Origin of the sequence: Ensifer sp. B1-9, from assembly GCF_050474445.1 — a bacterium.
Taxonomy (GTDB): Bacteria; Pseudomonadota; Alphaproteobacteria; order Rhizobiales; family Rhizobiaceae; genus Ensifer.
Genome location: NZ_JBCHVG010000006.1, coordinates 1 through 228,329 on the forward strand (window position 1 = coordinate 1; position 228,329 = coordinate 228,329).

The window sequence follows — 228,329 nt, forward strand, 5'->3', positions numbered from 1 at the left end:
GACTATGTTGTATCGCTCGACGGACCGCCTCTGTCGTCGTGGCGCTCCCATGAAGAACCTGGCCCATAGCGCATCCTTTGATTCGGAAGATAAGGATGCCCCATCAAAGCCTGGGATCAAACATCTAAGCTTAGAATTCTCCTGCCCCATGTCAGGTTTGACGCCTTAACCATGGCATTTACCATACAACCAGAAAATGCCGGAGATTTAACCCATGAGTCTCTCACGCGAACTATGCTTCGGCGGTGATCGACCGGTGTGAAAGTATTTGAACATGTGCGGTTTTGGTGGCTATTTCGGCGCACTTCCAGACGCAAAGATCTTCCTCGAGAGAATGGTTGCCGCGATTGCGCATCGCGGCCCTGACGAGAACGGCGTATTCGTCGACGAAGGGGCCGGTCTTGCTCATGCACGCCTGTCGATCGTCGGTCTTGGCGACGGACAGCAGCCGATGTCCGACGAGACCGGTGAACTTACGATCGCCTTCAACGGCGAGATCTTCAATTATGTCGAATTGCGCGAGGAACTGCGCGCAAAGGGCCGGCGCTTCCGGACCTCGAGCGACACCGAAGTGATCCTGCATCTTTACGATGTCATGGGGGAGGAGTGTCTGTCCCGTCTCAATGGCGACTTTTCCTTCGCCATCTGGGATCGCCGCCACCAGCGGATGATGTTGGCGCGCGATCGGATGGGCGTACGCCCGTTGTTCTACATGACGCATGGAGGCACGCTTTACTTCGCTTCCGAGATCAAGGCCTTGCTGCAGGTGCCGGGAGTCTCTGCCGAACTCGATCCGATCGCGCTCGACCAGATCTTCACGCTCTGGGCGCCGATTGCGCCACGTACCGGTTTTCGCGACATCCATGAGCTCGAGCCAGCACATCTCATGATTGCAGAAAGGGGCAAGGTCGCGATCCGCCCCTATTGGCAACTGGACTACCCCGATCGCGAGGCATCGCCGCTGTTGACGGACGAGCGCGCTGCCGCCGAAGAACTGCGTGCGCTGCTCACGGATGCTACCCGGATCCGGATGCGCGCCGATGTTCCTGTCGGCTCCTACCTTTCGGGTGGGCTCGACTCCTCCATCGTCGCGGCGATGGCCAGCGGCATGGCGCCGCAAGGGCTCAGGACCTTCTCCGTCACTTTCGACAGCGTGGAACACGATGAGAGCGCCTTCCAAATGGAAATGGCGACAGCGCTCGGCACGCATCACAGCGCCGTTGCCTGCCGGGCGGGTGACATTGCCAGGTCCTTTCCGGAAGTCGTCCGCTTTGCGGAGCGGCCGATCATCCGAACGGCGCCGGCGCCTCTCTACCAGCTTTCGCGCCTCGTCCGCGACGAGGGGCTGAAGGTCGTTCTGACCGGCGAAGGAGCCGACGAGGTCTTTGCCGGCTACGACATCTTCAAGGAGGCACGGGTCCGTCGGTTCTGTGGCCGCCAGCCTGGATCGCGCATACGCCCGCACCTGTTCCGCAAGCTCTATCCCTATATTCCAGGACTGCAGCAGCAATCGGCTGAATATCTCGCGGCGTTCTTCGGTGCCGGCGATGTGGCGCTCGACGACCCGCTCTTCTCGCACCGGCCACGCTTCAAGAGTACGGCGGCAACCAAGATCTTCTTCTCGGGCGACCTGCGTACGCGGCTGAGCAACTACGATGCGGCGGAGGACCTGGCTAGCCGGCTTCCGGCCACCTTCGGACGCTGGCACCCCTTACACCAGGCGCAGTATCTCGAAAGCCGTTTCCTGTTGCCCGGCTATATTCTCTCCAGCCAGGGCGACCGCATGGCCATGGCCCATGGGATCGAGGGGCGCTTCCCGTTCCTCGACCATCGTCTCGTCGAATTCGCGACCCGCCTGCCGCCCGGGATGAAGCTGAAGGGACTGGTGGAGAAGCATATCCTGCGCGAAGCGACGAAGGATCTGCTGCCGCCCTCCATCGGCCAGCGGACCAAGCAGCCCTATCGCGCGCCCGACAGCCATTCCTTCACCGGTGCGGGCGAGCTCGACTACGTTCGCGATGCCATGAGCGAGGCGCGCATCAGCGACAGCGGGCTTTTCAATGCCAAAGCCGTGACGAAGCTCTACGAAAAATGCCAGTCGCAGCCGGTGTCCGGCTTCCGCGACAATGCGGCCTTCGTCGGAGTCCTTTCGACGCAGCTCTGGCTGCAAACCTTCACCGGCACCAGCGTCCGCGCGGCGGAAGCAGCCTGAAATATTTAGGAAAGGAAACCACATGACGGAAACGATCAAGGACAAGGTTAAAGCCTTCGTCATCGAAAACTTCCTGTTCGGCGATACATCCTACGATCTCGCCGATACAGCGTCGCTCATCGAGAATGACATCATCGATTCAACCGGCGTTCTCGAACTTGTAGCCTTTATCGAGGACCAGTTCGGCATTGCCATGGGGGATGCCGATATCGTGCCCGCGAACCTCGATTCTCTTGCGCGCATTTCGGCCTTCGTCGAGGCCCGGGTCGCGGCGCCGGCCACGGCATAATCAAGGCGCGAGGGGGCGTCCATGCGGTTCGAGCAATTCCTTATTGGCAACGCCGCCAGGCACGCGGCGAAAACGGCGCTGGTCACCGAACGCCGCCGCCTCAACTACGGCGAATTCGACGATCTATCGGGTAGGCTGGCTGCCGCGCTCGCGCGGGCCGGCGTCAAACGCAACGATCGCGTGCTCGTCTTCATGGACAATTGCTGGGAAGCGGCTGTCTCGATCTTCGCGATCCTGAAGGCTGGCGCGACCTTCAGCCCGATCAACGCCTCGACCAAGGCGGACAAGCTCGCCTATATCATCACCGACTGTGAAGCGGCTGCGATCCTGACGCAGGCGAAGATGATGCCGATCGTCGCGGAAGCGCAAGCGCTGAGCGGCAAATCAGATATCTTTGTTGCTTCGACGGCTGCGGCCAACGGCCAGACGCCGCTTGACGCGATCTCCTTCGAAAGCTGCCTTGCGGAAGCACCAACGCCTGTCCCGCATCGCGGTATCGATGTGGACCTCGCGATGTTGATCTACACCTCGGGCTCGACCGGCCGTCCGAAGGGCGTGATGATGACCCATCGCAACATCGATGCGGCATCTCAATCAATCACCACCTACCTGCGCAACGAGCCCGACGATATTATCCTCAACGTATTGCCGCTTGCCTTCGACTACGGCCTCTACCAGTTGCTGATGGCGATCCGCATCGGTGCGACGCTGGTGCTCGAAAAATCCTTCGCGTTCCCGCACGCGATCTTCGAGCGGATCCGCGCGGAGGGCGTTACCGGCTTCCCGCTGGTTCCGACGATGGCGGCGATGATCCTGCAGATGCGCGATCTGGAACCAGGCTTCCTGCCAAGCCTGCGCTATCTCTCCAACACCGCCGCCGCCTTGCCGCCGCCGCATATCGCACGGCTGCGCGAACTCTTCCCGAGCGCCCGGCTCTATTCGATGTACGGGCTGACGGAGTGTAAGCGCTGCACCTACCTGCCGCCGGAGGAACTCGACCGACGGCCGGGTTCGGTCGGCATCGCGATACCGAATACCGAAGCCTTCGTGGTCGATGATGAGGGCAAGCGCGTTCCGCCGGGAGTTCCCGGTGAACTCGTCATTCGCGGTCCCCACGTCATGCAGGGCTACTGGCGCAACGATGCGGCGACCGAGCGCATGCTGCGTCCGGGGCCAAACCCGTGGGAAAAGGTGCTCTACACCGGCGACCTCTTCCAGACCGACGAGGAGGGCTTCCTCTATTTCGTCGGCCGCAAGGATGACATCATCAAGACGCGCGGCGAGAAGGTCGCGCCCAAGGAAGTCGAGACCGTACTGCATGCGCATCCGGGTATTGCCGAAGCCGTGGTGGTCGGTGTCGCCGACCCGGTGCTCGGTCACGCGATTGCGGCGCTGGTGGTGCTTACCGATCCCGGCCTGACGGACAAGGACATTATTCGCCACTGCGCCCGTCACCTCGAAGACTTCATGGTGCCGAAGATTATCGAATTCCGCACCGAACTTCCGAAGACAGATACTGGTAAGGTCAGCCGCCGCCTTGCGGCAGAGACGATGGAGCCTGCCCAATGAACATTCTGATGACTGAGGGCGCGCGCCCGTTTTCGGCGGAGACGCTGACGATCGACCATGCGGCCGAAACCGACCGGATCGTCGCCGGGCTGCGCGAACAGTTGCGGGCGATGAAGAAGCGCGGTTTGGTGCTCGGGCTCTCCGGTGGCATCGACTCGAGCGTTTCGGTGGCGCTCGCCGTGCGTGCCGTCGGTGCCAAGAATGTCTTCTGTCTGTTCATGCCGGAAAACGATTCCGATCCCGAGAGCCTGCGCTTTGGTCGCCTCGTGGCCGAGACTTTCGGCGTCGAAGCAATCATCGAGGATATCGGTCCGACCCTGAAGGCGATGGGTTGCTACGAGCGTCGCGATGCCTTTATTCGCGTACTGGTCCCGGACTACGGCGACGGATGGGCCTCGAAGATCGTCATCGCCAATGCGCTCGAAGGCGAAGGCTACAACATCTCCTCCCTCGTCGTGCAAAGCCCCGACGGCACGCGCTCGAAGCACCGCATGCCGCCGTCGGTCTACCTCGGCATCGTCGCCGCCACCAACATGAAGCAGCGCACGCGCAAGCAGGTGGAGTATTATCACGCCGACCGGCTGAATTTCGCGGTGCTCGGCACGCCGAACCGACTGGAATACGACCAGGGATTCTTCGTCAAGAACGGTGACGGGGCGGCCGACGTCAAGCCGATCGCCCATCTCTACAAGTCGCAGGTCTACGCGCTTGCGGCCTATCTCGGCATTCCCGAGGAGATCCGACGCAGGCCGCCGACGACGGATACCTACTCTCTGGAGCAGACGCAGGAGGAATTCTATTTCTCGCTGCCATACGACCGCATGGACCTCTGCCTCTACGGGCTCAACAACGGCATCGAGATCGACGCCGTCGCCAAGGCGGCTGGCCTGACGGCCACGCAGGTGGAACGGGTCTGGGCGGACATCGCCGCGAAGCGCAAGGCGACGCGCTACCTGCATCTGGGGCCACAGCTGGTGCAGCCGGTGGAGGAGATCAAAGGCTGATCGAAAGTCTCATTGCGCGGGCGGGTTATTGCGATGGCTTCACGGAAGATCGCAATAACCGAAGGCCTGTAGCGCCGCACGTCTTATCAGACGCGCAAAAGTCGCTGTAGAACTTTGATTTTCTGCATGTCTTTGTCCTTAAATCCAGGTCGATTTAAGGAGACATGCAGTCATCAGTCGAACTGACCCGCAATCAGCCGGCACCAGTGTTCTCCGGCAATGCCGTTGAAGAAGCCTTGCCCGTCCCGGCAGGCTTGGACGATCGCAGGGTCACGGGAATGAAGCACCGTCGAGGCGACGTGGACGAAGGCAATCCGACGTCCGAGCATCGCTTCCATGAGCGCCGGCTGCGTCCGTCCCCTGAGGCCCGGAAGACCGCGTTTGGAGGCGTGGTCGACGAGACAGTCGATAACCGGACCGGCCTGGCCCGGCAGCGCCAGCACCTGTAGTACCCGCCCGATTTCGCCCGCCCTGGCGTAATAGGCGAAAGCGCCAACGAGCGTGCCGGTGCGCGCGGCGACCAGTGCATAGATGAGCTCGCCCTGTTCGGGCTTTTGTTCCGCATCGCCGAGAATATGGTCGAGCTGCCCTTGAGCCCATTCCGGGCGAAGCGGAAACTGGGCGATGAAGCGATCGACCACGGCGGCAAAGCCGTTGCGATCGGTTTCCTGGGTCGTGAAGCCGCCCTGGCTGGTGCCAGCGGAAGACACGGCGGACCAGCGTTGCTCGCCGGGCGCCATCCGCTTGCGATAGGCGCTGTCAACCGCCCGTGCGAAGGGGGCTGCAAGCCGCGCCGGCTTGATGCGGTTCGACGCGACACTCAGGCTGAAAGAAGCGGGTTGGATGACGCGCACCCAATCGAGACTGTATTGCGGCAGGACGACGCCACGCAGGCGTGTCCACATCTGTGTCGAGACGTCGCTTGCGGTTTCGCTGAAAGAGAGATCCTGCGGGCCGGCCAGAAAGGCCTTGAGAATGCGAGCGCCGGCGAGGGGATCGTTCTCGCGATCCTCGACCATCAGCGAGCCGCAGATTGCCGCGCGCAGCCGGCGGCCATTCAGCACCATTGGCAGGACATTGACGCCGACAAATCCGGAAATGACGCCCTTGTCGTTCACATGGACGAGCGGGCGTATCTCCGGATCGCAGCCGGGCGCATCGAGGTAGAGCTGCTGCATGTAATCGGCAAGCGCTGGCGGCGGTGCGCTCTGGTCGTTGCGGAACACCCGCTGGAACATGCCTGCAATCGCTGGGATGTCCGCGCGTTCGAGCGAACGTATTTCGCTCATTTGGGTAAGCTTCCCGTCTGGTCGTCGATTTTCCTGACAATGGCGACGCGCGGCTTGCCGTCGCGATCGGTCGCAAATGTCACCGGTTCGTAGGTCTTGAGGCGCGACAGAAGTGCTGCCGCCTGACGATCCTGGCCCTCGCCAAACTCAAACAGCAGCCAGCCGCCGGGCTTCAGAAAGGCCACGGCGTCACGGACCAGCCGCTGGTGAATGGATATGCCGTAGGGGCCGCCGTCAAAGGCCTCGCGCGGCTCGTTTTCGAGCAGGTGCGCTCGGTCTCCCTCAAGGCGTCCGGTCGAGATGTAGGGCGGATTGCAGACAATCATATCGACCGTGCCTTCGAGACTATCGCCCTCGAAGGCGGCGAAGAGATCGCCCTGCCGGATGGAGACGCGCGTGCCTGTCGCGAGCCGGTCGACGTTGCGGCGCGCCAGCGCCACGGTGCTGTCCGTGAGGTCAGCACCCCAGATGCGGGCGGAAGGGATGTCGCTGGCGATGCCAAGCGCGAGATTACCGGAGCCGCAGCACATGTCGATCACGATCGGTGCCGCCGGGCCATCGGCGAGAATCGACACTGCTTTTCGCCCGAGGAGTTCCGTTTCCTCGCGCGGAACCAGAACGTCGGGTGCGAGTTCGAGGTCCACGCCCATGAAGCGATGCAGACGGATATGATTGTCGTTGTGCGGCACGTCCACCCCCTCGCGTCCTCGGTCGAATTGTTCCTGGATAAATTTATGGACGCGCAGCGCTGGAGCCTATTGTAATCGGGTAAACGAAGCTCAAATGCAATTACGGCGCGTGCGTTAACCGCGCAATCACCTCTGCCTGCTACTTTGCGCAGCGATCAAAAGGGGATGCTCGTTGTCATTGAGTGCGCTTTTGCGCAATGGACCGCGGGTTTGTGTCAAAGGCAGATCGGAATGGCTTCGGAAGGTGTGAAGGAACGGGCGCACAGACCGTTCCTCTCGATGATCATGTCCTATGCTGCATCCGGTGGCAGTCTCGTCATCGGATCCGCCGCCCAGCTTTTGACGTTTGCAATTCTGGCGCGCTGGCTCGGCGTACATGAATTCAGCGTTTTCGTCGCAATTACCGCTGTCGCCAACATTGCGGTACATCTGTGCGGTCTTGGCGCGATGGAGTGCCTGGTGCGCCGCGTGGCGCGCGATCGCAGCATGTACTCGCGCATGCTCGGGCACAACATTCTGCTGACAACCGTGAGTGGCGTGATCCTGGTTCTGCTTGGCGCGGCCGTGCTGCCATTCTTCTTCACCTTGTCAGCGGATCCGGCGACCAATGTTGCCGTGATCACCCTGATGCTCATCACCAACATCGTCTTCGTCCGCATCATCGTGCTGGCGGAACAGATCTTCCTCGCCCATTCCAATTTTGCCTCGGCAAACAAGGTCGTCGTCGGCTTCGCCGTGGCGCGCACCATTGCCGCGGCGCTCGCCTGTGTCGCCTTCGGGGTGGCCACGGTCGCCGCCTGGGCGGTGTGGCAGTTCACCTGCCATGTGCTCGTGGCTGTCGGATGCTGGCGCGCCGTCAAGGGGCTGGGGCGGCCGACCTATGGCATCGTGCGCGAAGAACTGCCGCTAGGGCTCTATTTCAGCATCCCGTTCATCCTGCGCGCCGTCAGGCAGAATGCCGACCTTCTGGTGCTAAGCCTTGTGGCGAGCGCCGAGGTGATGTCGAGCTACAGCGTCGCGCGGCGCATGCTGGAGAGCAGCTATCTGTCGGTCGAGGCGCTGAACCGGTTGATCTATCCCGGTTCCGCGAGGGCGACTGCAGCCGGGCTGCATCACGCGTTCGAGCGTGTGCGCAAGGTGCTTCTTGCCGCCACCTCGATCAGTGTAGCCGCCGCCATCGCGGTCTTCGTGCTCGCGCCCGTTCTGCCCTATCTCTTCGGTAAGGATTACGTCTCTCTCGTTTCCTTCGTCCGCATCCTCTGCTGGGTCGTGGTGCCGCTTGCCATGTGGTCGGTGGCGATGGAGGCGCTTGGGGCGTCTGGCCACCATCCGGCGCGCGCCTCGGTCATGGGGCTCGGCAGCGTATTTGGCGCGGCGCTCACAGCCTGGGCTACCTGGTACGCACCGCCGGCCGGAACGTTCATCTCCTTCTACGTCATCGAAATCGCGATGGTCATCGTTTCCTGGGCCGTTTTCCTGCGCTTCGTACGGCGCGATAGGGAACAGGCCGGTGGCGCGCCCCTGGTGGCGAGGATGGCCCATGAAGCTTGAGGCCGGGAACATCCAGGCCGCGAGACCGCTCGCGCGGGAAATGGTCCGCCACGGCAAGGTACGCGCGATGGAGCCCCGGGATGTCCCCATCGTCAGCAGCATGTTCACCCGGATCTTTCGCAAGCGCGAAGGAGCAGCAAGCGAAGAGCTTCGGCAGTATATCGAGACCGTCTTCTTCGGCAGCCCGCTCTATACCCCGGAAAACGGCAGCATCGTCTATGACGATGGGACCGGCGGCATCGGCAGCGCCATCCTGGCGCTTCCCATGGAGTTCACGGTCAACGGTCGGCGGACAGTAGCGAAGCTGTTGTGCGCCTTCATGTCCGAAGGCAAGGCCGGCGCAGTCGGCGCGGCCTGCCTTGCCCGTGCCATGCGCGCCGCCAAACAGGACATGTGCTTTTCGGACAATTCGTCGCCGGTCAGCGCGGATCACTGGGTGGCCGGCGGCGGTATCGTACTGCCGATACAGAGCCTCGATTGGCGTCGATCCTTCCGGCCACTCACAGCCTGGGCTCTGACAGTCGGCCGACAGGTACCGCTTCTCCGATCAAGGGCCTTATTGGGGCCGCTCGCGGCTGCCGATCGAATTCTGCGCCGCCGCCGCCCCAGGACGAAGCCGGATGCCGCCGCCGGTTGCGCAACGCGCGCCGTCGATCCCGCGGCTTTTATCGAGTGCGCCGAGCCGATGCTCCGGCGCTTTGCCGTCAGACCTGTCTGGTCGAGGAGTGAATTCGGCTGGCTGATGGCGGTCGCCGGTTTGAACAGTAGCTTGGGCGAACTCCTCTGCCGGGAGGTCCTGAACGAGAGCGGGCGTGTCATCGGCGCCTATCTCTATTTCGGCAGGGCCGGAGGGACGGCGACGGTGCTCAACATTGTCTGCGAGGCGGGCCGTGAGTTCGACGTCACCGCACAAATGTTCCATTCGCTTGATACGGAGGGCTACGCTCTTGCCGTCGGCAGTGCGCAGCCATTCCTGATGAATGCAATTTCGCGCCAGAGGTGGCTTTCCTTCCATCATCGCGGATACTTCTGCATGGTGACGCGGCACGCGGATCTCAAGGATGCCGCCCAGCAGAATGATATCTATGTCGGCGGACTGGCGTCGGAAAGCTGGAGCCGGTTGCTGACCGACTTCTGACCGTCGGCGTTAAGCTGCGATCCCGTCGTTTAACGGAAAATTCACCCTACAACTCTAATTCTGCGATGGAAGGCGGCTCGCGGGGTCACGATCTTCGCGTCTTGATGGGCGTGCGTGAGGGATGCTTATGTATAGGCCGGACGAGGCCGAAAAACGGAGGCCGAGCCGTCCGGTGCACGATCAGGGTGTGCCGGTCGCGAGAGGCTCGTTGCTCGATCTGCTGTCACCTGACTTGCCGGAAGCGGAGCAGGGGGGCGATGAGCCCCCAGTCGCCCGACCGAGAGCCGGCGGCCCCTCGGAAGCATCGCGGCACCAGGTCGGTGCCCTTGTCCCAACGCCACAGCGCCGCGACAGTTATTTCCCCGGGTTGAACGAACTCGGCAACATCGGTGTCGACGATATCATCGGCTGGCTGCGAGAAGGGCTCCTCTGGATCGTGGTCGCTGTGATGCTCTGTGTGGCCGCCGCGCTCGCCTATGCGATGACGGCGACGCCGCGCTACAGCGTCTATACCGACATCGTTGTCGATCCCTCCAATCTGAATGTCGTCAGCGATGACGTTTTCACCTCCAACCCGCAGCGCGACGCGCAGTTGCTGGAGGTGGAAAGCAAGCTTCGCATTCTGACATCGCGCAACGTGCTGTCGCGTGTGATCGACCAACTGCGCCTCTCCGAGGATCCGGAGTTCGTGAAACCCTCGGTCTTCGCTTCGCTGAAGAGCCTTTTTTCGACGAAGGCGGAACAGCAGGCGGGCAATGAGCTTGCCGCGATGCGGGCACTATCGGAGCGGGTCGAAGCGCGGCGCGAGGAGCGCTCCTTCGTCGTGGTGATGAAGGTCTGGAGCGAAGAGGCGGCGAAGGCGGTGACGCTGTCCAATGCGATCGTCGCGGCCTTTGAGCGGGAGCTGTTTCAGTCTGCCGCCGAAAGCGCCGGTCGCGTTGCTCAGAACCTCAATGCGCGCCTCGATGAATTGCGCCACAACGTGACCGAGGCTGAGAGGGCCGTCGAGGATTTCCGCCGCAAGAATGGCCTCCAGTCCACCAACGATGGTCAGCTTGTCAGCAATCAGCTTTCGAACGAACTGAACACGCAGGTTCTCGACGCTCAACAGCGCTTCATCCAGGCGGAGACGCGCTATCGGCAGATGAACGATGCGATTGCGCAGGGTCGCACCGCGAGCGCTTCGGAATTCGAATCCGTCAACATGACGAACCTGCGCGAGCAATATAACGTGCTGCAGCAGCAGATCGCCTCGATGCAGCGCACCTATGGCGAGCGGCACCCGCGCCTCGTCAATGCCCGCTCCGAGCGCACGACCCTGGAAGGGGCCATGGCCGACGAGGCGCGTCGCATTCTCGATCGCGCCAAGGCGGACATGGATCGCGAGCAGCAGGCTTTTGCCGCCTTGCGTGCCAAGGCAAGCGACGAGAAATCGAACGTTTTCTCCGACAACGAGGCCCAGGTACAGCTTCGGGATCTCGAGAGAGATGCTCGGGCCAAGGCTGCAATCTACGAGACCCATCTGGCGCGCGCTCAGCAGATTACCGAGCGCCAGCAGATCGACACGACCAATGTCCGCGTGATCTCGCGCGCCTTGCCGCCGAACGCACGGAGTTGGCCGCCGCGTACGTTGATCCTGCTCGCGGGTGGCGTGATCTTCGGCCTCGCACTTGGTATCGGCCTGGCCCTGACGCTGGGGCTGTGGCGCTTCCTGCGCGGACGCCGGCCCGTGACGGCCTGAGAGAGGGGACGGCATGACGAGCGCCGTCTATCGCGACGAGAGCCCGGCGGACCTGCTCCGCGCCCGCATAGGGACCGTGCTCTTCATGGCGACGTTCCTGTTTTTCTGGATAACGACCACGCCCTTCATCGACCTGACCGGGGCGGCGGTGCTGGATCCTTCTGCTGGCAATTCCAATCGCTTGAACCAGATCGTATCGCTTGCACTCTTTGCGGGCATGTTCGCCTATGGGCTCGCACACCCGCTGCGCGGTATCATTCTGCAGCCGCGGCTGTTGCTGGCCGTGCTCTACATCTGGTTCCTGTTCGTCTCCGCGATTTCGGCGTATCCGATGTTCGGAATCAAGGGAACTGTGCTCGCCGTGATGGTGACGATCAACGCCAGCGTCTATCTGTTGCTGCCAGCTTCGGAGCGGCATTTCGCCAAGATGCTCGGCATCGGCACCCTGTTCATGCTGGCGGTCGCCTATTACGGCATTCTCTTCAAGCCTACGCTTGCGATCCACCAGGCCTCCGAACTGCGCGAACCAATGAACGCCGGCCTTTGGCGCGGCCATTTCCCTCACAAGAACAGTGCCGCCGCAGCCATGGTGATTGCGGCTTTCTTTGGCCTTTTCGTCATGAACGTCTGGTCGCGACTGGCGGGCCTTGCCATCGTTGTCCTGTCGTTCAACTTCCTGCTCCATACGGGCGGCAAGACTTCGACCGCCATGCTGCCGGCGATCGTGCTGCTTGCCTGGATTTTTGAACGATTCCGCTTCCTGCGCATCCCGATCGTCATCGGTGGGGTCGGTCTGTTCAATCTCTTCGCCGTCGGCTCCGCGGTGTTCAAGCCACTCAGCGATTTCATCACCGAGCTTGGCATTGATGCAACCTTCACCAACCGTGCCGATATCTGGCGCTTCGCCTTCACGGCGCTCGCCGAACAACCGATCACCGGCTACGGTTTCAAGGCTTTCTGGCAGACGTCGGAACTCGTCAATAGCGGTGGCTCGATCGAAACCTGGGCGGTTGCGGCCGCAAATGGCCACAACTCCTATCTCGACATCGCCCTGATGACAGGTTTTCCCGGATTGTTGCTGACAGTGCTCTGGCTGCTGGTCCTGCCTCTGCTGAATATCGCCCGTCTGGCACCGGCCGAGGAGCATTCCCACCTTACCCGGCTTTATATCCGCGTCTGGCTCTACACGATCTTCAACGCCGGTCTCGAGAGCCTGTTCTTCGAGGGCGGCAACCTCCTGTGGTTCACTTTCCTCTTTTCCCTTTACGGCCTGCACCTACAGTCGCGGGCGGTCCTTTCGGTGGCCCCGCAGCAGGTAAAATCCGGAGCCGTTTATGTCTGATCTCCTGCAAACCGTCGACGGCCTCGTCGATCGCGTCGCCAACCGGTTGATCTGGCGCTTCGCGGCCAAGCCGCGCGACGTCGTGACCGATGTGCCGCTCGTTTCCTTCACCTTCGATGACGTGCCGGACAGTGCGCTTCATAACGGGGCGACGATCCTCGAACGACACGGCGTGCGAGGCACGTTCTACATCGCTGGCGGGCTGGCCGGGCGTATCGAAGTTGAACGCACGCTGATCTCGTCTGAGGGATGTGCCGATCTCGCCGATCGAGGCCACGAAGTCGGCTGCCATACCTATTCTCACACCAAGATCAGGCGCTTGCGCAGTGGCGGCCTTGTCCGCGACCTCGACCGTAACGCCGATTATCTGAAGCGCAGCGGCGTCAACGCGGCTGCGACGAACTTCGCGTTTCCCTACAATGCCGCCTGGCCGATGGCGCGCCGTGAACTGGGGCGGCGCTACCGCACCTGCCGCGCGGCCGGCGAGAGCGTCAATCGCACGGCCGTCGACCCGCTGATGCTCAAGGCCGTGGAGATCCGCCAGCCGGAGGCGGATGCACGGGCGCTGACCGGATGGATCGACGATGTGGCCGCTCGGCCGGGCTGGCTCGTGTTCTTTACCCACGACATCGCCGCCCGTCCGACGCCCTATGGTTGCACGCCGGAGACCTTCGAGCACCTCGTTCAGCACGCGGTCTCCAAGGGATGCGTGGTCCTGCCGGTCGAGCAGGCGCTCGACAGGCTCGGCTGGTAGGAGATCGCCATGTCTGGCCAGCGGAACGGCAACGGCAGGCTGCTCGCAATCAACAACTACTTCTATCGCCGCGGCGGTGCCGAAGCGGTGTTTTTCGACCATATGAAGATGTTTGGCGAAATTGGCTGGGACGTGGTGCCCTTCGCCATGCAGCATGAGGATAACGAGCCTTCGCCTTGGTCCGACCACTTCGTCTCCGAGATCGAATACGGCCGGCGCACCAATCTGTTGCGCAAGGTCGTGCAGGCGGCAAGCGTCATCTACTCGCGCGAGGCTCAGCGCAACATTGACCGGCTGATACACAGTGTCCGGCCCTCGATCGCCCACGCCCATAACGTCTACCATCATCTGTCGCCGGCGATTTTCTCGACGCTGAAGCAGGCAGGCATTCCCGTCGTCATGACGGCGCACGACCTGAAACTTGCTTGCCCCTCCTACAAGATGCTGCGCGACGGCACGGTCTGCGAGGACTGTCGCGGCGGACACGTCTACAACGTCTTGCGCAACCGCTGCATCAAGGGCGAGTTGACGCTGAGTGCCGTGGTGTTCGCGGAAACGCTGGTCCACCGCGCGCTCGGCCTCTATCGCAATCAGGTGGATCGCATCGTCGTGCCAAGCAAGTTCTACGTCGAGAAATTGGTCGAGTGGGGATGGCCGCGCGAGCGCATGGTCCACATTCCAAACTTCGTCGATGTCGACGACTACCCCGACCAATGGGCGGAGGGCGACTACTTCGTCTTCGCCGGACGCCTGGCACCGGAGAAGGGGTTGGCGACATTGATAAGAGCTGCCGCATCGTCGCGTCAGCGGGTGGTGATCGCCGGAACCGGCCCTGAGGAAGCGATGCTTCGCCGGCTCGTCGAACAGACCGGAGCCAATGTCACCTTTGCCGGCTATCTCTCCGGCCACGCGCTGCATCATCTGATTGGGGAATCGCGAGCCCTGGTTCTGCCGTCCGAATGGTACGAGAACGCGCCGATCAGCGTGCTTGAAGCCTATGCGTTGGGACGGCCCGTCATCGGCGCGTCGATCGGCGGCATCCCCGAAATGATCTGCGAAGGAGAGACCGGGATGACGGCCCGATCCGGTAACGCTGACGATCTCGCTGAGGTACTGACGCGGATGGCCGCACTCACGGTCTCCAATCGTACGGCCATGGGGGCCGCGGGTCGACGTTGGATTGCCCGTGAATTCTCGGCCGCCGCCTATCGCGACAGAACCCTTGACCTCTATGCATCGCTCGGGGCGGGGGAGGGCCGGCGCCGTTAACCGTCGCGCGCAATTTGTAGTAATGTGGGCTCGCCGTATGGTTTTCGGTCAGTTATATGAGTGGTGAATGAAATATTTACTTGGTTGACAAGTATTTTGCCGTGAAATCGGGTACGGACAACCTTCGAGGCGACGCATGAGCAGTAACTCTGATGTCTCGCGATGTCACCACCAGGAGCCGGTGATTGCACAGGAGATCGCACAATCCGCGTTGTCCGAGGGACGCGGGCAGAAGCCGCGACGCGGCGCGGCTCACTCTGGAATGCGACGTGGCCCAGCCCAGAATGGAGCCGTTGCAGCCATAGGCGAACGCAAGCGCGTGATGATGTTGGGATTGCGCGGTATTCCGAATGTGCAGGGCGGTGTCGAAAAGCACGTCGAAATGCTCGCCGACAAACTTCTGGGCCACGGTTGGGATGTCGAGGTCGTCGGGCGCCGGCGTTATCTTCAGGAGGGCGACTGCTACGCCTGGAACGGAATAGACGTAATCCCTCTCTGGTCGCCACGCCGGATGGCTCTGGAGGCGCTCGTTCACACGTTTCTCGGTGTATGTCTTGCCGCCTGGCGGCGGCCGGACGTATTGCATATCCACGCCATCGGCCCGGCTTTGATGACGCCGCTTGCGCGTATTTTCGGACTGAAGGTTGTCGTCACCCATCATGGCTACGACTATGACCGGCAGAAATGGGGCGCCTTTGCCAGACGGACGCTGAAGTTCGGCGAGTTTCTCGGCATGCGGTTCTCGAATGGGCGCGTGGCGATATCGCAGGACATCGTTCAGGCGATGCGTGCGCGTCATCGTGTGTCGATGGCGCTGGTGCCGAATGGGGTCGCGATTACGCCGCCGTCCGGCAATGCCGGCATCCTCCACGAATTTGGCCTAGCGCCGCGGCGCTACATCCTGCTTGCCGCGCGATTGGTCCCGGAGAAGCGGCAGCTCGATCTCATCAGAGCTTTCGCGAAATGTGGCGTGACCGATGTCCGGCTCGTTATCGCCGGCGGCGCGGAGTTTGATACACCCTATGTCCGGGAGATGAGGACCCTCGCCGGCGAGGTGCCGGGGGTGGTGCTTACGGGCTTCCAGTCCGGCGACCGGCTGGCGGAGCTCTTCGCCAATGCCGCCCTGTTCGTGCTGCCTTCAAGCCATGAGGGCATGCCGATCGCGCTGCTGGAGGCAATGGCCTACGGCCTTCCCCTGCTGGCAAGCGATATCGTTCCCAACCGGGAACTGGGTCTTGCGCCCGACGAGTATTTTCCGCTTGGCGACATCGATGCACTTGCAGCCGGCATCGCCGCAAAGCTCGCCGCACCGCTCAGCGACGACGACGTGCGCGAGCGGGCGGCTCATGCGGAAGCTACCTACAGTTGGACAAACGTGGCGCAAAAGACCGCGGCAGTGTATAGCGCATTGCTGGCAAAGTAGGCCGACCTTCGCGTTCGCCGGATCCCTGCCAATGTAAGTGCGACAGCGCCCGGCCTTTCGAACGAGCAGGTGGGTGCCGTCGCGGACCGTTTCGACGATTGCCGTGCTTTGCACGCCGCCTGGAAGACAAGCTGACAATGAACATCAAACGCGCTGCCGGCCTTTTCGCATGGCTCCTATTTGCCGTGATCGCTTATTCGACGATATCGCCCATCGAATTGCGGCCGCGCATCGGACATCTCGTGCATCTCGAGCGGTTCGGCGCTTTCGGCCTGCTGGGACTGTTGTTCGCGATCGCCTATCCGAGACAGATCGGGCGCGTGATGGTTCTCGTGTTCGCCACCGCGATCGGCTTCGAACTCCTGCAGATGATTTCCGCGGATCGCCATGCGCGCGTGACGGATGTTGCCGTCAAGCTTCTCGGCGGTGCCTGCGGCGTCTTGTCCGGGTGGCTCGTCGTCCGCTATCGGCCGCAACTGCTCGCTTTGTTGGGGCGGATAAACCAAAACGCAAAATATCGTCGCTAGTATCGACGACAACCTGAACGCGTTGCGAACGCACTGCTGATATTGGGGGATCAATTGGCAGTATCCGTCATCATCAAGACGCTGAACGAAGAAAAGCGTATCGCTGCCACCATCGAGAGCGCGCTCAAGGCGCTCGAAACCGTCGGCGGCGAGGTCATCATCGCCGACAGCGGCTCCTCGGATAGGACCATCGAGATCGCCTCGTCCTACCCGGTGGTGATCGCCCAGATCAGTCCGCCAGCGCGACCAAGCTGCGGCATCGGTCCCCAGCTCGGCTTCCAGTATTCCCGCCACGAGCACATCTGCCTGCTCGATGGCGACATGCTGCTAGACGACGATTTTCTCGAGGTGGCCGAGGCGTTCCTGGCCGATGACCCCGAGGTCGCGGGCGTGACCGGTCACGTGCAGGAGATGCTGACGTCCAACCTCGAATTTGCTCGGCGGGTCACGCGCAATGCCCCAGAGAACCGCATCGGGGCGATCGACCGCATGAACGGCGGCGGCCTTTATCGGCGCGCGGCGATCGAGGCCGTCGGTTATCTTTCCGACCGCAATCTCCATGGCTATGAAGAGTTCGACCTCGGCATCCGGTTGCGCAGTGTCGGCTGGAAGCTGCATCGCCTCGACCGGCGCTTCGTTCAGCATTTCGGCCACACGGAGAATTCCTACCGGCTTCTCGTTCGGCGTTGGAAGAGCAAATATCTGTTCGGCATCGGCGAGTTGCTGCGTGCTTCGATCGGCCAGCCCTATTTCTTCCAGCTCATCAGGGAATTGCCGGAACTCAAGCTCTGGGCGCTGGTCTATCTCTGGTGGGCAGCCTCGCTCGGTCTGCTTTTGTTCATGCCCAGCAAGACCCTCGCTCTCGGCGCAGTCCTTGCAATCCTTGCCGGCGTCATCGGGCTCATGAGCTTGCGCAAGGGGGGGCTTAGCATGGGACTTTATACGGTCGTCGCCTGGTTCTTCCATGCGGCGGCGCTGCCCGTCGGCTTCTTCAGGGCGCGCCGCAAGCCCGATGCGCCGATCGAGAGCAAGTTGCTCGGAGCCCTGGCGTGAGCACGCGAATCCTGTTCGCCACGGCAGCGATGCTTCTGGCATTCGGCCCGTGCGTACACGCATCCGATCAGTGGCTGCCGGTACGTGAAGTTTCACTCGAGCTTCGGAAAGACAGCCCGCTCGATTTCTCCTCTTTCCTGCCGAATGCCACGATCGACGCCGATCATCGTCTCATCGTCGGGGGCAATGGCCGGCTCGCATTCGCGCGCTCGCCCGAAAAACCCGAAAGGATGCTTTGCGCTTCGCTCGCCTGGAGCCCGGCCTCCGGCGGATTTCCCGATCACGACACGGCCGACCGCTACGCCCGCCAACTGGCGATGCACGGCTACAATCTTGCCCGCCTGCATTTCGTCGATGCCAGCCTGATGTTCGGTCGCGACAAGGATTTCGACTACGACCCCGAGACGCTCGACCGCATCCACTATCTGCTGGCGGCGCTGAAGAAGAACGGCATCTACTGGATGATCGATGGCCTCTCGTCGCTGCGCGGTGCCTATGGCGGCTTTGACGATCGTTGGGACGATGGAGGAAACCTCAAGCTCGAGCTGTTTGTCGATGACCGGGCGTTCGATCACTGGAAGCGCATGCAGGAGACGATCCTTGGGCGCGTGAACCCCTATACGGGTGTAGCGCCCATCCGCGATAACGCCTTGGCGGTCGTCATCCTCGCCAACGAGAACGGCATGGAGTTCGACGCCGTCGTACACGATCGGCCCGGAAGAGCGCCCTACGATCGGCTGCTTGCGGAGCCGTTCAATAGCTGGCTGGCCAAACGCTATGGCTCCACGGACGCTTTGGCCAAGGCGTGGCCCGACCTTCGCTCCGACGAGACGATCGAGGCGAGATCGGTCGCGCTCCCGGCCGATCGCTATGTCCACAGCCCACGGCTGCGCGATCTGCAGGCCTTCTTCGTCGAAACGGAACGGGCAGAGACCGCGCGCATGAGCGAGGTCTTGCGCGGGCTTGGCTACCGCGGTCTGATCAGCAATTACAACAATTGGCCGACGATCCAGGCGTCGCTCAGCCGGCGCGGCCTCGAAGCCGTGACCATGAACACCTATCACGACTGGGTGAGCGGCTACGCGCCGGGAAGCAAAACCACGCAGGTAAGCTCCATTGCCGACGGGGTGAACTATATCCGGATGATCGCTGCGGCGCGCTGGCTCGGCCGGCCCTTCGTGATCAGCGAGTATGATCACCTCTTCTGGAACCGCTACCGCTTTGAGGCGGGGCTGGCGATGCCGGCCTATGCGGCGCTGCAAGGCTGGGACGCGCTCTGCCGTCATGGTCACGGCCCGATCGTTCTCTCCTATGGCGAACCTTACGCCCACAAGAAGGCGATGCTTCCCTACGCCATCGCGCTCGATCCCGTCGCGCGCGCCGGCGAGACGCTGGCGGCGCTGCTTTACCGCCGCGGTGACGTAGCGACATCGGACCTGACTGTCCCGTTTGCCATACGTGGCGAAGAGGATCTTTCCGATGATATGCAGGCGCGCGAACCGGAGTTTCTGACGGACCTCGCGCTGATCGGCCGGATCGGTCTGGAAGACCTGAAGCGCCTCGGCGAAGCGCCGGCCGTGCTGCAACCACGCCAGCAAAGCAGCGAAGGGGTTCTCGACACGTTGCGCCAAAGCGGCGCGCTCGCGAGCGACAATGGCACGAATATCGATGCCGGCATCTACCAGAGTAGCACCGGCGAGATCTTCTTGAACCGTTTTGCCGGACAATTGCGGGTGGCAACGGCGGCAACCGAAGCCGCAGCCTATTCGTCACTGCGGGAGCCGATCGATCTCGGCGTGCTGCGCATCGAAAGGGCCGATGGCAACGGGCTCGTCGCGCTTTCGGCGCTCGGCGCGGACGCGTCGCTTGCAACGGGCCGTCGTTTCCTCGTGATCCTGGCGACCGATGCGCAGAACACCGATATGACGTTTCGCGACGCCGAGGAGAAGGTGATCGAGGACTTCGGACGATTGCCGGTCCGGATCCGCGCAGGCTATGCCGACCTTTCGCTCGCGCGAAGTGCCGAGAGCTGGAGCGTTTCGCCGATCGGCCTCGATGGCACCGTGCGTCCGCCGGTCGTGAACGGGAAGGGCGCCGTCACCTTCCGTCTCTCAAACGATGTTCCCTCCGGCCCGACGACCTATTTCCTTCTCGAGCTGCAATAGAGATCGATCGTCGTCCCGGATCAATGAATGGCCACGATGTCGGCCTACGCTCCGCCGCTTTCATGCAAAGGAGGTTACAAAGGAGGTTACAATGAGAATATCGGAAGCCATGCATCCCGGAGCTCGCTGGATCTCTCCCGACACCGATCTCAAGACGATCGCGCGCATCATGCGGGATGAGGATATCGGTGCCTTGCCCGTCGGCGAAAACGACCGCCTGATCGGTATGGTCACGGACCGCGATATCGCCTTGCGCGCCTTCGCCAACGGGCGCGATCCTGCTTCGATGACAGCGCGCGACGTTATGACCAGGGATATCGTCTATTGTCGTACGAGCGAAACGATCGAGCACGCCGTCCATCTGATGGAGGCGAAACAGATCCGGCGCCTTCCCGTGATCGATCAGGACAAGCGCATGGTCGGCATGCTGTCGCTCGGCGACATATCGCATGCGAGCAGCAGACGACTGTCGGGCGAACTCGCCCGGGCAGTTTCTGCCCATCACCTCTGAGATCCGACATAATGACTGCGGCGCCGTGTCGGCGCCGCAAACGATTTTGCTGAATCGGTCCGGAGAGGATCAGAAGCGGTAACTGATGCCCGTACCGATCAGCCAGGGGTCGAGCTTGACCTTGCCGCTCACCGCGCCTGCGCCGGGTAGTGTTGCGTTGACTTCGGGTTCCAGGAACAGTTTCTTGACGTCGAAGTTCAGCCCCCAATGTTCGTCGAGCTTGATGTCGACGCCCGCCTGGAGCGCTACGCCGAAGGTGTTCTTCATGTTGAAGCTCGAGAAGTCGCCGCGGGGCTTTTCGTTGTAGAACATCGTGTAGTTCACGCCGGCGCCGATGTAGGGCTTGATCGTTTCCGTCGCGTTGAAATGGTATTGCAGCGTCAGGGTCGGCGGCAGCAGCCACGCCTTGCCGATTTCGCCGAGACCTGCGATCGAGCCACTGCCGCGTGCCGTGTGCGGCGTCGTGCCGAGGATCAGTTCGGCCGCGATGTTGTCGGTGAAGAAATAGGTGATGTCGAGCTCGGGCACCACGGAATTGCTGACCCCGACCTTTTCGCCGTTAAGTGCCATGCCGTTCAGATCCAGCGAAGCCTTGTCGTCGGGCAGGACGGCCAGCGCGCGGGCGCGGATCATCCATGGGCCCGGTTCGCTGGCGAGAGGCAGTTCCGGCGCCGCGACCACACTCGGCTCGGCGAGATCCGCCGCCGTCGCGATTGCGAGCGGCGCCGCAAGCGCGGCGAAGAAGACGACAGATGGCAAGATGGCGCGAGTAGGCATGATTTCCGGACCCCCAGAAGAAGTTGAACATCGCCGGTCAGGGCGTTCGACCGCAGCACTCCTGCGGCCGGCGGCACTATGCTCAAGACGGGTGTCTCAGGAGTTGTCCTGGATCAATGCAGTCGCAAATAACCAAGTCCTTGGGAAGAAAGGGGATTCGCGTTAGCGCAAGATGATTATCCCAAGCCCTCGTCAGGCCGGCATGCGCGGAATGCTGGCAAGCAGCCGCCGCGTATAGGGGTGCTTAGGTGCGGTCAGAATGTCGCGGGTCCTGCCGCTTTCGACCACCTTGCCGCGCTCTAGAATGACCATCTCCTCGCAAAGCGCGGCGACGACGCCGAGATCGTGGGAGACGAACACCAGCGTCACTCGTTCCGCAAGCGTCTTGAACAACTCGACGATGCGGATGCGGGTGGAAAGGTCCAGCGCGCTGACCGCCTCGTCCGCCAGCACGATCTGCGGACCGGCGACGATCGCGCGGGCAATGGCGATGCGTTGGCGCTGTCCGCCGGAGAATTCGTGCGGATAGCGCTGCATGGCGTCGAGCGGCAGGCCGACCGCTTCAAGCGCTTCGGCGACCGCTTTTGCCCGATCCCCCGCAATACGCAGTGAGCGCAGGGGTTCGGCGATGATGTCGACGACACGTTGGCGTGGATCGAGCGACGAATAGGGGTCCTGGAACACCGGCTGCACGGCGCGGCGATAGCGGCGCATGAAGGCGCCGTTGCCGGGGTCGAGCCGTTCGTCGCCGAAATGGATGGTGCCGGTCGTCGGCCGAACGAGCCCGAGCATGAGGCGTAGAAGCGTCGTCTTGCCGGATCCGGACTCGCCGACGAGACCGACGCTCACGCCGGGACGGACCGAGAGCGAAACGTCGTTGAGCGTGGTCTGCTGGCGCGAATAGCCGAAGCTGACGTTTTGAAGATCGAGCATCATGATCCGGTTGTCCCCAGCGCTTCGTCGAACAGGCGGGCGGCTTCGACCAGGGTCTTGGTATAATCGTGCCGAGGCTTGCCGAAGACCGTGCCGACCGCGCCTTCCTCGACTGCGAGACCATTGCGCAGCACGATGACACGCTCCACGACCTGGGCAACGACGGGCAGGTCATGGCTGATGAACAGCAGTGCCATGCCCGTTTCGCGAACCAGGCGGTCGAGAAGTGCGAGGATCTCGGCTTGCGTGGTGACGTCGAGCGCCGTCGTCGGTTCGTCGGCGATCAGCAGCTTTGGGCGGCAGGCGAGCGCCATGGCAATGGCGACTCGCTGACGCTGACCGCCGGACACTTCATGCGGATAGGACTTCGCGATGCGTTCGGGTTGCGGCAATGCCACCTTGTCGATGAGGTCGCGGACTTCGCGGTTTATGACTTCCGTCGTTACCTTACCGCCCTCGCGCTCCAGGCGCCGACGGACCGGCTCGGCGATCTGCCGGCTGATTTTCATCAGAGGGTCCAGAGCCGTCAGCGGCTCCTGAAACACGACGGCAGCGGCAACACCGCGCAAGCGGTTCATGACCCTGTCTGTGGCGCCGACGACCTGTTGCCCGTCGAGTTCGATCGAACCGGCTACGCTAATCGAGGGCGGCAGCAGACCGGTCGCAGCCATGGCGGTCATCGACTTGCCGGAACCGGACTCACCGATCAGTCCGATGCGCTCGCCGGGGCGGATCGTGAAGGAGAGATCGGACACCAGCGGCTTGTCGTTGGCGCGGATCGTGAGCCCCCGGATATCGAGAAGCGCTGTCATCGCGATCTCCCGCGTGTCGGATCGGCGACATCGCGCAGGCCATCGGCAAGAAGGTTCATGCCGATGACGAGCGCGACCAGCGCGATGCCGGGAGCGATCGCGCCGACCGGCGCCGTATAGACCGTGCCCTGGGCTTCCTGAAGCAACCGCCCCCAGGAGGCGTTCGGTGGCGGCGCGCCGAGGCCGAGGTAGGAAAGCGATGCCTCGGCGATAACAGCGAGACCAAACTGCAGGGCAAAGTTGACCGAGAGCGTCGGCCAGATGTTCGGAAGCACATGGCGGAAAACCACGCCCGCCCAGGATGTCCCCGACGTGCGCGAGGCGATGATGTAGTCTTGCCGGAGCACGCGCTTGGCGAGGATGCGGGTCAGCCGCGCGACGATGGCAGAGATGGCAAGACCAAGGGCCAGGATCGCAGTCCAGAGGCTGGCGCTGTCGCTTGCCGCCACCACCAGCATTGCCAAGAGCAGGGTCGGGAAGGCGATCAGAATGTCGAGCGTTGCGGCCATCACGTCGTCGGCAAGGCGCGTGGCGAAGGCGGCGAGCACGCCGAGACTGACGCCGATCATGGCACCGATCGCCACCGCGCCGGTGCCGACAAGGAGCGCGGTGCGCGCGCCGATCATCAATTGCGTGAGCAGGTCGCGTCCCAGCCGGTCGGTTCCGAGCCAATGCAGGAGCGACGGCGCCTCCAGCCGGCCGCCCGAGGCGTTCAACGGATCATAAGGCGTCCAGAACAGCGTCAGCACCGCCACGGCGAGGTTGATGCCGACGAGCACGAGCCCGATGGTGAGTGCCAGCGAATGCCGGCGCTGTCGCGTGGAAACGGATGTCTCGACCGGGCTCATGCGCGGCCTCCGACGGCGCGTTCACGCAGGCGCGGATCGATCAGGCGCTGGGTAAGATCGGCGGCGAAACCGATCAGAAGCACAAGCAGGGTGGAGATGAACAGCACGCCCTGAACGTTGGGATAGTCACGCTGTTCAATTGCGAGCAGCAGCATCGAGCCCAAGCCCGGCAGCGCGAAGACGCGCTCGACGACGACGGCGCCGAGCAGTGTTGTCGCGAGTTCGATGCCGAGAATGGAGACGATCGGCACCGCGCCGTTGCGGATGCCGTGGCGGATCAGGGCTTGCGGGAAGCTGGCGCCAAGGGCGCGGGCGGTGCGCAGATAGTCGCTGCCGAGAACGTCCTGAGTTGCCGAGCGCACGTAGCGCAGCAATGACGCGCCCATGACGAGTCCGATCGTCATGACCGGCAGCGTGAGTGCATAGAGCACCTGCCCCTCGTTCTGCCAGCCGCGCCGGGGAAAACCGCCCGACGGGAACAAACGGAAGGTGACCGCAAAGACGGTGACGAGCAGGATGCCGACCCAGAAAACGGGAATGGCGATGCCGAGCTGCGACACGGTCGAAATCAGCCCGCCATACCAGCGGTTGGCCTTGACTGCCGAAAGGATGCCGAGTGGCACGGCGATCAGAATGGCAAGAAAGAAGCCCATCAACGCCAGCGGTAGGGTGACGGTAAGCCGCGCGGCGATCTCCTCGATCACGGGTTTGCCGCTGACGAAGGACGTACCGAGATCGAAACGGGCGAGGCTGCCGGCAAAGCGCAGGAACTGCTGCCAGAGCGGCAGGTTCGAGCCGACCTGTTCGCGGGCCTTCTCGATCTGCGTGGCATCGGCGCCAACGGAAAGAAGCGCATTGGCGGGATCGCCGGGCAGCAGACGCAACAACACAAACAGCACCACCGCCGCGATCAGCAGCGAGAGGAGCAGAATGGCAAAGCGGCGGACGAGATAGGTGAGAATGGCTGCATTCCTTTCTTCTCACGGGGGGCCGTGATCAGAGATGTTGGCTTTTGCATCAAAACGGCGAGAGAGGCTAGAGCAAGGGCCTTACTTTAGCAGAGCCTGTGCGGGGCGGGCTGAAACGTCTCGGATGAAGTCAAGCCATGTTCGCGGAACGCAGAAGCCCCTGGATCCGATCCAGGGGCCCTTGTTGCCGTCAAAGCGGAGATCGGCGGCTTATTGTTCGCTCTTTTTGATGCCGTAAGCGAAGAATTGCGAGTTCAGCCCGTTTACCGGATAACCCGACACGGCCGAGCTCGAAACGACGATCTGCGGGTAGAGGTAGAGCCAATCGCTGGCGGCGTCCTCGGCGATGATCGTGTTGGCTTCCCGAAGCTTGGCGGTCTGCTCGTCGGTGGTGGCGGCCGCTTCCGAGGCCTTGATCAGGTCGACGACCTTGGGGTTGTTGTAACCCCAGTAGAAGTCCGGGTTGCCGTAAAAGACGATGTCTCGGTGGTTGACGTGTTCCTGCAGCGTCGCCTGGAAATCATGCGCCTTGTAGACCTTGGTGTACCACTCGTTGGCGGTGATCACGTTGATCTCGACCTTGATGTTGACCTTGGCGAGCTCGCTCTGAATGAATTGCGCGACGATCGGATGCGGATCGTAGTTCGGCGTGTCGAGCTTGAAGGTAAAGCCGTCTGCGAAGCCCGCTTCCTTTAGGAGCGCCTTGGCGCTTTCGACGTCATAGGCGTCGACGGCGGTCAGATCCACGTACCAGGGGTCGGTCGGCGGAACGAAGGAGCCGATCAGCGTGCCGTATTCACCCCAGATCGACGTCAGCAGTTTCTTGTCGTCAATAGCGCGCGCAATCGCCTTCCTGACCTTGACGTTGTCAAAGGGGGCGACGCGATCGTTGAAGGCTAGCAGTTCCTTGGTGGTCGACTGGCCGGCGGTGACGGTGAAGTCGGGATTGTCCTTGAACTGGGCGATCGAGTCCGGGCTCTGGACGCTGGTGATGATATCGACGGCGCCCGTCAGGAGCGCATTGTTGAGCGCGGTTGCGTCGGTGAAATACTGGAAGACGACTTCGCCGTTGGTGGGCGCCGTGCCCCAGTATTTGTCGTTGCGGGTCAAGGCCAGCGACGAGCCGCGGCGCCATTCCTCGAGGCGATAGGGGCCGGTGCCGTCTTCGCTCGCGTTCAGATCCTTCGCCGCATCGTTGACGATCCAGACGTAGCTCAGATTGTAGGGCAGCGAGATCGAGCGCTCCGAGAGCTTGACGACGACCGTCTGGTCGTCCGGTGTTTCGATCGCGCTGATCGTCGCGAGGCTCTTCTTGCGCGAGCTCTTCGATTGCTCGGCCGTCACGCGTTCGATGCTGTATTTGACGTCTGCAGCCGTCAGGGGATCGCCGGAGTGGAAGGTGACGCCGGGGCGAAGCTTGAAGGTATAGGTGAGGCCGTCATCGCTGACGTTTTGCTCGGCAACGAGGCCAGGCTGGACTTCGCCGGCATCCGTCAGCGTGAACAACGCTTCATAGACGTTGCCGTTGAAGGCCTCGTTGATGCCCTGTCCGGCGCCGGCAGTATTGTCGAGGTTCTGCGGCTCATAGAGCGAGCCGATCGTGATCGAGGCGTTCGGGTCGAACTTCGCGTCCTCGGCGAAGACGGCTGTGCTCGACGAGAGAGCGAGCGCCAGCGTGGCGGCGGCGAGCGTTGAGCCCGGTGCCCGGAGGCCGTGTCCCTTGGTCTTGCCAAAGCCGATGATATTGCCAGTCATGTCCCAAACTCCTGCATTATGCCTGTCGCGTGTTTCGCGCTCTACCGATTGTACGCATCGGATGATTGCGATGCATCATACTTATTCCCTAGTAATTTAGTGGGTAAATTGGTTCCATTTATTTGCCGAAGTTGAAAATTGTACCCGCTGCCTTGCCCTCCCTGGCGAAGGCCTTTCCGATGGCGGTGAGAAGCGACGCTTGCCAGATATATCAGTATGCGATGATAAGCCTCTTTGAATTTTAACGGCCTAGCGCGTCCCGCTTGGCCCAAGTCGTCGCCTTCTGTTCGTCTGTCGCCGTGAAAGTCGCTGTCCGCAAACGCAGTCAGCCGACCAGATGAGCGGTTGATTGTCGTCCACAATGAGATTCTCTCGAAAATTGTAAAATGCAACGAGTCGACAAAAGGATTCGACAGTCCCGGGATTCTGATATATCGCGTGATTAATCGTTTAATCACGCGATAGCGGAAACCACTGACTTGGCGCGTTCCGGACCAAAACTGACGAGGATTGCCAGAACGCTCGGCGTGTCCGCGGCCACGGTTTCGAACGCGCTCTCGGGCAAGGGACGCGTTTCCGCCGAAATGGTGGAAAAGATCCGCGCCACGGCTGCCGAGCTCGGTTACGTGCCGAGCCAGGCGGGCAGGGCGCTGCGCACCGGCCGCACCGCCGTCATCGGCCTCGTACTCCCCGATATCGCCAATCCGCTCTTCCCGCAGATTGCCCAGGCGATCGAACTCGCCGCTTCCTCCTCCGGCTACGGCGTGCTGATCGCGGACTCGCGCGGTGACGTCTCGACCCAGACCAAGGCGATCGAGCGGTTGATCGATCGCGACGTTGATGGCCTGGTCATCGTGCCTAGGCGGGGCACCCGCATCGCCGATGTCGGTTGTCCGGTTGCCGTCATCGATACGCCGTCAACACCGGGCAACACGGTTGCCGCCGACCATTGGGGCGGCGGCCAGCAGATTGCCGAGCACCTGAAGGCGCTCGGGCACCGCCGCGTACTGATCATCGGCAACAATCCCGCCTCGAACGTGCAGAACGACCGCGCCGGCGGGATCCGATCGGTCTTCGGCGAGGGGTTCCACACCGACACGCTCTGGATCGAGCCGCTGGAGAAAGTGGCTGGCAAGGGCTGTCCGCTCGGGCTCGCCAAAAAGGTGGCGGAAGGCTACACCGCCTTTGCCTGCATTTCCGATCTCCATGCGCTTCGGGCGCTGACCGAACTGCAGCGTGCCGGCATCAACGTGCCGGAGAAGGCGAGCGTTACCGGCTTCGATGACCTCATCTGGTCGCCGGTCATCACGCCGGCGCTGACGACCGCGCGCATGGACATGACCGAGATTGCGGCTGTCGCCGTCGCAGCGCTGGTCAAGGCGATCCGCGAGCGCGACCCGTCCGATCCTGAAATCGGCGCACCGGTCACTGCCGAAAAGGCCAAGGTGGCGATGCACCTGGTCGTCCGGCAATCGGCTGCCGCACCACCTCAACCGATCCAAGCCACTGCCACCACAGCCACATCCGTCACCGAAGGAGGACACCAGCCATGAAAAAGTTTCTGCTTGCCTCGAGCGCGCTCTTGCTCGTCGCCGCCCCAGCCGCGTCTGCTCAGGAAAAGACGCTGACCATTTCCGTCTATGGCTTTGCCCAGGATGCCTTCAAGGAACTGGTCTATACGCCGTTCGAACAGAAATGCGGCTGCAAGCTCGTCGTCGAGACCGGCAACAGCGTCGAGCGCCTGGCGAAGATGGAAGCCAACAAGGCAAGCCCCGTCGTCGACATGGCTGTGGTCTCGATGGCCGATGCACTTTCGGCCTCCCGCGCCGGCCTGATCGAAAAGATCGACACCTCGAAGCTCCAGAACTTCAACAAGCTCTATGACCTTGCCAAGGACCCGAACGGCGACGGCATGAGCGTCGGCTACACCTTCTATGCGACCTCGATCGTCTATCGCTCGGACAAGATGGAGGTGAACTCCTGGGCCGATCTTCTCGACGAGAAGAACGCCAGCCACGTTGCCTTCCCGAACGTTACCACCAACCAGGGCCCGCCGGCGCTCTACATGGTCGGCGAAGCGCTCGGCAAGAACACGCCTGATCTCAAGGACGCGATCGCTGCCGTCGGCGCCAAGAAGGACGAAATCGTCACGTTCTACGTCAAGTCCTCGCAGCTCGTGCAGCTTATGCAGCAGGAGGAGATCTGGGCGGCACCGATCGGCCGCTTCTCCTGGGAAGGCTTCACCAAGCTCAATCTGCCGATCAAGTGGGCGACGCCGAAGGAAGGACAGACCGGCGGCATGAACGTGATGGTGCTGACCAAGGGCGGCAAGAACCAGGAGCTCGCGCTGCAGTTCATGGACTTCTGGCTTTCGACCGAAATCCAGACCGCGCTTGCCGAAAAGCTGGTCGACAGCCCGGCCAACAAGGATGTGAAGGTTTCGCCCGAGATCGCTGAAAACCTCACTTACGGCGAAGAGACCGTGAAGAACCTGAAGCTCATCCCGTCCGCCGTCGCCCTCGACAACCGCGAGGCGTGGCTCTCGGAATGGAACGCACAGGTCGGCCAGTAAGTCTGAGCAATTGATACCTCCACCGGTGGGCACTGATCGCCGGTGGAGACCTCATGCGACGGGCGCAAGGACACGCCCAGGAATGCCTTGAAAGGAAGAAGGATGTTCCAGAACCGCGCCGAAGCCCTGGCGCTCGCTCTGCCGGCGGCGGTCTTTGCGGCGATCGTCTTTCTCGCACCGGTGGTGATCCTGCTGGCGGAAGGGTTTCGCAATGCCGATAGCTGGTCGCTTGTCGCCTATACGAACTTCTTCTCCGATCCGCTGAACCGTACCGTCTTCCTGCGCACCTTCCGGCTCGGCCTGATGGTCACCGCCGTTTCGGCCGTCATCGGTTATGCTGCGGCCTTTGCGATCGTCAATCTGACGCCGCGCAGCAAGGGACAGATGATCGGCCTCGTCGTGCTGCCGCTGATGATCTCGTCGGTTGCCAGGACCTACGCCTGGATCGTTATCCTCGGCCGCACCGGCATCGTCAACCAGGCGCTCCAGCTCGTCGGTCTCTCGGACGAGCCGATCCGTTTCCTATTTACAGAGACGGCCGTGTTCGTCGGCCTCTTGCAGCTCTTCCTGCCCCTGATGATCCTGTCGCTGATCAGCGCGCTCGAAAACATGCCGAAGGATGCAATCCCGGCTGCCCGTGTTCTCGGCGCCAACTGGTTTCAGGTGTTCTTCAAGGTGATCCTGCCGCTGACCAAGGAGGGCCTGGTGATCGGTGGCACGCTCGTCTTCACCGGTTCGCTTACCGCCTACATCACGCCGGCGATCCTCGGCGGCTCCAAAGTGCTGATGCTCGAAACGCTGCTCTACCAGCGCGTCACCGTCGCCAACGACTTCGTCTCGGCAAGCGTCATCGCCTTCATCCTGATCGTCATGAGCTTTGCCGCCAATCTTCTCCTGAAACGGCTTGCCACCGCGAGGAACAAGCGATGACACCGCGCGTCTTTACGCCTCTCGTTCTCTTCCTGGTGATCGGCTTCCTAATCGGGCCGTTCTTTATCATCGTTGCCGCCTCGCTTTCCGGCGGCGAGACACTCGCTTTCCCGCCGCAGGGCTTCTCGCTGCAATGGGTCGCCAAGGTTTTCACGGTCGAGAGCTTCCGCGAGAGCTTCGCGATCTCGATGCTTTTGGCGATCGGCGGTACCGCCGCGGCGCTCGTCCTCGGGGTGCCGGCATCCTACGCGCTTTCGCGCTACAAGCTGCCCTTTGGCGAAACGGTCAGAACCATCGTCTCGCTGCCGATCATCGTGCCCGGCATCATCGTCGGCCTAGCGCTCTTGCGGTATATCGTCGTGCCATTCGGCGTCAACATCACGCTAACGCTGTTCCTGGCGCACACGGCGCTGGTTCTGCCCTATGCGGTGCGCGTCGTCTCCGCGAGCCTCAACAACCTGCGCTCCGATATCGAGGAGGCGGCAGTGCTGCTCGGCTCTTCTCGCGCCGGCGCCTTTTTCCGGGTGGTGATGCCGAATATCCGCAGCGGCATTCTCGCTGCCTTCATCCTCGGTTTCGTCACGAGCTTCAATCAGGTGCCGGTGTCGCTCTTCCTCTCCGGCCCGGGCGTGCGCACGCTGCCGATCGACATGCTCTCCTATATGGAGATCACCTACGACCCGTCGGTCGCGGCCCTTTCTGCACTGCTCGCCTTCATGTCCATCGGCATCGTCTTCCTTGCCGAACGCTTCCTGGGGTTCTCTCGCTATGTCTGATGCCGCCTTCCTCAGCCTTGAAAAACTGACGCTCGCCTACGGCGACACCGTTGCGGTGAAGGATCTCGACCTTTCGATCCGCAAGGGCGAGCTCGTGGCGTTCCTGGGCCCTTCGGGCTGCGGCAAGACCACGACGATGCGTTCGATCGCGGGCCTTCTCTCGCCGGCCTCCGGCGCGATCAGGCTCGACGGCGCCGATATTACCCGCGTTTCCGCGAACAAGCGCTCGGTGGGCCTCGTCTTCCAGTCCTATGCGCTGTTCCCGCACCTGACCGTGTTCGAAAACGTCGCCTTCGGCCTGCGGCTGAAGAAGTTGCCGGCCGCTGACATCGAGAGCAAGGTAACGGCCGGGCTGAAATCGGTCGGCCTTTCGAAATTCTCCGCCCGCAAACCGGGCGAGCTTTCCGGCGGCCAGCAGCAGCGCGTCGCGCTGGCGCGCTCTATGGTGATGGAGCCGAAGGTGCTCTTGCTCGACGAGCCGCTGTCGAACCTCGATGCGCGCCTTCGCCTCGAAATGCGTACGGAACTGAAGCGTGTGCAGAAGGAAACCGGCGTGACGATGATCTTCGTCACCCATGATCAGGGCGAGGCCCTGTCGCTGGCGGACCGCATCGTCGTCATGCTGAACGGCGCGATCGAGCAGATTGGCACGCCCGAGGACATCTACAACCGCCCCGTCTCGCGTTTCGTCGCCGATTTCGTCGGTTTCGAGAACATCTTTGCCGTCGAGGGCGGCAAGCTCAAGGCCGGCAACGGCCAGATCGAACTCTCCGGATCCCTGCCGCCTGACACGGCAGGGCTTGCGTGGCGTCCGCGCATGGTGTCCCTGGGCTCAGGTCCTTTCCAGGGCACCGTGCGCGGAGCCTCTTTCTCCGGCAGCACGCGAGAATATCTGCTCGATACGCCGCTCGGCGCCATCAAGGCGGAAGAGGATGCCGCCCTCGCAGCGCGTGAAAGCGGCACTGCCATCGCCTTCGACCTGCCGGTCGAGAAGGCCGCGCGCCTCAAGAAGTTCGGTTGAAGTCAATGGGTGTCTGGATCGATACGGACATGGGCTTCGACGATATCGCCGCAGTGCTTGTCGTCCTCCATGCCGACGAAGACATCGATGGCGTCTCCCTTGTCTTCGGCAATACGCCGCTTGATCAGGTGAAGCGCAACGCCGCCGGCGCCGCACGCGCCTTCGGCTGGGCTTTTCCCATCCATGAAGGCCGCGCCCTGCCGGTGCTGGGCAAGCTCGAAACCGCCGAGCGCATCCTCGGCGAAGCCGGTATGCCAACCGCTGGGCTGACGCTGCCGCAAGCCGATGCGTTGCCATCGAGCGATGCCTTCGCTGCGCTTTGCGTTTGGCTGGAACAAGAAGGGCCGAGGCGGGTGCTTGCGCTCGGGCCGCTCACCAATCTCGCCGCACTTTGCCTAGCCCGCCCCGATCTGGCCGCGCGCATCACCGATCTCACCTGGATGGGCGGCGGGGTCACCAGCGGCAACCATACGGCTTCCGCCGAATTCAACGCCTTCGCCGATCCAGAGGCACTGGCCATCGTACTTGCGCACGGCTTGCCGCTGCGCATGGTCGATCTCGATCTTTGCCGCAAGGTCTTCGCCTACCCGGACGACGTGGCACCGATCCGTTCGGCCGGCGGCGCCAATGCGGTGCTGATCGCCGATCTGCTTGCCGGATACATCTCGATCGGAACCCGCCGTGGACGGCCGGGCATGGCGATCTATGACCCTTGCGCCGCCGTCGCCTTCGTCAATCCGGGGGCCGTCTCCTTCCGAAGTGCGCGTATCGATGTCGAGCTCGGCGGTTCGCTCACGCGCGGGCGCACCGTCGTCGAAACGCGCGAAAGCCATGCGACCTTCAATGCTGAATACGCGGTCGATGCTCATGTGGAAACGACCCGAGCACAGATCCTCGGCGCCCTGATGAAGGAGGCGCAGCAATGAGTGCCGTACGGCAGCCTCAAGACCTGATGGATGCGGCGCTCCGCACTCGAGCCGTGGCAGCAGCGCGCGGCGACGAACCGTTTGAGGTTCTGATACAGGGCGGAACGCTGGTGGACGTGGTGACGGGTGAGCTTCGCCCGGCCGATATCGGCATCGTCGGGGCGTTGATTGCGAGCGTCCATGTGCCCGCCGCGCGCCGCGATGCGGCAACCGTCATCGATGCGAGCGGAACCTTCGTTTCTCCGGGCCTGATCGACACGCATATGCATGTCGAAAGCTCGATGGTGACGCCGGCGAATTACGCCAATGCGGTGCTGCCGCGTGGCGTCACGACGGTCGTCTGGGATCCGCACGAGTTCGGCAATGTCAACGGCGTCGCCGGCGTGCGCTGGGCCGCGGATGCCATTGCCGGGCTGCCACTGCGCACGGTCTTGCTGGCGCCTTCCAGCGTGCCGTCTGCACCCGGGCTTGAACGGGCCGGCGCCGATTTCGATGCCGGCGTGATCGCCGACATCCTGAGCTGGCCGGAAATCGGCGGCGTCGCCGAGATGATGAACATGCGGGGCGTCATCGACGGCGAGGCGCGGATCAGCGCGATCGTCCAGGCGGGGCTCGCAGCCCGCAAGCCGGTCAACGGTCATGCGCGCGGCCTTGCGGGCGCAGACTTGCAGGCTTTCGTCACCGCCGGCGTCAGCTCTGACCATGAGCTCGTCTCGGGCGATGATCTGATGGAAAAGCTCAGGGCAGGTCTGTCGATCGAATTACGCGGCTCGCACGATCACCTGCTGCCGGAATTCGTCAAGGCGCTCAACGGCTTGGGCCATCTTCCGCAGACGGTGACGCTCTGCACCGACGACGTTTTCCCCGATGATCTCGCCCAGGCCGGCGGTCTCGATGACGTCGTTCGCCGGTTGGTCCGCTATGGCTTGCCTGCTGAATGGGCGCTTCGGGCGGCGACGCTGAATGGGGCAGTTCGGCTGGGCCGGCACGATCTCGGCGTGATCGCGCCGGGGCGTCGGGCGGATATCGTGCTCTTCGATGATCTCGCCGAATTTCGCGCACGCACGGTCGTCGCAAGCGGCAAAACGATTGCCAGTGCCGGCCGGATGATTGAGCCGTTAACCGGTCTCGCTGCCGATAGGCTGCACGGCACGATGAAGATCGCCCCGCTTTCGGAGAACGATTTCCGCATTGGCGCGGATGGCGTGAAAGTGCGTGTCGCGACCATCGATCGCCCGCGCTTTACCCAGTGGGCCGAAGCCATTGCCGAAGTCGAGGACGGTTTCATCGTTCCGCCCGAAGGTACGACGATGATTGCGGTGGCGCATCGCCACGGGCGCGTGGACAGCCTGCCGCGCGCCGGTCTCCTGTCAGGCTGGGGCCACTGGCGCGGCGCCTTTGCGACCACGGTCTCGCATGACAGCCATAACCTCACCGTCTTCGGCGGCAATGCGGCCGATATGGTCGTTGCCGCCAACGCAGTGATTGCTGCCGGCGGCGGCATGGCCGCGGCGTCCGGCGGCAAGGTCGACGCGCTTCTGCCACTGCCGCTCGCCGGACTGGTCTCGGAGGATCCACTGGAAGAGGTCGCCGCAAGCTTTGCCGAACTCCGGGAGGCCGTCGGCCGCATCGTCGACTGGCAACCGCCATATCTGGTCTTCAAGGCCTGCTTCGGTGCGACGCTCGCTTGCAATGCAGGACCGCACCAGACCGACCGCGGCATCGCCGATGTCGTCACCGGCAAGCTGATGGAAAGCCCTGTTCTGGAAGTGCTTGAAGCGTGAGCGGCATGAGCTGCCCACCAGGGCGGCTCGTGAAAGCGGGCAAATCCGTAGCAGCAGATCGCCTCACGCTTCAGGAAAACGATCTAAACGTCTGGAATCGGGCGCTTTTGGACGGTCTTGCGTCCCTGCGCCTGATACGCGCTATCCGGCGCGTGCGAGTTCCTGCTCGACCAGCGTCGACCAGAAGGCAACGCCCGGCCCGATCGCCGCATCGTTGAAATCATAGGCAGTGTTGTGGTGGAGCGCGCCATCGACAGCGGGCCCGTTGCCGAGCCAGACGTAGCAGCCGGGTGCTTCGAGCCCGAAGAAGGCGAAGTCGTCGCCTGCCGTCGAGGGCGGAAATGCCGTGCGGGTCTTCGCACCGAAGATCGTCTGGGCCGCCTTCAACGCCCGCGCACTGGCATCGGTGTCGTTGACGACAGGCGGAATGCGGCGCTCGAATTCATAGTCGACGGAAATCCCGTACATCTCGGCCGTGCCACGTGCGAGCCGCCCGATCTCCCTTTCGAGCTGGTCGCGAACTTCGGGCGTGTAAGCGCGCGCGGTACCGCCGATCTCCACTACATCGGGGATGACGTTCAGCGCCTTCGGGTCGCCGGCGCGCACGGAACAGGCGCTGACGACGGCCGGCTGCAGCGGATCGACGACACGGCCGACGATCGATTGCAGCGACGCGAGGAAGGTGCCGGCAGCCGTCACCGGATCGCGACCGAGATGCGGCTTGGCGCCATGGGAGCCGACGCCGCGGAAGGTGAGCCGCCAGCTATCCGATGAGGCAAGCTGGGGGCCTGCGACGACGGCCATTTCGTCCGGATCGAGGCCGGGCATATTATGCAGGCCGTAAACGGCATCGCAGGGGAAGAGCTCGAAGAGCCCATCCTCGACCATGCGCTTCGCGCCGCCTCGCCCCTCTTCGGCCGGCTGGAAGATGAAGTGCACGGTGCCGGAGAAATTGCGCGTCTTCGCCAGATGGCGGGCGGCGCCAAGCAGCATCGCGGTGTGGCCGTCATGGCCGCAGGCGTGCATCTTGCCGGGCTCCCGGGATTTGTAGGGGCGATCGGCGATCTCCGGCATGGCCAGCGCGTCCATGTCGGCGCGAAGGCCGATCGACCGCGTTCCATTGCCCACTTGCAAGGTACCGACAACACCGGTTTTTCCCAAGCCACGGTGAACCTTTAGGCCCGCCTCTTCAAGCCATTTGGTAACGAGCTCGCTGGTGCGCACCTCCTCGAAACCCAATTCCGGATGGGCATGCAGATCGCGACGGAAGTCGGTGAGGAAGGTGAGGTCGTCGGCTATTCCGTCTGGCAGGCGCATCGGCAGGCATTCCCATGTTTCATCCGGTGAAAGGGCTTGTGAATTCCGCGTGCTTTGCTCGGCCCGCGGTGCCCTTTCGGTTTGATCGAAGTCGCAAACGGTATAGACGAAAACCGCCGGGACCAGAACAGCCAGCCGGCCGTTTTTGATCGCCTGTCATTCCAGGCGAAAGCATGCAGACGAGGACGAAGCCGATGCAGCCCCACGACTTCTGGCAGGATATCTATCCGCCGAAAAGCTTCGACATTCAGGCGGGTTATCGGGATTTCTTCCCGGCGACACTCGGTGATAACAGGCAGATCCTGTTGCCGATCCGGCCACTCGCTGACGGCAAGCACGCGCTCGCTTCTTTGATCGTCAATCAGGCCAGTTTTGCGGTCGAGGACGGACTGGCAACCGAACTTGCAGCAAAGCTCGCGCCCTTCGAACCGGATGTCGTCGCAGGCCTGCCGACGCTCGGTCTGACGCTTGCCTCCGCCGTTGCGCGCAAGCTCGGCCATAGCCGCTACGTGCCGCTCGGGACGTCCCGGAAGTTCTGGTACGTGGATGACCTGTCGGTGCCGCTTTCCTCGATCACCACGCCCGATCAGAAGAAGCGACTCTATGTTGATCCGCGCATGCTGCCGCTGCTTGGGGGAAAACGCGTGGCGCTGATCGACGATGTGATCTCCAGCGGCACGTCGATCGTTGCAGGACTCACGCTGATGGACGCCTGTGGCATCGCGCCAGTCGCGATCGGCGCTGCCATGCTGCAGACCGAGCGCTGGCGCCAACCGCTTGCCGAGCTTGCGCCCCATTGGCCTGAGCGTGTTGTCGGGGTATTTCAAACGCCGATGCTTCAGCGCGACGAGAATGGCATCTGGCGTGCCGTTTAGGCTATTGATACGCCGGAAGCGATACGACGAAGCAGGCGCCTCCGTCCGACGGAGCCTGATAGCGGACCGCGCCGCCATGGCGCTCAGCGATCTGGCGCACCAAGGCCAGCCCCAATCCCCAGCCGCCTGAGGCCTCGCCGCGTCCCGAAGGGCGGTAGAAGGGTTCGAAAATGCGAGTGCTCTCGTTCTCCGGGATGCCGGGGCCGTGATCGCGAACCCTGAGTTCAACCGTGCCGCCCGCCCGCGAAACGGTGGCCGTGACAGGAGGACGACCGTGGCGTAGCGCGTTCTGCATGAGATTGCGTACGAGCCTGCCGAGTAAGCGCACATCGCCCCTGACGATCGCGGCGACGCCGGTGACGTCGACGCCGTTGCGCGCGCCTTCTTCCGAGACCAACGCCAGAAGATCGATGGGCTCGAGCGCATCGAGCCTCTCGATATGGTCGAGCCGGCTTGCCAGCAGGATCTCCTCGACCAGGGTGTCGAGCTCTGCGAGGTTGCGGACGATCTCCTCCTTGCGGTTGTCGTCCGGGGCCTGTTCATAGAGGTCGATCGCCATCCGCAGGCGCGCGAGCGGTGAGCGCAGTTCGTGGCTGGCATTGGCGAGAAGTGCGCGATGTGACTTGATCAGCCGCTCGACATGATCGGCGGCCTTGTTGAAGCTCTTCGCCACCGCCGCGACCTCATCGCTGCCTTCGTCGGGCACACGCGCCACGAAATCGCCGGTGCCCCAGGCATCCACGCCTGCGCGCAGCCGCTCCAGCCGACGGGTCAGGTGGCGCACAACCGGATAGGCTGCAAGCCCGATGACGCCGGCAATCAAGGCCAGATAGGCGAGCGGATTGCGGCCGGATGGACGGAAAGGCGGCGCCATCCGCACGGCGACCGTGCGTCCGTCGGGCAATGCGGTCACCATGGTATGGAACCGGCCTCTGCCATGAGGCCACGATCCGTCTACCGCGTCAGGTGGAAGCGGCCGGCCGGCATTGGCGATCAGCTTGCCTTGCGGATCATAGACGGCGATGTCGGCGCCTAAGCCCTTTGAAAAACGCTGCAGCGTCTCCTCGACCGACCGCCGGTCCATGTCAGGCGGGATAAGCGTCGCGACGAACCGGGCGCGCTGGCTCTGCCAACTGGAGTCATCCTCGTCCTGCCCCAGCCACACGAACGCGGCACTGGCGATGGCGACCGCCGCAAGGCTCGCCAGCAGTGTCAGGTAGATCTTCAGGAACAGCCGGCTGCGCATCGCCTATCTCTCATCGTCCTGAAAGCGGGCGAAAACATAACCGGCGCCGCGCACCGTGATGATGCGCCTTGGATGCTTGGGATCGGTCTCGATGGCGGCCCTGATGCGCGACACGTGGACGTCGATGGAGCGGTCGAATGCATCCAGCTCCTCGCCTTTGACCATGTCCATCAATTGCTCGCGCGACAGAATGCGGCCGGCATTCTCGGCAAGCGCCACGAGCAAGTCGAACTGGTAGCTGGTCAACGCACATTCATGGCCGTCGACCCTGACCGAGCGGGAGCCAGGATCGATCTCCAGCCGTCCGAAGCGAGAGGCCCGTGAAGTGGCTGCACGGCCGTGCCGGCGACGCAGGATCGCCTTCAGCCGCGCCAGCAATTCGCGCGGGTTGAAGGGCTTGGGTAGATAATCGTCGGCGCCGAGCTCCAGCCCAACGATACGGTCTGTCTCTTCGCCTTTGGCGGTGAGCATCAGGATGGGCACGTCAGAGACCGAACGCATACGCCGACAGGCTTCGAAGCCGTCAAGATCCGGCAGCATGATATCGAGAATGACAACGTCCGGCGCACGGCGGCCGAGGTCGGTAAGGCCCGCCATGGCCGTCGCCACAGTGTGTACGGTGTAACCGTTTCCTGAAAGATAGTCGGCGAGCATGGCGGAAAGGCGCGTGTCGTCGTCAACGATCAGGACCCGTTCCGCCATGGCTTCTCGCTCCGTTTCGTAGTTTCAGGCGCGCGCCACATCAGAGGCGCGCAGACGCCGTAGCACTTCAAATCGCTGCATGCTCTTGTTCTTACATCGGCTCCAAGGAAAGATGCCGCAGCCGAGCCAGTCTTACCACCGACCGTGGCCCCCGCGCTCCTTCAAATGCTCGGCGAGCTTGGCGCGCTGTTCTGGTGTCAGCACCTCGGCGGCGTCGATGAGCGCGGTCGTCATCTTGCGTGAGGCAGCGTCGATGGCTGCGATGCGCTCACTGCGCAGTTTTTCAGCCGCGGCGCGGTCGATCGTCGGCGAGCCGAGAAGTTCGATAACCTGGTCACGCGTCTCGCGGAAATCCCGGAAAGTCGGCCTGATCTCAGCGCGCGCCGTGTCGATGATGTCCCAAAGCTTGTCTTCCTGCTCGGACGTCGCATCCAGCTCATCGAGCACGGAACCGATCCGGTGTTCCATAAAACCGCCACCTCCCATGTATGCGTGCATCATGTGGCCGCCCATTCCGAAGCCGAAATCGCTGCGTGCGGCTGCAAAACCGATCCCGCCGATAACCGTGGCGGCTGCGAGGCCGCCGATCAGGAGGCGTCGGCCCCATCGCTTCGGGGCGGGTCCACCCGCGGCCGGGCTCGCCAGCGTCTTGTCCTCGTTTTCCATTGCCAGTCTCCTTTCAGTCCGCAGCAGTTGCTGCGGTGAAGAAAATCTAGCGGGCCAACGTTTCGAGCGTTCCGCGCGAATGTAAAGAAATGTATAGCCAGCCGCATGCCGACCTTACGCCGCGTTGGCTTGGATGCGGCGACGCCGGAAGCAAGGGCGTCAAGAGTAGGGCCGGATCACACAGATTGAGCAGGCATTCGCCGGCGCAAGCCTGCTGCCGGCCCTACGAGACGAGAACCTCGTGGCGGTGGAGAGGGGTGCAGTGGAGGCCTTGATCATCTCAATGCCGAAATTGGACAAGCGTGCTGCCGACTCAAATCTCGGCTCATCACGCAGCTCGCGCCGGATCATGCAGCCTCGATGTCCGTGCGCGAGAAATCATCGCCTTTATAGAGCAACGGTTCGCTGCGTGTCTTGGCCAGCGCATACGAAAAGCAATCCCCATAGTTCAGACCGGCGGGATGTCGGCCCTTGCCATAACTGCGCCAGGCTCGCCTTGCCACCGCGATCTGCTCTGCGTCGACGGCGACGATTTCGACATTCGCCTTGTAAAGCCACAGATCAAGCTCTGCGGCACCTGCCTCGCCGAGGCGCGCTTCGATGACGATGGCGAGTTCCAGGACTGTCGCGGCGGAAATGAAGCGTCGCGGAGCGTCAACGACTTTTTGCTCGTAGGTTTCTGCTTCCGGCTCATTGAATGCGATCGCGACGATGGCGGACGTGTCGATTACCATCAGCTCGGAAGTCCGTTTTCGTCATACCCTAGAATCTCGTCGGCAGAGCGGTTGTCGAGAACCGGAAGCTTGGCCCAACGTTTACGGCTGGAAGCGAGCTCCTCGAGAAGGACATCGCGATTTCCGACGTTTGCGAGGCGTCGCAGCCGTTCCTCCAGTGCCCGGCGGGTCGCCATGGTAATGGTCTCGCCGGTTTTCTCGGCCAGTGCCTTTGCGAGACGTTCCGTCTCTAGATCCTTAATGCTGAGAGCCATTCTGGTGCCTTGGTTCCTAATCGTCTATATTCTACCTTGCCTCGGCCGAGGCGCAAGCGCCTGGACGTCGTATCTGGTCGAAACCTTCCAAACTCTTGAGCGCAAGCGTACACCAGTCTGCCACGTTGGTTCCAAATCGATCCGGGGCGGAATTAGGCGATTTGCTCGAAATCGGTGGTTTTTGTGGTTTGCTGTTGGCGGGTAATTGCGCCCGCGAAAATTCGAGCGACATCGGGGAACGGAGAGGGTATCGAGGATGCACAGAATCGACCATGGGGGCTTGAGCGAAGCGGTCGTCGGCGAGAGCACGCCGAAAGCCTTTATCTACGGCCGTCGCAACTGGCTCTGGAAACGTCACAAGCCATTGCTCAACATCCCATGAAGAGGCCAAGCGGAGAGTGCAATGAATTTCAGCTCTACTGACCAACGGCCTGAGCCGGACCTCATTGATCCAAGGCGCCTCCACCATCGCGCAAGCGCCTCGGAGTATTGGGCCAGCCGCGCTGCGGCAACAGCCTATTTCGCCGGTCTTACCTGATAGTAGACCGTCGACTGTGCGCCGGTCGCCTTGGCAATCGTATAGACGTCATAGGAGGCCTGCGGATCGTCGCCCATGCCGAGCGAGCCTGTGGGCATGCCGGGGACGGCGAGCCCGGCGATATCGGGCCGCTCAGACAGGAGCTTGCGGACTGCTTCCAGCGGCACGTGCCCCTCGATGACATAGCCGTCGATGACGGCGGTGTGGCAGCCTTCCATGTCGGCCGGCACTGCGAAGCGCGTCTTGATGACCGACATATCGGCTTCGTCGTGAATATCGACCTTGTAGCCGGCTGCCTCCATCGCTTCGGCCCATTGCTCGCAACAGCCGCATTGCGGATCCTTGTAGATGGCCATGGTGCCGGTCGCAGCCGCAGCGCCTGTCGCAAAGAGGGTGATGCCCGCAATCGTGCCTGCAACGAAATGCCTGCGTAACACGTCCATCGGACGCTCCTTTTCCGTTTCTGCCTGATGAGAGGATTGTGGCGCCCGGGCCGCGCGAAGTCGACCCGGGCCGACTGCATGTCTCCTCAAATCGACGTCGATTTGAGGACGAAGACATGCAGCAAATCAAAGCGCTACAGCGGTCTTTGCGCGTCTGATTAAGACGCGCGACGCTGTAGTGTCGCGGTTACTTGATTTCGGTCACGGTCAGCTTGCCGTTGACCCGGTCGGCGACGAATTCGATCGCGGCACCTTCCTTGAGCTTGGCGAGCAGGGCGTCGTCGCCGACGCGGAACACCATGGTCATGGCCGGCATGTCTAGATTCTTCAAGTCCTCGTGGTCGATCGTCACCTTCTTGGCCTTGGTGTCGATTTTCTTGACGACGCCCTTGGTGAACTCCGCCGCCTGAACGGGGAGGGCAAACGTTGCGGTGACAGCGAGCGCGAGCGCCGCGAAGAGGGTACGTACTGACTTCATGGTTTCATCCTTTCCTTTTGCTCTTGATTACTTCTTCACGACGTCGAGCGGACCGTGCATGCCGGCGTCGTAGTGGCCGGGCACTAGGCAAGCGAACTCGAAGGTGCCGTCATTGGTGAAGGTCCAGTAGATGTCGCCGGACTTGCCGGGCTCGAGGCGAATGGCGTTCGGGTCGTCGTGCTCCATGTCGGGAAACTTCTCCATGGTGGCCTTGTGTTCCTGGATCGTCGCCTTGTCGTCGAGGACGAATTCGTGAGCGAGTTCGCCTGCGTTCTTGATCGCGAAGTGGACCGTCTGACCCTGTCGGACCTTGATGGTCGACGGGGTAAAGATCATCTTGCCGTCGTCGGTTTCCTTCATGGTGATGCGGATCGTCTGGGTCGCCTTTTTCTTGTCGCCGGCTTCGCCGATGGACACCTTGCCATGGCCACCGGCATGGCTGCCGCTGGCAAGTGCCTGGGAGGAAAGGGCGGAGGCGGCAATGAGTGCCAGAGCGAAAACTGTCTTCTTCATCGTATGTTTCCTGGTGGATTTGAGAGAGTTCATTGCGATCTGCCGTTCCGTCATGGTTTCGGCGTGATCACGGTCTTGGCGTCATTGGCCCGAGTTGCTTCCGGCAGTTCGCCGGTCCACTCCCAGGCTTGCGTTCCCGGCGGGTTTTCGTACCAGCCGGGGTCGCTGTAATCGCCGGCAGAGATGCCCTCGCGCACCTTCACCACCGAGAACATGCCGCCCATCTCCAACGCGCCGTGCGGACCCCAACCGGTCATCATCGGGATCGTGTTGTCGGGGAGCGGCATTTCCATTTCGCCCATATCGGCCATGCCGGCCGTACCCATGGGCATGTAGTCGGGCTTGACCTTGCGGATCTTCGCCGCGACCGATTTCTTGTCGGCGCCGATGAAGGTCGGGATGTCGTGTCCCATCGCATTCATCGTGTGGTGCGACTTGTGGCAGTGGATCGCCCAGTCGCCCTCGTACTTGGCGTCGAACTCGTAGGCGCGCATGGCGCCTACGGGAATGTCGATCGACACTTCCGGCCAGCGCGCCTCCGGCCGCACCCAGCCGCCGTCGGTGCAGGTCACCTCGAAATCGTAGCCGTGCATGTGGATCGGATGGTTGGTCATGGTGAGGTTTCCGACCCGCACGCGCACCCGGTCGTTCTTGGAAACAACCAGCGGATCGATGTCCGGGAAGATGCGGCTGTTCCAGCACCACATGTTGAAGTCGGTCATTTCCATGATGCGCGGGACATAGGTGCCGGGATCGATGTCATAGGCGTTGAGCAGGAACACGAAGTCGCGGTCGACGCGCATGAAGTTCGGATCCTTCGGATGCACCACGAAGAAGCCCATCATGCCCATCGCCATCTGCACCATCTCGTCGGCATGCGGGTGGTACATGAAGGTGCCGGACTTCACGAGGTCGAACTCGTAGACATAGGTCTTGCCGGCCGGAATATGCGGCTGCGACAGGCCGCCGACGCCATCCATGCCCGACGGCAGGATCATGCCGTGCCAATGGATGGTGGTGTGCTCCGGCAGCTTGTTGGTGACGAAGATCCTGACGCGGTCGCTTTCGACCGCCTCGATCGTCGGACCCGGTGACTGGCCGTTATAGCCCCAGAGATAGGCGGTCATGCCATCCGCCATTTCCCGTTCGACCGGCTCGGCAACCAGGTGGAACTCCTTGACGCCGTTGTTCATCCGGTGGGGCAGCGTCCAGCCGTTGAGAGTGACGACGGGATTGTAGTCGGGGCCGCTCGTCGGAATGAGAGGCTTCTGGGTGGTAGCGTTGTCCATGCTTGCCGCTTCGGGCAGGCCGGAGTTGGAGGTCTGCGCCCAGGCGGCGGTCGAAACGAGAGCTGCGCCGGCGCCGAGGAAGTGCCTTCTGTTGAACATGACGTTATCCTTCTTAATGTCCTGCGCCGCCGGCTTCGGCCGCTGCCGGTGCCGCTGCTGCTCCAGCCGATCCGCCTGATCCGCCCCCATGGATGGCTGTCATCAGATCGGCATCGGCCAGCCAGAAATCGCGCTTCGCGTTGGCGGCGAGCACCGTCGAGTTCACCTTCGCCCTGACGTCGGCGAGCAGTTCGAAGGTGCTGGTGATCATGCCGTTGTAGCTGAGCGTCGCTTCCTCCTCGATCTTCGTTCGCAGCGGCACGACATTGTTGCGGTAGTGCCGGGCAATCTCGTAGCGCGAGCGATAGGCCTCATAGGCCGAGCGTGCTTCCGAGCGGATGTTGACCGCCTTTTCTGCCAGCAGGTTCGCTGCCCGCATATGGGCAAGTTCGGCCTTGCGCATGCGCGCACTTCCTGTGTCGAAAATCGGGATAACGAATTCGAGCTCGAATTGCGCTGTTGTCTCGACGTCGGTGTCGTGATCCTCGCGCTCCCGCTCGCTTTCGGCGCCAGCGACCAATTCAAGATCGGTCACGTAACGGGTCGCTTCGGTCAGCTGGTAGGACTTCGCCACGGCTTCGAGATCGAGCCGCGCGATCTGCAGGTCGACGCGGCGCTTCAGCGCTTCCGCCTCGATGCTGTCCTTGCGGGCGAGCGTCTTCGGCAGGTTCGGCAGGCGGTTCGGGACCTGGTAGTCAACGTCGGCGCCCCAGAGGCCCATCAGCCGTGTGAGGTTTTCCTTGGCAAGACGCGCCGCAAGCCGGGCTTCGGCCGCCTGGCCGGCGAGTTCCGCGTTGAAGACGTGCTCACGCGCCTGATTGCCCTTGCCCATGGCACCGGTCTCGCCGAGTTTCGCCGCCAGTTCGGAAGAGGCGTCCGCCGCAGCCTGTGCTTGGCTGAGCTGCCCGACGGTTTCCCATGCAGCGACTGCTTCGATCCAGGCGCGGCGCGTTTCGGCGGCAAGCTGCAAGGTGCTGAGTGCCGCGTTGAGCTGTGCCTGGCGGAAGCGCGCATCGGCGACGGCGATATTCTTGTCGCGGGTCAGGAGTGCCAGGATGTTGGTGGTGACGAGACCCTCGATAGCTTTGTAGGCTTGCAGCTCCGGTGTGCCGATGCCGGTCGTGCCGATCGAGACGGTGGGGTTGAGAAACAGCGTCGCCTGCCAGGCATCCGCTGATGCATCGCCCAGATCGGCATAAGCCGCCTGCAGCCCCTTGTTGTTGAGAAGGGCGATCTGAACGGCGGTGTCGGCGTCGACCGTTTTGCGCTTCAGCAGCGCCTTGACCTCGGCATTGACCTTGTCGGCCTGTTCGCGATTCTGGATCCAGACGCTTTTCTTGGTCGCCGCCGTGGAGATCTTGGCATCCACGGTCGCAAAGCCGGCATCCTTCGCCGAATATTCGGCATTGGTGGCGCAGCCGGCAAGCACGAGCGGCAGTCCGATCGCTGCCACGAGATTGAAACGACCGAGCCTCATGACGCGTCTCCCTTGGCGGTCGACTGCGCGTCGTTGAGTGGAACCCAGGCCTTGGGGCCGGTCGGTTCGCGGTGGGTGTAGCCCGAAATGGGGCTACGGTACAGCGTGCTTCGAATGCCGCTGGAGCTGTCAGCGGGATCGCCAAGGCTTGAAACCTCGGCAGGCAAAGTTGCAGCGCATCCGCCCAGGATAATGGGCAGGAGCGCCATGGAAAACAAACGTTTCATGGTCAAACCTGAAATGTGAAGGGCAGAGATCGGCGACGACCGGAAACAGACCGGGCGGGCCTCGTCGCGGACCGCGCTACAGCTCCGTGCGCCTCACTGGACGCGCAAAGCTTGCTGTAACACTTTGAATTACTGCAGGTTCAGCCCCTCAAATCGGCGAGGATCAAGGGAAACATGCAGTCGCGGTCACGGATTCGCGAAGTCAGGCTCTTGGGGGACGATGAAGCTCGTCGAGCTCACCCGGAGTGAGCTGCGGGTGTGGTCCAAAATTGCGGACCGAGCGTGGGAAAGCAGGATGGCTCCCGTCAGCATCGCCAAGCACTGCCACGGCGGCGCAGAAGGTCTTGCAGCAATCCTTCTTGTCGGTCTTGCCGTTTTCCTGGCTCGGCTTCACCTTACCCTTGTCGAGGCTCGGGCAGTGCTCGGTCGCAACTTGCGTCAGATTGACGGACGCCTCGATCTGCATCGAGCCATGCGTGGCCGCATGCATCATGCCGGAGGCGGTGGAAAAGGGCAGCAGGGCCAGCGACAAAGCGATCGCCAGCTTCAGCGCAATCCGCAAACGCAGATATATGATTCGCACCTTTTCCATGATCGATCCGTAGAAACGCAGTTGATTCCTGTCAATGCGGCTGGCGCTCAGCCGCGTCACAAACGCGTGAGACCGGGCCAGGCGCACCGGTGTCATCCGTGCCGCCGGTTACGAACCGGATCGATGCCGGCCGTGCCGAAGCGGGCGGGCTCCGTCGCCTTGCCCGGCGTATTTCCGGCGTCGGCGAGATCATCGAGAATGGGACATTCCGGGCGTCCGTCGCCGTTGCAATGGGCGGCGAGATATTTGAGCGTCCGGCTCATCGCCTTCAGTTCCTCGGCCTTGCGCTCCAGGATCTCCACATGTTCGAGCGCAATCTTCTTGACTTCGCCGCTGGCGCGCGACCGGTCGCGCCAAAGCGCCAGAAGATCCGCCATTTGCTCGACGGTGAAGCCGAGATCCCGTGAACGGCGGATGAAGCGCAGTGTGTGGATGTCGTTTTCGCCATAGTTGCGGTAGCCGGCCTCGCTGCGATCGGCCGGTGGAATGAGACCGATCGTCTCGTAATAGCGGATCATTTTCGTCGAAACGCCAGAGGCGCGTGAGGCTTCACCGATATTCATGAGTTCATCCTTGCTACCGCCTTGCGGCCATTCCCTTCGGATATAGGGGCTCTCCCCGGCTGCCGCCACGCTACGGTAGGAGACCGGGGAGAATGCCTGTTTATGCCGTGCGTGCTGCGGCCACCGGGCGAAACGCCCTGAGGCGCAAGGCATTGCCGAGCACGAAGACGCTGGAGAGCGCCATGGCGCCGGCTGCGAAGATCGGCGACAGCAGGAGCTCGTAGGGCGGATAGAGCGCTCCGGCGGCAACCGGGATCAGCACCGCATTGTAGGCAAAGGCCCAGAAGAGGTTCTCCTTGATGTTGCGGATCGTCGCCTTGGACAGTGCGATGGCATTTGGAACACCCAGGAGATCACCGGACATCAGCACGACATCGGCACTTTCGATGGCGACATCCGTGCCGGTGCCGATCGCAAGCCCGACATCGGCTTCGGCCAGCGCCGGTGCATCGTTGATGCCATCGCCGACGAAGGCAACCGCGCGTCCGCCTTCCTTCAGCTTCTTAAGTGCCGCAACCTTGCCGTCCGGCAGGACTTCGGCAATGACCTCGTCGATGCCGAGCTTGGCGGCGATGGCTTCCGCGGTGCGACGGTTGTCGCCGGTGATCATCGCGACCTTGAGGCCGAGATCGTGCAGCATGCGGATCGCCTGCGGCGTTGTTTCCTTGATTGGGTCGGCAACAGCGATGATTGCCGCAAGCTTGCCGTCGATCGCCGCATAGAGCGGGCTCTTGCCTTCCGAGCCAAGACGGGCCGCCTGCTCGGCAAAGGCGGAGACATCGAGCTTCAGTTGCGCCATCAGCCGGTCTGCGCCGACATGGATGGTACGGCCTGCGACCTCAGCGCTGGCACCGAAACCGGGAATGGCTTCGAACCTCGCGGGCTCAGCGATTGCCAGACGCTTTGCCTTGGCCGCCTCGACGATCGCCTCGGCAATCGGGTGCTCGGAGCGGGTCTCGACGGCGGCGACCAATGCCAGCACGGCGTCACGTTCAAAGCCGTCGGCAGTTTCGAGGTCGGTGAGTTCCGGTCGGCCCTTCGTCAAGGTGCCGGTCTTGTCGACGGCGATGACGGTGGCATTGCGCAGCGTCTGCAGCGCCTCGCCCTTGCGGAAGAGAACGCCCATTTCGGCGGCGCGGCCGGTGCCGACCATGATCGACGTCGGAGTGGCAAGGCCCATGGCGCAGGGGCAGGCGATGATCAGCACCGCAACGCCGTTGACCAGGGCGAAGGTCAGGGCCGGATCGGGGCCGAAGACCAGCCAGATGCCGAAGGTGACGAGCGCAACGGTGATGACCGCGGGCACGAACCAGGCGGTGACACGGTCGACCAGTGACTGGATCGGCAGCTTGGCGCCCTGAGCCTGTTCGACCATCTTGATGATCTGCGCCAGCACGGTGTCGGTGCCAACCTTGGTCGCACGGAAGGTGAAGGAGCCTGTCTTGTTGATGGTGCCGCCGACGACTTCACTGCCCGCGATCTTTTCGACCGGAACCGGTTCGCCCGTAATCATCGATTCGTCGACATAGGAGTTGCCGTCGATGACGCTGCCATCCACCGGCACCCGGTCGCCGGGGCGCACGAGTACGGTGTCGCCGGTGTGGACATCGGAGAGCGGGACCTCGATCGTTTCGCCGTCGCGAACGACGCGGGCAGTCTTGGCCTGCAGGCCCATCAGATGCTTGATCGCCTCGGAGGTCCGGCCCTTGGCGCGCGCTTCGAGGAAACGGCCGAGCAATATCAGCGTGACGATGACGGCCGCGGCCTCGTAATAGACGTTGGCGGTACCGTCAGGCAGGAGGTCCGGCGCAAAGGTTGCGACGACCGAATAGATCCAGGCGGCGGAGGTACCGATCGCGACCAGCGAGTTCATGTCCGGAGCCAGGCGGAAGAGGGCAGGCACGCCCTTCTGATAGAAGCGCAAGCCCGGGCCGAATAGCACCAGCGTCGTCAGCACGAACTGCAGGTACCAGCTTTCCTGCATGCCGATATTGGTCATGACGAAGTCATGCACGGCCGGGATGAAGTGCGAGCCCATTTCGAGCACGAAGATCGGCAGCGTCAGCACACCTGCCAGCAACAGCGAGCGAGCAAGCTTCCGGGTCTCCCGTTCGCGCTTTTCGTCTTCACGATCGACGCTTTCGTCGCCGGTGACGCGCTTGGCCGAGTAGCCGGCAACACGAACCGCCTCTTCGAGCGCCGCGGCCGTTGCGATCCCCTTCGTCACGCGGACCGAAGCGCGCTCGGTCGCCAGATTGACGTTGGCTTCGGTGACACCCGGCACCGTCTTCAGTGCCTTTTCGATGCGGGCGACACAGGAGGCGCAGGTCATGCCTTCGATGGTGAACTCGATCGTATCTTCGGCCGCGCCGTAACCGGCATTTTCGATGGCCTTGACGATATCGGCCGATTTGGTGCCGGCATCGAACCTAACGTCGGCGCGCTCGGTCGCAAGGTTGACCGAGGCCGCAGTCACGCCCGGGACGGCGCGAATCGCCTTTTCGACGCGTGCAACGCAGGAGGCGCAGGTCATGCCCTCGACGGGAATGCTGGCGCTGAAAGCGGCGGAAATCGCTTCGACGTCGTTATTTCTAATGGGGGTCACCGATCCCATGATCGTGCTCCTTTCACAGTCTTTTATCGCAATCTGGGCCTTCCGGCGATGGGAAGGTCGAGGGTGCCGCCGAACTTCCGTGCGACGAAATGAGATATGAACTTCAGTGCGTTTGGTAGGTCTCAAAGCTTCCTATGACGGGAAGGTAGGGGTTCCCACCGTTGGAAGGTCAAGGGCAGGGCTTATAAATTTCTTCCGCTGGACGGAGAGCGCTTTTCGGCGAACTACGAACCAAAGAAAAACGCCCCGACATGGCCGGGACGTTTCGTCGGAAGTTATCCGCACGGAGCATCGTTAGAGCGCGTGGCTCTCGTAGCCGGAAGCCTTCAGGGCGTCGCCGATTGCATCGGGGCCGGCAGCGGTCTCGACGCTGACCTCCCTGTTGCCGAGATCGACCTTGATCGTCGCCTGCGGGTCGACGCTCAGGATCGCCTTCTGGACGGCGCCGGCGCAGTGGCCGCAGGTCATGTTGTCGATCTTGTAGGTCTGCATGCTTGTCTCCTTCGTTTCGTTATGAGAGAAACATGGCGGTTCCCACCGTTGGAAGGTCAAGAGGGCCTCCCAACATATTTTTCAAGGGTTTATTGGCCCATTCAGGTGGTAGCGGACACGCGAAAGACGCCGTTTGGGCGCCGACTAATGCCCCGAAAAATTTGAAAGTCTTTCATAATCGATCCCGGGAATGGACGGCTAGCGGTCCGGCTCCGGAAGACGCACAATCCCAAGGCTGTGCAAAAGGCATTCGCGTCGTCTGAAAGAGGGCGGACGATCGCCAGCCGGCACGAACCGAGAGCGGTTCGTGAAGCGATCGACCCGGAAACCCCGGGCGTTTCGAAATGCACTGAGCGGGAACTGGAGGAGACGGTTTCTCGATCTCTGTCGTTCGGCTGCGTCGTGGTGACGCCGCCAAGGGAGGAAAGATGTTTGAACGACTATTCAAGCTGAAAGAGCATCAGACGACGGCGCGCACCGAGGTGATCGCCGGTATTACGACATTCCTGACGATGTCCTACATCATCTTTGTCAACCCCGACATCCTGTCGAGCACGGGCATGGATAGGGATGCCGTCTTCGTCGCAACCTGTATCGCTGCGGCCCTCGGTTCTGCCGTCATGGCGCTTGTCGCCAACTGGCCGATCGGCATGGCGCCCGGCATGGGCCTCAACGCCTTCTTCGCCTTCACCGTGGTCGCCGCCCTCGGCTTCACCTGGCAGCAGGCGCTCGGCGCGGTCTTCATCTCGGGCGTAATCTTCCTGATCCTGACCGTCACCGGCGTCAGAAGCTGGCTGATCGCCGGGATTCCGCATTCGCTCAGAAGTGCGATTGCCACCGGTATCGGCCTCTTCCTCGGCATCATCGCCTTGAAGAACGCCGGCATCGTCGTCGACAATCCGGCAACGCTCGTCGGCCTCGGCGATCTCAAACAGACCGGACCGTTGCTCGCCATCCTCGGCTTCTTCGTCATCGCCGTGCTCGACGCACTGAAGGTTCGCGGCTCGATCCTGATCGGCATCCTGGTCGTCACGGTTCTGTCGATGATCCTCGGCGTCAGCGAGTTCAAGGGGGTCGTCTCGGTACCGCCAAGCATTGCGCCAACCTTCCTGCAGCTCGACATCATGGGCGCCCTGCATGGCGGCCTGCTGCATGTCATCCTCGTCTTCGTTCTAGTCGAAGTCTTTGACGCCACCGGCACGCTGATCGGTGTCGCCAAGCGCGCCAAGCTGGTCGAAGAGGGCAAGCCGAGCCGTCTCGGTCGCGCGCTTCTCGCCGACAGCACGGCGATCGTCGCCGGCTCGCTGATCGGAACCAGCAGCACCACAGCGTATGTCGAAAGCGCTTCGGGCGTTCAGGCCGGCGGCCGTACCGGGCTGACTGCGCTCACCGTCTGCGTGCTTTTCCTGGCAGCGCTGTTCTTCTCGCCGCTGGCGGCCGCCGTTCCGTCCTATGCAACGGCTCCGGCTCTGCTCTACGTCGCCGGCCTGATGATGCGCGAGCTGACCGAAGTCGACTGGGACGACCTGACGGAAGCGGCACCGGCTGCGCTCACCGCGCTCGCCATGCCCTTCACCTACTCGATCGCCAATGGTCTTGCGTTCGGTTTCGTCAGCTACGTCGTCTTGAAGGTCTGCACCGGCAAATGGAGCGTCATCCACCCGGCAACCCAGATCGTTGCGGCGCTCTTCATCGTCCGCTTCGCGTTCTTTGCAGGATGACGAAAATTGGCCAAGGCATGCCGCCTCGGCCAATCAGAACTTCCCCGTAAGTGCTGGCCGGAGCAACGAAATGTCGCTCCGGCCCTTTTGTGTCGATTTGGTTTTAAAGTACGCAAATCCGGACGGATAACCGCTTCACACTTTGCCTGGATCTGCTCAGTATTGCCCCGCAGGCAGGTGCACCACCAGGCCATCGAGCTCCGCCGTGACCATGATCTGACAGCTCAGGCGGCTTCTCTCGTTCGGGTTGACGACGCACTCGATCATGTCCTGCTCCTGGAATTCGGGCACCGGCAATCGCTCGGTCCATTCTCCGTCGATGTAACAATGACAAGTGCCGCAGGCGCAGGAGCCGCCGCACTCGGCGGCGATGGCATCGATGCCGTTCTGCACGGCGGCGGACATCAGCGATTGACCGACCTCCGCCTGAATTTCCTTTGTCGTGCCGTCCGCGCCGATGAAGACGATCTTGGGCATGGGTATTCTCCGGTTCTTGAAAATGTTGGTGTCGGTTCGGGTCAGGCCGGGCGGATGGCGATCTTCAGCCGCTTGGGGCCGCGGACCGAGAGCCCGCGCTTGTATTCCGGTTCCCGGTCGACGAGTTCGATGGTGGGGAAGCGGCGAAGCAGCGTGCTGAAGATGATATCCATGTCGAGACGCGCGAGATGGTTGCCGAGGCAGAAATGCACGCCGCCACCGAAGGCGAGGTGCCGGTTGGGCGTGCGGCCGATGTCGAAGGCATCGGCATTCTCGAACTGCCTCGGATCGCGGTTGGCAGCACCGTAGAGCAGGCCGAACTTGGTGCCCCGCTCGAAGCGCCGGCCGCAGATCTCGACATCCTCGACGCAATGGCGATGGAAGAATGGAAGCGGCGACTCGTAGCGGAACATCTCCTGCACGCCGGTCTGGATCAGGCCGGGATCGCTGCGCAACCGCGCCATATGTTCGGGGAAACGCAGGAGCGCATGCATGCCGCTGCCGAGCACGTCGATCGTCGAGCCGTGGCCGGCCATCAGGATCAGCATGCAGGTCGAGATGAACTCGTCGAAGTTCATTGCGCCGGAGCGCTCCGCTTCGATCAGCACCGAGATGAGGTCATCCTTCGGCGCCCGCTCGCGCTCGGCCTTCAGCGCCGTCAGATATTCGTAGAATTCGGTCGTGTTGTCCTCGGCGACCTTCTTGCGGGTGTCGGAGCGGTCGACGTCGAAGAATTGCACGATGTTCTCCGACCAGATGCGAAGCTGGGGACAGTCTTCGTCCGGAACGCCAAGCAGGCGGCCGATGATATGGCCGGGAACGTGGGCGGCGAGGTCTTCGACGAAATCGATCTCGCGGCGATCGGCAAGGCTGTCGATCAGGCGGTCGACATAGGCCTGGATCTGGTCGCGAAGCTTGGCGATCATGGCCGGCGTGAACAGCTTGAACACCTGCTTGCGCAGCCGGTCGTGCACCGCGCCGTCGCTATCGAGCAGGCTGAACTGCACGAAGCGCTCATGGTGCGGCATGTCATGCCAATTGCCGGCACGCTGCAGTTTCGCGAGTTCTTCCGCTGTTGCGATGTCCTCCAGCGAGCGCACCATGCGCTTGTCCATGACGATTGCCGAGACATCCTCGAAGCGCGAAGCCAGCCAAATGTCGAAGTCGGGGAAATAATGCAGCCCCTCCTTCTCGCGCAAGGCGCGGTAGGTCGGATAGGGATCGCGGGCAAAATCCGGGGACAGCGGCGCGAAGGTCAAATTCGCTACTTCGCCGGTCGAGGCGGCTTCGGTCATTGGCAACACTCCGTGCATAAAGCTGCATGATAGCGTCTACACCGTCTAGCTGGGAATGGTGGGCTGTCGCAGGATGATGGACAAAACTCGCATCGGCTGACAGAAAGCGCAGATGCTGTCTGAAAACGAAGAGATCCACTTCCATACGCCGGCGAGATTTGCCGATGCGTTCCCCTATCTGGCGCTCGTCGCCGGAAGCCGAACGGCCCGTCCGGAGGAGGCGCCGATCCGCAAGCGGTTCCATCAGCATGTCTTCGTCTACACGACAGGTGGCTGCGGGCTGATCGAGGTGCGCGGACAACGCTTCCTCGCCGAAACGGGCAGCGTCGCCTGGCTCGATACCGCCCAAGCCTATGCGCATAGCTGCGCGCCCGACAGTGAAAACTGGTCTTATCTCTGGATGGGAATCGAGGGACACGGGCTCGATGCGCTCTATCAATTCCTCGGCGTGCAGCGGTCGCCGCTATTCGTGCCCAGGGATCCACAGACGCCACGCGCTGCCTTCGAGGCCGTGAGCGGATATCTTGCGCAACGCTCGCCGGCGACAGATGCCTTGGCGAGTGCGGCCATCTCCGGACTGATCGCGGACATGATCGGGCCGCGTCTGACCGGTCGTGAGCCGGGCGAGGATGCGCCGGACGAGGATCGTTTACTGGCTGTTCTTTCAGCGATGCGTGAGGATCTCGCCCGGGGCTGGACCATCGATGATCTCGCGACCCTAGCGCGCCTCAGCCAGTCGCAGCTTTTTCGCCGCTTTCGCGACATGGTGGGCACCACACCGATGGATTGGCTGCGCCACGAGCGCATCAACCAGGCAAAGCGTCTGCTGGTCGGCCCCGACGCCAAGGTGTCGGCGGTGGCGGCGGTCTGCGGCTATCCAGATCCCTATCATTTCTCGCGCGATTTCCGGCGGTTGACGGGATACACGCCGACGAAATTTCGTCGGGATGGCGGCTATTGACGCCGCAGTCGTATCCTTCGATTTCGGCGGCCAGCGAGGCCCTGGCGCACCGATGAACCCGACCGGACGATCGGGTCATGCGTTCATTCACACGATCAGGAACGGCTCCTTGAAGAAATGTTCCTCCAGGTTCACGCCTTCGCCGCCGCGGTCGACCACCGCGAAATCCGAGACGTCATCTAGCGGCGTCAGGATGCCGTGCCAGACATTGCGGGCGATGTTGACGCCCTGACCCGGCGTGGTCTTGAAGGCGATCGGCTCACCCGGGCCTTCGTCGGTTTCCCGAGATACGACAACGAGAAACGGGTTGTCGCTCAAGGGGATGAAGGCCTGGCTGCCGAGCGGATGACGCTCGACCATGGTGAGTTTCAGCGGCAGCGGATAGGGCTCACCGCGCACCAGGCTGATCATCGGCCGGGCCTTCTCGCCTGTGGTCTCGATCTTGGCGAGGTCGTGGAAGCGGGTGCATTTGCCGCCGTTGATGGGGAAGTTGTGGGCATTCTCCGTTTCGATCACGTCGCCGAAGGGCGCAAAGGCCTCCCGGGTCAGTGGCTGTATGACGATCTCCTTCATGCGACGCTCCTCCGTCCAATGTTGATCGATGGCAGCAATTCCGTGGAAAGCCAATTCCCAGGAATTGCGGTTCAAGTCCGATCATTTCGTTTCCTCGGCGAAACGATCTAAGGTGTGCCGGCCTTCGCAATACGCCCGAAGACACGCAGCCGGCTGACGCCGCCATCGGGGAAGATGTTGAAACGCACATGGGTCACCGGGCCAGAGGCGGCGAGTTCGTGGGCTTCATAGCTGTGGATGCTGTCGGCCGCGAGTTTCTGCGGCGGCAGAACCTCGCGCCAGAACATCGACGACGCCGTGACGGACGCGGCCACGTCGCAGGCGGCTGCTCCGAGGTCGGCCACCTGCAGCGAGCAGGCGTCGGGATAATTGCCCTTGAAATGGGCGGTATCGACCACGATCCGCTCGACTTCGCCGCGCGCGGCAAGTTTCACGACGATCCAGTCGTTTCCGGGCTCGCGCCGCCGGCGGGTTTCCCAGCCGTCGCCCATGTTGATGCCGCGTCCGGGCGCAAGCAGCCGCTGGTGGCCGTAGTGCCCGTTCGAATAGGCAATGATGCGCCCACCGAGCAGCGACGAAGCGAGGTCGACCACCGTGTCGCCGATCGCCGCCCGGTCGAGGGCCGGCGTGCCGTAGGCCTTCAGACGGGCAATGCCGCCATCGGGATAGATGCGCAGGCGGACATGGCTCCAGACCGCATCCGACTTCGCCTCGAAGTGGTGCAGCGCGCTCGGGCCAAGCGGCCGTGGGCACACCAGTTCCGTCCAGACCGTCTCCTCGTTCGGCTCTCCCGGTACCAGGCAGGCGTCGATGGCGCAGGCGCTCGGATAGTTGCCGGTGAAATGCGCCGTGTCGACTTCGAAGCCGTGGATACGGCCATTCGCGGCCAGCGCGATGATCGCGTGATCGTTGCCGGGGCCGCGGCGGCGCCGCGTCTCCCAGCCGTCCATCCACTTGCCGTTCTCATCGTAGACGCCAGGGTGATAGACCGGCGGTGCGTCCTGGAGCATGCGCTCGAGCGGCGCGAAGAATTCGTCGCTTGCGAAGACCGGCCGCGCGCCGAGACCGGCGGAGGCGAGGTTGATCGCGTTCAGCGCGAATTCGGGCGGGCTCACGCCGTCGATCGTCATCGCGAGGTCCTCAGCTCGGCAACATGTCCTTGAGGCGCAGATAGGCGATCCGTTCCACCTGCCGGCATGCCGTCTCGAATTCCGTTTCGCGGTCGTTGTTGATCCGGCTCTCGAAGGCCGCAAGGATTTCACCCTTGGTGCGTCCCTTGACCGCCATGATGAACGGGAACTTGAATTTCTCGACATAGGCAGCGTTGAGCGTGGTGAAGCGCTCGCGTTCGGCATCCGTCAGCGCATCGAGCCCGGCGGAGGCCTGCTCATTGGTCGAGCTTTCGGTGAGCCGTTTCGCCTGCGCCAGCTTGCCGGCGAGATCCGGGTGGGCGATCAGAACGGCAAGCCGCTCCTCGGCCGAGGCTTCGCGGAAGACGGCAGAAAGCGCCGCGGCAAGGCCGATTGCGGTATCGTTGGCGGGCGAAAGCTCGCCCTGGAAGGCGCGCTTGGCAATCCACTTCGAATGTTCGAAGACGCCGCCGAATTTGGCAACGAACGCCTCTTCGCCAAGCCGCGACGGACGATCGTCCCAAGCCTTGTACGGGTAGTTCTCGGTCCAGTAGCGGGCAATGTCGACGCGCTTGGCGAGCCAGACCTTTTCGTGGCCCTGCACGTAATCGAGGAAGCGCGCCAAGGCTGCGGCGCGGCCGGGCCGGCCGACGAGGCGGCAGTGCAGCCCGATGCTCAGCATCTTCGGCGCGCCGGCGGCCCCTTCGGCATAGAGCACGTCGAAGCTGTCTTTGAGATAGCTGAAGAACTGGTCGCCGCTGTTGAAGCCCTGCGGCGTCGCAAAGCGCATGTCGTTGCTATCGAGCGTGTAGGGGATGACCAACTGGTGACGCCCGGCGTGTTCATGCCAATACGGCAGGTCGTCGGCATAGGCGTCGGAAACATAGTCGAAACCGCCGGCCTCGGTGACGAGGTCGAGCGTGTTGTCGGAACAACGCCCCGTGTACCAGCCGCGCGGGCGCTCGCCGGTGACGATGGTGTGCAGGCGGATCGCTTCAGTGATCTCCTGGCGCTCGCGCTCGGCTGAGAAGTCCTTGTGCTCGATCCACTTGAGGCCGTGCGAGGCGATTTCCCAGCCGGCATCCTGCATGGCCGCGACCTGTTCCGGCGAACGCTTCAGCGCGGTGGCCACACCATAGACGGTTGCCGGCACGCCGCGCTCCGTGAACATGCGATGCAGTCGCCAGAAGCCGGCTCGGGCGCCATATTCGTAGATCGATTCCATGTTCCAGTGGCGCTGACCCTGCCAGGGTTGCGCACCGACGATTTCCGACAGGAATGCTTCGGATGCCGCGTCGCCATGCAGCACGCAGTTCTCGCCGCCTTCCTCGTAGTTGATGACGAATTGCACGGCGATCCGCGCGCCGTCGGGCCATGTGATCTTGAAGTTCGGGCCGTGGCCGTGAAGATCGCGGGGGTATCTCATCAAAGCAGCTCCTCCAGACATTTTCGTCTCTGCGCTAAGATTTCTAACGGCATTTCCCCTGACCCATTCCCCCCAAAAAATTTGAAAGTCTCGAATGATCCGCTCGCTACCAAGCAGACCGGAATGCCGGAATACTGCGAGGTGGAAAGCTGACTTCGGGAGGAGCGAACAGAATGCAATCTCATGGTGGAAACGCCGGTCGCCTGACGACGCATGTTCTGGATACGGCAAGCGGCAAGCCAGCCGAGGGGCTGCGCATCGAGCTCTACCGGGTCGATGGCGAGCGCCAGACACACATTAAATCGGTCAAGACCAATGATGACGGTCGCTGCGACGAGCCGCTCTTGAGCGGCGAGCGGATGCAGACCGGCACCTACGAGCTGCATTTCCATGCCGGCGATTATCTCGGCGGTGCAAGCCAGCGCGGCGAGAATCCGTTCCTCGACGTGATCCCGATCCGCTTCGGCATCGAGAACCAGGGCGCGCACTACCATGTGCCGCTGCTCCTCTCGCCCTATGGCTACTCCACCTACCGCGGGAGCTGAGACATGACCATCCAGATCCGCAACACCATTCGCTTCCTGCTGAACCATCGCCTGGTCGAGCTTGCCGATGTCTCGCCAGTTCAGACCCTGCTTGATTTCCTGCGCATCGACCGCAACCTGAAGGGCACCAAGGAAGGCTGCGCCGAGGGCGACTGCGGCGCCTGCACGGTGCTCGTCGGCCGTCTGCTCGACGGCAAGCTCAAGTATGAATCCGTCAATGCCTGCATTCGCTTCGTCGGTTCGCTCGACGGCTGTCATATCGTGACGGTGGATTCGCTGGCGCAGCCGGCGGGGCCCTTGCATCCGGTGCAGCAGGCGATGGTCGACACTCACGCCTCGCAGTGCGGTTTCTGCACGCCGGGATTCGTGATGTCGCTCTATGGCCTCTGGATGGAAAATCCGAAGCCGTCCATCCCCGAGATCGAAAAGGCGCTGCAAGGCAATCTCTGCCGCTGCACCGGCTATGCCGCGATCATCCGCGCGGCGGAAGCGATCTCGACGATCGGCGATGTCGGCAAGGATCCGCTGGTGGTCGAACGTGATCGGATCGCCGCGGAACTGGCCGCCCTTCAGGATGGTCGCCGGGTGGAAATCGGCTCGGAGACGGAACGCTTCATCCTTCCGGGTTCGGTGGACGATTTCGCCGCCGTGCTCGAAGCCAACCCGAAGGCGACGATCGTTGCCGGCTCGACCGACGTCGGTCTCTGGGTGACGAAGTTCATGCGCGACATCTCTCCGGTTATCCACCTGACCCATCTCGAGGAACTGCGCCGGATCACGGTTGACACCGAAGGCGTGACGCTCGGCGCCGGTGTCAGCTATGCTGAGGCCTATCCGGTCATCGTCGAGCACTTCCCGGAACTGACGGAGCTTTGGGATCGCATCGGCGGCCAGCAGGTACGCAACATGGGCACCGTCGGTGGCAACATCGCCAACGGCTCGCCGATCGGCGACACGCCGCCTGCTCTGATCGCGCTCGGCGCGTCGATCATGCTGCGCAAGGGCAGCCGCCGGCGCACCGTCGCGCTCGAGGACTTCTTCATCGCCTACGGCAAGCAGGATCGCGAGCCCGGCGAGTTCGTGGAATCCGTGCGCATCCCGTTTGTTTCCGACAACGCCCGCGTAGCCGTCTACAAGGTGACGAAGCGCCTGGACGAGGACATCACCGCCGTTTGTGGCGCCTTCCGCATCGCCTTCGATGCCGGCCGGGTGACCGGCGCGGTCATCGCTTTCGGCGGCATGGCCGCTACGCCGAAGCGCGCCGCGAATGTCGAGGCTGCCCTCAAGGGTGCGGAGTGGACCGAGCAGACGATCGAGCGCGCTGTTGCGGCCTTTGACCAGGATTTCACGCCGCTTACCGACTGGCGCGCCTCGGCGGAGTACCGCCAGATGGTGGCGAAGAACCTGCTTCGCCGCTTTTATCTCGAAACGCAGTCGAGCGGCCAGATCCGCCTCGATCGTACCATTGCTGTCGCGGTTTAAGGGAGGAAGCCATGAACGTGATGCAGCCCATCGACCGCATCCGCGGCGGCGTACACGAAAAGGAACGGCACGAGTCCGGCCACAAGCATGTGTCGGGAACGGCCGAGTATATCGACGACATTCCCGAACCCCGGGGCACGTTGCACGGCTATCTCGGTCTGTCGCAGCGGGCGCATGCGGAGATCCTGTCGATCGACTTCGAAGCCGTCAACAGCAGCGAAGGCGTGATCGGCGTCCTGACGGCGGCCGACATCCCCGGCGACAACGACATCAGCCCGGCGCACAAGCACGACGAGCCGATCTTCGTCACCGACAAGGTCGAGTTCCACGGCCAGCCGATCTTCGCGGTCGTCGCAACCTCGCGTGAGGCCGCCCGTCGGGCTGCCGCCAAGGTCAAGATCGAGTATCGCGACCTGCCGCACGTGACCGACGTGCTGGAAGCGGCAGCGGCGAACTATCCGCTGGTGATCGATCCACTGAAGCTCGAGCGCGGCGACATCGAGGCCGGCTTCGCCAAGGCGAAGAACATCCTTGAAGGCGAGATGCGGATCGGCGGCCAGGACCACTTCTATCTGGAAGGGCAGATCTCCTTCGCTATTCCCGGCGAGGACGACGAGGTTCTCGTCTATTCCTCGACCCAGCATCCGAGCGAGACGCAGCACATGGTCGCGACCGTGCTGGGGGTGCCGTCGAATGCGGTCACCGTCAACGTGCGCCGCATGGGCGGCGGCTTCGGCGGCAAGGAAACCCAGGCCAACATCTTCGCGGCCGTTGCGGCCGTTGCCGCCAAGAAGTACCGCTGCCCGGTCAAGGTCCGGCCCGACCGCGATGACGATATGAGTGCGACCGGCAAGCGCCACGATTTCCACGTGGACTACAAGCTCGGCTTTGACGACGAGGGGCGTATTGAAGCAGTTGATGCCGTCTTTTCGGCGCGCTGCGGCTATTCCGCCGATCTTTCCGGACCGGTCACCGACCGCGCGCTGTTCCACGCCGACAATTGCTATTTCTATCCGAACGTGCGCCTGCGCTCGCGTCCGTTTAAGACCAATACGGTCTCCAACACCGCGTTCCGCGGTTTTGGCGGTCCGCAGGGTATGGTCGGTGGCGAGCGCATGATCGAGGAGATCGCCTATGCCGTGGGCAAGGATCCGCTCGAAATCCGCAAGCTGAACTTCTACGGCGGCGAGGGGCGGAACCTGACGCCCTACCATCAGACCGTGGAAGACAACATCATCGGCCGGATCATCGAGGAGCTGGAAATCTCGGCCGATTACGCCAAGCGCCGCGAGGCGGTGATCGCCTTCAACCGTGAGAACAACGTGGTCAAGCGCGGCATTGCGCTGACGCCGGTGAAGTTCGGCATCTCCTTCACCAAAACGGAGTACAACCAGGCCGGCGCTCTCGTGCACGTCTACACGGATGGTTCGATCCATCTGAACCATGGCGGCACCGAGATGGGGCAGGGACTCTACACCAAGGTCGCCCAGGTGGTGGCCGACGAGTTCCAGGTCAATCTCGACCGGATCAAGGTGACGGCGACGACGACGGGCAAGGTGCCGAACACCTCGGCGACGGCGGCCTCCTCCGGGTCCGATCTCAACGGCATGGCCGCAGCAAACGCCGCCCAGCAGATCAAGGCACGGTTGGTCAAGTTTGCTGCCGAGCGCTGGAACGTCAGTGAGACCGATGTCGCCTTCGAGCCAAACACGGTGCGGATCGGCGCGGAGCGCATGAACTTCAACGCGTTCATCAAGATCGCCTATGGCGCCCGCATCCAGCTTTCGGCTGCCGGTTTCTACAAGACACCGAAGATCCACTGGAACCGCGCGGAAGGTCGTGGACGGCCGTTCTTCTACTACGCTTACGGTGCGTCCTGCTCCGAGGTCAGTGTCGATACGCTGACCGGGGAATACCAGGTCGACCGCACCGATATCCTGCACGATGTCGGCCGGTCGCTGAACCCGGCGCTCGATCTCGGTCAGGTGGAAGGCGCCTTCGTTCAGGGCATGGGCTGGCTGACGACGGAAGAGCTCTGGTGGGACGCCAAGGGCCGGCTGCGCACGCATGCGCCGTCGACCTACAAGATCCCGCTTGCTTCCGATCGCCCGCGCGTCTTCAACACCCGCCTTGCCGAATGGTCGGTCAACCGCGAGGAGACGATCCGCCGGTCGAAGGCGGTGGGGGAACCACCGTTCATGCTCGGCATTTCGGTCCTCGAAGCCCTTTCGATGGCGGCGGCCAGCGTTGCGGAGTATCGTATAGCTCCGCGCCTCGATGCGCCGGCAACACCGGAACGGGTGCTGATGGCGATCGAGCGGCTTCGGGTGGCCGCACGACAGAAAGGGTGAAGAAGGGCTGATCGGTTATGGTAGCGAGCTGCGAGGATATCAGGGACTTTCTCAGACGCGAGCCGGACTGCGTGCTCGTGGAAGTGACGGGCGCTGCGGGTTCGACGCCGCGCGACACCGATGCCTGGATGCTCGTCGCCCCCGAAAGTCTCTTCGGCACGATCGGCGGCGGTCAGCTCGAATACATGGCGATCGATCATGGCCGGCGGGCGCTGAAGCGTGGGGATGCGCCCGATACGCTGACCATTCCGCTCGGCCCGGAGATCGGCCAGTGTTGCGGCGGGCGCGTGGCGCTCGCCTTCACACGCATCGATCGGGAGAAAGCAGCCATGCTGATTGAACGCAGCGATCTGGAGATCGCCGGCCGGCCGCATGTCTATGTCTTCGGCGCCGGCCATGTCGGCGATGCGCTGGCCATGGCGCTCTCTTTGGTGCCGGTGCGCACCGTTCTCGTCGATACCCGCGAGAACGAGCTTTCGGCCGTCGCCGATATTCCCGGCATCGAAACCTGCCTGACGGCGATGCCGGAGGCGGTGGTGCGCGATGCTCCGCCCGGCAGCGCCTTCGTCATCCTCACCCACGACCATGCGCTCGACTTCCTGATTGCGGCGGAAGCGCTTCGCCGCGATGACGCATCCTATGTCGGGATGATAGGCTCGAAGACGAAGCGCTCCACCTTCAAGAACTGGCTGTCGCGTGAAATCGGCCGGCCGGAGCTTTTCGACCGGCTCGTCTGCCCGATCGGCGGCACGACGGTGAAGGATAAACGGCCGGCGGTCATCGCTGCGCTCGCCGCCGCGGAGGTCATGGCGGCGGCACTCAATTTCCGCCAGCCGGTGCAAGCCGATGTCTCGCGTCGGTCGGCTGCAGCCAAAATTGTTCGCTGACGCCGCCGCCTGACAGGGGGCCTAGGGGCGGCGCTATCGTGTCGCGCCGTTCAGGTGAAGCGCAAAACTGCGTGCATCCGGGGCTCCGACCTCTGGGCGAAGCTCCAGCGTCGGGATCACATAATCCCCACCATTCTGCCGGCGATAGGGAATGGGCGCAGTCGTCGCCAGTATGCGCATCCTCTCCCGCAGACGCTCAGACGTCGCTTCAAAACCGGCGGCGTCGAGGCTGTCGACCCGATAGGCGACGAAGGGCGGCAGCACGTCGTAGCCGGGATAAAAGAGAATTCCGTGGTTGATCGGGAACAGCAGGTCATCGATCGGCCCGTTGACCCCGCGCGGCGAATAATGTTCCTGCCAGCCGCCCGTCGTCACCACCAGCATGGCGCGTTTTCCGGCAAGCGTGCCCTCACCAAACCGCTTGCCCCAGTATCTGTCGCTGTGCTCGCCGACGCCATAGGCAAAACCATAGGCGTAGACGCGATCGACCCAGCCCTTGAGGATCGCCGGCATCGAATACCACCACAGCGGAAACTGCAGGATCAACGCATCGGCCCATAGCAGCTTTTCCTGTTCGGCCTTGACGTCAGGGGTCAGCGTACCGGTTGCGAAGGCCTCCTTCGATGCGCGGCTCGGTTTGAAACGCGTGTCCGAGGCAAGGGTCGGAAAGTCGGCGCGGTCGATTTCGGACTTCCAGCCGTCGGCATAGAGGTCGGTTACACGAACCTCGTGGCCCTCGGCCTCAAGCGCCTCGACGGCGACATCGCGCAGTGCGCCGTTGAGCGAGCGGGGCTCGGGGTGGGCATAGACGAGCAGAACTTTCATGATCGGGGTTCCCTGGTGTCATTAACTGAGAACCTAGGTAGACCGCGGCGATCCTATGCGGTAGATATCCGAAATGCATAGGATTGTGCCGATAAATGGATAAATCGGACGTTACGTTGGAGCGGATGCGCACCTTCGTGCGCGTCGCCGAGCGCGGCAACTTGTCGGCGGTTGCCCGTGAGCTCAGCGTTGGCCAGTCCACGGTCACACGGCAATTGCGGGAGCTCGAGGAGGCGGTCGGCGTGCCGCTGCTGAGCCGCACCACCAGACGCGTGACCCTGACCGACGAAGGCAGCCGCTATTATGCCGACAGCGTCCAGATCCTGCGCCTTGTGGAGCAGGCCGGCGACGAGGCTCGCGGCACGCGGGGTGCTGCTGCCGGCACGATCCGTATATCCTGCACGGCGGCCTTTGGGGTCTTGCACGTCAGCCGGCTGATCTTCGCCTTCCAGGACAAGTATCCGGAGATCGGGGTCGACCTCAGCCTGACCGACGAGCGCATCGATCTGGTGCGGGAAGGCGTCGATATCGCACTGCGTCTCGGGCCGCTCACGGACAGTTCGATGAAGCTACGGCCGTTGGGCGAAAGCCGGCGTCTGCTGGTGGCTGCGCCCGCCTATCTGGCAGCGCATGGCACTCCCGTTTCTGCGCGGGACCTCTCCGGTCATGAGGGGATCCGCATGTCGAATGTGGCGGGCAGCGACATGCTCATTCTGGAGGGGCCGGATGGCCGCAGCCATTCGGTGCCTTTTGCGGGGCGCTTCCGGGTCGATCATGGACTTGGCGCGCGCGAGGCGCTTGCTGCCGGCCGCGGCATCGCGCCCGCGCATCGTTGGCTTGTCGACGATCTGTTGGCCAGTGGCGAACTTGTGGAATTACTGCCGGATTACACGCTGCCTTCGGTGCCGCTCAGCCTGTTGATCGTGCCGGAGCGCGCGGGCATCGCCCGGGTGCGATTGCTGGTCGATTTCCTCGTCGGGCAGATCGGCGGCATTCCCGGGATCGATCGAGCGAAGGGTTAGGCTCTATTCCAACGCCTTGCCGTTCAGGCGCTGACAGCGCTCGGCCATATAGTCGATCATCAGCCGGACCTTCGGGTCCTGGAAGCGCTTGTGCGGGTAGATCGCCCAAACTGCGCGCATCCGGCGCCCCGACCTCTGGGCGAAGCTGCAGGCTCGGGATCACATAATCTCCACTACTGCCGGCGATAGGGAATGGGCGCGTGGTCGGCCTTGTCGCTGCAAGGCGACAAGGCCGACCAGTCAGATGGAGGCCGAGCACGCTTTTCCCCATGTGGTCAATCGAGAGCGGCCCCGCCGGGCCTGGGGCCCTATCTTGCTCAGACTAGTTCTTGGCTGCGACGATCACGACTTCGATGAGCCGTTGCGGATCGCCAAGATCGGCAACCCCGATCGTCGCCCGCGACGGTAGGTCGTCGCCGTCGAGCCATTCGAGCCAGGCTTCGTTCATCTCTTCCTTCTTCGACATGTCGCTGAGGTAGATGCGGGCGGATACGAGCTGGGTCTTGTCCGAGCCGCATTCGGCCAGCACGCCATCCAACTTCGCGCAGACCTGCTGCGTCTGTTCCTTCATGCCGACGGTTATGTCGGAAGCGGCGTGGCCTCCGACAAAGATCAAGCCGTTGTGTTCGACAGCCGCATGCATGATGCGATGTTTCCGGTAACGCGTTACCATGATTGTTCCTTTTCCATTTATGTGAATTCGAAGCCGACCGGCGACTTACGCCGGGGCGTAGCGCGCAAGATCGACGTCCAGAGGAGCGTCCGTCAGCAGTTCGGCGAGTTGCTTTCCGGCGAAGGGGCCGATGGTGAGACCCGCCGCGCCGAGGCCGTTGCCGACCGTCAGCCCCGGTATGCCGGGAACTCTGCCCAGAATGGGTTTCATGCTGCTCGACGCCGGGCGAAAGCCGATGCGGGTTTCTATGTGTGTTGCGGTCGCAAGCCCTGGAGCAATCGCCAGTCCTGCGTTCAGGACCTCAGCTTCGCCGCCCGCGGTCACGCGATAGTCGAAGCCCGAATTGTCCTCCCTCGTGGCGCCGATCACGACGCGGGAATCATCGAACGCCAGCAGGTAATGACTGCCCATCGGTAGGAGAACGGGCCAGGTCGATGTCTGCACGCCGGGCAGGCGCAGATGGATGATCTGGCCCTTCTGGGGCGCTACGGGATGCTGAAGACCCAGCGGGTCGAGAATCTGCGAAGCCCATGCACCGGCGGTGACGACGATTTCGTCGGCTTGAAGCGTGGTTCCATCGCTTGCCGCGCAGACGGGCCGCCCATCCTTCAGCGCCAGTGAAACGCGATCCTGTCGGATTTTCGCTCCCAAGGAAGCGGCGGCGCGCAGCATAGCAGCGGCCAGCAATCGTGCATCGACGCGCGCTGCCCCAGGAATGAAGATGGCTTCCATTCCTTCGCGCAGCGGCGGGAACTTTTCGCGCGCTGCGGCCGGGCTCAAATGTTGAACCGTGCCTGCTTCCGGAACATTGGCAACGCGCCGGGCGACACGCTCGGCGGCCGCCTCGAACTCCTGCCTGTCCTCGGCCACGACGAGCGCGCCGACCTTACCATAACCGAGTTCGGCTTCGTCTAAGGCCTTCAGGCCCTCTACCAGTAAGGCATAATAGGCCGCACCGGCGGCGTACATGTCATAGAAATCGCCGTCCTCAAGTTTCGTTGCCCACGGGCAGACGATGCCGGCGCCGGCAAGGGTTGCCTTTCCCTCATGCTGTGCGTCGACGACTTCCACGTCGACGCCCTTTTTTGCGAGGTGATAGGCGGTGCTGGCCCCAAGAATGCCGGCACCAATAATCAGGACTTTCATGCTTGCTCCAATGCGAATGCGTGGCTTGCTCGGGGCGGCCAGCCTAGTCGACGGTCACGCCCGAATAGCGGCTCGTCCCGAAAATGGCGGGTTGGAAGCCGTGCACAGTCTTGCTGACGGCTGTCAGCGTGTCGGCTCCACCAAGGATGACCGCAGGCGCCTCGTCGTGGAAGCGTGACTGCGCCTTCTTGTAGAGTTCGATGCGCTTCTCCTTGTCGGCGATACGCCCGGCTTCGTTCATCAGGTTGACGAATTCGCTGTCGCACCAGGCACCTACGTTGGAAGGGCTTGGCTTGCCGTCGGAATCACAGATGAAGTAGTTGTTCGGGATCTGGCTCGGGTCCGGAAAATCATAGATGCCGCCGAACATGGCGACCGGAGCCTCTCCCGCCCTGGCACGCTGAATGTACTCGCCCCACTCGAAGGTAACGACCTCGGCCTTGACGCCGATCTTGGCCCAGTCGGCCTGGATCATTTCGGCAGCGCGCCGACCGTTCGGCATATAGGGACGATAGACAGGGATCGCCCAGATTTGGGTCGAAAAGCCGTCCGGATATCCGGCTTCCTTGAGAAGCGCCTTTGCTTTCTCCGGATCATAGGGATGCGGCTTCAGTTCGCTGTCATGTCCCCAAAGAACCGGAGGGATGAGTGCGCCGGTGGCAATGCCCATACCATTATAGACGGTATCGACGAGTGCCGGGACGTTGATGGCATCGGCCAATGCGGTTCTGACCCGCTTGTCCCTAAACTTCTCGTCGCGGAAATTGAAGTCGATGAACCCGGTCGAGGCCACCGGCGTCTGCATCAGTTCGAGCGTGTCGCTCTCTTCGATCTGGGCGCGGTCGGCAAGGTTGGGATAAAGGGCAATCTGACATTCGCCGGCCAGTGCGCGCTGGAGCCGCACAGGGGCATCGGCGCTGATCGCCATCACCAGAGCGTCGACCATGGGCGTGCGGCTCTTGTCGCCGATGGCCGCGCCCCAGGTTTCCTTGAACGGCACGAGCCGGACCATTGCATCCTGTTGATAGGCCTGTAACGCGAAGGGGCCGGTCCCGATCGGGACCATGTCGAATGTCTCAGGCTTGCCCGCTTTCATCAGGACATCCGCATACTCCGCCGACGTTATGGCAAGAGACTGGTGCGCCATGATGCCGATGAATGGTGCGAGCGGCTCCTTCAGGGTGAAAGCAACGGTATAGTCATCGATCTTGGCAACCGCTTGCAGGCTATCGGCAAGCTTGGTGTTGAAGGTGATGTAGGTACCGTTGCTGATCTTCGCGTAAGGATGATCCGACTTCAACATCCGGTCGAAGGTGAACACCACGTCATCGGCGTTGAAGTCCCGCGTCGGGGTAAACTGATCGTTGGACTGCCACTTCACGCCCTTGCGCAGCTTGAAAGTGTAGGTCCGTCCATCCTCCGAGATCGTCCAGCTTTCAGCCAGTGCCGGTTCGATGTCCGAGCTGTTTGCCTTAACGGACACCAGATTGTCGTAGATATTGGCCAGCACGTTCGAGGTCGTTCCGCTGCTGCTCAGTTGCGGATTGAAGATTTCCGGCGATCCCTCCACGCATACCGACAGGACGCCGGCTTGCGCCGACGTCGAAAGCGCCAGAGTCAGCAGGGCCGTTCCCAAGGCTATTCTCATTCTCGTTCCCTTTTTTGAAGCAGATCGAAGACGCGATCTGTCGTGTTTGGTTGGTATGAGAGAAGCGAGACGGGGTATGATTGTCAAATATCAAATTATCCGTTCATTATAACCAAAACTCATGTTGTTCTATTCAAGGCAGAGGCACGCGCATGAACATCCGCCAACTGGAGGCGTTCCACAACACCGTCGAGACGGGATCCGTCACGCTTGCCGCCGAACGCATGAGGATCTCTCAGCCGGCGGTCAGCAAACTCCTGCGCAGCTTCTCAGACGCTTGCGGTTTCCAGCTTTTCGTTCGCGCAGGCGGCCGGCTCACGCCGACGCTTGAGGGCCGCATGCTTGCGGTCGAGGTCGCCAAGATGTTCTCGGGGACAGCACGCGTGGCAAGGCTTGCCGATGCCGTCCGCAATCAGGAATGGGGGGAGATCACCCTTGTCGCCCCGCCGGCGTTGACCACGCGCTTTCTCGCACAGGCGCTTTCGCCCCTGCTTGCCGAACAGCCCGATATTCACTTCACCATGCGAAGCCTGCCTTCGCCCCGCATCATTGATCTCGTCGCCGCACAACAGGTGGATATCGGCCTCAGCGTGCTGCCCTTTGAGCACCCCAACGTCGATGCCGAGCGCCTGATGCGTTTCGAAATGGTCTGCGTGCTTCCCACGGGTCACCCGCTGACGGACAAATCCGTCGTCGATCTGGAAGATCTCGGTGGCGATCCCTTCGTCTCGCTGGCCCGTGACGATTGCTCGCTGATGACGATCGACCGCGCGTTCCAGATCAAGGGCGTTCAGAAGAGAAACCGGATCGAGGTTCCGCTCTCGGAGACGGCCTGTTGCTTCGTCGCCAATGGCGTGGGTGTTTCCATCGTGCCTTCATTCGTCGGGCTCGATTTCGGCAGCGACGTTCTGGTGCGGCGGAGCATCGTTCCGGAAACGACGATCGATCTGTGGCTGCTAACACCGAGGAATCATCCACGGTCGCTCGCTGCCAGCAAACTCATAGAGTTTCTGCGGCGGGCCGTCGCCCCGTTCGACAAGCTTCAGTCCCGAGCGATCGTGCCCGAATGACGGCGCGCATCATGCGAGACAAGACAGTCTCGCATGATGCGGTCACCGGACTACTTGAAGGCCGAGACGACAACTTCGATCAGCGTGTCACCACCGAGATCGGCAACACCCACGGTTGCGCGGGTCGGCAGATCCTCCGGGCCAACCCAGGCCTTCCACACGGCGTCCATGTCCGGCTTCTTGCCGAGATCGGTCACGAAGATCGTGGCCGTCAGGAGCTTCGTCTTGTCTGTACCGACTTCCGCCAGATAGCGATCGATCTTCGCCAGGATTTCCCGGGTCTGACCGGTCATGTCGAGGCTTTCGTCGTCGCAGGTCGTGCCGCCGACATAGACGATGCCGTTGTGTTCGACGACGCGATGCATGATCGGCGTGCGGAGGTGACGTTCTGCCATTTTGTTTCCTTGTGTTGAGGGGTTAGCTTCTTTCGGAGTGGTCGCCGGTAACTGCCTGTACGGCATCCGGCGTGAGGGGGAGCGATGCGAACTCGTGCAAGGGAACAGGCTTTATCGGCGTCCGAAGCCGGTAGGTGCCGACATCGGCTGGGGCCCGCTGTTGCGCATCGGCCAGAATTTCGGTGATGGTCGCCGCACACACGCGTCCCTGGCACGGCCCCATGCCACAGCGCAGCATCGTCTTGAGTTGATTGGGGCCGACGATGTTGCGCGCTGCGGCGTCGCGGATGGCGCCGACCGTGACTTCTTCGCAGCGGCATACGATCGTTTCCCGATCGGTCGGCGCGCGAAACGACAGGGCGGGCTGATAGAGCATGTCGATGAAGGTGCGCCCGCGGGACAAGGCCCTGCGCCGTCTTTCGTGTTTCGCCAAGAGTGGTTTGATCTGCCGCGCCTTCTCGGGAAAGAGATCGAGACAGGCGGCCAGCGCTGCTACCCGTCCGCCGGCCTCGGCGACAAGCGCGCCGCCGATGCCGCCGCCGTCACCGGCGATGAAGACAGCCGGCCGCGAGGATCGGCCGTGTACGTCCAGTTGCGGCTGAAAACACTTCTGCCGGTCATTCCACGCAAGAAGACATCCCGTCGCGTTTGCCAGGTTGTTGTTCGGGACAACGCCCTGATGCAGGAAGGCACTGTCGATGCCGATTTCCTTCGTCCGGCCTTTCGCCTCGAAGCGGATCGCCGTGGCGCGGTCCTGGCCGATGATTTCGATCCTCCCGACCCCGGTGAAAACCGGCACCGAGCGTCGGACCTTGACCAACAGCGCCAGGCCTTTCAGCAGATAGGGCGAAACCAGAAATTGGGGCAGGAACGGGAAGGCATTTATCCAGTTCGAACGCGGCGTCGTGTCGAGAACCGCTACGAGGTCGCCACCTGCCTGCAACAATTGGTCGGCGAACAGATAAAGCAGCGGGCCGCTGCCGGCCAAGACAACGCGCCCATCGGGCACCAGTCCTGAAGATTTGAGCGCGATCTGGGCCGCGCCGATGGTCATCACGCCGGGAAGCGTCCATCCCCGTATAGGCATGGGCCGTTCCATTGCGCCGGTGGCGAACACGACCCGCCGCGCGTGAACGATGCGGCTTTTGCCGCCGGCCGAAACGCGCAGTTCGACCAATGTTTTTTCATCGGTTTCGCTTTGCTCGACACTCCAGACAAGCGCCTGGGGTAGGTAGGTGGCGTCGCACTGCAGAAATGCCTGCAGGACATCCTTTCCCTTCCAGTAATCCTTGCCGAGGAAGGCACGGTTTGCCGGCGAATTCCCTTCGATCGCTCGGTAAATTTGACCACCGGGAGCGGGGTTTTCATCGAAAAGGATCGCTCGTGCGCCGGCGGCGGCCGCTTCCGCCGCTGCTGCCAGCCCTGCCGGCCCTGCACCGATGATCGCGAGATCGTATTCGCGGTCGAGACGATGAAGATCGCAGATTTTGCCGAGCGCCATTGTCAGTTCTCCGCGTCCAGCGAGCGCGCGCCGCTTTGTGATGAGATCGCCATGCCCTCGCGCACGATGGACATGCAGGCTTGCCGGTTTTGAACGCCGTCTATGGTGACCAGGCACTCGAAGCAGACGCCCATCAGGCAATAGGGCGCGCGTGGGTGGTTGCCGACGACGCTCCTGCGCAGCGTGCTGATGCCCTGGCTAAGGAGCGCTGCGGCCACCGTCTGCTCCGCGCCGACGCACATGGGGATGCCGTCGAACGTGATGGTGACGGTTTCCGCCGCTTTATCAATTCTGCGAAACATGAAACCTCCGGCCGGGGAATGTGTTGCCGGCAAGTACAGCCTGTTGGGTGGCGATCTCGCCGGCGACGACGAGCGCGTGGATCGCGGCAAGCGTCACGCCGGAATGGCACATCGCCACATAGGCGCCGGGATAGGCGGCCGATTGCTCATATATGGGCAATCCGTCGGGTGTCTTGACGCGGAAGCCGGTCCAGGAGCGAAGAACGTTGACACCGCTGAGACACGGAAACGTCCGGATGGCTCGATCGGCCAGAACTGCGCTGATGTCCTGGTTGGTGGCGATCGAGTCCGTGTCGGTTTCCTGGCTGTCGCCGATCATCACGCCGCCTTCGTCAGCCTGTCTCAGCGTCGCCGAGGTGTAGGGGAAAAACAGCCGACACTTTTCGGTGACGAGGATCTGCCCCTTGCTGCGCACGGCGGGCGCGTGAATACCCACCATCGCGGCGAGCCGGCTATTGCCGACGCCAGCCGCGAGAACGATGCGTTTGGCGAAAACCTCGCCCCAGGAGCCCTTCAATTGGAATCCGCCCGATCGAGGGTGGATCTCATCGATCTCGCAATGCGGTTCGTAGCGCGCTCCAAGATTTATCATGCCGGTATGGAGCGCCCGGAGCAGGCGGAGCGAATTCACGTCGCCATCCATTGGAGAATAGATCGAGCCGACCACATCGCGCCCGATAGCCGACACCATTTTCGCGGTCTCTGCGTGGTCGAGCAGGATATGCTTCGGGGCGTCATCGCCGAGTTCGCGCGCAACCGTCACGACCTCTTCATGTGTCCGTTCCAGCTCGGCTTCGCTCAACGCAAAAGTGAACCCCCCGTTTTGCTTCAGCGCGACGTCCACGCCGGAAGTCTCGTGCAATGCGGCGGCGAATTCCGGCCAAAGTCGGGTCGAGCGCATCGTCCAACGTGCATAATGGGGAGCGCCGAGACCCTTGCCCTGAACCCAGATCAGGGCAAAGTTGGCGCGAGACGCCCGCAGCGACAGATCCTCCCCGTCAAGAAGCAGCGGGCGCTCACCTGTGCGCGCCAAGCCCCAGGCAAGGGCAGCGCCCACAAGGCCGGCTCCAATGATGACGATGTCCTGATCTGGCAATCTGCGCATGCTTTTCGATCCGTATGCCGGCGGCGTCGGCCCGTCCGAAGGTCGGACGGGCCGGTTGTCGAAGCTTATTCCTGCGGGCTCACGTCCACCTTGAACCACTTCTCGGAGAGGTTCTTCACCGTGCCGTCGGCGACGGCAGCCTTGATGACGTCATCGAAACGGGCCTTCAAGGCAGTGTCTTCCTTACGCAGTCCGACGCCGATCATGCCGAACACCTTGCCCGAGAAGAGCGGGCCGGTGAGTTTGGCACCCTTCATGTCGTCCTTTTCGAGTGCAGCCGCCAGAACGGTCGCATTGGCCACGACAGCGTCGAGGCGCGCGCTCGCGAGATCGAAGTTGTGCTCTTCGGTGGTCTTGTATTCGCGAACGTCGACGCCATCGCGGAAATACTGTTCCATGAACGCGGAGGCCGTGGTGGAACCCTGCACGCCGACAGCCTTGCCCTGGATCTTCTTGGCAATCTCTTCAAGCACCGGTTTGGCGGCTTCGGAATCGACTGAAAGCGGCTTGCCTGTTTCCGGCAGGTTGGCGAGATCACTGTCTTCCATCGCGGCAAAGGAATTGATTGCAGCCGCGTAGGGGGCAGAGAAGGCCATCACTTCCTCACGCTTTGGCGTGATGCTCATGGCTGCCATGATGGCGTCGTATTTGCCTGCGGTGAGCGAAGGGATGATACCATCCCAGTTCTGAGCGACGATTTCGCACTTGGCTTTCATGCGCCCGCACAGTTCGTTCGCCAGATCGATTTCGAAGCCTTCCAGCACGTTGTTGGGGCCGGAAAAGTTCCACGGTGCATAGGCGCCTTCGGTGGCGATGCGGATGACGTCCTCCGCTTGCGCAACATGGGCCGTTGCCAGCAGGCCGACGGCGGACAAGACAATCTTCAGTTTCATGCGTTCTCCTCTCTACGTTTTTTTGGAAGTTGGTTTCAGGCGTTCTGCTTGGAAATGAACTGGCGGAAACGTTCGCTCTTCGGCTTCGAGAAGACCTCCTCAGGGCGACCGTCCTCTTCGATCAGCCCCTTGTGGAGGAACAGAACCCGGCTCGAGACGTCGCGGGCGAAGCCCATCTCATGGGTGACGACGAGCATCGTGCGGCCGTCGGCAGCGAGATCGCGCATGACCTTCAGGACCTCGGCCACCAGTTCCGGATCGAGCGCCGATGTGGGCTCGTCGAACAGCATGATCTTGGGCCGCATGGCGAGCGCCCGGGCAATTGCTGCGCGTTGCTGCTGGCCGCCTGAGAGATGGGCTGGATAGAAGTTGCGCTTGTCGGCGATCCCAACCCGCTCGAGGAGAGCTTCGGCTTCCGCAAGGCACTCGGCGCGGTTGCGCTTTTGCACGTGGATCGGTGCCTCGATCAGATTTTCCAGGATCGTCAGATGTGACCAGAGATTGAAGGACTGGAACACCATCGTCGCCTGCGAGCGTAGCCGCAACAGTTGTTTCTGATCGACAACGCGCGGGGCAAAGCCGGAGCGCTGTGCGAGTTTGTAGCTCTCACCATGAATGGAGATTTCGCCCGCATCCGGCACCTCCAGCATGTTGATGCAGCGAAGGAGCGTGGACTTGCCCGACCCCGACGCTCCGAGGATCGAGACGACTTCACCCTGATTGGCGCTCAGCGAGATGGAATGCAGCACCTTGTAGGCACCATAGCTTTTTTCGAGCCCAGTGATTTTCACTGCCGGAGCAACGGGAGCGTTCATCATGCATTTTCTCCTGCGGCACGTCGGTAGAGGGGTTGGCGCTGTGCGGCTGAAAGCCGGTATTCGATCAGCTTGAACATCCGGCTGACGATGAAATTGAGCAGCAGATAGATCGCCCCGGCGGCGATGAAGATCTCCACGGGCCGGTAGGTCGCCGAGATGAGTTTCGCCGCCAGCCCCGTGACTTCCATCATGGTGACGGTCGAGGCCAGCGCCGTCGACTTCACCATCAGGATCACTTCGTTGGAGTAGGCAGGCAGCATTTGCCGCAGCGCCTGTGGGGCAATGATGCGGCGGATGAGGGTGAACCCGCTCATCCCATAGGCGCGCGCAGCTTCGATCTGTCCGGCCGGAACGGAAAGCACGCCGCCGCGGATGATTTCGGCGCTGTAGGCTGCGGTGTTGAGCGCGAGCGCCAGCGCCGCGCACCAGTATGCCTCCCGCAGGAATGGCCAGAGGAATGTTTTGCGCAGTTCGGGAAACTGGCTGAGGCCGTAATAGATGAGATAGAGCTGAACCAGAAGCGGCGTGCCGCGAAAGATGAAGATATAGAACCGCGCCAGGAGATCGAGTGGCGGCCAGGTCGATAGTCTCAACGCCGCAAGAACAGTTGCGAGAATGGCGCCGGAGGCGACGGACAGTAGCATCAGTTGAAGCGTCAGCGGGATGCCGCCACAAAGCCGCACGAAGGCGTCGTAGATGAAAGGAAGATCGATCATAGCGCCCGCCTGATCCCGCGCATGGCGCGTTTCTCTGCAATCCGGAACAGGACACCCGAGACGAAGCTGATCAGGAGGTAAAGGACCGCAGCCGTCAGGAAGAAGGTGAAAGGTTTGCGTGTCGAGCCTGCGCCGATCTGTGCCTGACGCATCAGTTCGATCAGTCCCACGACCGAGATGAGGGCAGACTCCTTCAGCACCAGTTGCCAGACATTGCCGACACCCGGGATTGCGAACCGCGTCGCCTGGGGCAGGATGATGCGGCGAAACAAAAGATGGTTCGGCATGCCGTAGGCCTTTGCCGCTTCAATCTCGCCCTTGGAAAGAGCGAGTACGGCGCCGCGATAGACCTCGGCCTGATAGGCGCCCGATACCACCCCGATCGCCAAGGCGCCGGTCAGGAAGACAGGCGCGCTGATGAAGCCCTGCGAACCGAACAGAGCGCCGAGTTGGCTCAGAACCGCGCTGCTGCCGAAATAGAAGAGATAGATGACAAGCAGGTCGGGGATGCCACGCAGGATCGTGGTGTAACCATCGGCCACGATCCTCAGAGCGCGTAGCGACGAGAAGGACGCTGCCGCGGACAGGGAGCCGAAGATCGCCCCGGCGACAAAGCCGCTGAGGGCAACACAAAGCGTAACGCCCGTCGCCCTGAGCATGTCCATGCCCCAGGCTCCTTCGGCAAACCCCATGAGATCGAGATATGCGCTCAAAGCACCCACCGGTTTGTTCCCTTGGTGCGGCGCCTCGGTCAGACGCCACGGTTTGTTTTCCAGTGGGTTTGACAGCTTGCTTCAATACCGTCAAATTCGTAATCAGGCCGCGAGCATAACTAAATATTATGGTGATCGATGAACCTGCGTCAGGTGGAAGCTTTCCGAACCGTCATGTTGACGGGGAAGATGACGGCAGCAGCGGAACTGATGTCCATCACTCAGCCGGCGGTGAGCCGGCTGATCCGCGACTTCGAGATCGATACGAAACTGAAGCTGTTCGACCGGAGGGGAAACCAGCTGACGCCTACGCGGGAAGCATTGACCTTGCTTCAGGAAGTGGAGCGCGCCTATGTCGGCCTCTCGCGCATCAAGGCGTTTGCGGAGGAGATCGGTCGACAGAATGCCGGGATGCTCCGCATTGCCGCCATGCCGGCATTGGCCAACGGGATCATGCCGCGCTTCCTCGCGCAGTTTCTGCGCGAGCGGCCGAACGTTCATGCCTCCTTGAACGGTATTCCGTCGTCTCTGGTTATCGAGGCGGTCGCATCGGGGCAGGTGGACCTTGGCTTTGCCGATGGTCCTCTCGACCGTCCCGGATTCCTGATCGAGACCCGTCCGATACCTGCGGTCGTAGCGGTTCCGGCGGGACACAGGCTTGCCGATCGGCAAAACATCATGCCTGCCGATCTCGCCAACGAGCGCATGATCACTCTGGAGCCGGGCACGTTGTTTGCCATGCGCGTGGAAGTGGCGCTCGCCGGCGTTCCACGGTCCTCAACGTTGGAAACACGTCTGTCTCACACCGCGTTGACGCTGGTCTCCGAGGGAGCAGGCATTGCAATCATCGACCCGTCGTCGGCGACCGAATTCCGCGGACGGGGCGTTGTCGTCAGGCCATTCGGCATCTTCGTCGACGCTGGCTTCCTCGCTATCCGGCGCAGTCAAGGTTCCGATAGCGTCCTCGCCGAACGGTTTGTGAGCGAGTTCTGGAGTTACCATGAAGCGCTGCTTGCGGGAGACTAGATGTTCGGTCTTGCCGGAGTCCGCCGCTTCAAGCAGCTTGGCTCGGCGGCGCACGATCTCGCGGTAAGATCGAGCGCCCCGGCACATACCGAACGGGTCCGGTTACAGCTCGGGTGATTGCCCCAAGCTTCCTTCGAGGCGGAAGAATTGCCCCTGGCGCGTCGTGAAGAAGGAAAGCGATCGCCCGGCCTGAAAATCATCGACATGGACGACGGTCGAGCCGTCCGCTTCCTGCCAGGAGATGGCATAAGTTTCGCCACCGAGCCGGCGCCATTGGTATTCAACGGTGCCGGATACTCCGGCCATCGGGCCTGAAGTAATTTCATAATTGAGTGTATTGCCGTCGGAACTGTAGGCGTTAATTGCCACCAATTCTCCGTAGTCGACTTCAAAACGCTTCCCGGCATGGGGAAATGCATCGGTCATTTTTTATCTCCGTTCCATGAGATACCGGGGTTTCGAGCGTCCGGCATCGGCTATTGATGTGCCGGCGCAGTCTTTTTTGCCCGCGCTCCGATGGTCACCAAGGCCAAGCCGGCAGCAGCCAGCAGGCCACCTGCAATCGGAATGGCTTCATAGCTTAAGCCTGCGCTCAACGCGCCTCCACCGACCGCTGCTCCCAAGGCGTTGCCGAGGTTGAATGCGCCGACATTGATGGAGGAGGCGAGACCTGGGGCCTCGGCGGCTGCTTGCATCACCCGCATCTGCACCGGCGGCACGATCGCGAAGGTTGCCACACCCCAAATGAGGAGCCCGATTGCTGCGCCGATATGGGTGGTCAGAGCCAAGGGCAGAAGCAGCATGATGACGGCCAGAGCGGCAAGAAAGATCTTCGTTGCCCCGTCCAGCGACCAGTCGGCCAGACGTCCGCCGAGGCCATTACCGATCGTGAAGCCGACGCCAATCAAGACGAGCGCGAGCGTAACGAAGGTCTCGGATGCATCTGTAAGGTTCGCAAGCACGGGCGCTACATAGGTGTAGAGCGTGAACATCGCGCCGGCGCCCATGACGGTCGTGGCCATTGCAAGCAGGACGACCGGTCGGCTGATCACTTTGAGCTCTTTTGCGACGTCCGGCATCTTGCCCGCTTCGCCGCGCGGCAGGGAAAGCCACAGAGCGGCTATGGCCACGGTGCCGAGAACTGCGGTTCCGGCAAACGACATGCGCCAGCCAATCTGCTGACCAATCCAGGTTACTGCCGGAACCCCGCCGACATTGGCGATCGTCAGGCCCATGAACATGGTGGCGACAGCACTTGCGCGTTTCTCCCGCGGAACGATGCTCGCCGCCACAATTGAACCGAGGCCGAAGAAGGCGCCGTGGTTGAGGCTCGTCACGAGGCGGGCCGCAAGCAGGGTCCAATAGTCGGGCGCGAGGGCTGAGAGAATGTTGCCGAGCGTGAAGATGCCCATGAGCAGCATCAGCGCCGTACGCTTGCCGAAGCGCCCAAAGGCCAAGGTCATGATCGGCGCGCCGACCATGACGCCAATGGCATAGGCGCTGACGAGGAGACCGGCCGTCGGGATCGACACGTTAACGCCGTCAGCGATGACCGGGAGGAGGCCCATAGGTGCAAATTCGGTAGTGCCGATGCCGAAGGCACCGATTGCGAGCGCCAGAAGCGGCCAGTTGAAGCCAGCCGACAGCGCCGCACTTTCCTGTGCGTTTGTAGCACTCATTGCGAATTCTCCGTTATTTGTCCCAGACGGGCGCCAGTCCGGGAGGGTTGACCAGCCGGCCATCGGTGCGCGCGAGTTTTGAAATCGCCACCATGTCCTCCGCGCTGAGCTCGAAATCGAACACATCGAAATTCTCTGCAACGCGTTCCGGCTTGGCTGTCTTTGAGAGAGCGACGAAGCCACGCTCGATCAGCCAACGAATTCCGACCTGCGCTGCCGTCTTGCCATGCTTCCTGGCGATCGCCTGCAGAGCCGGATCGCGCGGCACTTCACCGTCTGCCATGCCGTAATAGGCGGTCACGGCGACACCGGCCGACGTGGCGGCTTCCGCCAAGGCATTCTGGTCGAGATAGGGATGCGCCTCGACCTGATTGGTTACGATCGGGGCAGCGCTACGCGCGATGGATTCCTGCATCTGCGCGATGTTCTGGTTGCTGACGCCGATGAAGCGGGTCTTGCCTGCGGCCTGAATGGCATTCAGCATGTCGACCTGATCGGAAATTGCGGCCTCGTTGGCCGGCCAGTGCAGGAGCAGCAGGTCGACGTGATCGACCTGGAGCTTGTCGAGGCTTTCGTCGACGGAGGCGGCAAATCGTTCCGGGCGATAGTTGTCCACCCAGACCTTCGTGGTCAGAAAGAGATCCTCGCGGCGCACGCCGGCCTTCTGCAAGGCGCGGCCAAGGGCAGCTTCGTTCTGATAGATCTGTGCCGTGTCGAAATGGCGGAAGCCCGCTTCCAGGGCGGCAGGAATGACGTTTTCGACTTCGGCGTCCGACATGCGGAAAACACCGAAGCCAAGCGAAGGGATAGCCGCTCCGTGCGAGTTGACGAATTTCATATATGTCTCCATGGGTTCAGGCAGCATGAATTGCGGGAGCTTTGCCGAGTTGCGGCATGACATCCGAGGCAAGCTCCTCGATGACCTCTGCCAGTGGGCGGTTTGATTGCCGAAGATTGATCGCTATGTGATCGACGCCCGCCTGCGCGAGCGCTCCAAAGTGTTCGACCAATGCCTTGCGGCCGAGGCGGGCACCGAAGCGGATTGGCTGGGCGCCTGCGTTGGCATCATCCTGCAGATCGAGATGAAACGCGCTGATGAACACGCCTTTGCGCGCGGTCGCATCGGACCAGGCCCGGGTCTGCATTGCGAGTTTGTCCAGGCTGCCGGGATAGACGAAACGGCCGTCCATGTTCGCGGCAAGCCAGGTATCGTCCTGGCGCGCTTGCCCGGCGACAATGAGCGGAATGCTTGCCTGGGCCGGACGCGGAAGGAGATCGAGCGTCGGATCACGTCGGCCGTCAACCGGCAAACCACCCGGTTGCCAGGCCTGCCTCATGTAGCCGACGGCCTCGCGAAAGTGTTCGCCACCGCTCTGGAAATCGAGGCCGAGCAGCGGATATTCGACGGGACGGTCGCCGGAAGCAACACCGAGGAGGAGTCGTCCTCCCGACAGGGCGTCTACCGAGGCGGCGGCCTTCGCCGTCAGCAGCGGATGACGGATTGGCAGCACGACGGCCGCCGTGCCAAGTGCCATACGGCGGGTCACGCCGGCGAGGAAGCCGAGCAGGGTGAAGACGTCGTAGACTGAACCGGCATCGCCCATGTTGACCTGGGCGAAGACAGGCACGTCACGAGCCCAAACGGCGGCGAAGCCGAGCGCGTCGGCCCGCCGTATCAGATCCGCCTGCGATGACAGATCCGGTACGCCATGGGGGCGGCCGGTGGCGCGCGCCCGCGCCAGGCCCGCGGGCGACCAATCGTTGTCGAGCGGCAATTCGATGCCGAGGGTCATGACATCTGGCTTGCGGATCAGGTTGAGAGCTGAGATTTTTGACATGGCGAACAGATATGCGGCGGCTATCCGCTTGATAAGGCGCTGCCATTGCACATCTTCTGTGAATGCCTTTCACAAATAGGATTCGTGATGGATAACCGAACAGGGGAAATGCAGGTCTTTCTCCGCGTCGTCGACGCCGGCAGCTTTTCAGAAGCGGCGCGCCTGCTGCGCATGACGCCATCGACAATCAGCAAGTTGATCGCGAGGCTTGAGACCCGCCTCGGCGTGCGGCTCTTCGAGCGCTCGACCCGGCGGCTCTCGCTCACGACCGAAGGCCGGATATATTACGAACGCGGACAAATGCTCCTGAGCGAGTTCGACGAAGTCGAGCGTGAGCTTTCGCAAGGGGCGTCGAGCACCGGCGGAACGGTTCGCGTCAATGCGTCCGTTGCCTTTGGGGTACTTGCGCTCGAGCCGCTGTTGCCTGCGTTCTGGCAGGCGTACCCGAACGTCGTTGTCGACCTGTCGCTTTCCGATGAAATCGTCGACCTTTATCTCGATCGCACTGACGTGGCGTTTCGTATCGGACCTTTGCCAAATTCCACGATGATGGCTCGCAAGATCGGAACGGCGAAACGAAAGATCGTGGCTGCACCAGCCTATCTGGATAAAAATGGAACCCCGATGTCCGTGGATGACCTGGCCCGGCATAATTGCCTTGGGTTCAATTTTCGCCGTTCGGCGCCGGTTTGGCCGATTAAGGAAAGCGGGCGAATCGTTGATCGGGCGGTCCACGGGGCGTTACTTGCCAACAACGGCGAAACGGTTCGCAGGATGGCTGTGGCAGGTGTCGGTCTCGCGAGGCTTGGCGACTACCATGCCCGGGCCGACATCAAAGAGGGCCGTCTCGTCGAAGTGCTGACGGATGTGGTTGCCGAGGATGAGGAAGAGATCCATGCACTCTTCCTCGGTGGAGGACGCTTGCCCCAACGCGTCAGAGTGTTCCTTGATTTCATCTGTCCACGGCTGCAGCGTTTTCTCGGGAGCGTACCCGCGGGCGCTCCTTGAATATGTCGGGACGCCCCAAGGACAGCCGGCCATCGAAAAACGGCTCCGTCCTAGCCTAGACCTGGTCCCGCAACCGAACGAGTAGCTCTCCTGGTTCCCGGCATGCAGCGCTGCGGTCAGCATGATCGCTGACGCAGAATTGGATGATCCGCCGGCGCCGTCGCTCGACGGCACCGGCCAATTGATGACTATTCGGCGCGATCGTAGGAGAACTGAATACCCGCCGTCCCGCCAGTTTGGATGAACAGATCGATGAACGCAGGCACGGTCTCGCTACGCTTCCAGTCGCGCTGGAGCTCGCAAAACAGCTGGACGGTGGAAATCAGCTTTCCGCCAGCCTGTTCGATGCGGCGCAACGCCGCCTCATGCGCGGCGACCGAAGTGCCGCCTACAGCATCGACGGGAACGTACACTTCATAACCTTCGGCGAGCGCGTCAATTGCCGGGAAGGTAAGGCAGGCCTCGGTCCAAAGCGCGGTCATGACAAGCTTCTTACGGCCGGTTTCCTCAACCGCCTTGCGGAATTCGACGTCCTCCCAGCTATTGATGCTGGTACGATCGTAGGTGGGATACTCGGCGAGCGCCTTTTGGACATGAGGCACGGGCGGCTTGTTGAGACCGGTTTTCACGTTCACGGTCGAATGGACGATTGGCAAGCCATAGGCGACGGCCGCCCTTGAGCAGCCGACAATGTTGTTGAGCAGCAGCTGCCGATCCATCGACGCGATAGAATTCACTTGGACTGGCTGATAGTCGATGATGACGAACGCGGCGTTTTTGGGGGTGAGGAGGCGGTCCTTGATGGGATCGCGGATTGGTTCGCTTGCCATGTCTTCTCCCTTCCATCAGTTGTGGCGCCATGGCCCTGGCCCCGTCAGGACACCTTGTGGGCAGGACATCTTGTGGGGTGGTTTTGCGAGGCGATCAGGCTCCTGAATATTAGCAGACTTGGCAACCCTCGATAAGGCGACCATAGCGAAACCGGTGTTTCCCTATACCGAACAGACGATGCTGTGGGTCGCGGCAATGAAGATGCCATCAGTCTAGACAGCAAAGCTGCGGCGACGCCACGAACGCTGTTCTGATAGAGAGAACGTGTTTCGGCCGGGTCACGGAGCACGGCCGCCGAGGATGCTTGAATAACAGCTGGTCGGGTCACAGGAAGCGACCAGGCAGGGTGGGACGGCGCATAGCCAGCGCGGCGGCGGCACAAAGGAGCGCCACAATGCCCAGCACCAACAATGCGTCCGCATAGCTGAGCACGAATGCCTCCCGTTGAACACTGCGTCCGAGAAGTGCCGTGGCCTGAGCGAAGGCGTCCTGGCCTGCTGAACCACGAGATCGAAGCTGGGAAGCAAGGGTTTCCAGACGCGCCGCCACATCCACGTTTCCGCTCTGGACGTGCAGACCAAGAAAATTCGAATGGACCTGTTCCCGAACCCTGACGAGAGTGGTCACAAGCGCCATGCCGACGGCGCTGCCCTCCGTTCTGACGATGTGCACCAACGACGCGATCCACGGAATTTCTGGGAAGTTGATATCCTCTGTAATAACGACCATCGTCGGGACGGCGATGAGTGGTGCCCCGATGGCCTGCAGCATCGCACCGACGAGAAAATCATCGCCAATCCAAACACTTGTGAGGTTTGTTGCAACGAATATTCCCGCCCCCGTGAGCAAGCCGCCCGCCGCCAGTAGGTTGCGAGGATCGATGCGGTATGCGAGCCAGGCAACGAAGGGCGCCAGCATAAGCTGCGGCAGAATGGTCATGAGGAACAGTTCACCGCTCTCCAGCGCACGGTAGCCTTGAACGCGAATGAGATACTGCGGGATGACGAACGCCGAAGACGCGATGGCGATGCGGGTTGCAAACATCACGGCCAGGCCGAGTGCGATATTGCGGCGAAAGAGAAGTTTTGGGCTGACAACCGGGTTGGGGTGCAACATTGCATGGACCAGATAGGCTCCCACCAGGAAAAAGCCCGCCAGCATCAACCCCACAATCAAGCCGGAATTCAGCCAGTCCAGCCGGTTGCCTTGATCAAGGGCCGCAACTATCGCCGCAAGGCCAAGGGAAAGAGCGAGCAATCCGAATCCATCCGGACGCCGGAACCGCATGTACTTTATAGGATCTCTGACGAGGCCGTAGACTGCCGCTACCACCGTTATGGCGCCCGGCACTGCGCTTAGCCAAAAGAGAAAATGCCATGAAAGATGCTCGATGATCCATGCCTCGAGTGCGACCGAAAGGCTCGGGGTTGCCGCCGACACCAGCGCATAAAGCGACAAGCCATAAAGCCGCTGGTTTTGAGGCAGGTGACGCATGATGACCGCGTAAGCCATAGGGATGAGAATCCCAGCACTCAAGCCGCGCAGAGCTTGAAGCGCGAGCAGCCAGTGAAGGTCAGGGCTGAGTGGAGCCACGAGCGAAAACAGGGAGAAGAGAGCCGCCCCAACAATGACGCCTCTAGCCGGAGATAGGAGTCCCCGGAGCCAAACAGCCGCCGGAATTGCCGCGACTTCGGCCACGAGATACGCCGTCGTTATCCACGAGGCTTCATCCAAGCCCAGCCCCAAGGCTCCTCTGATATCGGCGAGGCCAATCTCTGTCAGCCTTGAATTGAGGATCGATGTGAAGGTGCCGAGGAGAACCGCCGCAATCGCGACCACGGTCTTTAAACTTGGGGTGGACCGATGCGCCCGCTGAACGATGACACTCATGATTGAACTTCCGCGACTCTACTGACCGGAGCTGGAGAGGACCTGGTCCGTATGGATGGTTGTCTGAACCGACATTCCCGGGCGCAGCAGCAGCCGCAGGCGATCGGGAAGCGCCGTGAGCTCGATCTTGACCGCAAGACGTTGCGCCACCTTCGTGAAGTTGCCAGTCGCATTGTCCGGCGGGAGGAGGGCAAATTCGGAAGCTGCTGCAGGCGAAAGCTGAGCGACCCGCCCGCTCAAGACCTCTCCCGGGAACATATCCACAGCGACGGTGACGGCTTGCCCGACCCGAACCTTCTCTAACTGAGTTTCCTTGTAGTTCGCGACGACGTAGACATTGGGCAGCGGCACCACGGAGATCACGCGTGTGCCGGCCGAAACATATTGTCCGGCGCGCACGCTGCTCGCATTCACAACACCGTCGGTCGGCGAGATGATCCGCGCGTGCCCAAGCTCCACTTCGGCGAGCTCCAGTTCTGCGTGGCGACTGGAAAGCTCGGCTATCGCCTGCTCGCGCTCGGTTGCCAACACACTCAACTGCTGCCGGGTGGCCTCGGTTTCTGCTCGTTTTTCGGTAAGTTGTGCCTCGTAGCGCTTTATCGATGCGACGGCTTCCTCGAGCCGCTGGCTGCTCGACCAGCCGCTATGTTCCAGCGATTTCTGCCTGATGTGCTCGGCCGCAGCTCGGTCCCGGTCTGCATTAATGGCAAGAATCCCGGCTTCGGCCTGTGCGATGAGGCGCTTTTGAAGGTTCACTCGGCTATCGACATTGCGAATGGCGGCCTCGGCGGCTGCCACCGCGGCTTTCGCGCGCGCGACTTTCGCCCGATATTCCTTGTCGTCGATTTCCGCCAGGAGGTCGCCGCTGCGCACCCGTTCGTAATCCCTTACGACGACTCTGCTGACATATCCCGCAATCTGGCTGCTGATCGGGGCGGTGTCCGCGCGCAGGTAAGCGTTGTCGGTCGTCTGGTCCGTCATGCCCGCCACCCAGTGGCCCCATCCCAACGGGATCACTGTGGCCAAGCCAATGCCAGCCACGATGACCGTGACACGAGCAAGCGCGAGGTAACTGCGCAGGCGAGGTTTCCGCTTGCGTTGCGCTGAAGCCTTGGACGTCTCGGGCCTTCTTTGATCCCCTTGTCCGATTTTATCGTGGAGTGGCAATTCCACTGCTATGGCGTTCATTATCGTAATCCCTCGGCCGCGCAGGCCCGATCCAAGATTTCGATAATATGAGGCCTTCATGTTCTTGAATGAAATGACGTCTCGTCATTTGAATAATGACGCCCGTTCATGCCTACAAACTGATCTCATCGTTTGCGCGCGGCTGGCGGCCTGCTTGAATCATCTCTTTCCGCAACCAGCGAACGGAGGGATGCGCGCCCATCGTCCGGTGCGACAGCATGGAAATCATCAAGGGCGCCGTTTCGTACGGCGGGTCACGCCAAACCAGGTCCAAGGACGCGGCGGCTCGCATGGCGAGGCGCAAAGGGGTGAATGCAATCATGTCCGTTGTTGCGATCAGGGACGGGACGACAAGAATATGCGGCACGGTCATGCCCACCCTACGCTTCAAGGTCTCCGCGTTGAGAAGTGCTTCGATCTCTCGCGGATTGCTCGTGATGTGCGCCCTTTCGAGCCCGCCTTGATCGATCAACCCCCCGTCGCCGGCGCCGATCTGATCCGAAATGCGGATATCGACGTGCGGATAGGCCGCAAGATCCCGCAGACCGAATAGACCGGCGGCCGCGGGATGGCCCCGTCGCATGAGCCAAACGCTTCGGTCCGAGAACAGCGGCTCGCTTATGAAGCGGGCAGGAGTTTTCCCGAATACGCCGATGGCAACGTGTATAGAACCCCGATCGAGTTCCTCCGTCACGTTCATCTCATTCAGCGACCGAACGCGATAGCGGGTGTTCGGAGCCAGTTCCCGCTGTCGAGCCATAAAGTCCGCGAGCATCGTAGCGGTTATGTAGTCAGAGGTAGAAATCGAAAATTCTACCTGAGATGAGGCGGGATGAAAGTCGGGCTCACACAGAGCAGACTCAATCTGCAACAACGCCGGTTTGAACGCTTGACCGAGTTCAACCGCACGCGGGGTGGGATGCATCCCCTCCGGCCCGCGGATAAACAGTTCGTCCCCGACAACCTCCCGCAGGCGCGCAAGGGCGTGGCTAATGGCCGACTGGGTTAAGTGGAGACGCTCAGCCGCCTTCGTTACCCCGCGTTCGTCGAGAACGGCGTTGAAGATGCGAACAAGATTCAAATCGAGACCATGAAACTCACGCATAGTTATGATGCAGCCCTTTCATTTGAAACATGAGCATCGTTCCTCCATATCGACCCTCGGCGCCGCGTGAACTGAAACTCCGGCTTGAGGTTTGAAATGTGGTACGAGAAGTCAACACCGTTTTCCTGCAGCTATTCCCTGGGGGAGCGCCTCCTGGCTGATGGTCTGTTATACGCCATGGCGCTCGCGCTTTTGGCGTGCCTTAATGTTTAGGTCTGTCCACCGCCGCTCGGAGTTATGATGATGGCGAACGAGATTGTTGACAACGAAGCCATGTCTCGATTCGAACTGTCGATCGAGGGCGAATTGGCATTGGCGTACTATCGCCACCAAGACGGACGTATTGTGCTCACTCACACAGAGGTTCCGCAGGCGCTTTCCGGCCGCGGTGTCGGAACGCATCTCGCAAGATCGGTCTTCGATATTTTGAGGGCCAGGAACGCCCGAGTGATCGCCAAGTGCCCATTCATGGCGGCCTTTGCCGCGAAGCACCCTGAGTATAACTCCCTGCTCGATGGCTGAACTGCGCAACTGTCTTGGCTCGGAGATCCTGGCCAGCTCCGCCGTTCGGCCTCCAAGGCATTGTCGCCAGCGATCCAGCGGCCAGTTGTTGAGAACCCTGCTTTGCTCGCCGACCTCAACACTGGCTCGCATACCGCCGACTGCCGCGGCCGTGTCGGCGGTTACAGTCACATGTTCAACGCGGTGTTCAATCGAATGGTCGGTGAAAAATCCAGACGAGGGATTCCGCAAATGATCTTAGCCGCACATTGTCGCAGGCAGCATGCCGAGGCATCCTGCGTCGTCAAGCATCGCGAGGCAGGACGGAGAGCACGCGAGCGATGAAGGCCGCGAATTCTTCCATAAACCCGCGCAGAAACTGCTCGGTCGTTTGCACCGTCACTTCTCCCTCGTCGGAGATAAGTCCCGGCGTGAATTGGATGTAGGCTTCAGGGGCGTTCATTTGCGGTGAATTGCAAAAGCTTAGAACACTGCGGAGACCTTGCTGAGCCACCGCGGTTCCGATCGCACCGGGGGATGTCCCGATTACGGCCGAGGGCTTGCGTGTGAAAGAGTTCTTTCCGTAGGGGCGGCTCGCCCAGTCGATAGCGTTTTTGAGACCGCCGGGGATTGAGCGGTTATATTCCGGCGTCACGAACAGGATGGCGTCGACGGCCGACAACTCTTCTTTGAACGTTCGCGCAACCGGCGGAAAATCGGAATCGTAGTCGTGGCTATAAAGCGGGAGGTCCCTAAACGATATTTCTGTCATTTCAAGGTGTGCAGGAGCCAGCCTCACGAGCGCATTGGCGAGCTTGCGATTGATCGAGTCTTTGGCGAGACTACCGATCAAGTATCCGACCTTATGCCTTTGCATAACAATCCTCCCGATACCGTGACGATCTGTGGCGCGACTGCGTTTCGCAACGAGAATGTAACGCGTCGCCGCCTCACTGTCATGTTGCGACATTGCTTCCCCCGCCCTCGAAGATGTCTACGCTGCGCAGTTTTCCGCATCAATGTCTGGGAGGCCCCAGTTGATGCAGCGGTCGTGTTCATGCAGCTCGATACCGCCCGCCAGCTGATTGTTTCGGCGCGCCGGGGCATCGCGCGGTGCGGCTGCGGTCGACTATCTTGCCGGGCAAATCGGCGGCATTCCCGGGATCGAGCGAGCGAAGGTTTTGGCTCTATTCCAGTGCCTTGCCGATCAGCCGCTGACAGCGCTCCGCCATGTAGTCGATCATCAGTCGGACCTTTGGGTCCTGAAAACGCTTGTGCGGATAGATCGCCGCAAGCTGCACGCTGAGTGGTGGCGTGTCGGCGAGGATCGGCACCAGTGCGCCGGAATTGATGTGGCTTTTCACCTCGAAGAGCGGCTTGTTGATGATGCCGCGGCCGTCGAGCGCCCATTGGGTGAGCACGTCACCGTCGTCCGAATCGTAAGGTCCGGTCACCTCGAGCTTGCGCACGCCCTCCATGGTCTGCAGCGTCCAGAAGTATTCCTTCGAGCCGGGATAGCGCAGCAGCAGACAGTCGTGCTTGTCGGCGATCAGCGCGTCGGGCGTCTGCGGGATGCCACGTTTTTCGAAATAGGCGGGCGCCCCGCAGACCACGCGTTCACAATTCATGATGCCGCGCATGCGCAGGTTCGAATCTTCGAGGATGCCGAGCTTGAAGGCGACGTCGACGCCTTCGGAGAGGATGTCGACGTTGTGGTCCGACAGGCGAAGCCGCACTTCGATGTCGGGATATTTGTCATGAAACTCCGGAATACCCGACGCAATCAGCCGCCGACCTATCCCCAATGGAGCGGTAATCTTCAGCGCGCCCTTCGGATTGCGCGAGAGATCGGCGATCGCGTTTTCCGCTTCGTTGACCGCTTCGAGGATCTTCACCGCGCCGTCGTAAAACACGCGGCCGTGCTCCGTCGGGGTCAGCTTGCGCGTCGTCCGATTGAACAGGCGAACGCCCATATGGCGTTCCAACTCTTTGATTCTATTGCTTGCAACTGCCGGCGTCACGCGCTGGTCGCGACCGGCTGCCGACAAGGTTCCAAGCTCTACGACGCGCACGAAGACGCGCACATTGTCCAGATATGACATGCCTCCGTCCCACTCCTCCGGCCTCTCTCTAGCCTATCCATTCCGTCGCCATTTTATAGATTTTTTTGAAAGTGTTGGTGAAGCAGCGACGTTCCCGCGACCTCCAGCAATGACACATAATGCGCCGAGGAGAAATGGGAGAATTGCATGTACGAGTATGCCATAGCCTGGGATTGGCTGACCTTTGCCGTGCGATGGCTGCACGTGATCACCGCCATCGCCTGGATCGGTTCGTCGTTTTATTTCGTCGCACTCGACCTCGGTCTGAAGAAAAGACCGGATCTGCCTGTTGGCGCCTATGGCGAAGAATGGCAGGTGCACGGCGGCGGCTTTTATCACATCCAGAAGTATCTGGTCGCACCGTCCAACATGCCGGATCACCTGATCTGGTTCAAATGGGAATCCTACGTCACCTGGCTTTCCGGTTTCGGCATGCTGTGCCTGGTCTACTACGCCGGTGCCGACCTCTTTCTGATCGATCCCAACGTTCTCGACGTTTCGAAGCCTGTGGCAATCGCCATATCGCTCGGTTCGATCGGCTTCGGCTGGCTTGCCTACGACACGATCTGCAAGTCACCCTTCGGCCGCGACAACACCAAGCTGATGGTGCTTCTGTACTTCATCCTGGTCGGCATGGCCTGGGGCTACACGCAGCTCTTCACCGGCCGCGCCGCCTTCCTGCATCTCGGCGCCTTCACCGCCACGATCATGTCGGCGAACGTCTTCTTCATCATCATCCCCAACCAGAAGATCGTCGTCGCCGATCTCATTGCCGGCCGCACGCCGGACGCGAAATACGGCGTGATCGCCAAGCAGCGCTCGACCCATAACAACTACCTGACGCTGCCGGTTCTGTTCCTAATGCTGTCGAACCACTACCCGCTGGCTTTCGGCACCCAGTACAACTGGATCATCGCCTCGCTGGTCTTCCTGATGGGCGTCACCATCCGCCACTGGTTCAACACCCGCCATGCGGACAAGGGCAACCCGACCTGGACCTGGCTCGTCACCGCGCTGCTCTTCGTTGCGATCATGTGGCTCTCGACTGTGCCGAAGGTGCTCGCCGGCGGCGGGGAGGAGAAGATCTCCGCCGCGCAGCAGCCCTTCGTGACCGCGGAATCCTTTCCGAAGGTGCGCGACACGGTGCTTGGCCGCTGTTCCATGTGCCATGCCAAGGAGCCGGGCTGGGAAGGCCTGATCGTCCCACCGAAGGGCGTGACGCTCGAAACCGACACCGAGATCGCCAACCACGCGCGTGAAATCTATCTGCAGGCCGGCCGCAGCCATGCGATGCCGCCCGCCAATGTCACCGGCGTATCTGACGAAGAGCGGCAGTTGCTCGTCGCCTGGTACGAGTCCGTCGTGAATGGAGGAAAGACCCAATGACCGAACTGCTGATCCGCGGCCGCGTGCTGACCTTTGTCGACGAACCAAAGGGCATCGACGATACTGCCGCCTATCGCTACTTCGAGGACGGCGCCGTACTGGTGCGAGGCGGCAAGGTTGCCGATATCGGCGAGCATGCCGATGTTGCCCGCCGCGCCGGCGCGAGCGTCAAGGTCGCGGATCATCGTCCCAATCTGGTGCTGCCAGGGCTCATCGACACGCACCTGCATTTTCCGCAGACGCAGGCGATCGCCTCTTATGGCGCCCAGCTTCTCGAATGGCTGAACACCTACATCTTCGTCGAGGAACAGAAGTTCCGGAAGCCGGAACATGCCGACTTCATCGCCGGCCGCTTCATGGATGAGCTCCTGTCGAACGGCACGACGACGGCGGTCGCCTATTGCTCGGTGCATCCGGAGAGCGTCGACGCCTATTTCAGCGCTGCGGAAGCGCGCGGCATGCTGATGATCGGCGGCAAGGTGATGATGGACCGCAACGCGCCGGACGCGCTACGCGACACGCCGCAGCAGGGCTATGACGAGACGAAGGCACTGATCGCCAAGTGGCATGGCCGCAGCCGTGCGCATTACGCCATCAGCCCGCGTTTCGCCATCACGTCGACGCCGGAACAGATGGAGGTGAGCCGCGTGCTCGTCGCCGAGCATCCGGAATGTTACGTGCAGACGCATCTCTCCGAGAACAGGGACGAGATCGCCTTTGCGACCTCGCTCTACCCGGAGGCCAAGGACTATACCGACATCTATGCGCGCTACGATCTTCTGACGCGGAAGACCTTGCTCGGTCACTGCATCTATCTGAGCGATCGCGAGATTTCGGTTCTTGCCGAGACCGGAGCGGTCGGCACCTTCTGCCCGACCTCGAACCTTTTCCTCGGCTCCGGTCTTTTTGATCGCGATCGTTTCGACAAGCTCGGCGCCCGCTGGTCGGTCGCGACCGACGTCGGCGCTGGCACCAGCTTCTCGATGCTGGAGACGATGGACGAGGCCTACAAGGTGCTGCACCTGCAGGGCCAACGGCTGACGCCGTTCAATTCCTTCTATCGCATGACGCTCGGCAATGCCCGCGCTCTCGACCTCGACGACCGTATCGGCTCGCTGCATGTCGGCGCCGACGCCGATATCGTCGTGCTCGACAGCCGCGCCAAGCCTTCGATGGAACTTCGCATGCGGGTCGCCGGTTCGCTGGCAGAGGAACTCTTCATCCTGCAGACGATGGGCGATGACCGCTGCGTGGCCGAGACCTACGTCGCCGGCAAGCCGATGAGAAATCCCGCGATTGCTGTGAAGGACACCGTGGCAGCAGCTGCCCGAAACCTTGAAACGGCCTGAGCGAAACGACGTTTTCTCTCAAACGTGAAACGCCGCGCGTCTGATTGATGCGCGGCGCCTTCTTTTTGGCAGCTACAGTTCTTCCGGCCGCTTGCCACCCATCGCTCGCGTCAGCGCATCGGCGCGCTCACGCACGATGGGGCCGAGGGTTGACAGTTTCTCGTCATTGACGCGAACCGATGGGCCGGAGATCGAGATACCGGCGATCGTTTCGCCGTACTCGTTGAAGATGGGGGCTGCGACGCAGCGCATGCCGAGCGTATGCTCCTCGTCATCGACGGACCAGCCGCGGTGGCGGATCTCCTGGATATCCTTGAGCAGGGCCGGGAGCGTGTCGCGGGTCTTGTCGGTGAAATGCGCGAGCTCGCGGCCGCCGAGAAGCTGAGCGATTTCCTTGTCCGACCAGGTCGAGAGGATCGCCTTGCCGATGCCGGAGGCATGAACCGGACCGCGGCGCCCGGGACGGAAGAAGGCGCGCATCGGTGCGTGGCTTTCGACCTGCGAAATGAACACGACGTCGCCGCCTTCCTCGATGCCGATATTGGCCGTCTCGCCGCTTTCTTCCATGAGCCCCTTGAGGAAGGGGCGGCTGATGGTGCCGAGCTTGCGGAAGCGCAGATAGGCATTGCCGATCTCGAAAGCCTTGAGGCCGACCGTCCAGGCCCCGGTGTCCGGGTCGTTCATCACCATGCCGTGGCCGGCCAGCGTCGTCAGCAAGCGGTGGACCGTGGACGGCGCCATGCCGGTCTCGTCGGCAAGCCGGGTCAAGGTCGAGCCGTCCTCCTGGGCGACGACCGTCAGAAGAGCAAGGCTGCGGTCGAGCACCTGTACGGATGACGGTGCCGCATTCTCGCCCGCCTTGCGTCCGCGTTTTCCTCTGCCGTTGCCGTCCATCGAAGCCTCTCTGCAAATCACGTCTGTCGCCCATCATCCTCTATCAGGACCCCGAGGGATTTTCTCCGATTTGTTGAAAATCTTTATTTCCGCATGATGGAAATGATTTCCATTTATATGTTGCTGTTTGCGATTAATGGATTATGGTTCCAGGAAATAGGAGGAAATCTCATGGCTAAGATGCGTGCCGTCGACGCGGCTGTTTATGTTCTGGAGAAGGAAGGCATCGACTGCGCTTTCGGCGTGCCCGGCGCTGCCATCAACCCGTTTTACTCCGCGCTGAAGGCGCGCGGTTCGGTCCGCCACATCCTGGCTCGCCACGTTGAGGGCGCCTCGCATATGGCTGAGGGCTACACCCGCGCCAAGCACGGAAACATCGGCGTCTGCATCGGCACATCCGGCCCGGCCGGTACCGACATGATCACCGGCCTCTATTCGGCCTCGGCGGATTCGATCCCAATCCTCTGCATCACCGGCCAGGCGCCGCGCGCCCGCCTCGACAAGGAAGACTTCCAGGCGGTCGATATCGCCAAGATCGCCGCACCCGTCACCAAATGGGCGGTCACGGTCATGGAACCGGCACTCGTTCCCTTCGTCTTCCAGAAGGCTTTCCACGTCATGCGCTCCGGCCGTCCGGGCCCGGTGCTGATCGACCTGCCGGTCGACGTCCAGCTCGCCGAAATCGAGTTCGATCCGGACACCTATCAGCCGCTCGAACCCTACAAGCCGAAGGCAACACGTGCCCAGGCCGAAAAGGCGCTGGCGATGCTGAACGAGGCGGAGCGTCCGCTGATCGTTGCCGGCGGCGGCATCATCAATGCCGATGCCTCCGACTTGCTCACGGAATTTGCCGAAATCACCGGCATCCCTGTGATCCCGACGCTGATGGGCTGGGGCACGATCCCGGACGACCATCCGCTGATGGCCGGCATGTGTGGCCTGCAGACCTCGCACCGCTACGGCAACGCCAACCTGCTGGCCTCCGACTTCGTTCTCGGTGTCGGCAACCGCTGGGCGAACCGCCACACCGGCAACGTTCCGACCTATACGGAAGGCCGCAAGTTCGTTCACGTCGACATCGAGCCGACCCAGATCGGCCGCGTCTTTGCGCCTGATTTCGGTATCGTCTCGGATGCCGGCGCTGCGCTAAAGCTCTTCCTCGATGTCGCGACGGAGTGGAAGACGGCCGGCAAGCTTAGAGACTGGTCCGCCTGGGCGGAAGAGTGCCGCGAGCGCAAGCGCACCATGCTGCGCAAGACGCACTTCGACCAGACGCCGCTGAAGCCCCAGCGCGTCTATGAAGAGATGAACAAGGCCTTCGGTCGCGACACCTGCTACGTTTCGACCATCGGTCTCAGCCAGATCGCCGGCGCCCAGTTCCTGCACGTCTACAAGCCGCGCAACTGGATCAACTGCGGCCAGGCCGGCCCGCTCGGCTGGACGCTGCCTGCCGCTCTCGGTGTTCGCGCTGCGGATCCGGACCGGCCGATCGTCGCCCTTTCCGGCGATTACGATTTCCAGTTCCTGATCGAGGAGCTCGCCGTCGGCGCCCAGCACAAACTGCCCTACCTGCATGTCGTCGTGAACAATTCCTACCTCGGCCTCATCCGCCAGGCACAGCGCGGCTTCAACATGGACTTCGAGGTCAGCCTCGCCTTCGACAACATCAATGCCTCGGGCGATGCGGAGAAGGGTTACGGCGTCGACCACGTCGCGGTTGCCGAGGGCCTCGGCTGCAAGGCGATCCGGGTGCGCAGCCCGAACGAGTTCCAGGAGGCTTTCGACCGGGCTCGTGCGCTGATGGATGAACATCAGGTTCCCGTCGTCATCGAGTTCATCCTGGAGCGCGTCACCAATATTTCGATGGGCGCGGACATCAATGCCGTCGTCGAGTTCGAGGAACTGGCAACCCGCGGTGAAGACGTACCGACGGCGATCACGGCTCTGCTCGACTGAGGAAAGTGGGCGGTTCTCCGCCCACATCCCGCTCCAAAGACAAACATGAAGGAGGAAGCATCGCATGGCGAAGTTCGCTGCGAACCTGACAATGCTGTTCAACGAGGTGCCGTTCCTCGATCGTTTCGCTCTGGCTGCCAAGGCCGGCTTCGAAGGCGTGGAATATCTGTTTCCCTACGAATTCGAGAAGGTGAGCCTGCGCGCTGAACTTCAGCGCCACGGCCTGACCCAGGTCCTGCACAACCTGCCGGCCGGCGACTGGGGACGCGGTGAGCGCGGCATCGCCATCCTGCCCGATCGGGTCGACGAATTCCGCAAGGGTGTGGCGAGCGCGATCGACTATGCGACGGCGCTCGATTGCAAGCAGGTCAACTGCCTGGTCGGCATCGCGCCGGACGGCGTTTCCGACAGCATCCTGCGCAAGACGCTGGTCGCCAACCTGAAGCTCGCAGCAGGCGAACTCGGCAAGCACGGCATCCGCCTGCTGATCGAGCCGATCAACCGCTTCGACATTCCGGGCTTCTATCTGAACACCGTGGGGCAGGCTGCCTCGATCATCGAGGAAGTCGGCAGCGACAATCTCTTCATCCAGTACGATCTCTACCATCAGCAGCGCACCGAGGGCGAACTGGTCGGCACCTATAAGCGCCATGCCAATCTCATCGCCCACGTCCAGCTTGCCGACAATCCGGGCCGCAACGAGCCGGGCACCGGCGAGATCAACTACCCGTTCGTCTTCGACGCGCTGGAAGAGGCCGGCTACGACGGCTGGATCGGCTGCGAATACAAGCCGCGCACCACGACGGCCGATGGCCTTGGCTGGCTCGGCACCGAGCGCCAGCGCACCCAATCCGCAGATATCATCAAGATCAGGAGCTAAGCACCATGGCAACAATCGGTTTCATTGGACTGGGCATTATGGGCACGCCGATGGCGCGCCACCTGCAGGATGCCGGCCACACCATCATCACCTCGAAGTTCGTCATCCCGCCGCGCCAGGAACTGCTCGACAACGGCCTCAAGTTCGTCGACACGCCAAAGGCGCTGGCCGAGACCGTCGACACGATCATCCTGATGCTGCCGGATACGCCTGAGGTCAAGGACGTTCTCTTCGGCGAGAACGGTGTCGCCTACGGCCTTTCCAAGGGCAAGCTCGTCATCGACATGAGCTCGATCTCGCCGATCGAGACGAAGGAATTCGCAAAGAAGGTCCGCGAAACCGGCGCCGAATACATCGACGCTCCGGTCTCCGGCGGCGAAGTCGGCGCCAAGAACGCTTCGCTCTCGATCATGGCGGGCGGTAGCCAGGAGAGCTTCGACCGTGCCCTGCCGCTCTTGAAGCTGATGGGCAAGAACATCACCCTCGTCGGCGACTGCGGCGATGGCCAGGTCACCAAGGTTGCCAACCAGATCATCGTCGCGCTGACGATCGAGGCGGTTTCGGAAGCCCTCGTCTTTGCGTCGAAGGCTGGTGCCGACCCGGCGCGCGTGCGCGAAGCGCTGATGGGCGGCTTTGCTTCCTCGCGGATCCTCGAGGTTCACGGCGAGCGCATGATCAAGCGCACCTTCGATCCGGGCTTCCGCATCTCGCTCCACCAGAAGGACCTCAACCTGGCTCTCCAGGGTGCGAAGTCGCTCGGCATCTCGCTGCCGAACACGGCCGCAACGCAGGAGCTCTTCAACAACTGCGCCGCCAACGGCGACAGCGGTCTCGACCACTCCGGCCTCGTCCGGGCGCTGGAGCGCATGGCAAACCACCAGGTCGCCTGATAGCAGACAACGCAAAAATGCGCATGATCCGTTCGGCGTCCCATTGTGCCGGGCCGGTCATGTGTCCGGGCGGCGGTTGGAGGAACCGCCGCCCGAGACGGTTCTGAAAGCAAGTCCAGCAAAAGAGTCTGGAGACTTTTTTGGGTGTGGAATTGCACATATGGATGGAGCATAGAAGCGATGCGACATGCTCTAGGGGGAGACCAATGCCAGCCATCACCGACCCACGCAGCTTCCTGGAAACACTCTTCACCGCTGCGGTTGCCGCGGCCGATCCGGAAAAGGTGATTGCGGCCAATCTGCCGGAACGGCCAAAGGGGCGCACGGTGGTGGTCGGCGCGGGCAAGGGCGCAGCACAGATGGCGGCAGCCTTCGAGCGCCATTGGGATGGTCCGCTCTCCGGTGTGGTTGTCACCCGCTATGGCTACGCGGCCCCATGCAAGAACATCGAGGTGCTGGAAGCGTCGCATCCGCTTCCGGACGAAAACGGCCTGCAGGCCTCGAAGCGGCTGCTTGCGGAAGTCAGCGGCCTGACGGAGAACGATCTCGTCGTGGCGCTCGTCTGCGGTGGCGGCTCGGCGCTGCTGCCCGCGCCGCCGCCCGGCCTGACGCTGGAAGACGAGATTGCAGTCAACCGGGCGCTGCTCGCCTCCGGCGCGCCAATCAGCGCCATGAATGCCGTGCGCAAGCACGTCTCGCTGATCAAGGGGGGAAGGCTGGCGGCAGCCGCCTATCCGGCGAAGGTCGTCTCGCTGATCGTCTCCGATATTCCAGGCGATGACCCGGCACTGGTCGCCTCCGGCCCGACGCTGCCGGACGCCAGCAATCGCGAAGACGCCCTGACGCTTGTCGAGCGTTATGACCTTCAGCTCCCTGCCAAGGTCATGGATTGGCTCAATAATCCTGAAAGTGCTGCCCCTTCGCCAAGCGATCCGCGCTTTGCCCGAAACGAAGTCCGGCTCATCGCGTCCGCGTCCGTTTCGCTTGAGGCTGCGGCTGCCGAGGCGCGCGCCGCCGGCATCGAGGCCGTCATTCTTTCCGATGCGATCGAGGGCGAGGCGCGCGACGTTGGTGGCGTGCACGCGGCGATGGCCCGTGAAATCGCCGGCCGCGGCAGGCCGTTCCGCAAGCCGGTCGTCGTTCTCTCGGGTGGAGAGACGACGGTGACCATTCGCGGCAAGGGCAAGGGCGGCCGCAACAGCGAATTCCTGCTGGCGCTGGCGCTCGGCATCGACGGCGCCAAGGGCGTCTCGGCGCTTGCCGCCGACACCGACGGCATCGATGGCTCCGAGGACAATGCCGGCGCATTTGCCAATGACACGACGATAGCAAGGCTCGTTGCACAACGCCTCGACGCCGCAGCTTTGCTGCAGAAGAACGATAGCTGGTCGGCGTTCGACGCGCTCGGCGATCTCTTCAAACCGGGTCCGACCGGTACCAATGTGAATGATTTCCGCGCCATTCTGGTGCAGTGAAACCGGCTCGACGGGCGAGAGCTCGCCCGTCACCTTCGGCCTCACGCGAAGTGGCAGCTCACCGAACCGTAGGCGCCGAAATCCGCGACGATCGTGTCGCCGCTCTTGGCCTCGAGCGTGCGGATGAACGAGCCCGAGAGAACGATCTGGCCAGGCTCGATCGCGTCGCCGCATTGCGCGAGCCGGTTGGCAAGCCAGGCAATGCCGCGGGCCGGATGATTGAGCACGCCTGCCGCAAGTCCCGTCTCCTCGATCACCGCATTGCGTGACACGATCGCGCCCATCCAGCGCATGTCGACGGTATCGGGGCGCACGGCGCGTCCACCAAGGATGAGGCCGCCATTGGCGGCATTGTCGGATATCGCATCGACGAGGGTGCGCGCCTTCCTGGTTTTCGGATCCGTCCGAACGATGCGGCTGTCGAGGATTTCCAGCGCCGGCATTACGTAATCGGTGGCGTTCAGCACCTGAACGATGTTGACGCGCGGGCCCTTCAGTCCGGCCTTCATGACAAAGGCGATCTCCGCTTCGACCCGCGGCTGGATGAAGCGATCGGCCGGAATGTTCGCGCCGTCGTCGAACAGCATATTGTCGAAGAGCACACCGGAATCCGGCGTGTCGATGCCAAGCGCCTGCTGCATGGCATTGGAGGTCAGGCCGATCTTCCAGCCGATGATGCGATGGCCGTCGTCGCGCTTGCGCCTGACCCAGGCGGCCTGGATCGCATAGGCGTCGTCGACGGTCATCTCAGGGTGCTTGTGCGACAGGAGCCCGATCTGTTTTCGGTCACGCTCTGCCTCATGCAGGCTTTCGGCGGCTTTGGCAATCTCTGTTGCATTGAGCATGGTCCGGCCCCTCCACTCCAGCGTGTCTAACGATACACCAAGGTTGTCGGGCGGGCACGGGCCGTCTTTTGCGTTCAGATCGGCTGGCTTGCCAGCATCAGGCCGAGGCCGATGAGAATCGACCCGCAGGCGCGGGGCACCAGGGTGCCTCGGCCGCCAGTGAACCGCGCGAGTGTGAACGAGGCCAGGAAGACAGCCGCGACATCGGCTACCGACAAAGCAAGGTTCACCAGCAGTCCGAACATCAGGAGTTGCATGGACATCGGCATCGAGGCCGACGGATCAACGAATTGCGGCAGGAAGGTCACGAAGAATAGCGCCGTCTTGGGATTGAGGATTTCGACGACGATGCTGTCACGCAGGACGCCGGGCTTGACCGCCTCTGAATGAACGGCGTGTCTTCCGATCCCGAGCAGCATGGTCGCGCCGAGCCAGATGAGGTAGACGGCGCCGGCCAGCTTGATCGCCGTGTAGAGGGTCGGCGCGTGATGAAGCAGGGCGGCGAGCCCGAGCGCTGCCGCGGCGATGTGAATGTAACAGCCGATGTGGATGCCGAGTGCTGCCAGCAGGCCGGCCTTGCGGCCGTGAGCCAATGTCTGGGCCGTCATATAGAGGATGGCCGGCCCTGGCATGAAGGCGAAGATTGCTGTCGCGAACGCAAACGAAATCCAATGCTCCATCGAGGGCATGGCGGTTCCTCCTTTGACCGGCCGCTCCTCGGCGTCGGTGTACAAATCTTCGCGCCACGAGATTCGCGGCGCGATTTGGCGGAAGAACTACGCCTGGTTGTATGTCGGCAACATACGGCAGGTGCCGTATTTCGGCGGCGGGGCAGGATCGCCTATGCTGCGTTGGTAAACGGAATATGAGCGTGAGGCGCAGAGGAGAGAAATGGAGCCGTCAGCCGATCGGCAGGCCAATGCGCACCGCGTAGGCCGCAATCTCGGCTGCATTGTGCAGGCTGAGTTTGCGCATCAGGTTCTCGCGGTGCTTGCGCGCTGTCAACGGGCTGATGCCCAAGCGATCGGCGGTTTCACGCGCCGTCAATCCTTGCGCGGAGAGGGACAGGATCTGCATCTCGCGCCGGGTGAGGGGAATAGGCGAAAGGGCCGCGTCGGTCATTGGAGGCGGCTGGCGGCTGCGTGGGTCGTCGACGGCAAAGCGAACCGTCTGACTGAGATAGACCTCGTTGCGCAGCATGGCATCAAGTGCGGCCGTGAGTTCGGTCGGATCTCCGCTCTTCGTCAGGTAGCCGCTGGCGCCGGCGGCGATCGCGGCGCGCACGGTGCGTGGTTCGATGTTGGCGGTCAGAACCAGGATTTTCATGCGTGGCGCGATGGTCCTCAGCTCGCTGATGAACTGTACGCCGGTGACACCAGGCATGCCGAGATCGAGGATCGCCAGGTCCGCGCCGCCGGCGCGAAGAATCTTTGCCAGCGCCTCACCATCGGCGGCTTCCGCAACCACCGATACATGATCCATGGTGGAGAGCAGCAGCTTCAGGCCCTCGCGAACGATGGCGTGATCGTCGGCCACCACGACGGTCAGCAATTTGCGCATGTAAGTAATCCTTCATCGAATTCGGCAATTCTCCGCGGATACCGCGTTATGTCGGGGGAGGAGCGGCAATGGAAACTCGCGAACATTTGCAACCTCTCCTGATAGACTTATTATTTCGTCAATCTTACGCGGTGCTTTTTGCCAATTTCGCAATTCCACTGCCGGTTGCCTATGTGCTGCGCGATTTCGTGCCCGGGAATAGGCTGCTTTTCTGGGTGGCCACACTTTACCTGCTGACCTTCGCCCGCATCCTTCTCGACTGGAAGTATCGGCGGCAGACGCAGGACGAACGGAGCCGGGACTGGCGTCGATGGGCCTGGCGGTTCACGCTGCTTTCCTGGGCGTCGAGCGCCTTGTGGGGCGCACTGGGCTGGTTTGCATTCCTGCCGGACGAACCGCAGACGCTTGCCTTCATCTGCATCGTCATGACCGGCATTGCCAGCGGAGCAGTTCCGTCACTCTCGGCGTTTCCTCTCGCCTATGCCGGTTCACTGCTCGCCATCCTGCTGCCCTTTGCGATCCGCTGCTTCATGGGTGACGGGCCGATCTACGACACCTATCTGGCCTTCACCATCTGCCTCTTCGGCGTCGACCTCTACTACAGCCGCGTCACTCACCGGACGCTTGCCGAAACGGTACGGCTGCGTTTCGAAAACCTGTCGCTGATCGGCAGCCTGGAGGAGCAGCGCGACAGGGCGCAGGGCGCCGACCGCGCCAAGTCTCGTTTCCTTGCCGCGGCCAGCCACGATCTGCGTCAACCGATCCATGCGCTCGGCCTCTTCATCTCGACGCTTGGCGCGCTCGGGCGCAACGGCGACGTGCCGGCGAAAAGCGCGCGCGATCTCGCCGACCGCGCGCGTTCGGTCATCGGCAACTTGAGCGGCCTGCTCGACGCCCTGCTCGATATTTCCAAGCTCGACGCCGGTGTCGTCACCGTGGCGCGGGAACCTGTCGGCCTGCGGCGCTTGTTTTCCGATCTCAGGGCGGAATACGCAGGTATTGCGGGCGGGCAGGGGGTGGACTGGCGTGTCGTGATGACGGATGTCTGGGTCGATACGGATCCGATGATGCTGAAGCGGATTCTCGACAATCTGATTTCCAACGCCTTTCGTTATACGCGGACCGGCACGGTCCTGCTCGGCTGCAGGCGCCACGGCGCTGCGGTCGAAATCCAGGTCTGGGACACGGGTTTGGGCATCCCCGCGGCGGCGCAGGACGCGATCTTCGAAGAATTCGTTCAACTCGCGAATTCCGCCCGTGACCGGGCTCAAGGGCTCGGCCTCGGGCTCGCGATTGTGCGGCGGACTGCGGCACTGCTCGGGCATCGGGTCAAGGTGGTCTCGAAGGAAGGTCGCGGTTCGATGTTCTCCGTCACCTTGCCGGTGGCGGCGTCGATCCCGCGGCCGCAGAGCGATCGTGCGGATCCAGCCACAGCGACACAACACGGCGGCATCATCGTCATTGATGACGAGCGGGATGCGCTGGATGCGACGGCTTTGCTTCTCAGGACACTCGGTTATCGGGTTTACGCCGGCCGATCCGCGGCGGCCGCCTGCCACGAGCATAGGAGAGCCTCAAGCCGGGGAGAAGCGCCGGTCGACCTCATCCTCACCGACTATCGGCTCGAAAACGGGCAGACGGGGATCGGTGCCGTGCGTGACGTCAATCGCTATCTCGGACGGGACGTACCGGCGCTGATCCTCTCCGGCGACACGTCTGCGGCCCGGCTGCGGGAAGCGAGCGCGAGCGGCTACCGTCTGCTGCACAAGCCGCTCGATGCGGCGCGGTTAAGGGATGAAATCGAGGCGGTGCTCGTCGCAAAGCCCGACGATCGCGCCCGTGAACGGAGCGCCGCTATTCGATGAAGACGCGTACGCTGGCGGCGCGGCCGACCGCGTCGATGACGGTCAGCGTCGAATAGCCGACCCCGTCGGGCTGCCATTGGGTAATCCGTCGGCGTGTCAGCTCCGGCAGCGGCCGGCCATTGGCGAGCCAGCGAAATGGCGCTCGGCCGCCTTGCAGCTTGAGCGTCAGCGGCGAAATCGCCTGGTGATCCATCCCGAGCTCGACACGCGCACCTTCCGGCGGAAAGACGATCTGCGGTGCCGGCTCGCGCGCCGAAGCGTTGACGAGGCCGCTTGCGGTCAGCGAGAAGCGGCGTTGGCTGATCGGCAGTTCAGCCTGCGAAATGCGGATCGCGCCCGCTGGCGCATCCGGCAGCGGCGTGATGCCGAAGCCGGACTTGGCGAAACCTTCGAAGAGAATCGGGGCGGCGCTGCCATAGCCGGTGAGGCCCGGCACGGCGCCATTGTCCGGACGGCCAACCCAGACGCCGAGCACATGGCGCCCGTCGTAGCCCACCGACCAGGCATCGCGGTAGCCGTAGCTGGTGCCGGTCTTGTAGGCGATACCGCGCTGACGGCTGCCCGTCGGCGGCAATACGCCCGAGAGCGCATCGGAGACGTTCCAGACGGCAACGGGAGAAAGCAGCGGCTCCGCTTCGATCAGGCCGGCCTTGCCATCGACGCCGTCGCCGAGCCGGAGAGGGAAGCCGCGATTGGCAAGCGCGGCATAGAGCTGCACGAGATCGCGCAGCGAAAGCCCGACACCGCCAAGGCCGATGGCAAGCCCCGGCGCTTCGCCGGCCGGTAACGCCGGCTTCACCTCTCCGCGGCGGAAGCGCATCATCAGTTCCGCCGGGCCGACCGCGTCGAGAAGCCGGATCGCCGGAACGTTCAAAGACAATTGCAGCGCCTCGCGCACGCTGACATCGCCCTGATAGCTCATGTCGAAGTTGCGGGGGCGATAGCCGAAGAAATCCGCAGGACGGTCCTCGATGATCGTCTCCTGGCTGACCAGTCCTTCTTCGAAGGCGAGGCCGTAAATAAAGGGCTTGAGGGTGGAACCGGGCGACCGCGTAATGCGGGTCATGTCGATCCAGCCGGAACGGCTCGCATCGAAATAGTCGGCCGATCCGACCGAAGCGACGATCTCGCCGGTCTTCGCGTCGGCCATCACCATGGCAACCGAAACCTTCGGCCCCAGCTTGGCGGCGCCATCCCGCGCGACGGCTTCGAGGCTGCGTTGAACGGCAAGGCGCAAGGTGGTCTGGTGCCGGATCGCCTGCGGGTCCTTGCGTAACGCCCGCTCGGCGAGATGGGCCGCATAGGACGGAAGCTGCAGGCGGCGCGAGGGGACAGATGTCGCGATTGCGCGTTCGGCCTCGCCGCCTCCAATGACGTCAGCGACGGCGAGACGCGTCAGCACACGCTCGCGGGCAGCGACGGCCGCGGCGTGGTTGCGATCCGGCCGACGCTTTTCCGGCAATTGCGGCAAGGCGACGAGCAGGGCCGCTTCACCGGCCGTCAGCCGCTTCGGCTCCTTGCCGAGCCAGGCGAGGCTTGCGGCGCGCACGCCTTCGATGTTTCCGCCATAGGGCGCGTGGGTCAGGTAAAGGTTGAGGATCTGGTCCTTCGAGAGGCGCCTTTCGATCTGGATGGCGCGGGCGATCTGCAAGAGCTTTGCCGTGATGGAACGCTGCTGCCGCGGCTCGATCAGCCGTGCGACCTGCATCGACAGGGTCGAGGCGCCCGAGACGATCCGGCCATTGCTGACGAACTGAAGCGCGGCGCGGCCGAGGGCCAGCAGGTCGACGCCCGAATGCTCCCGGAAGCGCTGGTCTTCGTAGGCGATCAGCATCTTCAGGAACTGCGGATCGACATCGTCGACTGTCGTCTTCAGCCGCCAGAGACCCTGCGGCGTTGCGAAGGCGCGCAGCAGTTGTCCATTGGCATCGTCCACCTCGCGCGAGACGACATCAGCCTCGTCGAGCGGTGGCGGGAAGGCTTGGTCGGCCTTCTCGATCGCAAAGCCCGTCAGCCCCGTCAGCAGCAGGCAGACGGGCAAGGCGATCAGCAGTTTGCGCCCAATCGACATGATCTGGCCTATTGCGCCGCCAGCACCTCCATGCGCCCCGTCGCGGTGCGGGCCGAGAGCTGCGGCCGGTACATATCCTCGACGGTGGCCGCCGGATGGTCGTAGACGCCCGGGGTCACGGCGCGCACCACATAGGCGAGCGTGACATCACGCGCGGATCCGGTGCTCCGGTCGATCGCCGCGACGAAGCGGTCGTTGCGGAACTCCGTGTGGGTCGCGGTAATTTCGCCGAGCCATTCGAAGTTGCTGAGCTGGGCGCTGTCGACGAGGCTCGGATTGTCGATCTGGAAGCCGGCCGGCAACAGGTCGGTGACGAGCACCCGCGACGGCCAGTCGTTGGTCTCCGTCATCTTGAGCACGACGACGTAGCGCTCGTTCTGTCTCGCTTCCATGACGTTGGCCTCGGCTCCGTCGAGCGTGTAGTAGGTGCGCTCGATGGTGAAACCGTCGCCGCCGGCCGAGAGCGGTTGGGCGGGTGCGGCGACCGTGGTGACCACGGCCGACACCGGATCGGCGCCCTGGTTGCGGATCACAACCGGATGGGTGGTCAGCGCATCGCCGGTCATCTGGGCGGCATAGCTGCCGGTCTTCGACGCGCCGTTGACCTCAAGCGCCATGTCCTCGTCGCCGTTCTGGATGGCGCGGGCGGCAAGCAGCATCCAGGCCTGTTCCTGGGTGCTGGTATAGGTCTTCTGCTCCCATTCGCGCGCGACGATCTTCGACAGCTCAGGAACGATCGGCGGGACCGGGCGGCTTTCAGCCGCCAGCGCCAGCACGGCCGCGTTGTCACGCAGCGACGAGCCGTAGTCGGAGCGCGACAGGCTGACATTGACGAGGCCCGTCGACATGTTCGCCGCCTTGGCAAAGGTGTCCTGCGACCCTTGAGCGTCGCCATAGAGCGCCAGCGCTGCGGCGATATGTGCCTTCGCAAGCGGCGTCGGGAAGTCGTCGATCAGCGTGTTGGCGTAGTAACGCAGATCGTTGATCGCCGCCTTGCGATTGCGGGCGAGCACATAGAGCGCATAGGCAATCTCGTTGCCGCGATCCTTGGCATTGGTGTCGTAGCTGACGCCGTTCTGCAGGTTTTCGAGCGCCTGGACCATCGCGGCCTCAGGCACGTCGTATTTCTGTTCGCGGGCGCGGGTCAGGAAGTCGGTGACATAGGCATCGAGCCAGAGGTCGCCGTAGCCCGGACCCCACAGACCGAAGCTGCCCGACGAGGACTGGTAGGAGAGAACGCGATAGATGGCCTCCTGCACCCGTTTCGTCACGCCTTCGTCATCGGCGAGGCCGGACTGTTTCGCGAGTTCGCTGAGATAGAGCAGCGGCAGTGCACGGCTCGTGGTCTGCTCGGCGCAGCCATAGGGGTAGCGATCGAGCGTCATCAGCAGCGCCGGCATGTCGAAGGCGGCGGAACGGGTGACGCTGAGGTTGACCGAGGCGCCCTGCAGGATGCTGTCGGCGAGCAACTGCCCGTCGACCGTCAGGCTGCTTCCGGGCGCGATCGCGACCACCTGCCGCTGGGTAACCGGCAAGGTCGCCGGACGCACGAGCAGATCGAGCGACTGTTCGAGGGAAAGGCCGTTGGAGCCGGTGAGCGTCACGGTGACGATGCCATTGCCGGGATATTGTCCCACCACGGGCAAGGTTACCGCCGAGCGGCCGCCCTGTTCCAGGGTTACCGTGCTGCCTGCGCCCGGTTGTTCGACGGTCGCCGGGCCGCTGGTCGTTACCTGGATCTGGTATTCGCCGGCCGGCGCGTCGGTATTGGCGATGTCGAGCCTCAGCTCCGACCGGTCTCCGGGCGCCAGGAACTTCGGCAGACTGGCGGTGACGACAACCGGATCGCGGATCACCACGTCGCGGGTGGCGTGGCCGACACCGGATTTTGTCCAGGCGACGGCCATCAGCCGTGCCGTGCCGTTGAACTGGGGGATATCGAAGCTGACGGTCGCCTTGCCGTCGCCATCGAGCTGCAGCGGACCTTCGAAGAAGGCGACCAGCTTTTCCGTGGGCGGGCTGCCCTGAAGGGCGACCTGGCCGCCGTCGCCGCCGGTGCGCAGTTTTCCAGTGGCGCCAAGCGAGCCGTCGATCAGGCGGCCGTAGAGGTCGCGGATTTCGAGACCGAGCTGCCTCTGGCCGAAGTACCAGGCTTCCGGATCCGGTGCCTCGTAGCGGGTGAGGTTGAGAATGCCGACGTCGACGGCGGCCACCGTCACATAGGCTTCCTCGTCGGCACCGGCACCGGCGACCTTCAGGCTGATGTCGAGTGGTTTGCGGGGCTCCATCTTCTCTGGCGCACCGAGGGTGACGGCGAGTTTGCGCTCGGCCGGATCGACCGACAGCCATTTGATGCCGATGGCACGCATCGGCATGCGGCTCTCCTGGGCATCGCCCGGCCGGTAGAGCGTGGCCGTGACATAGGCGCCGGCGCCCCAGGCATCGGTGACCGGCAGTTCGACCTCGCCGCCTTCTGCGGCGATCGAGGCGGTCTGCGTCGTGATCAGGTTCTCGGTGCCGACGGTCACCAGCAATTCGCCGGCGAAGCGCGGCGAGACCTTAAGCTTGGCCGTGTCGCCGACCGCATATTTCTCCTTGTCGAGCGCGATTTCCAGACCGTCGGGCGTTTCGGTCGAGGTGGCCGCGACATACCAGCCGGCGTCAAATTCGACGCTCGAGGTCGGACCGTCGATCGAGGCGGTCTCGACTTCCAGGCGATAGCGTCCCCAACCAACAGGAACGGCGATCTCACCGCCGTCTTCCGTCAGGTCGACACTGCCGTTGGCCACCTGCCTGGTGGTGACGACCGGTTCGTATTTCCAGGCGCTGCCGTCGCGGTACCAGTGATAGTCCCGTTCGACGCTGATCAGCTTCCACAGGAGCCCGGGCATCGCGACCTTGGTGCCCGAGGGATCGACGGCGATCACGCGGAACTTGCCGACGGAATTCTCGGCGAGTTCGCCTTCGAATTCCGGCTTGATGCCGAGCATCGGGCCTTCGGCGCGCACGGGCAGCTTCAACGAGCGCTCAACGGCACGGCCGCCGGCTTCGCGCATGCGGACGGTGACGGTGGCGTCGAGCAACTGCGTGGTTGAGGGCACTTCATCGAGCAGGACGTCGAAGGTGGATTTGCCTTCCTCGTCGAGCGGCGAGAGTTCCTCAAGCGGCAGGCGCGTGTCTTCGCTCGCCTCTTCATCGGCGAGACCGAAGGAGTAGCCTTTGAAGGCAGTGCTTTCGCGCGTCGGCCTGATCGTCACTTCGCCTTCGAGCTCGAGACCGGCAGCCGGCGCGCCATAGAGATAGCGCCCGTCGACCGCCACACTTGCCGTTTCGCCGACGGCGATTTCCTTGGCGTCGCTGGTCAGGTCGAATTCGGTTCGATCCGGCACGAAGTCATCGACCAGAAACTGCTTCTCGCCGATCGCAGGCGACTTCGGGTCGGTGAAGATCTGCATTGTCCAGGTGCCGCGCATGGCGTTTGCCTGAACGTCGAGGTCGAGCGTATGGCCGCCGAGCTTGCCGCCGGCGCTGGTCATGCGCCGATATTCGACGCCATCCGGCCGGAGGAAGACGAAGGTCAGCGGCAGGTTTTCGATCGCCATGCCGTCGACGTCGCGGGCAAGCGCTGCGGCATGTACCGTCTCGCCGGCGCGGTAGATGCCACGCTCGGTCCAGGCGAGAATATCGATGGCGCCGGGGGCCGCGCGGCCGGTGACGCCACGATCGGAAAGGTCGAAGCCGGCGCGGCTCATGTCGAGGAAGACGTAGTCGTCCTCACCCTTCTTCGCGGTGATGACCGCCGGCGTCAGTCCGGCGGTGCCACGGATCAGGCCCGCCGTGAAGGTGACGCGGCCGTCGCCATCGCTCAGAGCGGTGCCGAGGATCTCATTGTTCTTGGCGACGAGCTGCAGTTCGACGCCTTCGATCGGCTCGGCAGTGGCAAGCGAGCGCACGAAGACGTTCAAACCGTCGGTGCCTGCATAGGTGGAAATGCCGATATCGGAGACGACGAACCATTGCGTCGCGCGCGCATCCCACTCCTGGCTCATGCCGGTGGTCGGGGCGGCGGTGAGGACATAGACGCCGGGCTTGCGCTCGGGGAGCGCCTCATCGACCGGGAAGCTGGTGACGACTTCCTTGTTGACGTTGCGCTCGATGTCGATCGTGCCCTGCCAGACGAGCTCGCCGCTCTCGTCTTCGATGCGCTGGGCACTGTAGCCGTCGAGCTGGGTCAGGAACTGTGAGCTCTGCAGCACCTGGGCGATGCTGCGGTCGCCAACGCGGTAGAGTTTCAGCTTGGCGCTGTCGGTGTTGACGGAGACGATCGGGATGCCGCGGCGCGCGGTCGACGGCAGCACGAAACTGTCGCCGGTGAAGCGGACCATCTGGGCACGGTCGGCGACATAGATGTCGAGGGTAACGGGCGCCTCGAGCACCTCGTCGACGGTGGAGGGCAGGCCGGTGCGGAGCGTCAGCTTGTAACGTTCGCCATGCGAAAGGCCTTCGATGCAGATCTGGTCGCCCTTGGCTTCGAGCGCCTTGGGCGCAGCACCATTGACGGTCACGAAGGAGGCGTAGTCTGCGCCGCTCTTCAAAAGCTGCTCTGAGAACTGCACGCAGGCACGCGGCGTGGCCGCGTCGGAATCAATCGTATGCTCGACGACGCGGAAACCCTTGCGCTGCTTGAGATCGAGATAGGCGGCCTCGACCGATTTCGCCTTCACCAGTTCCAGGCTCGCCTTGTAGGCGTCCAATGCGGCGCGGTAATTTTCAGCGCCCTCGAGCGATTTCGCCATGACGGCGAGCGCATGGGCGCGGCTCTCGGTGGTACGGGTCAGCTCATAACCGTTGATCGCCGCGATCGCCGCCTGCATCGATACGGCCGAGTTGTTGGTGATGCGGTTTGCTGTGCGTGCCGCTTCCAGCCAAAGCTCGGCGTCGTCGGGTGTGATCGCCAGGGCGCCCTGGAAGGCCTTCAGTGCATTTTCGATGTTGCCCATGCCGGCCTGGCCACGGGCCATGTCGATGAGCGTATTGACGCCCAAGCCTTGCTGGTCGTCGGCCAGCGCGAGATTGGCCTTGGTATTACGGGCATCCTGCAGGATCTGGTCCGACAGGAATTTGAGGCGCGGCGGTGCGCCGATATCCGCTTCGACGGCCTGCGGCTGCACGATCTTGCCGGCGATCGCGCCCGGGAAAAAATTCAGCTGGTTGTAGTCGGACTTGAGAAAGCACCACTTCACCTTGGGATTGTAAGTGAAGGCGCGGCAGGACTGGTCCGCGATGCAGGTCTGCTGGCACTCGTCGAGCGAGACGTTCTGCTCGGTCCTGAGGTCGAAACCGAAATAATCGCCATCCTGCGTTATCTCGACCTGGCGGCTGGTCTCCGCGGAGAAAGCGGGGACGCCCGTGCTCAGAATGGACAGGAAAAGGGTGGAAAGGCCGAAAAACGCGCGCACAGACATCAAGTCCTCCCAACGCTGCCGGTCTCGATAGGGGCTTCACTTTTCAGGCTTCCTGGCCGCTTGTCAACTGAGGAGAGGTCAAGGCTCAGCGCAATTTCCGCGGGTATCCTGGTGTGAAGGGTCAAATGTCGATCCGGAATGAAACAGGATAAAACGATATGTAAATCAAACTATTATGACATCGAACGACGAAGCGTCGAGGCTAACCCCTTTGTTCCCTGAGGAAGATCGTCAACGAACGGCCGGCGTCGAGGATATGGTCGCGCGTGAGCTCGCAGGCGCGCTCGGCGTCGCGCGCGATACAGGCATCCAGAATCGCCTTGTGCTCGCGACGCGCCCGGGCAACGCCTGAGGTCAGCGTCAGCTGCGCACGAAGGTAGCGATCGATGCGATCGAGCGAAGCGCGGACGATCTGCAGGTAATAGGGGCGGCGCGCTGCCTCATAGAGGCTGTAGTGGAAGTTGCGATTGATCTCGCCCCACCGGTCGGAATTTTCCTCGCGCTCGAACTCCTCGCAATGCTGACGTGCAAGTTCCAGCGTGCGGCGGTCGAGATTGGGCACGGCGAGACGAATGACTTCGGCCTCGATCAGCGCGCGGAACTCGAAAATTTCCTCGATTTCCTCGATCGAAAGCCCGGCGACGACCGCGCCCTTGTAGCGCTCCGTGGTGATCAGCCCATGCTGCTCAAGGCGCGAAAGCGCCTCGCGCACCGGAATGCGGCTGGTGTTGAACATCTGGGCGATGTGGTCCTGGCGCAGGTTCTCGCCCTCGGCGAGGTCGCCTTCGATGATCGCCTTGCGCAAGGCCTCATAGACGATATCGGCCGCTGAGGCGGCTTGCCTGACATCGACGGCGTCGAGTTTCATCCTGTTCAAACCCTGCTGGCCAAACCCTGCGGCCTGGCGAATTCGGAAGCGTTTTCGCGCTGTTGGTCCATGGTCATAGGTCCAATCCGGGCGCCGGGCAACAGAGCTTTGGAAACAAGGCGCGGCGACCTCGTCACGGGAGCCGCAAATCGCCTTGCGGACGAAAGGTCTCTGATGAAGCGGAGTAACGAGGCGTGATATGGTTGAGCCTGCAAAGGCCAGCATTGCCTTGGAAACCTTTCGTGGTGTTACCAATGTCGCTCGTTTACAGGCGCGCTCAAGCCGACGATTTGGCTGCGACCGATGCACTGGTCGTCTCAAGCATCAACGACCTTACCATTCGCCATGGCTTCGGGCCGATGGCGACGGCAAGCCCTCCGAGTTTTCAGCTTTTCTGTCTCAAGGACGATCCGGACGGCCTCTGGGTTGCCGAAGAGGGCGGAGGCATCGTCGGATCCGCCTGGAGTTGGACTTGCGGGGATCTCTGGTTTCTCGCCCAGTTGTTCGTCGATCCCGCTCAACAGGGTCGGGGCATCGGAAATGCGCTGCTGGAACGAACCCTGGAGCATGCGCGCAAGTCAGGCGCAGTCCACAAGGCGCTGATTACCTTCACCTTCAATCGGGCGTCGCAGGGGCTCTACATGCGGCACGGCTTCTTTCCTCGCACGCCGATCTATTTTTTTGACGCCAGTCGTGAGGCGATGCGGATGTCGCCGCAGGTGGTCCTGCGCGCTGTGCCGATCGATGCCGATGCGGCGACCATGGAGACGCTGGCGGCGATCGATCGCTGCGCCATCGGCGTATCGCGGGAGAAGCATCACCGCTACCTGCTCGGCGATCCGGCGACCCGAGGGTTTCTGTTTTACGCCGGCAGCGATGCGGTCGGATACGGCTATATCGGTTCCAGCGGGCACATCGGTCCGCTCGCAGTCATGCGGCCCGACCATGTTCAAGCTGCCTTCGCGGCCGCGCTGCGATTGGCCGCTGCGGGCACGTCTGAGAAGATCTCGGCCTTCCTGCCGGGGACATGCGACGGCGCCTTGAGCCTTGCGGTCGATCAGGGCATGCGGATCACCTTTCCGATGCTGCTGATGGCGTCACCTGGCTATGGCGACTGGCCGTGTTATCTGCCCCGCAATCCGGGTTTCATGTGATCCGAGAGATTGCGGCGCGCTCAAGGGCGGGCCTCAACCTCGCCAATAGACGTCGACGCGCAGCTATTTCGACGTTTTCGCGACAAGCCCGTCGGCAAGCCGATCGCGGCGCGCTTGCAAGTTCTTCACGACCAGGCACAGCTTCAAACATTTTTCGGATTGTATATTGGATCCAATATTTCTAAGAGTCGTCTTATCGGGTCAGCGCTATCGCGCCACCCGGCAAAACAGGGGCGGCCGACGTGAAAGGCGCGCCCGGGTGGCGCCCGTCCACCAGCACGGAAGGAGAAGGGGCATGCGCAGCAGCAAGGTCGTTCACATCGTTTCCTGCCACGCGGAAGGGGAAGTCGGCGACGTCATCGTCGGCGGCGTCGCGCCGCCGCCCGGAAACACGCTCTGGGAACAGCGCCGCTTCATTGCCGAAGACCAGACGCTGCGCAATTTCGTGCTGAACGAGCCGCGCGGCGGCGTCTTCCGCCACATCAACCTGCTTGTGCCGCCGAAGGACCCGCGCGCGACGATGGGCTTCATCATCATGGAACCGGAGGATACGCCGCCGATGTCCGGCTCCAACTCGATCTGCGTTTCCACCGTGCTGCTCGACAGCGGCATTGTGCCGATGCAGGAGCCGGAGACCCGCATGGTGCTTGAGGCGCCCGGCGGCCTGGTGAACGTCGTTGCGGAGTGCCGCAACGGCAAGGCCGAGCGCATCACCGTCACCAACGTCCCGTCCTTTGCCGACAAGTTGGACGCCAAGCTCGAAGTCGAGGGCCTGGGCACACTGACGGTCGATACCGCTTATGGCGGCGACAGCTTCGTCATCACCGACGCACGTGCGCTCGGTTTCTCGGTGACGCCGGACGAGGCGCGGGAACTGGCTGAAACCGGCATCAAGATCACCCGCGCGGCCAACGAACAGCTCGGCTTCTCCCACCCGGAAAACCCGGAATGGGACCATATCTCCTTCTGCCAACTGACGCTGCCGGTCGAGGAGAAGGACGGCATTCTGCATGGCCGCAACACGGTCGTCATCCAGCCGGCCAAGCTCGACCGTTCTCCGACTGGGACCGGTTGCTCGGCGCGCATGGCGGTGCTCCATGCCCGCGGCGTGATGAAGGTCGGTCAGCGCTTCAGCGGCCACTCCATCATCGATTCGACCTTCAATTGCCGCATCGTCGGCGAAACGACGGTCGGGGGACGCCCGGCGATCGTGCCTGAAATCTCCGGTCGCGCCTGGATCACCGGCACGCACCAGGTGATGCTCGATCCGGCAGATCCGTGGCCGGCCGGCTACCGTCTGGCTGATACCTGGCCGCGCAAGCAGTGAAGCCTGACCTTGCGGGCCGCCTTGTGCGGCCCGTACCTTTCGGCCCAGTCCTTTGGATAGTTCCGCCGGTTCAGTCTTCCTTGATGATCCGGGTGGTGCCGACCCAGAGTTCGCGGGCCGGTCCCGCGCCGACATTGCGGGCGCGATGCGGCAGCGAGGCGGGGAAGTGCAGGGTGTCGCCGGCCTTCAGCAGATATTCCTTGCCGTCGATCTCGTAGAGCATTTCGCCCTCGATCAGATAGAGGAAATCCTCGCCCTCGTGGCTGGTGAGTTCCGACGCATAACCCTTGGGCATATGGGTGATGCAGCCGTTGAGCGCTGCGCCCGGAAAGCCGCGCTCGATCAGTTCGTAGACGCGCTCCTTGGTTTCGACATTGTAGCCGGGGCGCTCGCCGGCGTGCGAGACCATCGAATGCCCATGCTGCGGCGGCTGCGACAGGAAGGTGTCGACGCTGGTGCCGAGCGCGTTGGCGACATTGTAGAGCGAGATCAGCGACGGCGTGGAGATGCCGCGCTCGATCTGGCTGATGAAGCCTTCCGTCAGACCGGCTTCGCGTGCCACGTCCTTCATCGTCTTGCCGATTTCCTTGCGGCGCGCCCTGAGCATTTGCCCGAGCGAGGCGGGCGTCGCAGTTTCCGGGAGGGAGGCGCTTTCGGCAGCTTCGGGCGCCTCGTCGATCTTCAGGGGCATGATTTTCTTTCCGCTTGACTCACGTCTATCGATGTACTTTAGTCCAGCTAAAGCTGGTTCGGCAAGCCGATCACATCGGATGCCTGCCTTCTTGAAAAGGGGAACTACAAGAACATCTTCGCGGCAATCCGTCGGCGACGAAAAACACCGAGAAAAATTGGATCCAATATCCAATTAACGTGTTCGGCGCGCGATCGATGCTGTCTGCGGTCAAAAAAGGAGGAGTGAGATGAAACGTATATTGCCTATCCTGCTCAGTGCGACGCTCGGGCTGCTTGCAGCCACTTCGGCATTTGCGATCGAACGCGGCGGTGCGATGACCTTCGCGCGCTACGACGACTCGACCGTCATCGACCCTGTTTATGCGGATCGCAATCCGGACCTCTGGATGGTGAACGGCCTCTATGAAACGCTGCTGCGCAACGGTCCTGACGGCTCGATCGTGCCGGGGCTTGCCGAGGCACACGAGGTTTCGGCTGACGGCAAGACCATCACGTTGACGCTGAGAAGCGGTCTCAAATTTTCCGACGGCTCGGAACTGACCGGCGCCGACGTCGTCTTCTCGCTCGATCGTGCGCGCAATCCGGATCTCGGTCCCTGGGCAGGACTGCTGGGCGCTGTCGACAAGGTCACCGCAGATGGCAACAAGATCACCGTCTCGCTCAAGAACCCCGACCCGACGATCATTTCGATCCTTGCAACCTTCAACACCGGTATCGTCCCGAAGGCAGCCTTCGAAAAAGCAGCCGGCGCAACGGATCAGGAGAAGGCGCGCGCCTTCTTTGCTGCCGGCCCGGTAACGTCCGGCCCCTTCGTCATGAAGAGCCACGTGCAGGGCACGAGCATGACCTTCGTCCGCAACCCGAACTACTGGCGTCAGGGAGAAGACGGCAAACCGCTGCCCTACCTCGACCAGGTGGAATTCGTCGTCATTCCCGACGACGCCACCCGCATCCTCAAGCTCCAGGCCGGCGAAGTCGACGCTGCCGAGTTCATCCCCTTCGCTCGCGTCGGCGAGCTCAGCGTCGATCCGAACCTGAAGATGGAGCTCTTTCCCTCGACCCGGATCGTCTACGCGCCGATCAACACGCGCGAAACGAAGAAAGACGGCTCGAAGAACCCGCTTGCCGATATCAAGGTGCGTCAGGCGCTGAACTACGCGACCGACAAGAACGTGCTGATCAAGCTCGTTACCTTCGACACCGGCAAGCCGATGACCTCGCTGATGTCGGCGGCGACGCAGCTTCACTATGGCCCCGCGCCGCTCTATCCCTACGATCCGGAAAAGGCCAAGCAGTTGCTATCCGAAGCCGGCCTCAGCGGCGGCTTTGACGTGAAGTTCACGACGCTTGCCGGCAGCGCCGACGATGCGACGCTGTTTACAGCCCTTCAGCAGATGTGGGCGCCGCTTGGCGTCAACCTCAAGGTCGAGCAGGTCGACAATCCGACCCGCGGCGAGAAGAACCGCTCCGGTGATTTCGACATCCACACCTATGGCTGGGCGAACGACGTCAACGACCCGGCCCAGGTGACCGGATGGCTCGGTTACTACAAGCAGCGCCAGGCTGTCGGCACCGGCTGGAACAACCAGGAATTCAATACGCTGTTCGAGGCCTCCAACGTCGAGATCGACCCGGCCAGGCGCAAGGACGAATACAAGCGCATGCAGGAGATCTACGCGGCGGAAGCGCCGTTGCTCTTCCTGTTCGAGACGCCGTTCGCCGTCGCGGTCTCCAAGTCGATCGAAGGCTACGTGCAGACGCCGCTCGGCGCCAACGACTTCTCGGAAGCCTGGCGCGCCGACTGATAACGGAGCGAACCGCGAGAGCCGGGCGATATTTGCCCGGTTCTCCGTTGAAGGTGGAACCATGCCCTCACTTTCCTATCTCTTGGCGCGGCTGCTGCAGATCATCCCCACCTTCCTGTTGGTGATGATCTTCATTTTCCTGCTCGTGCGCCTCTTGCCGGGCGATCCGGCGATCGCCATGGCAGAGGCCAAAGCGACCGATGCCCAACTCGAACAGATCCGGCACAATCTCGGTCTCGACCAGCCCTTGCCGATTCAGTTCCTCGTCTTCGTCAAAAACACGCTGACTGGCGATCTCGGTCGCTCGATCATGCTGAAAGCGCCGGTGACGGAGATCATTCTCGATCGACTGCCAACGACGATCTTCCTGGCGCTCTATTCGGTCGTGCTCGCCGTCTTTCTCGCCGGGCCGCTCGCCTTCCTCGCGGCGTCGCGTGTCAACAGTTCGGTCGATGTCGCGATCCGCGGGGTCTTTCAGGTCGGCCTTTCCATGCCCGTCTTCTATATCGGGCTCCTGTTGCTGACCGTACTGGCAGCGCAACTGCGCTGGTTTCCGGTTGGCGGCTATGGCAAGACCTTTCTCGCGAACCTCTATCATCTCATCCTGCCGGCCTTGAGCGTCGCGCTCTATACCTCCGCGATCATCCTGCGCAATCTCCGGGCCTCGCTGATCGAGGTGCTCGATGCCGACTATGTGCAGTTCGCCCGCGCCAAGGGGCTTTCGCCGCGCATCATCATGACCCGGCATGTGCTGCGCAATGCGCTCGTCTCCACCGTAACGCTGCTCGGCCTGTCGATCGGCAACCTGATGAGCGGCACGCTGGTGACCGAGACGGTCTTTGCTATTCCCGGCGTCGGCCGGCTGATGCTGGAGGCGATCTTCGCCCGCGACTATCCGCTGATCCAGGGCCTGACGCTCACCTTCGCCGTGCTCGTCTCCGTCGTCTTCCTGCTGACGGACGTCGTGCAATCCTGGCTCGATCCGAGGCTTCGCCAATCATGACGGTATTGACCCAATCCCATGCGCGGACGCGGGGACGTCTGCAGGCCTTTCTCGCCCGCGCCTTTACCCGCCCGTCATTCGTCGTCGGCATCGCCATCCTCGGCCTGTCGCTAGCGCTAGCGCTGTTTCCGCAAGCTTTTGCGCCTTACGATCCGCTGGCCTTCGATCTCCAGGCGATCCAGCAGGGGCCGAGCCTTGCGCACCCCTTCGGCACAGACAATTTCGGCCGAGATGTCCTGTCTCGGGTGATCTGGGCCTATCGCGTCGATATGCAGATGGCCTTCTTCGCGACGATCTTCGCGCTGCTGATCGGCCTCACCGTCGGCGCCTTCGTCGGCTACTACGGCGGCATAGCCGATGCGATCTTCGGCCGCTGCGTCGATGCGATCATCACCTTTCCCTTCCTGGTGCTGGTGATCGCCATCGTCGCAGTCCTCGGCCCCGGCCTCGTCAACATGTATGTGGCGATCACCGCGGTGAACTGGGTCTATTACGCCCGGTTGACCCGCGCCGAAATCATGGCGCAGAAGGCCAACGACTATGCCGCTGCCGGCCGCGTACTCGGCTATTCCGATCGCCGCATCATCTTCCGCCATCTCTTGCCGAATGCGATTTCGCCGATCCTCGTCTACTGGATGACCGACATGGCGCTCGCGATCCTGCTCGGTTCGTCGCTCGGCTATCTCGGCCTCGGCGCGCAGCCGCCGGCGGCCGAATGGGGCGTATTGATCGCCGAAGGCCGCAACTTCCTGCTGACGGCCTGGTGGATGAGCCTGATGCCAGGCATCGCCATCGTTCTGACCGGGCTCGGCTTCAGCCTCGTCGGCGACGCGCTTGCCGACCTGCTTCGACCGAAGGGGCGTTGAGATGAAAACCGAAGAAAAAGCGACCGTACTCGACGTCAGGCACCTTCGCACCGAGTTCGGCACGCATGAACGGCCGCTGGTCGCCGTCGATGACGTTTCGTTCCAGGTGGGCCACGGCGAGATCCTTGGTCTTGTTGGCGAGTCGGGCTCGGGCAAGAGCATCACGCTGCGCTCGATCCTCGGCATCATCCGGCCGCGCGGGCGCGTCGCCGGCGAGATCCTCTGGAATGGCCAGGACCTTGTTCCGCTGGACGAGGTCCGGCTTCGCCGCATCCGCGGCCGCGAGATCGCGATGATCTTCCAGGAGCCGATGTCGTCGCTCAATCCGCTGCTGACAGTCGGCCTGCAGATCTCGGAGAACCTCGTCGCTCACACGGATCTCGACGCCAAGGCGAGGAAGGCGCGCGCGATCGAACTGCTCGATCTCGTCGGCATCCCTGCTGCACGCAATCGCCTCGACGATTTCCCCCACGAGTTTTCCGGCGGGATGCGGCAGCGGGTGATGATCGCGATCGCGCTTGCCTCCAACCCGAAGCTGCTGCTCGCGGATGAGCCGACCACCGCGCTCGACGTAACGATTCAGGATCAGATCTTGCGACTGATCCAGTCGCTGAGCCGCGATCTCGGTATGGCGGTGATCCTCGTCACCCACGACATGGGCGTCGTTGCCGAAACCTGCGACCGCGTCGCGGTTATGTATGGCGGCAGGCTCTGCGAGATCGGGACGACGGCGCAGGTGATCGCCGATGCGCGTCATCCCTATTCGCTGGGGCTGCTGCGCTCGATCCCGCGCGATGTCGCGCCGAGGACGCCGCTTTACTCCATCCCTGGTGCACCGCCTGCGCTGAACGCGCTTCCCCCCGGCTGTGCCTTCAGCGCACGGTGTCCCGTTGCCGGTGGCGAATGTGCCGATATTCGGCCACGGCTCCAGAGCGCCGGCGCGCTCAGGCAGGTTGCCTGTCATCATCTTCAGGATGCGCTTGCGCATTTCGGTCCGCGGGAGGCGGCGCAATGACCATGCCCATGCAAGCAGGCCCGACCCCGTTGCTGTCGCTACGCGCGCTTTCAATGCGCTTCGAGAAACGACGTTCGCTCTCCGATACGCTGTCCCGGCGCCCGCAACAGGTCGTTTCGGCGGTCAATGGCGTCGACCTCGACGTGATGCCCGGCGAGACGCTCGGGATCGTCGGCGAATCCGGCTGCGGCAAGTCCACGCTGGCGCGCCTGATTGCCGGGCTCCATCGGCCGACCGCCGGCGACATCCTGTTCGAGGGGAAAAGTGTCGTCGGTCTCAAGGGGCCACGGCGACGCGCCTATAACAGGCGGGTCCAGATGATGTTCCAGGATCCATATACCTCGCTCAATCCACGCATGACCGTGCGCGATACGCTGCGGGAGGCGATTACCGTGCATCGCATGCGCGAAGGTGCTGCGATCGACCGGCGGGTCGACGAATTGCTGGACCTTGTCCGGCTGCCGGAAGGGGCCGCAGACAAGTATCCGCACGAATTCTCGGGCGGGCAGCGCCAGCGCATCGGCATTGCACGTGCGCTCTCGCCGGAGCCGACGTGTCTTGTCGCCGATGAGCTGGTCTCGGCGCTCGACGTCTCGGTCCAGGCGCAGGTCGTCAATCTCTTGATCGAGCTTCAGGACGAGCTGGGCCTGACGGTGCTGTTCGTGGCGCATGACCTTAGGCTCGTACGTCACGTTTCGCACCGCGTCGCCGTCATCTATCTCGGCGCGATCGTCGAGATCGGACCGTCCGAAGCGCTGTTTTCGAAGCCGATGCATCCCTATTCCAAGGGACTGCTTGCCGCAGCACCGTCCCTCGATCCCAGCGCCAGACGGCGCGCGCCGGCACTCGTCGGCGAATTGCCGAGCCCCCTCGCCATTCCGCCCGGCTGCCCCTTCCACGTACGCTGCCCGCACGCGAGCGAACGCTGCCGCCGCGAAAAGCCGGCGTTGCGTCCAGTCGGTGCCGGCATGACCGCCTGCCATTTCGCCGAGACGATCGGCGAGGTCTGAAACTCCACTCGATAGGAAGACATCATGGATACGAGAGCAAAGCCGGATTTTTCCGGCCGGATCGGCGCCCTGCGGCGCAAGCTTGCCGAAACCGGGCTCGACGGTTACGTCGTGCCGCGCTTCGACGAACATCAGGGCGAATACTGTGCGCCGCATGACACCCGCCTCGCATTCGTCACCGGTTTCACCGGCTCGGCCGGGGTCGCGATCGTCATGCGCGACCGTGCCGCGATCTTCGTCGATGGCCGTTATCAGGTGCAGGTGCGCGACGAGGTGGATCTCGGTACCTTCGCGATCGAGCACTTCTACGATGCGCCGCTGAAGGACTGGCTGAAGAACAATCTCCGCAAGGGCGAGCGCGTGGGCTTCAACGCCATGCTGCTGCCCTCGACCTGGGACGCCGATTGCGGCGGTTCCGTGGAAGAGGCGGGTGGTCTGTGGACGCCTGTCGATGAAGACCTTGTCGACGCGATCTGGACCGATCAGCCGGAAAAGCCGCTCGGCAAGATCATGGCTTACCCCGTTGCCTATTCCGGCGAAAGCGTTGCCGAGAAAAAGCGCCACATCGCCCAAATGCTGGCGGAGCAGGGGGCAGACCTTCTGATCGAGGCGCAGCCAGACAATATCGCCTGGTTCCTGAACGTTCGTGGACGCGACGTCGCCTTCAACCCGATGCCGCAATCTTTCCTGATCTTCGACCGCGCCGGCCAGACCGAATGGCTGGTCGATCATCGCAAGCTCCCGAACGATCTTTCCGATTTCGAACTCGACGGAGTCGCGCTTGCCGAGCCGGCACAGTTGCTTGAGCGTGTTCGGACAATGACGGCTGGGCGTACGGCGCTTATCGATCCTGGCTTCGCCCCGTCGGCGGCCGCCCGTGCCACGCGCGCAGCTGGTGGAACTGTAAAGCTTGCAAAAAGCCCGATCACGCTTGCCAAGATGCATAAGAACGTCACCGAGCTTGCAGGCTTTCGTGACTGCCACCGTCTCGACGGTGCCGCATGGATACGCTTCTTCGCCTGGCTCGACCGCCACGCTGCCGAACGAGATGCGAGCGGTAAGCCGGTCACCGAACTCGAGGCGGAAGAGCAGATCCTCGCCTACCGCTCGATGGCCGAGAGCTTCGTCGAGCCGAGTTTCCGCTCGATCTCGGCAGCCGCCGGCCACGCCGCGATGTGCCACTATGCAGCCACCGAGAAGAGCAACGGCTTGATCCGCAAGGGCGGCGTCTACCTGCTCGATTCCGGTGGACAGTATCTGACGGGCACCACCGATGCCACGCGGACGACGGCGATCGGTGCGGTCGATGAGGAGATCCGGCGCGCCTATACAGCCGTCCTCAAAGGACTGATTTCGATGGTATCGCTGAAGTTTCCGAAGGGAACCTACGGACACCAGCTCGACGCCTTCGCCCGGCGTCCGCTCTGGGATCTGGGGCTCGATTATGATCACGGCACCGGCCACGGCGTCGGGCATTTTCTTTCGGTTCACGAGCAGCCGCAGCGCTTCGATCGTCGCGTCAATGAGATCGAGCTGAAGCCCGGCATGGTGACGACCATCGAGCCCGGCTATTACAAGGCCGGAGCCTATGGCATCCGCATCGAGAACCAGGTGGAGGTGGTGGATGACGGCGATGGCTTCCGGAGCTTCCGCAGCCTGACCCTCGTACCCATCGATTTGCGGCTGGCCGACATCGGTCTGCTGACGCAAGCGGAACGGCGATGGATCGACGCCTACCACAACCGCGTTGCACGCGAGATGGATGGCCTGCTCGATGGGGAGACATGGCGCTGGCTTGCGGAACGAACTGCGCCGATCGCAGGTTGAATTGGCACACCAGCCTTCATCAAGGCGCGAGCGCACCAGGATCGGTGGCAAGACGGTGGTCCGGCGGGGCCGCCGTCTTGCATTTTATGGGGGGCGTTTCGCGCAGTAATTGTGTCACACCTTTCATTATCATGTGACTCCCCTTGCCTATCAGGGAATATTTGTGATAATTTTCACAAATATTGTTCGGGCCTTGCGTTGGTCGCGAACGCTGCGAACACACGAAAACACATGGTCAGTCGCAAAACAGCCCGCATCATTCAACTTACCGACGCGTTGTCCGGACGCAGGGTCCTGCATCTGCGCGACGCTGCGGCCCTGCTCGGCGTTTCGGAAATGACGGTCCGCCGTGATGTCGCCGACAATCCGGGCCAGTTTGCCTTTCTCGGAGGGCATATCGTGCCGGCGGGCGAGATCGAACCCGACCCGCCCTATGAGCTCGCGCGCGAAGCCGACAGCCATGCGACCGCCAAGCGCGAGGCCTGCATCCACGCGGCCCGCCACATTCGTCCGGATGAGACGATCTTCATCGATTGCGGCACCACGCTCGAATATCTGGTTGATCTCATTCCGGAAAATTATTCAATAACGGCAGTATGTTATTCGCTGAACGTAGCTGAAAAGCTGACACACAAGCCGAATGTGCGGATTGTCATGCTGGGCGGTGTCTATCATCCGTCCTCGGCATCTTTTTCCGGCAATTCCGGGCTCGAGACGCTCGATTCACTCGGCATCAACGTTGCGTTTCTGTCGGCAGCTGGTGTTGATCCGGGCCGGGGCGCTACCTGCGTGCATTTTCACGAAGTCTCGGTGAAGCAAAAGGTCATCTCGCTGGCGCGCGAGAGCCATCTGGTTGTCGATCTCAGCAAGGTCGGCAAGCTGAAGCCGGCTTTTTTCGCGCCAATCGGCGTTTTTCGCTCTATCATTACGGAAGAGGGCGAGACGCAACTGTCGGGCCTTTAGCGGCAGCGCAAAAATATTACAAAATCGTCAAAACATGAGAGGTCCGCTTGACACTCTCAGTTTGTGATGGAATAGTCACAAAAATTCGATAGAAAAATAACAAAATCGAGATCTCGGCGGCCGTGCCCTGTGTGTGGCCGGCTGCGACAGGGAGTTCAAGGAGCCATCGCTTGGAAGACCTAGCTGTGAAAACCGGCGCGTCGAAAGTCGCGCATTCGCCGGCGGCGGGCCATAACTGGCCGCGCAACAACGGCATCGATCTCGACCTCGGCTGGGTGCTGGATCAGCGCGTCAACCTGTCTGCTGCCGAGCGCCGCGTCGCAACGCTGCCTGGCCGCCGCACCGTCAAGAAGGATGCGCAGGCTGCCTGGTTGCTGAAAGCCGTTACCTGCATCGATCTCACCACGCTTAACGGTGATGATACGACGGAGCGCGTCAAGCGCCTCTGCGCCAAGGCGCGCCAGCCGGTGCGCCAGGATCTGCTCGACGCGCTTGGCATGGGCGGTCGCGGCATCACGACCGGTGCGGTCTGCGTCTATCATCGCTTCGTTTCGACCGCTGTCGAGGCGCTAGAAGGTTCCGGAATCCCGGTTGCTGCCGTCTCCACCGGCTTCCCGGCCGGCCTCATCCCCCATGACGGGAAGCTGCGCGAGATCGAGGCGTCGGTTGCCGACGGCGCCAAGGAAATCGACATCGTCATCACCCGCGAGCACGTGCTGACCGGCAACTGGCAGGCGCTCTATGACGAGATGCGCGACTTCCGCGCCGCCTGCGGTGACGCTCATGTGAAGGCAATCCTGGCCACCGGCGACCTGAAGACGCTGCGCAACGTCGCGCGTGCCTCGCTCGTCTGCATGATGGCCGGTGCCGATTTCATCAAGACCTCGACCGGCAAGGAAGGCGTCAACGCCACCCTTCTGGTAACGCTCGTCATGCTGCGCATGATCCGCGCCTACCAGGAGCAAACCGGCCTCAAGGTCGGTTACAAGCCGGCCGGCGGCATTTCGGCTGCCAAGGACATCCTGAACTACCAGTTCCTGATGAAGGATGAACTCGGGCGTGAATGGCTCGAGCCGGATCTCTTCCGGATCGGCGCATCGAGCCTGCTCGCTGATATCGAGCGCCAGCTCGAACACCACGTTACCGGCGCCTACTCGGCCCTCAACCGTCACCCGATTGGATGATCCCGATGACTGTCGCAAGGTATTTTGACGAAATGTCCTATGGTCCAGCACCGGAAGCCGACACGGAAGCCCGCCAGTGGCTGGCGCGCCACAAGGGCGAATTCGGCCACTTCATCAACGGCGCCTTCGTCCCGTCTGCTTCTGGCAAGACCTTCGAGACCAACGAGCCGGCAACCGGCAAGCTGCTCGCAAAGATCGCGCTTGGCGGTGCCAAGGACGTGGACGACGCGGTCGCTGCTGCCCGCAAGGCGCAAGGCGCCTGGGCGAAGCTGCCGGGCCATGCCCGCGCCCGCCATCTCTATGCGCTCGCCCGCATGATCCAGCGCCATGCGCGCCTGATCGCCGTGGTCGAGGCGATCGACAACGGCAAGCCGATCCGCGAATCCCGCGACATCGACGTTCCGCTCGCTGCCCGCCACTTCTATCACCATGCCGGCTGGGCGCAGCTTCAGGAAACCGAGTTTGCCGATCAGGTGCCGGTCGGTGTCGTCGGCCAGGTCATTCCCTGGAACTTTCCGTTCCTGATGCTCGCCTGGAAGATTGCGCCGGCACTGGCACTCGGCAACACCGTCATCCTCAAGCCCGCGGAATTCACACCGCTGACGGCGCTGCTCTTCGCAGAACTCGCTTCCGCCGCCGGCCTGCCGGCTGGTGTGCTCAACGTCGTCACCGGCGAAGGCGAAACCGGCGCGCTGATCGTCGAGCATGGGGATATCGACAAGATCGCTTTCACAGGTTCGACAGAGGTCGGTCGCCTCATCCGCGAACGCACGGCCGGCACCGGCAAGTCTCTGACGCTCGAACTCGGCGGCAAGTCGCCCTTTATCGTCTTCGACGATGCCGACATCGACGGCGCCGTCGAAGGCGTGGTCGATGCCATCTGGTTCAACCAGGGCCAGGTCTGCTGCGCCGGCTCGCGTATTCTCGTGCAGGAAGGCGTGGCACCGCTCTTCTACGAGCGGCTGAAGCGCCGCATGCAGACGCTGCGCGTCGGCCATCCGCTCGACAAGGCGATCGACATGGCGGCAATCGTTGCTCCCGTGCAGTTGCAGCGGATCGAAAGCCTGGTCGCCAAGGGTGTTGCCGAAGGCGCTGCTTTGCATCAGCCATCGATCGAACTGCCGAAGGGCGGCAGCTTCTATCCGCCGACGCTGCTAACCGGTGTGCAGCCGACTTCGACCGTCGCGACGGAGGAGATCTTCGGCCCTGTCGCCGTCTCCATGACCTTCCGCACCCCGGAAGAGGCGATCCAGCTTGCCAACCACACGCGCTACGGCCTTGCCGCCAGCGTCTGGAGCGAGACCATCGGCCTCGCACTTCATGTTGCCGCCAAGCTCGCCGCCGGCGTCGTCTGGGTCAATGCCACCAATCTCTTCGATGCCTCCGCCGGTTTCGGTGGCAAGCGCGAGTCCGGCTTCGGCCGGGAAGGTGGTCGCGAAGGCTGTTACGAATATCTGAAGCCGAAGGCCTGGCTTGGCCGCAAGCTCAGGGCGGCCGTCGCCGAACCGGCGCTGAAACCCGTCGTTGGCGATTTCGCCATGCCGTTGGTCGATCGCACCGCCAAGCTCTTCATCGGCGGCAAGCAGGCGCGGCCGGATGGAAATTATAACCGCAACGTACTTTCCCCCAAGGGCAAGGTGCTCGGCGAAGTCGGCGAGGGCAATCGCAAGGATATCCGCAACGCCGTCGTCGCGGCGCAAGCTGCCTCCGCCTGGTCTTCGGCAACCACGCATAACCGCGCGCAGATCCTCTATTACATTGCCGAAAACCTGAGCGGTCGCGCCGATGAATTCGCCGATCGCATCGCGGCCATGACCGGTGCGTCGACCGCCAACGCCAAGGCTGAGGTCGACGCCTCGATCGCGCGTCTCTTCACCTACGGCGCCTGGGCGGATAAGTATGAGGGTGCCATTCACCAGCCCCCGCTGCGCGGTGTCGCGCTCGCCATGCCTGAAGCGATCGGTGTCGTCGGCGTGGTCTGCCCGCCCGAAGCGCCGCTTCTCGGCATGATCAGCCTCGTCGCGCCGCTGATTGCCACTGGCAACCGCGTCGTCGTGGTGCCGAGCGAGCCGCATCCGTTGGCAGCGACCGACTTCTACACGGTGCTGGAAACGTCCGACGTTCCGGCCGGCGTCGTCAACATCGTTACCGGTTCGGCGATCGAGCTGGCAAAGACGCTTGCAAGCCACAACGATGTGGATGCGCTCTGGGCCTTTGGTTCGCCCGAGCTCTCGACGCTGGTCGAAAAGCTCTCGGTCGGCAACCTGAAGCGCACCTTCGTCGACTACGGCAAGGCGACGAACTGGCTGGATCGCGATGCGGCAGAAGGTTCGGCCTATCTGCGCCGCGCCACCGACGTGAAAAACATCTGGATCCCCTACGGCGAGTAGGGGCAGCTATTGCGCGGGCGGGGGGAGCCGGTCAGCGCGATGGAGGAAACGAACAGTTAGGGAGACGCGTTCGCCCGCGAAGGGCAGCGCACAGAGCGTGATGGCACTCGTCGCGCGCAGGAGGAGGACTGTAATGCTGAAGAATATCGATCCGGCGCTGAACGCTGACGTGCTGCACGCGCTGCGGTCCATGGGACACGGCGACACGCTGGTCATTTCCGACACCAATTTTCCGTCCGATGCCATTGCGCGAAAGACCACGCTCGGCACGCTGCTGCGCATCGACAACGTATCAGCCGCGCGCGCGGTCGAGGCGATTCTTTCGGTGCTACCGCTCGACACGCCGTTGCAGCCTTCCGCCGGCCGCATGGAGGTCATGGGCGCGCCCGATGAGGTTCTGCCGGTGCAGCAGGAGGTGCAGGCGGTAATCGACCGTGCCGAGGGAAAATCGGCGCCGATGTACGGCATCGAGCGCTTCGCTTTCTACGAGGAAGCCAAAAAAGCCTACTGCGTCATCACCACCGGCGAGACCCGCTTCTACGGCTGCTTCCTGTTCACCAAGGGCGTCATCCCGCCCAAGACCGCCTGATTGACTGCCTGCGCGGTCGCCGCGCAGCGCCTGACTACAGATGAAATCGCGAGAGATTGCCTGGGCACACCGAGCTGCGGTGCGGTCGCAGGAGGAGGCTTGAATGAAGGTTGGTGTTTCGATCCTTGGTATCTTCGTGGCCGACACGGCCTATCTGGCGCCGCGCATGCCGGTTGTCGGTGAAACGATTACCGGCAGCGGCTTCGCGGTCGGTCCCGGCGGCAAGGGGTCCAATCAGGCCGTTGCAGCAGCGCGTGCCGGGAGTCCGGTCTCCTTCATCTCCAAGCTTGGTCGCGATACCTTCGGGGAGATGGCATTGCGCACCTATGCGGAAGCGGGCGTGACATCGAAGATCGTCCAGATGGACGACCTGCCGACGGGCGCGGCCTTTATCTACGTCAACGACCAGAACGGTGAGAATGCGATCATCGTCTATCCCGGGGCGGCGGGCTCGATCGGCATCGACGACGTCGAAGCGGCGCGTGAGACGATTGAAAGTTCCCGCATCTTCGTGACCCAATTGGAGCAGCCGGTCGCGGCCGCACAGCACGCGCTCGAGATCGCCCATGCGGCCGGCGTCACTACGGTTTTCAATCCAGCGCCCGCTGAAGCCTTCCCGGATGCGATCTATCCGCTCTGCGACTACCTCGTGCCGAACGAGACGGAGGCCGCAGCCATCGTCGGTTTCGCACTTTCTTCGCAGGATGACATCCGGCGCGCCGGCGACGCGATCCTGAAGAAGGGCGCGAAGACTGCGCTTATCACGCTCGGGGAACGCGGCGTGCTCTATCACAACCACGAGCAATCGGTGCTGGTGCCCGCAATTGCCGGCGGACCGGTGATCGACACGACCGGGGCAGGGGATGCCTTTGTCGGCGGCTTTTCCGCAGCGCTGGCACGCGGGCTGGCACCGGTCGATGCGGTCCGTTTCGGTTGCGCAACCGCTGGCATCGCCGTTACCCGCCGCGGCACCGCACCCGCCATGCCGACGCTCGCCGAGATCGAGGCGCTGCTGGCACGAGGGGTGTCCGCATGACGCGCAACGACCCGATCAAGCACTTCTTCATTTGGCCCGCCCTCATCATCGTTCTGCTTATTTCGATCTTTCCGCTCGTCTATTCGCTGACGACAAGTTTCATGAGCATGCGGCTCGTACCGCCGACGCCGGCGCGCTTCGTCGGCTTCGGCAATTATCTCGATCTCTTGCAGAACCCACGCTTCTGGCACGTGGCGGGCACGACGACGCTGATCGCCTTCATCTCCGTCGGGCTGCAATATGTGATCGGTCTCTCGGTGGCGTTGGCGCTGAACTCGCGGGTACCGGGTGAGGGCATCTTTCGCGTCAGCTTCCTACTGCCGATGCTGGTCGCGCCGGTCGCAGTCGCACTGATTGCCCGCCAGGTGCTCAACCCGACAATGGGGCCGCTCAACGAACTGATGACGGCGTTCGGCTTTGCCAATCTGCCGTTCCTCACCCAGACGCGCTGGGCGCTCGGCTCGATCATCGCCGTCGAGGTTTGGCAATGGACGCCCTTCGTCATCCTCATGCTGCTTGCAGGCCTTCAGACGCTGCCGGACGATGTCTATGAGGCGGCGGCCCTCGAAAACGCCACGCCCTGGCAGCAGTTCCGCGACATCACCTTTCCGATGCTTCTGCCGATCTCGGTCGCTGTTGTCTTCATCCGCCTGATCGAAAGCTACAAGATCATCGATACCGTCTTCGTCATGACCGGCGGCGGGCCCGGAGTCTCGACGGAGACGCTGACCCTCTTTGCCTATCAGGAGGGCTTCAAAAAGTTCAACCTCGGTTACACCTCCGCGCTCTCCTTCCTGTTCCTGATCGTGATCACCGTAATCGGCCTCGTCTATCTCGCGGTTCTCAAGCCCTATCTGGAGAAGCACAAATGAGTGTGCGTAATCTCAAGGGGAAAGGGCGCTGGCTGGCGCTCGGCGGCTGCCTCGTCTGGCTCGCCATCACCTTCTTCCCGCTTTACTGGGTGCTGATCACCTCGTTCAAGACGCCGATCGCCGTCGTCGGCGGTCCAACCTATCTGCCCTTCGTCGACTTCGAGCCAAGCCTGACGGCCTGGAGCGAGCTCTTGTCGGGCCAGCGCGGCGAGTTCTTCAACACGTTCCTTGCCTCGACGATCATCGGGCTGTCGGCAGCGGTTGCGGCCACCGGAATCGGCGCCATGGCCGCCTATGCGCTCGTGCGTTTTACCTTCCGTTTCCGCCTTCTGTCGGCGTTGATCTTCGTGGCGATCGCCTTCGGCGGCTTTATTGTCGGGCGCCACGTGCTCGGCTACGGCCAGGGCATCTCGCTGATCTACGCCTTCGTCGCCGCGCTCGTGCTTGCAGTGATCTCGAGCCGTTTCCCGCTTCCGGGGCCGGAACTCGGCAACAACGACATCGTTTTCTGGTTCGTCAGCCAGCGCATGTTTCCGCCGATCGTCGCCGCCTTCGCGCTCTACCTGATGTACACGGAGATGGGCAAACTCGGCTTCAAGCTGGTCGACAGCTACATTGGCCTTACCTTCGCCTATATCGCCTTCTCGCTGCCGATCGTCATCTGGCTGATGCGTGACTTCTTCGAGGCGTTGCCGGTCGAAGTGGAGGAGGCGGCGATGGTCGACAACGTGCCGTCCTGGCGGATCTTCTTCGGCATCGTGCTGCCCATGTCGAAGCCGGGACTGATCGCCACCTTCATGATCACGCTCGCCTTCGTCTGGAACGAGTTTCTGTTCGCGCTCTTCCTGACCAATTCCAAGTGGCAGACGCTGCCGATCCTCGTTGCCGGCCAGAACAGCCAGCGCGGCGACGAATGGTGGGCGATCTCGGCTGCCGCTCTTGTGGCCATCATCCCGATGATGGTCATGGCCGGGCTTTTAAGCCGGCTGATGCGCTCTGGCCTTCTTCTCGGAGCAATCAAGTAACCACCCGTTTTGGCATGCATTCATTCATAGGAGGATAGAATGAGGAAATTGCTACTGGCATCTGGATCTCTCGCAGCTCTCGCGATGGGGAGCGCGGGAACGGCGCTTGCCTGCGATCCGGATTACACCGGCGTCGAATTGACGGCGACGACACAGACCGGTCCCTACATCGCCTCGGCGCTGCAGCTTGCGGCCAAGGGCTGGGAAGAGAAGACCTGCGGCAAGGTCAAGGTCGTCGAGTTTCCATGGTCGGAACTTTATCCGAAGATCGTGACGTCGCTGACCTCGGGTGAAGACGCTTTCGATGTCATCGCCTTCGCCCCGGCCTGGGCGCCCGACTTCACCGACTTCCTGTCGGAAATGCCGGCCGAAATGCAGAAGGGCGCCGATTGGCAAGACATCGCGCCTGTCTACCGCGAACAGCTTATGGTGTGGAACGGCAAGGTCCTGTCGCAGACGATGGATGGCGACGCCCACACCTACAGCTACCGCATCGATCTCTTCGAAAACGCCGACAACCAGAAGGCTTTCAAGGCGAAGTACGGCTACGACCTGGCTCCGCCGAAGACCTGGAAGCAGTATCTGGACATCGCCGAATACTTTAACCAGCCGGCCAACAATCTCTGGGGCACGGCGGAAGCCTTCCGTCGCGGTGGCCAGCAGTTCTGGTTCCTGTTCAGCCATGTCGCCGGCTACACCAGCCATCCGGACAATCCCGGCGCCATGTTCTTCAACCCCGAGACGATGGATGCACAGGTCAACAATCCCGGCTGGGTTCGTGGCCTTGAGGAATACATCCGCGCGTCCAAGCTCGCGCCGCCAAACGCGCTGAACTTCTCCTTCGGCGAAGTCAACGCCGCCTTTGCTGGCGGCCAGGTGGCGGAATCGATCGGCTGGGGCGACACCGGCGTCATCGGCGCCGATCCAAAGCAGTCGAAGGTCGCCGGCAATGTCGGCTCGGCGCCACTGCCGGGATCGGACGAGATCTGGAACTATAAGACCAAGAAGTGGGACAAGTTCGACCACATCGTCCAGACCTCCTTCATGGCCTTCGGCGGCTGGCAGGCGGCGGTCCCGGCTACCTCGACGAAGCAGGAAGCTGCCTGGAACTATATCCAGTACCTGACGAGCCCGGCCGTCTCGGGCCAGGCGGCGATCACCGGCGGCACCGGGGTCAACCCCTATCGTATCTCGCACACGACCAATCTCGATCTCTGGTCGAAGATCTTCTCCGAGCGGGAGGCAAAGGAATATCTCGGCGCCCAGAAGGAGGCGGTCACCGCCAAGAACATCGCGCTCGACATGCGCCTGCCGGGCTACTTCTCCTATACGGAAGTTCTGGAGATCGAGCTTTCCAAGGCGCTCGCCGGCGAGGTGACGCCACAGCAGGCGCTCGATAGCGTCGCCGAGCAGTGGAACAAGCTGACCGACGAATTCGGCCGCGACAAGCAGCTTGCCGCCTATCGCGCATCGATGGGCCTGCCCCAGGAGTAACGACAAGCACGAGCCCGCCCCGAAGCGATCGGGGCGGGTCCCAACGTCCCGGCCAGTCCGGGCATCGACAGCAGCAAAGGCTACAGCATGTCACAGGTCCGATTGGAGCAGATCACCAAATCCTTCGGGAACGTTACCGTCATTCCGCCGCTCGATCTCCATATCGAGGATCGCGAGTTCGTCGTGCTCGTCGGGCCGTCCGGCTGCGGCAAGACGACGACGTTGCGGATGATCGCCGGCCTCGAAACAGCGTCATCGGGGTCGATCCGGATCGGCGCTCGAGATGTGACCGAACTGCGCCCGGGCCTGCGCAATTGCTCGATGGTGTTTCAGAACTATGCGCTCTATCCGCATATGACTGTCGCGGAAAACATCGGTTACGGCATGAAGGTGCGCGGCACGCCGAAGGCGGAGATCGACAAGGCGGTCGCGGATGCGGCGCGCATTCTCAACCTCGGCGCCTACCTCGCCCGCAAGCCGAGCGCGCTTTCCGGCGGCCAGCGCCAGCGCGTTGCGATCGGCCGGGCGATCGTGCGCCAGCCGGACGTGTTTCTCTTTGATGAACCGCTGTCAAACCTTGATGCGAAGCTTCGCATCGAAATGCGTACGGAAATCAAGCTCTTGCATCGCCGCCTTCAGACGACTGCGGTCTACGTCACCCACGACCAGGTGGAGGCGATGACCATGGCCGATCGCGTCGTCGTCATGAATCAGGGACGCATCGAGCAGGCCGCCGATCCGATCACGCTCTACGAAGCGCCGGCCAACCTCTTCGTGGCCGCCTTCATCGGCGCGCCCAGCATGAACTTCGTCGAGGGGCAACTCGAGCGTGGTGACGGTGGGCTGCAGTTCAGGGCCGATGGCGGGGTGGCGATCAAAATTCCGGAAAGCCGCGCCGAGAAGCTTGGCGCCTTTGTCGGTCAAACCGTCGTGCTCGGTATTCGGCCGGAACATACAATGGCGGCGGATGCAGGTGCGCCGACGATCAGATTGACGGTACGTGATATCGAACCGCTCGGCCCCCATACGCTCGCGCTCGGCAGAATAGGGCCGGCGGCTTTCACCGCCCAGGTTCACGCCGCCTCACGCATCGGCCCGGATGACGAGATCGAGGTGCCGATTGAGTCTGAGAAGATGCACTTTTTCCTGAAGGAAACCGGCGTGGCTATCGGCCGCTGACCGGCGGGCGGGGCCGAAGGCGATGACGCCTCCGGCCCGCCGTCTTACTTCTTTTCGGCGCGCGCAGCGGCGAGGAAGGCGAGCTTCGCCGGCATTTCCAGATGCTTGGAGAGCGCCACGCGCTCTGGCGTATAGTGGTGCTCGACGTCGAGACAATTGACCGTGCCGAGCAGCTCGCCGCCGACCACGACCGGGATGTTGGCAACCGAACCGCAGCCGAGCGACCAGATGGTTTCGTGGTCGCCGAAGACCTTGGAAATGTCGACGATGGTGTTGGCGACAAAGGTCTGGTGCGCCTTGTGCACGATGTCGAACCAACTGTCGTAGCGGATCGGCTTGGTGCCGGAGGTCGGGTACTCTTGCGGGTGCGAGGTGTAGGCGCGGCGGGCGACTTCATTGACCATGTCGACCGTCATGATGGTGAAGAGCTTGGCGCCGATCACCTGGCGGCAAAGCGTCTGCAATGCGGTCCATACCGCATCGGCATCGGTGGTCTTGGCGATGGCCGCGTCGAATTCCGCCAGCGCGGCAGCGATCTGTTCACTGTTCATGCTATGTCCTTGGGGTTACTCGATGTTTTAGAGCGGGACGCGGGCGGAGAACAGCACGCGGTTTCCTTGCCCCGCCCTAGTTGGCATGCGCGGCGCTGATCTGCATCAGCTCACGCGAATAGGGATCCTTGAGGTCGCCGCGCTTGAGATCGGCGACGTCGGCCACTTCGACGATGCGGCCCTGGCGCATGACGGCGAGGCGATCGCAGAGGAACGAGACGACGGCCAGGTTGTGGGTGACCATCAGGAAGGTGAGGTTCTGCTCGCGCCTGAGCCGCTTCAGCAGGTTGAGGATTTCCGCCTGGACCGAAACGTCGAGCGCCGAGGTCGGCTCGTCGAGCAACAGCACCTTCGGTTTGAGCATCAGCGCGCGGGCGATCGCCACGCGCTGGCGCTGGCCGCCCGAAAGCTGGTGCGGAAAGCGGAAGCGGAACTTGCGATCGAGCCCGACCGAAGTCATGACTTCCTCGATCCGCGCGTTGCGGTCGCCGATGCCATGGATCGTCAGCGCTTCGCCGAGTGTCGCGTCCACCGTCTTGCGCGGATGCAGCGAGCCGTAGGGATCCTGGAACACCATCTGGCACTGGCGCGAGAAGGCGCGGTCGATGCCGTGACCGCGGGGGGAACCGAGCACCGTGATCGCGCCCGTCCATTCCGGCGCGAGACCGGCAATCGCCTTCAGCACCGTTGACTTGCCCGAGCCGCTTTCGCCGACGAGCGCAAAGCTCTCGCCGTCGGCGATGTCGAGATTGACGTCGTGGGTGATCTGCACGTCGCCATAGGAGATATCGAGGTTTTTGAGAGAGAGCGCGGTCATGCCTTAGCCCATGCGCTGCGGTCGAGCACCGGCAGCTCGTCCCGTGTTTCATCGAGGCGCGGGATCGAGGCTATCAGCCCGCGCGTATAGGGATGCTTTGCCGCCATCAGCTCGCCGGCCTTGCATTCCTCGACCACCTCGCCGGTGTTCATGACGAGGATGCGGTCGCAATAGCTGGAGACGAGGTTCAGGTCGTGACTGATGAAGATCAGCCCCATGCCCTTGCGCTTCACCAGTTCGTCGATGATGTCGAGCACCTGGGCCTGGACGGAGACGTCGAGCGCCGAGGTCGGCTCGTCGGCGATCAAAAGATCCGGCTCGGGGATCAGCATCATCGCGATCATCACGCGCTGGCCCATGCCGCCGGAGACTTCGTGCGGGTAGAGGCGGGCAACACGCTCCGGATCGGCGATACGCACCGATTCCAGCATGGCGAGCACACGGCTGTTGACCTCGCGACGCGGCAGTTTCTGGTGCGTCAGCAGCGCCTCGGCGATCTGCTCGCCGATGGTCATGACCGGGTTCAGCGAGAACTTCGGGTCCTGCATCACCATGGAGATGCGCGCGCCGCGGATGGCGCGCATCTGCCGCTCGGACTGCTTCAGCAGATCGATGCCGTCGAAAGTGAGCTTGTCTGCGGTGACCCGGCCGGGCGCCCGGATGAGCTGCAGGATCGACCGTCCGGTCATCGACTTGCCGGAACCGCTCTCGCCAACGATGCCGAGGCGCTCGCGGCCAAGCGTGAAGGAGATGCCGCGCACCACCTCGAGGTTGCCGCGGGGCGTCGGGAAGGTGACGCGTAGGTTTTCGATTTCGAGGAGCTTTTTCATCAGCGCTGCTCCCCGCTCTTCGGATCGAGCACGTCGCGCAGGCCGTCGCCGAGGAAGCAGAAGCCGAGGCTGACGAGAATGATGGCAAAGCCGGGCATGGTCGCAACCCACCACTGGTCGAGAATGAAGGAGCGGCCACGCGAGATCATCGCGCCCCATTCGGGCAGCGGCGGCTGGGCGCCGAGGCCGATGAAGCCGAGGCCGGCGGCCGTCAGGATGATGCCGGCCATGTCGAGCGTGACGCGGATGATCATCGATGAAGTGCAGAGCGGCAGCACGTGGCCGAGATTGACACGCAGGCTTGACGCGCCGAGCAGGCGGACCGCTGAGATGAACTCGGAGTTCTTGAAGGTGAGCGTTTCGGCGCGGGCGACGCGGGCATAGCCCGGCCAGGAGGTGATCGCGATGGCGATGATCGCGTTTTCGATCCCTGGACCCAATGCGGCGACGAAGGCGAGCGCCAGGATGAGCTTCGGCAGCGACAGGAAAATATCGGTAACGCCCATCAGAATACGATCGACCCAGCCGCCGAAGTAACCGGCGGCAACGCCGATCACGAGACCGGCGGGTGCTGCGAGCACGGCAACCAGCGTAACGATGGCGAGCGTGATGCGCGCGCCGTAGACGACGCGGGACCAGATGTCGCGGCCGAGTTCGTCGGTTCCCATCCAGTGGGCAGCGCTCGGCGGCAGCAGGCGTTCGCCGAGCGACTGGCGCAGCGGATCATGCGTCGCCAGCCAGGGGGCAAAGAGCGCCGTCAGCACCAGTGCTGCGATGATGATTGCGCCGACAACGGCCAGCGGATTGCGCATCAGCGCGCCGAAGATGCGGTAGAAACGGCCGAGGCGCGCCTGCATCGGTGAGGCGGGGCTGTCGTCGATCAGCCAATCGCGAAGTGTGGTCATGTGCGCCTCCTCTTAGCGTGCACGCGGATCGAGCACGCGGTAGAGCACGTCCGAAATCTTGTTGATGCCGATGAAGACCGCGCCGATGACCAGGGTCGAGCCGAGCACGGCCGACATGTCAGCGTTGAGCAGAGCGACGGTCAGGTAGTTGCCGATGCCAGGCCAGGAGAAGATGGTCTCGATCATGACCGAGCCTTCGAGCAAGCCGGCATAGGACAGGCCGATGACGGTGATCAGCGGCACGCGGATCGGCCGGAAGGCATGACGCCAGATGACGAGGCGCTCCGGCACGCCCTTGACCCGTGCGGTGGTGACATATTCCTGGCTCAGCTGGTCGAGCATGAAGGAGCGCGTCATGCGGGCGATATAGGCGAGCGAGAAGAAGCCGAGGCAGGACGCCGGAAGGATCAGGTGCCAGACGGCATTGCGGAAGATCTCCCATTCCCCGGCGATGATGCTGTCGACGAGGATCAGACCGGTCACCGGGGTGACCATGCCGTCATAGAAGATATCGACACGGCCCGGACCACCGACCCATTTCAGCCGCGCATAGAACACGGCAAGGCCGACAAGGCCGAGCCAGAAGGCGGGCACGGAGTAGCCGAGCAGGCCAACGACGCGAATGCCCTGGTCGAGCCACGAGCCGCGACGGGCGGCGGCAAAAACCCCGAGCGGCACGCCGATCAGAACGCCGAGAATGATGCCAAGCGTCGCCATTTCGAGCGTCGCCGGGAAGACGCGGGCGAGATCCTCGATGACCAGCTTGCCGGTCGAGACCGAGGTGCCGAAATTGCCTGACAGGACGTCGCCGACATAGCTGACGAACTGGACGGTCAACGGCTGATCGAGCCCCATTTCCTGGCGAACACGTTCATAGACGGCGACCGGCGCGCGGTCGCCAACGACGGCGAGAACCGGGTCGATCGGCACGATCCGGCCGATGAAGAAGGTAATCGCGAGCAGGCCGAGAAAGGTTATCGCGAGCGTAATCAGGAAGCCCATCAACGAGAATAGGCGCTGCCGTGCTCGGCTTGGCCGGGCGGCGCGGCGTACAGGCGCTGCTGGTGTCGTGCTGTCGTTTGCCACGTGGCGATTCCATCCCTCTTCGCTTGCGGTCTCACTTGTCGATAGCGCAAAAAATCGCTTGGAGTATATAAATAAGTTTGCTTAAATCAAAAAAATTTTACTGGAGCGACATGAGGAAAAAGTGTGCGGTTTTCCGCCCGCGTGTCGCTCCAGCGCATAAGAGGCGAGCGCGTTCATGACTGGGTCGATCCGGCCAGTCATCGCAACAGGGAGGGAAACGTGAGCGGTCCGTCGGATGACGAAGCCACGTCCGGGAAAAGTGCCGGGGCAGGACAACCGAAGATCGGCGCGCTGGTGCGCGCGCGTCGGCGGCAGATGCATATGACGCTGCAGGAACTGAGCGATGCGGCGGGCGTTTCCGTCGGCTATCTCAGCCAGATCGAACGCGATCTCGCCATGCCCTCGCTCGGCACGCTCGCGCAGATCGCGCAAGGGCTCGGCGCCGAACTCAACCATTTCATCCTGGCGCCAGCGATCGATACCGGCCTCTCGCGCGCCGAGGGGCGCATGGTGTTTTCCGTCGGCGGTTCGCCGGTTTCCTACGAGCGCATTGGCGCGGACTTCGCCGGCAATCAGCTTTCGAGCTTCGTCATCACGATACCGCCCGGGCACCGCTCCGAGGTCTTCAGCCATGAGGGCGAGGAGCTCGTCTACATCCTCGAAGGGGAAATCCTGTTCGGGCTCGATGGCGACGAGACGACGCTTTCCGTCGGAGACGGCCTGCATTTCCGTGGCATCCAGCCTCACTACTGGTGGAACAGGACCGACACGCCCGTGCGGCTGATCTGGACGGGCACCTTGCCGCTCTTCCGTTTGCGCGCATCCCAATCCAACGAGACCGGCGCGCCGAAATCGGCGCTGAAGCCGGCAATGACGAAAACCAAGCCTCATCGAAAATAGGAGAATGATGATGAGAATGTTCAAGGCCGCGGTCTTCGCGGCGTCCCTGATGCTGAGCGTAGCGCCGGCGGCGCTCGCCGAAACGCCGGCCGAAGTGCTGGTCGTTGCCCAGAATATCGACGACATCGTCAGCATCGACCCGGCCGAGGCCTATGAGTTTTCCTCCGGCGAATACGTGACGCAGACCTATGACCGCCTGGTGCAATATGATGCGCCCGACGTGAAGAAGCTGGCGCCGGGCCTTGCATCTGAATGGACCGCCGACGATGCCGCCAAGACGATCACCTTCACGCTGCGCGATGGCGTTACCTTCTCCTCCGGCAATCCGTTGCGCGGCGAAGACGTCGTCTATTCCTTCAAGCGCGTCGTCGTTCTCAACAAGGCCCCGGCCTTCATCCTGACGCAGCTCGGCTGGACGCCTGACAATATCGACAAGATGGTGACCGCCGACGGCAACAAGGTCACGATCAAGTACGAGGGTGACTTCTCCTCGGCCTTCGTTCTGAACGTGCTCGCCGCCCGCCCGGCCTCGGTCGTCGACGCGGAAACGGTCAAGGCCAACGAAGCCAACGGCGACTTCGGCAATGCCTGGCTGAAGGCCAATTCGGCCGGTACCGGTCCGTTCGTGTTGAAGGCGTTCCGCGCCGGCGAACTCCTGAACCTCCAGGCCAACCCAAGCTATTTCGGCGGCGCTCCGGCCATCAAGGGCGTCATCATCCGCCACGTGGCCGAAGCCGCCACCCAGCAGCTTCTGCTTGAGACCGGCGACGTCGACATGGCGAAGAACCTGACGCCGGACCAGGTGTCGGGCCTTCAGGGCAAGAGCGGCATGAAGGTCGAATCCTATCCGCAGGCGGCTGTTCACTTCCTGTCGTTCAACCAGAAGAACACGGCGCTGCAGCCGGAAGCCGTCTGGGAAGCCGCGCGTTACCTCGTCGATTACAAGGGCATGACTGACAGCTTCCTCAAGGGCCAGATGGAAGTGCACCAGGCCTTCTGGCCGAAGGGCTTCCCCGGCTCTCTCGATGAGACGCCCTACAGCTACGACGTTGAAAAGGCGAAGAAGATCCTCGCCGATGCCGGCATCAAGACGCCGATCAAGGTGACACTCGACGTCATCAACTCCACGCCGTTCACCGACATGGCGCAGTCGCTGCAGGCGTCCTTCGCCGAAGCCGGCATCAACTTCGAAATCATCCCGGGCACCGGCAGCCAGGTCATCACCAAGTACCGTGCGCGCACCCACGAAGCCATGCTGCTTTACTGGGGTCCGGACTTCATGGACCCGCATTCGAACGCCAAGGCCTTCGCCTATAACGAGGACAACGCCGACGACAAGTATCAGTCGACGACCACCTGGCGTAACGGTTGGGCCGTGCCGGCCGAGCTGAACGAAGCGACCAAGGCAGCGCTCAAGGAAGCCGATCCGGCCAAGCGTGATGCGCTTTATGTCGACCTGCAGCATAAGGTGCAGGAAAAGTCGCCGATCGTGATCATGTTCCAGGCCGCGACCCAGGTCGCGATGAAGGACAAGGTCGAAGGCTACGTCAACGGCGCCACTTCGGACTTCGTCTTCTACCGCCTGGTGAAGAAGAACTGAGCCGACGCTGCTCTTGCGCCGATCTTCAAAGGCGCACATATCAACGCCCTGGACCGGAAACGGCCCGGGGCGACATGTTTTTCGGCACCGGTAAGCGCCGGTCGAATAGGAAGCAGAGGGAAGGTCAGTAGCGATGGCGGATGTGAAGGTGAGAACGCGTGAAACCGGTGCGACGGCTGTCGTCGGCAGGACCGGCTTTCCGCATGTGACCTCGGTGACAGGGGGTGAGCTCGATATCGTTACCGGCCCGTCGCAGCCCGGCTACGGCCCGCTCGATCTGCTCTACGCGTCGCTTGCAAGCTGCCTGGTGCTCAGCGCCCGCATCGCCGCCAGCCGCTACGGCGTGCTCGACCGGTTGACGGAAGTGAGCGCCCAAGTGACCGGCGAAAAGGCGCATGACGAGCCTTCGCGTGTCGCAACATTCAACATCGTCTTTGACATCAAGGGCGATTTCGACGACGCGGTCCGCCATGCGATCGCGGAGGCGGCCGAAAACGAGATCTGCACCGTCAGCAACACGATCCGCGGCAATCCGGAATTCGTGACGCGCTTCAGTTCTTGAGGCGAGCTATTCGGGCTATGGCCGGCTGCCATCCAAAGCCGGCCACAGATTAGTGATTTAAGTGCGGCCTAAGCAGGCTGCGGTGCCAGTGCTTCCGTCTGGCGCCGGCCGATGGTCAGCACCAGCAGGGCGGCGACAACGCAGAGCATCCCGGCGGCAAGCAGGGCCGGCGTGTAGGTTTCGAGCGACGTCCGGCTTGCCCCCGCGAGGAAGGCGGCACTTGCGGCACCAAGCTGGTGGCCGGCGAAGATCCAGCCGAAGACGAGGCCGGCGCGTTCCGGGCCGAAGCGTTCAGCCGCGAGTTTCACGGTCGGTGGCACCGTGGCGACCCAGTCCAGGCCGTAGAAAATCGCGAAGATCGACAACGTGTAGATGTTGAAGCCGCTGAACGGCAGGAACATCAGCGACAGGCCGCGCAGGCCGTAGAACCAGAACAGCAGCCAGCGATTGTCATAGCGGTCGGAAAGCCAGCCTGAGCCGACAGTGCCGATGAGATCGAACACGCCAATCAGCGCCAGGAAGCCGGCAGCACCCACGGCGGCTATGCCGACGTCGCCGCAGATTGAAACCCAATGGGTCTGGATCAGGCCGTTGGTGCTGAACCCACAGACGAAGAAGGTGGCGAACAGCACCCAGAAGGTGTTGGTCTTCGCGGCATCGGCGAGTGCCCTGATCGGAGCCATCAGCAGGGCGCCGAAGCTTTTTGCCTTGGGCGGGGCCGGGACGACCTGCTTGGTGCCGAAGGGTGCAAGACCAAGATCGCTTGGCCGGTCCTGCATGAACAAAAGCACCAGGGTGAAGGCACCGGCGAGAACGATGATGACGAGCGTCAAGGCTGACCGCCAGCCGATCGTTTCGGTCAGCGATGCGAGCAGGGGCAGGAACACCAGCTGGCCGGTGGCATTGCTCGCGGTCATCAGCCCGACCACGAGGCCGCGTCGCTTGTCGAACCAGCGTGTCGCGACCGTTGCGCCGAGAACCAGGGCCGTCATGCCGGTGCCAATGCCCAGAACCACGCCCCAGAGCGCGACGAGATGCCAGAGTTCGGTCATGTAGAAGGAGGCGGCGATGCCCGAGAGGATCAGGACCAGTGCCGCGGAGACGACCTGGCGGACGCCGAAGTGATTCATGAACGAGGCGGCGAAGGGCCCAAGCAGGCCGAAGAGGCAGAGGCGGATCGCCAGCGCCATCGAAATCTCAGCATTGGACCAGCCGAATTCGGTCTCAAGCGGTTTGATCAGCACGCCCGCCGAGCCCATGGCGCCGGCGGTCGACAACATGACGAGGAAGGTGACGGCGGCCATCGCCCAGCCGTAGTGGATGTTGCGTTTGGCAAGGTAACGCGCGAGCGCCGGACCGAGCATCGTCGATTTCCTTTCGTCCGTTTTTTCGGGTTGCGAAAGCGGCGCGCGGGCTTACAGAGCGCGTTTCGCATTTTGGGATTAGAGCGCCGCGCGTTCAGGTGAACGCACAAAGGATGCTCTAGGTTTTTGATTCGAAAGCATCTTTCCGCTTCAAATGATCCAATCTAAAGAGCGGGATGCTCTGGTATCCGTCTGCCGCTGTCGCCTGACGGGCGGCGTCGCTTACAGCGTTTGCAGCAGTTCCTTCAGTTGCGCGGCGGCATCCGTCCCCAGTTGCGCCTCGATCCGGTCCTGTGCGCCCTGCCAAAGCGGCGCACCGTCTTCGAGGATCCGTCGGCCGTTTTCGGTGAGCTCGACAACGGCCTCCCTCTGATCCTTTCCGCTCCCGGTTTCGACCAGCCCCATTCCCTCCAGCACCTTGACGTTGCGGCTGACCGTTGAGCGCTCGAGTTCGATCTTGCGGCCAAGTTCGGTCATCGAGATCGGTTCATCGCGCTCGATGTGCCGAAGCAAACTGAATTGGGCGAGGTTGATGCCGATCGGCTGAAGTGCATCGTCATAGAGCGATGTCACTCTCCGAGTGGCTTTGCGTAAGAGGGCACAGTAGCAACGAGACATAATGTGTGTATATACACGCAACTTAATGGAGTCAAGTGTGTGGAGGCGAGGGGGGCGCGATTGCGCGGCAGATAATGAAGGATCCCGGAGCTCGTTCAGGCGCGTCGCTCAATCGACGAAGGGTTCGAGCTCCTTGTCGAACTCCACCTCGACGACATTGTTGAAGAGCGCAGTTGCCACCATGATGCCTGAAAAGGCGACGAGGTCGACGAGCGCCTTGGCATCGTAGCGCGCCTTCAGCCCAGCCCAGATTTCCTCCGGAACGGCATTGCTATCGGCGACGATCGCGCGCCCGAAGGCGATCAACCGCTGTTCGTCTTCCGTGGGTATAACGCTGTGGAAGTCGATGCCGGCATTGGCGAAGGCACGGCGGAAGAAGCCCATGGCGATCGGCGAGCGCATGGCCTCGGAAATCGCGTGCGAAAGAAACCAGATCGCCCGATCGTCAAGCGCTGGACGCAGTTCCTCGCGCAAAGCGAACCATTCCGCATAGATCCGGTGCGCAACCGGCGAATGCAGCAGCGTGCGCTTCATGTTGGTCATGCGTCCACGCACGCGTATTTCTTCGTCATGGGCGGCGCGGATCTCGTCGGAGGCGGTTTCGTAGTCGATCTGGGGGATATGGCTCACGGGCTTGCCTGTCTTGAAGGGCGCATTCTTGATGCGCTTGTGATGATGGGGAATCAGACGGTGCTGAGCAAAATGCTCGTTTCGCTGTTCGACACGCCGTCGACGTCGCGCACTTCGCGCAGGATGCGGTCGAAATCGCTGAGGCTGTTGGCGCGGATTTCGGCGACCAGATCCCAGCCGCCGTTGGTCGTATGGAGGGCGTAAAGCTCGGGCAGGCCGCGCAGGTACCTGATAACCTTGGTGGTGTTGCGGCCGCTAACCTCGATCATCATGATCGCACGGATGGCGCGATCGTCGTAATCCTGCCGCACGCGCAGCGTGAAGCCGAGCACGGCACCGCTTTCGAGCAGACGGTCGATCCGCGTCTGCACCGTCGCCCTGGAGATGCCGAGCACCGCCGCGATCTTGGAGTAGGGCGCGCGGCCATCTTCTCGCAAGAGCGAGATGAGCTGGTGATCGAGGTCGTCGAAGATATGCATGAATATTGCATATTACGATTGTGCAAATTGCTCAATATGCTCCTCAATTTTGGGCAAGTTTAAAATTTCAACTCACTTCTTGCCTGCCTAGGCTGACTTCATCGAATTTCTCCGATGGAGTGGTAACGTGGTTCAGTATGTCGGTGTCGGCAACGTAATCGAGCTGGTCAAATCGATCGGCATCGAGACGTTCCTTTTGGGTCTTGCGGAATATATCGAAGATGATTTCCGCCGATGGAACGCATTCGAGAAAACCCCGCGGCTCGCAAGCCATTCCAAGACCGGCGTCATCGAATTGATGCCGACCTCGGATGGCGAGCACTACGGCTTCAAATACGTCAACGGTCACCCGAAGAACCCGAATGTCGGCCTGCAGACGGTCACCGCCTTCGGCGTCCTTTCCGACGTCAGCACCGGTTATCCTTGCCTCGTCTCCGAGATGACGATCATGACGGGCCTGAGGACCGCCGCGACCTCTGCGCTTGCCGCAAAGTATCTCGCTCGTCCGGACGCCCGCTCGATGGCGATCATCGGCCTCGGCGCCCAGTCCGAGTTCCAGGCGCTGGCCTTCCGCGCTCTACTCGGCGTCAAGCGCCTGCAGGTCTTCGACATCGACGCCGAAGCCGCTGACAAGTTCTGCAGCAACCTCGACGATATGGATTTCGACATTGTCGTCGCGTCGACGGCGGAGGAGGCGGTTGCCGGCGCCGACATCATCACGACGGTGACGGCCGACAAGCGCAACGCCACGATCCTTTCCGACAACATGGTCGGCGCCGGCGTGCATATCAACGCCGTCGGCGGCGATTGCCCCGGCAAGACGGAACTGCAGGGCGACATCCTGCGCCGTGCCGATGTCTTCGTCGAATATCCGGAGCAGACCCGCATCGAGGGCGAGATCCAGCAGATGGCGCCGGATTTCCCGGTCACCGAACTCTGGCAGGTCATCGCCGGCGAGGCCGAAGGCCGCCGCAGCAACGGCCAGATCACCATCTTCGATTCCGTCGGTTTCGCGACGGAAGACTTTTCGGCACTGCGCTTCCTGCGCGACAAGATCCAGGGCACCGCGTTCTACACCGAGCTCGACCTGACGACGCAGCCGGAGCATCCGCGCGATCTCTACGGCCTGTTCAAGCAGCAGCCGGCCGCTTTTGCCGAGCGGAGCGTTGCCTGAAATGAAAAGACCGTCCGTACAGGCGCCGAAGGGCGTCGTGATGATCCGTCCGCATCATTTCGGCCCGAACCCGATGACGGCCGAGGATAACGCCTTTCAGGCGACCGACACCGCGCGCCAGGCCTCGGCGATCGCCAAGGCAGCTTACGACGAAGTCAGCCGCATGGCTGATGGGCTCGCCGGTGCCGGCGTCGCAGTCCACCTCTTCGAGGATGAGACGACGACGCGGCCCGACTCCGTCTTTCCGAACAACTGGTTCTCGACTCATTCCGGCGGGCACGTCGCGATCTATCCGATGTATTCGGAAAGCCGTCAGAGCGAACGCCGCTCCGACATCATCGAGATGCTGAAGAACGAGTACCGCGTTCAGGACGTGATCGATTACTCCGGTCTCGAAAAGGACGGCGTCTATCTCGAAGGCACCGGCGCCATGGTGCTCGACCATATCGGTCGCGTTGCCTACGCCGCCCGCTCCAACCGCACCAATGAAGTGGCGCTGGAACGCTTCTGCACCCACTTCAATTTCGAGCCGATGATCTTCGGTGCGGTCGATCGCCACGGCAATTCGATCTACCACACCAACGTTTTGATGTGCATCGGGACGGAGTTTGCGCTGATCGGCACGGGCATGATCCCCGATGTCGCCCGCCGCCAGGAAATCTGTGCCCGTCTCGAGGAAACCGGGCGTCAGGTGATCGATCTCACGATCGACCAGATCGAGAATTTCGCCGGCAATGCCATCGAGCTCGACGGCGCGGACGGCCGCGTCGTCGTCATGTCGGCGCGCGCGCTCGCCTCTCTCCGCTCCGATCAGATCAAGGCACTCGAAGCGTCCGCTCGTGTTCTCGCCTTCGACGTGCCGACCATCGAGCTTGCCGGCGGATCCGTCCGCTGCATGCTTGCAGGGGTTCACTTGTCCCGTCGGGAAAACGTGAACAAGCAACCGCTTTACGCAGCCATGTCCGATCGATAGAAGCACCTCATCCAAGCCAAAGGTACTAGAAATGTCGCAATCCCGCCCCGTCTACCAGTTCAACAACATCATCGTCCGCACCCCGTCGAAGTCGGTCGTCAACGGCCTGCGCGCCGATGATCGCGGCAACCCCACCTTCGAAGGTGTGAAGGCTGAGCACGATGCCTATATCGCGGCGATGAAGGACGCGGGCGTAAAGGTGACGGTTCTGCCGGCACTCGAGGCCTTCCCGGATTCGATCTTCGTTGAAGATCCGGCGCTCGTCTTCACCGAAGGCGCAATCCTCCTGCGCCCGGGTGCCGTAACGCGCATCAAGGAAACGCCCGAGATCGAACCGACGCTGCGTGCAATGTTCGAAACGGTGCTCGACCTGCCGGGTGACGGCTTTGCTGATGGCGGCGACGTGCTGACGACTCGCGAAAGCGTGATGATCGGCCTTTCCGCCCGCACCAACAAGGTTGGCGCCGATGCCCTCCAGGCTTGCCTTGCGAAGCTCGGCCGCAAGAGCGAGATCGTCGCGACGCCGGAAGGCGTGCTGCACTTCAAGACCGATTGCTCGCTGCTCGACGACGAGACCGTGCTTTCGACCGCGCGTCTCGCCAAGTCCGGTGTCTTCGAGCGCTTCAAGCAGGTGATCATTCCGGAAGGCGAAGAGCCTGCTGCCAACGCGCTGCGCGTCAACGACGTCGTCATGGTCGGCTCCGATTTCCCGCGCACGATCGAGATGCTCGACAAGCTCGGCTACAAGGTCGTGCCCATGAAGACGACGGAGATCGGCAAGATCGATGCAGGTCTCTCCTGCATGTCGCTGCGCTGGTTCAGCAACACGCTCTGATCCGACGCAATCCCCGAGGAGGAACATTATGAAGACGTTGAAGACCGCCCTGTTCGCAGGGATCGCCCTTTCCATGGCTGCCGGCGGCGCATTTGCCGAGGATACGTTGCGGCTCGGCATGACGCCGGAACCCTACATGCCCTTCACCCAGGTCAATGCCGGCGGCGAATGGGAGGGTCTGGAAGCCGACCTTTCCCGTGCGCTGTGCGAGAAGATGGCGGTGAAGTGCGACATCAACCAGATGGCCTGGGATGGACTGATCCCGTCGCTGAAGGAAAACAAGGTCGACTTCATCATCGGCGCCTTCTCGATCACCGACGAGCGTCGTCAGGTCGTCGACTTCTCGGCGCCCTATTACACCGAAGGCACGTCCTTCGTCGGCGCCAAGGCTGACACGAGCGAGATCAAGACGATCGACGCAGCAGATGGTTCCGGCAAGATCATCGATCCGGCTGATGTCGAGGGCAAGATCATCGGCGTGCAGACCTCGAGCGTGCAGTCGGCCTATGTCTCCAAGTACCTGACCGGTGCCGAAGCCAAGAGCTACGACACGGCAGACAACTCGGTTGCCGACCTCATCGCCGGCCGCGTCGACTACGTGCTGATCCCTGACCTCTACATCCAGACCTTCCTGAAGACGCCGGAAGGCGCTGACTACGAGGTCAAGGTCGAGGTGCCGAAGAACGTCACGCTCGGCGAAGGCGTCGCCTATGCCGTGCGCAAGGGTGACGCTGCGACCCTCGACAAGGTCAATGCCGCCCTCGCTGTTCTCGAAAAGGACGGCACGACACAGAAGCTCGTGGACAAGTGGATCTTCGGCAAGAAGTAAGCGCACGTTCTTGAGGGCGGCGCCCCGGTCTCGGCCCGCCGCCGCCCTCATTCGCCAAACCGGCCGCAGCGCCGGGGCACCCTTGCAGCCACCGTGACGACGACCTTTGCCCGCCGTGACCGGACGGGCGGCGTTCTACAGCGCCGCGCGTCTTATGAGACGCGCAAAGGTCGCTGTAGCACTTTGATTTGCTGCATGTCTTTGTCCTTAAATCGAGGTCGATTTAAGGAAACATGCAGTAGGGCTGACGAATATCGGGAACAGGTAACGACGGATGGACTATTACTGGCAATTGCTTGCCTGGGGCGGCGAGGGCTGGGGCGATGATTTCGCCTGGGGCCTGCTCATGACCTTGCAGGTTTCCGTGGTCGCCTATGCGGTTGCGGTTCTCTTCGGCTTCCTGGGGGCTGCCGGCAAATTGTCGAAGCACCGCGTTCCGCGCGTCCTTGCCGAGATCTACACGACCGTCGTCCGCTCTCTTCCCGAACTGCTGGTCATCCTGCTTCTCTATTTCTCGGTCGCCAGCGGCGCGGAGCGGCTGTTGAAACACTTCGGTCTCGTGGCCGAGACCTTCCAGTTCAGTTCCTTCTGGGCGGCCATCATCGCGCTTGCTTTCGTCTCCGGCGCCTTCATGACCGAGGTGCTGCGCTCCGCCTTTCTTTCCGTGCCGCCTGGCCAGATCGAGGCAGCCGTCTCGATCGGCATGCCGAGACGCAAGGTTTTCACCCGCATCATCTTTCCGCAAATGATGCGCCACGCCGTGCCCGGCATGGGCAATCTCTGGCTGTCGATCACCAAGGAAAGCGCCATCATCAGCGTGCTCGGCTCGTTCAGCGAGCTGCTCTACACCGGGTATCGGGCGGCGGCCGGCACCAAGCAGTACATCTTCTTCTATGGGCTGACGGCCATCCTGTTCCTGGCGATCACGCTCGTTTCCGTCCTGGCGATCGCCGAGATCGAGCGCCGCCTCAACCGGGGGCACCATTGATGGAAACGATATCAAACGTCGTCGGTTTCCTGCCGGCGCTGATCAAGGCAACCCCGCTGACGCTGCTTTTGACTGCGGTCGCCGGCGTCTTCGGACTGGTCATCGGTACGCTCGTGGCGCTTGCCCGGCTTTCCGGTCGTCGCGTGCTTTCGGTTCCTGCCTATGTCTTCACCTTCGCCTTCCGCGGCACACCGCTCTTGGTCCAGATCTATCTGATCTATTATGGCCTGGGGCAGGTACTGCCCGGCACCTGGGTGCGCCACAGCTTCCTCTGGCCCTATCTGCGTGATGGCCTGTGGTACGCGATCTTCGCGCTCAGCCTCAACCAGGCATCCTACAATGCCGAGGTCATCCGTGGCGCGATCAAGGCGGTCCCGCGCGGACAGATCGAAGCGGCAAAATCGATCGGCATGCGCTCGTCGATGATCCTGACCCGCATCACCTTGCCGCAGGCGTTCCGCTCCTGCCTGCCGGTGCTGACGGGCGATCTGATCATCTTGTTGAAGACGACGTCGCTCGCCTCGACGATCACGATCCTCGAGGTCATGGGCACGGCCCGCATGCTGCAGCGCCAGTCGCTGTTGATCTTCGAACCGCTGATCGCCGCCGGCATCATCTATTTCACCGTCGTCTTCATCCTGACGCGCGTCATGGGCGTCGTCGAGAAGCGGCTCACCCGCTACCGCACGGCGAAGGCATAACGAGGAGGCGCGCCGCGGCGCGCAAGAGGAACGAACATGGTCGCAACAGCGCTTTCGGTGAAGAACATTCACAAGAGCTTCGGGTCCGTCGAGGTGCTCAAGGGCGTCTCCTTCGAGGCAAAGTCCGGCGACGTCATCTCGCTGATCGGCAGCAGCGGCTCGGGCAAAAGCACGTTGCTGCGCTGCATCAACTATCTGGAGACGCCCGACGAGGGCGAGATTTCGGTGTCTGGCGAGGTGATCCGCACCGTCAAGGGCAAGGACGGCAAGTTCCACGCCGCCGACAAGCGGCAGCTCGAACATATCCGCACCCGCCTTGGCATGGTGTTCCAGAGCTTCAATCTCTGGTCCCACAAGACCATCCTCGAAAACATCATCGAGGGGCCGATCCATGTGCTCGGCATGGCGCGCAAGGATGCGATCGGCGAGGCCGAATTGCTGATGGAAAAGGTCGGCATCACCCCGAAGCGCGATCATTACCCGAACCAGCTCTCAGGCGGCCAGCAGCAGCGCGCCGCAATCGCCCGGGCGTTGGCGATGAAGCCGGAGGTTATGCTCTTCGACGAGCCGACCTCTGCGCTCGACCCGGAACTCGTCAATGAGGTGTTGCTGGTGATCAAGAAGCTCGCCGAAGAGGGGCGCACCATGGTGATGGTCACGCATGAGATGTCACTTGCCCGCGATATCTCCAGCGAGGTGATCTTCCTCCACAAGGGACTGGTGGAAGAACGCGGCGCGCCATCAAAGGTGATGCGCGATCCGCAATCGGCGCGGCTGCGCCAGTTTCTGCAGATGGCTTGAGGAGGCCGAAATGCGCGACGCCACTTTTTCCGAATTCCTGCCCGAGCTCGTCGAGATCCGTCATAAGCTGCATGAGATGCCCGAGATCGGACTTTCCGAGGTGAAGACCTCCGAGTTTGTCGCAGGATTGCTGCAATCCTGGGGCTTCGAGGTGACGCGCGGCCTGGCGACGACAGGCATCGTCGCCACGCTGAAGCGTGGCAACAGCAACCGCGCCATCGGCTTTCGCGCCGACATGGATGCGCTGCCGATGCAGGAAGAAACCGGACTTGCCTATCAGAGCAAGCACCCGGGCGCGATGCATGCCTGCGGCCATGATGGCCACACGAGCATGTTGCTCGGTGCGGCCTGGGCGCTGTCGAGGGACGAGAGTTTCAACGGCACGGTCCACCTGATCTTCCAGCCGGCCGAGGAAAACTTTGGCGGCGGCAAGCTGATGATCGAGGACGGCCTGTTCGAGCGCTTCCCCTGCGAGCGGGTCTATGCGCTGCACAACTGGCCGGGCCTGCCGGTCGGCCAGTTCTCAAGCCGTCCAGGTGCGATGGCGGCGTCGATCGACGTGCTGACGCTGACGATCCGGGGCAAGGGCGGCCACGGCGCCCAGCCGGAACTGACGGTTGATCCCGTTGTCGTCGGCTCAAGCGTGGTGATGGCGCTGCAGACGCTGGTCTCGCGCAACGTCTCGCCGCATCAGCCGTCCGTGGTAACGGTCGGTTCGTTCCAGTCGGGCTCCGCTTCGAACATCATTCCCGATACGGCGGTGCTGGAGATCAGCATGCGCTCGACCGACCCTGCCGTGCGCAAGCAGTTGCAGGAGCGTGTGGAGCAGATCGCCCGCTTCCAGGCGCAGAGCTACAATGCCGAAGCAACCTTCGATTGGCAGGTCGGCTACCCCGCGACGATCAACGATGCGGAGGCGGTCGAAGACGCACGCGCCGTGATCGCCGAGACCTTCGGCGCCGACGCCTATGTCGACCTCCCCGAGCCGCTGATGGGCAGCGAGGACTTTTCCTTCCTGCTGGAAAAGGTCCCGGGCGCCTATGTGTTGATCGGTAACGGTCAAAGCAGTGGTCTGCACACCACCCGCTACGATTTCAACGACGAAATCCTCGAGCGCGGGGCGAAGTATTTCTACCATCTCGCCCGCGCAGCGCTCGTCTGAATCGCGATGGCGCCAACCGTCAGGCGTTTGAGTGCAAGTCGCCGAAGACGGTCGGGATCAGTTCCGCGACGGTCGGATGGATATGCACCGCGTGGGTGATCGTCGTGTAGGGCTTGGCGGCGTACATCACGTCGAGAATGCTCTGCACCGCCTCGTCGCCGCCGGTGCCGAGGATCGAGGCGCCGAGGATTTCCTTGGTGTCGGCATCGACGATCACTTTCATGAAACCCTCGGTCTCGCCCTTCTCGACGGCGCGGCCGACGCGGCTCATCGGTCTGCTGCCGATAAGCAATTTGCGCCCCGACTTTCGCGCCTCGGTTTCCGTCATGCCGGCACGGCCGAGCGGCGGATCGATGAAGAGAGCATAGGTCGAGATCCGGTCGCTGACCTTTCGCGCCTCGCCATCGAGCAGGTTTGCTGCGACGATTTCGAAGTCGTTGTAGGCGGTGTGGGTGAAGGCGCCGCGGCCGTTGCAGTCGCCCATGGCGAAAATATGCGCCACGTTGGTCCTGAGGCGCTCGTCGACTTCGATGTAACCGCGGGTGTCGGTCTTGACGCCGGCGCGATCCAGGTCGAGATCGTCGGTGTTCGGCCGACGTCCGGCCGCCAGCAAGAGATGGGAGCCCGCGATCTCAGGCGCGCCTGCCGTGCAATCAACTCCGGCGACAACTTCGTCGCCCCGTTTGGCGAAGCGGATGCACTCGGCATTCAGCCGGAACGCGATACCTTCTTTTTCCAGGATCGCGAGAATTGCATCGGAAACATCCGCATCCTCGCGGCCGATCAGCCGCGGCCCCTTCTCGATGACGGTCACCTCCGAGCCGAAGCGGCGGAACATCTGCGCGAATTCGAGCCCGATATAGCTGCCGCCGACGACGATCAAGTGACGGGGCAGGGTGTCGAGATCCATGATCGAGACGTTGTTGAGATAGGGCACCTCCTCGACGCCAGGGAAATCCGGCGTTGCGGCGCGCCCACCGACATTCAGAAAGATCTGATCGGCTGAAAGCAGGTCTTCGCCCAGGCGGACCTCATGCGGGCTTTCGAAGCGGGCATGGCCCTCGAAGACAGTGCAATTCTTCATGCCCTTCAGCCAGCTTTCAACGTTCTTGCGCGACGTGAACCGCACCGTGTCCTTGCGCGCCATGACGCGGGCGAAATCGATGGAGATGGGGCCTGTGCTGACCCCATAATCCGCACCTCGCCGCGCCAGATGGGCCGCGTAGGCGCTTGCAACCATCGCCTTGGTCGGCATGCAGCCGGTATTGACGCAGGTGCCGCCGAAGAACTTGCGCTCGATGATGGCGACGGTCTTTCCCGCGGCTGTCAGACGGCCAGCGAGCGAAGGGCCGGCCTGGCCGGCGCCGATGATGATTGCGTCGAAGTGTTTTGTCATGAGACTAAGGACACCACCCAGAGTGCGAGGAGAACGGCGATAGCATCCTCGACAACGGCGATCGGCAGATCCTTGCCGCCGATGGCCGCAACGAGGCGCTTGCGAGCTTCGTAGCCGCCGAGCGTTCCGATGACTGCACCGATGACGCCGGCGACCAGACCGCCCAACATAGCACCTCCGGCGGCGCCAAGCACGGCACCACAGAAGCCACCGCTGACGATGCGGGCGCCGAACTGCTGCGGAACCTTTCGGCTCGGCGTGCTCGGCAATTGATCGCCCACGAACTCCACGAGGGCCAGCAGGCCGAAGATGTAGGGCGTGAACCGAAAGCCCATGAAGGCGGCCCAGGTGCCGTCAAGTGGTAACCAACCGGCCGCAGCGCCAATGCTGACGGCCGCCGGTGCAGTCATGGTTCGCAGGCCGGCAACCACGCCGATAAGCAGCGCGAGAAGATGGATCGACATGAAATCCCCGAACTTTCGCCGGGCGAACCCTCCGTCAGCCCCCGGGCGGTTGGGTCGAGCGGCATCGCAACCAAGAGTGAACGCAGATGTTCTGGCGGGCCTTGATCAAGGTGGCCGACAATGCGGTCGATTGCAACGACTATTCGGTCGCGCCGAATGCGATAATCCAGACTTTCGATCATGTTAGTAGAGGAAGAAATTTTTCGTCCGCCACAGTCTCAGCGTGCAACCCTATTTTTTGCCGGGGGCTGACATATATGGAATGGCTTACCCCGACGCAGCGGACTTTCCGTGATCAAACTTGGGGATCGAAATCCGAGGAGAATCCCATGCGCCTGACCAGACTGCTTATCGGAACTGCCTTTGCCTTCACGTTGACCGCAGCCGCGGCCAGCGCCGACGTGGTCGTTTCCTCGAAGATCGACACGGAGGGCGGTGTGCTCGGCAACATCATCCTTGCTGTGCTCAACGCCAACAACATCAAGACGGTAGACCGCGTTCAGCTCGGTGCGACGCCGGTCGTGCGCAAGGCGATCACCGCGGGCGAGATCGACATCTACCCGGAATACACCGGCAACGCCGCCTTCTTCTTCGAAAAGGCTGACGATCCGGTGTGGAAGGACGCGGCCAAGGGTTACGAGACCGCCAAGAAGCTCGACTACGACGCGAACAAGATCGTCTGGCTGACACCGTCTCCGGCCAACAACACCTGGGCGATCGGTCTTCGCAAGGAAGTGGCGGATGAGAACAAGCTGAAGACGCTGAGCGATTTCGGCAAATATGTTTCGGGTGGCGGCAAGGTCGTGCTCGCCGCATCGTCCGAGTTCGTGAATTCGGCCGCTGCCCTTCCGGCCTTCCAGACGACCTATGGCTTCACCCTGAAGCAGGACCAACTCATCACCCTCTCGGGCGGTGATACCGCGGCAACGATTGCGGCTGCAGCGAACCAGACGAATGGCGCCAATGCGGCCATGGTCTACGGAACCGACGGTGGCATCGCGCCTTCCGGCCTCGTCGTGCTCGAAGACGACAAGGCGGTGCAGCCCGTCTATCAGCCGACGCCGATCATCCGCGAAGCGGTGCTCAAGGAAAATCCGCAGATCGAGGAACTGCTGAAGCCGGTGTTCGAGAAGCTCGACCTCCAGACGCTTCAGGACCTGAACGGCCGCGTGCAGGTTGGCGGCGAGCCGGCCAAGACCGTCGCCGAAGACTTCCTGAAGAAGAACGGCTTTCTGAAATAAGTTGACCGATAACCGGGACGCTGGTCCGATGGCCGGCGTTCCGGGGCGTATCTGTTCTGCAGGTGCCGAAGTCGCGCCGGCACAGGCGGGGAGGGATGTGGCTTGAGAGAACTCCGCTTTGACAAGCTCGGAGCGATCATCGCGACTTTGGCGCTTGGCGGCGCCTTGATCGCGCCCTTCGCAACGTTTCGCGCCAATCGCATCGTCGCCGGTGAGGCGAAGACGATCGTCGACTCCCTGCCGCAGCCCTGGAGCGTGGCAGTGCTTTTGGTGATCCTTGCGGGCGCGCTCGTAGCGGCTATGCGCTCGCCCGCCATTCTGCGCCTTGTCGCAGCTTTCGCAGCGCTGGGCGTACTGGCGCTCGGCATCGGTGTCGCCGCCAGCCACCTGGCGCCGGAAGGCAACAGCTACGCCCGCGTTTCGCCTGCCTCCGGCTTCTGGGTCATGCTCTTCGCCTTCGGCCTGCTGGCCGCCGATGCCCTGACGCGATTGCGCCCGGCGCCTTTCGTGCGCATCATCGTGCTTGTCGCCGTGCTCGCCTTCATCGGGATGCTGTTGTTTTCCGGTGCTTGGGACGGTCTCTCGATCCTTAAGGAATATTCAAGCCGGGTCGATACTTTCTGGGCGGAAGCCCGCAAGCATGTGACCTTGGCGCTCGGCTCGCTTGCGGCCGCAACCATCGCCGGCATTCCACTCGGCATCCTCTGCCATCGCGTCACGCGGCTGCGCGACGGCTTGCTCGGAATCCTGAACGCGATCCAGACGATCCCGTCGATCGCACTTTTCGGCATTCTCATTGCGCCGCTTGGCTGGATCGCCGCCAACGTGCCGGGCGCCGCCACGATCGGCATTCGCGGCATCGGCGTCGCGCCGGCCTTCGTCGCACTGTTTCTCTATTCGCTCTTGCCGGTCGTCGCCAATACCGTCGTTGGGCTGGCCGGTGTTCCGAGGGACGCGAATGACGCCGCCCGCGGCATCGGCATGACCGATTGGCAGCGGCTTGTCGGCATCGAATTTCCGCTAGCCTTTCCGGTGATCCTCACCGGCATCCGGATCGTGCTCGTGCAGAATATCGGCCTGGCAACCATTGCGGCGCTGATCGGCGGCGGCGGTTTCGGCGTCTTCGTCTTCCAGGGTGTCGGGCAGACAGCGATGGATCTCGTGCTGCTCGGGGCCGTTCCGACCGTCGTGATGGCGTTTGCCGCGGCGATCGTCCTCGACGCAATGATCGAGATGGCCACACCAAACGACAGACAGGCAGAGGCCGCATGATCGAGATCGAGAACATCACCAAGCGCTACGGCGAGATCGCGGTCGTCGACGACGTCAGCCTTACGATCGCACCACGCACGGTCACCGTCGTGGTCGGCACCTCCGGTTCCGGCAAGACGACGCTTTTGCGCATGATCAACCGGCTGGTGGAGCCGACGGCGGGGACGATCCGCCTCGATGGCGAGGACAACCGTTCGCTGCCAGGCTATGAGCTGCGCCGGCGCATCGGTTACGCGATCCAGGGGCACGGCCTGTTCCCGCATCGAACCGTCGCGCAGAACATTGCCACCGTGCCGACCCTGCTCGGCTGGCAACGCTCGCGCATCGATGCCAAGGTGGACGAGCTTCTCCAACTGTTCCAACTCGATCCGGCCGCCTTTGGTCCACGCTTTCCGCACGAGCTTTCCGGCGGTCAGCAACAGCGTGTCGGCGTCGCGCGGGCGTTGGCTGCCGAACCGAAAGTCCTGCTGATGGACGAGCCCTTCGGCGCACTCGACCCGATCATTCGCGCCAAGGCGCAGGATGATCTGCTCGCCATTCAGAAGCACTTCGAGACGACGGTCATTCTCGTCACCCATGACATGGAGGAGGCCTTCCAGCTTGCCGACCGCATTGCCGTCATGGACAAGGGCAAGGTGGTGCAATATGCGACGCCCGCCGAAATGCTGATCAAGCCCGCGACCCCGTTTGTCGAAAGCCTGATCGGGGTCAGCGAGCGGCCCTATCGGTTGCTCGCGATCGAGCAGGTCTCAAGCGCCGTCGAACCAGGTTCGGCAGATGGCGCTGCCATATCGAGCGCGCTCACGCAAAGGGAGGCCCTTGCCGAACTCCTCTGGTCCGGACGGAACGCGCTGCCGGTGGCCGATCCCGCAGGTGCAATCATCGGCAAGGTCAGTCTCGAAGGGCTGGTTAAACGAGCGGCTGGGCCCGCCTGATGCCGAATCTATCCACGCTTTTTCGCGCGGCAGCGTTCCTGGTGCTGGTCGCCTTCCTGCTGCAACCGCAATGGTTCGAACCCTTGCTGCGGCCACTGGTTCAGGCAAATGCGCCCGTGATCTACAATCAGGGCAGCCTGCTGCAACTGACGCTGCTGCATCTGCGCACCGTCGCCATCGCGGTGGCCGCTGCGGCAGTGATTGCGCTTGCCCTGGCAATATTGGTGACGCGCGAATCCGGGTCAGAGTTCCTGCCGCTGTCCCGGAGCCTGGTGAATATCGGCCAGACCTTTCCGCCGGTGGCCGTTCTGGCGCTCGCCGTTCCCATCTTCGGCTTCGGTGAGAAGCCGACGTTCATCGCGCTCTTTCTCTACGGCCTGCTGCCGATCTTCGAGAACGCACTGACGGGGCTGACGACCCTGCCGCCCTCCGTCATGGAGGCCGCGCGCGGTGCCGGCATGACAGGCGGCCAGCGGCTGATGAAAGTCGAGCTGCCGCTGGCGATGCCCGTGATCCTTGCCGGCATCCGGCTTTCGGTGGTCATCAGCCTGGCAACAGCCACGATCGGCTCGACGGTCGCGGCGAAAACCCTCGGCGAAGTAATCATTGCCGGTCTGCAATCGAACAATCTCGCTTTCGTCGTCCAGGGCGGCCTGATCGTCGCGACGCTTGCGGTCTTGTTGCACGACGGATTGCAGGCGGCCGAAAGAAAACTCGCCGCAAGAATGGGGCGCTAAAGGCACCCGCCTGTCCGTCGCCAAGGTAGTGTGGCGACGCCTCGATCAAAATCGAAGCCCCTCATGACGGCCACGCAACGTGCAGTGGTCTGGACCGCTTTCGTCCTGCCGTAGAGTTGCGGATTGCGCACCCTTTTTAGTTGTCCGTGAAATGCCTGCTTTCTCGGCATGTGCCCTTAATATGAAAATGAATTTCACAATTTTACAAAAAATACGGATTTGGGTTGACGCCCTGAAAAAACTGTCTCAGTCTGCGAAAATAAATTACGCCAAAAGGGCAGGGGAACAGGACGAGCATGAAAGTCGGCATCATCGGACTCGGATTCCGTTTGGGTTATCTCGGCTATGTCTTCAAGGCTATGGACGAGAACTTCGAGATCGCCGGTTACGTCGATCCGAACCCGGCTGGTTTGTCCACACTCACCGAAAAAGGCATCTCGGCCGGCAAGGCCTATGCGACGCCTGAAGAGCTGATCGCCAACGAGAAACTCGATCTGTTGATGATCGGCTCGCCCAACCACATGCATCTCGACCATATCCGGATTGGGCTTGAAGCGGGTCTCAAGGTTTTCAGCGAAAAGCCGATTGTGACGACGATCCAGGAGAGCCTGGAACTCGCCGCGCTGATGGCGAAATTCGGTCATGAGCGACTGATGGTCGGTCTCGTTCTGCGCTACGCGCCGATGTATCGCGACCTGCGGGCGGCGCTTGCCGAAGGCAAGCTCGGCCAGGTTGTCTCGATTGAGGCGGCCGAACATATCGAGCCCTATCACGGCGCCTTCTTCATGCGCGACTGGCGCCGCTACGAGCGCTACTCCGGCAGCTTCATGCTGGAGAAGTGCTGCCACGACCTCGACCTCTACAATGGTGTTGTCGGCGCGCGGCCGGAACGGGTGGCAAGCTTCGGCGGCCGCAAGAGCTTCATTCCCGCCAACGATCCGGCGCGCGAAGGCATCAACGATCTCGAACTCTTCCATCGCAAGCCGAGCGGCTGGATGGGCTCCGACAAGGTTTTCGACAGCGACGGCGACATCATCGACTATCAGGTGGCGATCGTCGAATATGCCAATGGCGTCGGCATGAACTTCCACACCAATCTCAACGTTCCGGATCAGTTCCGCCGGTTCTGCATCATGGGATCGCGCGGCATGGCCGAGGGCGATTTCATCCGCGGCTATTTCGACGTCCACGAGATGCTGACCGGCAAGAAGGTCATCGAGAACAAATACGCCGCCACCGAACTGTCGCAGCACTACGGTGCCGACGAGCAGATGGCGACCGACATCATCGGCCACGTCCGCGACGGCCGACCACTGCCGGTTTCGACGCTCGACGCGCTTGAAGCCGGCATCCTGGCCCTTTCGATGGACGAGGCGCGGCGCAAGAAGAGTGTCATCGACCTCCGGCCCATATGGGACCGTTTCGACGAAGCCCTGCATTCCCGCGCGGCGTAAGGGGAGGCGAGGGATGAGTGTTCAACGCAGCACGGTCATCTTCGCCTGGATCCTGCTTCTTCCCGCTGTTCTCTACGTCACGGTGATCGTCGCCTATCCGTTGGTCGATACCTTCATCCTGTCGTTCACGGACGCGTCGCTGAAGAAGACGACGAACTGGGTCGGCTGGACCAACTACGACAAGATCTTCAACGAGACCTTTGCGGAGGTCATCTTCCGGACCTTCGTCTGGACCTTCTTCTCGGTCTCGATCAAGATGATCATCGGCGTCTTCGGCGCGACGATGTTGAACGCGGCCGTGCCGGGACGTGCGCTCTTCCGCCTGCTCACCATGCCGCCATGGATCGTGCCGATGGCCATCGGCATCTTCATGTGGGGCTGGATGTACAACGGCCAGTTCGGCATGATCTCCGGTGTCCTGCAGAACTGGGGCTTGAGCAACGGGCCGATCGCCTTCCTCGCACACGGGTCGACCGCCTTCTGGGCGACGATCATAACCGACGTATGGATCGGCGTGCCGCTGGTGACGCTTTACATGCTGGCGGCGATGCAGGCGATCCCGCAGGATCTCTACGAGGCTGCATGGACCGACGGGGCGGGGCGCTTCTACCGCTTCCGCCGCATCACCCTGCCGCTGCTCATCCCGTCGCTCATCACCATGTCGATGCTGTCGCTGATCGCGACCTTCAACTCCTTCGACATCATCTGGATCCTCACCCAGGGCGGCCCCAACGGTGAAACGACGACGATGATCATCGATACCTACCGCACCGCCATCGGATCGAAGAAATACGGGGAAGGGGCGGCGCGCGCGGTGCTGATCTGCATCTTCCTGTCGATCTTCTGCTTCGCCTATTTCCGGGTCACCAGCCGTCTTGCCGCGGGGGAACAGAAATGAGCCAGCCTGCCATGATCAACCGCTACCGCTGGTACGAGCTCGTTGGCATCTATGTCGGCATCTTCGTCTTCCTGTGCTTTATCCTGGCGCCGTTCTTCGAAGGGTTTCTGGTATCGCTGAAGCCGCTTGGGCTGCTGTTCTCGTCGCCCTATCGCTTCTGGCCGGAAAATGGCTCGTTTGCCGCCTACGTCACCATGTGGGAGAGCGTGCCGGGCTTCGCCCGTTACATCTTCAATTCCTTCTTCATCTCCACCATCGTGACGGCGATCGTGCTGGTACTGGTGATCCCGGCGGCCTATGCCTTCGCTCGCTTCAATTTCCGCGGCAGCGGGCTGCTGCTGGGTGCGTTCCTCGCGGTCAACATGTTTTCCGGCGCCGTGCTGCTCATTCCGCTTTTCCGGCTGATGCGCACCTTCGGCGTGCTCAATACCTATCTGGCGATGATCGTGCCGGGCGTCGCCTTCCTGATCCCGTCGGCGATCTGGCTCCTGCGCACCTATATGATGCGCATCCCGCGCGAACTGGACGAGGCAGCCTTCGTTGATGGCGCCAGCCACTTCTACACGCTGCGGCGGGTGATCCTGCCGATTGCGATGCCGGGCATCACCGTCGTGGCGATCACCACCTTCATCGGAGCCTATGCCCAGCAATTCATCTATGCGCTGACCTTCAATTCCAAGAGTGAATACATGCCGCTGCCGGTCGGGCTCTTCGCCTATTTCGGTCGTCAGGAGGTCGTCTGGAACGAACTCATGGCCGCAAGCTTCGTCGGCATCGCACCGGCCGTCGTCGTGATCTTCCTCTTACAACGGTATCTCGTCAGCGGGCTGACCGCAGGCGCGGTGAAACAATAAGACTTAAGTCAACCACCAGAGAACGGGAGCATAAAAACGTGTCTATTCAATTCAAGACAGGGGTACTCGCCCTGGCGCTGCTCGGCTCGACCGCGCTTGGTGCCGTCACCGCGAAAGCGGCCGACCAGGAGATCAGCTGGATCTACTGCGGCGACACCATGGATAAGGTCCACGAGAAATACATCAAGCAGTGGGAAGAGAAAAATCCGGGCTGGAAGGTCACGCCGGAAGTTGTCGGCTGGGCCCAGTGCCAGGACAAGGCCACGACGCTTGCCGCCGCCGGCACGCCGGTCGCGATGGCCTATGTCGGCTCGCGCACGCTGAAGGAATTCGCCCAGAACGACCTCATCGTTCCCGTTCCGATGACGGACGAGGAGAAGAAGACCTACTACCCGAACATCGTCGATACCGTCACCTTCGACAACAACCAGTGGGGCGTTCCGATCGCATTTTCGACCAAGGCGCTCTACTGGAACAAGGACCTGTTCAAGCAGGCCGGCCTCGATCCGGAAAAGCCGCCGAAGACCTGGGCTGAAGAAATCGAATACGCCAAGACGATCAAGGAAAAGACGGGCATCGCCGGTTATGGCCTTCCGGCCAAGACCTTCGACAACACCATGCACCAGTTCATGCACTGGGTTTACACCAACAACGGCAAGGTGATCGACGGCGACAAGATCGTCGTCGACAGCCCGGAAGTGCTGGCGGCACTCCAGGCCTACAAGGACATCACGCCCTATTCTGTCGAAGGCGCGACCGCCTATGAACAGAACGAAATCCGCGCGATCTTCCTCGACGGCAAGGTCGGCATGATCCAGGCGGGTTCGGGTGCCGCGACGCGCCTGAAGGAAACCAAGGTCAACTGGGGTGTCGCACCGCTGCCGCTCGGCCCTTCTGCCAAGGGCGAGGGCACGCTGCTGATCACCGACAGCCTGGCGATCTTCAAGGGTTCGGGCGTCGAAGAAAAGGCGATCGAGTTCGCCAAGTTCATCACCTCGCCCGGTCCGCAGGGTGAGTATGAGCTGCAGGGCGGCGCCGGCCTGACGCCGCTGCGCCCGTCGCCGATGGTCGATGAATTCGTCAAGAAGGATCCCTATTGGAAGCCGTTCATCGACGGCATCACCTATGGTGGTCCCGAGCCGCTCTTCACCGATTACAAGGGCTTCCAGAACGTCATCATCGAGATGGTCCAGTCGGTCGTGACCGGCAAGGCCGAACCGGCCGACGCGCTCAAGAAGGCGGCCGGCGACCTTGAAGAGTTCAAGTAAGGCCATTGGGCCGCGAGCTTTGCTCCTTATTGCAGGGTTCGCGGCCCTTACTTCCTTCTGCTATAAATGAGCCGCTTCTCGCCGGTGGCCGGAGACAGTTTCTTGGGACAGCTCAATCTCAATCGGGTTCAGAAATTCTACGGGACTTTCGAGGTGCTGAAAGGCATCGATCTCGAAGTCAAGAACGGTGAGTTCGTCGTTTTCGTCGGACCTTCCGGTTGCGGCAAGTCGACCTTGCTCAGGATGATAGCCGGTCTCGACGAGACCAGCTCAGGGGACATCCTGATCGAGGGCAAGCGCGTCAACGACCTGCCGCCAGTCAAGCGCGGAATCGCCATGGTCTTCCAGTCCTACGCGCTCTATCCGCACATGACCGTCTTCGAGAACATCGCCTTTCCGCTTCGCGTGGAAAAAATGGCCGAAGAGAAGTTGAAGGCGAAGGTGGAGCACGCCGCGCGCATCCTGCACCTCGACCAGCGACTGCAGCAGAAGCCCGGCATGTTGTCCGGCGGCCAGCGCCAGCGTGTCGCGATCGGACGGGCGATCGTGCGCGAGCCGAAGATCTTCCTCTTCGACGAGCCGTTGTCGAACCTTGACGCCGCCCTTAGGGCGGACATGCGCATCGAACTGGCGAAACTGCACCGGCAGTTGCAGGCAACGATGATCTACGTCACGCACGACCAGGTCGAGGCGATGACGATGGCGGACCGGATCGTCGTTCTCAATGCCGGGCAGATCGCCCAGACGGGCGCACCGCTCGAGCTTTATCACAAGCCTGCCAATACCTTCGTTGCCGGCTTCATCGGCAATCCGAAGATGAACTTCCTTCCCGTTAGCTGCAAAGGCGTCAGTGATGCCGGCGTCGAGGTCGACTACAAGGGGCAGACGGCGGTCATTCCCGTCGCCCCACAAGGCGGCCTCGTCGGCCGGACGCTGACGCTCGGGGTTCGCCCCGAACACATCACGCTCGGGCCCGGAGATCTGACCCTCAAGATTACGCCGACGGTGATCGAGCGTCTCGGCGCCCATACGGTCGCCTATGCGGCGATTGGCGGCGAAGGCGAAAACTTCTGCGCCATGTTGCCGGGCACGGCGGCGATCCGGCCGGAAGAGACGATCCAGACCGGTATCCAGGTTGCCGATTGCCATCTCTTCGATGAAGCGGGCATCGCACTCGAACGCCGCGTCGAATTGACCGACATCGACATGGGCGTGCTCGATCCTGCGGCCGCTTGACGGCAACGTTCAGAACAAAGAAAGGGACCGCCAGCTTTCGCAAGCCGGCGGTCCCTTTTTACCAGGTGTGCTGAACCCGTCCGAGAAGTGCCAGTGTGGGTGAGACTGCGGCGCGTGTCGAGCGGTTCAGACTGCACTCTTTTGCGCAGCGTGCGGGTTGTCGACCTTCGGCCAGATATCCTTGCGGGCGCGCTTGTAGTCGGTGCGCGCCGGGTTGTTCGGATAGGGAGTGCCGGCCGAACAATAAAGGATCTCGGACGCGATCTTCGAGAACGAGGCGTAGAAGTGGTTGGTCGACTTGATGACCAGGATCTTCTTCGTGGTCGGATCGATGCCCATCACCGAGAAGAGGCTTGGATCGAAGCTCTGTGCCCGGGTCGAGTTGAGGATGATGTCGATGCCGTTGAAGAGGATGTGAGCGGCGTCGCCGAACGGCGCGAAACTCTCGCCGAAGCGCATCTCGGCGTCCCGCACCAGTTTGACAACCTTGACCGTGCCGTCGACCGGATTGCCAGTTCCGGGGGCTGACTTGGCGCCAAAGCGCAACGGGATCTCGGCGCCTTCGCCGGCCGCCATGCAGATCTGCACGGCCATAGGATCCCAGATCGTTCCGACCGCAACGTCGGCTGCGCCATGCCTCAGCAGTTCTTCGAGCAACACCGTCGCGTCACCAGCCGTACCGCCGCCCGGATTGTCCCAGACATCCGCGATCACCACTGGTCCAGCGGCCGCGGCAAGCGCCTGGCTGACGGCCTGTTTCTCGTCGATCTGCGGCATGATAAAGGTGCCGCGCTTCGAGAAGAGCTCGAGCCCCAGCTCCCGCGCGATGCTTGCGCCCTTTTCCGCCTTGCCGTTGGTGACGGCGATCAGCTTGGTGCCCATCTCGGGAACGTCGCCCGCCATGAAGCCATGGACGACCGAGAGCGAGAGCACATCCGCGTCTTCTCTTTCGATCCGCATCAGCTTGTCGACGAAGGACCGCATCGGCTCGCGCGACGTCGGGTAGACGTCGATCATCCGGCAGTCGAACACCGACATGACAGGCGTGACGCGGCCTTCGAGCGTATCGACCACGATGCGCCAAAGGTCCTCGGCGCGGTCGACGAAGTCGGTGTGCGGAAACTCCTTGAAGAACACGAAGAAGTTCGAGGCTGCGGCGCGCTTGGCCGTCAGGTGGCTGTGGGGATCGAGCTCGGCGCAGACGAGAATGTCGGGCCCGACGATCGCGCGGACGCGCGCCAGCAGGTCACCCTCGGTATCCTCGTATCCGGCAGCGACCATCGCGCCGTGCAGGCCGAGTACAACGGCGTCGACCGGCATGGCCGCGCGCAGTTGATCGAGGATCTCGTCGCGCAGGCCCTCATAGGTTTCGCGGTTGACGAGGCCTGCCGGATCCGCCCAGGTGGCGGTGCCTTCGATCAGTTCCCAGCCTTTGTCCGCGGCGACGCGACGGCCAACCGTGATGGGCGCGGTGCAAAGCGTCGGGGTCTCCGGATGCTTACCGGGTGGTGCATAGAGCGAGGCTTCGAAGGCCCGGCGGTCGATGCAGATCGGGGAGAAGGTGTTGGTCTCGGTCGCAAGCGCCGCTGTGAAGATCCGCAATGCCTTTGCCTTTTCTGTCGCGTCGCTCTTTAGGCCGGACCCATCGGGTTCGGCAGGTAGCCGGTGAAGCCGGCGATCTTCCAGCGTCCCTGATGCAGGCGGCAGTAGTAGACCGTCTGCCATTTCAGGATGTCGACGCTGCCATCCGTCTTCTTCAGGCTGCCATCGAACTTCTTGCGTGCCAGCGCTTGGTCGCCGTTGATCTCGATGTCTTCGAGCGTCGTCGTGGTGAAAATGGCGGTGCGCGGATCCTCGGCAAAGCTCTGGCCGGCGAAGTCTTCCGCCTGGCGCAGCCACTCGTCGCGATAGGCGGCGAGCGAGGGGAAGGTCAGCCGCCAATTATCGGGATTGGTCTCCCGGCGGCCGTCGATGCCGATGAAGCTCTCCTCGACGAAGTCGTCCGCGACCATCGACCAGTCGGCCGCGAGAAAGGCGTCGATATCGCGAGAGACGAGCATCTCCCAGATCGAATGGCGTGCAGTGTCGGAGGAGGGGAATGGATTGAGGAAAGGATCCCGCATATTCGCGCCCTGGATTGAAATTCTTTTCATGAATGGTGTTTTTCACTAGCCAAATTCAGCTTTCTATGGTCACTTGTCAACGATCAAAGAAAATAATTTGCAAGAAGGCTCATGATGACGATCAAGCGCTATGGTGCGGAGCAGGTCGGCGCTGGCGGTAAACCCTTGCCCTTCGCACGCGCGGTGGAGGCGGACGGCTGGCTTTATGTATCCGGCCAGGTTGCGATGGAAAACGGCGAGATCATCGAGGGGGGGATTATCCCGCAAACCCACAAGACGATCGCCAACGTGCTGGCCATCCTGACCGAAGCCGGCTACGGTCCGGAACATGTGGTTCGTTGCGGCGTCTGGCTCGACGACCCGCGTGATTTCTGGACTTTCAACAAGATCTACCAGGAGTATTTCGGTGCTCATCCTCCGGCACGGGCCTGCGTCCAGTCGTCGATGATGGTCGATTGCAAGGTCGAGATCGACTGCGTCGCCTACAAGCCGAAGGAAGGCTGATCTTGGAGCGGGATGAGGAAAACTGCATGCGGTTTTCCGCTCGCATCCCGTTCCCATTCGTGATCCGAAGCAAGGCATAAGCGGGCGATGGACATCTTCGCGACACTGCAGGAAGAAAAAGGGCGGCTCTCCCAATCGGAAAACCGCATTGCCGACATTCTCCTGAATGACTTCGAGTTTGCGGTGAACGCCTCCATCATCGAATTGGCGAGCAAGGCGGACGTCTCTCCGCCGACCGTTACCCGCTTCTGTCGCCGGCTTGGCTGCGACAGCTTTTCAGACTTCAAGGTCCAGCTCGCCCGCACAGCCTATATCGGCATGCGCTACCTGAAGCCCGAGCCGAAGAGCCGCGAGACTGGCGATGTCGCCCAGGACATCATCACCAAGTCGCAGAACGCGCTGTTTTTGCTGCACCGCTCGCTGGATCTCGCGGCGATCGAGCAGGCGGTCGAGCGGATCGCCGCGGCGGAAATGATCTACGCCTTTGGTTCCGGCGGCAATTCCTCGATGATTGCCGGCGAGCTGCAAAACCGGCTGTTTCGCTACGGCCTGCGCATCACGTCGAGTTCAGACCACAGCATGCAACTGATGATGACGGCGGCCGCCCGGCCGACCGACGTGCTCATCGGTTCGTCCTTCTCCGGTCGCAACGCCGAGCTCGTGCGCGCCTTCACGCTCGCACGCGAGCTGAAAGTGCCGACCATCGCGCTGACACAGAGCGGCAGCCCGGTCGCGGCCGCCGCCAGCATCACCGTTCCGGTCGATCTGCCCGAGGGCAACAACATCTACCGTCCCACCTCCACCCGCATCGCCTACCTGGCGCTGCTCGATATCCTCTCCAGCCTCGTTGCCTATCGGGTGCAGCCCCAGGCGACGACCACACTTCGGCGCATCAAGCAGCAGCTCGTGACGCACCGCGACGGTGACGATCGCCAGCTTCTCGGAGACTGACGTGCCGCGAAAGGTCAGCGCATGACACAGTCCCTCGCGATCGTAACCGGCGCAGCCGGCGATATCGGCCGCGCTATCGCGCGCAAGCTTTCCGATGATCATGACGTGATCCTGCTCGTCGATATCGATGCAGGCGCTGCCGAACGGGCTGCGCGTGCGCTCGGCGATGACAAACGCTTCGTGGCGACGGCTTGCGACGTGACCGACACGACGAGCGTTGCGGCGATGGCCGCGACGGCAGCGGAGAGGGGAGCCGTTCGCACGCTCGTCAACAATGCGGGTGCTGCCCGCGCCGTCAGCCTGCATGATACGACGCCGGAGATCTGGCGCATGGACAACGCGCTGAACCTCGAAGCCGCGTTCCTGTGCTTTCGTGCCGTCGAGGACATGTTGAAAAAGACCGGCGGATCGGTGGTCAACATCGCTTCGGTCAACGGCATGAACGTCTTCGGCCACCCGGCCTACAGCGCCGCAAAAGCCGGCCTCCTGCATCTGACGCGCCTTATCGCGGTAGAATACGGCAAGTTTGGCATCCGCTCGAACGCTGTTGCCCCCGGCACGGTGCGCACCCAGGCCTGGGAGGCGAGGGCGGCGGCAAACCCCGATGTCTTCGAGGAGGCACGTCGCTGGTATCCGCTGCAGCGCATCGTCAACCCCGACGATGTCGCCAACGCCGTCCATTTCCTGGCGGGGCCACTCGCCGCGGCCGTTACGGGCGTCTGCCTGCCTGTCGATTGCGGTCTTACCGCCGGTCAGGCGGAGCTGGCGCGCACGTTTTCGCAATCAAGCCATTACTGACATTGCATTTGGGAGGAAGAAGATGCACCCGGTTTCCTATCGTCTCGAGGCGTCCTGGCAGCCGGATGGCGGCCCGTTTGGCCGGTTCACCTTCACGCTGTTCAACGTCTCCGGTGCGCCACTTTCCGGCTTCAGGATCGTCTATACGTCGCTGACCCGCGTCATCGATCCCGAGGCCTGCGACAATGCCGTCTTCCTGCGCCGCAATGCCAATTTTCACGAGTTTGCGCCGCCTGAGGGGCTGACGATCGACAACGGCGAAAGCTGGACCTTCACCGTCAGCGGCCTGCATCGCAATGCGCGCCATTGCACTGATGGCGCCAAGTCCGCCTACCTGACGCTTGCCGACGGCCGACATGTGCCGGTCGCGGTATCGGATTTGCTTCTTGAAAACGCCGTCAGTGAGCCGCCGCCGGTTCGGCTGCCGGAAGGCAAACTCGATCAACCCTATGCGCTTCAGCCCTGGCCGGCGACGCTCGAGCTTCACGCCGGAACAGGTTTCCCGGTCGTTCTCTATCCGGCCACTGGGGCCGGGCAAGACGACATTGCAGCGCTTGATACCGTCCTGTCGCTTTTCCATCGCCTGTTTCCCGAGGCCCATGCACCCTTCAGCCTTGCTGCATCGCGGCATGGGCGGGCGATCGTCTTCATCGCGGATGCCGGTTTGGCGGCAGAGGCCTATCGCCTCGATTTCTCCGAAACCGACATCCGCCTGAACTACGGCGGCAGCGCCGGCCGCCAATACGGCCTGACGAGCCTTGCCCAGCTCCTGCACGGCGCGCGCAATCATCCCGGCAAGTTCCGCTTCCCGGCGAGCGGCGCGATCTCGGATGCACCGCGCTACGGTTGGCGCGGCTGTCATCTCGATGTCTCCCGACAATTCTACCCGACCGCGGACGTGGCGCGGCTGATCGATATCCTCGCCTGGTTCAAGCTCAACATCTTCCATTGGCATCTGACGGATGACGAGGCTTGGCGCCTGGAGATCAAGGCGTTCCCGGAGCTGACGACGCTCGGCGTTCTGCGTGGTCCGGATGAACCGCTCTTGCCGCAGCTCGGCAATGGTGCAGAGCCCGTGGGCGGCTTCTACAGCCAGGCGGACGTCAAGGCGATCGTCGCGCAGGCAACGTCGCTCCACATCGATGTCGTCCCGGAGATCGACATCCCCGGACACAGCACGGCGACGCTCGTCGCGCTGCCGGATCTGACCGATGGCCAAGAGGCGCCGGAGAGCTACCACTCGGTCCAGGGCTACCCGAACAATGCGCTCAATCCGGCCGTCGCCTTCACCTACGATTTCCTCGAGAAGGTTTTCGACGAGATGGTCGAGCTCTTCCCGAGCGCGTACATCCATATCGGCGGCGACGAAGTGGCAAACGGCTCGTGGCTTGCTTCGCCCCTTGCCAAGAAGCTGATGGAGCAGGAAGGCATTTCCGGTACCTTCGCGCTGCAGTCCTATTTCCTGAAGCGGGTGAAACAGATGCTGACGGCGCGTGGCCGCAAGCTCGCCGGCTGGAACGAGGTGGCGCATGGCGGCGGTGTCTCGACCGAAGGTACGCTACTGATGGCCTGGGAGCGACCGGAGGTCGGCATCGAGCTCGCGCGGGAGGGCTATGACGTGGTGATGACGCCCGGACAGGCCTATTATCTCGACATGGCGCAGGCCGATGCGTGGCAGGAGCCGGGTGCGAGCTGGGCTGGCACGGCCACCCCCGCCCACACCTATGGTTATGAGGCCGAAGGTGAGTTTCCTGAGGAGCTGAAGCCGCGCCTCAAAGGCGTCCAGGCTTGCATCTGGTGCGAGCACTTCCTCTCGCGCGGCTACTTCAACCGCTTGGTCTTCCCGCGGCTTCCGGCGATCGCCGAGGCGGCCTGGACACCCAAGTCGGCGAAGGATTGGCTGCGCTTCGCGGCAATCGCGCCGCTCAGCCCGAACCTCTGAGAGGAAAACCCATGCGCATCGCCGTTGGTGGCATCCACACCGAGTGCAGTACCTATTCACCGGTTCTGATGACGGAAGACGACTTCCGTGTCCTGCGCGGGCAGGCGCTGCTGGACGCAGACTATTTCAGCTTCATGAAAGCCGAAGGCGTCGAGCATCTGCCGCTCTTGCATGCGCGCGCCGTGCCGGGCGGACCCGTATCGCGCCCGACCTATGAGGCGTTCAAGGCGGAGTTCCTCGAAAAGCTCAACGAAGCTCTGCCGATCGACGGCCTCTATCTCGCCATGCATGGAGCGATCAAGGTCGACGGCATGGACGATGCCGAGGGCGACTGGATCTCGGCCGCCCGCGCCGTCGTCGGCCCCGATTGCCCGATCGCGGCGAGCTATGACCTGCACGGCAATGTCAGCCAGAAGATCATCGATCAGCTCGACATCTTCGCCGCCTACCGCACCGCGCCGCATATCGATACGCCCGAAACCATGGCCCGTGCCTGGTCAATGCTCGTCTCGGCGCAAAAAAACGGAACGCGGCCGGGTATCGCCTGGGCGCCGGTTCCGGTGTTGCTGCCCGGCGAATGCACCTCGACCGAGGACGAGCCGGCGAAGTCGCTTTATGCCCAGCTGTCAGAGATCGACAAGCGGCGGGGGATCCTCGACGCGAACCTGATGGTCGGTTACGTCTGGGCCGATGAGCCGCGGGCTACCGCCTGCGCAGTCGTCACCGCGACGGATAGGGCCGCGGCCAAGCAAACGGTCGAAGAGATCGCCGCCGGCTACTGGGCGGAGCGTCGGAACTTCCGCTTCGGTCCGGTGACGGGACCGCTCGACGAGATGCTCGACATCGCCGGGCGGGCGACGACAACGCCGATAATCCTTGCCGACTCCGGCGACAACCCGACCGGCGGCGGCGTCGGCGACCGCGCCGATGTTCTGAAGGCGCTGCTGGCACGCAACTGGCGCGGCGCCCTGATCGCCGGCATCACCGACCGGCCCGCTGTCGAGGCGTGTTTCGACGCGGGTGTCGGCAAAACGCTGATGCTCAAGATCGGCGGAAGCCTCGACCCGGCAAGCCCAAGCGCCGAGATGCTGGTGGAGGTCGTCAAGCTCGACGATCCAGGCGCTAAGAGGGAGCGGCAGGCGGTGGTGCGCGTCGGTGAGATCGATATCGTCATTGCCGCGCGCCGCAGACCCTATCACGATATCGAGGACTTCCGTCTGCTGGGGCTCGATCCCCAGGCGGTGCGGTTGCTGGTCGTCAAGTCGGGTTACCTGTCGCCGGAGCTGGCGCCGATCGCCAACCCCAATCTGATGGCCTTGACCGAGGGCGTCGTCAATCAGGGCATCGCCGGCCTGGCAAGCCTCCGCCGCCCGCGGCCGGCCTACCCCTTCGATCAGGACTTCGCCTTCGAGCCGGCTGCGCGGTTCTCGGCCCGCTGGTCGAGCGACGATTGAGGTCGCGCTGTCCGCATTATTCCTACCTGAGTCTTGGGTAGGCTTTGCGCTGCAGCGTCGCGCGTCTTTGGGAGACGCGCTAAGGTCGCAGCGATACTTCAAGTTGCCGCACAATTCCTTGGATAGATACCGATTTAAGGAATTGTGCAGCGCCCTCCACCCGCTTCGCGGACACGTTCTGGCATGACTTCCACCATTCTCAGCGCCATGCGCAACCCGGCCATGCGGATCAGCATGCTCGCAATCTTCCTGTTCGGTTTTGCGGGGGCAGCAACCTCGCCCTACCAGTCGGTCGTCGGCATCAACGAACTGGGGCTCAGCGACGCCGTCTATTCGTTGCTGATCCTCGTTGCCTCGACGGTCAATGTCATTGTCAGCGTTTCGATCGGCATCCTCGCCGATCGCGTCGGCAACTACCGGGTGCTGATGTCGACGGCGATCCTCTTCGGCGTCGTCGGCTACGGCATCGTCTATGCGCTACCGAACCAGATGAGTTTCGTCATCAGCGTCCTTTTGCTGCTGCCGATCTACGGCTCACTCTATACGCTTCTCTTCGCCAATGTGCGCAGCATCGCACGGCGGATGAGCGGGCATGATGCGGCATCACTGACGACGGGCGCACGTGCGGCCATCTCGCTTGCCTGGGTGCTGGTGCCGGGACTGGTGGGCTTTGCGCTGGCGGGCGGAGAGAGCATGTTGCCTGCCTATCTGCTTGCCTGTCTTGGCTGCACCGTCAATCTGTTGATCGTCTTCTTTTCGCTCCCCAACGAGGGCGGCGTCGACCCGTCACTCGGCAAGCGGCTGTCCTACTGGACATCGTTCCGAGAAATCCTGACGCCGCGCATTTTTCTGCGGGTGATTGCCGTTGCGACGATCACGTCAACGTTGCATGTCAATGCGGCGGTGCTGCCTCTCATCATGACCGACGAAATCGGCGGAAGCGTCACTGATATCGGCATTATCGTCGGTATCGTCGCTTTCCTGGAAGTCGTCTTCATCTTCGTCTGGGTGCGCATTCAGTTGAACCTCGTCCCCTTCAAGGCGCTGGCGCTGGGGACGGCCATCTATATCGGCTACATGCTGCTACTCGGTTTTTCCGCCGCCACCTGGCAGATCTACGCACTCACCCTGGTCAGCGCCTTCGGCGCCGCCGCACTGATCACCATTCCGATCAGCTATCTTCAGGACCTGATCGCCGATCGGCCAGGACTGGGAAGCTCGCTGATCGCCGTGAATCTTTTCTTAAGCGGCGGGCTTTGTGCCGGGCTCTTTGCGCTTGGCACCCGGGTCAGCGACTATTCGGGCACGGCGTTGCTTGGCGGTGTAGCAGGATTTGCCGGGTTGGTGCTGCTGTTGGTGCTAGATGGCGATCGAACAGGAAAGAGGACAGTCCGCCGCTAACTGGCTAGTCCCAGGGCTCATCGACAAATTTGCACGTCAATTTTGTTTGGTTGTCTTGGAGACATCTCTTCTTTTGATCGATGAGGATCATAATCCTCGTGATGAAGCGCGAAAAATCGGCTTTGCTGGAGTTGAACGTGGCTATCCCCAGAGCGTGCGCCTGGGCCTGAGCCACGCAGGTCGCCAACTCCTGATCGGGGACGTCGCTGTTTGCAACGACGACGGCTCGGTCAAACCGTCCTTCCGCAGAATAGTTCACGGCCGAAGCGCAGTTTGCTGCACCAGTTGCTGCACTATCGTTCAGCAGCCTCTCATAGTAGGGGTCGAAGCCGAAATCTTCAATTTTGCTGACGTCGACCCGGCCATTCTGGACGACGTCGTTTCTGAAGATCACGCCGATGGTGTTTCTCCCGAGGCCCGGTTGGGCTCTCACCTCAATTCCGGCAGTGATGGCGAGCATTTGAATTGTTGAGAAGACGACGTCCCTCTTCTTGCTCTCCCCTTGGCTCATTCCTACGCCGATAAATTCCGGGAAGGCGGTAAAATGCCGCTCTCCGTTGCGAACAGGGCCGAAGAAGCTCACGTTCTGGGCGACCGAAGATGAAGCAATAAAGACGCTCGTCAGAAGCCCCGCGGTAAACATAAGATGCCTAATGGTTCTTCTCCTGTTTCTGCCCCAACACACGAAGCCTTCTCATAAGAAGTCAGCGCTCGCGTGAGCGAGAAGGATCTTCTGCAATGCGTCGCCAGCAATGCGATAGCATCTCCATTTTTCTAGCATCGCAATCAACAGCTGCAAGGCGCTGAGGCAAGGAAGACGGAGTCCTGGTACGTGTCTCATCAAAAAGTGATTGGGGCGCCTTTCGGCGCCCCAATCAGTATGTCCGTTGAGTATGTCGGTCGAGGGCGTATCAGTTGCCGAGAATGCCCGGCAGGCGCAGGCCCTTGTCCTTGGCGCAATCGAGAGCGATCTCATAACCCGCATCGGCATGGCGCATGACGCCGGTTGCTGGGTCGTTCCAGAGCACACGCTCCAGGCGCTTGGCCGCGTCATCGGTACCGTCAGCGCAGATGACGACGCCCGAATGCTGCGAGAAACCCATGCCGACGCCGCCGCCGTGATGCAGCGACACCCAAGTGGCGCCCGATGCGGTGTTGAGCAGGGCGTTGAGCAGCGGCCAGTCGGAGACGGCGTCCGAGCCGTCCTTCATCGCTTCGGTCTCGCGGTTGGGTGAGGCGACCGAGCCCGAGTCGAGATGGTCGCGGCCGATGACGACGGGAGCCTTCAGTTCGCCGTTCTTGACCATTTCGTTGAAGGCGAGGCCGAGGCGGTGGCGGTCGCCGAGGCCGACCCAGCAGATGCGTGCCGGCAGGCCCTGGAAGGAGATGCGCTCGCGCGCCATGTCCAGCCAGTTGTGCAGGTGCTTGTTGTCGGGCAGCAGTTCCTTGACCTTGGCGTCGGTCTTGTAGATGTCTTCCGGATCGCCTGACAGGGCCGCCCAGCGGAACGGACCGATGCCGCGGCAGAAGAGCGGACGGATATAGGCCGGGACGAAGCCCGGGAAGGCGAAGGCGTTCTCGAGGCCTTCTTCCTTGGCCATCTGGCGGATGTTGTTGCCGTAGTCGAAGGTCGGAATGCCCATGTCCTTAAAGGCGATCATGGCTTCGACATGATCGCGCATCGAAGCGCGCGCAGCCTTTTCGACCGCTTTCGGATCGCTGACGCGCTTTTCCTTCCATTGGCCCATCGTCCAGCCCTTCGGCAGATAGCCGTTGACCGGGTCGTGCGCCGAGGTCTGGTCGGTGACCATGTCGGGACGGATGCCGCGGCGGACCATTTCCGGCAGGATCTCGGCGGTATTGCCGAGCAGGCCGACGGACTTCGCTTCGCCATTCTTGGTCCAGCGGGCGATCATCTCCATCGCCTCGTCCAGTGTTTCGGCCTTCTCGTCGAGGTATCGGGTGCGCAGACGGAAATCGATCGAGTCCGGATTGCACTCGACGGCGAGGCACGAAGCGCCGGCCATGACGGCGGCGAGCGGCTGGGCGCCGCCCATGCCGCCGAGGCCGCCGGTCAGTACCCATTTGCCCTTAAGATTACCGCCATAGTGCTGGCGGCCAGCCTCCACGAAGGTCTCGTAGGTACCCTGAACGATGCCCTGTGTGCCGATATAGATCCAGGAGCCGGCGGTCATCTGGCCGTACATGGCGAGACCCTTCTTATCCAGCTCGTTGAAGTGATCCCAGGTCGCCCAATGCGGCACGAGGTTCGAGTTGGCGATCAGCACGCGCGGGGCGTCCTTGTGGGTGCGGAAGACGCCGACCGGCTTGCCGGACTGCACCATCAGCGTCTCATCGTCGTTCAGGTCCTTGAGTGTCTCGACGATCTTGTCGAAATCGGCCCAGGTGCGCGCCGCCCGGCCGATGCCGCCATAGACGACCAGTTCGTGCGGGTTTTCCGCAACGTTCGGGTCGAGGTTGTTCATCAGCATGCGCAGCGGCGCTTCGGTGAGCCAGCTCTTGGCATTGAGCGTCGTGCCCTGGGGGGCGCGCACGTCGCGAATGTTGTGGCGCGGATTGTTCATGGTCATGCCTCGCTCCCTGTCTGTGTCTTGAGGTCAAATGCGATGGTTTCGATGCGATTCAGGATGGCTTTCAGCGGCCCGCGCAGCCGCGCGCTACGGGCGGCGTCGAGCGCGAAAGGCGGCTCTTCTGCGGCGAGATGGGTCGATTGGGCGAGCTCCATCTGGATCGCATGCACGCCGGTTTCCGGCCGGCCATAGTGGCGAGTGGTCCATCCACCCTTGAAGCGGCCGTTGAGAATGCTGGTGTAACCCACTGCCGCAGCAGCGATATCGGCAGTCGTCTTCTCGATCTCGGGTGCGCAGGTCTTGCCCATGTCGGTGCCGATGTTGAGATCCGGCAGCTTTCCGTCGAAGAGGAACGGGATATGCGAGCGGATCGAGTGGCAGTCATAGAGCACGACCACGCCGTGGATTGCCTTGACACGTTCGATCTCGGCGGCGAGTGCCGCGTGATAGGGCGCGTGGAACGTCCGCAGGCGTTCGGCGATATCGGCTTCGGTTGGCGCCTCGCTATCCTTCCAGATCGGCTTGCCGTCGAAGTCCGTTTCCGGGATAAGGCCGGTCGTGTTCTGGCCGGGGTAGAGGCTGACGCCGGCGGGATCGCGGTTGGCGTCGATCACGTAGCGGTGGAAGGTGGCGCGAACGACGGTCACTTCCGGCAGCAGGCCATCATAGAGCTGGTGGATGTGCCAATCGGTATCGGCCAATATCCGGCCGTTGTCGTTGAGCCGATCCCAGATCGCACCCGGCACGTCCGTGCCCGTGTGCGGAAATCCGAGAATGACCGGGGAGTTTCCCCTTTTGACTTCGAAGACCGCCATCTCAGGCCTCCAGGCTGGGAAGGATGCCGGCGGAAACCGCAGCGTTCAGGCGACCGGAAGCGATGAGGTCGCCGGCAGCCTTGAGGTCGTTGGCCATGTAGCGATCTTCTTCGATCGTCGGCGAGACGGCGCGAAGTGCGGCGGCGGCCTTCTGAAGTTCCGGACTCGTCGTGAGCGGCGCGCGGAATTCAACGCCCTGGACCGCGGTGAGTGCTTCGATGCCGACGATCGAGAAGAGGTTCTCGGTCATCAGCAGCAGGCGGCGAGCACCATGGCAGGCCATGGAAACGTGATCTTCCTGGTTGGCCGACGTTGGTGTCGAGTCGACCGAGGCCGGATGCGAGAGCTGCTTGTTCTCCGACATCAGCGCGGCGGAGGTGACCTCGGCGATCATCAGGCCGGAGTTGAGGCCCGGTTTCTTGGCGAGGAAGGCCGGGAGGCCATAGGAGAGGGCAGGATCGACGAGCAGTGCGATGCGGCGCTGCGAGATCGCGCCGATCTCGCAGACAGCGAGCGCGATCTGGTCGGCAGCGAAGGCGACCGGTTCGGCGTGGAAGTTGCCGCCGGAGACAACGGAATTGTCCGAGAGCACCAGCGGATTGTCGGTGACAGCGTTGGCTTCGGTCTCGAGCGTGCGGGCAACGGAGCGCAAGAGATCGAGGCAAGCGCCATCGACCTGCGGCTGGCAACGAATGCAATAGGGATCCTGCACGCGCTCGTCGCCTTCGATATGGCTTTCGCGGATGGCCGAGCCGGCGAGAAGTGCACGCAGGGCTGCGGCCGTGTCGATCTGGCCACGATGGCCGCGCAGCGTGTGAATGTCGGGATGGAAGGGCGCGGAGGACCCCATCGCGGCATCGGTCGACATGGCGCCAGTGATCAGCGCGGCCTGCGCGGCGCGGTGGGCGCGGAAGAGGCCGGCGAGCGCCAGTGCGGTCGAGGTCTGGGTGCCGTTGATCAGCGCCAGGCCTTCCTTGGCGGCAAGCACGACAGGCGTCAGGCCCGCGGCGGAAAGCGCTTCGGCGCCCGGCATGCGACGTCCTTCGAAGAAGGCTTCGCCATGGCCCATCATGACCGCTGCCATATGGGCGAGCGGCGCGAGGTCGCCGGAGGCGCCGACCGATCCCTTTTCGGGAATGACGGGGATCACGCCCTTTTCGAGCATGGCTTCGATCAGCCGCACGAGTTCGAGGCGAACGCCGGAGGCGCCACGACCGAGCGAGACGAGCTTCAGCGACAGGATGAGGCGTACGACGTTTTCGGCAAGCGGCTCGCCGACGCCGCAGCAATGCGACAGGATCAGGTTGCGCTGCAGCGTCGCGACGTCGGCGCTGTCGATCTTGATCGAAGCCAGTTTGCCGAAGCCGGTGTTGATGCCATAGACCGGCGCGTTGCCGGCGACGATGTCGGCGATGCGGCGTGCGGCCTTCTCAATGCCGGCGTCAAAGGACGGGTCGAGACGGGCGGGTTCACCGGTCCAGTAGATGGTTTCGAGGTCACGAAGGGGCACGGAGCCCGGATGTAGAATAATGGTCATTGACCAGTCCTTTGCCCTCTGAAGATGCGTTCATGAAGCGGGTTGAAGCCGATGCGATAGACGAGCTCGGCGGGATCCTCGATGTTCCAGATCGCGAGATCGGCTGATTTGCCGACCTCGATCGTGCCGGTCTCAGCAAGCAGGCCCAAGGCGCGTGCGGCTTCGCGCGTCGCACCGGCAAGGCACTCGGCAACTGTCAGCCGGAAGAAGGTCGCCGACATGTTCATGGTGAGGAGCAGCGAGGTCAGCGGCGAGGTGCCGGGGTTGCAATCGGTGGCGATCGCGATATGCGCGCCGGCATCGCGCAGCGCCTGAACCGGCGGCAGGCGCTCTTCGCGCAGTGCATAGAAAGCGCCAGGCAGCAGCACCGCGACGGTCCCCGCCTTGGCAAGAGCTGCGGCACCTTCGGCGTCGAGATATTCCAGATGGTCGGACGAAAGCGCGCCGTAAGAAGCTGCAAGTCTGGCGCCGCCAAGATTGGAGAGCTGCTCGGCATGGAGCTTCACCGGCAGGCCGAGCGCCCTGGCGCGGTCGAAGACCCGGGCGATTTCCGCGGTCGAAAAGGCAATGCCCTCGCAGAAGCCGTCGACAGCGTCGACCAGCCCTTCGGCGTGGGCCGCGTCGAGCCCGGGCAGGACCACGTCGGAAATATAGTCGCCGTTGCGGCCCTTGTAGTCGGCCGGTGTCGCATGGGCGGCGAGGTAGCTGGTGACGATACGCACCGGACGGAGTGTTTCGAGCTTGCGGGCCGCGCGCAGCATGTTGAGCTCGGCAGCCACGTTAAGCCCGTAACCGGACTTGATTTCGACGGTCGAGACACCTTCGGAAAGAAGCGTGTCGAGGCGTGGCAGGGCGCTGCCGACCAGTTGATCCACCGTCAGCGCATTGGTCGCCTTCACCGAGGAAACAATGCCGCCGCCGGCGCGCGCGATCTCCTCATAGGTCGCGCCTTCGAGCCGCATCTGGAATTCGCGGGCGCGGTTGCCGCCGTGCACGAGATGGGTGTGGCAATCGATGAGGGCGGGCGTCATGACGCGCCCCTTGCAGTCGGTGGCCTCGAGGCTGCGCGCGAAGTCTGCGGAAAGATCACGCTCCGCACCGGCATAGACGATACGACCGTCGACGACCGCAACGGCGGCATCCTCGATGACGTCAAGCCCGTCGACGTTTTCGCGGAGTGTCACGAGACGCACGTTGCGCCAGATGCCGGATGCCTGCTTGCGGGTCGAGAGTTGGTTCATGAGGTCGCCTCCACTGGATATAATGTATATACATATTAATTCGCTCCACAAGAGGAAAATTGGCAGCCTGGAGGAAAAGGAAAGGGCGATCGGGTCGCCGAAGAGCGATGAGACATCTGAGCAGATCGCTTTAGAAATCTGATTTCTTAGGAATTTTTGGCCGGCGTCGGGTTTCATGGACGCAAAAAAGAAAGGCCCCGAAACCTTAAGATTCGAGACCGCCGTTTATGTCTATAGGAAAGGATGAGCGCGAGCGTCTTCGCGAGCCGAAGCCCTGCTGGGGCAAAAATGGACCACGCTAAGCGGCGTGATCCGCCTTGATGCGCAGCCGCTCCACGACCTCGACGAAGCGGTTGCCGGCGACCTCGAGCCTGCCGCTATTGTCGATGACGCTGACACCGGGCCCGGACGTGACGTCGGGGACCTGGCGGCTGAGCCGCCGCAGCACCTCTTCCTCGCTCTCGCGGCCGCGCTCGGCAAGACGTTTCGCGAGCACCGGCGTTTCCGCCGTGATGACCACGACCGCGATCTCTCCGAAGGCTTCCCGGAACGCAGGCAAGGCGTGACGGCTGCCGTTGACGATCGCCGTCATGCCGTTTCTGACGTTCTGGAGCACCGCGGAGGGGATGCCGTATTTCAGTCCATGCGCGTCCCAGGAGACGGCGAAGGCGCCGTCCTTCTGCATGCCGACGAATTCGTCTTCCGAGACGCTTTCATGCACCTCGCTACCGGCGTCCGAAGGGCGCGTGATGACGCGGCGAACGAAGTGCACGTCGTGACAGTCGGCAAAGTGCCGGGCGGCAAAGCCCATGACGCTGTCCTTGCCGGCGCCGCTCGGTCCGACGACGACGACGAGCGCGCCACGCTGTTCGCGCGCGCTCATGCGACACGCCGCCCTTCGCGCCAGACGGAGCGCACGACCGGAATGCCTTCCTTGCGGTGGACGCGGGCGACATCGGCACGCAGGCCGACCGCGACGCGGCCGCGGTCGTTAAGACCGACGGTGCGTGCCGGCGTCGAAGTCACCATCGCGATTGCCTTCGGCAGGTCGATCGCCGCGATCTCGTCGGAGAGGACAAAGGGGGCATGGATCAGGCTGAAAGGCACATAGTCCGACGACAGCACGTCGAGGACACCACGCTCTGCAAGGTCGCGTGCGGCGATGTTGCCCGAGTGCGACTTGCCGCGCACGATGTTCGGTGCGCCCATGAGCACGCTCAAGCCCGCGCGGTGCGAGGCTTCCGCCGCTTCGAAGCTCGTCGGGAATTCGGCAAGCTTGATGCCGAAGCCGATCGATTCCTCGACATGGTCGACGGTTGCGTCGTCATGGCTGGCGATGGTGATGCCGCGGGCGGCGCAGGCCTGGGCAAGCGCGGTACGGTGCGGGCCGGCGTATTTTGCCGAAAGCGCCTGCTGACGTTCGACAAAACGGGCGAATTCTTCGTCCGAGAGGCCGCGCTTGGATTTGTAGTAGAGCGTGTACTGGTCCATCGTCTGGAACTGGCGCTGACCGGGCGCGTGGTCCATCAGCGAGACGAGCTTGACCTGCGGATCGTTCTGGAAGTCCTCGTAGTGGTCGAGCACGTCGGAGGTGGACACTTCGCAGCGCAGATGGATCAGGTGATCGGCGCGCAACCGGCCTTCTTCCTTCGCCTGCGCCAGGGCATCGGCCATGCTGCGCATCTCGCCCTTCTGGAAGCCGCCGTCTTCGTCGGAACCGAGACGCAGGCAGTCGAACACCGTGGTAATGCCGGAGGTGACGACCTGTGCGTCATGCGCCTGAATCGCTGCGATCTTCAGCCAGCGTACGCCCGGGCGCGGCGAATAGTGGGCTTCGAGGTGATCGGTGTGCAGTTCAATGAGGCCGGGGATCAGATAGTCGCCTTCGAAGTCCTCGCCGCCGGTAACCGTTCCCTTGGAAATATCGGCAATCTTGCCGTCGCGGATCAGCACCGAACCGTCGAGGACACTATCCTCCAGAACGATGCGGGCATTGGTTAGAACCTGTTCTTTGCTCATCTCATGCAATCTTTCGTTGGGTGTCGCTGCCAAGCGGCAGCAGCGAGCGGACAGTAAAGGGGGCGCCGCGCTCCGGTTCGACGAAGAGTGCGACTGACGTTACGTGAAGTGGCTTTCCGATGTGCTCGGCAAAGGTGGTTTCGAGGACAGAGCGCATGACGCTGCTCGCTTCGGAGGGCACGGGACCGGTCAAGGTCAGATGGAACTGAAATTCTTCGAATACATAGGGATAGCCCCATTCCCTCAAGTAGCGCCTTTGGCGCTCCGGGAGGCTCTCCGGCTTGCGCCGGGCAAAGTCCGCCTCCGACAGGGGGGCACGGAACGGGTCGAAGCGATGAACGGCATCTTCGGCCAGATCCTGCAGTTCGGCGCAAGGGGCGGACGGCACAAGGGCAAAGAACGGACCGAGCTGGAAAAGGACGATTTCAGGGATTTCGAAGGGATCGAGGTCGGCCGCGAAGCATTCGAAGATGCTGAGCAATTCTTCCTCGTCGCGGTCTTCCGCAAGCTCGAACGGAGCCTTCAGCGTGCCATGGAAACCGTAGCGCCGCGGGTCGGCTGTCAGCGCGCGCTGCGTATCCTTGTCGAGGCCCGCGACCGGCGGGGTATCGAGATCCTGGCCGGTGAAGGCATCACGGCCAAGCCAACGGGACGCGACCTGCGACAGCCGGTCGTCCGCCGGCGGCGCGAAGTAGATTGCATAACGCACGGTCTTCACTTTCTTGTAGCGACCGGCCCGCCAGGGCGGCGGGTCGATAGTTTGCGGGATGCGATGCGCAGCTAACCGATTTCCATGACAACATCATGATGGCGGGCGCGCAAATGCCTGGCTGTCGTCAATGTGCCTTGCGCCCCATCAGGCGCGAACGGCACGCGTTCGAGATGCTGTCGAAAATAAAGACAACCAGCAAGATCAGAAGCACCATGTAGGCGACATTTTCCCAATCGGAATTGGTGCGCATCGCTTCCCAGAGCTTGAGGCCGATACCGCCCGCGCCGACGGCGCCGATGATGGTCGCCGAACGGGTGTTCGATTCCCAGAAATAGAGCGCCTGGCTGGCAAAGACCGGCAGCACCTGCGGCAACACGCCGAAGCGCTGCACGGCGAGCGGCGCGGCACCCACCGACTTGACGCCCTCGCGCTGCTTGTCGTCGATGTTCTCCAGCGCCTCGGAATAAAGCTTGCCCAGCGTGCCGGTGTCGGTGAAGAAAATCGCCGAGATACCGGCAAGCGGTCCGGGGCCGAAGGCGCGGGTGAAGAACAGCGCCCAGATGAACATGTCGACCGACCGCAGGAAGTCGAAGAAGCGCTTGGCCAACTGATTGGCCATGAAGTTCGGCGTGATGTTGCGGGCGGCCAGGAAGCAAAGGGGGAAGGCGATCAGCGAGGCAAAGAGCGTGCCGACGAAGGCCATGACGACCGTCTGCAGCAGCTTCGTCCACACATCCAGATGTTGCCATTCGGCATTATAGAGAATGTTGTTCCAGGCAAGCGAAAGGTTCGAGCGGGCCGGATCGATGCGCTCGCCGGAGGCGATCAGCGAGGCAACCTCGCCATAGCTTTTGCCGAAGAAGGGCGAGTTGGTGTCGAAGAGGAAATTCGCCCAACCGAAGAACCGATTGCGCACGGAGACCTCGTCGCCTTCGACTTCGGCCCACCCGGTGGCGCCAAAAGCCAGAACGATCTTCTCGCCGGGACGCTTCTGCGTCGCCCAGGACGGCAAAACGCCTTGCGGTGTGACCGTGTCCGTGCCGTCGACGGCCATCGTCAGCGTCTCGCCGCCATGGGTCGCCTTCACCAGACCGTCGGCGATCTCGATCTTGGTCGAGCGGTCGTAGGTCACGACGACCCGCGTCAGCACCTCTTCCGTGCGGGTTTCGACGCGGTTCTGCGTCGCGGCCGTCGAGCCGCCGCCAAGGGCCGAACCGGGCGCCATGAAACTGAAGGACGAGTTTGCTTTCGGTTTGGCTGCCTGCGCCGTCGACGCCGGAATTTCAACGCGGCGCGTCACCGTCTCCTTGTCGAGTTCCACCCAGTCCGGCTTGGGATTGGGGCCAAGCGGCGAATTGCGCTGATAGTTGAGGCTCATCGTCCGGTCCGAAGCGATGTGGATTTGCGGACGCACTTCGTAAGAAACCCAGTCGGCGAGGTAGGTGCCGGCGATGCCCCAATTGGCGTTGCCGAGCACCTGGCCGATCGAGAAGAACCACCAACTGAAGACGAGGTAAACGATGACGCCGCCGGCGATCGCTACCGTGCGTACCCGCTTGGTGGTGGAGGATTTCAGCAGCTCGGGATGGCGGGTCGCGATCGCGTCCATCTCCATCGGGCTCAGTCGTGTGGTCGTGGTCATGGCGCGCACCTATTGGGCAAGCTGGAATGCTTGCTCGCCGACAAGGCGGCGGCGAAGCCAAGCGGAAAACTGGTCGACGGCGAAAATGGTCGCGAACAGCAAGATGACGATCGCCAGCGTCTTGGCCTGGTGGCCCTGGCCGATCGAAAGGCGCAAAAGCTCACCGATGCCACCGCCACCAACGGCGCCGATGATGGTCGAGGCGCGCACGTTGATTTCAAGCCGCAACAGGAAATAGCTGGTGAAGTTGGGCAGCACCTGCGGCACCATGCCGAACCAGACGCGCTCGATCCAGTTGCCGCCGGCAGCCCGCAGGCCCTCGTCCGGTTTCATGTCGGCGTTTTCGACCACTTCGTAAAAAAGCTTGCCGAGCGCGCCGATCGTGTGGATCGAGACCGCGGCGATCGCGGGAATGGGCCCGAGCGAGAGGATCGCCAGGAAGAAGCCGGCAATCACCACCTCCGGAAAGGCGCGCAGGATCTCCATGAAGCGGCGAACCGCGCCGCGTATCCACGGATTGGGCATCAGGTTGCGTGCGGCAAGGAAGCAGAGCACGAAGCCGAGCGCCGTGCCGATGACGGTCGAGAAGATCGCGATGTTCACGGTCTCCAGCATCTTGTGGACATATTCGGGGATGTAGAAACTGTCGGTCAGGTACAGCCGGCCTTCGGGGTAGTTGTACTTGAAGCTGCCGTCGTCATAGGGCGAGGGCAGGTCGAACATGGCGCGGAATATTTCCAGGCCGTCGCGCGGTGCGAGATCGCCGACGAAGTCGAAGAAATGCGGCAGGCGATCGAAGAACTTGCCGGCGTTGGAATCGTTGGCGAACCAGAGCGAGCCCGAGAGCGTCAGGAAGAGAAGGCCGAAGCCGAGCCAGGAATAGAGACGGCGGCGGGAACTGAGTTCCTGCCAATGGCGCTCGATGACGGCGCCGTTGTCGCTCAGATGCCGCGGGAGCAGGGAAGTTGCCATGATCATTCCGGCTTACACCGGCCTCTTTGGCATTTCCTGGAAAGTGCGAAGCGGCTTTCCGTCAGGAAATGCGTGAATAAGCGATGGACGTACTCAGCGGCGCGGCGCTGAGACATGCAGTCGGGACAGGTGCCGGACACCCCTTCAACAGTGAAACGCTGGCCGTTTGGGCGGCCAGCGTTCCCGGGAGATGCGGTCTATCAGCCGCCGATCGTCGCCTTGCGGGCGTCGATGATCGGCTTGTAGAAGTCGGAGTTGACTTCGGTATAGCCGGTAAAATCACCGCCCTGGATGGCCGAGAAGCAAGCGGCGTCGGTCTTCGGCAGGTCCATCATGAACTGCTTGAACTTTGCCTTCATGTCGTCGTTCATCGAAGTGCGGACAACGATCGGGCCGTTCGGGATCAGCGGCGATTTCCAGAGCTCGACGAGGTCGTTCATGTCGAGGATGCCTTTGTCGACCATCTTGCGCAGGTTGCCGGAGGTGTAGCCGTCCTTGAATTCGCCAACGCCCGAGCCGAAGGTCGTGCCGGCATCGAAGGTGCCCTTGACGACTTCGAGAACGAGGTTTTCGTGACCGCCGCCGAAGCCGGTCTCACCGAAGAATTCCTTGACCGGCGCGCCGATTGCTTCCGGCAGGGTGACGAGCGGAACGAGGTAACCCGAGGTGGAGTCCGGATCGGCGAAGCCGAGCTTCTTGCCCTTCAGGTCTTCGAGCTTGGTGATGCCGGAATCCTTGCGGGCGACCATGATCGAGTGGTAGCCGGTCGAACCGTCGGTCTGGACGGTTGTCAGGATCGGCTCGACGGCGTCAGCCTTGGCGAGGTAGATCTTGGCGTAGCCGGAAGCGCCGAGTTCGGCGTAGTCGAGCGTGCCGCCGAGCAGGCCCTGGATAACGCCGTCATAGTCGGCGGCCGGGAACAGCGAGACCTTCTCGACGCCGATGGCGGCCGGCAGCTTGTCGACGAGGCACTGGAAGTTGCGCAGGCGGTCGGCTTCGTTCTCGCCGCCGAGGATCCCGATGCGGAATTCCTTGAGGTCTTCAGCCTGAGCGTGGCCGACGAGGGCGAGGAGCGCGACGGCGCCCAGAAGAGCTTTCTTCAGCATAAGGTTCTCCCGTGTGTCCGGCTCGGCCGGATGCTATTCGGTTTCAAAGAGGTGCCCTTGACGCGGGCTTTCGATCCTGGCGGGCGTCAGATGCCGGCCAGTGCCAGCGGCTTGAGGCCGGCCGATGCCGTTTCTTCCTGCGGTTCGGCCGCGGGAATGTTGATGCTGGTGGAGGTCATCGATTCCTCGATGCCCGTATCGGCGCCATAGATCTCGGCAACCGCTGCCGCAGTCAGATCCTTGGGCTGGCCGTCGAAGACAACGCGGCCGTGCGCCATGCCGATGATGCGTTCGCAATAGTTGCGCGCGGTATCGAGTGTGTGAAGGTTGGTGATGACCGTGATGCCGTCGCGCTCGTTGATGTCGCGAAGCGCATCCATGACGATCTTGGCGTTGAGTGGATCGAGCGAGGCGATCGGCTCGTCGGCGAGCAGCACCTTCGGCTGCTGCATCAGAGCACGGGCGATTGCGACGCGCTGCTGCTGGCCGCCGGAAAGCGTGCCTGCGGGCTGAAGCGCGGTCTGCTCGATCCCAAGGCGCTCGAGCGCGCCGATCGCCATGATGCGTTCTTCGCGGGTGAACATGTTAAGGATGCTCAAGACCGTCGAGCGGTGATTGAGGCGGCCGAGCAGAACGTTGGTGAGCACGTCGAGGCGCGGCACCAGGTTGAACTGCTGGAAGATCATCGCGCAGTCGCGCTGCCAGTTGCGAAGGGCAGCACCGCGTAGCGACGAGACCTCGGTACCGTCATAGACGATCGAGCCCGAGGACAAATCGACAAGACGATTAATCATGCGCAGCAGCGTCGACTTGCCGGCACCCGAACGGCCGATCACGCCGACCATCTGCCCTTGCGGGATGTCGAAGGTAACCGAACTCACGGCTGTCTTCTTGCCGAATTGGCGGGTTACACTCTTCAACTGAAACATTGCTAGCAGGTCCTCTTTCGGGGAGACCGGTCATCGGTATGACACCTGCCATATCGGCGCTTCATGAAAGCGAAATGTCAGTTTGTTGTAAGTTCTGTTACAGTTCACACCCGCGCGGCTGGGTTAATCAAATGTGAACGGCATCGCGCCGGCAGGTGCGCGATCGGTCACCTCCGACGGGATTGCCAGGTTGATTTGGAGCGGATCGAGGGCGGCCGCCCGATCCGGTCATGGTGCAATATCGCTGCTTGATCCTAGCTTTTTGGGCCAGGTTCCAAGGTCGTCCCGGGTATATAGAGCGCAATCGGCCGGATCTCGTAGATCGCCGTCGGATTGCTGCGTCGCAACTCGCGTGCTGCCGCGATGGCTGCCTCGAGTGACGGGAAGTCCACGACGTAAAGGCCCAGAAGCTGCTCCTTGGTTTCGGCGAAGGGGCCGTCGGTGACGATACCTTCGCCCTTGCCCCTCAGCGTCACCGCGCCTTCCACGGGGCCGAGCCGCGCTGCCGGGCCAAAGGATTTCTGTTGAACGAAGCTATCGTGAACCTGGAGCAGGTCGGACATCAAGGCCGCGTCCTCCTCCTTGCTCCACGATTCGACCACGCCTGCCGTATGATAAGCCAAGATCGCGTAATACATCGGACCGTCCTCCCGGACGTATTCCTGTCAGGTTTCGCCGAAGGCTTCAATCGGCTCGGCGATGGCTTTGCGATTGCTCGAAATCGCCGCAGGGACGCTGCGGCCCAACGGCAGGCTTGCGCCGCGATCCGGGGAGCTAGCTTGAGTTCGCCGCGTGTCGCGGCTTGCCGCGCCCACCAGACCAGACCAGACCGCGCGAGTGCTTCGAACTGCGGCTGCGCGTCCGTGTCCGAAGTCGCAGACGGCCGAGTACCAGCACATGTTGCCGGAATGATTGCGCTTCTGTGCTGGAACGCGCTTCGTTGGCGCATTCATCACGCGGACGCATGGTCCCATCACTTCGTTTCATGGAGTGTGCGTGCTTCGACCCTTGACTCATCTTTATCGATCTTTCTAATTTATGTTGTCAGACATCTTACATAAACGGGAACCCATTGCTGACGTTCAAACAGGAGGATCGCGTGAGGAAACTGGTTCTAAAGCTCGCCGTCGGTGCTGCCGCGCTGGCACTTGCCACCGCCGCACAGGCCGGCGAGACGCTCGACCGGGTGATGAGCAAGAAGGCCATGGTGGTTGCCACCAACAGCGGGTGGCCGCCGCAGAGCTATCTCGACGACAGCAACCAGCTGGTCGGCTTCGACATTGACGTCTCCCGCGAGATCGGCAAGCGCCTCGGCGTCGAGGTCAGCTTCGAGACGCCGGACTGGGCCACGTTGACCGGCGGCCGCTGGCAGGGACGTTATGACGTCGGCGTCGGCTCGGTGACCCCGACCAAGGCGCGCGCCCAGGTCATCGATTTTGCCGGCATCTATTACTACAGCCCCTATGTCTACGTCATTCACAAGGACAGCGAGGCGAAGTCGGTCGCCGACCTGAACGGCAAGGTCGTCGGCGTTGAAACCGCCACGACATCGGAAGATTTCATTCGCCGGCAGTTGGAAATCGATGCTCCGGGGCTGCCGCCGATCGAATACAAGCTGGAACCGGGCGAGATCCGCACCTTCGCCGACTCCATGCTTCCCTTCGACGACCTGCGCCTCGGTAATGGCGTGCGCCTCGATGCCGTCATCGCGCCGGAACAGACGGCGCTCAACGCCATCAAGAACGGTTATCCGCTCAAGGTGCTTGAAGGCGAATACGCGTTCAAGGAGCCGCTCGTCGTGATTGCGGAAAAGACCGATCCGGAGTGGACGAAAAAGATCGGCGACGTCATTGCGGAGATGAAGAAGGACGGCACGCTCGCGAGCTTTACCACCAAGTGGTACGGCAAGGACTACAGCGCCGATTGACCTCGACAAGTCTGCGAGGCGGCAGCCATGCCGCCCGCAACCCTTAATCGCTGTCTGCGGGGCGAGAGAATATGTCCTATCCGGATACCTATTACAAAAAGACGATGGTCGACCGGAAGGTCAGACCAGTCCTTTCGGAAACCATCGAATGTGACACGGTCGTCGTCGGCGGCGGGCTCGCTGGTCTGACAACGGCGCTTCAGCTTGCACGCGCCGGGCAATCGGTCGTCGTGCTCGAAGCCGAAAGTGTCGGCTTCGGGGCTTCCGGTCGAAATGGCGGCTTTGTCAGCCCGGGGTTTGCGACCGGTGGCGAGAATATCGCGCGAATGGCCGGTACCGAAGGTGCACGGCAGATCCATCGGCTGTCGATCGAAGGCGTAGATTTCGTTCGCGAAACGATTGCGGCACTGAAGATCGAGAGCGCGCACGCGCAGCCCGGCATCACCAGCGTGCTACGCTATGACGACGGCGGCAGCTTGAAGGCACATGCCGATGCGATGCGCCAAAACTACGGATACGAACTGGAGTATTTCGACACCGAGCGTGTCCGCTCCGTATTGAAGTCGAAACGCTATTTTCACGCCTTGCGCGACAGCCGCTCCTTCCACATGCATCCGCTGAACTACCTTCGGGCGGTGGCCGACGAGATCGAGCGGCTGGGCGGGCGGATCTACGAGGGCTCGGCGGCAACGGCAAGCCTGCTCGACGGTGCCGAAAAGACGGTGTCGACAGCCCGTGGTCGCGTCAGGGCACGCCAGGTCGTCTTCACCACCGGTGGCTACACCGGACCGCTCAACGGCCGGCTGAAGCGCGCCTTCCTGCCGATCGCAACTTACGTGATGCTGAGCGAGGCGGCGCCGGATCTGATCCGCTCGGCCATCGCCACCAGCGACGCGATCGGCGACAACCGCCGCGCCGGCGACTATTACCGGCTGGTGGATGGCGGCAAGCGGCTGCTCTGGGGCGGACGGATCACCACGCGGGCGGCGTCGCCGGCGGCGCTGGCCGCCGAATTGCGCCGCGAGATGACCGGCACCTATCCGCAGCTGAAAGAGCTCAAGACCGAACTCGCCTGGTCGGGGCTGATGTCCTATGCCCGCCACCTGATGCCCCAGATCGGCGAGATGCGGCCGGGGGTCTGGCATTGCACCGCCTTTGGCGGCCACGGGCTCAACACGACGGCGATCGGCGGCAAGCTGGTGGCCGAAGGCATTCTCGGCCAGTCCGACCGCTACAAGCTTTTCCGGCCGTTCGGTCTGGTCTGGGCCGGCGGTTATGCCGGGCTGGCGGTGGCGCAACTCACCTATTGGAAACTGCAGGCACAGGACTGGTGGCGCGAGCGCGCGGCCTGAACGCCGGAGATTTTGAGATGATTGGTCGTCTGATACTGACTTATCCGGATGTCGCGCGACGGTCCGGCCTGGTTCTGCTGCTGGCGCTCGTCACGCTGGCGATCTACGGGCTCGGCATCAGCCCCGCCTGGATCGGCCATCTGCTGCCGACGTCGGCGGGCTGGCTGGAAGCCAACCCGGCGCTCGGCCGGCTGATGAGCGCCGTGATGGTCGCCCTGATTGCGGCGGCGAACTGGAAGGCCTTGCGGCAATTGCCGCGCCGCGGCCAGGTGATCGGCGTCTGGGTCGAGCTCTTCGTGCTGTTGATGCTGTTCTTCTATTCGTTTGATCTGTCCTTCGCCTTCATCGCCAAGAAGATCGGCTACCTGGTCTCGCAAGGCGTCGTCACGACGCTCTACATCTCGGTGCTCTCGATCGCGATCGCCACGCTGATTGCGCTCGTCGGCGCCATTGCGAAACTGTCGAAGAATGGCGTCGTCTACGGGCTGGCCACCTTCTACACCTCGCTGTTCCGCGGCCTGCCGTTGTTGATGCAGATCTACATCATCTATCTCGGCCTGCCGCAGGTCGGCTACGTCATCGGTGCGGTGCCGGCCGGCATCCTGGCGCTGTCGCTCTGCTACGGCGCCTATATGACCGAGATCTTCCGCGCCGGCATCGAGAGCATTCCGCGCGGCCAGACGGAAGGTGCAACCGCGCTTGGCCTCAGCCCGAGCCAGACGATGGCGCTGGTGATCATGCCGCAGGCGATGCGGGTCATCATCCCGCCGACCGGCAACCAGTTCATCGCCATGCTGAAGGACTCCTCGCTCGTCTCGGTCGTCGGCGTCTGGGAGATCATGTATCTCGCCCGCACCCAGGGCCAGACCGAGTTCCGCCACATCGAGATGCTGATCACCGCCTCGATGATCTACTGGATCCTCTCGATCGGTCTCGAATTCCTGCAGTCGCGGGTCGAAGCCCGCTTCGGGCGGTTCGATGTCCGCTGAGCACGGTGCGCGCGAATTCCTTGCGGTGAAAAGATTGCAGGTGCCCGCCATATACCCGGCCCGGTGTTGAACCGGGCCGGGCAGGGCGGGCGAATTGCGTCAAAGCGTGTGCGGTTGCTGCGGAAACCCGCCGACATGGGTGCAGGTGCGCGCAGCGAGGTCGCGTCCGGCCTCCAGCCGTTCGATGAGCGGGCGGCCTTCGAGATGAGCGAGAATGAACCCGGCGATAAAGCTGTCGCCTGCGCCTGTTGTATCGATGACATCCACCGGACGGCTGCCGGTCGATGCCAGTTCGGCGCCGTCGGTGGCGAGCGAACCGAGGGCGCCTCGTGTGACGACGGCCAGTTCGGCTCCGCGAGAGAGGAAATCAACGGCCAATCGGTCTGCGTCCTTGCCGCCCTCGCCGCCGGACCCGAAGGCGATGCTAAGGCCCTTTACGCCAAGGTCGGCAGGGGTGGCATTGACGGAGACGTCCTGCGAGACGCTGACGCCGGCGGCCACGAGCGCCTTGCGCAGTGCGCCGCCGTCGTCGAGCCAGCCGATATGTATGTGATCCATGGTCTTCAGAAGGGCGATGTCGTCCGCGTCGGGTCGGTAACCGGCGCAGGCGCCGAAATCCTCATAAAGGAAGACGCGGTCGCCCTCCGGCGTGATGCCGATGTCGGTGTAGGCGGTGTTGATATCGCGCTCCTTGAGGCCGTCGAGCCGAACGCCGTTCTGCTTAAGAAGCTGCCGCACTTGCGCGCCGTTGCGGTCGCGGCCGACGGCGCCGAAGTAGAATGACTGCTGCCCAAGAAGTGCCAACTGCACGGCGACATTGATCGCGTTGCCGCCGACATAGGCTTCTCCCACCGGCGCCTCAAAACGATCGATGCAATTGTCGCCGACGGCGGCAAGGCGGAAGGTGGTCATGGCGTCTCCTGGCAGCCGCATGGAAAGGTCGCGAACGCGTTTTCGCATCCGCGACCGCTCGGCATGTCTCCGTAAATCAACCTCGATTTGAGGACGAAGACATGCAGCAAATCAAAGTCCTACAGCGACCTTTGCGCGTCTGATAAGACGCGCGGCGCTGTAGGCGAACGATTACGTCGCGAATGCTCAGTAGGCAACGCGCTTGTAGTAACGCCGCGTCGTCAGAGGGTGATTGCGCATCACCTCCAGATGAGCACTGATGCGCTCGAGCACGGTTGCAAGCACGATCGGTGACACGAGACCGCGCACGTCGGGAGAAAGCCCGGGGAGGGTAAACTCCGCGGTGTCGAGAACGGTCAGCTTGCTTGTGTAGTTCGGCACGAAGTTCTGAACGCGCTCGGCCAGGGGGCGCATCGCATCTTCGCCCTTGAACAGGATGACGCTGACGTCCTGTTCCACCAGTTCGAGAGTTCCATGGAAGAAGTCGGAGGCATGCACCGGACGGGTACGGATCCATTGCATCTCCTCGAGAATGCACATGCCGTAGTAGAAGGCCTCCGGCCACACGTTACCGGCGCCGGTGATGATGTGATAGTTCGAACCGGCAAGAATCTCCGCGAATTCCTCTGCCCTGGCTTCGAAGCCGCGTTTCACCTCCAGCAGCGATTGCGGCAGGGTTTCGAGTTCGCCCATGACCCGCGCGTAATCTTCGAGCTCCCCGCGGTGGCGCATGATCGAAAGTGCGATGAAGAGCGATTGCAGATAGAAGGATTCGCAGGAGGTGTCGTCCTCGGCGAAATTGACGAAGATGTGGTCGCCACCTTGACCGAGCGGCGTGTCCCGGTGTCCGACGAGCGTCAACACGGTCGCGCCAACCGCCTTTGCCTTTTCAAGCAGCGCCACGCTTTCTTTCGTCGTACCGGACAGGGAGGGAATGACGACGATGGATCTGGAATTGAAGTTCGCCGATCCGGAAAGGACGAGCTCTGCCGGCAGGTCGATAAAGGTGGGAAAGCGGGACCGGCGTTGAAGAAGCTGGGCGGCCGGCTGCATCAGGATGGCGGCGCCGCCCGTCCCCATGAAGAAGATGTTCTCCGCGCCGGCGGCGAGACAGGCCGCGATCGTGGCGTCTAGTTGTTGGCGCAGCGCGACCGCGCCCGACTGAATGCGAAGAAATCTCTGTTCGTCAAAGTTCAGCATGACATGCTTTCCCGGTGGTTGCCTCGGCCGGCGGTCTTGGTGTCCGCCGTTCTCTTCAATGTTGTAAGACAACTGACAACAATGTGAAGCGGTGTCAAGAGAGATGCATCCGGCGATATCTCGCCAGCGGCCGCTACGCATCATGAGGCCGGCGGAGAAGCGTCGAAAATCCGGGCGATCTGGGGTACACTTGACCTTCCAGGATTTGTCAGACAAGAACATCTTTGTGATTGTTCAGCGGAGTGAGAGGAATTGGACGAACCCCTTCGTGATACGCGCACACTGGTCATTCAGCTTCGCGACCGCATCGCGGATCTGATTCGCGACGAAGGGCTCAATCCCGGCGACAAATTGCCGACGGAGGCGCAGTTGACGCAGCGCTTCAAGATCTCGCGTCCGGCGCTGCGCGAAGCGCTGAAGCTGCTCGAGCAGGATAGCATCATCTATGTCGAGCACGGGCGGGGACGCTTCGTCTCGGCCATGTCCGCCGTTCAGGTCGATCGCCCGATCACCGTCTTCGAAAGCGTTACGGACATGGCCCGGCACTATGGCTATGCCACGGCAAACAAGGTTCTCTCCGTAGCGGAAGAAACACCTGATGCGATCACGGCGGAGCAGTTGCGGCTCCAGCCGGGTGAGCGGGTGATCCGCCTTGAACGGCTGCGGCTGCACAAGGACGAGCCGATCCTCTATTGCGTCGACTTTATCCCACGCAGCATCATCCCGTTGCGCCTCTATGATGTCGATTGGACCGGTTCACTGCTCGATCTTTTGGATCAGCACAGGAGCAGGCCCCGGATGTCGGCTGCGATCGTCTCTGCCGTCATGCTTCCCGACGATGTGGTGGAGCGCAATGATTTGCGCGACTTCGGGCCGGCGCTGCTCATCCGCGAGACCTGTTTCAATGCGGCAGGCTTGCCGGTGGTCTACGCGCTCGACTATCACCGCGGCAGCCATTTTTCCTTCAGCCTGGCGCGCAAGTGATCCGTGGCGGTTGCTGACGATCGGCTCGTGAGCGACGACAAACCGATCCTGTTACTTCTCGAAGCGGGACGGGCTGAATTTCGATGGGTTAAGGCCGGCGGTGTCAAAGCCTTCCGGCGCTGCGGCGCCGATGACGAGGTTCGCGGCAAGGGCGCCAAGTGCGGGCGAGGTCAAGATGCCATAGCCGCCCTGGCCGGCGAGCCAGAAGAAATCCGGCCGGTCGCGGGCAAAACCGATGACCGGCAGTTTGTCGGGTGAGAAGCTGCGCATGCCGGCCCAGCTCTTGAAGATGCGCCGAACCGGGACGGTCGTTGCCTCTTCGATATAATGCGCCGCCCAGGCGACATCGATTTCCTCGGGCTGGACGTCGGCCGGCTCGCAAGGGGTGGCGTCGGCTGGCGAGGCGAGCAGCCGCCCGCCCTCGGGCTTCATGTAGAAGTCTTCATCGATCTCGTTGATTTCCGGCAAGGTGAGCGCGTCGATCCCTTCGGGAAGATCGACGGTGATCGCCGTGCGGCGATGCGGCACGATGCCAACGGGGGAGACGCCGAACAGGTTGGCAACCGGATCGGCCCAGCCGCCAGCGGCGTTGACGATCGTCTGTGCGCTGAGATCGCCGGCACTCGTCGTCAGCACCCAGCGGTCGCCGTCCCGGCGCGGTGCCAGCACGTCCGAGCGTTCGATGACCGCCGCACCCTGGCGGCGCGCGCCCCGGACATAGCCTTGCACAAGGTTTTCCACCTCGATGTCCCAGAAATGCGGATCGTAATAGGCAGCGGCAACATAGTCCCGCCGGAGGATCGGCACGCGCGCGATCACCTCGTCGACGGTCAGTCTCCGGATTTCAGGATTGGCGCGGTGTTCCGCCAGGAGGACCTCCTCGAAGCGCTCAGCCTTCTCGGCATTGGCGATCATGACGCCGCCGCGTTGCTTGAGCAGCGCCACCTCTGAGAATCCTTCAGGCGGATTGTCGAAAAAGGACTTGGATATGGTCGCGAGCGCACAGACCTCGGGCGCGTTGTAGCGCAGCACGAACTCTGCTGCCGAGCGACCGGTGCTGTGGTAGCCGAGCCCATCCTCCCGCTCGATCACCACGACGGAGCGATGTGGCGCCAGGAAATAGGCGAGCGACAGCCCGGCGATGCCGCCGCCAATGATTGTCACATCGTATTCGCGCATGTCCCGCCTCCGTTGGTTGTTGGCGGGACCATAGGCAAGCTGCCATCCGCGTTCAAATTTATAACCGGAAAGGTGGCTATCAATTCTGATAATGGTCAGACGATCTCATCGAGGCAGTGGTCGAGTGGCTCGGTGTCGGCGACATGGGCCAGAAACGCAGTTTCAGCCGGATTGAGGATCGCGTTGGGGTTGGAGATGCGGAAGACATCGGTCGTCGGCAGGTCGGTGTAGGGCGGCAACTGCCAAAGCTGGCCCTTCGCGGCGGCCGCCGCCGCCAGGTGATCGGGCAACATGCCGATGCCGACATTGGAGGCGATCAGCCGCATGACCTCTTCGACATTGCAGGAAACGGCGCGGACCTGCTGACCGAATGAGCCGATTGCACGCACCGCCGTCACCGAGTTCATGTGTTGGCCGCCCAGCACGTCGGCGATGAAAGCGATATAGGGATTGCCCCTGAGGTCGTTGAAGTCGATGCCCTCGACGCCGAACAGCGGATGACTTCGCCCGCAATAGAGGGCATAGCGCTCGCGCACATGGAAGCGCTTGTTGAGCCATTCGGGTATGTTACCGTCGCAAAGGCCCATGGTCGCAACGTTGCGCTCGACCGCGCTCAGCACGTCGACAGTTGTCGCGATGGTGACCGACAGCGTCACTTTCGGGTGCAGCCGGAAGAAGCTTTCGAGCTTGCGGTCCCAGGCAGGATTGTGGGCGTGACTGACAGAATGGATGTTGAGGTGGCCGGTGATTTCCTCGCCGGCGGTTTCCAGAACGTTCGGCAGCCGGATGACGGCTGCGAAGATGTCGCGGCACTGGGCATGCAGGCGGGCGCCGGCATCTGTCAGGTTGAAGCGCCCGGGACGCCGGTCGATGAGTTTCTGGCCAACCGTTTGCTCCAGCCGCTTCAGCGCCATGCTGACGGCCGGCTGCTGCAGAAGCAGCCGGTTTGCCGCTGCGGTAATGCTGCCTTCCTCGACAAGCACGACGAAGGTGCGCAGCAGATTCCAGTCGAGATTGTGGGCGAAGCGTTCGAGGCGGTCGTTGGCCATGGTCGTGGCTTGCTTTTGGTCTCTTGCGTTGACTGGGCCGCTCGGCAGCGAGGATTGGCGGCCCGAAGGACTTCAGTTCTTGTCGTCATATTTCAGCGATTTTGCAACACGGGGCGCGTGTCCCGGGTCGGAGCAGGGGCCATTCCCCGGACGCATGAGGCGGTGCCTCAATTTCGTTTGAAACGGCCTGCACCCCTTGCGATAACATCAGCCGAATAATCCGATGGGAGAGAAACATGGCCGGCAAGACGCAATTTCAATGGGATGATCCGTTCCTCCTCGAAGATCAGTTGACCGAGGACGAGCGTATGATCCGCGACACCGCGCGGGCCTATGCGCAGGACCGGCTGCAGCCGCGCATCATCGACGCCTACCGCGAAGAGGCGACCGACCCGGAGATCTTCCGCGAAATGGGCGAGCTCGGCTTGCTCGGCGTCACCGTCTCTGACACCTATGGCGGCGTTGGCGCTTCCTACGTCGCCTACGGCCTCGTTGCCCGCGAAGTCGAACGCGTCGACAGCGGCTACCGCTCGATGATGAGCGTACAATCTTCGCTGGTGATCTATCCGATCTATGCCTACGGCTCCGAAGAGCAGAAACAGAAGTACCTGCCGAAGCTGATCAGCGGCGAGTGGATCGGCTGCTTCGGCCTGACCGAGCCGGATGCCGGTTCGGATCCGGCCGGTATGAAGACCCGCGCCATCAAGACGGAGAGCGGCTACCGCCTGGTCGGCTCGAAGATGTGGATCTCCAACGCGCCGCTCGCCGATGTCTTCGTCGTCTGGGCGAAGTCGGAAGCCCATGGTGGTGCCATCCGCGGCTTCGTGCTCGAAAAGGGCATGAAGGGCCTTTCCGCCCCTAAGATCGCCGGCAAGCTGTCGCTGCGCGCTTCGATCACCGGCGAAATCGTCATGGACAATGTCGAGGTCGGCGAAGAGGCGCTGCTGCCGAATGTCGAGGGCCTCAAGGGTCCGTTCGGCTGCCTCAACCGTGCTCGCTACGGCATTTCCTGGGGCGCGCTCGGCGCCGCTGAATTCTGCTGGCATGCCGCGCGCCAGTACGGCCTCGACCGCAAGCAGTTCAACCGTCCACTGGCACAGACGCAGCTCTTCCAGAAGAAGCTTGCCGACATGCAGACCGAGATCACGCTCGGCCTGCAGGGATCGCTCCGTGTCGGTCGGCTGATGGACGAAGGCCGCATGGCCCCGGAGATGATCTCGATCGTCAAACGCAACAATTGCGGCAAGGCGCTCGATATCGCCCGCATGGCGCGCGACATGCACGGCGGCAACGGCATCTCCGAGGAATACCAGGTCATGCGCCATATGGTGAACCTCGAGACCGTCAACACCTACGAAGGCACGCATGATGTTCATGCGCTGATTCTTGGTCGTGCCCAGACCGGCCTCCAGGCCTTCTTCTGAGCGACACGATCATGGAAGCGCCGCTGAAAGGCATTCGTGTCCTGGAACTGGCCCGCATCCTCGCGGGCCCTTGGATCGGCCAAACGCTGGCCGATCTCGGTGCCGACGTCATCAAGGTTGAAAGCCCGGCGGGTGACGATACCCGCACCTGGGGCCCGCCCTTCGTCGCGGGCGAAGATGGCGAGAAGCTCGACGCCGCCTACTTTCACGCCTGCAACCGCGGCAAGCGCTCCGTGGTGCTCGACTTCACGACGGAGGAGGGGCAGGAGGCGGTGCGCCGGCTGGCGGCGCAGTCGGATGTTCTGCTCGAAAACTTCAAGGTCGGCGGGCTCGCCAAATATGGGCTCGATTACGAGAGCCTGAGGAAGATCAATCCGCGGCTGATATATTGCTCGGTCACCGGCTTCGGCCAGGATGGTCCCTATGCCCACCGTGCCGGCTATGATTATATCGTCCAGGGCATGAGCGGCATCATGGACCTGACCGGCGAACCGGATCGCGAGCCGCAGAAGATCGGCGTCGCCTTCGCCGATATTTTCACCGGACTCTACGGCGTGATCGCCGTGCAGGCGGCCCTTGCCCAACGCGAACGCACCGGCGAGGGGCAGCAGATCGACATGGCACTGCTCGACTGCATGACCGGCGTGCTTGCCAACCAGGCGCTGAACTTCCTGGTCTCCGGCAAGGCGCCGCGCCGGCTCGGCAATGCGCACCCGAACATAGCGCCCTATCAGGTCTTTCCGACCGCGGACGGCCACCTGATTGTCGCTGTTGGCAACGACCGGCAGTTCGTGAAGTTCTGCGCATTGCTCGGGCGTCCCGACCTCGCGACAGACGAGCGTTATCTGACCAACGCGCTCAGGGTGCAGAACCGCGACACGCTGACGCCGGAGCTGGCCGCGGAGACCGCAAAGATCGAACGCGACACGCTGTTGAAGATGCTGGAAGATGCCGGCGTGCCCGGCGGGCCGATCAACACCGTTGCCGATGTCTTTGCCGATCCGCAGATCGCGCATCGGCAGATGCGCGTGGATACGCCGCACTCGGGTGCCGCTGCCGGCACATCACCGGGCGTCAGGACTCCGATCCGCTTTTCCGGTGCCGAACTTGCGCTTGAGCGCGGCGTGCCGCGGTTAGGAGAACACACTGACGAGGTGCTGGCGGAGATCGGAATGCAAGTCGCGAAGGCGAACTAACGCTACGTAAGGTGTCAAAGGCGCAAGTTAAGGCTCTGCTGAAGGAAACGGCAAAAAGCCCCGGAAATCACGGAGATTTCCGGGGCCTTTTGTTTTAGGCTTTGAGTGCGCGATCGAAGACGCGCGACAGCCGTTCGGCAAAGGCCCGCGGATCCTGCGGCTTGTCGCCATCGAGCACGCGCGCCTGGTCGAGCAGGAGCTGAACCGCGTCCGTCCGGAACGCGGTATCGCCGGCGGGGCTTGCGGCCATCGCTGTGATCAGCGCATGGTTCGGATTGACTTCGAGGATCGGCTTGGCCGTGTCTTCGAGACGGCCGGCACCCTGAAGCATCTTTTCGAGCTGGCGATCGGGGCCGTGCTCCGGCGCGACCAGGCAGACGGCGCTTTCCGTCAGACGGTCGGACGTGCGGACGTCGGAGACGGCCGCGCCGAGCGTTTCCTTGGCGAAGGCGACGAAGTCGATGACCAACTGGCTGGCCTTCGGCGTTTCTTCCTTGCCGCCTTCGGGCTTGGCGATATGGCTGAGATCGGCAGCGCCTTGGGTGATTGACTTCCAGGGCTTGCCTTCGAAGTCGGGGGCGGACGTCACCCAGAAGCTGTCGACCGGATCAGTCAAAAGTAGGACCTCGATGCCGCGAGCGCGAAAGCCCTCGAGCTGCGGTGAGGCCTTGAGCTGGCCGAGATTGTCGCCCGTCAGATAATAGATTGCCGACTGGCCTTCCTTCATGTCCTTGACGTAGTCGGCGAGACTGCGCTGGCCTTCGTCCGAGGTGGTGGTCCGGAAGCGTGACAGCGCGACCAGTTGTTCGCGGCGCTCGTAATCCTCGTAGATGCCTTCCTTCAGCACGCTGCCGAAGTTTTCCCAAACCTTGTCGAAGGTCTCTGGCTCGCTCTCCGCCAGCTTCTCGATCGCAGTCAGCACGCGGTTGGTGACGCCCTTGCGGATGCTTGCGAGCAGCGGGCTTTCCTGGATCATTTCGCGCGAGACGTTCAAAGGCAGGTCCGAGGTGTCGACGAGGCCGCGCACGAAACGCAGGTAGCGTGGCAACAATTCCGCCTCGTCGGTGATGAAAACGCGCTTGACGTAGAGCTTCATCCTTCCCTTGCGATCCGGATCGAAGAGGTCGAAGGGCTTCGAGCCGGGCACGAAGGCAAGGGCCGTATATTCATGCCGGCCTTCGGCGCGGAAGTGTACCGTCAGGGCAGGGTCGTCATACTGCCCGGCAACGCCGCGGTAGAAGTCCGCATAGTCTTCCTTACTGATCTCGCTTTTCTGCTTGGTCCAGAGTGCTGTGCCGTCGCCGACCTGAACCGGTTCCGCGCCGGGTTTTTCCAGAATGGAGATCGGCACCGGTACGTGGCCGGATTGATCCTTGACGATGCGCTCGACCGTCCAGCGCGACGTATAGGTCTTGGCATCGTCCATCAGATGGAGCGTGATGCGCGTGCCGCGCGCCGGAGCGTCCGCAAGTTCGGCCGCAGAAACGGTGTAGCTGCCCTTGCCGTCGGAGGACCAAAGCCAAGCGTGTTCAGAACCTGCGCGGCGCGACACGACGTCGACCTTATCGGCGACCATGAAGGCAGAGTAGAAGCCGACACCGAACTGACCGATAAGCTGCGCACCTTCCTTGCCTTGCGCGGCCTCGATGCGTTCCATGAAGGCGCGTGTGCCGGAGCGGGCGATCGTGCCGAGCGCTTCGACGAGCTCATCGCGGCTCATGCCGATGCCATTGTCTTCGACAACAAGGCGGCTGTTTGCTTCATCGAGCGTCAGGGTGATGCGTGGGGTCGGATCGCCCGAAAGCAGCTCGGGCGAGACGATCGCTTCATAGCGCAATTTCTCGCAGGCGTCCGCGGCGTTCGAAATCAGTTCGCGGAGGAAGACGTTCTTGTCGGAATAGACCGAATGCACCATCAAATGGAGCAGTCGTGCCACATCGGCTTCGAAGACATGTTTCTCTACGGACATTTCGGTTTCGCTCATTGCCTTGGCAACTCCTTGTGGTTTTCGCCCCAATTGGCAAGCTCGGTCCGGAATTTCAAGGGCCGTCTTGCGTGGTATCGTTTTCTGTATAATGCTGCACTGCGAAGAAACGCCAAAGGTTGGCGATGTGTGTGCGTCCTCGATAGGTTTAGGGCGAAAAAATCGCTACGGCGACAAATTGCCGTAATACTCCACTGATATGCTGCTGCAGCCCGGTTAGACGGTCTCGGGTCATCTATGTCGAGTTCATATTGCGGCCATGCCGCCTGTCTCTTTGACTAAGGTCAATGCGAGACCAATTGCGTTGTTCTATTGGCCTTGGAACGGGGCTGGCCTTCAATCGCACCGAGGAGTGGACATCATGCCCAAGCATCCCACGATCCCGACATTACCGACGTTTGCCGATGCCTATTCCTATTCGCTCGATGCCTGGCAGCGCTCGATCCTCTTTCTTGACGTGATGCGGCAGCGCGGTGCGCAATACGAGGAGCACAGGACGCAGACGGCGCCGAACGTGCTGGAGTTCGAGGCCCGGCTCGTTCGCGACGGACGCAGCCTCGCGCAGCCGGTAAATTATGCGTTGGTCAGCATCGTTGCGCCCGACGGCGTCGTGATCGATCCGTCGAAGCGCCCCTTCGTCGTCGTCGATCCCCGTGCCGGTCATGGCCCGGGGATCGGCGGTTTCAAGGCGGACAGCGAGATCGGCGTGGCGATGAAGGCGGGCCATCCCTGCTATTTCATCGGCTTTCTTCCCGATCCGGTTCCTGGGCAGACGATCGAGGATATCGTTCTTGCCGAAGCCCACTTTCTCGAAACCGTGATCGCTCGCCATCCGGAGGCAGACGGCAAGCCCTGTGTGATCGGCAATTGCCAGGCGGGCTGGGCCGTGATGATGGTCGCCGCGCTGCGGCCGGAGCTCTTCGGCCCGATCATCATTGCCGGCGCGCCGCTTTCCTACTGGGCCGGCGTCAAAGGGCAGAACCCGATGCGCTATTCCGGCGGGCTTTTGGGGGGGAGCTGGCTGACGGCATTGACCGGAGATCTTGGCGCCGGTGTCTTCGACGGGGCCTGGCTGGTGCAGAATTTCGAGAACCAGAACCCGGCCAACACGCTTTGGACCAAGCAATACAATCTCTATTCGAAGATCGACACGGAGGCCGCCCGCTACCTCGGCTTCGAGCGCTGGTGGGGTGGGCACGTGACGCTGAATGCCGAGGAGATGCAGTTCATCGTCGATGAACTCTTCGTCGGCAACAAGCTTGCCGCCGGCGAAATCCGGACGTCGGACGGCACTGCGATCGACCTTCGCAACGTCCGTTCGCCAATCGTCGTGTTCTGCTCGAAGGGAGACAACATCACCCCGCCGCAACAGGCGCTCGGCTGGATCCTCGACCTCTACGACAGCGTCGACGAGATCCGCGCCTACGGCCAGACGATCGTCTATACCGTTCACGAGACAGTCGGGCATCTCGGCATCTTCGTGTCCGCCGGCGTCGCCCGGAAGGAACATGACGAATTTGCCTCCAACATCGATTTCATCGACGTGCTGCCCCCCGGCCTATACGAAGCGGTGCTGACGCCGGCGGGCGATGTCGCGGAGGGCAGGGACCTCGTTTCCGGTGAATGGCTGATGCGCTGCGAAGCGCGAACCCTCGACGACATCCGGGCGCTTGGCGGCAACGACATCGAGGACGAGCGTCGTTTCGCGGCCGCCGCGAAACTTTCGGAAGTCAATCTGGCTCTTTACCGCACCTATCTGCAGCCGATGGTCAAGGCGGCAGCGACGCCACCGGTCGCAGAGGTGATACGGAACATGCATCCGTTGCGGCTGCAGTATGCGCTGTTCGGGCCGGACAATCCCTTTATGGCCTGGACTTCAGCGCTTGCCGACCTAGTTCGCGAAAACCGCGAACCGGCGGACGCAGGCAATCCGTTCATCGCCTGGCAGGAGGCCCTGTCGCACCAGATCGTGGACGGGCTCGACGCCTGGCGGCGGACGGCCGAATATCTTTCGGAGCAGAGTTTCCACGCCATCTACGGCTCGCCGACCCTGCAGGCGGCGCTCGGGATCGACAGAAATTCGAACCAGCCGCCGCGCAAGGCCGAAAAGAGCCTGCTGCATCAAGCGCTCGTCGAGGCGCGGATCGCCGAGCTTAGGGCCAAGTTGGCGGACGGTGCTACGTGTGAGGGGCTTGCCCGGGCGTTGATCTTCGTCGGCATGGCACGTGGCGGTGCGGACGAACGCGGACTTGAGGCCGTTCGCAGGCTTCGCCGTGCGCACCCCTCGGCCAAGCAGTTGAGCCTTGCCGAATTCAAGGCGGTGATGCGCGAGCAATACTTCATGCTGCTGATTGACGAGGACGCAGCCCTTGCGGCGCTGCCGAAGTTGTTGCCGGAAGCAGTCGAGCAGCGTCGCGCCGCCTTCACCGCGCTTCGCGAGGTCCTTGAAGCCTCCGGGGCGTTGACAGGTCTCGCGGCCGAGCGGCTGCAACGGGTGGCGTCGCTTTTCCAGTTGGAAAGCGAGCCGCCGGTGGCGATCAATGGGGGCAAACCCGCCCGCACGCGTGCCGCATCCTGATTGAAGAAGGAGTTTCGACGTGTCCGAGGTAGCCGCAATGCCACTCCAGCAGTCCAAATACGATCGCCTGATTGCCGCCGCGCGAGAGGAAACGCCGGCGGTCACCATCGTCGCACACCCTTGCGACGAGACCTCGCTGCGTGGACCGCTTGAGGCTGCCGAAACGGGATTGATCAAGCCCGTGCTCGTCGGCCCGGAAGCGAAGATCCGTAGCGTCGCTGCCGAACACCGGCTCGAGCTTGGAAGCTACGAGATCGTCGACGTGCCCCACAGCCATGCGGCGGCGGCGAAGACGGTGGCGATGATCCGTGAGGGCCGCGGCGAACTGCTGATGAAGGGAAGCCTGCATACGGACGAGTTGATGCGCGAGGTCGCGGCCTCCGCGACCGGCCTCAGGACCGATCGAAGGATCAGCCACGTCTTCATCATGGACGTGCCGGGCCATGCCGAGACGCTCTTCATCACCGATGCCGCCATCAACATCTTCCCGGACCTTGAGGCCAAGCGCGACATCGTGCAGAACGCCATCGACCTCTGGGTGACGATCGGTCTTGGCGAGCCGCGCGTCGCCATTCTTTCTGCCGTCGAGACCGTGACGACGAAGATCCCCTCGACGATCGAGGCAGCTGCGCTCTGCAAGATGGCGGAGCGCGGCCAGATCACCGGTGGCGTTCTCGAGGGCCCGCTTGCCTTCGACAATGCGATCGATCCGGAGGCCGCGAAAATCAAGGGCATAGTTTCCCCTGTTGCCGGCCAGGCGCAGATCCTCGTGGTGCCCGATCTTGAGGCCGGCAACATGCTGGCGAAGAACCTCACCTTCCTGTCTCATGCCGACGCCGCCGGCATCGTGCTTGGCGCACGGGTGCCGATCGTGCTGACCTCGCGGGCGGACTCGGTGCGGACGCGTCTCGCTTCCTGTGCCGTCGCCTCGCTCTACGCGGCACGGCGCCGCACGCCAGAAGTCGCGGCGGTCTGACCATGGACGCGCTTCTCGTCGTCAATGCCGGATCGTCAAGCCTGAAGTTTCAGGTCTTCGGGATCACGGATGCTGGCCTCGAACGCCGGGTGAAGGGGCAGATCGGCGGCATCGGTACGCGACCACGCCTGCAGGCGAAAGCGGCCGACGGAACCGTGCTCGTCGATCGAAGCTATGAAGCCGACGTCATTGTTGACCTGCCGGCGGCCATTGCCGCGGCGCGGGACTGGCTGTTGACCCTCGAAGGCTTCACGCTGCGTGCAGTCGGCCATCGGGTGGTGCATGGCGGCCCCGACTTTGCCGAGCCGGTGCTGATCGATGCCTCCGTGCTCGAACGCCTGGCGAGCTACCAGGACCTCGCGCCGCTGCACCAGCCGAACAACCTGGCGCCGATCCGCCAGGCGATGACGATCAATCCGGACGTGCCGCAGGTCGCCTGCTTCGATACCGCTTTCCACCACGGCCATCCGGAAGCGGTGAACTGCTACGCCATGCCGCGCAGCTTCTACGACGACGGCGTCCGGCGCTATGGCTTCCACGGACTCTCCTACGAGTACATCTCGGAGCGCCTGCACGACGTCGCACCTCAGGTAGCAGGCGGCCGCGTCATCGTTGCGCATCTCGGAAGTGGTGCGTCGATGTGTGCCCTGCGCGACGGACATAGTATCGAGAGCACCATGGGCTTCACCGCGCTTGACGGCTTGCCGATGGGAACGCGGCCCGGCCAGCTCGATCCGGGCGTGGTGCTCTATCTGATCCTCCAGCGCGGCATGAGCGCAAAGGCCGTTTCGGATCTGCTCTATCATGAGGCAGGCCTCAAGGGGCTCTCCGGCGTGTCGAACGACATGCGCGATCTTCTTGCAAGCGAGGATCCGCACGCCAAGCTCGCTATCGATCATTTCCTCTATCGCTGCGGCCTCAATGTCGGGATGCTTGCGGCTGCGCTCGGCGGCATCGATGCTTTCGTCTTCACGGCGGGTGTCGGTGAGAATTCCGCCGCGATCCGCGCGCGTATCGCGGAGAACCTCGCCTGGCTCGGCGCCGAACTCGATCCGGCCGCGAACGAGGCGGATGCCACGCTGATTTCCACGCCTTCAAGCCGCGTCGCGCTCTATGTCATCCCGACCGACGAGGAGTTGATGATCGCGCGCCACACACTGGCACTCCTTAAAACTTGTGCTGCCTGATCCATCGGAGACAATTCATGTCCATTCCTGTCGCAAAGGCCAAACTTCTGGACGGCCGCAAAGGTCTGATCGTCGGCATCGCCAATGATCGGTCGATCGCCTGGGGCTGCGCCCGCGCCTTTCGCGCCTTCGGAGCGGAAGTCGCCGTCACCTATCTGAACGACAAGGCAAAGCCCCATGTGGAGCCGTTGGCGCGTGAAATCGAAGCGCCGATTTTCCTGCCGCTCGACGTTGCTGTTCCCGGTCAGATGGAGGCGGCCTTCGAGGAAATCGGCAGGACCTGGGGAGAACTCGATTTCCTCGTGCACTCGATCGCCTTTTCACCGAAGGATACGCTCGGCGGCCGCGTGGTTGATGTCCCGCGCGAGGGGTTCTTGAAGACCATGGACATATCCTGCTGGTCCTTCATCCGCATGGCCCATCTCGCCGAGCCGCTGATGAAGAACGGCGGCACGCTCTTCACCATGACCTATCACGGCTCACAAGTGGTGGTGGAGAACTACAATATCATGGGCGTCGCTAAGGCCGCCCTCGAAAGTGCGGTCCGCTACCTTGCATCGGAACTCGGCCCGAAGGGGATCCGCGTCCATGCGATTTCGCCGGGAGCGCTTGCGACCCGCGCCGCCTCCGGTATCCCGGAATTCGACGCGCTGCTCGAAAAGACGAAGGTCAAGTCACCGTCGCGCGAACTCGTCGACATCGACGATGTCGGCGTTGCCACGGCCTTCCTGGCCCACGATGCCGCGCGGCTGATTACGGGCCAGGTACTCTATGTCGACGGCGGCTACCACATCGTTGACTAGCCGTCCGCTGTGACCTCCCCGTTTTCTCGGGGAAGTCAACTCGACGGGAGTGCATGCCCGCGTCAAGGCGGCGATACGGCAGTTCTTGAAATCCGCGCTCTTGGGCCCGATATTTTCTTCACTTCTTTTTCATCCGGTTGAATGCGAAAGGAGGACATCATGCTCAACCCGGAATTGGTATGGATGACGTCCGTTACCGTTCAAATGAAGGACGGGACGCGACAGGTCTTCGCTTCTGTCAACGACGTGCTCGATTTCCTCGAAGGGGACTGGAATATCTATCGAGGCAGAAAATACAATCGGGCAGTTCAAACGTGCCGCCGCGCTCTAAATCGAATGACGCCAGTCGCGATCGCGCGCGAAGCGTTCATTGACGCCTGCCGAGATGCGGGCATGTCGACGGCTGCGGATGAACAACTCGGCACGATGACCGGCGCCGGCGGTCACCACTCGCCGGCCTAGAATGGCTCGGGCTGGGGCACGCTTGCTGCCCCAGCCTTTCGAGTATCCGCCCCGTGCCGCGCCAGCGCGGTTCGCCGTCGCGCTTGATAGGTCGAAAGGCCGCTCGGTGACCCATTACGCCAGCGTTCGCCTTCGGCTGCCTTCACACTTGTCTGGAGGCCTAGTGGGTTCTGCCCAGCGGCCCTTCCCTCGTTGTGCGGTAGATGCGCCGATAGTGCAGCGCATTTTTCCCAAAGCCAGCAACTAGGTCTTCGAGCGTGACGGGCGAAAAATGTGTACTCCCGCCCGACCGATATTCAGTCGTGGCGGGTTGATGCAAACCGCCAGGGCAGTTGCCGACGTGCTCCGCGAACTTTCGCTCGGCACGACCGAATTATCTATCTCTAGCAAGTGGTTACGGCATCGACGTCGTCGCTTCGCGCTCGTAACCAGCCGGGCACGTCTCCACCCGGCTGGTATGCGGCGAGCGGTATTATTTGGTGCGATCGATCGTGATCCGCTTGACGTTGGCTCCCGCCTTTTCGGCCTTCGGAAGAGTCACTGTGAGCAGACCGTTCTTGAAGGTAGCGGTAACCTTATCCTCATCGACCTGACAACCAAGAGCCAGCCGCCGTTCGAAGCGCCCGTAGTAGCGCTCGCTAAAGCGGCGATCCTTGTCCTCGGTCTCCCTTTTATTTTCGCCGCGAAGCGTAAGCAGACCGTCTTCCAGCAGCACCTCAACGGCGTCTGGATCGGTGCCCGGAACCTCAGCGGTGATGCGGATCTCGTTGTCATTCTCCTCTATCTCCACGTGCGGCCACGCGCCATTGAAGGGCGTATCACCGAACAACGATGGCGAGCCGAAACCGCGGAAGACTTCGTCGAACAGGCGGTTGACATCGCGGTGCAGCGACAGGAATGGATCCATGTCATCGCCGCGATACACGCTTGGAACCTGGCTGCTGCCACGGCTCCAAGGGATCAGATCACGTACACTCATGGCTTGACCCTTTCTTCGGTTTCTTTGTCTCCTTTTGTCAACTGCTTCCTCGGCTGTTCGGCAACAGCCGAGGATCGAGCAGGGCGCGTCACACTAGGCTGCCTTGTCGCTTTCGATCTGCTTCGAAGCGGGCTTCGTCGGCTCGGCCTGGATGGCGATCCGACGCGGCTTCATCTCCTCAGGGACTTCCTTCTTGAGATTGATGACCAGAAGCCCGTTTTCGAGCTTTGCCCCCTCGACGATGACGTGATCGGCGAGTTCAAATCGGCGCGCAAACGGCCTCACAGCGAGGCCCTGGTGCAGGTACTGGACTTCCTCATCCTCCGACTTCGCGCCGTTGACCACGAGCATGTTCGCCTCGTGGGTGATCGTCAGTTCGTCCTCGGCAAAACCTGCCACCGCGATGACGATGCGGTACGCGTCTTCGCCGAGTTTGACAATGTTGTAAGGCGGCCAATTGTCAGCGTTGAGGCTGGCGTTTTCGAGCAGGTCGAACATGCGGTCGAAGCCGATGCTTGACCTGTAGAAGGGGGTAAAGTCGAGGTTTGTTCTCATAGCTACATCCTCCGTAGAGCAACATAGACTTACGAGGGAACGCCAAGAAGCTTGGCGCTCCCTGACCATGCCGACCCCACATGGGCGTCGACAAAAATGATTTGGGGATGCCATTTTACGGCGTCAAGAGGGGAGTGAAGCCAAGTCGAGCGAGATCGGCGTAAAATGGCGCTGTGAATTCATAGCGTTAGCACTCGATAGGCACGAGTGCTAAAAAATTCGAGCCGCCCTCTTGAAACTCGAAAAATCAGAAACCAGATCGATGTTCGAGCGGTGCCGAAGGCATCGGCTCCCCGCGTCGGTTTCGTTCCGAATGCGGCGCGGAGGACCTCTCGAAATTCTCTTTGTCTATGAGGAGAGCGACATGATGTTCCGTCCCTTGCACGACCGTATCCTGGTTCGCCGCCTCGAGGCCGAGGAAAGAACGGCCGGCGGCATCATCATCCCAGACACCGCGAAGGAAAAGCCGCAGGAGGGCGAGGTCGTTGCCGCCGGTCCTGGTGCGCGCGATGATAGCGGGCAGCTGCGACCCCTCGATGTGAAGGCGGGCGACCGCATTCTGTTCGGCAAATGGTCGGGCACCGAGATCAAGCTCAACGGCGAGGATCTCCTGATCATGAAGGAATCCGACGTGATGGGCGTAATCGAGGTCGACGCCGCAGCGAGAAACGCAGCCTAGTGCCGCCCTATACCGGACAAGGAATGCTGCCTCAGGAAGGAGTAGAAAAATGGCTGCCAAGGAAGTGAAATTCCATACGGATGCTCGTGAAAAATTGCTGCGCGGCGTCGATATTCTCGCCAACGCCGTCAAGGTCACGCTCGGTCCCAAAGGCCGCAACGTCGTCATCGACAAGTCGTATGGCGCCCCCCGGATCACCAAGGACGGCGTCACTGTCGCCAAGGAGATCGAGCTTGAAGACAAGTTCGAGAACATGGGCGCCCAGATGGTGCGCGAAGTGGCGTCGAAAACCAGCGACATCGCCGGTGACGGCACCACCACCGCGACGGTCCTCGCGCAGGCGATCGTCAAGGAAGGGGCGAAGGCCGTGGCGTCGGGCATGAACCCGATGGACCTCAAGCGTGGTATCGACAAAGCAGTCGAAGCTGTGGTCGAGGAACTGCGGCGGAACGCCCGCAAAGTCACCAGGAATGACGAGATCGCCCAGGTCGGTACCATCTCGGCCAATGGCGACACAGAGATTGGCCGCTTCCTCGCGGAAGCGATGGAAAGGGTCGGCAACGAAGGGGTGATCACTGTCGAGGAAGCCAAGACCGCGGTGACGGAGCTGGAGGTCGTGGAAGGTATGCAATTCGACCGCGGTTACCTGTCGCCGTATTTTATCACCAACCCGGACAAGATGCGGGTTGAGCTCGAGGAACCCTACATTCTCATCCATGAGAAGAAGCTCGCGAATCTGCAGGCATTGCTGCCGATCCTCGAAGCGGTCGTTCAATCAGGCAAGCCGCTGCTGATTATCGCGGAGGACGTCGAAGGAGAAGCGCTCGCAACGCTCGTCGTCAACAAGCTGCGTGGCGGACTGAAGATCGCTGCTGTCAAGGCTCCAGGCTTCGGCGATCGCCGCAAGGCCATGCTCGAAGACATTGCCATCCTGACCGGTGGCACCGCAATATCCGAAGACCTCGGCGTCAAGCTTGAGAACGTAACGCTCGATATGCTTGGCCGCGCGAAGAAGGTTGTTGTGGAGAAGGAAAACACGACGATCGTAGACGGAGCCGGCTCGAAGACAGAGATTCAGGGCCGCGTTGCGCAGATCAAGGCGCAGATAGGGGAAACGACATCGGACTACGATCGAGAGAAGCTGCAGGAGCGGCTGGCCAAGCTTGCTGGCGGCGTTGCCGTCATCCGCGTCGGCGGCTCGACCGAGGTCGAAGTGAAGGAACGCAAGGACCGCGTCGACGACGCCATGCATGCCACGCGGGCGGCCGTCGAGGAGGGCGTGCTGCCGGGCGGAGGTGTTGCTTTGCTGAGAGCCGTCAAAGCACTTGACAACATCCAGGCCGAGAATTCCGACCAGAGGCACGGCGTCGATCTCGTTCGCCGTGCGATCGAGGCGCCCGTGCGCCAGATCGCCGAGAATGCGGGAGCCGAAGGCTCGATCATTGTCGGCAAGTTGCGCGAGAAGAGCGACTTTGGCTATGGCTGGAACGCTCAAACGAACGCGTTCGGTGACCTTTACGATCAGGGTGTGATCGATCCCGTGAAGGTCGTTCGCACCGCGCTGCAGGACGCTGCCTCTGTGGCTGGCCTATTGATCACCACCGAGGCAATGGTTGCCGAGAAGCCGAAGAAGGAAGCGCCGGTTCCACCGATGCCACCTGGAGGCATGGACTTCTGACAGAAGCGATAGGTCCGCGCCCGACGGGCGCGGCCAGTCGATTAGCACCGTTGCGAGATGCGTTGCGCCCGAATCTTTGGTGCGGCGATCGGGGCCAGGATGTGGCCGGCAAACCAGTGGCACGGCGGCGCTCGATCTGTCTCACGCCGGGTCGAAACACTTGCTGGCGACCCGGTAGGAGGTCGGCCAACGCACGACGTTAAAAGTCAATGTCGCGTGGAGAAGAACGATGTCACACGATTGCTTTCGACACCCGGTCACGATCCTCGTCGGGCTCGGATTTCCGGCTGAGATCCGCAGCGTGAGAGAGGCCTATGCCTGGCTGCACGAGTGGCCGCCATCGAAGCGAAATGCGAAGCACGCCGTAGCGCTCAATGCTTGCAAGGCAGCACTTGCAGGCGAAATCGATGTCGAGACCGCTCGCGGAACATTTGTCGCCTTCGCGCAGCGGGCCAACCTTCTCGCACCAGATGCGGAGGCAATCGTCGCCGGTTGCGAGGTCGGTGCGCGTGCGCAAACCGGAAATAGCAAAACGATGTAACCTTTGGGGCCAAGTAGACGATGAGCGATATTCAGTTTCCCGTTCCAGTGAGACTGCGTCTGAGCTCGACCGGCGAGCGGGTTGTCGCCAATTCCTGGGAAGCACTGGAGTGTCTTCGCGACCAGTGGCCCGAAGGCGCGCGGGGGCGAACCTATCGCGCAGCCTAACGGGTCTGCCGCGACGTCCTGGATGGCTGGAGACAGCCGCACGAAGCAAGGCGCGTATTTGTGAGGGCGGCCCGCCGCGCGGGGCTGCTAGAGGACAAAGCGTTGATTTCCCCATCAAACAACGCAAGAGCGAAACGGGGTCGCCGTACGCATCGCGCAACTCGATTGACCAAAGGGAGGTAGCGTTATGTGCCCCAGCACCGGCTTCTATTCCCTTCCACTCTCGTCCGATGATCTCGACACACTCCAACGAATATTGGATCGTGAATTGGAAGCGAGACAGATAGCAAGCGACAGTGACGAAGCGGACATGCTTGCTCGAACTCTCATCGAGCTCTTTCGAACCGGCGTCAGAGGTGAAGATGAGTTGCGCGAAATGGTGAAGGGTGGCGTTGGCAACTAAGACCGTCCTCCCGTTCGCGAGACGAATGTGAGGTGTGCCCATGGATCGAGCGGGCGCCCAGATTGCAAAGACGCACGAAGATCTTAGGCAGTTGAGTCCCGGCAGGCTCGACCAATACATCGAGCCGTGCCGGTGGAGGAGCGCTCGACTAGATGACAGGCAAGCTCCACCCGCCGCGGCGGTGCCGGAATGCCAGAGAGTGTGTCGCGCAAAAGATCGAGCGCGACCGAGCCGATCTCGCGCATCGGGATATGCATCGTCGTCAGCGGTGGGTTGAGGAACGCCGCCTGTGGCAGGTCGTCCATGCCCATGACGGAGACGTCGCCGGGAACCGAAAAGCCCTTCTGCTGAATGCCAAGCATGGCGCCGACGGCCAGGCTGTCGCCGGCGGCGAGCACCGCGGTGAAATCCAGGCCCCGGTCGCCGATCCGCTGCATGATCGCTTGCATTGCCAGTTCCGGTAGCCAGTCTTCGACGGTGACGAGCATGTCGTCATCGACAGGCAAGCCCTTTGCCAGCAGTCCATCGCGCCAGCCTTCGTAGCGCCGCTCAATCGTACGCCGTCCCGGCCGCATCAGGAACAGGATGTGCTCGTGCCCAAGCTCGATCAGATGGTCGGTCGCAAGCCGCGCGCTCGAGCGATTGCAGGGGGTGACGCTCGATAGCCGCATATAAGGGTCGTCGCTGTTCAAGAGCACGACCGGCTTTTCGAAACCGCGGGTGGCGGCAAGCATTCCCTCGTCGTCGATCGTGAGAAACAGAAGGCCTGCGACCTGTTCATCCTCCTCTGCCTCGGCGAGAACCGCCAGTTCTTCGCTCTGGTTCGCGATAGGCCGGGTGACGATTTCTAGGTCGAGCGTGTGGGCTCGCTCCTTCAACCCCTCAAGTACGTAGTGGGTGAACTGGTTGCGGACATAATCGATCATCGCGGCGCTCGATGCGGCGACGATGACCTTCTGTCCGGCGACCGCCGTCGGGATCATGTAGTTCGCGTTCTTCGCCGCCTCCAGCACCCGCTGGCGGATTTCCGCGCGCACGCCCTTTTCCCCGGCAAGCGCCCGGGAAGCGGTGCTCAAGGAAACACCACAGGCTTCGGCGATATCCTCTAGCCGAACCTTCTTGCTTTTCTTGCCACGCTTGCCCGGCAACGGTTTTGCAACCATGCGATCCTCCATAGTCGCAATAATGAGAAAAATTTTCATGTTGCGCAAGAAAAAACATCATGCCTTTATCTCTCCAAGAAAGCCGAGGGAAGAGCGGCTTAAGGAGGAGGAGTGCCATGGGCCTCAACGCCCGCGATATTCGCATGGGTCTCGATCGTCTTGTCGGCGGCATGACCGGTCTCAAGCATGATGGCCGCTTCGACGAGCCGAACCTCGATGGGACGGCAGGCGACTACATCAGTTTCGACAGTTGGGAGTGGCCGCAGGGCGTCGGCCTTTACGGCCTGATCAAGCTCTGGCTGTTTACCGGCCGCGACGACATCCGTGAGCTCATCGAGGGCTGGTACGAAGGGCGCCTTGCCGCCGGCCTTCCCGAGCTCAATGTCAATACCACCGCACCCATGCTCGGCCTTTCTGTGCTCTGGGCCAAAACTGGAAACCCGCGCTGGAAGCCGCTACTCGACGAGTGGGCGAACCGCGTCATGAACGAAATGGGCCGGACGCCCGAAGGTGGTTTCGAGCATCACGTCTCCGACAAGGTCAATGACAACGAGCTCTGGGACGACACGCTTTACATGGTCGCCCTCTTCCTCGCTTCCTATGGCCAGGCAAGCGGCCGGCGTGAACTCGTCGACGAGGCGTCACGGCAGTTCCTTGTCCATGCCCGCTATCTCGCCGATACCCAGTCGGGCCTCTGGTTCCACGGCTGGACCTTCGACGGCCGGCACAATTTCGCCCGCGCCCGCTGGGCCCGCGGCAACGCCTGGATCACCGCCGGCATGCTCGACCTCTTCGACCTCGCGGAGATCGCCGCACCGGTCAAGGAGTACCTGCGCGGGGTGCTCGTCACTCAAGTCGAGGCGCTGCTGCCGCTGCAGGCGACATCCGGGGCGTGGCGTACACTGCTCGACGACGCCTCATCTTATGAAGAGATCTCCGCGACGGCCGGCATCGGCTACGGCCTGCTCAAGGGCTATCGCCTCGGCTACGGCACGCCTGCCTGGAGAGCCGCCGGCCTGCGTGCGCTCGAGGCGGTGATGCACAACATCGATGAAAGCGGCACTGTGCTCAACGTCTCCTATGGAACGCGCATGGGCCACGACCTGCAATTCTACAAGGACATCCCAATTCAGCCGACCGGCTATGGCCAGGCACTGGCAATCCTGTGCCTCTGCGAGGCCCTGCAGCACGTCGGCACGGAAGGACAGGCAGCATGACGATGAAGGTTCTCTATGGGGCCAATCCCGAAGACATCAAGACTTACGACACGGCGCGGCTTCGGCGCGAGTTCCTGATCAGCGACCTCTTTGCCGCTGACACCGTGAACTTCACCTATACCCATGTCGACCGGCTGATCCTCGGCGGCGCGATGCCGAAGACGAAAAGCGTTTCCTTCGGCTCCGGCGCCGATATCGGCACGCCCTATATGCTTTCGGCCCGCGAGATGGGCATTGCCAATCTCGGCGGCACGGGCACGATCACCGTCGACGGCAAGAGCTTCGTGCTCGAAAACCGCGACGTGCTCTATATCGGGCGCGGCGCGAAGGAGATCGTCGTTTCGAGCGAAACCGCCGATAGACCGGCACGTTTCTACATGAACTCCGTGCCCGCCGGCGCCGATCTGCCGCACCGGCTGGTCAAGAGGGCGGAAGCAAAGGCGCTGGAGCTTGGCGACGTCAAACGCTCGAACAAGCGCCGCCTCGTGATGTACATCCATCCGGAAGTCATGCCTTCCTGCCTGCTTCTGATGGGCATTACCGATCTGGCCGAGGGCAGCGCCTGGAACACCATGCCGCCGCATGTGCACGAGCGACGGATGGAAGCTTACTGCTACTTCGACATGGCCCCCGAGGACCGGATCGTCCACGTGATGGGAGAGCCTGACGAAACGCGGCACCTGATCGCCGCCGACGGTGACGCGGTGCTGTCACCGGCCTGGTCTATCCATATGGGCGCCGGCACCGGCCCCTATGCCTTCGTCTGGGGCATGACCGGCGAAAACCAGGAATATAACGACGTTACCCCCGTAGCCTTGGCTGAGCTGAAATGAGCGATACGATTTTCCATTTGAAGAAGAGCCTCGTTCCGGGGCAGGCCATCGGCTACTGGCAGCTTGGCGCGATCGCAGAGGAACGCTTCGACGTGCCGGATCAGCCGATGAAGGGCGAAATGGACCCCTTCTTCTTCCTGACCAAACACAAGAACTTCATTCCGCACGAATATCCTTGCCGCACGATCTTTGCCGAAAAGTATCGCGGCAAGCGGCCGGAGGTTCGCGGCTCGTTCGAAGCCACGCGCTGGTGGCTGCCCTTCGGCTCACCGCGGCTCGATCTTTCCGGTTTCTGGTTCCGGCCGACACGACTTGCGACCTGGGCCCGCACCTCGATCGAAGCAGAAACGGCGGGCACCGCCACGATCCGCCTCGGCACCTGTGGTGGCGCGGTGCTTTTCCTGAACGGCACCGAAATCGGCTGGATGGCGCCCTATAGCCGCAATCTCGAGGCCAAGGCTGAATTCGAGCTGCCGCTCAACGCCGGTCTCAACGAGGTCACGATCTTCTTCGACGACCTCGCCGAACGCGACGCGCGCTACTTCTTCCAGTTCGATTATGTCTCCGGCCCGGTGGCGCGCGTGGCGCTTCCTGTCCCATGCCCGAGCGAAGCGGCCGCCGACATCGAAGCTGTACTGGACGGCATGCATTTTGACCGTACCGCCTATTTCGAGGGCGACATCACGCTTCTTTTCGCCGCCGCCCTGCCGCTCGACGTGAAGGTCAATGTGGCGGTCGAAGGCGACTTCATGTCGACCGAACGCTTCGACCACGACTTCGTGATGAAGGCCGGCGACAAGAAGTTGACGATCGCCCCATCCGAGGAGACCCCGGCGGATTTCCGCCATTTCCGCATCACGCTCAATGCCGACGGTTTCGTCGCCTCGCGCTCGCTCGGTGTCGAGATCTGCCATGCCGGCCGCCAGGGCAAATCTCCCGATACGCTCGCCGCCCGCATCACCGAGACGCTCGATGAGATTTCCGATTTCTCGGAACGTGACACGGTCCGCGCCTTTGCGCGGCTCGCCAGCGGCCGCGGCGGTGCCGACACGGATGCGATGATCGAGGAGATTTTGCCCTCGATCGAGGATTGCCATGACTGCGCAGACTTCTCGCTTGTGCCGCTCATCTGGTCGCGCACAACCTGGGGCGGCGACATTGGAGAGACGACCCGCGGCCGCATCGATCAGGCGATCTTGAATTTCCGCTACTGGATGGACGAACCGGGCAACGATGTGCAGTGGTACTTCTCCGAAAACCACGCGCTGCTGTTCCACACCTCGGCCTATCTTGCCGGCCACCTCTTCCCCGAGGCGACCTTCCGACGCTCGGGCCGCAAGGGAAGCGAGCAGAGCGCCGTCGGTGCTGCCCGCGTCCGTGCCTGGCTCGATCACTTCGAGGCCTGGGAAATGGCGGAGTTCAACTCCGCGCCCTATTTCCCGATCGATCTCAAGGGCCTGACGGCGCTGGCCGCACTCTCGCCGGATGCCGATATCGCCGAGCGCGCCAAGAAAGGCATTGTCCGTCTCTGCGAGATCATCGCCCGCTCGGCTCATCATGGCATGGTAACGGCAGCCCAAGGTCGTTCCTACGAGCACACGCTCTGCGCCGGCCGTTCGCTTGAACTTTCGGGCGTCGCCCGCCTGCTCTGGGGCAAGGGCTGGTACGGCCGACGCGTGCACGCGCTGCCGCAGCTTGCCGTCTGCCTGCGCGATCACGGTCTTGTCGTGCCGGAAACACTGGCGGCTGTCGCCTGCCACCAGGACGAGGCCTGGCACCAGGAGTGGCGTTTCGCCCAGGGCGAAAACCGCTTTGCCGCGCTTTACCACTACAAGGGCCGCCACTTCGCCATGGGCTCGGCTGCGCATTATCGCTGGAACGAGTGGGGCTACCAGGAAACGGTGCTGCATCTGCGCCTTGGCCAGCGTCCCGAGGCGGCGATCTGGATCAATCATCCGGGCGAAACCATTCAGTTCGGGTACGGCCGGCCATCCTATTGGGGTGGTTGCGGCACCCTCCCTCGTGCCCACCAGTACAGGGGGCTGGCCGTACTCGACTTTGCGACCGTCAGCGAACAGCCGGATTTCACCCATGCGTGGTTCCCGGTCGCCGAATTCGACGAAAGCAAGGTCAAGGGCAGGCTGGCGTTGGCGCGCAGCGGCCGCGGCGCCGTTGTCCTGATTGGCGGCAATGTGTTGGTCCCGGTTGCCGATGGCCCATCAGCCAATGCGGAGCTGCGCCAGGCCGGACACAAAACGCGCTGGATTGTCCGGGTTTGCGAGGTCACCGATCTCGCCGGCGCGGAAGCCAGATTTGCTGCTCTTGCGGTCGAGGAAACCGCCGACGGCGCCTTCGTCGTCAACGATCCCGACTATGGCCGCGTCGTGTTCCGCCTCGACGGTTCGACGGAAGCGGAAGGGCGCACGATTGCGGCCAAGGATTTCACCGTTGCCGGCGAAGCGGCCATGCTCGTCGCCCGGTAAAGGTACCCAGGAATTGCGCCGGCCGGGAGAAGCCGGCGCCATCCCAAAACGAGCGGGAGGACGCTCGTCTATGGATATGTGGAGGAGAAGGACAATGAAGAAGACCAAAACGATGTTCGCGGCGCTCGCCGTCGGGCTTCTGACGTCGACGGCAGCGATGGCCGGCGACGTGCGCATCATGTGGTATTCCGATGGCGTCGAGGGCGAGGTGCTGAAGGACCTGCTCGATCGCTTCATGAAGGAGAACCCGGGGATCAACGTGATCCTCGACAACGTCTCCTACAGCGTCGTCAAGGAGCAACTGCCGGTACAGCTCGAAGCTGGAAACGGCCCGGATATTGCCCGCGTCACCAACCTCAAGGCTCAGAGCCAGCACTGGCTCGACCTTAGGCCGCTGGTCGCCGATCCCGCCTATTGGGACGAGAATTTCGGCGAGCAGGCGGACTGGATGCGCCCTGACGGATCGAACCAGATCTCCGGCTTCATGACCCAGATCACGATCGCTGGCGGTTTTGCCAACAAGACGCTGTTCGAACAGGCCGGCGTCGCGATCCCCGGCAAGGACGCGACCTGGGACGATTGGGCGAAGGCGGCCAAGCAGGTGGCCGAAAATCAGCAGGTTCCCTTCCCAATGGCGCTCGACCGCTCTGGCCACCGCCTGAGCGGCCCGAACCTCGCCTATGGCGGCAACTATATCGGCTCTGACGGCAAGCCGGCGCCGCTGGACGAAGGCACGAAGAACTTCCTGAAGACCTTCGTCGGCTGGGTTGCCGACGGCACGATGAGCAAGGACGTCTGGGTATCGGCTGCCGGCTCCACATACCGAGCGGCCGCCGACGACTTCATCAACGGTCAGTTGGTCTATTATTATTCGGGCTCCTGGCAGGTCCCGAACTTCTCGACGAAGATCGGCACCAACTTCGACTGGGTGGCGACCGGTAGCCCCTGCGGCCCGGCGAACTGCACCGGCATGACCGGCGGCGCCGGTCTGGTTGCGGTCAAGTACACCAAGAACCCGAAGGAAGTCGCCAAGGTGATGGACTACCTTGCGAGTGAACCGATCGTGAAGGAGTTTTCCGAGCGAACCCTGTTCCTGCCCGCACACAAGGGTGTTCTCGCCAAGGGGCTCGACTTCAAGACCGACGACGCCCAGGCGAAGGCCGCGCTCAATGCCTTCGTCGAAGCGAGCAAGTCGCTTTCCGACGTCGCGCGCAAGCTGCCCGGGTGGCTGTGGTCTGACGCCGTCTATGGCGCGCTGGTCACGCGTGTCAGCCAGGCGGCTGCCGGCGAGATGACGGTCGACGAGGCCTTTGCCCGCATCGACTCGGATATCGCCACGAAGGTGAAAGATAGCGGGAACTGACCGGAGCAATCGATACCCGATGTCCGCCGGCATGAAGCACAGTGCCGGCGGATCGCCTCGCGTATCACAGCGGGCGGCGTCGCGGTCTTGCGTAAGCGCTCAAGCAACACGCCCCGACAGTCCGCCCTTCGGCAAACCGAAATTTATCATATTCCGGCAGCGATAGTTGCATACGTAGTAGCGCGCGATCGGTGGGTGAGGAACCAGGAATGAAGACAGATGTTCCAAAGGGAAGCGGATCCGGGCTGGGGGAAACGGCGATGGTGCCCGTTCGCCTGGCGATGGCCGCCATCGATGCGCCACTGCGCTTTGTGCAGCGCCGGTTCGGCATCGGCGGCATGGCGACCTTCTTCCTACTGCCGAACATGCTGATCTTCGGCATATTCGTTCTGCTGCCCTTCTTCATCAACTTCGCCTATTCCATGACCGGCGGCACGGCCCTTTTCCTGCCCGACCGGAGCTTCGTCGGGGCCGACCAGTATGCGCGCCTCTTCGATTGCGTGAACTACGCCGACCCGAACTCTTGCGCGGAAGACACCTTCTGGACGGCCGTCAGCAACACCGCCTGGTTCGTGGTGCTGCAGGTCACCCTGATGATCCTGTTTTCGTTGGTGACCGCCCTGATCCTCAATCGCGATCTGATGGCGCGCAGCTTCTGGCGAGCGGTGTTCTTCTTTCCCGTGCTGCTTTCGCCCGTCGTCGTCGGCTTGATCTGGAAATGGATCCTGCAGCGCCAGGGCCTGCTCAACTTCGGTCTCTACGGCCTGGGCTTTGAGCCCTACACCTGGCTGAACGACCGCAATTGGTCCTTTGCCGCGACCGTCGGCGTTTCGATCTGGGCGCATATGGGCTTCTACACGCTGATCCTGCTTGCCGGCCTGCAGGCGATCCCGAAGGATCTCTATGAGGCGGCCGAGATGGACGGCACCCGCCCGGCGCGCGCCTTCTGGCGCATCACCCTGCCGCTCCTGATGCCCAACCTGCTCGTCGTCATCGTGCTCGTCCTGATCCGCGCCGTGCAGATCTTCGACGAGGTCTATGTGCTGACCGGCGGCGGGCCGGGCACCAGCACCCTCTACATCACCCAATACATCTACGAGACCGGCTTTGCGACGCAGTTGCGCAATCCAGGCCTTGCGGCAGCGGCCTCGATCCTGATGGGCGCCGTGCTGGTGGTGCTGACGCTGGTCCAGCTCGGACTTGGCCGCAAGGGCGAGAAGAAGGGAGCCCGCAAATGAACCGTGTCGCCGAATTCATCTTCCGCCGCCGCGGCCGCAACGGCTGGCACTGGACCGACATCTTCACCTGGGTCTGGCTGATCGGCGGTCTCTTCATCATGTTTGGTCCGGCCGTCTGGCTCGTCGGTTCCTCCTTCAAGTCGCCGGCGGCCCTTGCCGAATTCCCGCCTTCGATCATGCCCTATGTGACGCAGAAGGCGACGGTCGAAGGCTACGACAAGCCGCTCGACCTCTACGAGGTGACGATGCCGGATGGCAGCAAGAAGGTGCTCGCCGAGGTTCGCCGCATCGGCATTGTCAGCCAGATGGTGGCCCCCGACAAGCCGACCGAGATCGTCAAGGTCAAGATCGCCGAGCGGACGCCGGTGCGCACCATGTCCTTCGCGACGTCGAACTATAGCGAACCCTTCACCCATTTCGACTTCGTCCGCTATCTCTGGAACTCGGTTTTCGTGACGGTGACGGCGACGCTGATCACCCTCGTCGTCAATTCGATGGCCGCCTTCGCGCTCAGCAAATACGAGTTCCGCGGCCGCACCTTCGCGATGCTGCTGATCCTCGCCACCCTCATGGTGCCGCTCTCGGTGATCATGGTGCCGCTCTATTCGATCGTCTCGGCGCTCGGCCTCTTCAACAATCTCTGGGGCGTGATCCTGCCGACGGTCGCCACACCGACCGGAGTCTTCATCCTACGGCAATACATGCTGACAATCCCAGACGAACTGATCGACGCGGCACGGATGGACAAGGCGTCGGAGTGGCAGATCTACTGGCGCATCATTCTGCCGCTGACGTCACCGGCGCTCGCCGTGCTGGCGATCTTCTCCGTCGTCTGGCGCTGGAACGACTTCCTCTGGCCGCTGATCGTGCTCTCGCGCAAGGAGCTTTATACGCTGCAGGTCGGCTTGAGCATCTATTCCGGCGAGCTGAACGTGCAGTGGCATTTCATCCTCGCCATGACGGTCGTGACCATGATCCCGGTCGTGCTCGTCTTCATCTTCCTGCAACGCTTCATCACCACCGGCATCGCCGGCACCGGACTGAAATAGGGGGGCACCATGGGCCACATCAAGCTTACCAATGTGACCAAGTCGTTCGGCGCCGTCGACGTGCTTCATGACATCAACCTGGAGATCAAGGACGGCGAGTTCGTGGTCTTCGTCGGCCCATCTGGCTGCGGCAAGTCTACGCTCCTGCGCATGATCGCCGGGCTGGAAAAGCCGACCGGTGGCCAACTTTCGATCGATGGCAAGGTCGTCAACGACGTACCGGCCGCCGACCGCGGCCTTGCCATGGTGTTCCAGTCCTATGCGCTCTATCCGCATATGAGCGTACGCCAGAACCTCGCCTTCGGCCTCGAAAACACCCGGATGCCAAAGGCGGAAATCGCCGAGCGCATCGCGGAAGCCGCGCGCATGCTGGAGATCGAAGCCTATCTCGAACGCCGTCCCGGCCAGCTCTCGGGCGGCCAGCGACAGCGCGTTGCAATCGGCCGCGCGATCGTGCGGCGCCCGGTCGCCTTCCTGCTCGACGAGCCGTTGTCAAACCTCGACGCCGAGCTGCGCGGCTCCACCCGCGCTGAGCTTGCGGCCCTGCATGCGCGGCTCTCGGCGACGATGATCTATGTGACGCATGATCAGGTCGAGGCGATGACGCTGGCCGATCGCATCGTCGTCTTGCGCGCCGGCCGCATCGAGCAGATCGGCACGCCGCTCGAACTCTACAACAGGCCTGCCAACCGTTTCGTTGCCGGCTTCATCGGCTCGCCGCACATGAACTTCCTTGAAGGTACGCTCGAAGCAGCCGGTTCCGGCAGGGCTGTCGCGACGCTGAAGGGTGGCCACCGACTGCAGGTGCCGATCGATGGGGCCGCGATTGCAACCGGCGCGCCGGTTACCCTCGGCGTTCGGCCTCAGCACATCACGCTTGATGCCGGCGAAAACAGCATCCCGGCGAAGATACGCCTCGTCGAGGCGCTTGGTTCCGAAACCGTGCTGCACGCCGATGTCGCCGGTCAGAAGCTGCTGGTCGTCGCACCCGGCCAGCATGATCTCGCCCCCGGTGCCGACGTCAGGCTATCGTTGGCCGCCGCGCCCATCCATTTCTTCAACGACAAGGGGCTTCGCTTTGAACGCGCTGTTTGATCTCACCGGCAAGATCGCTCTCGTTACCGGCGCCCGAACTGGCCTTGGCCAGGGCATGGCGCTCGCGCTGGCACGCGCCGGCGCTGATATCGCCGCTCTCGGTTCCTCGCCGATGCCCGAGACGGCGGCGCTGGTCCGCGAAGCGGGCATGCGCTTTCACGAACTGACGGTCGACCTTTCCAAGCCCTTCGATGCGACCGCAACCATTTCCGAGATTGTCGCCGCCCTCGGCGGCATCGACATCCTCGTCAACAATGCCGGCATCATCCGCCGCGCCGACCTGCTCGATTATCGCGAGGAGGATTGGGACAGTGTGCTCGACGTCAACCTGAAGGCGGCTTTTCTGCTGTCGCAGGCCGTTGCGCGACACATGGTGGAAACCGGGCGGGAAGGCCGGATCGTCAATGTCGCCTCGATGCTGACCTTCCAGGGCGGCATCCGCGTGCCGGCCTATGCCGCCTCGAAGCACGGAATTGCCGGTCTCACGAAGGCCATGGCCAACGAGTTGGCGCGGCACGAAATTACCGTCAATGCGATAGCGCCGGGCTACATGGCCACCGACAATACCGAGGCGCTACGCAACGACCCCGACCGCAACGTCCAGATCTCCGCCCGAATTCCGATGGGGCGCTGGGGCACACCGGACGACCTGGCAACGGCCGTGCTCTTCTTTGCCGCGCCTGCCTCCCGCTATGTCACCGGAACGGTGTTACCCGTCGACGGCGGCTGGTTGGTCCGGTAGGCAATCGGGATCGGCGGCCGGAGAGATGGGCGCAAAATCTGCCCAAGCCCTGCCGGTTTGCAGGAAGAAGCGCAGAGTCAAGATCATCGCTGGATGAACTTCGGGCTGCTCTGATGTTCGGCGCAGGAAGGCGCTGCTTGCTCAGACAGAGTCAAGCAAGATCACGCAATAGCTTTCCAGCGGCAGCGAGCGGCATTGCCTCGACGTTCTGGCTTAGTGGAAATACTCCCGAGCCAGGATATATGACAAGCCGTCGTTCGGGATCTATTGCCTCACAAGCGAGGTAGAAGCCCTTTTCGAGTTTTGGGGTGAGGCTGCGTTTGATCTCGATTGCCCACGGACGCCGACCCGCGGGTGTTATCAGGAGGTCGATTTCGGCGCCTGCTGCCGTACGGTAGAAGTTCATTTGCGTGCCGTAGGGCACGACTCCAGAAAGTGTTTCTATGACAAAGCCTTCCCAACTGGCGCCCGCCACGGGGTGGCCAAGGACCTGTTCTTGGTTTGTCAGTCCTAGAAGAGTATGGGCAATCCCGCTGTCGCGCACGTATATGCGGGGTGACTTGACGAGGCGCTTACCGACATTGGAGTGCCAGGGTTCCAACCGTCTGACCAATAGGAGATCCACAAGTAAGTCGAGGTAATTCGCAATGGTCTTGCCGTCGACGCCCAACGCGCGGGCAAAATCCGCAGCGTTGAGGAGGCTCGACTGGTGATGCGCAAGCATCGTCCAGAAGCGCCTAAGCGTCTCGGCCGGGATGCGGGGACCAAATTGCGGGATGTCTCGCTCGAGGTATGTTCGGATGAAGTCTTGCCTCCAGCGATGGCTGGCCCGGTCGCTCGCGGCAAGGAAACTGTCAGGAAATCCCCCGCGCACCCAAAGTGCGTTGATATCCGTCTCCGGAACTTCCAGGCCGTCGATCGGGTGCATTTCCAAATAGGCAATGCGGCCAGCGAGGGTCTCGCCAGTTTGCTTCAGTAGATCGATTGATGCGGAGCCTAGCAGCAAATACTGTCCAGATCGTCTGCCAGATCTTCGGCCGCGATCGATCAGACCACGCAAGTTTTGAAAGAGGTTCGGCAACCGGTGGACTTCGTCAAGGATGACCAACTTGTCCATGTGTTGCTCAAGGTAGAGTTCTGGTTCGCTGAGCTTGGCCCGATCTGCCTCGGATTCGAGATCAAGATAGATCGATGCACGCTGCTTAGCGATCGCAAGTGCAAGCGTGGTCTTCCCAACCTGGCGCGGCCCAATGAGTGCCACCGCAGCGTTGGTGTCGATGAGGTCTATTAGCGTGGTGGTTATCTGACGTTCGATCATCCTTGCATTTATGGAGTTTAATTCCAGAATTGCAAGGTAGATATCTCGTGCTTCAGCTCTTGCCCGTCTGTTTGCGGGGTAGATCAGATGTTGCCCATGCAGAGATATTTCATCTCAAGATAGTCTTCGAGCCCGTGGCGTGAGCCTTCGCGGCCGATGCCCGATTGCTTGATGCCGCCGAAGGGAGCGGCCTCCGAGGACATGCGGCCGGTGTTGATGCCTACCATGCCGTATTCCAGTGCCTCGGCCACATGCCAGACCCGCTTCAGGTTCTCGGCATAGAAGTATGCCGCCAGACCATAGATGGTGTCGTTGGCCTCGGCGATCACCTGCTCGGCCGTTTCGAAGCGGATGATCGGGGCGATTGGACCGAAGGTCTCTTCCTGAGCAACGCGCATGTCGGTTGAAATGCCGGTGAGGACGGTCGGCTCGAAGAAGGTGCCTGACGCGCCGATCCGGTGGCCGCCGGCGCGCACTTTGGCACCTTTGGCAACGGCGTCGGCGACATGGGCCTCGATCTTCTCGATCGCGTGCTTGTCGATCATCGGGCCGATGGTGATGCCTGGGGTGAAGCCGTCGCCGACGCTCAGTTCGGCGACGCGCCGGACGAATTTCTCGGCAAAGGCGTCATGCACGCCCGATTGTACATAGATGCGGTTGGCGGAGACGCAGGTCTGGCCGGCATTGCGGAACTTCGCCTGGATTGCGCCATCTACCGCCTCGTCGATGTCGGCGTCGTCGAAGACGATGAAGGGAGCGTTGCCGCCAAGCTCCAGGCTGACCTTCTTGATCTGGTCGGAGCATTGTCGCATCAAGAGCCGCCCGACTTCGGTCGAGCCGGTGAAGCTGATCTTGCGTACCTTCGGATTGCTGCAGAGTTCGCGTCCGATCGCGGCACCTTCCGAGGCATAGATAAGGTTGACGACGCCCGCGGGGAAGCCGGCCTTTTCGGCGAGCACGAACATGGCGCCGGCAACGAGCGGGGTCTGTTCGGCGGGCTTCAAGACGATGGTGCAGCCGGCGGCAAGCGCCGGCGAGATCTTCCGTACCACCATCGAGGCCGGGAAGTTCCAGGGCGTGATGGTGCCGACGACGCCGACGGGCTGCTTGATGACAAGCATGCGGCGGTCGTTTGCCGGTGCCGGGAAGGTCTCGCCATAGATGCGCTTCGCCTCTTCCGCATACCATTCGACATAGGCGGCTGCGTGCAGCACCTCGCCCTTCGATTCGGCGATCGGCTTGCCCATCTCGGCCGTCAGGATGGCGGCGAGATCGTCGGCGTGTTCGACGATCAGGTCATGCCAGCGCCGAAGCACGGCGCTTCGGTCCTTGGCTGGTTTTGCCGCCCAGAGGATTTGTGCCCTTGCGGCAGCCTCGATCGCCACATGGGCCTCATCGATGCCCATGTCCGGAAGCCTTGCCAGCAGCTCGCCGGTAGAGGGGTTGAAGACGTCGAAGGTTGCGCCGGTCCAGCCTTTGGCGGCATGCGCGATGGCGGGAAGCGGCGCGAACAGTTCGGCGGCGCGCAAGTGCTTGGTCAAGGCGGGAGTCAAGGTCATTGGCAGGCATCCTCCGGCGATGGCCCACCGCGAGGCGGCAGGCCCGCTTTTGCTTGTTCTTGCGAGTGCCGATCGACGCCGGCACCCGAGCTTTGCGCGCCTGAATTGGCGCACAGCACCCACAGCGCGGCGCGTCTTTCAAGACGCACTAAGGTCGCCGCTGTAGTCCTTTGAATTGCTGCATAATTTTGTCCCTAAGTCGATCCCGATCCAAGGAATTATGCACCGGGCAACCGCGTTAGCGGTCGCCCGGTCGGGCGTCAACCACGCGCCGCGAGGATCGACGCTTCGAGAATGTCGAGTGCTTCGGCGAAGACTTCGTCCTGGATGGTGATCGGCGCCAGGAAGCGAATGACGTTGCCGTACACGCCGCAGGTCAGGAGGATAAGGCCTTTTTCCAGAGCGATCAGCCGCACCTTGTTGGCGAAGTCGGCGCTCGGCAGGTTGGTCTTCACGTCGTTGAACTCGACGGCGTTCATGAAGCCGGGGCCACGGATGTCGGCGATCTCCGGTGCCTGCTCGCGGATGGCGGCGAGGCGCTGCTTGAGGCGGCCCCCGAGTTGCTCGGCCCGTTCGCACAGCTTCTCCTCGGCGATGACGTCAAGCACCGCATGCGCAGCCGCGATGCCGAGCGGATTGCCACCATAGGTGCCACCAAGGCCGCCGGGTGCCGGCGCATCCATGACCTCGGCGCGGCCGGTGACGGCGGCCAGCGGGAAGCCGCCGGCGAGGCTCTTTGCCATGGTGATGAGATCAGGCGCGACGTCGTGGTGTTCCATTGCGAACATCTTGCCGGTACGCGCAAAGCCGGTCTGCACTTCGTCTGCAATGAGCAGGATGCCGTGCTGATCGCAGATCTCGCGCAGCGCCTTCATGAAGGCGGTGGGAGCGGGGTAGAAACCGCCTTCGCCCTGTACCGGCTCCAGGATGATGGCGGCGACGCGGCCCGGATCGACGTCGGCGGCGAAGAGCTTCTTTAGCGCCGCTAGCGACTGTTCGACGGTGATTCCGTGCAGTTCGATCGGGAAGGGAGCGTGGAAGACGTCGCCCGGCATCGCGCCGAAGCCGACCTTGTAGGGAACGACCTTGCCGGTGAGCGCCATGCCCATGAAGGTCCGGCCGTGGAAGCCGCCGGTGAAGGCGATAACCGCCTGGCGCCCGGTCGAAGCGCGGGCGATCTTTACGGCGTTTTCGACAGCCTCGGCACCGGTGGTCACGAAGATCGTCTTCTTGGCGAAGTTGCCGGGCGTCAGCGCGTTCAGGCGCTCGGCGAGGTGCACGTAGGATTCGTAAGGTACGACCTGATGGCAGGTATGCGTGAAGCGATCGATCTGCGCCTTGACCGCCTCGATGACCTTCGGGTGACGATGACCCGTGTTGACGACGGCAATACCGGAGGCGAAGTCGATGTAGCGATTGCCCTCCTTGTCCCAGATTTCCGAGTTTTCCGCGCGATCGGCATAGATCTGGGTGGTCATGCCGACGCCACGGGAAATGGCGGCGTTCTTGCGGTCGGTAAGGCTGGTCATGGCGCGTTCCTGTCACATCTGGAGTTAATATATTGCATTTTTTCTGCAAGTTTATTCTGGAAGTGGTACACCTTTCACGGTCGATTGCAAATCAAATTTGGTGATCGAGAGAACACGGGCGCTGATGCGCCGTTCTTGTCAGATCTCGATCGCGGCGGCTAAGGTTGCCGACGCTTCGGCACGGCACGGATTCGTGCAGGTGCCGACGGTTAGTGAAGGAAACGGAGAATGGGCGCGGTGCGCTACAAGGTTGCCGAAGCGGCACGTCTGGCGGGGGTTTCCGCTTCAACGCTGAGGCTGTGGGAGACGCAAGGGCTTGTCGTGCCCGAGCGCTCGCCGACGGGGCATCGGCAATATACCGAGAGCGATCTTGCCCGGTTGAAGCGCATCGCCTGGTTTCGCGCGGAACGCGGCCTCAATCCGGCGGCGATCCGCGAGGCGCTCGAAGCAGAAAGCGCCGCGGAAGACCATAGCGGAACGACGACCAGTGACGGCACCGACAACCAGGTGGGACGCAAGCTCAGGAGCCTCAGGCATGCGGCCGGCAAGACCCTGGAGCAGGTGGCCGGCGAGATCTGCATCGCCGCATCGGTGCTTTCGACGCTGGAGCGCACCTCGCAGGGCGTTTCGGTGGCGGTGCTTCATAACATCGCCGAATATTTCGGGACGACCGTTTCCAGCCTTTCGGGTGAGGGGGAGGCGGATGCACGCGCCGTGGTGCGGGCCGGCGAATGGCGGACCTGGCCGCGCACGACGCCCGGCGTCACCGTGCAACTGCTCGCCGATGGCCGCAACCAGATGGACTGTCACCGCTTCGTGCTGGAGCCAGGCGCTTCTAGTGAGGGCGCCTATCGGCATGAGGGTGAGGAATTCGTCTACGTCCTCTCCGGCCGCGTAGAGTTCATTCTCGATAGCGACCAGTTCTATGACCTCAGCGTCGGGGACTCACTCTACTTTGAGAGCAAAAGGCGTCATGCCTGGTCGAACCGGCACGACGGCGAAACCGTGTTGCTTTGGGTCAACACGCCCCCGACGTTCTAAACCGCGAGGCTCAAGTAAAACAAAGGTTTGCGACGTTGGTGCGCGGCGACGGCCGGACTCGTCGGCGTCCCGATACTCATCCGTCCAGGTGGCCCGACGGTTCGCTGCTCACCAGAGGTCAAAGTTTGGCCCCTATTCGACCCTAGATTTTTAAGGGCCGCCTTCAACGCATAGTGCGACGACCAGACCTTTCACGCTTCGTTCGAAGCAAAATGGCAACCTCGCGGCAAAAAATCGTAGCTGACCAGAGAGTTGGCTCCACAAGGAACGAGGCCTGCAAGGGTCGGAACTCCGAGGGGATGTTCAATGCTGAATATGCGCGACCGTCAGTTGGACGGGTTGCGAGCCGCTGCCGTTTCAATGGTTCTGTACGCGCATTTTTTTGCCGCGGACGATTCCCATTGGGGACACATCGGCGTGCGGCTGTTCTTTGTTCTCAGCGGCTTTCTGATCACGCGGTTACTGCTCGACGCCCGTTCCGCCGCCCAGTTCGAGCGGGCGACGGCTCTCAAATCCTTTTACGCGCGTCGCGCCTTGCGCATCTTTCCACCCTATTTCGCCATGCTGGGCGTCCTGTGGCTGGTGAACCTGGAGGGCGCCAGGGAAGGCTGGGTCTGGCATGCGCTCTACCTCTCGAATTTCTGGTATGCACTCAGGGACGCCTGGACACCGTGGGTGCTCTGTCACACCTGGAGCCTGAGCATTGAAGAGCAATTCTACATCGTCTGGCCGTTGCTCGTTCTGCTGACGCCGCGCCATCTGCTTGGGCGGCTCTGCGTCGGCGTGATCACCGCTTCGCTGGCCTACCGCTTCTATTGGCCGCTGACGGGAGAACCGTCACTTGCGCGCGACCTGTTGCCTCCCGCCTCGATGGACGCACTGGCGGCGGGAGCGCTCCTGGCCGTCCACCGTTCGACGACCACGTCTTGGCCGCGGTGGATGACGGTCAGTTGGCTGCCGCTTTCCATCGTGTCCCTTGCGCTCCTTTGGGCCCGTGTGACGGCGATGGGGCCGGCGCTCGATTGGCTCGTCTGGATCGCTCTCGAAGCCCTTCCGCTCATCCCGCTTGCGATGCTGGTGGGGCATGCTTCCACCGGCTTTAGCGGTCGGGCAGGCAGGCTGCTCGAACTTCAGCCGCTGACGGCGCTCGGGCGCGTTAGCTATGGCGTTTATCTGTTTCATCCCGTCGTGCTTGCGCTGGCCGTCAAGACGCAGGGGTGGATACCGATCAACGTTGCCGAGCAAGGGCTCGGTCGGTTGCTCGTCGCCGGCTCCGCCACATTGATTGTGGCTGCACTTTCCTGGTTCGCATTCGAAAAGCCGCTCAATGCCCTGAAACGGCATTTCCCTTATGTGCGCCCGAACAGCGGCTTCGGCGCCGCCGCGATGAGCACGGTGCAAGCCGACGAATGGCTTCGCGGGCGAACCGACGAGGGGCTGCGCCCTGTTTACCTTCCGGGCGCCGGTGCTTCCTGCGCCCGGGGAAAGACGCTTCAGGCGTCAGATCTGCAATAACGTTCGAGGTTGCCCATGACCGTTCCGTTGGTTTCCGTCCTGTTGCCCGTCTACAACGCCGAGCCCTATCTCGGCGCGGCGCTCGAGAGCATCCTGAGGCAGGACCATCAGCGGCTCGAGATCATCGCCATCGACGACGGCTCGCGCGATCGCTCGCTGGAAATCATGCGGCGTTATCAGCAAGCGGACGGTCGCATTACCATCGTCTCCCGCGAAAATCGCGGGCTGATCGCAACCTTGAACGAGGGCCTCGCCCTGGCGAAAGGCGATCTCATCGCCCGGATGGATGCCGACGACATTTCCTATCCATCGCGGCTGTCGCGCCAGGTGTCGTCGTTCGTTGAGCAGCCGGAGCTCGCACTTTGCGGCACGGGCATCGACACGCTCCTTGGCGACCGCATCATCCGCGGCACGCCCAATCCGATCTATCAGCCGGCAAGCCTCAGGGCATTGTCGAAGTTCTTCACGATCTTCATCCACTCGACCGTCGTCTACAACAGGCACGTCATCCCGCAGGATATGCTGAGCTACGACGCGCATTATATGCATGCGGAGGATTTCGATCTCTTCCGGCGTGTCACTGACCGTTATCCCGCGAAGATGATCGACGAGGCCCTGATCGCTTATCGCATCCACGGCAACAGCGTAACGAATACGCACAAGCGCCAGATGCGCCGCACGCATCTGGCGATCGTTGCCGAAAACCTCGAGCGCGAAGGTCTTTGTCACAATCCCGGCGTCTTGAACGACATCGGGCTTGCGCTGACGTCCGAAACGATCCGGCAAGCAGCCGAGTGCATTCGTTCCCTCGAAGAGAGGGTCTCGGCGCTTCCTCCGCAAACCCGTGCGGGCTACGAGGCGGGCGCGTTGAATCTCTTCTATTTTCTCTATCAGCTCGTCAGCGACGAACGGCGGCCGGAACTCACCCATGCGTTTTTGACGCAGACGGACAAATGGGGGCTCATTCGTCGTCGGGAACGATATGGCCTTATCACGGGGGCTCGTGCCCCATGGTGCAGCCGCCTGTCGCTGGCGGCCACCAGCCGGCTGGACGCTTTGTCGCGATATATGCGTTCCGTACCGGCGGCGAGCGTGCTCCCGACCGAAGGGATGCACTAGCATGACTGTCGAAGGCCTGAAGTGGAATGCGATGGAGC

General features: G+C 62.4%; 207 protein-coding genes and 2 pseudogenes (1 of these 209 running past the window's edge). 112 read left to right on the forward strand and 97 right to left on the reverse strand.

What is annotated here, in order from left to right:
* Positions 1–274: 274 nt before the first annotated feature.
* The 4 genes from asnB to nadE are packed head-to-tail and all read left to right on the forward strand — an operon-like array spanning position 275 to position 5,074.
* Positions 275–2,212 (forward strand): asparagine synthase (glutamine-hydrolyzing), encoded by a 1,938-nt coding sequence (gene asnB / locus ACQ5BM_RS12015; protein WP_429811176.1) that lies wholly within the window; start codon positions 275–277, stop codon positions 2,210–2,212.
* Between the two features lie 22 nt (positions 2,213–2,234).
* Entirely contained in the window at positions 2,235–2,501 is a 267-nt protein-coding gene (locus ACQ5BM_RS12020) for an acyl carrier protein (RefSeq protein WP_429811178.1), read from the forward strand.
* A 21-nt stretch (positions 2,502–2,522) separates the two neighbouring features.
* The gene (locus ACQ5BM_RS12025; RefSeq protein ID WP_429811180.1) at positions 2,523–4,070 is read left to right on the forward strand and encodes a class I adenylate-forming enzyme family protein; all 1,548 of its coding nucleotides are present in this window, start codon (positions 2,523–2,525) and stop codon (positions 4,068–4,070) included.
* Positions 4,067–5,074, forward strand: coding sequence for an NAD(+) synthase (gene nadE, locus ACQ5BM_RS12030; RefSeq protein ID WP_429811182.1), 1,008 nt, complete (start codon positions 4,067–4,069; stop codon positions 5,072–5,074). The genes ACQ5BM_RS12025 and nadE overlap by 4 nt, the downstream gene beginning before the upstream one ends.
* Positions 5,075–5,247: 173 nt before the next feature.
* Here the strand turns inward: nadE and ACQ5BM_RS12035 are convergent, their stop codons facing one another.
* Both ACQ5BM_RS12035 and ACQ5BM_RS12040 read right to left on the reverse strand, forming a co-directional pair.
* Positions 5,248–6,363 carry a hypothetical protein gene (locus ACQ5BM_RS12035; protein WP_429811184.1) on the reverse strand — a complete coding sequence of 372 codons (1,116 nt, stop codon included), beginning with the start codon at positions 6,361–6,363 and terminating at the stop codon, positions 5,248–5,250.
* Positions 6,360–7,058, reverse strand: a complete 699-nt coding sequence (locus tag ACQ5BM_RS12040) for a N5-glutamine methyltransferase family protein (protein ID WP_429811186.1) — start codon at positions 7,056–7,058, stop codon at positions 6,360–6,362. The genes ACQ5BM_RS12035 and ACQ5BM_RS12040 overlap by 4 nt, the downstream gene beginning before the upstream one ends.
* 225 nt (positions 7,059–7,283) lie before the next feature.
* Between ACQ5BM_RS12040 and ACQ5BM_RS12045 the strand changes: the two genes are divergently transcribed.
* The 11 genes from ACQ5BM_RS12045 to ACQ5BM_RS12095 all read left to right on the forward strand — a co-directional run bounded on the left by ACQ5BM_RS12045 (position 7,284) and on the right by ACQ5BM_RS12095 (position 20,526).
* Positions 7,284–8,603, forward strand: a complete 1,320-nt coding sequence (locus ACQ5BM_RS12045; RefSeq protein WP_429811188.1) for a lipopolysaccharide biosynthesis protein — start codon at positions 7,284–7,286, stop codon at positions 8,601–8,603.
* Entirely contained in the window at positions 8,593–9,741 is a 1,149-nt protein-coding gene (locus tag ACQ5BM_RS12050; protein ID WP_429811190.1) for a GNAT family N-acetyltransferase, read from the forward strand. The genes ACQ5BM_RS12045 and ACQ5BM_RS12050 overlap by 11 nt, the downstream gene beginning before the upstream one ends.
* A gap of 127 nt (positions 9,742–9,868) precedes the next feature.
* Entirely contained in the window at positions 9,869–11,482 is a 1,614-nt protein-coding gene (locus ACQ5BM_RS12055; RefSeq protein ID WP_429811192.1) for a GumC family protein, read from the forward strand.
* A 13-nt stretch (positions 11,483–11,495) separates the two neighbouring features.
* On the forward strand, positions 11,496–12,824 hold the full coding sequence (locus ACQ5BM_RS12060) for an O-antigen ligase family protein (RefSeq protein WP_429811194.1): 1,329 nt from the start codon (positions 11,496–11,498) through the stop codon (positions 12,822–12,824).
* Positions 12,817–13,578, forward strand: a complete 762-nt coding sequence (locus tag ACQ5BM_RS12065) for a polysaccharide deacetylase family protein (protein WP_429811196.1) — start codon at positions 12,817–12,819, stop codon at positions 13,576–13,578. Before ACQ5BM_RS12060 ends, ACQ5BM_RS12065 begins: the two co-directional genes overlap by 8 nt.
* A gap of 9 nt (positions 13,579–13,587) precedes the next feature.
* A complete protein-coding gene (locus ACQ5BM_RS12070; RefSeq protein ID WP_429811198.1) occupies positions 13,588–14,847 on the forward strand; it encodes a glycosyltransferase family 4 protein in 1,260 nt (419 codons plus the stop codon).
* 262 nt (positions 14,848–15,109) lie between these two features.
* Positions 15,110–16,270 (forward strand): glycosyltransferase family 4 protein, encoded by a 1,161-nt coding sequence (locus ACQ5BM_RS12075; protein ID WP_429811200.1) that lies wholly within the window; start codon positions 15,110–15,112, stop codon positions 16,268–16,270.
* 137 nt (positions 16,271–16,407) lie between these two features.
* Complete coding sequence (locus tag ACQ5BM_RS12080; protein ID WP_429811202.1) at positions 16,408–16,797, forward strand: VanZ family protein; 390 nt, start codon at positions 16,408–16,410, stop codon at positions 16,795–16,797.
* A 54-nt stretch (positions 16,798–16,851) separates the two neighbouring features.
* Positions 16,852–17,850, forward strand: coding sequence for a glycosyltransferase (locus ACQ5BM_RS12085; protein ID WP_429811204.1), 999 nt, complete (start codon positions 16,852–16,854; stop codon positions 17,848–17,850).
* A gap of 29 nt (positions 17,851–17,879) precedes the next feature.
* Positions 17,880–20,015 carry a glycoside hydrolase gene (locus tag ACQ5BM_RS12090; protein ID WP_429811992.1) on the forward strand — a complete coding sequence of 712 codons (2,136 nt, stop codon included), beginning with the start codon at positions 17,880–17,882 and terminating at the stop codon, positions 20,013–20,015.
* A gap of 91 nt (positions 20,016–20,106) precedes the next feature.
* Positions 20,107–20,526 (forward strand): CBS domain-containing protein, encoded by a 420-nt coding sequence (locus tag ACQ5BM_RS12095; RefSeq protein WP_429811206.1) that lies wholly within the window; start codon positions 20,107–20,109, stop codon positions 20,524–20,526.
* Positions 20,527–20,595: 69 nt separating this feature from the next.
* On the opposite strand, the gene ACQ5BM_RS12100 is transcribed toward ACQ5BM_RS12095, so the two are convergent.
* From ACQ5BM_RS12100 to ACQ5BM_RS12125, 6 genes are all read right to left on the reverse strand, one after another.
* Positions 20,596–21,303 carry an OmpW/AlkL family protein gene (locus ACQ5BM_RS12100; RefSeq protein WP_429811208.1) on the reverse strand — a complete coding sequence of 236 codons (708 nt, stop codon included), beginning with the start codon at positions 21,301–21,303 and terminating at the stop codon, positions 20,596–20,598.
* 192 nt (positions 21,304–21,495) lie between these two features.
* Positions 21,496–22,242, reverse strand: a complete 747-nt coding sequence (locus tag ACQ5BM_RS12105; RefSeq protein WP_429811995.1) for an ABC transporter ATP-binding protein — start codon at positions 22,240–22,242, stop codon at positions 21,496–21,498.
* Complete coding sequence (locus ACQ5BM_RS12110; RefSeq protein WP_429811210.1) at positions 22,236–23,048, reverse strand: ATP-binding cassette domain-containing protein; 813 nt, start codon at positions 23,046–23,048, stop codon at positions 22,236–22,238. Before ACQ5BM_RS12110 ends, ACQ5BM_RS12105 begins: the two co-directional genes overlap by 7 nt.
* The gene (locus ACQ5BM_RS12115; RefSeq protein WP_429811212.1) at positions 23,045–23,896 is read right to left on the reverse strand and encodes an ABC transporter permease; all 852 of its coding nucleotides are present in this window, start codon (positions 23,894–23,896) and stop codon (positions 23,045–23,047) included. The genes ACQ5BM_RS12110 and ACQ5BM_RS12115 overlap by 4 nt, the downstream gene beginning before the upstream one ends.
* Positions 23,893–24,858, reverse strand: a complete 966-nt coding sequence (locus ACQ5BM_RS12120) for an ABC transporter permease (RefSeq protein WP_429811998.1) — start codon at positions 24,856–24,858, stop codon at positions 23,893–23,895. Before ACQ5BM_RS12120 ends, ACQ5BM_RS12115 begins: the two co-directional genes overlap by 4 nt.
* Positions 24,859–25,074: 216 nt before the next feature.
* On the reverse strand, positions 25,075–26,619 hold the full coding sequence (locus ACQ5BM_RS12125; protein ID WP_429811214.1) for an ABC transporter substrate-binding protein: 1,545 nt from the start codon (positions 26,617–26,619) through the stop codon (positions 25,075–25,077).
* Between the two features lie 479 nt (positions 26,620–27,098).
* Between ACQ5BM_RS12125 and ACQ5BM_RS12130 the strand changes: the two genes are divergently transcribed.
* The 7 genes from ACQ5BM_RS12130 to ACQ5BM_RS12160 all read left to right on the forward strand — a co-directional run bounded on the left by ACQ5BM_RS12130 (position 27,099) and on the right by ACQ5BM_RS12160 (position 34,628).
* A complete protein-coding gene (locus ACQ5BM_RS12130; RefSeq protein ID WP_429811216.1) occupies positions 27,099–28,172 on the forward strand; it encodes a LacI family DNA-binding transcriptional regulator in 1,074 nt (357 codons plus the stop codon).
* Positions 28,169–29,191, forward strand: coding sequence for an ABC transporter substrate-binding protein (locus ACQ5BM_RS12135; RefSeq protein WP_429811218.1), 1,023 nt, complete (start codon positions 28,169–28,171; stop codon positions 29,189–29,191). Before ACQ5BM_RS12130 ends, ACQ5BM_RS12135 begins: the two co-directional genes overlap by 4 nt.
* Positions 29,192–29,293: 102 nt before the next feature.
* Entirely contained in the window at positions 29,294–30,121 is an 828-nt protein-coding gene (locus ACQ5BM_RS12140; RefSeq protein ID WP_429811220.1) for an ABC transporter permease, read from the forward strand.
* On the forward strand, positions 30,118–30,897 hold the full coding sequence (locus ACQ5BM_RS12145) for an ABC transporter permease (RefSeq protein WP_429811222.1): 780 nt from the start codon (positions 30,118–30,120) through the stop codon (positions 30,895–30,897). Before ACQ5BM_RS12140 ends, ACQ5BM_RS12145 begins: the two co-directional genes overlap by 4 nt.
* Entirely contained in the window at positions 30,890–31,918 is a 1,029-nt protein-coding gene (locus ACQ5BM_RS12150) for an ABC transporter ATP-binding protein (RefSeq protein ID WP_429811224.1), read from the forward strand. Before ACQ5BM_RS12145 ends, ACQ5BM_RS12150 begins: the two co-directional genes overlap by 8 nt.
* Before the next feature lie 5 nt (positions 31,919–31,923).
* Positions 31,924–32,844 (forward strand): nucleoside hydrolase, encoded by a 921-nt coding sequence (locus tag ACQ5BM_RS12155; protein WP_429812001.1) that lies wholly within the window; start codon positions 31,924–31,926, stop codon positions 32,842–32,844.
* Positions 32,841–34,628 carry an adenine deaminase gene (locus ACQ5BM_RS12160; RefSeq protein ID WP_429811226.1) on the forward strand — a complete coding sequence of 596 codons (1,788 nt, stop codon included), beginning with the start codon at positions 32,841–32,843 and terminating at the stop codon, positions 34,626–34,628. The genes ACQ5BM_RS12155 and ACQ5BM_RS12160 overlap by 4 nt, the downstream gene beginning before the upstream one ends.
* 141 nt (positions 34,629–34,769) lie before the next feature.
* On the opposite strand, the gene ACQ5BM_RS12165 is transcribed toward ACQ5BM_RS12160, so the two are convergent.
* The gene (locus ACQ5BM_RS12165) at positions 34,770–35,945 is read right to left on the reverse strand and encodes a M20 aminoacylase family protein (RefSeq protein WP_429811228.1); all 1,176 of its coding nucleotides are present in this window, start codon (positions 35,943–35,945) and stop codon (positions 34,770–34,772) included.
* A gap of 173 nt (positions 35,946–36,118) precedes the next feature.
* On the opposite strand from ACQ5BM_RS12165, the gene ACQ5BM_RS12170 reads away from it, so the two are divergent.
* Entirely contained in the window at positions 36,119–36,820 is a 702-nt protein-coding gene (locus ACQ5BM_RS12170) for a phosphoribosyltransferase (protein ID WP_429811230.1), read from the forward strand.
* 1 nt (position 36,821) lies between these two features.
* On the opposite strand, the gene ACQ5BM_RS12175 is transcribed toward ACQ5BM_RS12170, so the two are convergent.
* The 5 genes from ACQ5BM_RS12175 to ACQ5BM_RS12195 form a co-directional block, all read right to left on the reverse strand.
* Positions 36,822–38,066, reverse strand: a complete 1,245-nt coding sequence (locus ACQ5BM_RS12175; protein ID WP_429811232.1) for a sensor histidine kinase — start codon at positions 38,064–38,066, stop codon at positions 36,822–36,824.
* Positions 38,067–38,069: 3 nt separating this feature from the next.
* Positions 38,070–38,768: a response regulator gene (locus ACQ5BM_RS12180; protein WP_429811234.1), complete on the reverse strand. Its 699-nt coding sequence runs from the start codon at positions 38,766–38,768 to the stop codon at positions 38,070–38,072.
* A gap of 132 nt (positions 38,769–38,900) precedes the next feature.
* Complete coding sequence (locus tag ACQ5BM_RS12185) at positions 38,901–39,434, reverse strand: Spy/CpxP family protein refolding chaperone (protein ID WP_429811236.1); 534 nt, start codon at positions 39,432–39,434, stop codon at positions 38,901–38,903.
* A gap of 347 nt (positions 39,435–39,781) precedes the next feature.
* Complete coding sequence (locus ACQ5BM_RS12190) at positions 39,782–40,168, reverse strand: type II toxin-antitoxin system VapC family toxin (protein ID WP_429811238.1); 387 nt, start codon at positions 40,166–40,168, stop codon at positions 39,782–39,784.
* Positions 40,168–40,422 carry a type II toxin-antitoxin system VapB family antitoxin gene (locus ACQ5BM_RS12195; RefSeq protein WP_429811240.1) on the reverse strand — a complete coding sequence of 85 codons (255 nt, stop codon included), beginning with the start codon at positions 40,420–40,422 and terminating at the stop codon, positions 40,168–40,170. The genes ACQ5BM_RS12190 and ACQ5BM_RS12195 overlap by 1 nt, the downstream gene beginning before the upstream one ends.
* A gap of 256 nt (positions 40,423–40,678) precedes the next feature.
* Here ACQ5BM_RS12195 and ACQ5BM_RS12200 point away from each other — a divergent pair, with 256 nt between their 5' ends.
* The gene (locus ACQ5BM_RS12200; protein WP_429811242.1) at positions 40,679–40,804 is read left to right on the forward strand and encodes a hypothetical protein; all 126 of its coding nucleotides are present in this window, start codon (positions 40,679–40,681) and stop codon (positions 40,802–40,804) included.
* Between the two features lie 134 nt (positions 40,805–40,938).
* On the opposite strand, the gene ACQ5BM_RS12205 is transcribed toward ACQ5BM_RS12200, so the two are convergent.
* From ACQ5BM_RS12205 to ACQ5BM_RS12250, 10 genes are all read right to left on the reverse strand, one after another.
* A complete protein-coding gene (locus tag ACQ5BM_RS12205) occupies positions 40,939–41,403 on the reverse strand; it encodes a DUF411 domain-containing protein (RefSeq protein WP_429811244.1) in 465 nt (154 codons plus the stop codon).
* A 187-nt stretch (positions 41,404–41,590) separates the two neighbouring features.
* Positions 41,591–41,881: a copper-binding protein gene (locus ACQ5BM_RS12210; protein ID WP_429811246.1), complete on the reverse strand. Its 291-nt coding sequence runs from the start codon at positions 41,879–41,881 to the stop codon at positions 41,591–41,593.
* A gap of 27 nt (positions 41,882–41,908) precedes the next feature.
* Entirely contained in the window at positions 41,909–42,394 is a 486-nt protein-coding gene (locus tag ACQ5BM_RS12215) for a cupredoxin domain-containing protein (RefSeq protein WP_429811248.1), read from the reverse strand.
* A 50-nt stretch (positions 42,395–42,444) separates the two neighbouring features.
* Positions 42,445–43,782 (reverse strand): multicopper oxidase family protein, encoded by a 1,338-nt coding sequence (locus tag ACQ5BM_RS12220; RefSeq protein ID WP_429811250.1) that lies wholly within the window; start codon positions 43,780–43,782, stop codon positions 42,445–42,447.
* Positions 43,783–43,795: 13 nt separating this feature from the next.
* Positions 43,796–45,259 carry a TolC family protein gene (locus ACQ5BM_RS12225; RefSeq protein WP_429811252.1) on the reverse strand — a complete coding sequence of 488 codons (1,464 nt, stop codon included), beginning with the start codon at positions 45,257–45,259 and terminating at the stop codon, positions 43,796–43,798.
* Positions 45,256–45,486, reverse strand: coding sequence for a hypothetical protein (locus tag ACQ5BM_RS12230; protein WP_429811254.1), 231 nt, complete (start codon positions 45,484–45,486; stop codon positions 45,256–45,258). Before ACQ5BM_RS12230 ends, ACQ5BM_RS12225 begins: the two co-directional genes overlap by 4 nt.
* 202 nt (positions 45,487–45,688) lie before the next feature.
* Positions 45,689–46,078, reverse strand: a complete 390-nt coding sequence (locus ACQ5BM_RS12235) for a hypothetical protein (protein WP_429811256.1) — start codon at positions 46,076–46,078, stop codon at positions 45,689–45,691.
* 92 nt (positions 46,079–46,170) lie between these two features.
* Positions 46,171–46,641 carry a Cu(I)-responsive transcriptional regulator gene (gene cueR, locus ACQ5BM_RS12240; RefSeq protein WP_173518691.1) on the reverse strand — a complete coding sequence of 157 codons (471 nt, stop codon included), beginning with the start codon at positions 46,639–46,641 and terminating at the stop codon, positions 46,171–46,173.
* Between the two features lie 100 nt (positions 46,642–46,741).
* Positions 46,742–49,255: a heavy metal translocating P-type ATPase gene (locus ACQ5BM_RS12245; RefSeq protein ID WP_429811258.1), complete on the reverse strand. Its 2,514-nt coding sequence runs from the start codon at positions 49,253–49,255 to the stop codon at positions 46,742–46,744.
* A gap of 294 nt (positions 49,256–49,549) precedes the next feature.
* Positions 49,550–49,747 (reverse strand): heavy-metal-associated domain-containing protein, encoded by a 198-nt coding sequence (locus ACQ5BM_RS12250; protein WP_429811260.1) that lies wholly within the window; start codon positions 49,745–49,747, stop codon positions 49,550–49,552.
* Positions 49,748–50,175: 428 nt separating this feature from the next.
* Here ACQ5BM_RS12250 and ACQ5BM_RS12255 point away from each other — a divergent pair, with 428 nt between their 5' ends.
* Entirely contained in the window at positions 50,176–51,468 is a 1,293-nt protein-coding gene (locus ACQ5BM_RS12255) for an NCS2 family permease (protein ID WP_334198090.1), read from the forward strand.
* 156 nt (positions 51,469–51,624) lie between these two features.
* On the opposite strand, the gene ACQ5BM_RS12260 is transcribed toward ACQ5BM_RS12255, so the two are convergent.
* Positions 51,625–51,945 (reverse strand): 2Fe-2S iron-sulfur cluster-binding protein, encoded by a 321-nt coding sequence (locus ACQ5BM_RS12260; RefSeq protein ID WP_429811262.1) that lies wholly within the window; start codon positions 51,943–51,945, stop codon positions 51,625–51,627.
* Positions 51,946–51,986: 41 nt separating this feature from the next.
* Complete coding sequence (locus ACQ5BM_RS12265) at positions 51,987–53,240, reverse strand: cytochrome P450 (RefSeq protein ID WP_429811264.1); 1,254 nt, start codon at positions 53,238–53,240, stop codon at positions 51,987–51,989.
* Positions 53,241–53,352: 112 nt separating this feature from the next.
* Here ACQ5BM_RS12265 and ACQ5BM_RS12270 point away from each other — a divergent pair, with 112 nt between their 5' ends.
* Complete coding sequence (locus ACQ5BM_RS12270; RefSeq protein WP_429811266.1) at positions 53,353–54,201, forward strand: AraC family transcriptional regulator; 849 nt, start codon at positions 53,353–53,355, stop codon at positions 54,199–54,201.
* 87 nt (positions 54,202–54,288) lie between these two features.
* Here ACQ5BM_RS12270 and ACQ5BM_RS12275 read toward each other — a convergent pair whose 3' ends face one another.
* The 3 genes from ACQ5BM_RS12275 to puuE form a co-directional block, all read right to left on the reverse strand.
* Complete coding sequence (locus ACQ5BM_RS12275; RefSeq protein WP_429811268.1) at positions 54,289–54,774, reverse strand: ureidoglycolate lyase; 486 nt, start codon at positions 54,772–54,774, stop codon at positions 54,289–54,291.
* Between the two features lie 107 nt (positions 54,775–54,881).
* Entirely contained in the window at positions 54,882–55,904 is a 1,023-nt protein-coding gene (gene alc, locus ACQ5BM_RS12280) for an allantoicase (protein ID WP_429811270.1), read from the reverse strand.
* Between the two features lie 10 nt (positions 55,905–55,914).
* On the reverse strand, positions 55,915–57,330 hold the full coding sequence (gene puuE / locus ACQ5BM_RS12285; RefSeq protein WP_429811272.1) for an allantoinase PuuE: 1,416 nt from the start codon (positions 57,328–57,330) through the stop codon (positions 55,915–55,917).
* Between the two features lie 173 nt (positions 57,331–57,503).
* Here puuE and uraH point away from each other — a divergent pair, with 173 nt between their 5' ends.
* Genes uraH through xdhC form a run of 4 tightly spaced genes read left to right on the forward strand, consistent with a single transcriptional unit; the run spans position 57,504 to position 62,595 of the window.
* Positions 57,504–57,875, forward strand: coding sequence for a hydroxyisourate hydrolase (uraH, locus tag ACQ5BM_RS12290; protein WP_173518682.1), 372 nt, complete (start codon positions 57,504–57,506; stop codon positions 57,873–57,875).
* A 3-nt stretch (positions 57,876–57,878) separates the two neighbouring features.
* Positions 57,879–59,357 (forward strand): xanthine dehydrogenase small subunit, encoded by a 1,479-nt coding sequence (xdhA, locus tag ACQ5BM_RS12295; RefSeq protein ID WP_429811274.1) that lies wholly within the window; start codon positions 57,879–57,881, stop codon positions 59,355–59,357.
* Positions 59,358–59,368: 11 nt separating this feature from the next.
* Positions 59,369–61,708, forward strand: coding sequence for a xanthine dehydrogenase molybdopterin binding subunit (gene xdhB / locus ACQ5BM_RS12300; RefSeq protein WP_429811276.1), 2,340 nt, complete (start codon positions 59,369–59,371; stop codon positions 61,706–61,708).
* Positions 61,709–61,725: 17 nt separating this feature from the next.
* Positions 61,726–62,595, forward strand: coding sequence for a xanthine dehydrogenase accessory protein XdhC (gene xdhC / locus ACQ5BM_RS12305; RefSeq protein WP_429811278.1), 870 nt, complete (start codon positions 61,726–61,728; stop codon positions 62,593–62,595).
* A gap of 33 nt (positions 62,596–62,628) precedes the next feature.
* Here the strand turns inward: xdhC and ACQ5BM_RS12310 are convergent, their stop codons facing one another.
* Positions 62,629–63,420, reverse strand: a complete 792-nt coding sequence (locus ACQ5BM_RS12310) for an NAD(P)H-dependent oxidoreductase (protein WP_429811280.1) — start codon at positions 63,418–63,420, stop codon at positions 62,629–62,631.
* A gap of 95 nt (positions 63,421–63,515) precedes the next feature.
* Here ACQ5BM_RS12310 and ACQ5BM_RS12315 point away from each other — a divergent pair, with 95 nt between their 5' ends.
* Complete coding sequence (locus tag ACQ5BM_RS12315) at positions 63,516–64,442, forward strand: LysR family transcriptional regulator (protein ID WP_429811282.1); 927 nt, start codon at positions 63,516–63,518, stop codon at positions 64,440–64,442.
* 3 nt (positions 64,443–64,445) lie between these two features.
* On the opposite strand, the pseudogene ACQ5BM_RS12320 reads toward ACQ5BM_RS12315, so the two are convergent.
* From ACQ5BM_RS12320 to ACQ5BM_RS12335, 4 genes and pseudogenes are all read right to left on the reverse strand, one after another.
* Positions 64,446–64,547 (reverse strand): annotated as a pseudogene (locus ACQ5BM_RS12320) (LysR family transcriptional regulator); the annotation flags it as partial.
* 217 nt (positions 64,548–64,764) lie between these two features.
* A complete protein-coding gene (locus ACQ5BM_RS12325; protein WP_429811284.1) occupies positions 64,765–65,115 on the reverse strand; it encodes a RidA family protein in 351 nt (116 codons plus the stop codon).
* A gap of 45 nt (positions 65,116–65,160) precedes the next feature.
* On the reverse strand, positions 65,161–66,261 hold the full coding sequence (locus ACQ5BM_RS12330; RefSeq protein ID WP_429811286.1) for an NAD(P)/FAD-dependent oxidoreductase: 1,101 nt from the start codon (positions 66,259–66,261) through the stop codon (positions 65,161–65,163).
* A 43-nt stretch (positions 66,262–66,304) separates the two neighbouring features.
* Positions 66,305–67,909, reverse strand: a complete 1,605-nt coding sequence (locus ACQ5BM_RS12335) for an ABC transporter substrate-binding protein (RefSeq protein WP_429811288.1) — start codon at positions 67,907–67,909, stop codon at positions 66,305–66,307.
* Between the two features lie 152 nt (positions 67,910–68,061).
* Here ACQ5BM_RS12335 and ACQ5BM_RS12340 point away from each other — a divergent pair, with 152 nt between their 5' ends.
* Positions 68,062–68,979 (forward strand): LysR substrate-binding domain-containing protein, encoded by a 918-nt coding sequence (locus ACQ5BM_RS12340; protein WP_429811290.1) that lies wholly within the window; start codon positions 68,062–68,064, stop codon positions 68,977–68,979.
* A gap of 50 nt (positions 68,980–69,029) precedes the next feature.
* Here ACQ5BM_RS12340 and ACQ5BM_RS12345 read toward each other — a convergent pair whose 3' ends face one another.
* The 8 genes from ACQ5BM_RS12345 to ACQ5BM_RS12380 form a co-directional block, all read right to left on the reverse strand.
* Complete coding sequence (locus tag ACQ5BM_RS12345; protein ID WP_429811292.1) at positions 69,030–69,374, reverse strand: RidA family protein; 345 nt, start codon at positions 69,372–69,374, stop codon at positions 69,030–69,032.
* Positions 69,375–69,396: 22 nt separating this feature from the next.
* Positions 69,397–70,875 (reverse strand): NAD(P)/FAD-dependent oxidoreductase, encoded by a 1,479-nt coding sequence (locus ACQ5BM_RS12350; RefSeq protein ID WP_429811294.1) that lies wholly within the window; start codon positions 70,873–70,875, stop codon positions 69,397–69,399.
* A 2-nt stretch (positions 70,876–70,877) separates the two neighbouring features.
* On the reverse strand, positions 70,878–71,177 hold the full coding sequence (locus ACQ5BM_RS12355) for a (2Fe-2S)-binding protein (RefSeq protein ID WP_429811296.1): 300 nt from the start codon (positions 71,175–71,177) through the stop codon (positions 70,878–70,880).
* Positions 71,161–72,282, reverse strand: a complete 1,122-nt coding sequence (locus tag ACQ5BM_RS12360) for an NAD(P)/FAD-dependent oxidoreductase (RefSeq protein ID WP_429811298.1) — start codon at positions 72,280–72,282, stop codon at positions 71,161–71,163. Before ACQ5BM_RS12360 ends, ACQ5BM_RS12355 begins: the two co-directional genes overlap by 17 nt.
* 65 nt (positions 72,283–72,347) lie before the next feature.
* Positions 72,348–73,175: a lysine/arginine/ornithine ABC transporter substrate-binding protein gene (locus ACQ5BM_RS12365; RefSeq protein WP_429811299.1), complete on the reverse strand. Its 828-nt coding sequence runs from the start codon at positions 73,173–73,175 to the stop codon at positions 72,348–72,350.
* A gap of 35 nt (positions 73,176–73,210) precedes the next feature.
* A complete protein-coding gene (locus ACQ5BM_RS12370; protein ID WP_429812004.1) occupies positions 73,211–73,990 on the reverse strand; it encodes an ABC transporter ATP-binding protein in 780 nt (259 codons plus the stop codon).
* Positions 73,990–74,709 (reverse strand): ABC transporter permease, encoded by a 720-nt coding sequence (locus ACQ5BM_RS12375; RefSeq protein ID WP_429811301.1) that lies wholly within the window; start codon positions 74,707–74,709, stop codon positions 73,990–73,992. Before ACQ5BM_RS12375 ends, ACQ5BM_RS12370 begins: the two co-directional genes overlap by 1 nt.
* Positions 74,706–75,401: an ABC transporter permease gene (locus ACQ5BM_RS12380; protein WP_429812007.1), complete on the reverse strand. Its 696-nt coding sequence runs from the start codon at positions 75,399–75,401 to the stop codon at positions 74,706–74,708. The genes ACQ5BM_RS12375 and ACQ5BM_RS12380 overlap by 4 nt, the downstream gene beginning before the upstream one ends.
* A gap of 159 nt (positions 75,402–75,560) precedes the next feature.
* On the opposite strand from ACQ5BM_RS12380, the gene ACQ5BM_RS12385 reads away from it, so the two are divergent.
* Positions 75,561–76,448 carry a LysR family transcriptional regulator gene (locus tag ACQ5BM_RS12385; RefSeq protein WP_429811302.1) on the forward strand — a complete coding sequence of 296 codons (888 nt, stop codon included), beginning with the start codon at positions 75,561–75,563 and terminating at the stop codon, positions 76,446–76,448.
* Between the two features lie 102 nt (positions 76,449–76,550).
* Here the strand turns inward: ACQ5BM_RS12385 and ACQ5BM_RS12390 are convergent, their stop codons facing one another.
* The 4 genes from ACQ5BM_RS12390 to ACQ5BM_RS12405 are packed head-to-tail and all read right to left on the reverse strand — an operon-like array spanning position 76,551 to position 79,965.
* On the reverse strand, positions 76,551–76,874 hold the full coding sequence (locus tag ACQ5BM_RS12390) for a MoaF-related domain-containing protein (protein ID WP_429811304.1): 324 nt from the start codon (positions 76,872–76,874) through the stop codon (positions 76,551–76,553).
* A gap of 50 nt (positions 76,875–76,924) precedes the next feature.
* Positions 76,925–78,127 (reverse strand): MFS transporter, encoded by a 1,203-nt coding sequence (locus tag ACQ5BM_RS12395; RefSeq protein ID WP_429811306.1) that lies wholly within the window; start codon positions 78,125–78,127, stop codon positions 76,925–76,927.
* Between the two features lie 13 nt (positions 78,128–78,140).
* A complete protein-coding gene (locus ACQ5BM_RS12400; RefSeq protein WP_429811308.1) occupies positions 78,141–78,965 on the reverse strand; it encodes an aldo/keto reductase in 825 nt (274 codons plus the stop codon).
* Positions 78,966–78,981: 16 nt separating this feature from the next.
* Positions 78,982–79,965 (reverse strand): TIGR03571 family LLM class oxidoreductase, encoded by a 984-nt coding sequence (locus tag ACQ5BM_RS12405; RefSeq protein ID WP_429811310.1) that lies wholly within the window; start codon positions 79,963–79,965, stop codon positions 78,982–78,984.
* Between the two features lie 87 nt (positions 79,966–80,052).
* Between ACQ5BM_RS12405 and ACQ5BM_RS12410 the strand changes: the two genes are divergently transcribed.
* On the forward strand, positions 80,053–80,973 hold the full coding sequence (locus ACQ5BM_RS12410) for a LysR family transcriptional regulator (RefSeq protein WP_429811312.1): 921 nt from the start codon (positions 80,053–80,055) through the stop codon (positions 80,971–80,973).
* Positions 80,974–81,161: 188 nt separating this feature from the next.
* Here ACQ5BM_RS12410 and ACQ5BM_RS12415 read toward each other — a convergent pair whose 3' ends face one another.
* From ACQ5BM_RS12415 to ACQ5BM_RS12430, 4 genes are all read right to left on the reverse strand, one after another.
* A complete protein-coding gene (locus tag ACQ5BM_RS12415) occupies positions 81,162–81,803 on the reverse strand; it encodes a hydrolase (RefSeq protein ID WP_429811314.1) in 642 nt (213 codons plus the stop codon).
* Positions 81,804–82,128: 325 nt separating this feature from the next.
* Positions 82,129–83,694, reverse strand: a complete 1,566-nt coding sequence (locus tag ACQ5BM_RS12420) for an MFS transporter (RefSeq protein WP_429811316.1) — start codon at positions 83,692–83,694, stop codon at positions 82,129–82,131.
* A gap of 18 nt (positions 83,695–83,712) precedes the next feature.
* Positions 83,713–84,882 carry an HlyD family secretion protein gene (locus ACQ5BM_RS12425; RefSeq protein ID WP_429811318.1) on the reverse strand — a complete coding sequence of 390 codons (1,170 nt, stop codon included), beginning with the start codon at positions 84,880–84,882 and terminating at the stop codon, positions 83,713–83,715.
* Positions 84,883–84,994: 112 nt separating this feature from the next.
* A complete protein-coding gene (locus tag ACQ5BM_RS12430) occupies positions 84,995–85,987 on the reverse strand; it encodes a LysR family transcriptional regulator (RefSeq protein ID WP_429811320.1) in 993 nt (330 codons plus the stop codon).
* Between the two features lie 243 nt (positions 85,988–86,230).
* Between ACQ5BM_RS12430 and ACQ5BM_RS12435 the strand changes: the two genes are divergently transcribed.
* The gene (locus ACQ5BM_RS12435; RefSeq protein ID WP_429811321.1) at positions 86,231–86,509 is read left to right on the forward strand and encodes a GNAT family N-acetyltransferase; all 279 of its coding nucleotides are present in this window, start codon (positions 86,231–86,233) and stop codon (positions 86,507–86,509) included.
* A 283-nt stretch (positions 86,510–86,792) separates the two neighbouring features.
* Here ACQ5BM_RS12435 and ACQ5BM_RS12440 read toward each other — a convergent pair whose 3' ends face one another.
* Positions 86,793–87,365: an NADPH-dependent FMN reductase gene (locus tag ACQ5BM_RS12440; RefSeq protein ID WP_429812010.1), complete on the reverse strand. Its 573-nt coding sequence runs from the start codon at positions 87,363–87,365 to the stop codon at positions 86,793–86,795.
* Positions 87,366–87,675: 310 nt separating this feature from the next.
* Positions 87,676–88,590, reverse strand: coding sequence for a LysR family transcriptional regulator (locus tag ACQ5BM_RS12445; RefSeq protein WP_173518676.1), 915 nt, complete (start codon positions 88,588–88,590; stop codon positions 87,676–87,678).
* 147 nt (positions 88,591–88,737) lie between these two features.
* Between ACQ5BM_RS12445 and ACQ5BM_RS12450 the strand changes: the two genes are divergently transcribed.
* Positions 88,738–89,976 (forward strand): urate hydroxylase PuuD, encoded by a 1,239-nt coding sequence (locus ACQ5BM_RS12450; RefSeq protein ID WP_429811323.1) that lies wholly within the window; start codon positions 88,738–88,740, stop codon positions 89,974–89,976.
* Positions 89,973–91,325 (forward strand): guanine deaminase, encoded by a 1,353-nt coding sequence (gene guaD, locus ACQ5BM_RS12455; protein WP_429811324.1) that lies wholly within the window; start codon positions 89,973–89,975, stop codon positions 91,323–91,325. The genes ACQ5BM_RS12450 and guaD overlap by 4 nt, the downstream gene beginning before the upstream one ends.
* Positions 91,326–91,397: 72 nt before the next feature.
* Here the strand turns inward: guaD and ACQ5BM_RS12460 are convergent, their stop codons facing one another.
* On the reverse strand, positions 91,398–92,219 hold the full coding sequence (locus ACQ5BM_RS12460) for an IclR family transcriptional regulator (protein WP_429811326.1): 822 nt from the start codon (positions 92,217–92,219) through the stop codon (positions 91,398–91,400).
* Between the two features lie 171 nt (positions 92,220–92,390).
* Here ACQ5BM_RS12460 and gcl point away from each other — a divergent pair, with 171 nt between their 5' ends.
* The 4 genes from gcl to ACQ5BM_RS12480 all read left to right on the forward strand — a co-directional run bounded on the left by gcl (position 92,391) and on the right by ACQ5BM_RS12480 (position 97,420).
* Entirely contained in the window at positions 92,391–94,175 is a 1,785-nt protein-coding gene (gcl, locus tag ACQ5BM_RS12465) for a glyoxylate carboligase (RefSeq protein ID WP_429811328.1), read from the forward strand.
* A 64-nt stretch (positions 94,176–94,239) separates the two neighbouring features.
* Entirely contained in the window at positions 94,240–95,055 is an 816-nt protein-coding gene (hyi, locus tag ACQ5BM_RS12470) for a hydroxypyruvate isomerase (protein ID WP_429811330.1), read from the forward strand.
* A 5-nt stretch (positions 95,056–95,060) separates the two neighbouring features.
* Positions 95,061–95,945 carry a 2-hydroxy-3-oxopropionate reductase gene (gene glxR, locus ACQ5BM_RS12475; RefSeq protein WP_429811331.1) on the forward strand — a complete coding sequence of 295 codons (885 nt, stop codon included), beginning with the start codon at positions 95,061–95,063 and terminating at the stop codon, positions 95,943–95,945.
* Positions 95,946–96,151: 206 nt separating this feature from the next.
* Positions 96,152–97,420 carry a glycerate kinase type-2 family protein gene (locus ACQ5BM_RS12480; RefSeq protein ID WP_429811333.1) on the forward strand — a complete coding sequence of 423 codons (1,269 nt, stop codon included), beginning with the start codon at positions 96,152–96,154 and terminating at the stop codon, positions 97,418–97,420.
* Positions 97,421–97,461: 41 nt separating this feature from the next.
* Here ACQ5BM_RS12480 and hpaH read toward each other — a convergent pair whose 3' ends face one another.
* From hpaH to ACQ5BM_RS12495, 3 genes are all read right to left on the reverse strand, one after another.
* Positions 97,462–98,265: a 2-oxo-hept-4-ene-1,7-dioate hydratase gene (gene hpaH, locus ACQ5BM_RS12485; protein WP_429811334.1), complete on the reverse strand. Its 804-nt coding sequence runs from the start codon at positions 98,263–98,265 to the stop codon at positions 97,462–97,464.
* 74 nt (positions 98,266–98,339) lie between these two features.
* Entirely contained in the window at positions 98,340–98,954 is a 615-nt protein-coding gene (locus ACQ5BM_RS12490) for a LysE family translocator (RefSeq protein WP_429811336.1), read from the reverse strand.
* 211 nt (positions 98,955–99,165) lie between these two features.
* A complete protein-coding gene (locus ACQ5BM_RS12495) occupies positions 99,166–99,825 on the reverse strand; it encodes a response regulator (RefSeq protein WP_429811338.1) in 660 nt (219 codons plus the stop codon).
* 215 nt (positions 99,826–100,040) lie between these two features.
* Here ACQ5BM_RS12495 and ACQ5BM_RS12500 point away from each other — a divergent pair, with 215 nt between their 5' ends.
* Positions 100,041–101,690 carry a hybrid sensor histidine kinase/response regulator gene (locus tag ACQ5BM_RS12500; protein WP_429811340.1) on the forward strand — a complete coding sequence of 550 codons (1,650 nt, stop codon included), beginning with the start codon at positions 100,041–100,043 and terminating at the stop codon, positions 101,688–101,690.
* On the opposite strand, the gene pbpC is transcribed toward ACQ5BM_RS12500, so the two are convergent.
* From pbpC to ACQ5BM_RS12515, 3 genes are all read right to left on the reverse strand, one after another.
* A complete protein-coding gene (pbpC, locus tag ACQ5BM_RS12505; protein ID WP_429811342.1) occupies positions 101,680–103,761 on the reverse strand; it encodes a penicillin-binding protein 1C in 2,082 nt (693 codons plus the stop codon). The genes ACQ5BM_RS12500 and pbpC overlap by 11 nt on opposite strands.
* Before the next feature lie 8 nt (positions 103,762–103,769).
* Positions 103,770–109,220, reverse strand: coding sequence for an MG2 domain-containing protein (locus ACQ5BM_RS12510; RefSeq protein ID WP_429812013.1), 5,451 nt, complete (start codon positions 109,218–109,220; stop codon positions 103,770–103,772).
* A gap of 208 nt (positions 109,221–109,428) precedes the next feature.
* A complete protein-coding gene (locus ACQ5BM_RS12515) occupies positions 109,429–110,094 on the reverse strand; it encodes a GntR family transcriptional regulator (protein ID WP_429811344.1) in 666 nt (221 codons plus the stop codon).
* A 254-nt stretch (positions 110,095–110,348) separates the two neighbouring features.
* Between ACQ5BM_RS12515 and ACQ5BM_RS12520 the strand changes: the two genes are divergently transcribed.
* Both ACQ5BM_RS12520 and ACQ5BM_RS12525 read left to right on the forward strand, forming a co-directional pair.
* Positions 110,349–111,248: a GNAT family N-acetyltransferase gene (locus ACQ5BM_RS12520; RefSeq protein ID WP_429811346.1), complete on the forward strand. Its 900-nt coding sequence runs from the start codon at positions 110,349–110,351 to the stop codon at positions 111,246–111,248.
* Positions 111,249–111,543: 295 nt separating this feature from the next.
* Entirely contained in the window at positions 111,544–112,575 is a 1,032-nt protein-coding gene (locus tag ACQ5BM_RS12525) for a trans-3-hydroxy-L-proline dehydratase (protein WP_429811348.1), read from the forward strand.
* A 70-nt stretch (positions 112,576–112,645) separates the two neighbouring features.
* Here the strand turns inward: ACQ5BM_RS12525 and ACQ5BM_RS12530 are convergent, their stop codons facing one another.
* Positions 112,646–113,266 (reverse strand): helix-turn-helix domain-containing protein, encoded by a 621-nt coding sequence (locus ACQ5BM_RS12530; protein ID WP_429811350.1) that lies wholly within the window; start codon positions 113,264–113,266, stop codon positions 112,646–112,648.
* Between the two features lie 229 nt (positions 113,267–113,495).
* Here ACQ5BM_RS12530 and ACQ5BM_RS12535 point away from each other — a divergent pair, with 229 nt between their 5' ends.
* From ACQ5BM_RS12535 to ACQ5BM_RS12605, 15 genes are all read left to right on the forward strand, one after another.
* A complete protein-coding gene (locus ACQ5BM_RS12535) occupies positions 113,496–115,073 on the forward strand; it encodes an ABC transporter substrate-binding protein (protein ID WP_429811352.1) in 1,578 nt (525 codons plus the stop codon).
* Between the two features lie 61 nt (positions 115,074–115,134).
* Positions 115,135–116,076 carry an ABC transporter permease gene (locus ACQ5BM_RS12540; protein WP_429811354.1) on the forward strand — a complete coding sequence of 314 codons (942 nt, stop codon included), beginning with the start codon at positions 115,135–115,137 and terminating at the stop codon, positions 116,074–116,076.
* A complete protein-coding gene (locus ACQ5BM_RS12545; protein WP_429811356.1) occupies positions 116,073–116,942 on the forward strand; it encodes an ABC transporter permease in 870 nt (289 codons plus the stop codon). The genes ACQ5BM_RS12540 and ACQ5BM_RS12545 overlap by 4 nt, the downstream gene beginning before the upstream one ends.
* Before the next feature lies 1 nt (position 116,943).
* Complete coding sequence (locus tag ACQ5BM_RS12550; protein WP_429811358.1) at positions 116,944–117,957, forward strand: ABC transporter ATP-binding protein; 1,014 nt, start codon at positions 116,944–116,946, stop codon at positions 117,955–117,957.
* Positions 117,954–118,967, forward strand: coding sequence for an ABC transporter ATP-binding protein (locus ACQ5BM_RS12555; protein WP_429811360.1), 1,014 nt, complete (start codon positions 117,954–117,956; stop codon positions 118,965–118,967). The genes ACQ5BM_RS12550 and ACQ5BM_RS12555 overlap by 4 nt, the downstream gene beginning before the upstream one ends.
* 24 nt (positions 118,968–118,991) lie before the next feature.
* Positions 118,992–120,794, forward strand: coding sequence for an aminopeptidase P family protein (locus ACQ5BM_RS12560; protein ID WP_429811362.1), 1,803 nt, complete (start codon positions 118,992–118,994; stop codon positions 120,792–120,794).
* A gap of 231 nt (positions 120,795–121,025) precedes the next feature.
* Positions 121,026–121,757, forward strand: a complete 732-nt coding sequence (locus ACQ5BM_RS12565; protein WP_429812016.1) for a DeoR family transcriptional regulator — start codon at positions 121,026–121,028, stop codon at positions 121,755–121,757.
* 170 nt (positions 121,758–121,927) lie between these two features.
* A complete protein-coding gene (gene deoC, locus ACQ5BM_RS12570; RefSeq protein ID WP_429811363.1) occupies positions 121,928–122,941 on the forward strand; it encodes a deoxyribose-phosphate aldolase in 1,014 nt (337 codons plus the stop codon).
* A 5-nt stretch (positions 122,942–122,946) separates the two neighbouring features.
* A complete protein-coding gene (locus ACQ5BM_RS12575; protein WP_429811365.1) occupies positions 122,947–125,331 on the forward strand; it encodes an aldehyde dehydrogenase family protein in 2,385 nt (794 codons plus the stop codon).
* A 133-nt stretch (positions 125,332–125,464) separates the two neighbouring features.
* Entirely contained in the window at positions 125,465–125,920 is a 456-nt protein-coding gene (locus tag ACQ5BM_RS12580; protein WP_429811367.1) for an RbsD/FucU family protein, read from the forward strand.
* 103 nt (positions 125,921–126,023) lie between these two features.
* Entirely contained in the window at positions 126,024–126,956 is a 933-nt protein-coding gene (gene rbsK, locus ACQ5BM_RS12585; RefSeq protein ID WP_429811368.1) for a ribokinase, read from the forward strand.
* Positions 126,953–127,828, forward strand: a complete 876-nt coding sequence (locus tag ACQ5BM_RS12590; protein ID WP_429811370.1) for a carbohydrate ABC transporter permease — start codon at positions 126,953–126,955, stop codon at positions 127,826–127,828. The genes rbsK and ACQ5BM_RS12590 overlap by 4 nt, the downstream gene beginning before the upstream one ends.
* Entirely contained in the window at positions 127,825–128,853 is a 1,029-nt protein-coding gene (locus tag ACQ5BM_RS12595) for a carbohydrate ABC transporter permease (protein WP_429811372.1), read from the forward strand. Before ACQ5BM_RS12590 ends, ACQ5BM_RS12595 begins: the two co-directional genes overlap by 4 nt.
* Before the next feature lie 39 nt (positions 128,854–128,892).
* Positions 128,893–130,347, forward strand: coding sequence for an ABC transporter substrate-binding protein (locus ACQ5BM_RS12600; RefSeq protein WP_429811374.1), 1,455 nt, complete (start codon positions 128,893–128,895; stop codon positions 130,345–130,347).
* Positions 130,348–130,434: 87 nt separating this feature from the next.
* Positions 130,435–131,526, forward strand: coding sequence for an ABC transporter ATP-binding protein (locus ACQ5BM_RS12605; protein ID WP_429811376.1), 1,092 nt, complete (start codon positions 130,435–130,437; stop codon positions 131,524–131,526).
* Positions 131,527–131,570: 44 nt separating this feature from the next.
* Here ACQ5BM_RS12605 and ACQ5BM_RS12610 read toward each other — a convergent pair whose 3' ends face one another.
* The 5 genes from ACQ5BM_RS12610 to ACQ5BM_RS12630 form a co-directional block, all read right to left on the reverse strand.
* Complete coding sequence (locus ACQ5BM_RS12610) at positions 131,571–132,077, reverse strand: GAF domain-containing protein (protein ID WP_429811378.1); 507 nt, start codon at positions 132,075–132,077, stop codon at positions 131,571–131,573.
* A 76-nt stretch (positions 132,078–132,153) separates the two neighbouring features.
* A complete protein-coding gene (locus ACQ5BM_RS12615; protein ID WP_429811380.1) occupies positions 132,154–132,894 on the reverse strand; it encodes an ABC transporter ATP-binding protein in 741 nt (246 codons plus the stop codon).
* A complete protein-coding gene (locus ACQ5BM_RS12620) occupies positions 132,891–133,724 on the reverse strand; it encodes an ABC transporter ATP-binding protein (protein ID WP_429811382.1) in 834 nt (277 codons plus the stop codon). Before ACQ5BM_RS12620 ends, ACQ5BM_RS12615 begins: the two co-directional genes overlap by 4 nt.
* The gene (locus ACQ5BM_RS12625) at positions 133,724–134,629 is read right to left on the reverse strand and encodes an ABC transporter permease (protein WP_429811384.1); all 906 of its coding nucleotides are present in this window, start codon (positions 134,627–134,629) and stop codon (positions 133,724–133,726) included. The genes ACQ5BM_RS12620 and ACQ5BM_RS12625 overlap by 1 nt, the downstream gene beginning before the upstream one ends.
* Before the next feature lie 12 nt (positions 134,630–134,641).
* Complete coding sequence (locus ACQ5BM_RS12630; protein ID WP_429812018.1) at positions 134,642–135,631, reverse strand: ABC transporter permease; 990 nt, start codon at positions 135,629–135,631, stop codon at positions 134,642–134,644.
* A 303-nt stretch (positions 135,632–135,934) separates the two neighbouring features.
* Here ACQ5BM_RS12630 and ACQ5BM_RS12635 point away from each other — a divergent pair, with 303 nt between their 5' ends.
* The 3 genes from ACQ5BM_RS12635 to ACQ5BM_RS12645 all read left to right on the forward strand — a co-directional run bounded on the left by ACQ5BM_RS12635 (position 135,935) and on the right by ACQ5BM_RS12645 (position 138,777).
* Positions 135,935–136,615: a helix-turn-helix domain-containing protein gene (locus tag ACQ5BM_RS12635; protein WP_429811386.1), complete on the forward strand. Its 681-nt coding sequence runs from the start codon at positions 135,935–135,937 to the stop codon at positions 136,613–136,615.
* A gap of 10 nt (positions 136,616–136,625) precedes the next feature.
* A complete protein-coding gene (locus tag ACQ5BM_RS12640) occupies positions 136,626–138,215 on the forward strand; it encodes an ABC transporter substrate-binding protein (protein WP_429811388.1) in 1,590 nt (529 codons plus the stop codon).
* 133 nt (positions 138,216–138,348) lie between these two features.
* Positions 138,349–138,777, forward strand: a complete 429-nt coding sequence (locus ACQ5BM_RS12645) for an OsmC family protein (RefSeq protein ID WP_429811390.1) — start codon at positions 138,349–138,351, stop codon at positions 138,775–138,777.
* Positions 138,778–138,845: 68 nt separating this feature from the next.
* Here ACQ5BM_RS12645 and ACQ5BM_RS12650 read toward each other — a convergent pair whose 3' ends face one another.
* The 4 genes from ACQ5BM_RS12650 to ACQ5BM_RS12665 all read right to left on the reverse strand — a co-directional run bounded on the left by ACQ5BM_RS12650 (position 138,846) and on the right by ACQ5BM_RS12665 (position 141,868).
* On the reverse strand, positions 138,846–140,141 hold the full coding sequence (locus ACQ5BM_RS12650) for an MFS transporter (protein WP_429811392.1): 1,296 nt from the start codon (positions 140,139–140,141) through the stop codon (positions 138,846–138,848).
* Positions 140,142–140,363: 222 nt separating this feature from the next.
* Positions 140,364–140,759: a MarR family winged helix-turn-helix transcriptional regulator gene (locus tag ACQ5BM_RS12655; RefSeq protein ID WP_429811394.1), complete on the reverse strand. Its 396-nt coding sequence runs from the start codon at positions 140,757–140,759 to the stop codon at positions 140,364–140,366.
* A 108-nt stretch (positions 140,760–140,867) separates the two neighbouring features.
* Positions 140,868–141,389: a hypothetical protein gene (locus tag ACQ5BM_RS12660; protein WP_429811396.1), complete on the reverse strand. Its 522-nt coding sequence runs from the start codon at positions 141,387–141,389 to the stop codon at positions 140,868–140,870.
* Positions 141,390–141,442: 53 nt separating this feature from the next.
* Positions 141,443–141,868, reverse strand: coding sequence for an Lrp/AsnC family transcriptional regulator (locus tag ACQ5BM_RS12665; RefSeq protein ID WP_429811398.1), 426 nt, complete (start codon positions 141,866–141,868; stop codon positions 141,443–141,445).
* Positions 141,869–141,968: 100 nt separating this feature from the next.
* Here ACQ5BM_RS12665 and ACQ5BM_RS12670 point away from each other — a divergent pair, with 100 nt between their 5' ends.
* The 8 genes from ACQ5BM_RS12670 to ACQ5BM_RS12705 all read left to right on the forward strand — a co-directional run bounded on the left by ACQ5BM_RS12670 (position 141,969) and on the right by ACQ5BM_RS12705 (position 149,331).
* On the forward strand, positions 141,969–143,042 hold the full coding sequence (locus ACQ5BM_RS12670) for an ornithine cyclodeaminase (protein ID WP_429812021.1): 1,074 nt from the start codon (positions 141,969–141,971) through the stop codon (positions 143,040–143,042).
* Position 143,043: 1 nt separating this feature from the next.
* Positions 143,044–144,015, forward strand: coding sequence for a citrulline utilization hydrolase CtlX (ctlX, locus tag ACQ5BM_RS12675; RefSeq protein WP_429811400.1), 972 nt, complete (start codon positions 143,044–143,046; stop codon positions 144,013–144,015).
* 31 nt (positions 144,016–144,046) lie between these two features.
* On the forward strand, positions 144,047–144,850 hold the full coding sequence (locus ACQ5BM_RS12680) for a dimethylarginine dimethylaminohydrolase family protein (protein WP_429811402.1): 804 nt from the start codon (positions 144,047–144,049) through the stop codon (positions 144,848–144,850).
* A 28-nt stretch (positions 144,851–144,878) separates the two neighbouring features.
* On the forward strand, positions 144,879–145,679 hold the full coding sequence (locus ACQ5BM_RS12685) for a transporter substrate-binding domain-containing protein (RefSeq protein WP_429811404.1): 801 nt from the start codon (positions 144,879–144,881) through the stop codon (positions 145,677–145,679).
* 274 nt (positions 145,680–145,953) lie between these two features.
* Positions 145,954–146,667 (forward strand): ABC transporter permease, encoded by a 714-nt coding sequence (locus tag ACQ5BM_RS12690; protein WP_429811406.1) that lies wholly within the window; start codon positions 145,954–145,956, stop codon positions 146,665–146,667.
* Positions 146,667–147,368, forward strand: a complete 702-nt coding sequence (locus tag ACQ5BM_RS12695; protein WP_334198142.1) for an ABC transporter permease — start codon at positions 146,667–146,669, stop codon at positions 147,366–147,368. Before ACQ5BM_RS12690 ends, ACQ5BM_RS12695 begins: the two co-directional genes overlap by 1 nt.
* A 36-nt stretch (positions 147,369–147,404) precedes the next feature.
* A complete protein-coding gene (locus tag ACQ5BM_RS12700) occupies positions 147,405–148,169 on the forward strand; it encodes an ABC transporter ATP-binding protein (protein ID WP_429811408.1) in 765 nt (254 codons plus the stop codon).
* A gap of 10 nt (positions 148,170–148,179) precedes the next feature.
* Positions 148,180–149,331: a M20 aminoacylase family protein gene (locus ACQ5BM_RS12705; protein WP_429811410.1), complete on the forward strand. Its 1,152-nt coding sequence runs from the start codon at positions 148,180–148,182 to the stop codon at positions 149,329–149,331.
* Between the two features lie 19 nt (positions 149,332–149,350).
* Here the strand turns inward: ACQ5BM_RS12705 and ACQ5BM_RS12710 are convergent, their stop codons facing one another.
* Together ACQ5BM_RS12710 and ACQ5BM_RS12715 are read right to left on the reverse strand one after the other, a co-directional pair.
* Positions 149,351–150,727 carry an FAD-containing oxidoreductase gene (locus ACQ5BM_RS12710; protein ID WP_429811412.1) on the reverse strand — a complete coding sequence of 459 codons (1,377 nt, stop codon included), beginning with the start codon at positions 150,725–150,727 and terminating at the stop codon, positions 149,351–149,353.
* Positions 150,724–151,191: a DUF4126 domain-containing protein gene (locus ACQ5BM_RS12715; RefSeq protein ID WP_429811414.1), complete on the reverse strand. Its 468-nt coding sequence runs from the start codon at positions 151,189–151,191 to the stop codon at positions 150,724–150,726. Before ACQ5BM_RS12715 ends, ACQ5BM_RS12710 begins: the two co-directional genes overlap by 4 nt.
* Positions 151,192–151,520: 329 nt before the next feature.
* Between ACQ5BM_RS12715 and osmF the strand changes: the two genes are divergently transcribed.
* The 9 genes from osmF (at position 151,521) to ACQ5BM_RS12760 (ending at position 161,086) form a co-directional block, all read left to right on the forward strand.
* Positions 151,521–152,432 carry a glycine betaine ABC transporter substrate-binding protein OsmF gene (gene osmF, locus ACQ5BM_RS12720; RefSeq protein ID WP_173518625.1) on the forward strand — a complete coding sequence of 304 codons (912 nt, stop codon included), beginning with the start codon at positions 151,521–151,523 and terminating at the stop codon, positions 152,430–152,432.
* Positions 152,433–152,534: 102 nt separating this feature from the next.
* Complete coding sequence (locus ACQ5BM_RS12725; RefSeq protein ID WP_429811416.1) at positions 152,535–153,704, forward strand: ABC transporter permease; 1,170 nt, start codon at positions 152,535–152,537, stop codon at positions 153,702–153,704.
* Positions 153,701–154,639 carry an ABC transporter ATP-binding protein gene (locus ACQ5BM_RS12730; RefSeq protein ID WP_429811418.1) on the forward strand — a complete coding sequence of 313 codons (939 nt, stop codon included), beginning with the start codon at positions 153,701–153,703 and terminating at the stop codon, positions 154,637–154,639. The genes ACQ5BM_RS12725 and ACQ5BM_RS12730 overlap by 4 nt, the downstream gene beginning before the upstream one ends.
* A complete protein-coding gene (locus ACQ5BM_RS12735) occupies positions 154,639–155,376 on the forward strand; it encodes an ABC transporter permease (RefSeq protein WP_429811420.1) in 738 nt (245 codons plus the stop codon). Before ACQ5BM_RS12730 ends, ACQ5BM_RS12735 begins: the two co-directional genes overlap by 1 nt.
* Positions 155,377–155,672: 296 nt before the next feature.
* Positions 155,673–156,830, forward strand: coding sequence for a Gfo/Idh/MocA family protein (locus ACQ5BM_RS12740; RefSeq protein ID WP_334198150.1), 1,158 nt, complete (start codon positions 155,673–155,675; stop codon positions 156,828–156,830).
* Between the two features lie 13 nt (positions 156,831–156,843).
* On the forward strand, positions 156,844–157,728 hold the full coding sequence (locus ACQ5BM_RS12745; RefSeq protein WP_429811423.1) for a carbohydrate ABC transporter permease: 885 nt from the start codon (positions 156,844–156,846) through the stop codon (positions 157,726–157,728).
* A complete protein-coding gene (locus tag ACQ5BM_RS12750) occupies positions 157,725–158,582 on the forward strand; it encodes a carbohydrate ABC transporter permease (protein ID WP_429811425.1) in 858 nt (285 codons plus the stop codon). The genes ACQ5BM_RS12745 and ACQ5BM_RS12750 overlap by 4 nt, the downstream gene beginning before the upstream one ends.
* A 38-nt stretch (positions 158,583–158,620) precedes the next feature.
* A complete protein-coding gene (locus ACQ5BM_RS12755) occupies positions 158,621–159,850 on the forward strand; it encodes an ABC transporter substrate-binding protein (RefSeq protein ID WP_429811427.1) in 1,230 nt (409 codons plus the stop codon).
* A 102-nt stretch (positions 159,851–159,952) separates the two neighbouring features.
* Positions 159,953–161,086: an ABC transporter ATP-binding protein gene (locus ACQ5BM_RS12760; protein ID WP_429811429.1), complete on the forward strand. Its 1,134-nt coding sequence runs from the start codon at positions 159,953–159,955 to the stop codon at positions 161,084–161,086.
* 126 nt (positions 161,087–161,212) lie between these two features.
* Here ACQ5BM_RS12760 and ACQ5BM_RS12765 read toward each other — a convergent pair whose 3' ends face one another.
* Entirely contained in the window at positions 161,213–162,688 is a 1,476-nt protein-coding gene (locus tag ACQ5BM_RS12765) for a M81 family metallopeptidase (protein ID WP_429811431.1), read from the reverse strand.
* A 29-nt stretch (positions 162,689–162,717) separates the two neighbouring features.
* Positions 162,718–163,209, reverse strand: a complete 492-nt coding sequence (locus ACQ5BM_RS12770) for a hypothetical protein (protein ID WP_429812024.1) — start codon at positions 163,207–163,209, stop codon at positions 162,718–162,720.
* Positions 163,210–163,323: 114 nt separating this feature from the next.
* On the opposite strand from ACQ5BM_RS12770, the gene ACQ5BM_RS12775 reads away from it, so the two are divergent.
* From ACQ5BM_RS12775 to ACQ5BM_RS12800, 6 genes are all read left to right on the forward strand, one after another.
* Positions 163,324–163,713, forward strand: coding sequence for a RidA family protein (locus tag ACQ5BM_RS12775; protein WP_104665256.1), 390 nt, complete (start codon positions 163,324–163,326; stop codon positions 163,711–163,713).
* A gap of 87 nt (positions 163,714–163,800) precedes the next feature.
* Complete coding sequence (locus ACQ5BM_RS12780; protein WP_057249162.1) at positions 163,801–164,664, forward strand: MurR/RpiR family transcriptional regulator; 864 nt, start codon at positions 163,801–163,803, stop codon at positions 164,662–164,664.
* A gap of 21 nt (positions 164,665–164,685) precedes the next feature.
* Positions 164,686–165,462, forward strand: coding sequence for an SDR family oxidoreductase (locus ACQ5BM_RS12785; RefSeq protein WP_429811434.1), 777 nt, complete (start codon positions 164,686–164,688; stop codon positions 165,460–165,462).
* A 22-nt stretch (positions 165,463–165,484) separates the two neighbouring features.
* Positions 165,485–167,404: a beta-N-acetylhexosaminidase gene (locus ACQ5BM_RS12790; protein WP_429811436.1), complete on the forward strand. Its 1,920-nt coding sequence runs from the start codon at positions 165,485–165,487 to the stop codon at positions 167,402–167,404.
* An 11-nt stretch (positions 167,405–167,415) separates the two neighbouring features.
* Positions 167,416–168,858 carry a M81 family metallopeptidase gene (locus ACQ5BM_RS12795; RefSeq protein ID WP_429811438.1) on the forward strand — a complete coding sequence of 481 codons (1,443 nt, stop codon included), beginning with the start codon at positions 167,416–167,418 and terminating at the stop codon, positions 168,856–168,858.
* Between the two features lie 183 nt (positions 168,859–169,041).
* The gene (locus tag ACQ5BM_RS12800; RefSeq protein WP_429811440.1) at positions 169,042–170,259 is read left to right on the forward strand and encodes an MFS transporter; all 1,218 of its coding nucleotides are present in this window, start codon (positions 169,042–169,044) and stop codon (positions 170,257–170,259) included.
* A gap of 4 nt (positions 170,260–170,263) precedes the next feature.
* Here the strand turns inward: ACQ5BM_RS12800 and ACQ5BM_RS12805 are convergent, their stop codons facing one another.
* The 13 genes from ACQ5BM_RS12805 to ACQ5BM_RS12865 all read right to left on the reverse strand — a co-directional run bounded on the left by ACQ5BM_RS12805 (position 170,264) and on the right by ACQ5BM_RS12865 (position 184,461).
* On the reverse strand, positions 170,264–170,902 hold the full coding sequence (locus ACQ5BM_RS12805; RefSeq protein WP_429811442.1) for a hypothetical protein: 639 nt from the start codon (positions 170,900–170,902) through the stop codon (positions 170,264–170,266).
* A gap of 268 nt (positions 170,903–171,170) precedes the next feature.
* Positions 171,171–172,844 (reverse strand): urocanate hydratase, encoded by a 1,674-nt coding sequence (hutU, locus tag ACQ5BM_RS12810; RefSeq protein WP_429812026.1) that lies wholly within the window; start codon positions 172,842–172,844, stop codon positions 171,171–171,173.
* Positions 172,845–172,846: 2 nt separating this feature from the next.
* Positions 172,847–173,665 (reverse strand): N-formylglutamate deformylase, encoded by an 819-nt coding sequence (gene hutG, locus ACQ5BM_RS12815; RefSeq protein ID WP_429811444.1) that lies wholly within the window; start codon positions 173,663–173,665, stop codon positions 172,847–172,849.
* 1 nt (position 173,666) lies between these two features.
* The gene (hutH, locus tag ACQ5BM_RS12820) at positions 173,667–175,202 is read right to left on the reverse strand and encodes a histidine ammonia-lyase (protein WP_429811446.1); all 1,536 of its coding nucleotides are present in this window, start codon (positions 175,200–175,202) and stop codon (positions 173,667–173,669) included.
* Complete coding sequence (gene hutI / locus ACQ5BM_RS12825; RefSeq protein WP_429811448.1) at positions 175,199–176,443, reverse strand: imidazolonepropionase; 1,245 nt, start codon at positions 176,441–176,443, stop codon at positions 175,199–175,201. The genes hutH and hutI overlap by 4 nt, the downstream gene beginning before the upstream one ends.
* 298 nt (positions 176,444–176,741) lie before the next feature.
* On the reverse strand, positions 176,742–177,326 hold the full coding sequence (gene phnN, locus ACQ5BM_RS12830) for a phosphonate metabolism protein/1,5-bisphosphokinase (PRPP-forming) PhnN (protein WP_429811450.1): 585 nt from the start codon (positions 177,324–177,326) through the stop codon (positions 176,742–176,744).
* Positions 177,323–178,462, reverse strand: coding sequence for an alpha-D-ribose 1-methylphosphonate 5-triphosphate diphosphatase (locus tag ACQ5BM_RS12835; protein ID WP_429811452.1), 1,140 nt, complete (start codon positions 178,460–178,462; stop codon positions 177,323–177,325). The genes phnN and ACQ5BM_RS12835 overlap by 4 nt, the downstream gene beginning before the upstream one ends.
* A gap of 1 nt (position 178,463) precedes the next feature.
* Positions 178,464–179,171, reverse strand: coding sequence for a DUF1045 domain-containing protein (locus ACQ5BM_RS12840; RefSeq protein WP_429811454.1), 708 nt, complete (start codon positions 179,169–179,171; stop codon positions 178,464–178,466).
* A gap of 127 nt (positions 179,172–179,298) precedes the next feature.
* Positions 179,299–180,816 (reverse strand): phosphonate ABC transporter, permease protein PhnE, encoded by a 1,518-nt coding sequence (gene phnE, locus ACQ5BM_RS12845; RefSeq protein ID WP_429811456.1) that lies wholly within the window; start codon positions 180,814–180,816, stop codon positions 179,299–179,301.
* Positions 180,817–180,825: 9 nt separating this feature from the next.
* Positions 180,826–181,788: a phosphonate ABC transporter, permease protein PhnE gene (gene phnE / locus ACQ5BM_RS12850; RefSeq protein ID WP_429811458.1), complete on the reverse strand. Its 963-nt coding sequence runs from the start codon at positions 181,786–181,788 to the stop codon at positions 180,826–180,828.
* 200 nt (positions 181,789–181,988) lie between these two features.
* Entirely contained in the window at positions 181,989–182,894 is a 906-nt protein-coding gene (gene phnD / locus ACQ5BM_RS12855) for a phosphonate ABC transporter substrate-binding protein (protein WP_334198170.1), read from the reverse strand.
* Between the two features lie 86 nt (positions 182,895–182,980).
* Positions 182,981–183,823, reverse strand: a complete 843-nt coding sequence (phnC, locus tag ACQ5BM_RS12860; RefSeq protein ID WP_113535160.1) for a phosphonate ABC transporter ATP-binding protein — start codon at positions 183,821–183,823, stop codon at positions 182,981–182,983.
* Between the two features lie 254 nt (positions 183,824–184,077).
* Positions 184,078–184,461 carry a YciI family protein gene (locus tag ACQ5BM_RS12865; RefSeq protein ID WP_429811461.1) on the reverse strand — a complete coding sequence of 128 codons (384 nt, stop codon included), beginning with the start codon at positions 184,459–184,461 and terminating at the stop codon, positions 184,078–184,080.
* A 461-nt stretch (positions 184,462–184,922) separates the two neighbouring features.
* Here ACQ5BM_RS12865 and ACQ5BM_RS12870 point away from each other — a divergent pair, with 461 nt between their 5' ends.
* From ACQ5BM_RS12870 to ACQ5BM_RS12880, 3 genes are all read left to right on the forward strand, one after another.
* Positions 184,923–185,750 (forward strand): transporter substrate-binding domain-containing protein, encoded by an 828-nt coding sequence (locus tag ACQ5BM_RS12870; protein WP_429811463.1) that lies wholly within the window; start codon positions 184,923–184,925, stop codon positions 185,748–185,750.
* 71 nt (positions 185,751–185,821) lie between these two features.
* Positions 185,822–187,102, forward strand: a complete 1,281-nt coding sequence (locus ACQ5BM_RS12875) for an NAD(P)/FAD-dependent oxidoreductase (RefSeq protein ID WP_429811465.1) — start codon at positions 185,822–185,824, stop codon at positions 187,100–187,102.
* 17 nt (positions 187,103–187,119) lie between these two features.
* Positions 187,120–188,091: an amino acid ABC transporter permease gene (locus ACQ5BM_RS12880; protein WP_429811467.1), complete on the forward strand. Its 972-nt coding sequence runs from the start codon at positions 187,120–187,122 to the stop codon at positions 188,089–188,091.
* Positions 188,092–188,190: 99 nt separating this feature from the next.
* Here the strand turns inward: ACQ5BM_RS12880 and ACQ5BM_RS12885 are convergent, their stop codons facing one another.
* Positions 188,191–189,003, reverse strand: a complete 813-nt coding sequence (locus ACQ5BM_RS12885; protein ID WP_429811469.1) for a PfkB family carbohydrate kinase — start codon at positions 189,001–189,003, stop codon at positions 188,191–188,193.
* Positions 189,004–189,189: 186 nt separating this feature from the next.
* Positions 189,190–190,203 (reverse strand): SIS domain-containing protein, encoded by a 1,014-nt coding sequence (locus tag ACQ5BM_RS12890; RefSeq protein ID WP_429811471.1) that lies wholly within the window; start codon positions 190,201–190,203, stop codon positions 189,190–189,192.
* 252 nt (positions 190,204–190,455) lie between these two features.
* Between ACQ5BM_RS12890 and ACQ5BM_RS12895 the strand changes: the two genes are divergently transcribed.
* Positions 190,456–191,187, forward strand: coding sequence for a GntR family transcriptional regulator (locus ACQ5BM_RS12895; protein WP_429811473.1), 732 nt, complete (start codon positions 190,456–190,458; stop codon positions 191,185–191,187).
* A 51-nt stretch (positions 191,188–191,238) separates the two neighbouring features.
* On the opposite strand, the gene ACQ5BM_RS12900 is transcribed toward ACQ5BM_RS12895, so the two are convergent.
* The gene (locus ACQ5BM_RS12900) at positions 191,239–192,366 is read right to left on the reverse strand and encodes an NAD(P)/FAD-dependent oxidoreductase (RefSeq protein WP_429811475.1); all 1,128 of its coding nucleotides are present in this window, start codon (positions 192,364–192,366) and stop codon (positions 191,239–191,241) included.
* Between the two features lie 95 nt (positions 192,367–192,461).
* Positions 192,462–193,415: a LysR family transcriptional regulator gene (locus ACQ5BM_RS12905; protein ID WP_429811477.1), complete on the reverse strand. Its 954-nt coding sequence runs from the start codon at positions 193,413–193,415 to the stop codon at positions 192,462–192,464.
* A gap of 236 nt (positions 193,416–193,651) precedes the next feature.
* On the opposite strand from ACQ5BM_RS12905, the gene ACQ5BM_RS12910 reads away from it, so the two are divergent.
* Both ACQ5BM_RS12910 and ACQ5BM_RS12915 read left to right on the forward strand, forming a co-directional pair.
* Complete coding sequence (locus ACQ5BM_RS12910) at positions 193,652–194,839, forward strand: acyl-CoA dehydrogenase (protein ID WP_429811479.1); 1,188 nt, start codon at positions 193,652–193,654, stop codon at positions 194,837–194,839.
* A gap of 11 nt (positions 194,840–194,850) precedes the next feature.
* Positions 194,851–196,035 carry a CaiB/BaiF CoA transferase family protein gene (locus ACQ5BM_RS12915; RefSeq protein WP_429811481.1) on the forward strand — a complete coding sequence of 395 codons (1,185 nt, stop codon included), beginning with the start codon at positions 194,851–194,853 and terminating at the stop codon, positions 196,033–196,035.
* A gap of 94 nt (positions 196,036–196,129) precedes the next feature.
* Here ACQ5BM_RS12915 and htpG read toward each other — a convergent pair whose 3' ends face one another.
* Positions 196,130–198,019: a molecular chaperone HtpG gene (gene htpG / locus ACQ5BM_RS12920; protein WP_429811483.1), complete on the reverse strand. Its 1,890-nt coding sequence runs from the start codon at positions 198,017–198,019 to the stop codon at positions 196,130–196,132.
* Positions 198,020–198,380: 361 nt separating this feature from the next.
* Between htpG and ACQ5BM_RS12925 the strand changes: the two genes are divergently transcribed.
* The 5 genes from ACQ5BM_RS12925 (at position 198,381) to ACQ5BM_RS12945 (ending at position 204,025) form a co-directional block, all read left to right on the forward strand.
* Positions 198,381–200,597 (forward strand): DUF3141 domain-containing protein, encoded by a 2,217-nt coding sequence (locus ACQ5BM_RS12925; RefSeq protein WP_429811485.1) that lies wholly within the window; start codon positions 198,381–198,383, stop codon positions 200,595–200,597.
* Positions 200,598–200,634: 37 nt separating this feature from the next.
* Positions 200,635–201,573 (forward strand): phosphate acetyltransferase, encoded by a 939-nt coding sequence (locus ACQ5BM_RS12930; protein ID WP_429812029.1) that lies wholly within the window; start codon positions 200,635–200,637, stop codon positions 201,571–201,573.
* A gap of 2 nt (positions 201,574–201,575) precedes the next feature.
* Entirely contained in the window at positions 201,576–202,760 is a 1,185-nt protein-coding gene (locus ACQ5BM_RS12935; RefSeq protein WP_429811487.1) for an acetate/propionate family kinase, read from the forward strand.
* Positions 202,761–202,777: 17 nt separating this feature from the next.
* Entirely contained in the window at positions 202,778–203,563 is a 786-nt protein-coding gene (gene fabI, locus ACQ5BM_RS12940; protein WP_429811489.1) for an enoyl-ACP reductase FabI, read from the forward strand.
* A gap of 159 nt (positions 203,564–203,722) precedes the next feature.
* Positions 203,723–204,025 (forward strand): DUF982 domain-containing protein, encoded by a 303-nt coding sequence (locus ACQ5BM_RS12945; protein WP_429811491.1) that lies wholly within the window; start codon positions 203,723–203,725, stop codon positions 204,023–204,025.
* 472 nt (positions 204,026–204,497) lie between these two features.
* On the opposite strand, the gene ACQ5BM_RS12950 is transcribed toward ACQ5BM_RS12945, so the two are convergent.
* Together ACQ5BM_RS12950 and ACQ5BM_RS12955 are read right to left on the reverse strand one after the other, a co-directional pair.
* Positions 204,498–205,004 (reverse strand): Hsp20/alpha crystallin family protein, encoded by a 507-nt coding sequence (locus ACQ5BM_RS12950; RefSeq protein WP_429811493.1) that lies wholly within the window; start codon positions 205,002–205,004, stop codon positions 204,498–204,500.
* Between the two features lie 93 nt (positions 205,005–205,097).
* Positions 205,098–205,559 carry an Hsp20 family protein gene (locus tag ACQ5BM_RS12955; protein WP_429811495.1) on the reverse strand — a complete coding sequence of 154 codons (462 nt, stop codon included), beginning with the start codon at positions 205,557–205,559 and terminating at the stop codon, positions 205,098–205,100.
* A gap of 364 nt (positions 205,560–205,923) precedes the next feature.
* On the opposite strand from ACQ5BM_RS12955, the gene ACQ5BM_RS12960 reads away from it, so the two are divergent.
* From ACQ5BM_RS12960 to ACQ5BM_RS12975, 4 genes and pseudogenes are all read left to right on the forward strand, one after another.
* Positions 205,924–206,238 carry a co-chaperone GroES gene (locus ACQ5BM_RS12960; protein WP_429811497.1) on the forward strand — a complete coding sequence of 105 codons (315 nt, stop codon included), beginning with the start codon at positions 205,924–205,926 and terminating at the stop codon, positions 206,236–206,238.
* 49 nt (positions 206,239–206,287) lie between these two features.
* Positions 206,288–207,916, forward strand: coding sequence for a chaperonin GroEL (gene groL, locus ACQ5BM_RS12965; RefSeq protein ID WP_429811499.1), 1,629 nt, complete (start codon positions 206,288–206,290; stop codon positions 207,914–207,916).
* 229 nt (positions 207,917–208,145) lie between these two features.
* Positions 208,146–208,457 (forward strand): DUF982 domain-containing protein, encoded by a 312-nt coding sequence (locus tag ACQ5BM_RS12970; protein ID WP_429811501.1) that lies wholly within the window; start codon positions 208,146–208,148, stop codon positions 208,455–208,457.
* A gap of 20 nt (positions 208,458–208,477) precedes the next feature.
* A pseudogene (locus ACQ5BM_RS12975) lies at positions 208,478–208,807 on the forward strand (DUF982 domain-containing protein).
* A 303-nt stretch (positions 208,808–209,110) separates the two neighbouring features.
* Here the strand turns inward: ACQ5BM_RS12975 and ACQ5BM_RS12980 are convergent.
* Positions 209,111–210,190 (reverse strand): LacI family DNA-binding transcriptional regulator, encoded by a 1,080-nt coding sequence (locus ACQ5BM_RS12980; protein WP_429811503.1) that lies wholly within the window; start codon positions 210,188–210,190, stop codon positions 209,111–209,113.
* A gap of 116 nt (positions 210,191–210,306) precedes the next feature.
* Between ACQ5BM_RS12980 and ACQ5BM_RS12985 the strand changes: the two genes are divergently transcribed.
* The 8 genes from ACQ5BM_RS12985 (at position 210,307) to kduD (ending at position 220,210) form a co-directional block, all read left to right on the forward strand.
* The gene (locus ACQ5BM_RS12985) at positions 210,307–211,407 is read left to right on the forward strand and encodes a glycoside hydrolase family 88/105 protein (protein WP_429811505.1); all 1,101 of its coding nucleotides are present in this window, start codon (positions 210,307–210,309) and stop codon (positions 211,405–211,407) included.
* Positions 211,404–212,240: a 5-dehydro-4-deoxy-D-glucuronate isomerase gene (kduI, locus tag ACQ5BM_RS12990; RefSeq protein WP_429811507.1), complete on the forward strand. Its 837-nt coding sequence runs from the start codon at positions 211,404–211,406 to the stop codon at positions 212,238–212,240. Before ACQ5BM_RS12985 ends, kduI begins: the two co-directional genes overlap by 4 nt.
* Positions 212,237–214,723, forward strand: coding sequence for a hypothetical protein (locus ACQ5BM_RS12995; RefSeq protein WP_429811509.1), 2,487 nt, complete (start codon positions 212,237–212,239; stop codon positions 214,721–214,723). Before kduI ends, ACQ5BM_RS12995 begins: the two co-directional genes overlap by 4 nt.
* Positions 214,724–214,817: 94 nt before the next feature.
* The gene (locus ACQ5BM_RS13000) at positions 214,818–216,086 is read left to right on the forward strand and encodes an ABC transporter substrate-binding protein (protein ID WP_429811511.1); all 1,269 of its coding nucleotides are present in this window, start codon (positions 214,818–214,820) and stop codon (positions 216,084–216,086) included.
* Between the two features lie 209 nt (positions 216,087–216,295).
* Positions 216,296–217,324, forward strand: a complete 1,029-nt coding sequence (locus tag ACQ5BM_RS13005) for a carbohydrate ABC transporter permease (RefSeq protein WP_429811513.1) — start codon at positions 216,296–216,298, stop codon at positions 217,322–217,324.
* A complete protein-coding gene (locus tag ACQ5BM_RS13010) occupies positions 217,321–218,373 on the forward strand; it encodes a carbohydrate ABC transporter permease (protein WP_429811515.1) in 1,053 nt (350 codons plus the stop codon). The genes ACQ5BM_RS13005 and ACQ5BM_RS13010 overlap by 4 nt, the downstream gene beginning before the upstream one ends.
* A 9-nt stretch (positions 218,374–218,382) precedes the next feature.
* Positions 218,383–219,468, forward strand: a complete 1,086-nt coding sequence (locus ACQ5BM_RS13015) for an ABC transporter ATP-binding protein (RefSeq protein WP_429811517.1) — start codon at positions 218,383–218,385, stop codon at positions 219,466–219,468.
* Positions 219,452–220,210, forward strand: coding sequence for a 2-dehydro-3-deoxy-D-gluconate 5-dehydrogenase KduD (gene kduD, locus ACQ5BM_RS13020; RefSeq protein ID WP_429811519.1), 759 nt, complete (start codon positions 219,452–219,454; stop codon positions 220,208–220,210). Before ACQ5BM_RS13015 ends, kduD begins: the two co-directional genes overlap by 17 nt.
* 151 nt (positions 220,211–220,361) lie before the next feature.
* On the opposite strand, the gene ACQ5BM_RS13025 is transcribed toward kduD, so the two are convergent.
* From ACQ5BM_RS13025 to ACQ5BM_RS13035, 3 genes are all read right to left on the reverse strand, one after another.
* The gene (locus ACQ5BM_RS13025; protein WP_429811521.1) at positions 220,362–221,528 is read right to left on the reverse strand and encodes an ATP-binding protein; all 1,167 of its coding nucleotides are present in this window, start codon (positions 221,526–221,528) and stop codon (positions 220,362–220,364) included.
* Positions 221,529–221,611: 83 nt separating this feature from the next.
* The gene (locus tag ACQ5BM_RS13030) at positions 221,612–223,087 is read right to left on the reverse strand and encodes an NAD-dependent succinate-semialdehyde dehydrogenase (RefSeq protein ID WP_429811523.1); all 1,476 of its coding nucleotides are present in this window, start codon (positions 223,085–223,087) and stop codon (positions 221,612–221,614) included.
* A gap of 260 nt (positions 223,088–223,347) precedes the next feature.
* Complete coding sequence (locus ACQ5BM_RS13035) at positions 223,348–224,616, reverse strand: 4-aminobutyrate--2-oxoglutarate transaminase (RefSeq protein ID WP_429811524.1); 1,269 nt, start codon at positions 224,614–224,616, stop codon at positions 223,348–223,350.
* A gap of 228 nt (positions 224,617–224,844) precedes the next feature.
* On the opposite strand from ACQ5BM_RS13035, the gene ACQ5BM_RS13040 reads away from it, so the two are divergent.
* From ACQ5BM_RS13040 to ACQ5BM_RS13055, 4 genes are all read left to right on the forward strand, one after another.
* On the forward strand, positions 224,845–225,657 hold the full coding sequence (locus ACQ5BM_RS13040) for a MerR family transcriptional regulator (RefSeq protein ID WP_429811526.1): 813 nt from the start codon (positions 224,845–224,847) through the stop codon (positions 225,655–225,657).
* Positions 225,658–225,963: 306 nt separating this feature from the next.
* On the forward strand, positions 225,964–227,172 hold the full coding sequence (locus ACQ5BM_RS13045) for an acyltransferase family protein (protein WP_429811528.1): 1,209 nt from the start codon (positions 225,964–225,966) through the stop codon (positions 227,170–227,172).
* A gap of 15 nt (positions 227,173–227,187) precedes the next feature.
* Positions 227,188–228,291 (forward strand): glycosyltransferase family 2 protein, encoded by a 1,104-nt coding sequence (locus ACQ5BM_RS13050; protein WP_429811530.1) that lies wholly within the window; start codon positions 227,188–227,190, stop codon positions 228,289–228,291.
* 31 nt (positions 228,292–228,322) lie between these two features.
* A protein-coding gene (locus tag ACQ5BM_RS13055; RefSeq protein ID WP_429812032.1) for a glycosyltransferase family 2 protein crosses the window boundary here: on the forward strand, positions 228,323–228,329 show its 5' end (the start). It continues 992 nt past the right edge of the window; the window shows 7 of its 999 coding nt (coding positions 1–7); the start codon lies at positions 228,323–228,325; its stop codon lies beyond the right edge, outside the window.

Coding starts and splice junctions, on each gene's coding strand:
- asnB (WP_429811176.1), top strand. CDS start 275: ATGTGCGGTTTTGGTGGCTATTTCGGCGCACTTCCAGACGCAAAGATC.
- ACQ5BM_RS12020 (WP_429811178.1), top strand. CDS start 2,235: ATGACGGAAACGATCAAGGACAAGGTTAAAGCCTTCGTCATCGAAAAC.
- ACQ5BM_RS12025 (WP_429811180.1), top strand. CDS start 2,523: ATGCGGTTCGAGCAATTCCTTATTGGCAACGCCGCCAGGCACGCGGCG.
- nadE (WP_429811182.1), top strand. CDS start 4,067: ATGAACATTCTGATGACTGAGGGCGCGCGCCCGTTTTCGGCGGAGACG.
- ACQ5BM_RS12035 (WP_429811184.1), bottom strand. CDS start 6,363: ATGAGCGAAATACGTTCGCTCGAACGCGCGGACATCCCAGCGATTGCA.
- ACQ5BM_RS12045 (WP_429811188.1), top strand. CDS start 7,284: ATGGCTTCGGAAGGTGTGAAGGAACGGGCGCACAGACCGTTCCTCTCG.
- ACQ5BM_RS12050 (WP_429811190.1), top strand. CDS start 8,593: ATGAAGCTTGAGGCCGGGAACATCCAGGCCGCGAGACCGCTCGCGCGG.
- ACQ5BM_RS12055 (WP_429811192.1), top strand. CDS start 9,869: ATGTATAGGCCGGACGAGGCCGAAAAACGGAGGCCGAGCCGTCCGGTG.
- ACQ5BM_RS12060 (WP_429811194.1), top strand. CDS start 11,496: ATGACGAGCGCCGTCTATCGCGACGAGAGCCCGGCGGACCTGCTCCGC.
- ACQ5BM_RS12065 (WP_429811196.1), top strand. CDS start 12,817: ATGTCTGATCTCCTGCAAACCGTCGACGGCCTCGTCGATCGCGTCGCC.
- ACQ5BM_RS12070 (WP_429811198.1), top strand. CDS start 13,588: ATGTCTGGCCAGCGGAACGGCAACGGCAGGCTGCTCGCAATCAACAAC.
- ACQ5BM_RS12075 (WP_429811200.1), top strand. CDS start 15,110: ATGCGACGTGGCCCAGCCCAGAATGGAGCCGTTGCAGCCATAGGCGAA.
- ACQ5BM_RS12080 (WP_429811202.1), top strand. CDS start 16,408: ATGAACATCAAACGCGCTGCCGGCCTTTTCGCATGGCTCCTATTTGCC.
- ACQ5BM_RS12090 (WP_429811992.1), top strand. CDS start 17,880: ATGCTTCTGGCATTCGGCCCGTGCGTACACGCATCCGATCAGTGGCTG.
- ACQ5BM_RS12095 (WP_429811206.1), top strand. CDS start 20,107: ATGAGAATATCGGAAGCCATGCATCCCGGAGCTCGCTGGATCTCTCCC.
- ACQ5BM_RS12100 (WP_429811208.1), bottom strand. CDS start 21,303: ATGCCTACTCGCGCCATCTTGCCATCTGTCGTCTTCTTCGCCGCGCTT.
- ACQ5BM_RS12110 (WP_429811210.1), bottom strand. CDS start 23,048: ATGACAGCGCTTCTCGATATCCGGGGGCTCACGATCCGCGCCAACGAC.
- ACQ5BM_RS12115 (WP_429811212.1), bottom strand. CDS start 23,896: ATGAGCCCGGTCGAGACATCCGTTTCCACGCGACAGCGCCGGCATTCG.
- ACQ5BM_RS12125 (WP_429811214.1), bottom strand. CDS start 26,619: ATGACTGGCAATATCATCGGCTTTGGCAAGACCAAGGGACACGGCCTC.
- ACQ5BM_RS12135 (WP_429811218.1), top strand. CDS start 28,169: ATGAAAAAGTTTCTGCTTGCCTCGAGCGCGCTCTTGCTCGTCGCCGCC.
- ACQ5BM_RS12140 (WP_429811220.1), top strand. CDS start 29,294: ATGTTCCAGAACCGCGCCGAAGCCCTGGCGCTCGCTCTGCCGGCGGCG.
- ACQ5BM_RS12145 (WP_429811222.1), top strand. CDS start 30,118: ATGACACCGCGCGTCTTTACGCCTCTCGTTCTCTTCCTGGTGATCGGC.
- ACQ5BM_RS12150 (WP_429811224.1), top strand. CDS start 30,890: ATGTCTGATGCCGCCTTCCTCAGCCTTGAAAAACTGACGCTCGCCTAC.
- ACQ5BM_RS12155 (WP_429812001.1), top strand. CDS start 31,924: ATGGGTGTCTGGATCGATACGGACATGGGCTTCGACGATATCGCCGCA.
- ACQ5BM_RS12160 (WP_429811226.1), top strand. CDS start 32,841: ATGAGTGCCGTACGGCAGCCTCAAGACCTGATGGATGCGGCGCTCCGC.
- ACQ5BM_RS12165 (WP_429811228.1), bottom strand. CDS start 35,945: ATGCGCCTGCCAGACGGAATAGCCGACGACCTCACCTTCCTCACCGAC.
- ACQ5BM_RS12170 (WP_429811230.1), top strand. CDS start 36,119: ATGCAGACGAGGACGAAGCCGATGCAGCCCCACGACTTCTGGCAGGAT.
- ACQ5BM_RS12175 (WP_429811232.1), bottom strand. CDS start 38,066: ATGCGCAGCCGGCTGTTCCTGAAGATCTACCTGACACTGCTGGCGAGC.
- ACQ5BM_RS12180 (WP_429811234.1), bottom strand. CDS start 38,768: ATGGCGGAACGGGTCCTGATCGTTGACGACGACACGCGCCTTTCCGCC.
- ACQ5BM_RS12185 (WP_429811236.1), bottom strand. CDS start 39,434: ATGGAAAACGAGGACAAGACGCTGGCGAGCCCGGCCGCGGGTGGACCC.
- ACQ5BM_RS12190 (WP_429811238.1), bottom strand. CDS start 40,168: ATGGTAATCGACACGTCCGCCATCGTCGCGATCGCATTCAATGAGCCG.
- ACQ5BM_RS12195 (WP_429811240.1), bottom strand. CDS start 40,422: ATGGCTCTCAGCATTAAGGATCTAGAGACGGAACGTCTCGCAAAGGCA.
- ACQ5BM_RS12200 (WP_429811242.1), top strand. CDS start 40,679: ATGCACAGAATCGACCATGGGGGCTTGAGCGAAGCGGTCGTCGGCGAG.
- ACQ5BM_RS12205 (WP_429811244.1), bottom strand. CDS start 41,403: ATGGACGTGTTACGCAGGCATTTCGTTGCAGGCACGATTGCGGGCATC.
- ACQ5BM_RS12210 (WP_429811246.1), bottom strand. CDS start 41,881: ATGAAGTCAGTACGTACCCTCTTCGCGGCGCTCGCGCTCGCTGTCACC.
- ACQ5BM_RS12215 (WP_429811248.1), bottom strand. CDS start 42,394: ATGAAGAAGACAGTTTTCGCTCTGGCACTCATTGCCGCCTCCGCCCTT.
- ACQ5BM_RS12220 (WP_429811250.1), bottom strand. CDS start 43,782: ATGTTCAACAGAAGGCACTTCCTCGGCGCCGGCGCAGCTCTCGTTTCG.
- ACQ5BM_RS12225 (WP_429811252.1), bottom strand. CDS start 45,259: ATGAGGCTCGGTCGTTTCAATCTCGTGGCAGCGATCGGACTGCCGCTC.
- ACQ5BM_RS12230 (WP_429811254.1), bottom strand. CDS start 45,486: ATGAAACGTTTGTTTTCCATGGCGCTCCTGCCCATTATCCTGGGCGGA.
- ACQ5BM_RS12235 (WP_429811256.1), bottom strand. CDS start 46,078: ATGGAAAAGGTGCGAATCATATATCTGCGTTTGCGGATTGCGCTGAAG.
- cueR (WP_173518691.1), bottom strand. CDS start 46,641: ATGAATATCGGTGAAGCCTCACGCGCCTCTGGCGTTTCGACGAAAATG.
- ACQ5BM_RS12245 (WP_429811258.1), bottom strand. CDS start 49,255: ATGGGATCGGTGACCCCCATTAGAAATAACGACGTCGAAGCGATTTCC.
- ACQ5BM_RS12250 (WP_429811260.1), bottom strand. CDS start 49,747: ATGCAGACCTACAAGATCGACAACATGACCTGCGGCCACTGCGCCGGC.
- ACQ5BM_RS12255 (WP_334198090.1), top strand. CDS start 50,176: ATGTTTGAACGACTATTCAAGCTGAAAGAGCATCAGACGACGGCGCGC.
- ACQ5BM_RS12260 (WP_429811262.1), bottom strand. CDS start 51,945: ATGCCCAAGATCGTCTTCATCGGCGCGGACGGCACGACAAAGGAAATT.
- ACQ5BM_RS12265 (WP_429811264.1), bottom strand. CDS start 53,240: ATGACCGAAGCCGCCTCGACCGGCGAAGTAGCGAATTTGACCTTCGCG.
- ACQ5BM_RS12270 (WP_429811266.1), top strand. CDS start 53,353: ATGCTGTCTGAAAACGAAGAGATCCACTTCCATACGCCGGCGAGATTT.
- ACQ5BM_RS12275 (WP_429811268.1), bottom strand. CDS start 54,774: ATGAAGGAGATCGTCATACAGCCACTGACCCGGGAGGCCTTTGCGCCC.
- alc (WP_429811270.1), bottom strand. CDS start 55,904: ATGACGATCGACGGCGTGAGCCCGCCCGAATTCGCGCTGAACGCGATC.
- puuE (WP_429811272.1), bottom strand. CDS start 57,330: ATGAGATACCCCCGCGATCTTCACGGCCACGGCCCGAACTTCAAGATC.
- uraH (WP_173518682.1), top strand. CDS start 57,504: ATGCAATCTCATGGTGGAAACGCCGGTCGCCTGACGACGCATGTTCTG.
- xdhA (WP_429811274.1), top strand. CDS start 57,879: ATGACCATCCAGATCCGCAACACCATTCGCTTCCTGCTGAACCATCGC.
- xdhB (WP_429811276.1), top strand. CDS start 59,369: ATGAACGTGATGCAGCCCATCGACCGCATCCGCGGCGGCGTACACGAA.
- xdhC (WP_429811278.1), top strand. CDS start 61,726: ATGGTAGCGAGCTGCGAGGATATCAGGGACTTTCTCAGACGCGAGCCG.
- ACQ5BM_RS12310 (WP_429811280.1), bottom strand. CDS start 63,420: ATGAAAGTTCTGCTCGTCTATGCCCACCCCGAGCCCCGCTCGCTCAAC.
- ACQ5BM_RS12315 (WP_429811282.1), top strand. CDS start 63,516: ATGGATAAATCGGACGTTACGTTGGAGCGGATGCGCACCTTCGTGCGC.
- ACQ5BM_RS12325 (WP_429811284.1), bottom strand. CDS start 65,115: ATGGTAACGCGTTACCGGAAACATCGCATCATGCATGCGGCTGTCGAA.
- ACQ5BM_RS12330 (WP_429811286.1), bottom strand. CDS start 66,261: ATGAAAGTCCTGATTATTGGTGCCGGCATTCTTGGGGCCAGCACCGCC.
- ACQ5BM_RS12335 (WP_429811288.1), bottom strand. CDS start 67,909: ATGAGAATAGCCTTGGGAACGGCCCTGCTGACTCTGGCGCTTTCGACG.
- ACQ5BM_RS12340 (WP_429811290.1), top strand. CDS start 68,062: ATGAACATCCGCCAACTGGAGGCGTTCCACAACACCGTCGAGACGGGA.
- ACQ5BM_RS12345 (WP_429811292.1), bottom strand. CDS start 69,374: ATGGCAGAACGTCACCTCCGCACGCCGATCATGCATCGCGTCGTCGAA.
- ACQ5BM_RS12350 (WP_429811294.1), bottom strand. CDS start 70,875: ATGGCGCTCGGCAAAATCTGCGATCTTCATCGTCTCGACCGCGAATAC.
- ACQ5BM_RS12355 (WP_429811296.1), bottom strand. CDS start 71,177: ATGTTTCGCAGAATTGATAAAGCGGCGGAAACCGTCACCATCACGTTC.
- ACQ5BM_RS12360 (WP_429811298.1), bottom strand. CDS start 72,282: ATGCGCAGATTGCCAGATCAGGACATCGTCATCATTGGAGCCGGCCTT.
- ACQ5BM_RS12365 (WP_429811299.1), bottom strand. CDS start 73,175: ATGAAACTGAAGATTGTCTTGTCCGCCGTCGGCCTGCTGGCAACGGCC.
- ACQ5BM_RS12370 (WP_429812004.1), bottom strand. CDS start 73,990: ATGAACGCTCCCGTTGCTCCGGCAGTGAAAATCACTGGGCTCGAAAAA.
- ACQ5BM_RS12375 (WP_429811301.1), bottom strand. CDS start 74,709: ATGATCGATCTTCCTTTCATCTACGACGCCTTCGTGCGGCTTTGTGGC.
- ACQ5BM_RS12380 (WP_429812007.1), bottom strand. CDS start 75,401: ATGGGGTTTGCCGAAGGAGCCTGGGGCATGGACATGCTCAGGGCGACG.
- ACQ5BM_RS12385 (WP_429811302.1), top strand. CDS start 75,561: ATGAACCTGCGTCAGGTGGAAGCTTTCCGAACCGTCATGTTGACGGGG.
- ACQ5BM_RS12390 (WP_429811304.1), bottom strand. CDS start 76,874: ATGACCGATGCATTTCCCCATGCCGGGAAGCGTTTTGAAGTCGACTAC.
- ACQ5BM_RS12395 (WP_429811306.1), bottom strand. CDS start 78,127: ATGAGTGCTACAAACGCACAGGAAAGTGCGGCGCTGTCGGCTGGCTTC.
- ACQ5BM_RS12400 (WP_429811308.1), bottom strand. CDS start 78,965: ATGAAATTCGTCAACTCGCACGGAGCGGCTATCCCTTCGCTTGGCTTC.
- ACQ5BM_RS12405 (WP_429811310.1), bottom strand. CDS start 79,965: ATGTCAAAAATCTCAGCTCTCAACCTGATCCGCAAGCCAGATGTCATG.
- ACQ5BM_RS12410 (WP_429811312.1), top strand. CDS start 80,053: ATGGATAACCGAACAGGGGAAATGCAGGTCTTTCTCCGCGTCGTCGAC.
- ACQ5BM_RS12415 (WP_429811314.1), bottom strand. CDS start 81,803: ATGGCAAGCGAACCAATCCGCGATCCCATCAAGGACCGCCTCCTCACC.
- ACQ5BM_RS12420 (WP_429811316.1), bottom strand. CDS start 83,694: ATGAGTGTCATCGTTCAGCGGGCGCATCGGTCCACCCCAAGTTTAAAG.
- ACQ5BM_RS12425 (WP_429811318.1), bottom strand. CDS start 84,882: ATGAACGCCATAGCAGTGGAATTGCCACTCCACGATAAAATCGGACAA.
- ACQ5BM_RS12430 (WP_429811320.1), bottom strand. CDS start 85,987: ATGCGTGAGTTTCATGGTCTCGATTTGAATCTTGTTCGCATCTTCAAC.
- ACQ5BM_RS12435 (WP_429811321.1), top strand. CDS start 86,231: ATGGCGAACGAGATTGTTGACAACGAAGCCATGTCTCGATTCGAACTG.
- ACQ5BM_RS12440 (WP_429812010.1), bottom strand. CDS start 87,365: ATGCAAAGGCATAAGGTCGGATACTTGATCGGTAGTCTCGCCAAAGAC.
- ACQ5BM_RS12445 (WP_173518676.1), bottom strand. CDS start 88,590: ATGTCATATCTGGACAATGTGCGCGTCTTCGTGCGCGTCGTAGAGCTT.
- ACQ5BM_RS12450 (WP_429811323.1), top strand. CDS start 88,738: ATGTACGAGTATGCCATAGCCTGGGATTGGCTGACCTTTGCCGTGCGA.
- guaD (WP_429811324.1), top strand. CDS start 89,973: ATGACCGAACTGCTGATCCGCGGCCGCGTGCTGACCTTTGTCGACGAA.
- ACQ5BM_RS12460 (WP_429811326.1), bottom strand. CDS start 92,219: ATGGACGGCAACGGCAGAGGAAAACGCGGACGCAAGGCGGGCGAGAAT.
- gcl (WP_429811328.1), top strand. CDS start 92,391: ATGGCTAAGATGCGTGCCGTCGACGCGGCTGTTTATGTTCTGGAGAAG.
- hyi (WP_429811330.1), top strand. CDS start 94,240: ATGGCGAAGTTCGCTGCGAACCTGACAATGCTGTTCAACGAGGTGCCG.
- glxR (WP_429811331.1), top strand. CDS start 95,061: ATGGCAACAATCGGTTTCATTGGACTGGGCATTATGGGCACGCCGATG.
- ACQ5BM_RS12480 (WP_429811333.1), top strand. CDS start 96,152: ATGCCAGCCATCACCGACCCACGCAGCTTCCTGGAAACACTCTTCACC.
- hpaH (WP_429811334.1), bottom strand. CDS start 98,265: ATGCTCAATGCAACAGAGATTGCCAAAGCCGCCGAAAGCCTGCATGAG.
- ACQ5BM_RS12490 (WP_429811336.1), bottom strand. CDS start 98,954: ATGCCCTCGATGGAGCATTGGATTTCGTTTGCGTTCGCGACAGCAATC.
- ACQ5BM_RS12495 (WP_429811338.1), bottom strand. CDS start 99,825: ATGCGCAAATTGCTGACCGTCGTGGTGGCCGACGATCACGCCATCGTT.
- pbpC (WP_429811342.1), bottom strand. CDS start 103,761: ATGTCGATTGGGCGCAAACTGCTGATCGCCTTGCCCGTCTGCCTGCTG.
- ACQ5BM_RS12515 (WP_429811344.1), bottom strand. CDS start 110,094: ATGAAACTCGACGCCGTCGATGTCAGGCAAGCCGCCTCAGCGGCCGAT.
- ACQ5BM_RS12520 (WP_429811346.1), top strand. CDS start 110,349: ATGTCGCTCGTTTACAGGCGCGCTCAAGCCGACGATTTGGCTGCGACC.
- ACQ5BM_RS12525 (WP_429811348.1), top strand. CDS start 111,544: ATGCGCAGCAGCAAGGTCGTTCACATCGTTTCCTGCCACGCGGAAGGG.
- ACQ5BM_RS12530 (WP_429811350.1), bottom strand. CDS start 113,266: ATGCCCCTGAAGATCGACGAGGCGCCCGAAGCTGCCGAAAGCGCCTCC.
- ACQ5BM_RS12535 (WP_429811352.1), top strand. CDS start 113,496: ATGAAACGTATATTGCCTATCCTGCTCAGTGCGACGCTCGGGCTGCTT.
- ACQ5BM_RS12540 (WP_429811354.1), top strand. CDS start 115,135: ATGCCCTCACTTTCCTATCTCTTGGCGCGGCTGCTGCAGATCATCCCC.
- ACQ5BM_RS12545 (WP_429811356.1), top strand. CDS start 116,073: ATGACGGTATTGACCCAATCCCATGCGCGGACGCGGGGACGTCTGCAG.
- ACQ5BM_RS12550 (WP_429811358.1), top strand. CDS start 116,944: ATGAAAACCGAAGAAAAAGCGACCGTACTCGACGTCAGGCACCTTCGC.
- ACQ5BM_RS12555 (WP_429811360.1), top strand. CDS start 117,954: ATGACCATGCCCATGCAAGCAGGCCCGACCCCGTTGCTGTCGCTACGC.
- ACQ5BM_RS12560 (WP_429811362.1), top strand. CDS start 118,992: ATGGATACGAGAGCAAAGCCGGATTTTTCCGGCCGGATCGGCGCCCTG.
- ACQ5BM_RS12565 (WP_429812016.1), top strand. CDS start 121,026: ATGGTCAGTCGCAAAACAGCCCGCATCATTCAACTTACCGACGCGTTG.
- ACQ5BM_RS12575 (WP_429811365.1), top strand. CDS start 122,947: ATGACTGTCGCAAGGTATTTTGACGAAATGTCCTATGGTCCAGCACCG.
- ACQ5BM_RS12580 (WP_429811367.1), top strand. CDS start 125,465: ATGCTGAAGAATATCGATCCGGCGCTGAACGCTGACGTGCTGCACGCG.
- rbsK (WP_429811368.1), top strand. CDS start 126,024: ATGAAGGTTGGTGTTTCGATCCTTGGTATCTTCGTGGCCGACACGGCC.
- ACQ5BM_RS12590 (WP_429811370.1), top strand. CDS start 126,953: ATGACGCGCAACGACCCGATCAAGCACTTCTTCATTTGGCCCGCCCTC.
- ACQ5BM_RS12595 (WP_429811372.1), top strand. CDS start 127,825: ATGAGTGTGCGTAATCTCAAGGGGAAAGGGCGCTGGCTGGCGCTCGGC.
- ACQ5BM_RS12600 (WP_429811374.1), top strand. CDS start 128,893: ATGAGGAAATTGCTACTGGCATCTGGATCTCTCGCAGCTCTCGCGATG.
- ACQ5BM_RS12605 (WP_429811376.1), top strand. CDS start 130,435: ATGTCACAGGTCCGATTGGAGCAGATCACCAAATCCTTCGGGAACGTT.
- ACQ5BM_RS12610 (WP_429811378.1), bottom strand. CDS start 132,077: ATGAACAGTGAACAGATCGCTGCCGCGCTGGCGGAATTCGACGCGGCC.
- ACQ5BM_RS12615 (WP_429811380.1), bottom strand. CDS start 132,894: ATGACCGCGCTCTCTCTCAAAAACCTCGATATCTCCTATGGCGACGTG.
- ACQ5BM_RS12620 (WP_429811382.1), bottom strand. CDS start 133,724: ATGAAAAAGCTCCTCGAAATCGAAAACCTACGCGTCACCTTCCCGACG.
- ACQ5BM_RS12625 (WP_429811384.1), bottom strand. CDS start 134,629: ATGACCACACTTCGCGATTGGCTGATCGACGACAGCCCCGCCTCACCG.
- ACQ5BM_RS12630 (WP_429812018.1), bottom strand. CDS start 135,631: ATGGGCTTCCTGATTACGCTCGCGATAACCTTTCTCGGCCTGCTCGCG.
- ACQ5BM_RS12640 (WP_429811388.1), top strand. CDS start 136,626: ATGAGAATGTTCAAGGCCGCGGTCTTCGCGGCGTCCCTGATGCTGAGC.
- ACQ5BM_RS12645 (WP_429811390.1), top strand. CDS start 138,349: ATGGCGGATGTGAAGGTGAGAACGCGTGAAACCGGTGCGACGGCTGTC.
- ACQ5BM_RS12650 (WP_429811392.1), bottom strand. CDS start 140,141: ATGCTCGGTCCGGCGCTCGCGCGTTACCTTGCCAAACGCAACATCCAC.
- ACQ5BM_RS12655 (WP_429811394.1), bottom strand. CDS start 140,759: ATGTCTCGTTGCTACTGTGCCCTCTTACGCAAAGCCACTCGGAGAGTG.
- ACQ5BM_RS12665 (WP_429811398.1), bottom strand. CDS start 141,868: ATGCATATCTTCGACGACCTCGATCACCAGCTCATCTCGCTCTTGCGA.
- ctlX (WP_429811400.1), top strand. CDS start 143,044: ATGAAAAGACCGTCCGTACAGGCGCCGAAGGGCGTCGTGATGATCCGT.
- ACQ5BM_RS12680 (WP_429811402.1), top strand. CDS start 144,047: ATGTCGCAATCCCGCCCCGTCTACCAGTTCAACAACATCATCGTCCGC.
- ACQ5BM_RS12685 (WP_429811404.1), top strand. CDS start 144,879: ATGAAGACGTTGAAGACCGCCCTGTTCGCAGGGATCGCCCTTTCCATG.
- ACQ5BM_RS12690 (WP_429811406.1), top strand. CDS start 145,954: ATGGACTATTACTGGCAATTGCTTGCCTGGGGCGGCGAGGGCTGGGGC.
- ACQ5BM_RS12695 (WP_334198142.1), top strand. CDS start 146,667: ATGGAAACGATATCAAACGTCGTCGGTTTCCTGCCGGCGCTGATCAAG.
- ACQ5BM_RS12700 (WP_429811408.1), top strand. CDS start 147,405: ATGGTCGCAACAGCGCTTTCGGTGAAGAACATTCACAAGAGCTTCGGG.
- ACQ5BM_RS12705 (WP_429811410.1), top strand. CDS start 148,180: ATGCGCGACGCCACTTTTTCCGAATTCCTGCCCGAGCTCGTCGAGATC.
- ACQ5BM_RS12710 (WP_429811412.1), bottom strand. CDS start 150,727: ATGACAAAACACTTCGACGCAATCATCATCGGCGCCGGCCAGGCCGGC.
- ACQ5BM_RS12715 (WP_429811414.1), bottom strand. CDS start 151,191: ATGTCGATCCATCTTCTCGCGCTGCTTATCGGCGTGGTTGCCGGCCTG.
- osmF (WP_173518625.1), top strand. CDS start 151,521: ATGCGCCTGACCAGACTGCTTATCGGAACTGCCTTTGCCTTCACGTTG.
- ACQ5BM_RS12730 (WP_429811418.1), top strand. CDS start 153,701: ATGATCGAGATCGAGAACATCACCAAGCGCTACGGCGAGATCGCGGTC.
- ACQ5BM_RS12735 (WP_429811420.1), top strand. CDS start 154,639: ATGCCGAATCTATCCACGCTTTTTCGCGCGGCAGCGTTCCTGGTGCTG.
- ACQ5BM_RS12740 (WP_334198150.1), top strand. CDS start 155,673: ATGAAAGTCGGCATCATCGGACTCGGATTCCGTTTGGGTTATCTCGGC.
- ACQ5BM_RS12745 (WP_429811423.1), top strand. CDS start 156,844: ATGAGTGTTCAACGCAGCACGGTCATCTTCGCCTGGATCCTGCTTCTT.
- ACQ5BM_RS12750 (WP_429811425.1), top strand. CDS start 157,725: ATGAGCCAGCCTGCCATGATCAACCGCTACCGCTGGTACGAGCTCGTT.
- ACQ5BM_RS12770 (WP_429812024.1), bottom strand. CDS start 163,209: ATGCGGGATCCTTTCCTCAATCCATTCCCCTCCTCCGACACTGCACGC.
- ACQ5BM_RS12775 (WP_104665256.1), top strand. CDS start 163,324: ATGACGATCAAGCGCTATGGTGCGGAGCAGGTCGGCGCTGGCGGTAAA.
- ACQ5BM_RS12780 (WP_057249162.1), top strand. CDS start 163,801: ATGGACATCTTCGCGACACTGCAGGAAGAAAAAGGGCGGCTCTCCCAA.
- ACQ5BM_RS12785 (WP_429811434.1), top strand. CDS start 164,686: ATGACACAGTCCCTCGCGATCGTAACCGGCGCAGCCGGCGATATCGGC.
- ACQ5BM_RS12790 (WP_429811436.1), top strand. CDS start 165,485: ATGCACCCGGTTTCCTATCGTCTCGAGGCGTCCTGGCAGCCGGATGGC.
- ACQ5BM_RS12795 (WP_429811438.1), top strand. CDS start 167,416: ATGCGCATCGCCGTTGGTGGCATCCACACCGAGTGCAGTACCTATTCA.
- ACQ5BM_RS12800 (WP_429811440.1), top strand. CDS start 169,042: ATGACTTCCACCATTCTCAGCGCCATGCGCAACCCGGCCATGCGGATC.
- ACQ5BM_RS12805 (WP_429811442.1), bottom strand. CDS start 170,902: ATGTTTACCGCGGGGCTTCTGACGAGCGTCTTTATTGCTTCATCTTCG.
- hutU (WP_429812026.1), bottom strand. CDS start 172,844: ATGAACAATCCGCGCCACAACATTCGCGACGTGCGCGCCCCCCAGGGC.
- hutG (WP_429811444.1), bottom strand. CDS start 173,665: ATGGCGGTCTTCGAAGTCAAAAGGGGAAACTCCCCGGTCATTCTCGGA.
- hutH (WP_429811446.1), bottom strand. CDS start 175,202: ATGACCATTATTCTACATCCGGGCTCCGTGCCCCTTCGTGACCTCGAA.
- hutI (WP_429811448.1), bottom strand. CDS start 176,443: ATGAACCAACTCTCGACCCGCAAGCAGGCATCCGGCATCTGGCGCAAC.
- phnN (WP_429811450.1), bottom strand. CDS start 177,326: ATGAGCGCGCGCGAACAGCGTGGCGCGCTCGTCGTCGTCGTCGGACCG.
- ACQ5BM_RS12835 (WP_429811452.1), bottom strand. CDS start 178,462: ATGAGCAAAGAACAGGTTCTAACCAATGCCCGCATCGTTCTGGAGGAT.
- phnE (WP_429811456.1), bottom strand. CDS start 180,816: ATGACCACGACCACACGACTGAGCCCGATGGAGATGGACGCGATCGCG.
- phnE (WP_429811458.1), bottom strand. CDS start 181,788: ATGGCAACTTCCCTGCTCCCGCGGCATCTGAGCGACAACGGCGCCGTC.
- phnD (WP_334198170.1), bottom strand. CDS start 182,894: ATGCTGAAGAAAGCTCTTCTGGGCGCCGTCGCGCTCCTCGCCCTCGTC.
- phnC (WP_113535160.1), bottom strand. CDS start 183,823: ATGTTTCAGTTGAAGAGTGTAACCCGCCAATTCGGCAAGAAGACAGCC.
- ACQ5BM_RS12865 (WP_429811461.1), bottom strand. CDS start 184,461: ATGTATTACGCGATCTTGGCTTATCATACGGCAGGCGTGGTCGAATCG.
- ACQ5BM_RS12875 (WP_429811465.1), top strand. CDS start 185,822: ATGTCCTATCCGGATACCTATTACAAAAAGACGATGGTCGACCGGAAG.
- ACQ5BM_RS12880 (WP_429811467.1), top strand. CDS start 187,120: ATGATTGGTCGTCTGATACTGACTTATCCGGATGTCGCGCGACGGTCC.
- ACQ5BM_RS12885 (WP_429811469.1), bottom strand. CDS start 189,003: ATGACCACCTTCCGCCTTGCCGCCGTCGGCGACAATTGCATCGATCGT.
- ACQ5BM_RS12890 (WP_429811471.1), bottom strand. CDS start 190,203: ATGCTGAACTTTGACGAACAGAGATTTCTTCGCATTCAGTCGGGCGCG.
- ACQ5BM_RS12900 (WP_429811475.1), bottom strand. CDS start 192,366: ATGCGCGAATACGATGTGACAATCATTGGCGGCGGCATCGCCGGGCTG.
- ACQ5BM_RS12905 (WP_429811477.1), bottom strand. CDS start 193,415: ATGGCCAACGACCGCCTCGAACGCTTCGCCCACAATCTCGACTGGAAT.
- ACQ5BM_RS12910 (WP_429811479.1), top strand. CDS start 193,652: ATGGCCGGCAAGACGCAATTTCAATGGGATGATCCGTTCCTCCTCGAA.
- ACQ5BM_RS12915 (WP_429811481.1), top strand. CDS start 194,851: ATGGAAGCGCCGCTGAAAGGCATTCGTGTCCTGGAACTGGCCCGCATC.
- htpG (WP_429811483.1), bottom strand. CDS start 198,019: ATGAGCGAAACCGAAATGTCCGTAGAGAAACATGTCTTCGAAGCCGAT.
- ACQ5BM_RS12925 (WP_429811485.1), top strand. CDS start 198,381: ATGCCCAAGCATCCCACGATCCCGACATTACCGACGTTTGCCGATGCC.
- ACQ5BM_RS12930 (WP_429812029.1), top strand. CDS start 200,635: ATGCCACTCCAGCAGTCCAAATACGATCGCCTGATTGCCGCCGCGCGA.
- ACQ5BM_RS12935 (WP_429811487.1), top strand. CDS start 201,576: ATGGACGCGCTTCTCGTCGTCAATGCCGGATCGTCAAGCCTGAAGTTT.
- fabI (WP_429811489.1), top strand. CDS start 202,778: ATGTCCATTCCTGTCGCAAAGGCCAAACTTCTGGACGGCCGCAAAGGT.
- ACQ5BM_RS12945 (WP_429811491.1), top strand. CDS start 203,723: ATGCTCAACCCGGAATTGGTATGGATGACGTCCGTTACCGTTCAAATG.
- ACQ5BM_RS12950 (WP_429811493.1), bottom strand. CDS start 205,004: ATGAGTGTACGTGATCTGATCCCTTGGAGCCGTGGCAGCAGCCAGGTT.
- ACQ5BM_RS12955 (WP_429811495.1), bottom strand. CDS start 205,559: ATGAGAACAAACCTCGACTTTACCCCCTTCTACAGGTCAAGCATCGGC.
- ACQ5BM_RS12960 (WP_429811497.1), top strand. CDS start 205,924: ATGATGTTCCGTCCCTTGCACGACCGTATCCTGGTTCGCCGCCTCGAG.
- groL (WP_429811499.1), top strand. CDS start 206,288: ATGGCTGCCAAGGAAGTGAAATTCCATACGGATGCTCGTGAAAAATTG.
- ACQ5BM_RS12970 (WP_429811501.1), top strand. CDS start 208,146: ATGTCACACGATTGCTTTCGACACCCGGTCACGATCCTCGTCGGGCTC.
- ACQ5BM_RS12980 (WP_429811503.1), bottom strand. CDS start 210,190: ATGGTTGCAAAACCGTTGCCGGGCAAGCGTGGCAAGAAAAGCAAGAAG.
- ACQ5BM_RS12985 (WP_429811505.1), top strand. CDS start 210,307: ATGGGCCTCAACGCCCGCGATATTCGCATGGGTCTCGATCGTCTTGTC.
- kduI (WP_429811507.1), top strand. CDS start 211,404: ATGACGATGAAGGTTCTCTATGGGGCCAATCCCGAAGACATCAAGACT.
- ACQ5BM_RS12995 (WP_429811509.1), top strand. CDS start 212,237: ATGAGCGATACGATTTTCCATTTGAAGAAGAGCCTCGTTCCGGGGCAG.
- ACQ5BM_RS13000 (WP_429811511.1), top strand. CDS start 214,818: ATGAAGAAGACCAAAACGATGTTCGCGGCGCTCGCCGTCGGGCTTCTG.
- ACQ5BM_RS13005 (WP_429811513.1), top strand. CDS start 216,296: ATGAAGACAGATGTTCCAAAGGGAAGCGGATCCGGGCTGGGGGAAACG.
- ACQ5BM_RS13010 (WP_429811515.1), top strand. CDS start 217,321: ATGAACCGTGTCGCCGAATTCATCTTCCGCCGCCGCGGCCGCAACGGC.
- ACQ5BM_RS13015 (WP_429811517.1), top strand. CDS start 218,383: ATGGGCCACATCAAGCTTACCAATGTGACCAAGTCGTTCGGCGCCGTC.
- ACQ5BM_RS13025 (WP_429811521.1), bottom strand. CDS start 221,528: ATGATCGAACGTCAGATAACCACCACGCTAATAGACCTCATCGACACC.
- ACQ5BM_RS13030 (WP_429811523.1), bottom strand. CDS start 223,087: ATGACCTTGACTCCCGCCTTGACCAAGCACTTGCGCGCCGCCGAACTG.
- ACQ5BM_RS13035 (WP_429811524.1), bottom strand. CDS start 224,616: ATGACCAGCCTTACCGACCGCAAGAACGCCGCCATTTCCCGTGGCGTC.
- ACQ5BM_RS13040 (WP_429811526.1), top strand. CDS start 224,845: ATGGGCGCGGTGCGCTACAAGGTTGCCGAAGCGGCACGTCTGGCGGGG.
- ACQ5BM_RS13045 (WP_429811528.1), top strand. CDS start 225,964: ATGCTGAATATGCGCGACCGTCAGTTGGACGGGTTGCGAGCCGCTGCC.
- ACQ5BM_RS13050 (WP_429811530.1), top strand. CDS start 227,188: ATGACCGTTCCGTTGGTTTCCGTCCTGTTGCCCGTCTACAACGCCGAG.